The sequence below is a fragment of the Nostoc sp. DSM 114161 genome, assembly GCF_052692665.1.
Map to the genome: position 1 here is coordinate 1,043,090 of NZ_CP195141.1, position 230,686 is coordinate 1,273,775.

The following is a 230,686-nucleotide window of genomic DNA, read 5'->3' on the forward strand; positions in this document are numbered from 1 at the left end:
AAAATTGAGGTAGCCAGCGAGATTCATCTCCGACTCTTCCCGTTGTTTAAAGCTTTATTTCTCACTTCAAATCCCATTCCAATTAAAAAGGCATTACAACTTCAAGGTTGGGAGGTTGGTTCAACTCGTCCCCCGCTATGCGAAGCTGACTCAGAAGTCACTCAAAAGTTAGAAGCAGTTCTTAAAGAACTTAGTTTAATCTAGCCACCAGATCTTTGAGTGCTGCTAATAGGCCTGCTTACTAAACATACATATAAACTAATGACCGTAATTGTTAGCAACTTATACCATTGTGAATGTTAAATTGAGGTTGATTTCTGAATAAAGAATTATGTGAATCCATTCGTATTACTAAGTTTTCAAATTTCAAATTGGTATTACTATTTAAAAACCTGTGTTAGGACTAATAGATATACTATGAATCCTTTAGTGTATTGTCATTTTTATTGAATAAACAATAAAAAATCTCAATTAAAACAAGATTGCTTTGGGACTGACTAAAAAGACAACTGAGGTTGTTTGAAATACAAGATCGTTAACTATCAACTTAATTAACAAAACGTAACAACTAAGGAGAAAATGGCTAAAAACGAAGCTAGTAATTCCGCCTTGAAAATTATTCCTTTAGGCGGTTTGCATGAAATTGGAAAAAATACTTGTGTTTTCGAGTACGAAGATGAAATTGTTCTGTTAGACGCAGGATTGGCTTTTCCCACAGAAGCGATGCACGGAGTCAATATTGTTCTCCCAGATACGACCTATCTGCGAGAAAATCGGCACAAAATTAAGGGGATGATCGTTACCCACGGTCATGAAGACCATATTGGTGGGATTGCTTTTCATCTCAAGCAATTTGAAATACCCGTAATCTATGGACCAAGACTAGCAATGGCAATGCTAGAGGGTAAATTAGAAGAAGCAGGAGTACGCGATCGCACAGAATTAAGAAAAGTTCTACCCCGTGATGTCGTGCGGATTGGCAAAAACTTTTTAGTGGAATATATCCGTAATACTCATTCTATAGCTGATAGTTTCACTGTTGCCATTCATACGCCACTGGGGGTAATTATCCACACCGGCGATTTTAAAATTGACCACACGCCAGTCGATGGGGAGAGATTTGACCTGCAAAGACTAGCAGAACATGGTGAAAAAGGCGTCCTTTGTTTGCTCAGTGATTCTACTAATTCTGAAGTTCCAGGGTTTACTCCTTCAGAACGTTCAGTTTATCCCAATCTTGACCGAGTATTTAGTCAAGCAACTGGGCGATTGTTTGTCACCACCTTTGCTTCTAGCGTCCATCGCATCAACATGATTTTGGATTTAGCGAAGAAGCATAATCGGGTAGTCACCGTGGTTGGGCGTTCCATGTTGAACTTGATTGCTCATGCTCGTAATTTGGGTTACATCAAGTGTGAAGATAATCTGTTGCAACCGTTGAACGCAGTCCGCAACCTGCCAGATGAAAATGTGTTGATTCTGACTACAGGTTCCCAAGGCGAACCAATGTCAGCAATGACCCGCATAGCTAATAAAGAACATCCCCATATTAAAATCCGTCAAGGCGATACAGTAGTATTCTCTGCTAATCCGATTCCCGGAAATACCATCGCTGTAGTCAATACCATTGATAAATTGATGATTCAAGGGGCAAATGTGGTCTACGGTCGGGATAAAGGAATTCACGTCTCCGGTCACGGCTGTCAGGAAGACCAAAAGTTAATGATTGCTTTAACTCAACCGAAGTTCTTTGTGCCATTCCACGGCGAACATCGAATGCTGGTGAAGCACGCCCAAACGGCTCATAGTATGGGCATACCAGCAGAAAACACGATCGTTATTCAAAATGGTGATGTCATAGAACTGACTGAAAATTCCATTCGGGTTGCCGGTAAGGTGCCATCTGGTATTGAACTGGTAGATACCACAAGTTCTGGTATGGTAAGTGCCACAGTGCTGCAAGAACGGCAACGTATGGCAGAAGAAGGTATTGTTACCATTGCCGCCGCCATCGATTGGAACGGTAAACTCTTGGCAAAACCAGAAATTCACCTGCGGGGTGTAGTTACAAGTTTAGAGCGATCGCTGCTGCAAAAATGGGTACAACAGCGGATTGAAGAAATTCTCACTGTGCGCTGGTCAGAATTTGCTGCTGGGGAAGGTGAAGCAGCAGATATTGATTGGGGTGGGTTGCAAGGAAGTTTGGAGCGAGAATTGCAACGTTCCATCCGCAGAGAATTGCAATGTCAACCATCTGTGACTTTGTTGATGCAAATTCCTGAGGAACCGCCGGTGAAAGTTGCCGATGGGAGAAGACGCCGGACTCGGACTGCTGCTCAAGTGGCATCTTAATAAGAAGCTCACGCAGAGGCGCAGAGACGCAGAGTTTTTTGGAGGGTCTTTGCGCTTTGGTGTGAGATTGAGAAACAAATCATTGCAAAGAACTAGTTTCAAACGAACTTGTCGAACTTATCTCTCAAAATTCTCCATCAGACGATATCCATATCCCATAGGGGACTGTATATCTGGAAAACTCAAGAAACCTTTAATGGTAAATGAGTTTGGGAGAGGTAGAGGTTGACCTGAAGAGTTAACAATTTCGTAAGTACCAGCAACTGGAACTTTATCCCCAGGTAAATAAATCTTTTGTTTCATCATGAGATTTGATACAAATACAAATATACTAGCAGTATAGCAAAACTAAAAAAACGTTTTTCTAGGTTAGAGAATCCATGAATTCAAACCATAGTGAAGACACGGTAGTTTTTGTAGATGAATGTATCGAATTTTGTTATATTGAATTTTTTATTTCCTCAATGAACCCAGAGGTACGTTAAAAGTAGAGTACACAGTGTGACTGGTACTCCAAATCTCAGATGTTCCCAAAAAGTTAGCTTGTAACCTAAATCAGCAGCAGCTTCTACAACTATCAAGTTGGCGACTGAACCAAACAAAGTTAAATTACCTGCCAAGGTCGATCCGGCTGCCAGTAATAGCCAATACTGGGTATCACCCTGAGGAATTAGGGGATGGAGTAGGAGTACGGCTGGTACATTAGAAATTAAGTTAGATAAAATCACAGTTACACCTAAAAAACTCCCAGCAGAGTTAACAGCGTGGGTAAATGGTTGGAGTAAATTCAATTTCTGGGTGACTCGCGTCAAGACAAATAACCCAGAAAACATTACCAGCAGATTCCAATCCACTTTTTGCAAAATCCGTTGGGGTTTAACCCGGCGAGTGATTAGCAACAAGCTAGCAGCGACTAAAGCAGACTCAGCTAAGGGTAAGCCGATAGTAAATGCAATCAGCAACCCAGCTGTAATTACTAATGTTTTATTAAATAAAGGTTTAAAAATACGTTGGTTGGTGGTGGGTAATACTTGGCAAGGTTTGATTGAGCGCACATCTGGATAAAGTAGCCACAGTAATCCTACCTGAACTACCAAGCCTAAAAGGGCAACAGGAGCTAATATACGCAGAAAATCTAGGTAGGGAATAGCTGAAAAGGAACCTATCAGGATATTTTGAGGATTGCCGCTCAAGGTAGCTACTGAGCCTATGTTAGTTGCACCTGCGATCGCTAGTAAATAAGGTATCGGATTTAAACCCAAGCTTTGAGTCAGGCTCAAGGTTAAGGGTGTAAAAATCAGCGCTATGGTGTCATTGAGAAAAAAGGCTGAAAGGATACCACTGCCAAAAGTTAAAGCAATCAGCAAACCTAAAGGACTGCGAGTCACACTCAGTATTACAGATAGCGATCGCCGAAAAAACCCTGCATAGGATAAGTTGGCGTTCACTACCATCATGCTCAACAGAAACACGATGGTATTAGCATCGATAGCCTCCCATGCTTCCTGTAAATTTAAAACACCTAAAGCAATTAAAAACGCAGAACCGACTAAAGCAATGGTGGCACGGTTCATACGTAAGCCCGGAATGTAGCCCAATGCTAACCCCAGATAAGTTAGCCCTAAGACGCTATAGGTAGCAAATTGCAGAAAAATCACTAAATATTAGCCTAATTATCTTAATTAAGCAGACTTTCTTACAGATAGCCTCGTACTGAAACCTAAGCTAAATTTTTTCTCTGGTTTCACCGCGTTTAGCTAGCAATTAACAGGACACAAAGACCCAAGAGCGGGAAAATACACAGAGGATAGACCCCCCACCAGGGTATTACCGTTATTTACACTTACAAAAAATACTTTCAAAAACATTTTATTTTAAGTTTTGTAAATGTTAAACTAAAACCTACCCAACGATGGATGTCTTCATTAAAATTTAAACTGTGTCAAGCTACGAACAAGATTACATTACTACACTACCGATCCCGCGAAAATTGCGGTTAACTTAACGTAGTAATAGATTAAATTCTGACTTAAGTGGCTAATCGGATATTACATTATATCGCAGTCAGTACACGAATATTCCGGAAAGTTCGTTGCCACGTTGTATACATTCACCAGTAAGGTGAACAGCCTCAATAATACAGAGGATTAACCATGAAGGTATTTGATAATACCACAAAAAATATTTTTCTGGCAAGCTGGGTCTCAATCAATCAATCAGAGACTAGTGAAGATCGAGTAACCCAGCTAGTCCCTCCTGTTTCCAAGCCCCACTGGAACATTCTTCAACCTTTAAAGCAGCGGGTAGACAGCATTCAAGTCCGCGATCGCCAATTAGCTCACCGCTTGTGTAAAATGATTCCATCTCAGTGTCCCTTTGAGCGAGATGTAAAATTATTCGGCAAAACATTATTTCACATTCCGCCCATGTGTAAACTTAACCCCTTATATGAAGAAGTGGTTGGTTTGCGTTTCCGAGCGTTGTGTTATCTAGCCGACGAATGTGGCGAAGATGTATCGCAGTACTGTTAATTAACTTAGGAGTGAGGAGTTAGGAATTAGTTAGGAGTGAGGAGTGAGGAGTTAAGAGTTAGTTAGGAGTCAAGAGTTAAAAATAAAACTTATAACTCCCAACTCCTAACTCCTAACTCCTAACTCCTAACTTTTAACTCCTAATTATTTCTTCCGCCATTTTTGAATAGCATCCTGAGCATCTTCGTAAGAAGCTGTCTCCTCTGGCACTAAAGTAGCAGTTTCAATTGCGGTATTGAGTTCTCCTTGGGCGGCGCGACGCTTGGCGAGATCTAAAATTTTCTCACTCCATTTATCGATTGATTTTTGGGCGGTATCGAAGCCTGGTTCACCAGATGGTACTTTTTTCGCAACTTCGATCGCCCGATTGTAAGTAGATGCTTGTCCGGGCTGAATTAAGGCGTTAGCTGCATCTAAAACAGTTGTATTACTGACATACTGCTTGCCTTCTAGCCGCCATAAGTTAATTGCCGCTTGTGCTTTGGCATAAAGCGGCTCGTTTTTGGTAATTAATCGAGCCGCAGCAATAGCACTAGCATATTGTCTTTGCTTGGCACGACCCTCTGCCAAATCTAAAATCATCCGGCTCCAAATCTTAATATTTTCCTGAGCTTGCTCGTACAATGGCTCACCAGGTTTAATTCTCCTAGCTGTAGCAATAGCTAAGCTCAAATCGCTAGCCTGAGTTTCTTGGAGTGACATTTTTGCCAGGTCTAATACTGCTTGATTGCGCTTTTGCGACTCGGAACTCAAGGCTGTTTGGGTGCTAGATTGATTTTTGGGTCTAACTGGTGGGCTGCTTCTAATTATCGAGGGGTCATTTGGTAAATTCTGGAACGCCTGGGGGTTACTAACAGTAGCATTGGGCGCTCTGCTGGATATTTCCTTGATTCTAAAAGTTTCTTGATTACGCAGAAAAACTACCGCGACTAAACCTGCTACCAGTAAACTGCCTCCACCCCACAAAATGAACTGTTTCCACAAAGGCGTGTTTGAATGATTTCGTGGGAATTGAGAGACGTAGGCTTGAGAGGAGTCAGGGATAAATCTTCCTTTGGCGTTCATTCCTATGGAAGTTTCTGGTGGTGGATTTGTGTTTCCTTGGGACTGGGAAACTAAGCCAGCAGTTGACTGCTGCATTTGTTTGCGATTAGACTTTTGGACTTTAGAATTAATAGTTGTTTCTCCCCATCTACCCTGATTTTGACGAGGATCGCCCAGGGGCGGGGCTGCCAGAGCAATGGCAAAGGATTCTTCAGGATAAATCACCGCTTCTGATTCCAAATCGCTTCCTATTGCCAATTTTGGTAAGATAACTTGCGGTCTTGATGGGATGATGATGGCAGGGTTTTGGATGGGACGCCAGTGGTGCTGGCATAATTTGGGCACCAGAAGACTCAGATAATTTTCTAAATCTGCCAAGTTGTTGCCATTACCAGAACGCAAAGCTTCTAACAACGCTGCTGTAAAAAATCCGTGGCCTAGTTCGCTACTCTCGTGGGAAAACTGCTCTGGTTGACAAGAAAAAATTGTCGCAAGTTCTAATTCTTGAGCTAGTTCTATGGTTTCTTCACCAACAGGAGCATCTGCTTGAGTGCCAAAAGCACGGTTAATATCAAGCAGTAGCAAGACATTCATTTCAGTTAGTTGGAGACTTTGCATTAGCGATCGCAATTCTATGCCTGTCTCTGGCACGAGTTCGGGGTTACCCTCCGCTGGCATTAAGTAATCTTTGCCTTTGTAGTTGACCCCATAACCGCTAAAAAATAACCATAAATAGTCTTGTGGTTGCCAACATGTCGCGGCCAAATCCTCAAGCAGCAGCAAAATATTTTCTTTAGTCGGATAGGTGGATCTATCTTTGATTGGTGGTGAGGTATCCGTCATTAGCAGGCAATGTTCGGGGACAAAACCTGCCTCTGCCACCAAAATATCCTTTAATGCCTCAGCATCTGCTTGGGCACAACTTAAAGGTTGAAATAACTGATATTGATTGATGCCAATAGCGATCGCCCAGTAATTTGCCATCCCGCTCTTTGTCGGTTATTGTTTGCTGGTCTGAAAATTGCGGTTGGCTTTGTCCAAAAAACAAAGCTAACCTGATGTTTTCTAGTCTAGGTGATTCTCATCGAATCTTAGGATAAAATGTAATTTTTATTACGTTAATTGACCGGAAAATACTTTCACCTAATTTCAATTACAAATCGTTATTCAGGAGCTACAAGGTCATGAGCCAAATTTCTGCTCACATACCATCATCGATCGCTTCCTTTTCAGTTATTAGCCAAATTGCCAGAAAAATCCGGATAGTTCCTTTAGCATTTTTGCTCATATCTACCGTCCCTGCGTGGTTTTTGACCGAAGCGATCGCCCCTCAAGTTGTGCGAGCTTACACCGCTAGAGTTGACCTAGCGATCGATCGCCTGCCGGAAGAAAACTACGAAACCATTCTGCGACGAGCCGAAGCGGCGGCGAGAGCAGCTGCTCAGCGGAGCTTCGACCAAGATATTTTAGTGACAGATGTTTCAATCATTATCTCCGTACAAAGTTATGGAGCAATCGCACCAGTCCTGACATTAGAAGTTAGTCGCCCAGAATGGCGCAACCGTCCCGATGCTCAAAATTGGGCAACTTACTTCAAAACAGCGCGATCGCTACTGTTCTTTGAAAAATGATGAGGGGGATGAAAAAGGCAGGGGGCAGGGAGCAGGGGAAAAGGTTAAAGGTTAAAGGCAAAAGGAATAAATTTAATCTTTCCCCTTTTCCCCGGTTGGTGAGCTTGTCGAACCATACCCCTTTCCCTTTCCCAATACCCTGTTTGGCCAATGCCTTTACTTAATTCTTGGCTAAATTGGCGTCCTTAGCGTCAGTGAATGGCCTAAAATAAAAAGGTTGTCAAAAATCACGATATCTGTTGACATGGCTGTTCCTAAGAAGAAAACTTCCAAATCAAAACGAGATAAACGCCGAGCTACTTGGAGGCACAAAGCTGCGATCGAAGCTCAGAAAGCTCTCTCTCTGGGCAAATCTATTTTGACCGGACGTTCTACATTTGTTTATCCATCTGCTGAAGAAGAGGAAGAAGAATCATAATTTTCCAGTCAGGAAAAGCACGAACGGCATCGATAGGTTTGATTGGCAAAAGTTACCGCTCAAATCGATCGCTAATCGATAAATGCTTTTTCTTCGCTTTCCTGATTGGATAATGAATTATAGATACTCTACACAAGCTTATTAAATCTAGAAAATTGGTAGTGAGTAATTGGGAACATCCATTACCCATTACCTATCATTCATGGGTAATGATTAAGTAAGCTAATGTGCTTCCAAGTTATAGATTCTCTGGTTAATACTGTCATTAGTTATTAGTCATTGTCATTTGCAAATAACCAACGAGAAAGTGCAAAGCCTGTAGCAATATTTTGCAGGTGCGTTGTGTTCCGTCGTAGCAATTGCGGTTTCCTCCAGCTTCTGGCTCTCTTAATCCCACAGGTACAGAACTTAATAAGAGAAGGCAAATGGCAAATGACAAATAATAAAGAGACAACCAGACAAAGTAACTACGGAATTTAAATGTTTTTTACCCTAATCAAATTCAAGGGTAAACTATCTGGCGCTATTAACAACTCAGCACAAAAGTCTGCAAACATTTTGAGAAAACTTATTTTTCTCCCATTATGCTAGGAAAATTCTTTCAGAAGCCAGGAAAAGAAGACAACGAACGCGTTCCTCCAGGTCAACATTTGGCCAAAGGTTTCCCTGTATTAACTTACGGCGCAACTCCCCAAGTTAGTATTGAAGAATGGGAATTTCGGGTTTGGGGTTTAGCAAAATCGGCTACTTTTAATTGGTCAGATTTTATGGCGCTACCTCAACATGAGTTCACAGCGGATTTCCACTGTGTAACGCGCTGGTCTAAACTCGATGTCAAATGGACTGGTATTAAAGTAACAGATTTTATGGGTCTAATTGAGGTAGACCCTAAAGTAGCCCATATCATGGAACACTGCTATGGCGGCTACACTACTAATATTTCTATGGAAGACTTTATGCGGGAAGAAAACTTCTTTGCCTTTAAAGTTTTTGGTGAAGATCTTCCAGCTGAACATGGCGGGCCAATGCGGCTAGTTGTTCCTCACCTCTACGCTTGGAAAAGTGCTAAGTGGATTAATGGTTTAGAGTTTTTAGCTAGTGAAGAACTAGGTTTTTGGGAGCGCAATGGCTACCACCGCCGTGGTGAACCTTGGAAAGAGGAGCGTTATAGCAGCGCGTTTGGGTTTTAAGAGTTAGGAGTGAGGAGTTAGGAGTTAGGAGTTAAAAATTTTTAATTAACAACTTTATTAAAGTCATAACTTATTATTCATAACTCATAATTCCTCACTCGTAACTTTTAACTATTAACTTTTAACCCAAAAGTTTCTTAATTAGGGGCAATTTGTTCTGATAGGGAGCATACCGCCATTTTAAATCCAGCCAAAAAGAGTTTTGCAATACGCTTTTGTGATGAGAAAAAGTGTCAAAACTAGCTTTGCCGTGATAATTGCCAATACCGCTATCTCCTACGCCGCCAAATGGTAAAGATGTTACTCCAACATGCATGATTGTATCGTTGATACAAACTCCACCTGATGAAGTTTCCTGCAAAACTCGCTTTTGCAGACTTTTGTTTTGGGAAAATAAGTATAATGCTAAGGGTTTTGGTCTAGAGTTAATTAAGGCGATCGCTTCTGCAATATCGCTGTATTCAATTATTGGCAAAATAGGGCCAAAAATCTCTTCCTGCATTACAGAATCTTCTAAGGAAACGTTTTCAATTATTGTGGGGGCAATATAACGTTCTGAAGATTTTGTTTCTCCGCCAACAATAACTTTACCATCTTCAAGAAACTTACTCAATCTGTCAAAGTGTTTTTGACTAATAATCCTGGCATAATCAGGGCTGTTTGCCGGATTGTCGCCATAAAATTCTTTGAGGGATTTTTCCAGACTATCTATTAAATATTTTTTGATGTTTTTATCCACTAAAAGATAGTCTGGAGCGATACAAGTTTGCCCAGCATTAATAAATTTGCCCCAAGTAATTCGTCTGGCAGTGTATTCAACATTAATGTCAGTATCGACTATACAAGGACTTTTGCCGCCCAATTCTAAAGTAACTGGTGTCAGATGTTTTGCCGCTGCTTCCATGACAATTTTGCCGACAGCCGTACCACCAGTAAAAAAGATACGATCGAACTTTTCTGCTAGTAGTTTTTGACTGGCTTCTACGCCTCCTTCGACTACTGCAATATAATCTTGGTGGAAATATTTGGTAATAATTTTAGCGACAATACTGGAAGTGTGGGAAGCAATTTCTGACGGTTTAATAATTGCACAATTTCCTGCGGCGATCGCACCTACTAAGGGTGAAATTGCTAACTGAAATGGATAGTTCCAAGGACTGATAATTAAGACAACTCCCACTGGTTCTGGATAAATGCGGGCTGAATATGAAAAAAACTCTAAGGAAACCGGCGCTTTTTTGGGTTTTGTCCAAGTTTTGATGTGTTTGATAGCATAATCAATTTCCTTAATTACGGCAATTTCTGTCAGATAAGTTTCTACTACTGGTTTATGTAAATCTGCTTGTAATGCCTCGATTATTTCTTGTTCGTGTTCAATGATTGCTTGCTTGAGTTTTTGCAGTTGCTCAATGCGAAAATTTATATCTTTAGTTTTGCCCGTTTGAAAAAACTCTCGCTGATGTTGAATAATCTCGCTAATGTTAGATAATTCAGTGTTAATCATTGTTTTGTGCTATGAACTACTTATTTAATACTATCGCTACGTCTATATATTTGTAGAAATGTAGCAATGCTAGGCCTCTAAAAGGGTTCTAGATAACGTATATTTAATTTCTGGAGATGTCTATTATAAACAATTTAAATTACTAATCGATTGATAAATGGTAAACCACGTCTAATTTGAAAACCCTAGTTTTTTAGAATCGAGTTTGATTCACAAATTCCACACTCTTCACAATTACCTTTTGAAAAACTCCAGTTATCCATTTAGACGAGGTTTACTTACTAAATTTGTTATGTTTTTTGCGGTAAAAGTACAATAAATGTACTACCTTTACCCAACTCAGAATTTAGCAAAATAATACCTTGATGTGCCTCAACAATTCGGCGAGCAAGATAGAGTCCTAAGCCACTACCAGAACTTTTGTGACTGCCTTGCCGAAATCGTTCAAATATGGTGGTTTGTTCTTCAGGAGGAATACCTGGGCCAGTATCTGCTATCTCAATGCTAATGTAGTCAGTAAAACTAGATTTTCCAGAGAATTGATATTCGCTATTTTTGGCAAACTTCGTTTGGGAAGTAAGGCGAATAGTCACCGAACCAGAGTCGGTAAATTTGATTGCGTTGCCGATAAGATTAGTAAATAGACGATGTAATTCTAAGCGATCGCCTATTACTGCATTTGTCTTTAATTCCTCAGCTAATTCCAAATTTAGGGACAGTTTTTTGTCTTGAGCTAGGGGTGTCAATTCTCCAGCTACTTCCTCTAATAACTGTGCTAAATTAACAGGTTGCAAAGCCAAAGTTTTGCGACCTGCTTCAAAGCGGTAAACTTCTAATAAGGTATTGACCATAGAAAGCAGGTTGATATTGCTTCGAGCCATGATGGCAATTACTTCCTGCATTTGCGGTGATAATGTTCCTAAAGCGCCTTGTTGAAATAGCATTAACATGCGATCGGCTGCTACTAAGGGAGTGCGTAAGTCGTGGGTGAGGCGCGAGACAAAATCTTCTCGCTGGCGGGCGATTTCATCGCGTTCATCCATACTGTGCTTCAAACGCAAAAGCGATCGCACTCTTGCTAATAATTCATCTACTGTGACAGGTTTGCGGATAAAATCGTCAGCACCCAAGTCTAATCCGTGGGCAACGTTAGGCGCATCGTGGGCAGTGATTAGCAATATGGGAATATATTGTGATAATTTCATATCTCCCCGAATATGCTTAGTAACTTCGTATCCGTCCATACCTGGCATCATCAAATCCAGGAGAACTAAGTCACAAGGAGATGCTTGCAATTGTGCCAATGCCGAAATACCATTTTCTGCGGTGCTAATGGTATAACCTTCTTCCTCCAAAATAGTTTTAATTAGAAACACATTATCAGGAGAGTCATCAACCACCAGAATTTTGTCAGAACGAGAAGATTGTAAAGTCATGTCAAGGCTAGGTATGAGGTAAAAGCAAATTTTTGTCAGTTCGACTGTGTTTGTAACAATTTGTTTAGCAATTCCTTTAATCGATCTCCCACTTAAGAGATATTATTTACTCACAACTTAGTGCTCACGGAGTATAGAATTTGCTGTTAAATTAAACTGGGCTAGGTTTTTCTTAAAAAATAACTCACTAATAAAATTATGGCTGGTAAAATTTAAAATATGGGTACAATCAGTTGCTACTGATGGATAAGGTAATATTTGATATAGTAACTACTATCGGAAACTAAAAATCAAATTGTGTAGGCGATCGCTAAATTACACAATTCGTACTCATCGAATATTAATTTATATTAAGCTAACCCCACAAACTGCCTTAAATTTATCAAGTATTTTCAAAAAAATCACAACTTATAGCAAGAAATACAACTTTAGCTGATATGTTGGCGTAATTAAGAATTCGGCAGAGTTTAACATTTAGATAAAGATTAATCATTAGCTTTATGACAATAGCACCGAAGATCGCAAAGCAATATATCGAACAACGAGGTGAAGGCTATTGGATCGAAGGTACACGCATTTCTCTCGATTCAGTCGTATATGCCTTCTTAAATGGAGAATCTCCAGAAAGTATTGCTCAAAACTTTCCATTATCACTAGAACAAGTTTATGGTGCTATTACCTTTTATCTTGCCAACCGAGAGCTAATTGATGGTTATTTAAAAGCGGGTGAGCAAGAATTTGAGAAATTGCAAGAATCTTTTCGACAGAACAATCCGCTTCTGTATCAAAAATTAAAAGCTGCTAAACTAAACAAGCAGAGTCAAGCATGACAAAAGTTAAATTTCAAGCAGATGCAGATCTCAAACAAGCGATTGTCGCTGGCACGATACGTAGGCAACCAAACATTGATTTTCAATCAGCCTATGCAGCACTGCTTGAAGGTAAGAAAGATTCGGAGGTATTGGCGATCGCAGCACAGGATGGTAGAGTTCTTGTAACTCACGATCGGAGAACAATGCCTGTTGAGTTTGGTGATTTTATCAGATCGCAAACGAGTTCAGGAGTCTTAATTCTTTCTCAAAATTTAGCAATCAATGATGCTATTGAAGCACTTATCCTCGTTTGGGAAGCTTCTACTACTGATGAATGGGTCAATCAAATTATGTCTATCCCATTCTGAAGAATCACAAAGTAAGGCTACTTAAGTCAGGAAATCTGGACACCAGTGATTACACAAAGGAAAAGCTTTGATTTGTGCTGGCTGTAAAAGAGTTCTCACATGATTGTGGCAAGCTCAAAATATCTTGTGTAGAGTTTTACTATTTGGCAAAGGTGCGTTAAGCTGCGTGAACGTAGCTTACAGATTTGTGATTGACTCCAGAAAAACATTATATTTTAGGTTTTGTCTAGATTTTTACCAAGCAATTCAATATAAAATCTAAAACTTAAAATCCCAAATCAACATGGCAGATCTAACTCCTAATTCTAGTTTTAGTTTGACACTGCGCTTGCAGATTCCCAATCGCGTGGGGATGTTGGCGTCGGTAACCCAAGCGATCGCCACTACTGGCGGTAATCTCGGTCAAATTGATTTAATCGAACAAACCCGCAAAGAGTCCACCCGCGATATTACGGTTGATGCTGCTAGTACCGAACATGCTGAGACGATCGTGCAAGCAGTCAAAGTACTGCCTGATATTAAGTTACTCAGTGTCTACGATCGCACCTTCAATTTGCATCGCGGTGGCAAAATCAGCATTGCTAGCCGAATTCCCTTAAAAAGCGTGTCCGATTTAGCAATGGCTTACACGCCAGGAGTCGGCAGAATTTGTACTGCGATCGCTCAAGATCCAGAAGAAGTTTACAAGTTAACCATTAAACAAAATACTGTTGCCATTGTTACAGATGGTAGTGCAGTTTTAGGTCTGGGAAATCTCGGCCCGGCGGCGGCACTCCCAGTTATGGAAGGCAAAGCGATGCTATTCAAAGAATTTGCCGGACTGGATGCTTTTCCCATCTGTTTAGCTACGCAAAATACAGATGAGATTATCCAGGCAGTCAAAAATATTGCTCCGGTATTTGGAGGCGTAAATTTAGAAGATATTGCCGCGCCGCGTTGTTTTGAAATTGAAGCGAGATTGCGCCAGGAATTAGATATTCCGGTTTTCCATGACGATCAACACGGTACCGCAATTGTCACCTTAGCAGCCTTGTTTAATGCCTTGAAGTTGGTACATAAAACAATCGGCGAAATCCGCATTGTTATTAATGGTGCAGGTGCAGCGGGAGTGGCGATCGCCCGCTTACTCAAAAAAGCTGGCGCAGACAAAATCTGGATGTGCGACTCTAAAGGAATTATTTCTACCAGCCGTACAGACCTCACAGAAGAAAAACTTGAATTTGCCGTCAAAGCTCAAGGTACCTTAGCAGGTGCAATGCAAGGTGCAGATGTATTTATTGGTGTCAGCGCCCCAGGAGTTTTGACACCGGAAATGGTGCAATCGATGGCGAAAGACCCAATTGTGTTTGCAATGGCCAATCCGATTCCGGAAATTCAGCCAGAATTAATTCACAAAAACGTCGCTGTGATCGCCACTGGTCGCAGTGATTACCCGAATCAAATCAATAATGTTTTAGCTTTTCCTGGAGTATTCCGTGGTGCTTTAGATTGTCGGGCACAGGCGATTACCACCACAATGTACCTAGAAGCGGCAACCGCGATCGCTTCTTTGGTGAATCCTTCAGATTTGAATCGCGAACACATTATTCCTTCAGTCTTCGACGAACGCGTTGTAACTGCGGTTGCTGCTGCCGTGCAACACGCTGCGCGTCAAGAAGGTATTGCTCGGAATTAGTTAACCAATTCCAAAAATAGACCTGTTGCTTTGATTGCTTTTTGCACTCTTGGGGGAAAAGGGTAAAGGGTAAGGGGTAAAGGGGAAAGGTTTGGTATTTTCCCTTTCCCCTTTAACCTTTTCCCACCTCTTGCAAAAAGCACTTTTGCAAGAGGTCTAATGAGCATTGCTGGAGTGTTCGGAGAACTTTTGCCTAAAAAATTCCATATTTAGACAAAAAGGCGAAATATCAATTTTCTGCGGCGATTTGGGAAGAATAACTTAATAATGATGTAGTTATAGCTGACCTTTCGCTATGAAAATTTCTCACAAACTTCTTGTAAGCTTTGTTGGTATTTCGTTATTAACGAATGTTGTTGGTGCAGTTGCCATCGCCCAAAGCCAAAAAATTGCTCAAACTCTAGCGATCGCGGAAGCTGAACACGTTGCCCAAGTGATTGCCACTTCCATAACCCACGATGCTTATTACGATAAAAAATCTATTTCTATTGAACGTTCGGATGAGCTGCAACACTACACTAATTTGCTACATGATTTGCAAAAACGCGACATTGTGGTGGTGAATCGGCAGAAACTAATTTTGGCGGATGCCGTTCCGGAAAATGTCGGCACTATTTTTGAGCATGACCAAGGCAACGAAATCCAGCAAACGATACAGGATGGTAAAGTCAGAACCTTTTTAGAAAAGAGTGTTGATTATCCCCAAGGAATTAAACTCATTGTTGTGACGCTCAAAGGCGAACAAAATCAGGTCGATGGTGCCGTCATTCTAGAGTGGTCATCGCTGTATGACAACGCCATCGCCCAAGCTAAACCGACAATGATTGCGATCGCTCTTACCAGTTTCGGTTGTCTGATTTTGGCATTGATTCTAGGATTGCAAATTTCCAGCAGTATTGCCAAACCACTGCAATTGGTGACGGAAGTGGCGCAGCAAGCCACTCAAGAGTCTAACTTCGACCTCCAAGCCCCTGTAACCACCAAGGATGAAACAGGTATCCTCGCAACTGCATTCAACAATCTGATTGAACGTGTCAAAACACTGCTGGCTGAAAAAGAGCAACGTTCAACAGAACTTCAGGAAGCTTTAACTGAGCTTCACAACACTCAATTACAACTAATTCAAACTGAAAAGATGTCGAGTTTGGGGCAACTAGTTGCTGGAGTTGCCCACGAAATCAACAACCCTGTGAATTTTATTCATGGCAACATTACCCATCTCGATCGCTACACTCAAGACCTACTGAAATTGGTTCGCGTGTATCAGACGCACTACCCAAATCCACCCGAAACCCTGCAAGCCACTTTAGATGAGGTGGAATTCGACTTTCTGAGTCAAGACGCGATGAAGGTGCTGCAATCAATCAAAGTCGGTACTGGGCGCATTCGGGAAATCGTTTTATCTCTTCGTAACTTCTCGCGCCTCGATGAATCGGAATTTAAAACTGTTGACATTCATGAGGGTATTGAGAGTACGCTGCTGATTCTGCAACATCGCCTCAAAGGAAAACCGCAATCTCCGGGAATTGAAGTCGTTAAAGACTACAGTCAATTACCTTTGGTTGAGTGCTATCCCGGACAACTCAATCAGGTATTTATGAACTTATTGGCGAATGCGATTGATGTACTGGAAGAATCTGCTCGACAACCACAGCCTCGTAAAATCTCGATTTCAACTCAACTGACGGCTGATAATTGCGTGCAAATTGCGATTGCTGACAATGGTTCGGGGATACCTGAAGCAGTGCGAGGCCGTATTTTCGATCCTTTTTTTACCACCAAACCCATCGGCAAAGGTACAGGCTTGGGCTTATTCATCAGCTACCAAATAATCACACAAAAACATCATGGCAAGATTTGGTGTGATTCCAAAATATCAGAGGGCGTCAAAATTGTAATTGAAATCCCAGTTCATCAACCTAAAACAACGCTGAGTTAAATATTACAGGCTTTAATCGCTTTATAACTGCTGAAATACTAATATATATTTTTTTGTGCCGTTTTTAACCCTTTCTTTTTATATCTTTGTCAAAATTCTCTACTCGAAGTATTAATAGTAGTTCTTAAATCGCTATGATTTTCGGGTGACATTGCAAAAAGAAAGCAAGATAATCCAAAACATCATCCACTTTGTCAGCTGTTTGTAATGAAGTATCAAGCTGGAGACGAGTTTTTCCAAAGACTACCGCTAGTTTTGGCAGGGCCAATTCTCAAACATACTGAACCGGAATCAGTAACAGTATGGCTGGCACTCAAACAGTCTTGTCAGGTAGAACTCAAAGTTTATGACACAACAAATGATGGCGAAGTGTTGGGAGAATGCTTATTGCAGGGCGATCGCTCTACTGTTGCTTTGGGTAAGTATCTTCATGTAGTTGCTGTCACGGCTCGGTCTACAGTTGGACATCGCTTAACTAGCAATCGCATTTATGCCTATGATTTGCAGCTGACTGTCGCTAACCAGACTCGGCAAACGCTACAACAAGCATTATGCTCAAACTCATATCCTACGGCTAGCATCAGCTACTTCGAGCATCAAAAACCAACTTTTACTCTACCACCCAACCGTCTCCAAGATTTGCAAATTGTCCATGCTTCCTGTCGTAAGCCTCATGGTTCTGGGTTTGATGCCCTACCGATTCTTGACAGTCTCATTGAGGCGTCTGCAAATCAAGGCAAGCGGCGTCCTCAACAGCTATTTTTGACTGGGGATCAAATTTATGGCGACGATGTAGCAGACCCGTCGCTGTGGGTTGCTACTACTCTGGGAGATGCTCTGCTGGGTTGGGAGGAAGAATTACCTGTGGGCGGGGTGTACTGCACTCCCAAGGAATTGCCCCCCGGAGAACGGGCTAAAGTTGCTACCAATGAAGCCGGTTTGACAGCAGGATTACATAATAAATCTGAGAAAGTTGCTAGTCATCTGCTGAGTCTGGGTGAATATTACGCTACTTATTTATTAACGTGGTCGCCAGTATGCTGGCCGATTGTATTTCCTAAAGGAAGCCAAGTAACACGCGATCGCCGAGCAATTAAAAATTGGAACCGGGCTGTCAAAGATTTACGACAGTTCATTTATACCCTGGGGAAAGTACGCCGCGCCCTTGCCAATATTCCCACGTACACCATCTTTGATGACCATGATGTCAGTGATGACTGGAATTTGAACCAAGCTTGGTGTTTGCGAGTCTTGGGGCGTCCTTTGGGGCGGCGAGTGGTGCAAAATGCTCTGTTGGCTTACACGGTGTTTCAAGCATGGGGCAATACACCAGAACAATTTGCAGAAGGTCAACCTGGGGAAAAACTGCTGGCTGCGGCAGAAATTTGGTCAGCTAAGAAAGGAAAAGATACAAAGGCTGATGAAGCGATCGCTCGTTATGTTGGTATGCCGCCCACCGATCCCCACACGGATTTACCTGTTTTAATCCGAGACGAGTCGGTGTTTATTTTGGCTAGATATCCTGAAGCACTTACTTGGAATTACATAGTCAAGAGCGATTGTCATGAAGTGATTATTTTGGATACGCGTACTTGGCGGGGTTACCCAGCCGATCAAAAAGCGATCGCCCCACCGATGCTGCTATGTCCAAAAGCTTTTGAGCAACAACTAGTTTTGCCTTTAGAACAAATATCTCAAGAAACTCAAATTCAAACTACATTTGTGATTGCACCCACTAATGTATTTGGTTCGCAAGTAATAGATTGGATTCACCATTGGAATTTACAACAAGAGAAAGTTTTTTCCACAGATGTTGGTGATGCTTGGAACATCAATGTTGAAGCACTAGCGAAGTTTCTCAACACCTTGTTTAAACAACGGCGGCAAGTGATTATTTTATCTGGAGATATTCACTATAGTTTTGCGGCTCGCCTGTCTTATGCACGCACCCATTCTCAATTGCGATCGGTTTTAGTACAGCTAACTTCTAGCGCCCTGAAAAATGAAGAAGCAATAACACGATTGATTCATACACGCATGAAAGATTGGTTATTAGCAGAAAAACTGAGATATTGGATTGGATGGCTGAACCCAGCCAATATGGTAGAAATTTCTGGAAAGAAATTACACCACGATACTTTTACTGCCAAACGCTACCCCAATAGACTACGCCAACAACAGCAATTAACTGACCCTGACTGGTATTGCGTACTGGAATGGTTAATTCGACAACGCGCTCAACCTTGTAACTGCACAACAGATATTTCCTCATTTATAGCTCCTTGGAAACGAGCGAAAAATACCAAAATAGGATATTTACAACCCCTAATGTTTTGGAAATCTCGCTGGTTTCAAGAAGGACGAGAAGTAGTTGGATTAAATAACTTAGGTTTGGTTCAATTTGAGTTTCCAGATGCGGGTAGTTCTTGCCAAATTATTCAAGATTCCTACTGGTTTTCTTCTTGGTATCCAACCCAAATTGTTTACAGCCGTTTTGAAACTCAGTTAACACCCAATCAATCATTGCTGGGGGATTTTAGATTTTAGATATTGGATTGAGGGACGTGAAACCGAGCCAAAATTAGGCGTTGGGAATTATTACTTCTGCAAGTTCCAACCCAACGCTGCTGCTACTTGTTGAGCTAATTCTAGGGGATTGAAAGGTTTAGCGATCGCACCGTTGATTCCTATTTGGGCATAGCGACGGCGATCGGAAGCCTGGATTTTAGCAGTTAATAAAATTACCGGAATTGCTTTGGTTAAGGGATTTGCTTGTAACTTTTCAAAGGTGGCAATGCCATCCATATCTGGCATCATCACATCCAGTAGAATCGCATCTGGCTGGTGAGTTTCGGCTTTAATTATGCCTTCTTTACCAGAACTAGCTGTCTCTACTTTCCACCCTGCGACTGTTTCCAAGCAAATCTTGGCAACTTCTTGAATATATTGCTCGTTATCAACCACTAGAATTCGCTTTGTTGCCATCATCGCTGTCCTCTTGTTGGTTGTGAGTAACTCGTTGCAGTAACTCCATTACCCGTTGTTCAAATTCCTCAGTAGTCACACGTCCTTTGGTCAAAAATTCTGTATGTCCTAACCTCAGCCGATTGTGTTCGGATTCATCCAAATCCCTAGCTGAGTATACCAGCACGGGAGTATTACACAGATGATTGTGCTGTTGTAGCCAATCTACTACTGCAAACCCATCACTCTCTGGCAAGATCAGGTCGAGAATCATTAAGTCAGGATTCACTTCTTGACTCAAACGGATTGCTTCCCGTCCAGTTTTCGCTAGGAAGGTTTCAATCTTATGCCTTTCAAACAGAGTTATCAGGAGTTGAGCTAAATCGGTATCGTCTTCAACAATGAGAACGCGGACTCCTTTTGAAGATTTAGCTAACACCTGTCTGAGTGACTCTAATAGATGGTTGTCTGAAAATGGTTTATTTACCCAATTCAATTGGTTAGTTCTATCAGTTTTTTGGGAAGTGCGGATCAAGGGGAGGGTAACGTAAAAAGTGCTACCTTCGCCTAACACACTTTCAGCCCAGATGCGTCCACCATGCTGTTGCATAATACTCCTGCAAATTGCCAAGCCCAAACCAGTTCCATCATGATTGCGCGAATCCGAGGAATCAACTTGTTGAAAGCGCTCAAAGATACTTTCAAGTTTGTCGGTTGGAATACCGCGTCCGTTGTCTTTAACTATTAACAAAACTTCATCGTCTTGTTCTTGTACTTGCAAGCAAACTGTAGACCCAGGAGACGAAAATTTAATAGCGTTACTCAATAGGTTGGTTAGGGTTTGAACAATGCGATCGCAATCTGCCCATACTTGACCTGAGACATCCGAAATTACTAACTTCACTCCTGCTTTATCAGCCAGAGACTGCATAACATTTACTGCTTGAGCGATAATCTCAGCAATATTACAGATTGTCGGTTCCATTTTCGCCTTACCCGACTCGATCCGTTCAATGTCGAGGATGTCGTTGATTAAACGTACTAAACGTTCGGTACTATCAGTAGCAATTTGTAACAGGCGTTTTCCTTGTTCTGAGTCTGTCGGTAGCAAACCACTAGCTAGCATTCCTAGAGAACCATGAATTGAAGTTAAAGGTGTGCGGAGTTCATGGCTGACAACAGAGATAAACTCATCTTTCATACGCTCGATTTGCTTCCGCTCAGTTATATCACGTAATATAACTGTGTAAAATGTCTCTTCATTCATGTCTATTTTGGAAATGGAAGCCTCCGCTGGAAATTCAGTGCCATCCTTACGGCGACCATATATTTCGCGCCGTTCTCCCATACGTCGGGCAACATTAGGAGATTTGCCAAAGTCCACTACATGCTGACGATGCACGTTGCAAAAGCGCTGCGGCAAAAGAAAGTCAAGCTTTTGTCCAATTACTTCCTGGGCAGAGTAGCCGAAGATTTTCTCTGCTCCTTGATTAAACAGTGTGATGCATTGAAAACCATTAATAGAAATAATTGCATCATCGGCGATGTCTAGAATTCGGGCAAATCGAGCTTGAGAAAAATGCAATTGTTCCTGTGTTTGCTGACGTTCATCAAGTTGTGACTGCAACTGTTGATTTACAGCAATTAACTCAGCAGTGCGCTCTGCTACTCTTAGTTCTAGTTCGTTGATAGCTTGGAGATTGGGGGCTGGGGATTGGGGATTGGGGACTGGGGATTGGGGACTAGGGACTGGGGATTGGGAAGATGAGGGAGTAATGGTATTTTTTTCTCTTGGTTCTCTGCTGTTTTGGGCTACACGTTGCCGCAATTTTGCCCGTTCTAAACGGTTGACAATTCGGGTTACTAGTTCTGGCCCGATTATCGGCTTACTAACAAAATCATCAGCGCCAACGCTAAATACCTGATTTACTATTTCGGCATCGTTATGCACTGTGAGGAAGACGATGGGTAACTCACTCCAGTGCGGATCGTTGCGTACCACCTGGCAAAGTTCAATCCCATTGGTAAATGGTAGTTCCAAATCTAAAATCAGTAGATCTGGTGCAACTGCTTCCAAGGTTTCCCAAAACTGACGCGGATCTTCAAGAGCGATCGCTTTGAGTCCCCAAGGACTAAGTAAGGTTTGCAAAAATGCCTGAATTTGCGGATCGTCGTCCACAACCAATATTTTGGTTTCTGCCTCAGAGGGATTTTCTGGCGCCGATGTCGGCGTTTCTAGCACCTGTTTAGTGGGGGATGCAGATATTACCGCTGCATTCTTTTCCTCAATTTCCCGACGCAAGAACTTTACCCAAGTTTCGAGATTGTTGATTTGAGATGAACTCAAAGTTTCACTAGAACTGAGTAACAACTCGATATTCCGCGCCCATTTGGAGCCAAGAGTCAAGCCAAAAGTACCTAAAGATCCTGCCAAGGTATGCGCCTCTTTGGCTGCAAGGCTTTGAAATTCAGGATTTAGATTATTTTCGTTTAAAGCTGCGATCGCTTGCTCCAGCACCTTCACCTGCTCGTCCACCCGCCCTTGAAATCGTTGCCAAATTTCGGCAACGGCCATTAATGTTTGCTGCTGCGATTGGGCATTGGGCATTGGGCATGGGGAAGAGGTGTGGGAGGTGTGGGAAGATGGGGAAGAAATCTTTCCCCCCTCTCTTCCCACACTCCCCACACTCCCCACACTCCCCATCTCCCCCTGCCCCCCTGCCTCTTCCAGCGGTTTCAAACGATAACCGATACCATAAACTGTTTCAATTAGATCGCTGGGCGCTCCTACAGCTTTGAGTTTGTGCCGCAAACCTTTAATATGGGTGCGAACAGCTTCTTCTTGTGGAGTATCTTCGTAAGACCAAAGATGTTCTAAAATCATGCCGCAGCTAAACACCCGCTGACTATTTCGCAAAAATAGTTCCAATAAACCATACTCTTTTGGGGTGAGTGGCAACAGATTTCCAGCATAGTTGACTTCACAGCTACTAGGATCTAGGCGCAAATTCCCACGCTCTAGGATAGGTTGCAACGTTATGCTTCCACGACGCAATAGCGCCCTGACACGAGCAACTAACTCTTCTTGGTCAAAGGGTTTAACTACATAATCATCTGCGCCTGCATCCAATCCGATCGCTTTTTCATGGCTACTATCGCGTCCTGTTAGTAATAATATTGGTACTTGCAGACCATGAGACCGAATCTGTCGGCAAAGGCTAATACCATCCAGCTTGGGCAACATAACATCCAACAGTATTAAATCAAAATCGCAAGTTTGGATGAAATCCCAAGCAACGTCACCATCGGCGGCAACTTCAACGGCATAGTTTTGGTTAGTTAAAACCGAAGAGAGTGCATAGGCATTGAACTCATCATCTTCTACAATTAAAATTTTCATTTTAAAAGCTTTCCAGACAAAAATAGATAGAACAAGTAACCAACCAAAATTTAAATAGCAAAATAATTAATATCATACCTAATTAAGTAGGGGCATACAGCAGTACGCCCCCATAGCCAGATTTGGGAAAATTATAATATTTCGAGCTTTGGTAATTGCTGATAAGCAAAAATAAGCTAATTAAAGAACCAAATCCAACACCAAAATCATCTTTCATCTAGAGTTTGAAGTTGTTGAACCCAAGCCAGGAATTATGGATCGAGTATTCATCTGAACTGAGTCTAACTATATATCTTATGGTAGATGACAAAAAAATATAAATAGGTGAAACGTCAAATTACTTAATCAGCTTTAAAGTCATAAAACTCTGGGTACGCTACAACAGAAAAAAGTCTCTGCAAAACCTGTGAAAAAACGAGTAACCCTCACCTTCCCCAAACGCGCCGTACAAATGCCAGTAACTTATGTACTGGCTAAAGAGTTCAACGTCGCTGCCAATATTATCCGCGCCCAAGTTGCCCCAAATCAAATTGGCAAATTGGTGTTAGAACTATCGGGAGATATCGATCAATTGGATGCGGCCATCGAGTGGATGCGATCGCGCCATGTTAATGTTTCTCATACTTTAGGCGAAATTGCCATCGATCCAGATGTCTGTGTCCACTGTGGTTTGTGTACTGGGGTTTGTCCTACAGAAGCCCTCACTCTCAACCCAGAGACATATAAGTTAACATTCACGCGATCGCGCTGTATTGTCTGCGAACAATGTATTCCCACTTGTCCCGTACAAGCAATTTCTACCAATCTTTAAAACCCAAACACATCTGCTATCACACCGCTATCACCCACCAACCTAGTTTTCGCTGGAGAGTCATAAACCACTAATACCGAAGGTATGCCAGTGACATCTTGAAAAAGTGTAATTCCTTCAGCGCGATCTTCCCGATTTCCATAGGGAATATCTCGTACAAAATCTGGATTAATAAAGCTATTTTCTAGTAAATTTACATCGGTTTTCCAGCGATAAAGTTGCACAGAACCATCTAAATCCATTGTTGGCCCGGCTAAAATTAACAAGTATTGCCCATCTACACACAAATCCCGAATTCCCAAACCATTTAACCAGATAAAATGCTTTTTATATAGCTCCTTCCCTTCGCCTATTTCTTTCAATTTTAAAAGTCCAGGGTTAGAGTCTTCTAACTCTATTTCTAGCACCACGGCCCAACCCCGCAATACAGGGCCGCGCAAACCAAGAAAAATCCGATCTCCAAGGATGGCTATGCCTTCAATATCAAAGCCATTATCTTTTCCTGGAATTGCTGCTTTAATAAATGAGCTTAAATGAGAATCTTCTGTCAAAGCTGCCATCAGTAAATTACCCTGATTGGTGACCTCTAACTTAGCAGCATTTAACTGCACATCAGGTTTTTGCGGATGTGGGCAAGATGAGGATAATTTCCCATCTATTAAAGGAATTCGTCCTAAGAGGTAACGGTTGGGTTCTGATTCAATTTTTGCTAGCCTTTTAAGGTTTTTTATCTCGATTTTGTCGGGTTTTGGTTTTTTGCGTTTGTAGCTATGAGAACCAACAAACCATAAGTAATAATCGCTGTAAGCGAGTCCTTCTATATCAATTTCTTGGTCTTCTGGCGCAGGTAAGCTGATAAATTCTGCTACTCTAAATTGTTGATGCTCTGTAAATTTCTCAGCATCAACTAAAGACAAACGTTCAATTGTTGAACTTTCATCTGACCCTAACCATAAATACTTCTGGTCTGTTAGTAGCACCGCTGATAATTCTTCTCTGTGTTCTTGAAAATTATCTACAAAAGTCAATAAAACTTGATTAAGCCGCTGTGACTTGGACATTTTGAACGATCTAGATAGTTGCCAAAATATTATTCTGTTAATTAATTTTTAAGTTAATATCTCTATCAAATAGAGGAAAGCTATCATTAATATCAAATCATAAGAAGAATCTACTCCTTATACCTTCGAGAGATATTTGTATAGGCGGTCGAAATACTTATATATATCAAAAGTATAATAATACTTTACAGGTATTGATTTAAAAATAATATCAAAAATAGGTGCAACTTTTTAACTAATGTTATTATGCAATAACCTGATTAGGTATCTCATTAAGATTAATTATGAAATTAGCCACACAACCCACGGTAAAAACTCTAGGGGACTACGCCTACCAAGCGATTCAAAAACACTTTAAGAAAAGCTTGAAGTGGGAAAAATCAGTAAAGAAAGATGAAGACCCAGAAGCACTTCACCAAATGCGAGTCGGAATGCGTCGTCTACGCACAGCTGTAACCAGGTTTGGCATAGCGGTAGATTTGCCCAAACCAGTAAGCGATCGCAGTATTGGAAAAATCGCTCGTCGTCTTGGTAGTCTCAGAGATTTAGACGTACTCAAAGAAAGTTTGGAAAATAATTACAAACCAAATTTACCTCGCAAGGAGCAGGGAACGCTGGAAACAGCTTTTACAGCCTTGGCCAAACAACGTGAAGACGTACTCTCAAGTGTGCAGAAAACGTTAAAGGATGAACCTTACAAGTCTTTGAAAGAATCATTAGAAAATTGGTTGGAAAAACCTAATTATCAACCTTTAGCATCAGTTAGTATCCAGCAAGTACTACCAGATTTACTTTTACCGGAAGTGAGTAATTTCTTATTGCATCCGGGTTGGCTGATTGGCACGGAATTTGTGGAATTAGAGGTAAAAATTCAAAAAAACTGGGAACGAGAAAAGATAGAAAAACAATTGACAACAGAAGGCGAAGTTCTACATAGTTTGCGAAAAGAAGCTAAACGTATACGCTACCAAATGGAGTTATTTACTGACTTATATGGTGAGTCTTACACGGCTTACATTACAGAAGTCAAAAATATACAAGAAATTTTGGGTACGATGCAAGATAGCGTAGTATTAGGTGAGTGGCTTGAAGATATTTTCAAGTCAGAAATTCAAACTCAGCTACCTACCCTTGCTAGTTTGTTAACTGAAAATCGCTACCAATCCTGGCAGCAGTGGCAACCCTTACAAGAAAGATATCTGAAAACTGAAACTAGGCATAGCTTTCATTTAACAATACTGCACCCGCTTTCGGGAGTAATAAGTTAAAAGTTATAGCAGGGAACAGGAAACAGGATTGGGCGAACTGGTTTGAAAGCCGTTTATTGCTATAGTTTTTGTTCGGCAGGGATTAGACTAACGAGTCGATAACACACCGCCAGAAATTTGCGGTGCGTTAGGACTATCATCCATAACGCACCCTAAGGACTCAAATCTTTTGTAGTAATGGTTTTTTTGACTTGTGTATACACCGTAGCCTGAAAAAGGCTTGCTCACAAATTCTCTTTCACCCCGTTAAAAAGGGAGTCGCCACAGGCGGGGAGATCTTAACTGAACTGTATTGGGCTACGGGTGATGAGACTCTGATGCAGGGATAGCCAATCGCTACACTTATTGTTATAAATTCTTCAGTAGAGTACTCGTATTTTCCACAAATTTGGTGTATTGTATTTATTCTGTCGAATTTTCCAGTACTCAACTCTATCACAGTATCCTATAGATCTGGCTGAACCTTGTTGAAAGGCTACATCAGCCTCTTAAAGAATCAACGTCCAGATTCTCTTTTTTTATGACCACTTTTCCAAACCTTTAGCATATATGAAAATCATCAAAAAATCTGAAAAGCTAACCCTGAAGAAGATGAAGGAAATGGAAGAAGCCGAAGACCAGATTCTTCAAGGTGAGAGCGTTAATTTTTCTGAACCTGTGGTTGAGGAGAAAGCAATCATCACTCCAGAGTATCCAGTTTTCAGCGAGCCTAATTATATTCCAGTACGTGACAATCCTTTAGTTCAATCTGTTGGTAACTCAGGCTGGCAACCTTCTGATATTTGGCGGGAGATGAGAGTAGATAGTTTTTATGATGGATAGATAAAGTGCTTCGCCAGCAAATATTCTGCTTAATAGTGGATTGCTACTTATAGTGCCTGCAATATAAGAAATAAGCCGTTGCTGATTTCATGTATGAAGACGATTGTCGATGAAATCGAAATCTTTGTAGAGACGTTGCAATTGCTAGCCTCTATATCTCGATTTATACCGCAATTGGGCAACGTTAGAAATAATTAACCACAAATATACTACGCAGGGTAACACAGTTTTGTTACCCTACGGAGTCGATTTATTGATATTACAGTAGTATAGAAAAATTTATTTATGGAATTGAAAAAAAGAAGAAATTTTTGGAATTATAGAACCATACAGTTCAGATAAGACGAAAACTCTTGTAGAGACGGCGATTTATCGCGTCTAGTAAACACACAATTTTGTAGAATTAGCCTTTAACTGAACCATATTGAATTATAGAACTAAATACTAATAGTTACTATTCTCTTAAATCTTGATTTTATACTAAATATCCCCCACTCAAATTACCTTAGTTAAATCTAGTGCTAATTTTTGAAATGGCGATCGCCTAACGCTCATTGTCTGGCAAAAGCCAAGTCGCTTTCAATTAACTTAGCACCTGTTAGATTAGCCCCACTCAAATTGCAGAGGTGAAAATTTGCCCCTCTTAAATCTGATAGTGCTAAATTAGCACCAGTTAAATCTGCACCAGTAAGATTCACTTCAGTTAAGTTAGCGCTGCTGAGGTTAGCTCCTCTGAGTGAAGCTTGTTGCAAGTCTGCCCCACTTAGGTTTGCCCTCATTAAGTATGCCTTATTTAGGTCAGTTCCACTTAAATTAGCTTGACTTAAGTCTGCTGCTGTTAAATCAGCTTTACTAAGATTAGCTTGACTTAAATCTGCCCAACTTAACTTTGCATAACTGAGGTTAATTTCACTCAGTTTCACCGATGTTAGTACTGCACATCTCAAATTAGCATTAACAAAATATTTTTCTCCTATTGCATAACGGCGTAAAATTTCATCAGTTGTTACTCTGTGTAAAATAGCTTTTGATGCGCCTTGATAACACCATGTAGCGCTGTGAAGTTTGGCAACGGTGTTAACAGCTACTTCATCGCATTTAGGAACGATCGCACCATTACAGCCATCCCACTGACCGTTAAGCATAAGTGCAATTTCACTAGCCGCAGCAATTGAATCAAATAGTAAAACAGAGTCTTTTTGCGGTTTTAACCAGTTATTCAAAACAATCGACATAATATTTTTCATTTTTAAAATTTCGGCTGCTATTTTGTGACAGAGTGCTGCACACAGACCTCAGTAATGATGCAGCCGATGTACAGCACGCAGTCACAAAGGAGTTACAATCAGCTTAAGTACAACTGTCTGCAAGAACTAAGTTCTATGCACTTGTTTCTGAACGTTCTATTTGCTGGCGAATGGTATCAATAGAAGCATTAAGACCAGCGAGCTTGGACTCTAAATCATCTCGCATCCAAGTCAAGAATTTTAATTTCCGCTCTAAGCTAGCTTTGTGCGAAATGGGTTCGCTTCCATAACAGGCATTACCCCAAAAAGGAAACATAATTTACCTCTTTATTTAGCTTTTGTAAGAGTGCAATATATTGCACTACTATATTTTGACTAATAACAATCAGACTGGTGTGTGTGACAACCGACCATTTTTGTACGGGCTTAACGAATACTTGCTAAACTAACTGCTGTTCAATGCTTATTTTGTCGCAGGTAGGGTATCAACTTGCTCGTTGAGTTCTCGAAGTTGTTGGTTTAATTCTCTCTGTCGTTTGAGCAAAATTTCCAAATCTTGCTTTGTTGCTAAATCTGCTCTAGCGGGAATAACTTGATTTACCTGATTTAGGCAACTATTCAAGCCAGCAGCAAACTCATAGCGCGTAACTGGACGCGAACCCCCATATGTATTATCGGGATACCCAGATAGACAACCTGTTTGGGGAACAGTGTTGCGCTCGTTGCTGGGTGTTTGTGACAAAGTTTTTGATGGATAGAAAATAATTGTTGCCAGTGCCAAGGTAGTTGTAAGGGTGGCAAACGGAAGCAAGCCAATTGAGAAAATCTTAAACATTGGTGGCAGCTACAAGGCATTTACTCCTTCACCTTATCAAATTAATATTCGGCTTTCAAACTTTAGCTGAATTCTTAAAATAGAGGCGCACAGGTAATGATAAATGCCTATACCACAATTACAAGCAATGGATTGATAAGCCTTTAGTCTTAGACGGACTAGAAGATTTTTCTCAATTGATTATCCATTGGAATTAGGCGAGTTTATCATCAGAAGTAACAGTAATTCATCCTTATGGGTATTAATAATTGGTTCTGTTGGGAGAGTGAATGTCAATGTTGGAATTGTTATTGTGTATTTGTCGGTGAAAAACGTTTATCAGGTAAATAACAATGAATGTTCTTGCTTGGATTGTTTTAGGTCTAATTGCCGGTGCCATTGCGAAAGCCATCTATCCTGGTCATCAAGGCGGCGGAATCTTAGGAACAATATTATTAGGAATCATTGGTGCTTTCGTTGGTGGCAGTCTGGGTGTATTTTTCAGTACAGGAACCTTGGCTCTAGCGGCTCCAACCCTGAGCTTAACCGGAGTTATAGTAGCGGTTCTGGGTGCAATTGTCGCAGTTTTCTTGTGGAACTTGCTAACTCGTAGCAGTGCAGTCTAGTAAATTAAACCGGATTTAATTGTAATTAATTAATAGTAAAACTCAGGGAATCGATTCAATTATATATTCTCCCTGAATTTAATTAAAAGAGTAGCGCTTACTTAACTATAGGTAAGCGCTATTATTATTTTGATAAATCCATTATTTAAGGATATTCTGGTGTTAATGAAGCGCTACTTACGTTTTACTGGAATTCCCCAAATCTTGATTTTTTGATCGTATCCACCACTGGCTAATACTCGCCCATTTGGACTAAAAGCAATCGCACTTACCCAGTCTGTATGTCCGCTTAATGTATTTATTAACTCACCTGAGCTGATATTCCACAATCTAATGCCATCTCTGCCAGCACTAGCAAGGGTTTGTCCATCTGGGTTAATGGCGATCGCATTTACCCAGTTATTATGTCCTGTAAGGGTGCGGAATAATTCTCCACTATTGACATTCCACACTTTAACAGTGCGATCGCGGCTAGCACTAATTAATGTTTGTCCGTCTGGTGTAAAGGCGACGGCAGTCACAGAATTAGTATGAGCTGCTGATTCACTAATTAATTTACCACTACTCAGACTCCACAGCTTAATCACGCCTTTATTGTCGCCACTAGCCAAGGTTTGCCCGTCGGGACTAATAGCCACCGTATAAATCAAATTGTTAAAGCGTGCTAAACTACCAAGCGGCCGCTGCTGTAGCAAATCCCATAAGCGAATTCCATCTAAAGCTCCACTAATCAAAACTTTACTATCAGGAGATACCGCTAAAGATAATACGTTGCTGGTGTGTCCTACAAAAGAGCGGCTAAAGCTAAATTTATAATTTTTCACGTTCCAGAGGTTAATCGTGTTGTCAGTACTACAACTGACGAGGGTTCGACCATCTGGCGAAATTACTAAAGATTCTACGGCAGTTTTGTGTGCTTTGCTAACATTCCCCAATTTTTTGCCGTTTGCTGGATTCCAAAGGCGAATTATGCCTTCATTTTCCGCACCTCCACTGATCAGAATTCTGCTATCTGGAGTGAAAGCTAGAGATTTAACAGTTCCAGTATGTCCTTTGAGGGTATAAAGTAACTGAAAATTCGCAAAGTTATTTGTAGTTTCGGAATTTGGTGCAAATTCAATGGCAGCATCAGCCTGATGATTATAAAACCCTTCCCAGGTCATTACTGGAAGGGCAAGAGATACCATAAATGCCAGAATAATATACCTACGCCGGAAAATCCCCCCACCTCTTCCCTCACTCCTCACTACTTTTCCTCACTTTTTGAGTAGGTATTAAAAAATATATACAAACAAATCTTCGAGAGTTATGAATTATCACTCATAACTCCTAACTCCTAACTCAACACTCCCTAAAGAGGTGGTTTTTTCTTAGAAACACTTAGCATCGGTAAAGATGGACTAGAGGAACGAGAGGGCAAGTAATGTTGTACTATAGGCTCCTCTGGTAGAGGACGACGCTGCTGGATACGCCACAACTTTAAGCCTAGCGCTATCCCTGCCATTCCCAAACCAAAAGCAAACAACGACCAGCTATCATCCAATCCGCCAATCAGGGCATCTACCAGTCCCATCGTAATCAATATAGCGATCAGTGGTTCTTTGCGGTAGGTTGACTTCAAAAAACGAGGTAATACAGCATTCATCACGGGTTGATTGGTTCCAGTTCACCTTTTGTGTATATCATTGACCGAGAATACCTCACCCATATTTTGCCTTATTCATCGAAGGCATAAATTAATTTAATTATGATTTTCTGGAGTAGGGGAGGAAGTCTACTCATTAACGTTCTTACATGTGCTAATTGCAACTTTTTACATATTTCAGTCAGTAATAGATATTTAGATTCCTCTCTTGGTTACATTCTACGGCAACAATTTACAAATAAATCTAATTAAAGTCTTGAGAGTGAAGTACTTCGCTATCAATCTTTGAAGTCAAAACCAACTGGTTGTTCCAGCTGGTTGAAACTCCTCTAAATACTAGCTTACAATTTGTGTGCTTGTTGGTGGCACTACTTCAAACCTAGCCATGATAGCACCCCTTGATTGGTGACGTATTCGATCGCCAACATCAAGGCAAAGCCAATCATTGCAGCTCGACCATTCAACCGCTCGGCATATTCGTTAAAGCCAAACTTCGGCTCTTCTAGTTTAGGTGTAATTGTCGGTTGTGGTTGTGTCATTTTTTAGAAACCTCTTTTTGGCAAACGGGACTTAATATCAGATTTTGTGGTATTGGTTGGCTAAGGAGTAATGCCATGCCTGGTTGAAGATTTGTCATTACAATTGATACAGGGACGCTCTGAGGCAAAGATGTACGGAGATTGTAATGATAAGTGATTCACCGGACTTGGCATTAAAGGTAAAGTAATTAACTTTTTCGTTAGCCTTAGCTTATTTTGGCAGCTGATGAGCGATCGCAATGCTTGAATGGCAAGAAGACTCGATCGATTCAGCTAGCAACCGCTTTTTTAACAAATTGTTACTATTCTTTATATATTGTATAAATACTGAGGCAATAGTCAAGAGTAAGAGTTTGCAGCCATTTGGATTAAATTTACAGGCTCAAGATAGAGAATAGCTATTTCTAATACAGCTATCCCTAATAGATCGGTAGCAAGCTTGAGATTGGCAGGCTACAGTTAAACAAAAAAAATTATCAGAGGCGATATATGGAAATCGGCGTTCCGAAGGAAACTAAAGATCGAGAATTTCGGGTAGGTTTGAGTCCTTCGAGTGTGCGGGTGCTGCAAGAAAATGGTCATAAGATCTTCGTTCAGACACAAGCAGGTGATGGTGCTGGATTTACAGATGAGGACTACATAACTGCTGGAGCAGAGATTGTCCCTACAGCAGAAGCGGCTTGGAATCGAGAATTGATTGTAAAAGTCAAAGAGCCATTAAAAACAGAGTATAACTTTTTGCAGAAAGGGCAAATATTATTTACTTATTTACACTTAGCTGCCGATCGCAAGTTAACAGAGCATTTAATTGATTGTGGCACTTGTGCGATCGCCTACGAAACTGTAGAACAACCAGGTGCTAACAGGCTACCTCTGTTGACTCCCATGAGCGTGATTGCTGGTCGGCTTGCAGTACAATTTGGGGCGAGATTTCTAGAACGTCAGCAAGGCGGTAGAGGCGTGCTTTTGGGTGGCGTACCTGGAGTCAAACCAGGTCGAGTAGTAATTCTCGGTGGCGGTGTCGTCGGCACGGAAGCAGCTAAAATTGCCGTGGGGATGGGTGCTAGCGTCCAGATTTTAGATGTAAGTGTCGAGCGTTTATCTTACCTAGAAACTTTATTTGGCTCTAGAGTCGAATACCTTTACAGCAACTCGGCTCATATTGAAGCCGCAGTTAAAGAAGCCGACTTACTCATCGGTGCAGTTTTAGTCCTGGGACGTAGGGCACCAATCTTAGTATCCCGCGAATTAGTCAAACAAATGCATCCTGGTTCGGTAATAGTTGATGTTGCTGTTGACCAAGGCGGTTGCGTGGAAACCTTACATGCCACATCTCACACAAACCCTGTGTACATCGAAGAAGGTGTGGTGCATTACGGCGTTCCCAATATGCCAGGAGCCGTACCTTGGACAGCGACTCAGGCACTCAATAACAGTACATTACCTTATGTTGTGCAGTTAGCGAATTTGGGAATTAAGGCATTGGAAGTTAACCTAGCCTTAGCTAAAGGTCTAAATGTGTACAATCATAAATTAGTGCATCCTGCCGTACAAGAGGTATTTCCTGATTTGGTAAGTTAGACATTGCACGGGCCAGGGCTAGAAGCTGTGCAAGTGTTAGGCGATCGCCTATCCTAATGGTGGTAATCTTCATCAATTAGACTAATTTCGTTGCCAAATGCGCGGATGGGCAGCTGTAGAAAATCAAACGAAGCAAAAAATGGCTGCATCTTATTGCGTACAAGCTTTTGAGGACTATAGGACTGGTCAACCATCCGCGCACCTTACACAGACCGAGTTTCAGCGATTTGCATCTGGTGTTACTACCATCTCCTGTGTTATGATTCACTCATCCGCGCAACTGCACCTTGAAAACCAAATACAGCAAGCCTTTCAAGAATCGGCTATTGCAATTAACTAAACTCCCTATTAGGGATTGAAACAGTATTTTGAATAATAACTTTAGTAAATCCAGTGGGATTGCAATTAACTAAACTCCCTATTAGGGATTGAAACTAAAAAAGGGTCTTCAAAAGTTTTTTATGTTTCATTGCAATTAACTAAACTCCCTATTAGGGATTGAAACTCAGCCTTTCCGGCTCCAACTTGCTCAAAGACAAAGATTGCAATTAACTAAACTCCCTATTAGGGATTGAAACAACGCCCTGTTTCTACCCAGATAACGAAACAGACCAGATTGCAATTAACTAAACTCCCTATTAGGGATTGAAACGGAAAAAAAATGTCTATATCCAACCCAGGAAACACAGGCAAATTGCAATTAACTAAACTCCCTATTAGGGATTGAAACTTATCAATCCTGCCACCAATTCAAGAACAAGCCCCCCCATTGCAATTAACTAAACTCCCTATTAGGGATTGAAACATATCAAACCATCGTTGCCGATGCAATTTTGGGAATTGCAATTAACTAAACTCCCTATTAGGGATTGAAACGGATTATTGGTACAAAGATGAATTGACTAAATACCATTGCAATTAACTAAACTCCCTATTAGGGATTGAAACGTATGTTTTTTTTCTTTAGGGATACTGACAACCATTGCAATTAACTAAACTCCCTATTAGGGATTGAAACACTGGCTCCAACATTGGAGAGGGACTGTGGTACTATATAGAATTGCAATTAACTAAACTCCCTATTAGGGATTGAAACGCATATATGAGAATGGGCGGAGACAATCGCGCTAATATTGCAATTAACTAAACTCCCTATTAGGGATTGAAACAATGCAAGTGCGCTCACAGGGTTGACACTTGCAAATTGCAATTAACTAAACTCCCTATTAGGGATTGAAACATTGGAGACATAGACTACCAGCTTTTAGGGGCGGATTGCAATTAACTAAACTCCCTATTAGGGATTGAAACAAGTACCGAGTGTACTATGAGTTCGACACACTAGATTGCAATTAACTAAACTCCCTATTAGGGATTGAAACATTTTATTTGATGAAGTTGGGGTCTTTGTAAATGCATTGCAATTAACTAAACTCCCTATTAGGGATTGAAACGACACTTGCAACCTCATATAATAGTATGAAAAAGATTGCAATTAACTAAACTCCCTATTAGGGATTGAAACCTTCGTGCCACTTCTCCACACTCTGGATCAGTACCATTGCAATTAACTAAACTCCCTATTAGGGATTGAAACAAATTTTTTGGGGCTATTAGCAAATGTATAAGTCATTGCAATTAACTAAACTCCCTATTAGGGATTGAAACTTCTCGGTTTGGGCGACTAGATCGGGCTTGAACATTGCAATTAACTAAACTCCCTATTAGGGATTGAAACACCCCACTTGTACAGCTACACTTACCAAGGAATTGTTGAATTGCAATTAACTAAACTCCCTATTAGGGATTGAAACGATATGCTGCAAACTCAAAACTTAAAAAGGAATATATTGCAATTAACTAAACTCCCTATTAGGGATTGAAACTTCGGATATTGAGATTAATTCTAAACGCGGCTTGCGGTATTGCAATTAACTAAACTCCCTATTAGGGATTGAAACGAGGCTCACAATTGATATTAGCAGTATCAACGAGATTGCAATTAACTAAACTCCCTATTAGGGATTGAAACAGTACAGATGCCTACCCCAAAAGTAGATCGCAACTATTGCAATTAACTAAACTCCCTATTAGGGATTGAAACATTAAAGGAAGTCCCAGAGATGGCGGGATTAATTCAATTGCAATTAACTAAACTCCCTATTAGGGATTGAAACGAGCCTCCCTCTGATTTGGATAAAACTCCTAAATATAATTGCAATTAACTAAACTCCCTATTAGGGATTGAAACACGATGATGTAATCTAATTTTTTACTTTAAGCAAGATAAAAGCATTGAAGTTGTGCGTGTCTATACAGAGGGAAATATAGAAAGCATTTTAGAACTTACGTAAAAACTCTGTGAAACTCTTATTTCTTTGTGTGCTTTGCGTTCTTTACGGTAGCCTGCGGCAAGCCGCTTTGCGTCTACGTTTTTTCATGATTTTGCGTAAGTCCTGCATTTTAGAACAGGAATCATATTGATTACCGATCGCAATTACGATTATGCCGATACGCTGGCATTTTTTGGCATTTTTGCGCTATTACCCTAAGATGTAGTACCATCCGGAGCTTGTTACAGACTTCTCTCCATGTCCCCACACCATTTTCACCCATTCAGTGCATGGCGATCGCTTTGCTCTTTGGATATGCTTTAAGAAGTATTAAAACAAGGCTCCTATTTTTCGGTAATCGTATCTAAGCAATTGTAATTATTAAACTGACAACCTTGACAAATTTAATGATGAAATCCTTTTCTATTCCCTTAATGCTTGTGTTGAGCGCACTTGCTATCCCCCAGAGTGCCTATGGTAACGAAGAGAATGTCCCAAATGCAACAGGCGATGCCTACGGCGGGCTGCGCCAACGCAATGAGGCTCAAGCTTTATTGACTCAACCCGCCACCATTAATACTAAATGGAGAAATTTTAGCGGACAGACTCTTAATCTCAGACCAACTTCCCAATCTATTTCAGGAGTCCAAGACCAAGAATGTGCAAAAATAAACCCGCTGGAAATCCTCAATAACCCAGAGTCATTCTTCAAGGAATGTCCGCAGCTAACAAACGCCCGAAGAAATCAAAATTATGAGCCAGTTGAGTATTTCAAGGTTCCTAAACTCGATTCTGGAATTAAACTAACAGTTACTCAGTTTTAATAGAGAAAGTCTATTAAATAATCAATAACTAATTTTTGGTCTAGTGTAATCTATCTAAATTATTTCCGGTAAAAAATGCATGAGATATTTATGTTGGCTGCTTTGAAACAAAGCAGAAAAGCTTTGCCTGAATGTTTACCGAACCCACCAGTGGGTTGTGTAATTGTAGATACTCAAAATATAGTAGCTCAAGGATATACCCATGCCCCAGGCAAATATCATGCTGAGGCTGACGCACTTCGCTATATTGAACTTCAAGCTTTTGATTACCTAAAAATGTATGTCACTCTTGAACCTTGTTCTTTTCATGGGCGCACACCTTCATGTGCTTTAGCGATCGCTAACGATCCTCGAATACATGAGATATATGTATCTATAATCGATCCAGATCCTCGCAATAACGGTCAAGGATTGGACATTCTTAGGAAAGCAGGGAAGAGAGTTCATATAGGGTTATGCGCCAATGAGGTGGGCGATTTTCTGCACCAATATTTATTTACGCCCACACAGCAAGCCGAACCGAATTAACCCGCGCTGATAACCGCGACGCATTAACCCCAGTGACAGCGCCCCTTGGATAGTAGTCCAACCAGCATTGAGTAAACCCCAAAGCGCTTGGGGAGTAAATGCCGAATCAATTACCACATTCCAAAATGGGGCAACAGCCTGCGACCAGTCAGCAGTGCGGATATTGTTTAATGGTAATTCACGGGCGATCGCTTCATACTCTGGCAAAGAAATTACATAAGGCAGACAATACACCCGATAAATATCCTGTAAGTGCTTTTCCTCATCTGCCGTTAGTGGTGACTCATCAGTTGCTCGATGACACCAAGTCACCATAATAAACGTACCACCAGGCTTCAACACCCGATAGCACTCCTGCATAAACTTGGTTTTATCTGGCATGTGTTCGCCACTTTCCAACGACCAAACCAAGTCAAAAGAATTATCATCAAAAGGCATTGCTTGGGCATTCGCCACCTGAAATTTTGTTCTTTCACCCAAATTCGCCTCTAAGGCACGTTCTGTTGCTCTGGCGGCTTGCACGGGACTCAATGTAATCCCTGTAGCTTGAGCGTGAAACTTTTGAGCCAAGTATAAAGAACTGCCACCAATGCCACAACCTACATCCAAAATATTTTCAGCCGCCTCTACCCCCGCCCAAGCGAGTAATTCTTCAATTAAGTCAATTTGCGCTTGACGACGGTCTTTTTTCTCGCCACCATCAGCCCCATAGTAGCCGTGGTGCATATGTTCTCCCCAAATCTGTTCCCAAAGACCAGAGGAAGCATCGTAGAATTGTTGAATTCGCTGGTAAAGTGTTGCACTCATGAAAAAACAATCTCAAGACAAAGCATAGTTTAAAAAAAACATATTCGTAGGCTACCATGTATGTTTTTAATTAAATAAGGGTATTTTTACTTCCAGAGAAGCTAAACCATAATGTATCCTCTGGGAGAAATTTTGCAATTTTATCTTGGCAAGCTGTTTTTGCTCCAATTTATACCAAAATAGGCTGCAAATTCAAGCATGTCAAAACCAGATTAAATCTAACTTTCAAAAATTACAAATTACGCATCGATTATGACTGTTTCTCGCACAGTTTGTCTGGGATTTTTGGCTGTTATAACTATAGGAACTATCCTATTGATGATGCCTTTATCGACTAGCAATGGTACTTGGAACGACCCGATTGTGGCACTGTTCACCTCAACATCAGCAGTTTGTGTTACTGGGTTATCAGTTGTCGATCCTGGTACTTATTTTTCTTTTTGGGGTCAGTTGTTTATGACACTGTTGGTTCAGATTGGTGGTTTGGGATACATGACAAGCACTACCTTTCTGATTCTGCTGATTGGACGCAAGTTTGACCTGCGGCAAAAGGTAGCTATTCAACAAGCTTTAGACCGACCGGGAATGAGTGGTAGCGCCCAAGTTATCCGCTCAATTATTGCTACAACATTGATTTTTGAAATTACTGGTGTATTTTTACTTTTGCCTGCTTTTGTTCCCGAACATGGTTGGAATCAAGGACTGTGGTTAGCGATTTTTCATAGTGTCAATGCTTGGAATAATGCTGGCTTTAGTCTATTTAAAGATAACTTAATTGGTTATCAGTCATCTGTGTTAGTAGTTTTCACTATCACATTTATGATTATTTTCGGGGGAATTGGCTATCAGGTAATTTTAGAAATGTATATTTGGTTGCGCGATCGCATTCACAAAAAAACCATTACTCAAGTACTTTCTCTAGACTTTAAAGTTGCCACCAGCACAACAATTATATTGTTAATTCTAGGAACAATCGCGTTTTTCTGTATAGAAATTAGAAATCCTGCAACATTTGGTTCATTAAATTTATCTGACCAATTCTTAGTAGCTTGGTTTCAATCAGTCACGCCCAGAACTGCTGGCTTCAATACTATTGATATTAGTAAAATGACCACTGCTGGTTTATTTATTACAATTGCTCTCATGTTTATTGGTGCAAGTCCAGGTGGTACGGGAGGAGGCATCAAAACAACAACCCTGAGAGTCTTGACAAGTTGCACCAAAGCAATCCTTCAGGGTAAAGAAGAAGTTTTATTATATGAACGTAAAATAGCAATATCTTTAATTTTGAAAGCTGTTGGTGTATTAGTGGGTTCAGTAGCGACTGTGATTTTAGCGACTATTTTAATTAGTCTCACAGATCCGGAATTGGATTTTATTCAAATTTTGTTTGAAGTAGTATCAGCCTTCGCTACTGTCGGACTTTCCACAGGTATCACAGCAACTGTTTCCACAGCAGCCAAACTAGTCTTAATTATCACTATGTACGTTGGACGAGTAGGTGTTTTACTACTCATGTCTGCTGTACTAGGAGACCCTCGGCCTACTAGAATTCATTATCCTGAAGAAAACTTACTCGTAGGATAGGTAGGGGACGTGGGGACGCGGAAAAATAACAAATGACAAATGACAAATGACCAATGACTAAACTGATAAAATATACATCCTAAGGCAAAAATAAAATTTTTAATTCAAGCGGTATAACCGTTTTTTGCCCTAAATACAGGGAGCCATAATAAGGATAACAACTGTGAATCTGTCATCGTTAGGTTTTTTTCGCAGTTTACGTAAAGATAACCACCAATTTGCGGTAATTGGGTTAGGTCGTTTTGGTAGATCTGTTTGTTCGACATTGCATAATTTCGGTTATCAAGTCCTAGCAACAGATATTGATGAAAAACGAGTTTCCCAAGCATTGACTGAAGAAATAGTTGGTCATGCTTTGCAACTAGACTCTACCGAACCGGCTGCACTCAAAGAAGCTGGAATTTTTGAATTTGATACCGTAATTGTAGCGATCGGTAATTACGTTCAGGAAAGTATTATAACCACTCTCAATGTCAAAGAGGCTGGTGTACCCCATGTAGTTGCTAAAGCTTCTAGTGAAGTTCACTGTAAACTGTTACGGCGAGTAGGAGCAGATCATGTTGTTTTTCCGGAATACGAAGCGGGTTGTGCCCTAGCGCGTACACTTACTAAACCATCAATCTTAGATCGGTTTGACCTCGACCCAGATAACAGCATTGTAGAGTTAATTGTGCCTGATGAATTTCACGGCAGAACGATTACTGAACTTCAACTTCGCAACCGCTACGGCTTGAATTTGCTAGCGGTGAGCCAGGATGGGAAATTTCAAATTAATCCTGACCCCACCAAGCGTTTAGAACGTGGTTCAGCAATGGTAGTTATTGGTTGTAACAAAGATATTAATCGTTTGCCGATTTAATGAAGTTGGGCATGGGGCATTGGGCAAGGGGCAAACAGGAAGTGTGGGAGGGGTGGGAGGTGTGGGAGGATAGAGAAGAAATATTTCCCCCCTCTCTCCCCACAGTCCCCACACTTCCTTGTCTCCCTTGTCCCCTTGTCTTCCTTGTCCCCTTGTCCCCTTGTCTTCCTTGTCCCCTTGTCCCCTTGTCCCCTTGTCTCCCTTGTCCCCTTGTCACTCTGGCTTCTTGTTCACTGTCCAGAACTGGTTGAACTGGATGGTTCAGCTGAAACAGGTACATCACTGGGGCTAGCGGGCGTTTCGGTAGGAGTTTCTAGCGGGTTTTGCGTCGGAGTTTGGGAGGGAGTAGCAGTTTGATTGGCTTGAGGTTGCTGTTGTTCTTTCTTCTGGGCAATTTGCTGCATTAGTTGTTCAATTTTCTCGGCTTGTTCAATATTGCCTTGCTGACGATATTCATTATGGGCACGTTTTAAGGCTCCATTGGCTTTTTTGATGTCGCCCTGATTATATAAAGTTACTCCTAAGTTATAGTAAACTGAGGCATTTTTTGGATTTTGGCGAATGGCTTGCCGATAAACAGAAATCGCCTCAGCAGGTTGACCGTGAATTGCCAGCAAACTTGCCATATTGTTGTAGGCTGTGGCATTTTTTGGATCTAGCTGTAAGGCTTGGCGATAGGTAGCGATCGCCATCTCTATATTTCCTTGTTGTTGCAAGGCCAGGGCTAAGTTAAAATAAGCGTTGGCGTTGCTGTTATCAAGATTAATTGCTTGCTGATATGCAGCGATCGCTTCTTGTAATTGTCCTTGTTCGTACAATACCAAACCCAAGTTATACAAGGTTGTGGCGTTTGTCGGATTAATTACCAAGCTTTGGCGATAAGCAGTAATCGCTGCTTGCTTTTCTCCTTGTCGATGCAACACTAATCCCAAGTTGTAATAAGCTTCACTAAAATTAGGATTGACTTTAATCGCCTCTGCATATTCTTGCACAGCCTCATCCAAGCGATTTTGCTGCAAAAATATATTACCTAGATAGTTCCGTGCTGCACTCAAGTTAGGATCTTTCTGCAATGCTTGGCGAAAGGTGTATTCTGCACCCTGTAAATCGTTGCGGTTATAGCGCATAACTCCCTGTTGGAAAAAGCTTGCTGCTTCTAAATCTTGAGAAATTGGCTTTTGTGCTAGCAGCTTGCTTCCTGGGCGATCGATAATTGTGGGTGCAGCTAAGACTAAAAATACAGAGGAAGCAAATAGAAGTCTGAACAAGGGTTTTTGCCGACCAGAACTTCTGTAAAATAATGCCACCTTCAAAAATTGACGTAACCACTGATGAGATTGAGATTTTTTAGACACGAGTGGCATACCTGTACTTAATACTTGTATATTCATAAGTCAGAGTACCCACCACAGCATCAAAAATTACAAATCAAAAATTAAGAATATAGCATTTCTCGATAAGCGTGAAGTACGAGGTAGAGGTGCAAAGCTTTGCGCCCCTACAAATTTCTGTACCTCATTTGCTTGGGAACTGCTATAACCGCAGCTTGCAGATGATAATTGAAGCCAACGGTATTACTCTTATCCTTGACTGAGTGCTGTTACCGCTTCTGGTAAAATTAGCATTGCATCACCGAAGGAATAGAAACGATACCGTGAGGCGATCGCATCATTATATATATTCAACAACCTTTCTCTGCCAATGAGCGCACTAACCAACATCAACAAACTCGAACGTGGCAGATGAAAATTCGTAATTAAACCATCAACTACCCGCCATTGATAACCTGGATAAATAAACAAATTTGTCTTACCACAAAATGGTTCTAAATGCCCAGATTGAGCCGCCCCTTCTAAAGCCCGTACTACCGTTGTCCCCACAGCAATAATTCTACCGCCAGCTGCTTTAGTGGCACGGATTTGCTCTACTGTGTTGGCGGGAACCTCAATCCATTCTTCATGCATCTGGTGGGTAGTTACGTCCTCCACTTCCACGGGACGAAATGTGCCCACGCCGACATGTAGCGTCACAAAAGCTTGATTAATTTGGCGATCGCACAACTTTTGTAATAATTCTGGGGTAAAGTGTAATCCTGCCGTAGGCGCTGCGATCGCTCCTGGTTTTTGGGCATAAACTGTTTGATACTGTTCATCAGCAGCTTCGGAAGCAGTAATGTAGGGCGGTAACGGTACTTCACCAAAAAGCTCTAACAGTTGCACTAAAGATTTTCCTTCTGGCACATCAAATTGCAACAAACGCCCCCCAGTTGCAGCGTCCGTTTCTAAAACCGTAGCCGTGAGGAAGTGAGGGGATGAGGGAGACAAGGAAGACAAAGAAGAATTTTCTCCCCCATCTCGCCTCACTTCAAAAGAAATCTTCGCTCCTGGTTTAAAGCGTTTTCCTGGTTTGACTAAAGCTAACCAACAGTTATGTTGCCTCTCTTCCAACAGCAAAACTTCAATTTGGGCACCAGTGGATTTATTACCATAAAGTCGGGCTGGAATAACTTTTGTATTATTCATCACTAATAAATCACCAGACCGCAACAGTGCAGGTAAATCGCGGAAAATGTGGTTTAGAGGTGCTGTTTCGATGCCCGTAGTGGGAGAATTAACCACCAATAACTGCGAGCTATCTCTAGGAAATGCTGGGTTTTGAGCAATCAGTTCTGGAGGGAGTTCATAGTCATATCCAGCTACTGAACAATCTAATTCCAAATCATGTGTTTGTGAACTAAAAGTATTATTTAGATTAATTCGTGATATGTTTTGCTTCATTTACTAGTATTTGTACTGGTTTAAAAAAGTGAGTTTGAGCTTACGCTTATAAGCAGCTCCATGACATTGCTGCTCAATTTTATTTCTACACCAGAAGATAGATTTTATTAGGTAACACGCAAAAATCAACATAAAATTTGGGTAAACCTCCCCATCTAAAAACGGGGGCTTTTACCCTACCGGGAACAAGCATAGATTTACGAATATAGATATGTAGGATTGGCTTTGATCCCAAGCACCAACAAACATGGAATACTTGTATTATTTGGCTAATGCCAGTCTAACTCTGAGGGTCGTTCAATACCTCCACGCCAGACCCCAAACACCTGTTTCGTTCGTCACCGTAATTCATCAAATTGATGGCTGGGTCGTTAGGATCAAACTCAGAGGTCAAGTCTCGCCTCAAGAAGATGGTGACTTTCGGGCTTTTCTAAATGAATTAGGAATTAGCTACGAGCCACCAATGCGAGTACAGATGGCACTTTGGAGTTTGGAAGCGGGACAGTGCCCTGTGGATGTGATGCGTCGTTATCAGGTAGCAATAGTCTCTCATGGTAGCCCAGAGAGAGACGAAATCGAGGCTTTCCGGCAACAGTTTGTCCGGGGCTTAGGCTACTGCCCAGAAACTTTGGCGTGATCCGATTTGGCGATCGCTATAGTACAAAATTATTGGTCATTGGTAATCAAAATATTTTATCCGTTACCGATTAACCATTGTCATTATCAATTAAACAGTCGAAAGCTGCGGGGATGTATTCTTGCAGCTTATACTCATATCCGGCTGCTGATGAAGTAGCGAGAGCTTCTTGAGTAGCTTTAACTCCAGTCATCTTTTTTGATATTTCCCGATAGTAGACAATGGCAACATCAAATCGGCAGGGATAATCTGCTTTTTCAGGGTACTGAGCTAAAAACATTCCCGCTGTACGCGAAATTTTAGCTTGCTTTTGTGCGGTAATTGCGCTTCTTCCCCCTGCGTCCCAACTGCGCGAACTGCGGGTTTTAACTTCAACAAATGCCAATATTGAGTCGGGACTAGGGACTGGGGACTGGGGACTGGGAAGTGAGCAATTAGGAGTTAGGACTGAAGCTTTATTCTGTTTGTCTCCTTGTCCCCTTGTCCCCTTGTCCCCTTGTCTCCTCTGCCCCTCCGCCCCTCCGCCCCCCTGCTCCCCACCTCCTCCAGAATATTCGGCGATAATATCAATCTCTCCCCAGCGGCAAGAAAAGCGACGATGCAGAATTACCCAACCTGTAGATTGCAACCATTGGGCTACTAAGTCTTCTCCAAAATGACCAGATTTTAGATAATGAGATGGAGGAAGGTTAGTCATTGACTAAAAACATCATGAATTCGATGAATTCTAGGTTAAGCGATCGCATAAGAGTTTTTCAGCTCGACTCATCCCATAATGAGTTGCAGTTGAAGCGTAAAAGATATTATTTGATTTGGACAAGCATACTCAGCTTATTTTTTTGGGGAATAATTGGCCTCACAGTAACCGTCGGTTTTGCTCCCACCGCTTTGGCACTCGAATACAATAAAGAAATTTTAGTCGGGGCTGATTTTTCAGGGCGTGATTTAACAGACTCCAGCTTTACCAAAGCTAATCTTCGCCAGAGCAACTTCAGCCATACTAATTTAAGTGGTGTCAGTTTCTTTGCAGCAAATTTAGAGTCTGCGAATTTGGAAGGAGCTGACTTGAGAAGTGCCACTCTAGACTCAGCTCGCTTCATCAAAACAAATTTGACAAATGCAATTTTGGAGGGGGCGTTTGCTGCTAATACCAAGTTTGATGGCGCAATCATTGACGGAGCAGATTTTACCGATGTGCTGCTGCGTCCAGACGAACAAAAAAAACTGTGCAAAGTTGCCAAAGGCACTAATCCAACAACAGGACGAGATACGCGTGATACGTTGTTTTGTCCGTAGCTAATAGGATATGGGGAGATGGGGAGATTGGGAGATGAGGAGCAGGGTAAAAATAACTCTTAACTCCTAACTCCTCACTCCTAACTCCTAACTCCTCACTTGCCTACCAACCACGAGCGCCAATCTTTTCGCAGACAAATTTCATTCCTTTACCTGGTGAAGAATCAGCTACAAAAGGTATTTCTCCTTTTTCCTTATCCTCTTGTAGTAGCTCTCCCTCTGAGCCGTAAATCGCTATGCGATTCCGAAAAAGCCGCGATTCTGTACATGATGCATCGAATGTAGTCTCGAAGATCCCATCTCCATAGATGCCGTAAAGTTTGTATGTTGTGCCCTCAATAGTTTTTGTGTCTAGGGCTATACTATTTCCTAATTTATCGTGACCTACAGTAACATACCTTTGTGCATCTTCAGCGATGGCTACGCCAACACCTTTGGTGAACGCTGCGCCACTGTTCAATAAAATAGCGATCGCTCCCACAATGCCGCCTATTTTAAAAGACATACAATTTAAAAATATAAGATTTCATATATTTCTACCCGCAATCCAAAGGATTCTGGCAGGGTAAAAGCACTGAAATCAAGATATAGCAAGGTGTTATACTAACTTCTAATACCTTATGGGAAGCGTAAAGCATTAGATAAATTTGTCATTCAGACAAGCATGAGTGAAACACTTGCTGATATTGCCATCCCGCCTCAGTTTCCCGATCGTACTCAACTACCAGAGTCTGATAGTACGTTTGTGACAAATTTTCAAGAGCATCCCCAAACTATCATTCTCACAGACTCATTTGCTCAGCTTTTGCAACGCTTACATCCAGATGGACAATATTGTATTGGTCAAGATTGCGGTATTTACTGGCGAGAGACTGAACCGCCAGAAAAATGAGCAGTAGCACCGGACTGGTTTTATGTCCCTGGTGTCCCACCAAGGTTAGATGGCAAAAACCGTCGCTCTTATGTGTTATGGCGAGAATACATACCTCCATTGATTGCCATAGAATTAGCTAGTGGTAATGGTGATGAAGAACGAGACGCTACACCTTTACCTCTAACTGGGAGTAGAGAAGGCGCAAAACCGGGGAAATTCTGGGTATATGAGCGAGTAATCCGAATTCCCTACTATGCCATTTATGAAATTAGTAATGACAAACTCGAAGTTTATCACTTGGTAGATTTTTCTTACCACAAAATGCACCCTAATGAGCGAGGACACTACCCAATTCCTCCTTTAGGAGTTGAACTAGGTTTATGGCAAGGAAGTTACTTGAATAATCCTCAGCAATTTTGGTTGCGCTGGTGGGATTTAGAGGGAAATCTGTTACTGCTTGGTCAAGAAGAAGCCGAGTTGCAAAGACAAAGGACACAGCAAGCAGAACAAAAAGCTGCAAAATTAGCAGAACGACTAAGGGCAATGGGTATCGACCCAGATGTAGTAGAGTAATATTTACAAGTTATCGCAAGCGGAAAAACCTAGTAATCATAGGCAAAACCTGACGAGAAATTTCAACTAGTTTTACAGTAGAAGGCAAATTAGCGATCGCACCTTTCAAAATCTTGATTGCTGTTTTTGCTATCTTCTGCATGGCTCCATCTTACAATTTTTACTGACTTTGGCGATGGCATCTGCGTTCAAATGGGAACCATAAGAAAATAAGCTAATGCCATGCTTTGGTATGAAGCCAAGAAACGTAATAAATCACACTAAATTGGTTTACCCATGTCTGACGAACAAGAGCGTAATTCCGCTATTAACGCTGCTGCCAACATTAATGTTCAACATGCCCAATTACAGGATTTATCCTTAAGTGTAGCCCGTAGATTATATAAAGGTGGGATTCGATCTGGCGATCCGATTAGAACCAGAGTACAAGCCCAAGAAATGTTAGATAAAATTCCTCCTTCTCAAAGAGCAGGGATTGATGGCAAATCTATTGATGTTAATACCCAAAAATATTTATCAGATAAGCACGCTAGTCATATCAAACCGCATAGCAAAGGCGGCTCAAACGATCCCAAAAATATCAAGTGGGAAAACGCCAAAGATAATTTAGCCCGTGGCGATAAACCCATGACTTCGCAAGAGCAAATAAGGTTAGATGCTAAATGGCATTTTGACAATCTAACAGGTGCAGTTAAAGCAGGTTTTAAAGCCGCGCCTCTGGGAGCAGCGATTGGTGTAGCGACAACAGCACCATTTTCGTTACTAACCAATGCACTGCGCGTAGTTCGAGGTGAAATTTCTGCACAAGAAGCCGCTGTAGAAACATTGAAAGATACCGTAAAAGGCGGCACAGTTGGTGGTGTGACAGCGTTTGTAACCACAACATTAGCAGCAGCTTGTCCACCAATTGCGATCGCTTTAACCGCAGCCGCACCTGTTTTAGCTGTTGTTGGAACTGCGGGTATGGTTTACGAGTTTTTCAAAATCCTCGACGATCACAAACAGGCAGTGAAAATCTACTATGAATCTTTAACTCAACAAGAATTAGAAAGATTACAAGCAATTGAAAATGAACTAATTTATGAACACCAGAAAAATCTAGAGTTTTTAGCTCAAGCACAAGCAATTAATCAAGAAATTACAAATCGTCCAATTGCACCGGGAATAGAAGGGGCTATGGAACGGTTACGTGAATCAGTCGCTATTGCTCAATCTCTAGGATTAACATCAGCAGATAGTAAATTACTCCCTGATTCTCAACTTCTTTCCCTTCCTCCTAATTCCTAGAGAATTAGTCAAAAATTATATGATTTTTATAATTCCTTTTGTGTTCGGTGCTTTAGGCGCCGCGGTTGGTGCTGTTGCAGGTGCTTTTACTGCTCATGCTGCTGGAGAAAAAGACGGACAAGCAGCTAAACATCACAGAGAAGTTGCAAATGAATTAACGAATAAATATGCAAACTTAGAGAAGAAATATTATGAATTTGCTGATGATAGCAAAAGGCAGATTAATGATTTAACTCGTCAGCACGCATTAGATGAAGTAGAAAAAGACTGTCTGCGTTTAGCAGTACGACTGCAACAAAATCTCATTTCTTTAATGTGGGAAATTGATAGAGAACCTACAACAGATGCTTTAAACAGGTTTCAAGCAGCAGTGGAACAAACTAACCAAGTTCTCTACCAATTAAAAAAGGAGCGAATTATTGTTCCTAATGATTACTATGCAAGTCTTTTAAAAGCAATAGCAGCAACTAAAAAAATCAACACTATAAAACCCAACGATGCTGGCAGTAAAACTGTTCTCAGCGTTGATTTAGGCAGAATTTCCACAAAGACTTGTGTCAGTTGCGAACGCGGTAGTGTTGTGTTCGTACCTGCTAACGTTAAGCAAATGTCAATAGAACAGGTACGTGGTGGTGCTTTTGAAGTTCGTGCTATTGATCCTTTAATGAATTTGTGGCTGGAATATCAAGGCAATGGATATGCTGTAGGTCAACTGGCAGCAGATTTTGGAGCGAATCTAGGAATCGGACAATCTAAGGTAGAAGCTGCACTGGTAAAAGTGTTAGCAAGTGCTAGCTACTTTAAACTCAGAGATGATATCTCAGTTGTACTAGGTCTGCCCTTTCTTTCCTTAGAGCATTTTGAAAAGGAAAAAACACAGTTGATTAGCCAAGTAGGTGGTCCTCATGTGTTGAACTTCCGAGGCGAATCTGTTTCGCTGAACGTCAATAAGGTTTGGGTAATGCCAGAAGGCTACGGCAGCTTGCTGTGGTTTGAAGCTCAACCGAAGAAAAGCCCCGGTAGCCCTGATTTTACAAAAATATCGGTGGCGGTCGTCGATATTGGACATCAAACTGTCGATTTATTAATGGTGGATAATTTCCGATTTATTAAATATCTTTCTAAGAGTGAAGACTTTGGTATGAACAAGCTCTATGAATTGATCTCCGCCGAAATAGAGGAAGGAGATAGTCAATCTCTAACGTTGATTTCTGCTGTTAATCAACCTAGAGGTGAACGCTATTACCGTCCTAAAAGCGCATGCAAACCCACTAACTTAGACGATTATCTTCCCAACCTTACAGAGATGTTTTCTCGTGAAATCTGTAGCCGTGTGCTAGCCTGGTTGCCAGAACGTGTCACTGATGTAATTATCACTGGAGGGGGTGGTGAGTTCTTCTGGGACGACATTCAACGTCTGCTCAAAGAAGCAAAGATTAATGCTCATTTAGCAGTACCTTCACGACAGGCCAATGCTTTGGGGCAGTATATTTATGCTGAAGCGCAATTACGTGCTGCCGATCGCGTTTGCTAGATAATAGAAATTATCTTTGCTTTGAGAGAAATCCAAAGCAAAGATAATTTTTAGTAATTGAAAAAGTTGATAACTAATCAACCTTTTCAGCCAATTAAATCCAGGATTCGACTGAAAATCTATAAACTTGCTGAATTCTAGTGAAGTCGCTATCAGCAGATACGAGAGTAATATTATGATAAATTGCTGTCGCGGCGATCCATAGATCGTTATCATCAAAACCGAGATTCTGAATGCGGATACTGCGGCGTTTGTTTTTTTCTTTTGGGGCAAATTGATGAAAAATAAGGTTCTTCAGCTGACTATATATCTCAGCTATTTCTTTGTCGATCAGATAAATATCAATCTCTGCCAAGAATGCTTGAACCATTTGTAAATTCATTTCTCGACGCTCTGATTTTTCTGTCATGTAGAGCAACTCACCATAGCTAATGATGCTAATCCCAAAAGGATCTTGAGCATAGCTTTGAGCTGTTGCGACAACTTGAGGATTGTTGTTAATGAGATAACTACAGTGATTGGTATCTAACAAATACATAAATTATTAGCTTAAAACTTCGCTTTTGAGCGAGTTGCATCAAGAAATGCTAGGCATTCCTCTAGGTCATCTCCATACCAAGTACCAGCAAATTTGAGCAAGTCTTGACCTGTAAAACCTCGTCGGATAATAGATCGAGAACGATCGCCACGTTGTTTTATTTCAGCGATCTTAGCGGCAAAATCTTCAGGTGGTTCTGTTAGAGTCTCATCCTCCAAAGGAGAATCGGGCGGAGTGTGTGCTTGCTCTAAAGATGCCAGAATCGAAGCTCCAGTAGAAGGTGATTTGGTCACTTCTGATTGAGATGGAACTGTTTTCTGAAAAACAAGAAATGCTATGTATTGCTCAACCTGAGTCAATTGGTCTTCTGGAAGTTGAGCAATTTGTTGTTGAAGTTGACGGCGGCGGTCAAAGATAGTCATCGGACACCTTACAGGAACAACTGAAAATTTCATTTTACTTGATTGCTACAGTAGGAATGGTTTTGACGATCGCACATAAAAGTCAAAAAGCTTGAACAAAGACCGATCGCAACGTTGAGCAGAAACTAGCTAATCCCACTCCACCAAATACTATGAAGCTCAAACTTTAGTTTTCCAAATTTATCTAACACTCCTAAACCATTCAGTAATTCCTTGAGCGATCGCTTTTGCCATTTTTTTCTGTTCTTCTGTGTTCACCACCTGTTCAAATTCATCGGGATTGCTCATAAAACCCAATTCCAACAACACCGATGGCGCGGCGGCTGGACGTGTCAGTGCTAAGTTATCCCAAAACACACCATAGGAAGGTCTGCCAAGTTTTTTAACTACATAGTCTTGTAAAAATATTGCTAGGCTGTGGGCTTGGGGTTGATACCAAAAAGTGGCGAATCCCTTGGTTTTTTCAGCATCGCCATCATCGGGTAGAGAATTGTGATGTATGGAAATAGCGATCGCTGGTTCTTCTTGATTAATAATTGCTTGACGTTCTACTAAAGAAACTTCCTTGTCGTCCTCCCGCGTCATCACCACTGTTGCTCCTCGCTTCACCAACTCATCCCGCAACAACTTAGAAACTACTAAATTGACATCTTTTTCTAAATATCCAGTTGGGCCACTGGCACCAGATTCTTTACCTCCATGCCCTGGATCTAGTACAATCTTGAGATTAGCTAAAGGCTTTCGTCTTGTGTTCCCAATATTAGGCGGATGACGCAAAGCCAAAACCAGGGTTGTACCGTCGTATCTCAGCTTATATCCCCACTGTTGAGCTTTTTTGAGGTTAAAGGTGTATTTTACTCGTTCTGGTGTCTCCTGCTGCCAATCTAGGCGAGAAATTAAGGGGTCATCATCCAGGCGAATAATGTCCGTCTGGGCAGTAGTATTGTAGAGAGTGAGAGTAAAAGTGCGATCGCTCTGTTGTACGCTCACAGGTACGGGGACTTGTAAGGGGAAAACCATCTCTGTAGCACCAGGGAGTTGACGGTATCCGACACTGCGAATTATTGTTTGTGGCGGAACTGCACCGGGTAAAGTGCGGGTTTCCTGGCTATTAATCCAAGCTCCATAGTCTAGGCGCAACCATTCACCTTCCTTACCTGTAACCGTGGCTCGTGTGCCTTTGGGCAGTGGTGTAAGTCGAGAATAATCGGTACTTGGGCCAGTGCGTGCTACACCTGCGTCTACCGTTACCTCAGCAACTGGTAACTCTGCTTTGGAAAGAATTTGAATTTTACCATTTCCTGGTTGAGTTATTGTCTTGCCGTTGAGGGTCAGTTGAAACTGGGGTTGTCCTAAATCGCTAGGAGTTGCCACTGTGGTGCAACCTTTGTAGCTGCCTACGCTAGACTGGCCATGAGGCTGATTTTGCCCCGTCAAAGCTGCCAAATTATTTGGTAGTTGGGCTTGCTGGGGTTGGGGCAAAAGGGTAACAGTTTGATTAGCTAGGTGGACGGATACACTGGCGTTAGGGGGTGCGATCGCGCTAAAACAAATAAGTTCTCCTGGTAGTCTGGCAATGTCAGCTGCTGGAGTCAGGGAATCTTTTGCAAAGGCCAACCCCTGTGGAAGTTCAGGCATAGTGGTAAGCCTTGTCACCTTAATCTGGAGTTCTCGATCGCGGTGACGCACAGTAAACAGATTCTCTCCCAACTGCAAAGGTAAACTCGGAGAAAAATGACCAGCTTTGCTGCGCCTTATTGGCTTACCATCGATCGAAACTTGTCCATCAGGAGGTGCTGTGCCCAGAAAAAAGATTTTTTGGGCACTTGTTTGGTAGTTTGTTTGAGGAAAAACGATTAGAAGAGATGGCTCTGCCAAGGCTACGGAGGAGGTGAGAATACAGCCTAATATTACTAATCCTAAGAGGTTTTTCACAGCAAGAGTGCGGAAGATTTGATCGCAATCACTATGGCACAATGACGGGATGTATTTTTAGAAGTTGTTAGAAATTCAAACTACTATGACTAAGTTTATCTTTGTAACTGGAGGCGTAGTCTCCAGTATTGGCAAAGGCATTGTAGCAGCAAGTCTAGGGCGTTTGCTCAAGTCGCGGGATTATTCAGTGTCGATCCTCAAACTCGACCCTTATATCAATATAGATCCTGGGACGATGAGTCCCTTTCAGCATGGCGAAGTGTTCGTAACTCAAGATGGTGCCGAGACAGATTTAGACTTGGGACATTACGAACGCTTTACCGATACTTCGATGTCACGTTTGAACAGCGTGACTACTGGCTCGATTTACCAGGCAGTCATCAATAAAGAACGGCGTGGAGACTACGAAGGCGGCACAGTACAAGTAATTCCCCACATTACTAATGAAATTAAAGAACGAATTCTGCGAGTTGCTAAAAGTACAAATCCATCTGTAGTGATTACAGAGATTGGCGGTACGGTGGGAGATATTGAATCGCTGCCATTTTTGGAAGCAATTCGCCAGTTCCGTAAAGAGGTAGGACGGCAGAATGTATTATACATGCACGTCACGCTGGTACCGTGGATTGCCTCTGCGGGTGAGATGAAAACTAAGCCAACACAGCATTCAGTCAAGGAACTGCGATCTATTGGCATTCAACCAGATATTTTAGTTTGTCGGAGCGATCGCCCCCTACCCGCAAAATTAAAGCAAAAACTGTCGGGATTTTGCGATGTACCAGAAGAATGTGTCATCACTTCCCAAGATGCCAAAAGTATTTACGAAGTACCGTTGAATCTAGAGTGGGAAGGACTAGCAGAACAAGTGCTGGACTTGCTGCAAATGGAACAGCGCACGCCAGATTTAACCCAGTGGCAAACACTGGTAAAACGCTTACATAGTCCCAAACACGAAGTTGAAATTGCCATTGTCGGTAAATATGTGCAGTTAAGTGATGCTTACTTATCTGTTGTCGAAGCGCTCAATCATGCTGCAATTTCCACCTATGGCAAATTGCGCCTGCGTTGGGTGAACTCAGAAATTTTGGAAACTGAACCAGCCGAAACCCACCTTGAAGGCGTTGACGGCATAGTTGTCCCAGGAGGTTTTGGACTCAGGGGAGTGGACGGCAAAATTGCTGCCATTAAATATGCTCGGAATCGCCAAATTCCCTTCTTGGGTTTATGCCTGGGAATGCAATGTTCTGTGATTGAATGGGCGAGAAACGTAGGGGGATTAACTGACGCCAATAGTGCTGAATTTGACGCCTATACAACTGACCCGGTAATTAATTTATTGCCAGAACAGCAGGAAGTTGTGGATTTAGGGGGTACAATGCGCTTGGGACTATATCCTTGTCGCGTTCTCCCTGATACTCTCGCTTTTAAACTCTATCAAGAAGATGTAATTTATGAACGACATCGACATCGCTATGAATTCAACAATGCTTACCGCGATTTGTTGCTAAAGTCTGGCTATGCGATCAGTGGTACTTCTCCTGATGGACGTTTAGTTGAAATTGTGGAATTACCCAAGCATCCATTCTTTCTTGCTTGCCAATTTCATCCAGAATTTCAATCCCGCCCCAGTGCTCCTCATCCCTTATTTAAAGGGTTCATTCAAGCAGCGATTTCTCTGTCAAGTTCTGGTACACCAACACCATTGGAGGTGTCATAACAATTCAAAATTCATAATTCATAATTCAAAGTTAATTTTTTTGATTTTGAATCGGCGTATAGCAACATTAACTTAGGGCTTGGGTACATTTGGCATATAGGGTGCATCATTCGTAAATTTTGGACTTGAGGAGATGTTGTGACGTACTGGGTGAAAATCCTTTACGAGAGGAAAGAATATGTAGTAAATTTTGAGCGCGTCCATGCTTTTTGTTATGAAAGAAATGGCAGGGTTACTTTTTGGTTGCCTGATAGTGCCATTCCCATAGTGATTAACCCCCAAAATAATCTCGAAGATTATCAAAAGGTTCTCAATTATATAGAGTGCGTTACCGAATTGGAATTAAATCATGCCTACTGGGTGAAAATTCTTTACGAAAAAAATGAATATGTAATTAACCTAGATTGCGTTAGTTCTTTTTGTCACGAATCAAATGGTAGGATAACTTTTTGGTTACCAGATGGCACTATTCCCATCATCATCAACCCTGTGAGTAATCCTGAATCCTATGAAAAAGTAGTCAAATATGTTGAGAAAGCAACAGGATATTTTTTGTCTTAATATTAACTAATTTTATGAAAATACCATAATAGTTTTATTAACGGTTGCACCTTTATATAATCATCAAGATGCAATTTACAAATCCTGGATAAACATCTAGTGAAAATGAATGTAGAGAGACGTAATGCTACGTCTCTACAAGGGTTTTAGCCAACGAATAATTAATTTATGGAGATGTCTATTGATGCTCGCCTCCATGACCATAAAAAGTTATTCCATAGGTACTGCAAAGATCGGCGCGGCGCATGACATCATAACTGCCATTACTATAAATGGCTTTAACATCGTAGGTACAATTATTGCTATTATTGCTAAATGTAACTAAGTCATATGAACCGTTAACAATATCTGAATTGAGAATATTACTACCCCAATATTTAGAGTATATTGATGATACATACAAATGAGTGATTTCTAATTCATTATTGTTGTAAACTAAGAAATCGCGCTCATCTGCAAGAGCATTTTGGTTCGTTAATGGTACTACTGGTAATGCCAAAATTGTTGCTAAAACTGTATGACGAACTAGTTTAAAAAACATAATCCACCTCTCAATCTGAGTTCAAAAAATAACGATAATCTCATCAGCAACGGTTGAGAAATTGATGATTATTATTGTTTTTCGATTCACTAACCGTTTCTTTAATACTCAGATTACGGGAGATGGCTAAGTAATGCATTCACGATTTATGCACATATAGCTGCATAATTTGTATAGTGCGATCGCATGATTGTGCATCGCATTTTACAGAAAACTGCACATAGTATTTTTCCAATATATGCAAGATTTCTGTTTAATATAGCAATCAAGCTAGTTAGGACATTAACAGATGAAAAAACAAAGACTGATGTCTCTAGCTGGGATTTTTTGAACCATAATAATTTAAAATTCCGAATACTTTTGCCATGCCAACTTTGCTGCACCCACCATTCCAGCAAATTTTCCTAACTGCGCTGGCAAAATCTGTAAACCTTCTCGCGATAAAGCCTGCACTCGCTTCTCAATTTCTGCTTTTACCGCTGGGAAGAAAAACTCAAAGCTACCGCTGATACCGCCGCCTATAACGATCGCTTCTGGTGTCAGCACGTAAACCAAAGTTGTCAAACCAACCCCCAAACACGTACCATATTCTTGCCAAAAAGTCAAGGCTTCAATATCTCCTTGTTGGGCAAGCATACCTAATTCGATGGGTTCCTTGAGAGTACGGCGACGAATGGCAGTAGCAGAAGCATATTGTTCCAAAGAGCCTCGATTGCCGCTATTGCATATTGGCCCGTCAGGGTTGAATGAAATTAAACCGAGTTCTCCAGCAGCTCCTTGATGTCCAACAAACAATTTGCCATTGAGCATAATTGCGCCACCAACCCCAGTCCCCAAAGTTAGAAGAATCAAATTTTGAAACTTGCGACCGGCTCCCAACCAAGCTTCTCCCAAAAGAGCGCAGTTAGCATCATTACCAATTACAGTAGGTTTGCCAGTCTTAGTTTCCAGCCAGTCTGCTAAAGGCACATCAATCCATCCAGGTAAGTTAATGGCAATTTTGGCAATCCGCGCCGCCGCATCCGCAGGGCCAGGAGTTCCCACACCAATAGCAACACTTTGATTATCTGGATCTATTTGAGCGATCGCATCTACCAACACTGCTAACACAGCCTCTGGCGTTGTTGGTTGGGGAGCCGTCAAAGTCAAAGATTGCAGACAAGTACCATCAGTTGTAAAACGTCCCAGCTTAATTGCTGTTCCCCCCACATCAATGCCAATTACGTCGTTTGTCATTAGTCATTAGTCATTAGTTATTGGGTATGGGGCATAGGGCATAGGGCATAGGGCATTAGTGATTCTACCCGTTCCCGCGTCCTTCCATCTCCCCACTGCCTATGGTCCAGTTCAAAATTGACAATTCCTCAGGATTTTAGAATTTTGGCACGAAAATATTCTAAATTTTCTGTCTTATTGGGTGCAAGCCGTAAGTCAGTAACAGTCGTGGTACGAACACTCGATTGCTCTTGCCAAGCTGTAACTGGAGTACCTCTTAAGATACCAGCAAGAGCAACAGAAAGCATAAACCCGCCAGTAGCGGCGGCAATTAATGTCAGGTTATCTTTCACACAAATCTCTCTACTATATTTGTTATTTGTCATTAGTTATTTGTCCTCTCTTACAAAGTTCAGATCGGAGGAAACCTCCGCTCTGACTTTGCGCTTTGTCATTTGTCAGTTGTCTTTGCCAATGACCAGTGACTAATGACTAATGACCAATGACTACTTCCGGATTCTATTTTCTCTTCGTAAACGAGGATTGACAAATTCATTTAACCCTTCACCAAGTAGTGATAACCCTACTACCATGCATGTCATAGTTAAACCAGGAAAAAGGGTGGTCCACCAAATGCCAGTAGGTAAAGCTTCCAGTGCTTGTTTTAAATCGTATCCCCATTCTGGCACTTCTTCTGGAAGCCCTAGTCCCAAAAAGCCCAAACCGCCCAATACTAAAATTGCATCGGCGGCGTTGAGGGTGAATAGTACGGGTACGCTTTGAATAACGTTGAAAAATAAATATCGAGAAAGGACAGTCCAAGTGGAAGCGCCCATTGCTTGAGCAGCTTCGATGAACACTTCAGTTTTGACGCTAACGGTGTGGTTGCGGACAACGCGGTAATATTGGGGAATGTAAGCAATGCTAATGGCGATCGCAGCATTCAATATCCCACGCCCCACCACAAACGCCAGTGTCACAGACAACAACAGCCCTGGTAAAGTGTAAATGCTATCCATAATAAACAGCAAGACTTTATCCAATTTTCCACCGAGATAACCACTCAGCATCCCCAAAGGTACACCGATAATCATACTCAAGGCGGTGGCCAAAATTACCACTTGCAACGCAGCTTGAGCGCCGAACAACGTGCGGGAGAAGACATCATAACCCAGGCGACTAGTACCAAACCAATATTTAGCCGATGGTGGCTGATGAATTGGATTCGAGAGAAAATCTTTTGGGTTTTGCAGCCATCCCCAAGCCTGGAATGCGGGAGCGAAAAATGCCAAGAAAATGAAAAATAGGGTAATGATTAACCCTATAAGCATGAGTTTCTGGGAAAGATTGGGATTTTTAGCGAACTGGAAAAATGTAGGCAACTGCCGTTTTGTGATGGCCATGTGCGATCGCCTGGATCGAGGAAGATACGCTGACCATTTTACATATCAGATAGGGAATTGCGTAAACATCCTGAATAAAAGTCCCACTGCCTCGCGGTGGATACAGAGCTAGACTGAGGTAGCGCTGAGATTATGCTTTATTTTTGCTAAAGATAAATTCCCAGCCAGTGTCACCATAAAGGTAAATCATTCCAAGTGGAGAAAGATTTTAATATACTTTGATATACCTGCAAGAGATATCGATCGTGATGCTGTTAAGAATGCCTTAGTTCAAGAAGGCTGGATAATTACAGATGACCCTTTACATTTAAAGTGGGGTCAAAAAGATATGTATGTAGATTTAGACGATGTTTGAAAAGTCCTCTCCTTGGTAGCAAAACATTTCAGATCCCCCTAAATCCACGCCACTTGCTCATGGGGAGCCACTGCGTTGGGCGGCTGTGCCGACTTGTTCGCGCAGCGTCTCCGACAGGAGAAGCAAGTGGCGTGGAAACCCCCAAGACCGCAGTGGCTCCCCTTAAAAAGGGGGACTTTGATTCCGGTTCCCCCCTTTTTAAGCTACCGTCTATACACAAGTCGAATTACCCCCCTTAATCCCCCCTTTCTAAGGGGGGAAACCGGAAAATCTAGTTCCCTCCCCTTGACAAGGGGGAGCCACTGCGTTGGGCGGCTCTGCCGACTTGTTCGCGCAGCGTCTCCGACAGGAGAAGCAAGTGGCGTTAGGGTTAGGGTGGGGTAATTCGAGGACTGGTAGTAATTCGATAACTTGTGTGTACACCGTAGCCTTTTTAAGGGGGGCTAGGGGGGATCTACAAGTGCCTAAAATCACAACCAAATACTTTTCAAACAAGCTCTTAGGAGCCAAACAATTATTAGCCGCAGAACAATGAAGTAATTTGTTAGTCCCTCAGAAATGGCAGATCTAAAAGATGCTATTGGAGGATTTATCATGTATCGCGCTGTTATCAATCGCCTTGAGCCAGAAAGAATATTATATTTGGCAGTGCGCGATAGCGTATTTACAGCTTTGTTTGAGGAACCAATTGGTACACTTTTAATAGAAACTGAAAATCTAAAGTTACTTGTTTTTAATCCAGAACCTGAGAGGATTATTCAATGGATACCTTAGATAATTATCGACATATCAGCAAAGAAGTATTAGTACCCTACACACAAATTCCTTATTCCCACGCAGCTAGTGAATGTAAAGCAGTCTTTGATAGCGCAGAAGATGGCGTCACCTACGAATTAGTAGCAGCGGGAATTCCCAAAGAAAAAATTGTCTTGGGATTTCACCCGCCAAATGTTAGGCAACACACAGGATATGCTGTTGCCTAACTTATTAAGGCTAACATTGGCAGGCATTGGGCATTGAGCATTTCTGCCTCATCCCTATGCCCTATTCCCCATGCCCCATGCCCCATTCCTTAAAGATTACTTTCAATCAACTGCCGATATTCGCTCTTTTGCTTAACGCCTTTAACTTCCTTCACTAGTTCCTTGTTTTTGAACAATTGAACTGTTGGCGTTCCTGTAACGTTAGCATTTTCAGCAATATCTCGGTCTTTGTCGATGTCAATTTCCACAAAGTGAATTTTGCTGTCAAATTCATCCACCACTTTGTTTAAAATTGGCTTCAAGGTATGACAAGGGCCGCAACCAGGAGAGACGTATTTAACTAGGAGTAAGCGATCGCTTTCGTGGAATAATTTCCGTAAAGCATAACCTCCCTCATGGCGGGTTGCATTCAAGCTAAATCCAGCTTCTTCCTCAGCTTCGGTCTTTTTGGCTGGCTGATGTTCTAATTCGTTATCTGCTGTTTCTGGCTGTTGATGAAATTCTTGAATTAAGCCACTAGATGACAACCAACGTTCTGCCAACATCGCCGCCATACAGCCACTACCCGCAGCGGTAATTGCTTGACGAAATTCATGATCTTGTACGTCACCAGCGGCAAAAACGCCTTCTATACTGGTTTCCGCAGAACCTGGCTTAGTGACAACATAACCCACCTCATCGAGTTCTAGTTGTCCCTTAAATAAAGAGGTATTGGGAGTATGACCAATGGCGTAAAATAAACCCTTGGCGTGTAGTTTGCTTTCTTCACCAGTCCTGGTATTGCGGACTTTCACCCCTTCCATGTGACCGTTACCGAAGATATCCACGGCTTCTGTGTTCCAATGCACTTGGATTTTCGGGTTGCTTAAAACTCGGTCTTGCATGGCTTTAGAAGCCCGCATTTTATCGGTGCGTACCAACATATTTACCTTGGAACCATACTTGGTGAGGTAAATTGACTCTTCCGCTGCTGAGTCGCCAGCACCAATTACAGCCAATTCTGCACCGTGGAAAATCGGTGTTGCACCATCACAAATTGCACAAGCCGAAATACCCCGACTCCAAAATTCATGCTCGTTGGGTAAACCTAAACGCTTTGCTGTCGCACCGGTAGCAATAACGATGCTGTTGGTTTTGATTTCCCTTTCTTGCGATCGCACTGTAAAAGGACGCTGACTCAAGTCAACTGAGATAACATCTTCAGTATATAGCTCAGCCCCCCAACGCTCTGCTTGCGCCTTCATCTTATCCATCAGTTCCGGCCCGGTAATCCCTTGGGGAAACCCAGGAAAGTTTTCGACTTCGGTCGTCGTCATTAATTGCCCACCAGGCAAACCCCCGGCTTGGAAACCTTCAAATACAACGGGTTTGAGGTTAGCACGTCCAGCATAGATAGCGGCTGTGTACCCTCCTGGCCCAGAACCGATAATTACTAAGTTTTCTACTGTGGGGTTACTCATGAAAATATATGAACTCATAACGACTACGCTTAATATAGCATAACAAATCAGGATTGGCTACGCCAGATGGAAAGCGATGAGAAAACGCCTACGGTACTTTCTTCCAGAAGTAGGGAAAATGGATAAACAAAAAGAGTCTTCCCTTTCCCTTTCTTCCTCCATTGGCGCAGCCTCTCGTAAAGAAGGATTCCTTTTCCTCTTCTTGTAAAACTATTTTCAAGGCAGGACTGATTATCATCACCAGCAAAAACACCCTCTACACTGGTTTTGACACAACTGTGCTTGGTGACAATGTAAATATGATAGAAATCCTCAGAAGTTGGGAATACTCAAGGTTGAATGTGCCGCTTGCAAGCTTGAGCAGCATCAACAAGTTAGTATGAGGAGCAATTTCAATGCCAAGTCCAACATTTGATTTTTTTTATAAAAAGTTTTAATGGTCGATCCTTAATTAGGTAGAAGAAACGATCCAGAGGAGCAAAATACAAAAAAATGGCAGATATTAAACTTCATATTGGTGGAGAAGAAACACATCCAGACTGGAAAATATTCAATATTGAATCTCGTCCAGAAGTAGATTATGTTGGCAATGCATCTGATTTAAGTCAATTTGAAACTAATTCAATTACTGCAATTTACGCCAGTCATGTTCTAGAACATTTTTATTATGGAATAGATGATGAGTTAACTAATACTTTAAAAGAATGGCATCGAGTTCTCAAACCAGGTGGACAAATTTTTATTAGTGTACCTGACTTCAAAAAAATATGTTGGCTTTATCTGCATCCAGAATTTTCAGTATACGATCGCATGTATTTAATGCAGATGATATTTGGTGGACAAACCAATATAAATGATGTTCATAAGGTAGGATTTGATTTTGAAATATTGTCTATATTTTTAGAAAAGGTGGGATTTATAGAATATCAAAAAGTAAACGAATTTGGTTTATTTAATGATTATAGCAATATGCGGATATTGGATACACTTATTAGCCTGAATGTCATTGCCGAAAAATAAACATTTTCTGGGTTAAATTGGATTTATATTTAACAATTAACGTTTGCATATAAATCCAATTTTATTTTGCATCAATCCGCTACGTTTGAATCTTAATTTTAGAGTGGGCAATGTCCACTCTATATTTCAAAAATTATATTCAAATGCTGTATCTTTTGAATCTATTGCTAAAAATAGACAATTTTAGTTTTTAATAGGTTAAAAAATAATCTAAAAAATATTGCATCTTATTTATTCATCTAATAATTAATAGAAGGAGCAACTTTAATGAACCACCCACAATCTGATTTACTAGATAAAATTCGTCAGCAATTTGACACTTCTCCCTATCCCAGAGTCCCTCTTGATAAATCTCCTAAAGATAATCCTAATTTACTGTACATTCATAATTTGGTTACACCTTATTATTTAAGGAGTCAAGAAGAAATCGATACTAAAGGTAAAGTAATTTTAGATGCTGGATGTGGCACTGGCTATAAATTATTAGTTTTGGCAGAAGCTAATCCAGGTGCAAAAATTGTTGGGGTTGATATATCAGAAGAATCGATTAAATTAGCACAGCAACGCTTAGAATATCATGGATTTGACAATGCAGAGTTTCATGTATTGTCAATTCAGGAATTGCCAAAGCTAGATTGTCAATTTGACTACATAAATTGTGATGAACTTTTATACCTTGTTCCTGATTTAGCTGCTGCCTTGGAAGCAATGAGATATGTTTTAAAGCCTAATGGCATCATTCGTAGTAATCTGCATAGTTCAATCCAGAGATTCCCTTATTTCCGCGCTCAGAAAGTTTTCACCATGATGGGTTTGATGGATGACAATCCAGAAGACTTAGAAATGGAAATTGTAGTAGAAACAATGAAAGCTTTGAAGGATAATGTTGAGATCAAAGCTAGAACTTGGAATTCTAATAAGTATGAAGGAGAGAACGGCAAAGAAGGAATTTTAATGAATTATTTATTTCAAGGAGATAAAGGTTACACCATCTCTGATATGTTTACGGCTTTGAAAGCAGCTAACTTAGAATTTATCAGTATGGTTAACTGGCGGCAGTGGGACTTAATAAACTTGTTTAAAGATCCAGAGAATTTGCCGACTTTTCTGGCAATGAGCTTACCAGAAATTTCTATAGAAGAACGGCTACAGTTATTTGAACTCATACATCCTATTCATCGGCTAATTGACTTTTGGTGCGGTCATTCTAATCAAGTACAGACTTTTCTCCCAGTTTCAGAATGGGCTGATTCTGATTGGCGACTGGCAAAAGTGAGTCTGCATCCTCAGTTAAAAACTCGTAATTTCCAAGAAGACCTCGTAGCCTGTATTACAGAATTTAGAATATTTCCTATCAGTGAGTATTTATCACTAGTTGAGGAATTTGTCGGGATAGATAGCTCATTAGCACTTTGCTTAATACCTTTATTAGAACAACCCCAGCCAATGAAGTTTTTGGTAGAGCATTGGAAACAATTTAGACCTTTAGATCCTATAACCTTAAAGCCTACAGATGAAGAGCAAGCCTTTCAGATGGTACAACAGCTGTTACTGAGGCTGGAGAGTCTTGGTTATGTAATGTTGGAACGTCTACCTAACGATTAGAAGGATTTTGAAAACCAGCGGGACTAGTGGCAGTCTCGCTGAGTTTCATCAATTGACAAAGACCTTAGATATTAAGAAAAGAACTAATATTAGCTACCACAGGTAGAGAATCTAATCCAGATTCAACAATATCTGGAAAATTAGATAATATTTCTATAATGGTTTGAGCAAAGTTATATTTTGGATTATCACCATAGTTAACCGTTAGGTACTCTAGCAACTCTAAACTATAATCTGGAAAGCCTAGAACATCAGCTATACAGGCTAATTTTAAAATTTTAGAGGGTTCTTTAATTTGAAAATTAGCATTTTCTCTAATCGGATCTTGGAGGTAATAAGCATCTCCCCAAAGTAATTGTCCTCGGCGGTGTGTCGAGCCGATTGGTGAGCGAGCGCGGTGACGGTAGTTAGTTTCTAAATCGAATAACGTAAAACCATGTTCTCTTAAAAACACATCTATATCAGCAAACAAAGGCTGATTTACATATATGTGTGAAAATTCAACTTCTACTTGAATTCCCAACACACCACGTTTTAAAATCTCCAATGCTCCTTCTAAAACTTGAAGTTCTGCACCTTGAACATCAATTTGTATAAAATCTATTGTGTTTATTTCTTCGGCATTGCAAAAAGTATCTAATGTAGTTGTCTCAATTTCTATGGTGAAATCCAAGTTACATAATTCTGGTAAATAGCTAAATCTTGCTGTATATGTTTCGTTCGGCGGATATAGAGAACTACACATAGGATGCTTAGTTACATAAAGGGTTGCCTCTTGCACAGACTTTCCCAGCGCTAAAGGAATATGTTTTTCAGTCCAATTTATTTGTTTCAATTCCAATTCAGCTTCAGCAGCTTCACAAGCATCCGGATCTGCATCAAAACCGTAAATAGTCAGGTTAGGAGCAAATAAATTCCAAGCACCAGCACCATAGTCATCTAGTGATGATATTTTACGAGACCCTACATTACATACTGTTATATGAATTTGGTCAAGCAGACCTTTTTCTTTGAGGTTCTTTACAAAAATAGACATCTCTTGGTCAATTTCTATGTATTTTCATAGCAAGTATCTATTGCACATTCAGGAGTGTCAACTGCGGCATAGAATCTTCGTAAATTGCAAAAGAGGCTACTAACCTTTAGGAACCTGCAAGCAGTATCAATCTTTATCTCCCCAAATAGCCTCAACAGATAGTTTTCTTTAACTCAACACATAGTGAGATTAAGGGCCTACAACTGATAAAACCCTTTCTAGTTAAGGAAAAAGCCCTAGAATCAACGCGATCGCCATATATACAGTTGAATAGTTGAAAAAAAATTTAGCTGGGGTGATATGAAACCAAACACGCGAGGGTAAGTTACATCTAGAACACACAAACACTTCCTACCCCAGGGAAAACACTTATGAAAAGCGAATTGAAAGCAAAGTTTCTCCAACACATTATCGGTAAAAAGAAGGAAAACGAAGGTTTTACACTTATTGAATTATTGGTAGTAATTATCATCATTGGGATTTTGTCAGCTATTGCTCTGCCTTCTTTCTTGAACCAAGCCAACAAAGGTAAACAGTCCGAAGCTAAACAGTACACTGGTTCAATGAACCGCGCTCAGCAAGCATACCTATTGGAAAATGGTGATTTCACCACTGTAATGGATAAATTAGGGCTTGGTATTAGAACCCAAACAGAGAATTACGCATACGCTATTAACGGGGATACTACTTTAGTCGCCAATAATGGTATATCTCTAAAGGGAACCCTCAAATCCTACAAGGGTGTTGTTGTTAAATCAATAGTATTATCCACCAGTGAAGCAACTACTCTAGCTGTGTTATGTCAGTCTGATACTGTTGGCAATCGTAGTGGTGAAGTAGCAAGCTATGGTACAGCTGGAACATCATCAGGTACTCCAGTGCAACCTGGTTGTAACACTGGCTTTACAGAATTGACATCTAAGTAAGAACTTGAGTTCTATATCTAATTGCAAGGTTTATAAGAGTGGGTAGTTTAGGCTACCCACTTTAATTTTGTTTTCAATTCTGGGAATAGTACTAGTACTATTCTGAAAATTCTTGACTATGACTTCTGTCCAAATTTCTACTGATATCAACTCATTAGAGCAGCAAGCCCAACAATATTTTATTAAAGGTAACTATACTCAAGCTGCTAGCTGCTATGAACAAGCGATCGAAATAGAACCAGAAGTGAAATCTCATTACTGGAACTTGGGATTAATGTTGCTATTGCAGGGACAAGAAGCAGAAGCACAAATGACTTGGCTGCTGGGTATGGAGGAGGGAGAAGTACAACAAGTAGAGCAATGGACTGCGGAATTGATAAAAGTTCTGCAAACCGAAGCCGAACGTAGAGAGACACTGGCAGAATATTCAGTTGCTTGGGCAATTCGCCAACATATACGGGAAATTTCTCCTCAATATGTGAATAATCTTCTTTATTTGATTGAGCTATCTATTAAACAAGAAACTTTTACTGGTGATGAATTAACTTCCCTAGAGCTAATTGAATTAATTCAGTCAGAAGAAATTATAGATATTGAGTTATTGTTGCAAGTATTAGAAAGTATTCTCAATGAAGACCCTTTGCATCCCTCTGTTCTGGAGTTTGCAGAAGCTTGTCTAGTCCATATTAGTCAGCCTCAACCTTTCATTAATATTGTGCTGCCAGCCGCAGTCAAAATCGCCCATTCTATGCGGCAACCTCAAGTAGCAATATTAATGACTGAACTATGTTTGCGCCTTGAACCTGAAAGAATAGAAATTTTACGTCATCTTGCTGCTTTTTATTTCAAAGATAATAATTATTCTAGAGGAATAGAAGTAGCAAAGTTATGTTATTCACTATCAAAGACTGTAAGTGACAAACTTTTTGCCAAACACCTGATACAACGAGGGTTAATGGAAGCTCCTGCTTATTGGAATGAAGCTTGTGTAGTTTTTCGAGAACAGGAATCTTTACTGATATCTTTGATAGAAGAACAACCTACAAATCTGGAATCATTCACAGTACTCTGGTTATTTAATACCAATTATTACGCAGCTTACTTGCGAGATGACCCAGAACAAAATAGACAAATTCAAAATCACTTAGTGCAAGTTTGCCAGCTTAATGTGCAAGAGTATGCTCAAGAAAAAGTTCAACGATATGGAAGTCGGCAGTTAAGTAGAGGCACTAAGCAACTAAAAATTGGCTATTTATCTCATTGTTTATCTAGGCATTCAGTTGGCTGGTTAGCTCGGTGGCTAATTCAGCATCACAACCGGGAAAAATTTGATATTTATGGCTATTTTATAAATTATAAACAGGTAGACGATCCATTACAAGAATGGTATGTTCAGCAATTCACTGAAGTCTATAAAGGTGGAATTTATAGCGATGATATTGCTGAAAAAATTTACGAAGATGAGATTGATATTTTAATCGATTTGGATAGCATTACTTTAGATATTACTTGTGAAATCATGGCGTTTAAACCTGCGCCTGTGCAAGCAACATGGTTAGGTTGGGACGCTTCAGGAATACCAACAGTTGATTACTTTATTGCCGATCCTTATGTTCTACCAGAATCTGCTCAAGAATACTATACAGAAAAAATCTGGAGGTTACCCCAAACCTATATAGCAGTGGATGGTTTTGAGGTAGGTATACCAACTTTACGGCGCGACTCGCTTGATATTCCTAGTGATGCTGTAGTTTATCTCAGCGCTCAAAGAGGGTTTAAACGCCATCCTGATACAGCACGGCTGCAAATGAGAATTATTAAGGAAGTGCCTAATAGCTATTTTTTGATTAAAGGGATAGCAGACACAGAAGCTGTACAGAAATTTTTTATGGAGTTGGCAGAGGAAGAGGGTGTAGAGTTTTCACGTCTACGATTTTTACCTTTGGATATTTCTGAGTCCGTCCATAGAGCCAATTTAGCTATTGCGGATATTGTATTAGATACTTACCCATACAACGGAGCAACGACAACCTTAGAAACACTTTGGATGGGTATTCCTTTAGTAACTAGAGTTGGTAAGCAATTTGCAGCTCGTAACAGCTACACCATGATGATGAATGTAGGTGTTACGGAAGGTCTTGCTTGGACAGACGAAGAGTATGTAAATTGGGGTGTGCGCTTAGGTAAGGATGAGGCTTTAAGACAACAAATTGCTTGGAAATTGCGACTCTCAAAGCAAACAGCGCCTCTGTGGAATGCCAAACAATTTACCTTAGAGATGGAGAAGGCTTACGAACAGATGTGGCAGAAGTATATTGGTAATTCGTAAGATAGCCAACCTTATGCAGCTAAAACTAGACATCTGGTGAAATTAATTCTGTGTTACCCGAAACCCTTGTAGAGACGTAGCAATCCTACGTCTCTACATTCATTTTCACTCCTATAGGGCTAGTATTTGATTTGGTGAAAAAATTCAGTACAACTAAGAAGCTTTCTTGACTCTTGCCTATTGCCTATTGCCTACCGGGAGCAAATTAGTTCAGAAATCAAAGCGGATTCCTATATGTCTATTATCAATAGTTTTATCTGAGGCTTTGTGCAACAACCTGTTTATAGAACGCTTCTAGACCTGTAACACAAACCTTGTCATCAAAGAGGCGGTGGTGACTCTGGCTCATTTGTTCTGCAATACTGCGTCGCAAAACTGGGTCTAGTCCTAATTTGACAGCAATCTCGATATATTCGGCTTCATTTTCAGCAATAGTGTCTGTCACTCCTAGCATTTTAAGAAAGCTGTCAGAGTGACGACCACGCATAAATTCTCCGGGACAGGTGACAATGGGAAGATTACAAGCGATCGCTTCTAAGCTAGTATTTCCACCAGACCATGTAAAGGTATCTAGATAAACATCTGAAAGTAAGTTAATCATCAGATAGTCTAGCCGTTCTGGGATGGTAAGAAATAAGCAATAATCTTCGCTGTTGAGTTCCACAGCGGCGAAAACACGTTGCAAACGTCTTTGGAGTAAAGTCCCACGCAAAAACACAAATTTAGCTTGGGGAACCCGACGAGCAATTTCCGCAAAAATAAAATCATATTGCGGTAGATATTTGAAAGGAGCTTGGCAGGATAAATATATTACTGCATCATCTTTTAACCCCAAATCCGAGCGGGTTTTGATGACTGGTGGAATATATGGTTGAGGATAAGAAACGCCAATATTAGGTAAAAGAATCAATTTTTCTGAGTAATGCTCTTGAGCATTTTCAGGTTCCATTAATTCGCTAGATAAATAGTAATCTATTGTCGGTAAGCCAGTGGTTACCGGATGTCCCCAAGCAACACATTGCACAGGTGCAAGCCGCAGGCCAGCCATTTGCATGGTTTGTGGGTCCATACCTATTTCGGGAAAGACTAAAATATGCAACTCATCAGCGATTATCTGTTCGCAAACTGCTGATAAGTTATGAGGAATATGGTGGAAAATATCACTGTAACTTTGAAACTGTTGCGTCACAGTATCTGGCTCATTTCCTGTATAGTAACAGTAGATTTCAAAGCTTTGGCGATCGCAGTAATGCAGCCAGCCAATTAACCAAAGTGTGCCACTATAAGAATGTAGGTAATTTGAAATGTAACCAATACGAATTTTATTATTGAGTTTTAACTTAGGCATTGATAAAGGAACTACCCATTGTGGATAGTTAGCTGCCATAATCTCATGTACTAACTTTCCATACTGACGTTGTAAATCTATATCATTTTGTGCCTGATATGATAAATAGAAATTTGTGAGGCGACCTATACCCGTTAAAGCACTCTCTTGCTCTTCTTTAGTTTTCAAAGATGTTTGCTGAATTAAATTTTGCAGTCCTTGAATAAAGCGCTGACGATAAAAGCTAATTTCTTCTATACTTTCATATATTAATGGAACTGTTAAATATTTGAGAATTTGAAAAGTGTAATCATTGGGTAAGTATTTAGCAGCATTTTCCGCACTTGAAATTGCTTCTTGAATACGTCCATGCCGCCGCAAGTCAATAATTAATGAGAAATGTAACTTCCCTTCTGTAGGGTAAAGTTTAATTCCTTCTTCAAGTGTCAGAAAATATTCATTTAACAGATTTAACTGTCTATAGCAATAACTTAGGTTACAATAAATATCTGCATTAACTGATTGGATTTCTAAAAGTTTTTTATATTGAGCGATCGCTCCTATCCATCTCCTTTCTTGAAATAATCTATTACCTAAATCAAAAACTAAGTGTTCGATTTGTATATCGGCAAAACTTTCTATTGTATATGCTGGAATTTTTTTGATTATAAATGATACTAATTTGTTCGCACTTTCACTTTCCAAAATAATTCGACCGTGGAGGAAGGTAACTAGAACTTCTAGTTCCATCTCATCTAAATTTCCTAGCAGATAAATTTCACATTCTACAGTGAGATCGAAATTTTCTGTGATGAGCAGATTCATAGCTACGGTAGATAAAACCAAGTTAGCATCATCTTCACAAATACCGTTAGTATTTATAAATAATGTTATTTGCTTGCTATAAGGATGAATTATTACCGTTTTAATTACTTGTTCTAACTCTAAAATTAGTGATTCTTCTGATTGTGACCAATCAGGAAAAATGATGATATTGATATTTTTATCGTTAACAGCCAGTAAGTCAGAAATAGGTAATTCTGATTTAGTAATTGAGTTACTTGGTTCCACTTTTAATCGCCTATAGTTAGCTTAATATAATTAATGTAAAAAGATTTAACTCAGAATTAAATCCTAAATAAAAAATATTTTAATCTATATACAAAGTAAATTATTCAATTAAATAAAATTATTTTGCTCTGGTAAAGCAATAAAATTCAGCTGCTCATCAAAATTATTATTAAAATCAACTGGTATCAGTTTTTGTGTGTAAGGCTGATAATAAAATAATTTATAACCTATATTGATTAAATACTGTGCGACCTGAATATTACTGTCTTGCTTACCTGAAATATTTTCATATAAGATAACCGGAGCAAATTCAGTAAGTAGTTTTTGACTACCTATAAGAACTGCCATTTCATGACCTTCTGCATCTATTTTGATAAAATCGACTTTCTCAATGTTTTCTTGCTCAATTAAGCTGTCTAAAGTAAAAGACATAACTTCTTCAAAAGAACCAGAAGGTATATCTTCTGCTGCATCGCTGGAAATAACCTGGTTGATTTCGCTAGCATGATGTAGTAATAACTTTAAAGTACCATTGCGATCGCTCGCTGCCCCTGCACAAACATTTACCCATGATAATTGGTTAATTCTACAGGTTTCTTCCAAACAGCGTACACAACCTGAGAAAGGTTCAACGGCTAATACTCTTCCCTCAGAACCAACTTTTAAAGCAGCACTGAAAGTATAGACTCCCACATTAGCACCAACATCAATAACCGTCATACCAGGTTGAATAGTATTTCGCCAAAACTCCATTTCTTTCTCAAACCAGTCTTGTTCGGTAATTAATACGCTAGTAACAATACTACGTAAGCTTGGCTCAACTGCCATGATTAAATCACCTTCAAAAGGTACATAAGTAAACAGGCTATCTTCAGGTAATTGAGTCCAGCACCACTCTATAGATGAGGAATTTAGTTGATAAAATTTCTGGGATACTTCCTGCCAATAATTTACTACTTCTCTCTGGTTCAAATCTCGGTAAGCCAAGTACAGCGCATGAAGAATAGGTGGGTAATCTGGCTCTAAATCTCTAGCTTGGTGTAAATATAAAATTCCTTCCTGTTGCCCATTTATTAAACTAGATATTCCTAGCTTGAGACCAACATTAACTGAGTTTACTACAACCCTATCAGCCAGGTACAACATACGACGACTTGCAGTAGTGTAAAAAGCTATCTGCGAGCAACAGATTATTTCAGTTAACAAAAATAATGCTTGCTTGTAGGAATCTTCATAACGCAAAATAGCCTCAATTTCTTTTTGAGATTGCTCGGAAATATTTTTATTATTTCTAAATATATATATTAAAAAATTAAGATAATTTTCATTGTTGGTATAAGCATGATGGACAGTATTGATAAAGGTATTAAATGCTATCTTTGTTGCTGTTGAGTTTTCTCCAATCATGCTATTAACTAAAGCAAGATGAGCAGCACAAATTGGATGTCCATCTATATTAAAACCATTATTCAGAGCTTCAAAAGCCATTTCTAAATAAACTGAGCGCATGATTAAATTATCATTACACTGTTCTGCTTCGAGCAAAGCTACTACTGCCAAGTTATTCCAGTCTGATGAGGAACTAGGATCGTCCCAAGAAGTCTCTGCCAAAATTAGAGCAATCTTTGACAAAGTACTAGCATCAATAGATGGAAGTAATCGTTTAATATATTGCAAATATACATTATTAGGAGAACGAGCATCTTTCATATATAAATCTGGGTATCACTATTTATGTAAATCTTGCTTTAAGATAGAGCAAATATTTGATTAATCCAGCTATCTACTTCATGAGATGCTAGCTTCTCTACTGGTAATTTTGCCAAAATTTCTTTATCATCGTGTGTCAAAATAATTCTGGCATCAAGACGAGATAACAAAGTTTCCCACTGAATCTCAGCCAGATCTTCTACCAGCGAAATCTCTAATCCTTCAGTAATATCTAAATCTTCTTGTACCAGCAAATTCATTGTGATACTAGATAAAAACATTGCTACTTCTTCGCCAGAAATATTATTGATATTGACAAGCAAAGTAATATTTTCACTATTAGGATGACTTGCTAACGACTTAATTACTTGTTCCAAGTCTAAACTAATTGACTCTTCTGTTTGTGTCCAATCAGGAAAAACAATTAAATTAATCTCCCTAAGATTTAAAGACAAAAGTGTAGCTTCAATTAAAGCAGAACTAACCGTTTGTGCCATCTTTGTCCAAGAAAACTTTTTCGCTTGTGCCAAACCTGCCGTAATTAATGAATTACGAACATTTGGCTTTTGTATTTCACAAAGTGAGTTGGCTAGTTCATTGACATCATCATCATTTACATATATTGCAGCTTCTCCTGCTACCTCTGGAATTGAAGCATTAGGACAAGTAATCACAGGACAACCACAAGCCATTGCTTCTACTATAGGCAGTCCAAAACCTTCATATTTAGAAGGATAAACTAGTGCTACTGCACCAGAGTAAGCTATTGCTAACTCTTCATCGCTAAGATCCAGCATGTGAACGATGCTGCCTGATGTGTAAGCCCTAAATTCTGGCGATAATACACCGTCGCTTCCTGTGACGACAATATCAAATCCATAGCTACTTTTCAACTGTGAAAAAGCTTTAAAAAATAAAATACTATTCTTATAAACATTACCAAGGCGGACTAAGAGAAAGTAAGGCTTGGTAATACCATATTTGATTTTAAAGTCATGAATATCTTCCTGATTTGCTACTGAAAAGGTTGTACGATCAACCCCATTCTCAGCAATTTTTATAGACTGCAAGGAGATTTTGGGAAAATAGGTTACTAAATCCCGTGCTGTATTTTTTGAAACCGCAATAAAGGCAGATGCGTATTTAATTGCATGGTGTTTTTCTTGCCAGATAATATGATTTAAGTTTGAACCTATCAGTTCTGCTATCATATCGTGGGCTAGAAATACAGAAGGTGTACTGATTGGCGTTGTATGATAAGAGGAAATAAATAAATCTGCTCCTTCTTCATCGCAAACTTGCTGTAGCATTACTCGATCGGAGTCAATATTATCGTAGTCATGATATGGTATCGTGCGATATCTAATACCAGGAATTATTGGCGCCGTGCCATCACGGTCTAGTAGAATAATATGTTTAGAAAATCCATTTTCGGACCATTCTTGTAATAAGGATTTCCAGACACGAGCAATGCCAGTTTGATAAAGTTGGAAGAATACACCGTCAACTATAATTATTGGTGCTGGTTTTTGAATCTGTGCAATTTGTTCCTGTACTTCTTCTGGTTGTAAAAATCGGAAATTACTGCTGCCTACTTCTCTTTGTGCAATTGGTACTACACCACATGTTTCAGCCAGATCTACCCTAGTTTCATCTATTACCCATGAGAAGTATTGCCGCAAAAGCACTGGAAATTTAGCAGTTTCTTGTAAAGCTTGCCACTGAGAAATAGCATTTTTATAACCATAATATTGCTCTTTAAATTGCAATTGTTTTGATGTTATATAGGCAAAATGTTGAAAAATTAAACCAAAATTTTCAGTCTCTTGATGTAAAAAAGGATTAACTGCTGCCACATTTTGATGTTGACCATCCGGTGATAGTTCTACTAATACAGGAGGTTCATGTGCAGCCCAAAATGCTCCTGGTTTAAATCTCCAAGTTCTTAACCATTCTTGTCGAGGATTTTGTGCATAACAATTACGAGTACTAATAATTAATTTTTCACCAACGAAATACCAGCACCAATAGAAAGCAGCTGTTTTATCAGGGTTGCTGATAAACATTTCTCTAGCAATACAAATCTGGTCTAATGTCCAGAATTCATCTACATCAACTTGCCACAGCAAACATTCCTCTTGAATATTGGGAAGTGGTGCATTTACCATTTCCCGTTTTCCATCCCAGAAAACACCTTCTGGTTTTCGGTAAATTGTGACTTGTTCGGGATAAAGTTGCGCTAATTTATCTAGATATTCTGTAGTACCGTCATAACTACGACCATTTTTATGGATTTCATCACTAATAGTTCCACCTAGTTTCAGACTCCAACTTGTATCGTGTTTTAAGTCTGCTACACCTTCAACAATATGCCAATGCCATTTAAAAGGAAGTTGTTTAAATATGTCAATGTGATATTGAATAAATGGTTGCCCATTCAAGACAATAGTAAAAAAGTGAATTGGTAATTCTTGTATTGACGTTCTAAGGTTTTTGAAAGCTTCTAACTCTTGGCGAATAACCAGCTTAGGCAGTTCAATTTTATGGATATTAGGACTATGAAAAATATATTCAAACAAGTATTGAGCAGCCTGATTTTTTGGTAAACTTATAATCTCATGTAGAATCTGCCTGAGGGTACTCTTTCTTAGTATTCCAAATAACAAAATAGTGAGCGGAAACCTGAGTAGCGGAAGTAGCTCAAGTGCTTGGTGATATGTGAAGCTTCCATTCCGAAATATAAATTTATCTTGATTTTTAAATACCCCTGAAATAAAGATGGCATCTTCAATTCTATTTTCTAAAGATGATAGCCAACCTCCTGTAAAAACTCCATCGAGATCTTGAGAATTTTCAGATGTAAAAATATCTATAGCTGAGGATATAAACGACTCATCATATTGAGTATAGTTATTAGCAAGAAGTATATAATCAACTCCTATCTCTTCTGTTAAAGATAAAATAGAGGTTATAATATTTTCATAATCATTAAAGTCACAATCATTAACTTCATGTATGATAATATTTCTATATCTGGATTGTTGAATATAGTCAGATGAAATTTGAGTTTGATTTTCACTAGTAACTTTGTAATTTAAATATATTATTCCTACTTGTGAGATATCAGTAAGCAAATTATTTTTATGCTTAGAACTTTCTTCTCTTACTATTTTTTTATAATTTTTTATTTCTTCCAATTCTTGCTTATAAAAAGCTTCTTCTTGTTGCGGTAAACGATTGTTTATATCGCTGTTGGGTAGATTATCTAGAGAAGACCCTAGCATAATCCTGTTGCAGATTTTATCTAAGGTAGGATCGTTACCAGGCTGCAAGTCATCTAAATTTTTAAATCTCAAATCGTGTAAATGATAATCTTTTATACCGATTGAGCGAAATTTATGGGATAGTTTGAAAACGCAAGCATTTGTAAAATGATAAAGCTTTTTTAAATCTTCTTCTATTAATCTAGCTGAATTTGCCAAAAGCCGATCGACTAATTGAGTTAGATATTCTATACTCGTATCTTCAATAGTATATTTGGAAGCTTTTTCATAGTATGAATTGGCTAATGTTGCTGTTGGTACACCTCTAGCGATCGCCTCAATTGCTACTGTACTAAAAAAAGCGATCGCTGCATCTGTATGCCAAAGCAATGCATAAGAAGTTAACTGCTCGCAAGGCATCACAAAGCGTACATTTTTTGGTATATCAAATATCTGTTTATAAGCTTTTGTTAAAGAGTCTGTTTCTATTGGAGTATTTTTATTACCTCCGATAAAAGGATGATGTCTAATTACTAAATATTCATTTCTGTTTCTGAAAATTTCTACTAAACTTGCAATAATATCAAATTGTGTTGTAATTCTTCCCCAACCTTCCAGTGCTGCTAGTTCATCTTCGCTGGATGTAAATACAGCGAAAATCTTAGCATCCAACGGTATCCTCAGTTGACGGCGTATATCTATAGGATTTGTTTGAAAATTATAAAAAGCTGGCCAGTTGGTATCCAAGCCATGTTCGCGCTTAATAAAAAAATTCTTTGTTTGTACTAATTCTTCATTGTTCAGCGTTATATTTTCCCAAGCTTTCACACAATTTAAAGACGCTTGAGTATTCCATGTAGGATAATTATCAAAGAAAGAAAAGCTATCCTCAGTCCATCCCCTTTCGTGAGTAATTACGTCAATTTTCATCTGACGGGCAACTTCAAAAGCTATGCGATAGGGGGCAAAGCGAGCATTGAACAAAAATACATTAGTTGGTTGATAGTTTGTAAATAGTCTAACTAGTGCCTTGTAAGTTACTAAACCATCTATTAAATATTTTTTGTGGAGCTTTTGAATATAATTGCTAGATAGTCCTACAGCAGATATCCGAAAGTGAGTATATATAGTTGAAGTTATCCATTGCCCAATAGGTAAGTCATGATAGACAGCATTTTTATAATTTTCAGAACTTACTGTTTCTATCCATTCATTAGCAATAATATAATCATCATCTTCAATAAAATTGCGTAATTGTCTGTATGGTAATGCAAATAAATCTTGAAAAAAGTTTTTACTTACTCGACTACAGTTTTGACATAATTCTTTGTCATTACTATATCTTGTAATAGCGCAGTCATTATAAACACCGTCACAGCCTATAACCAAAACTTCACACCCACGAAGTTGCAATGCAGTAGCTACAACAGCATCAACTTGGTTGTGCACTAACCATAAGCCATATGGAGAAAAGAAGAGAACTTTTTTTTGGGGAGACATAATGGTAGTTTAATTATTTAGTTAATAAAAATTCATCTCAGTAGTATGAAGATATCTCCCATCTTCATCACTTGAGCAATATAAAGCGATCGCTTAGGAACTCAAGCAATCTAACCCCATATCTAACGGGTATCCAAGGGGAATTGTACTGATAAATTCCCCTAAGTTTACGCTACTAAGCAAAGCAAATTGCGTAAATTCACAGTCCTGTTATTCTTTTATAACAATTTTAATAAGCTCTCTAGAGTTATTTACTGCGACAGCAATCTCTCATCTTTACTTTCTCAAATCAAATTTCTCCCCAAGACAAACGCCTCCGCAGCTTTGAGACCTACACTTGCACCACGCCAACGAGCTAAATGCTCTAAAGCCTCCATAGAACGAGCATGAGGCCAGGGACGCATTTCAGACTCATAGACTACCAAGGCTTTGAGCTTCAAACTTAATGTTTCTGATATATCTACAAACCAATTAGGAGTAAAAGCTGGTGCTGAACCCGGAGTTTGCCATTCAGTGCTAGAAGCAACTTCAAAAAACAGCAGGGTTTTAACAGTGCTACCGGGTATTGGTCGAGTAGCAGTTATTACCGCTTCATGGATACGCCGATGGTCAATATTCACATCACCATTGTGGTGGGTATAAATAGTGTCTGGCTGATATTTAATAATTTCTTGTTCTATAACTTTAATTATGTCTAGCAAGTTGCAACTGTCCATGCGGTTATCAGGAAAGTCATGCAACTTTAGGGAAGTTACCCCCAGAATTTCACTAGCTTGATGTGCAGCTTCAGCCAAAGCTGAAAGTTCATTTTGTAACTTTTGGCGATCGCGCTGTGGAGTGCGGCTGGTAGCTCCCTCTGCTAAAATCAGAACATCAACGCGATCGCCTTGTTGAATATGTTTAGCGATCGTGCCTCCACAACCAAGTACTTCATCATCTGGATGAGCACCAATAACCAAGACTTTTTTTCCCATCAATACTAAACTCTTCTAGCCACTAAATTCCAAAAAGCAAGGATATGATTATCTCTAGGTATATGTCTAGCAACAGTTTTATGCTCCATTACTTCTATGGCAAATCCTGCAAAAAGTTCCTCTAAATGAGGCTTGTCAGCAAAATGCACACGCCCAACATGAGCAAAGTGACCTTCAGTATAGTCTCGACGAGTGTAGATATCTTCATCAGGTATGCCAAATTGATAATCAGAATCTAAAGTAGAGAACCAGTCAATACCTACATATCTCCCACCAATTTTTAATTTGGTGTATACTAATGCCAAACTATCTTTAATAGCAGTAGTTGCATTATGAGTTAGTGAACTCCTATCTACTACTAAGTCAAATTGGTCGACAAAAGGAATATCTTTAGTGAAATCACCAACAACAATACTATTCTCAAGGTTTGGAAACTTTTCCCTCAATTTACCTACAATTGCTGGGCTACCCTCGATAGCGTGATATTCAACTCCCAATTTTTGAAAAAAAGGAATATTCGCTCCAGCACCACAACCCAATTCTAGTACACGGAATTCGGGCTTATTTGGACGAGCATAACGCATTATATAGCTGACTAAATCTGACCAGGGCCAGACACTCATATGAGTATTTTGCTGATATATCTGATCCCATTGTTGTGAAAAACCATTATCTTTCCTATATTTTTCTGTCATTTTATTAAAGTTGTATAAATGATATATTTGGTTCAAATTCAAAACATTCAAGTTTATAATTATTTAAATCAAACTTTTGTAGCAAAGCCATAGTTTCACCAGGCCATTGTTCATTATTAACCTCATCAAAAGCTATGATAGCTCCCTTTGACATTCGAGGAAGGAAATATTCTAAAGCTGTTAGCGTTGGTTTGTATAAATCAAAATCAAGATAAAGAAGTGACACAAGTAAATGTTTGTTATCATTTATATATTGAGGAATCGTTAAATTGGCATCTCCTTTAACTAGTTCAACCTTATTTATATGATTAATAAACCTGTTATTATCGTATTCTTTAATGACTTCAGCTAACTCTCCATAAGTGTCATAATCTTCAGATAACATGCCTATTGTTACTTCTTGATTCTCTCTATCTACTTCTGACACATCAGGAAAACCACAAAAAGTATCAAAGCCAATGATTTTCCTATGATAATTATAGGGTTCCAATGTAGTTGATATTTTTGCCCATGCCATAACACCGCCACCATTGTGTACTCCGCACTCTACAATACTACCCTTAATATTAATCTGTTTCTTGAATACTTCGTATTGTGCTAAAAAACGTGCTATGTTCTGTCTCCGAACATACTTCGGAAAATTCATCAACTTTTTCTCTGTAGAGCAATTTGATTCGTCAAATAACATGGAAACTTATTCTCCTAATTAATCCAAAAATTATTGCTCAGTCATTTTTATATTTCTGCCAAGGATGAAGTATTATTCAATAAAATTATTTCTTTACTCTTCGGACCTTCATTAAATAAAATATCTATTAAAGACATATAAGGCAGAAAATTACCATACAATTGCTTATAAACAGGATGCTTATAGTCTTGAAAATAAACTTCTATGCCATTATTTTTAAATGATTGTATATTGGCATAATCTCTACCTTGACTTCCAAATATATACTTTTGGGCTTTTAACTTAACACACATATCAAGTACAAGCTCAGACTTGTACCCAGTAAAATCATAATCACTTGCTTTAATTATTGGCACATCAATATCCAAACTCTTTAGCATAAAAGTCAGAATATCAAAATTGAGTTCTGTTAAATATTCATATTGTGTTTTCAGAAGAATCGCTTCTAGGCTGTCAATATATAAATCGAAGTATGCTGATTTTTTATAAGCTAAATAAATTGATTTAAAATGCTTTTTATTCCAGCCATTATTGATAATTTTAATATCACATATTTTCTTATTAAAATGATCTTTCGATTCTACAGGAACTGATAGCCAAATTTCGCCAGTATTTGTTTTAATTTTATTTCTATTGTTATAATCTTTTTTTTGGTATTGTACAATGTCAAAAACGCAAAAAACGTCAGCTAGTAATATTTTATGTATTAATCCTAACCAAGGTAAATATACAGGTTGATGTGCTGTTAAAATCATAGCAAGATATTTAATTTCGATACTATATATTCAAGCTCTTCATCAGTTAACAAAGGATATATTGGTAATGAAATACTTTCTTGAGCCAATTTTAATGCATTAGGAAATAAATTATACTCTCCAAGTAATTCCCATTGTTCTATTGGTATAATTGCCTTAACTCCCATAGATTCTAAGAAGTCAATTATGTTCGTGTTGCAAAAATTATTGGTTGTGAAAATTGCTCTATATCGAATAGGTGAGATTGAAATATTAAATTCGGAAGTTGTATCTAAAAGCTTTAATCCAGCTTGAATATAGCGTTTAAATATTTCCACTCGTTTTGATAATAAAATAGGCAGTTTGCGTAGTTGCGCTCTTCCGATAGCAGCTTGTAAGTCTGTCATCTGAAAATTAAATCTTTTGTTTTGATCTTGTCTGTAATCAAATTCTCGATAATCTCGGATAGTATCTATTAGAGCCTTATCTTTAGAGATAACCATACCACCTTGACCACCGGAAGTAATTACTTTAGTAGCATAAAAGGAAAAAATACCTATTTTTCCTTGTAACCCAACCGCAGTACCATTGACAGACGCTCCTAAAGCTTGAGCACAATCTTCTACGATCTCTATATCTTTTAAATTTGAAAGACATACTGGCAAACCAAACATATGAGGCACAATAGCAATGTCAGATCCACATTGACTGAGTGCTTGTAAATCAATATTAGGAGTACCAGGACTTACATCTACTAGTTGTTCTATTGCTCCTATCATAGCTACTGCATGTCTCAAAGAGGAACAAGTATAAACAGGAAAAGCTACTCGTTTACCCCGTGCTTGCAATGCCCATAAAGCCATAAATAGGGCTGATGTCCCATTGGCAACTGCTACTGCATAACCTGCTGGTAATCCGATAAATTCACAAAACTCATTTTCAAAAGCTTCTACTTCACGTCCTTGTGCTACCCAACCTGAGCGAATAACTCTTAGAGCGGCTTGTTCTTCTTCTATACCTAAAGTTGGTTTATTGTGTGGAATCACTGTTGTTGATATGAAATTGCTTTAAATAATATCCTGGTTTTACCTGCATTGGGTTCCCTATGACTAGTGAATACGGAGGTATTATTGCTTCTTCAACTATTGTTCCTGCGGCAACAACGGAATTATGACCAATATATGCCCCACCCTTAATAACACTATGTGAACCCACGAAAACATTGTTTTCTAGTACTATATCCTTGCGCTGTATTTCATCCAGCAAACCAATACATTTTTTGTGAGAATCAGCACAGTTAATTGAAACAAATGATGCAATATCACAATTGTCTCCAACCAAGACTCTTGCACCCTTGGCATTTATCTCTGACATACCACCTATATAAACATTTTTGCCAATTTCTGGCTCACCATTAATCCAGACTAATGGATGAAACTGATTGGGTTTAAAACTAGTCAAAAGTGAGAATAATTCTTGAAATCTTGTAATATCTATCACTCGAAATCTCCAAATTTAAGAATATTTCCTTTTGGTATAGATTTTGTAGCTTTTGCTCCTAAAACTCGCTCTAGAAGGCTTGATGGCAATCCGCTACCTGGTCTTCTCAAACCTACATTACCTGTATGCAATATCTCACCTTCGGCAATATTGTTAAAGGCAACGATACTACGCCTTGCTAAAATTTTCATGTCTTCTTCAGCAGCAGTTGCTCGAACAATGCCACTCCCCATCATAGAGTAGGACTTTTTGATTGAACTAACCCAATGCTTTAAATCTATCGGATCTTCAGAAAACCAATGATCTGGCCCCGGCAAGTTACGATCTAGCGTAAAATGTTTTTCAAATAGACAAGCCCCAAAGGCAACAGCTAAACAAGATGCTATAGTCCCCTGAGTATGGTCAGAAAACCCAAGCGGTATCATTGGGAAGGCTTGAGATAAAGTTTTGAGCTTGAGCAAGTTTACATCTTCTGGAGGTGTTGGATACTGAGAAGTACAAAGCAGTAAGATTGTCGGATAACCGTCTAGCGCCCCAATCGTATTTAATGATTGATAGACTTCTGCCATATCTGCCATACCACAAGAAATAATCATCGGTAATCCAGTTACAGCATAATTTTTTAACAACGGCAGATTGACAAAATCATCCGATCCAACCTTAATAGCTGCTATACCTAACTCTAAAAGTAAATCTAAATCAGAGGAATTTTGAGGTGTAGATAAAAATAAAATCTCTTCTCGCTCGCAGTTTTCTTTGATTAAAAACCATTCATGCCGAGATAATTCATAACGTTGAAACATCTCTAACATCGATTCCGTGATTTGTTTGTTCTGTGATTGATAAGTGTAGGTTTGACTCGGATCGCCAACAAGCTCATTAGCCTTAAATGTCTGAAATTTGATAGCATCAGCACCTGCTTCTTTAGCAACCCGGATCATTTGTAATGCTTTTTCAATTTCTCCATTATGGTTAATACCTGCCTCAGCAATAATGAAAGGTTCATAATTAGTCCCAATTAAGCGATTTACAATCTTAACTACATTCATATTTTTGCCCATTTAATATAGATAATATTCGGCTGACACCATAACCATCAATCAAGTTTTTAGCATTTTTTGTAATTTCTATTCTGATTTGTTTTGCTAATAGTAATTTCTTAATTGCTTGTGCTATTTCTACTTCTGAAATATTTTGATGCCAGCCCAAATTAAAAACTACATTCAATTTCCCAAGCTTTTCAGCAGTATCTTGCTGATTATCTGCCAAAATTAGCACAATGCTCGGTAAACCCATAAAAGCTAGTTCCCAACATGTAGAGCCACCAGCCGCCACTGCCACATCAGCCCAAGCCATTAGCTCAGGCATATTTTTAACATTCCTTTTCAAATGAATCGGAAACTTTGATTCCTGGCTAACCACGAGCATCTGCTCATAATGTGGATTGCTTCCCCCAACTACAACAACAGCTTCTAGCCCTTCCACTTCTACTTGTTGCAATCCTTGAATCACCTTGAGAGTTACATTATCTGGATCGGCACCACCTAGTGTAATTAGTAGCTTTTTCGCTACCAGAGGAAGCGAGCGCTGCCATCCCCGCCACTGCCAAAATTCCCGCCGCAAAAGGCTATAACTGGTACCAAGTAACATCTGTGTATATGGCTGTCGATTTGTGTACAATTCTTCCTCAGCATGAATATTTTGATTTAAAATAATGTCCGCGTAGTACTGTTTTGCGTGTCCATAATCATCAATGAATAAAAGCTTTAACTCAAATTCCTTAATGATTTCTTGATACTTAGCACCGAAATGATAGCCATCTACAACAACCAAATTAACATCAAACTGGCGTGCAAGTTTTGCTGTTTCTGCGGCATCTTCCGCACTTCCAATCTCAACTGACAGATGGAGAACTTCCATTCCTTCAGACTTTAACCGAGTTATTAAATCTGGAGCTGCCGTTGCCATCACAAAAATTACTTGACCATCTGCATCTAGGCAAGCTTGAGCCAAAGCTAGACAGCGCATTACATGACCTGTACCTATTTGTGTTGATGCATCTGCCCGAATCAATAGTTTCATTGATAATCAGTCTTTTCTAATAAAAACCAAGTCAAATCATCCTGCGGAAATAGATTATCGCGATGATAGACAAATCCATAATCTAATAGATGTAAGTCATCAAATTTATCAAGCATCTCACCTGCAAAGTCACGCTTAAACAATTTACCTTGATGACCGCGATAAGTTATTTCTACAGGTGTGGGATTATAATATTCTGCAATACAAATATAACGATTACTAACTTGATAAAGTAGTTCATACACTTTTGCCAGCATATCTGAACTGATATGTATCAAAACTCCCTTAATCAGAGCTAATTCATATTGGCGCTCAGGTACAAAGTCAAATACCGACTGATGGTAAACATGATAATCATGATGTGATTGCAATTTTTCCACAGCTTTTTGGTTAATTTCAACTGCCGAAATTTCTGCTTGAGGAAGAAGTTGTCTAATTGCTTGAAGATTAATACCTATATTGGCACCAAACTCAATTAAAGAGTGAATAGAGTGAGTTCTGGAAAGAATTTTTGCAAATAATGAAATATTATTAGCAATAAAAATATTTCCTTGATTCCTAGTAATATATTCATCACCAAATTTACCAGCCCAAAAATATTCTTGCTCAGTTCTAAATTCCGAGTTACTTACCATATTGTTTTTGTTCTACGTGTGCGTTAATTAGCGACCAATCAGGATACTGTCTCAACAAATTTAAACAATCTTCTAAGGTGAAATTGGGAATTTGAGGATAAAGGGCTTGAATAATTCTTTTAACCAGTTCAAAATCATCTGCTGTATCCACTGTCCAGCGATGTGAACTTTGATTATCTGAATTAACTATATTAGCTACGCGATAACGTTCAGGATGCATATAAATAAACGGAGTCACATGTTCCCGGTCAGGTTGTGCTGTTGCTTCTACAAACGCCTGATGTAATGCTGAAAATGAAAAAACCTCAGTATCCATTCCCCGTGGATAGCTTCTTTCTAAACAGTTAGAAACATAATCATATTTATATTCATGGTCAAGATAAAACTGAATTACCTTATCAATCACTTGTGGATCGATAAGTGGACAATCAGAGGTAACGCGAACCACTACATCTGCATGATGTTCTTTTGCTGCTTCATAATATCTAGCTAACACGTCTTCTTCAGAGCCTCGAAAATATGGAATAAAAAGGCTATGGCAAAGTTCAACAATTGGCAAATCTGTACTGTTTTTTGTAGTAACAATTACAATTTCATTAGCTAAATTTACTCGTTTTAATCTCTCAATTTGGTATTCCAATAAAGACCTATCTAAGACTTTTTTGAGTACCTTACCAGGTAGGCGAGTTGAAGTCATCCTTGCCTGAACAATAATTACAATTTTCATATCAGCGCCTCTCTTAGGAAAGCTACTACCTTATCTTGACTCTCTTCATCTAGTCCAGAATATAAGGGGATACTAATAGCTTGTTCGTAGTATTTTTCAACCTCTGGAAAGTCGCCTAATTTAAAACCAAATCTTTGGTAATAAGGCTGTAGATGAACTGGGATATAGTGTAAATTCACACCAATTCCTAAGCCGCGAAGTTCTTCAAATATCTGCCGATGAGTTTTATTAATCTTATCCAGCTTGAGCCGAATCACATAAAGATGCCAACTAGAATTAGTATCTGGATGTTGCCACGGCAGTATTAAGGGTAAATCTTGCAGAAGTTGATGATAGCGGTTAGCTAAAAAACAGCGACGTTCTACAAATTCATTCAGCCTTTGCATCTGACTAACGCCTAATGCTGCTTGGATATCTGTCATCCGATAGTTGAAACCTAATTCCAGTTGTTGATAATACCAAGAACCGTGAGATTTTCCTTGCATTAAATCTGGATTGCGAGTGATGCCATGAGTTCTTAATCTAATTAATTTTTGATATAATTTATCCTCATTTGTTAATACTATACCCCCTTCACCAGTAGTGATAATTTTTACTGGATGAAAGCTAAAAACTGTCATATCAGAAAATTGGCACGAACCAACAGGTTGTCTTTGATAGCGTCCTCCAATGGCATGAGAAGCATCTTCAATAATTTTGAAACCGTATTGCTGCGACAAAGCAGCAATCTGCTCCATTTCACAAGATTGCCCTGCAAAATGGACGGGTATTAATACTTTGGGCAAACACCCTTGCTTTTCTGCCCTAACCAATTTATTTTTTAATTGATCTACGCTCAAATTGTAAGTATTTGGATCGATATCAACAAAGTCTACTTTTGCATTGCAGTAAAGCCCACAATTAGCTGAAGCAATAAAGGTATTTGGTGATGTCCAAAGAAGTTCATCTTCTCTTAAACCAGCTGCAAGACAAGCAATATGTAATCCAGCTGTAGCGCTGGAAACTGCTACAGCATATTTCACCTGACAATAGTTAGCAACAGCTTGTTCAAACCTCTCTATAGCTGGGCCTTGAGTAATCCAATCTGAACGCAAAACTGCAATCACAGCGTCAATATCTTCTTGACTAATATCTTGCCGTCCATAGGGAATGTAATCACTCATTACTTCAGCATATCGAGTAGTTGGAAACCTTTTAGCCATTCTGTATTTATCTCAGAACTATACTCAAATCCTTCTGCCACAGGGACTCCTTTTTCACCCAAAGCGTTGCAGGCGTAATCGATGGAGTAGGCATATTCAATAGTTGGCCTAATCACATAATGGTCATTGAATTCTAATGCTAAATGTGAAGCTTCAGCAGAAAACATGGCTTCATGTAGTTTTTCGCCTGGTCGAATACCAACAATTTTAATTGGGACTCCCGGTGCAAGTGTTTCAGCTAGATCGGTAATTTTCATTGAAGGAATCTTCGGCACGAATATTTCTCCACCTTGCATTCTTTCAAAACTATTAAATACTAAATCTACAGCTTGCTGGAGGGTAATCCAAAAGCGTGTCATACGTGGATCTGTAATCGGAATTTCTGTGGCCTTTTCTTGAATCAGTTTTTGAAAGAATGGTACAACTGAGCCTCTGGAGCCGACGACATTCCCATAGCGAACTACAGCAAATCGGGTTTTCATTGCCCCAACAATATTATTAGCTGCAACAAAAAGTTTATCCGCAGCTAACTTAGTTGCGCCGTAGAGATTAATCGGATTAACTGCTTTATCTGTTGAAAGAGCAATTACTTTTTCTACTTCTTGTTCAATGGCAACATCAATAACATTATTTGCCCCATGAATATTAGTTTTAATGCATTCCATTGGATTATATTCAGCAGCAGGAATGTGCTTGAGTGCAGCAGCGTGAATAACATAATCTACACCTCGCACGGCCAAACGCAACCGATCGCGATCGCGCACATCTCCAATAAAATAGCGCATCGCTGGTGTATTGAATTCCTGCGCCATCTCATACTGTTTCAGTTCATCTCGTGAATAAACTATGACTTTCTTTGGCTGATATCGGCAGAGAATTGTTTTCACAAATTGCTTACCGAATGAACCTGTACCACCAGTGATTAAAATAGATTTATCATTAAACATTTTGTGCTTATTTATAATCTAAAAATTATTTGTTATCAAAAATATTTAAGTAAAATTTTTAAGGAGATTTAGGTTGATTATTTGTGCTGCGATCGCCTTTTGCCTGTCCGATTCCCTCTTGCTTTTTAATCTGCTCTAATACAGTTTTGTAATCTTGCCGTTCGGGATGCAATTTCACTAGCTTCTCTAAAGGTTCCATCGCACCTTTAGCATCCTTCAAGTTCAAGCGCAACAATGACAGTTTTTCTAAAGCAAGTTGGTTTTCTGGTTCCCTTTGTAAAACTAACTCGTAACCCTTCACCTGCTGCTGTAACGCTGACTCAGGAGAAACAGACGCAGCTACTGGCTTGGGACTCTGAATAGCTTGTTGGATTGATGGAATGGTTGCAAATACCATAGAACCAACAAACGACACCATCGACACTATTGTGACAATTTTTCGTCGCTGCTCAATCTGCTTTTTGCGGGCAATTAAGTATTCTTCCCCCTTTCCTGTCATGTCTTAATAGTTGCTGCGGTAAATACTTAGGTATCAGCAAACCTCCCGCTATGAGGATACCCATCTGCTCAACAGAAACTAACATCTTGGCTATAAATTTTTCACACAAAATTCAAAAGCAGGCCAAAAATCTAAGAGAGGTCTGTGGTAAGCCAATGCTGCACCAAGAATTTAAGCAAACGTTAGCGTTCGCGCAGCGTCTCGTAGAGAAGCTCGCCGTAGGCATCGCCTCCTCACTTTCAAGCCAAAACCCTCTCCTGTACTTAAACAGGGCAATCTTACAGGTGTTATATTCTCTATCTAAAACATTAAAAATATATAAAGATTTACTATAAATTTGCTTAACTGTATATGTTTGCGATAATGTAAATAACGTTTGAAGAAATATAAAGGGTAGACATTCCTACTCGATTACAAACTTCACATTCAGTCAAAAACTTGCTAATTAGCCTCTGTTCATCGTTTCTTCGACAAACGTACTTATTTTTTGTGACTAAAAGGAATAAACTTTTACCAGTCGCCCTCACTCAAGTGAGCAGTCCTACTTACCCTTTATCCACCTCATCCCTTAACCCTTGTCACACTGATACAAGAGGTTGAAGGAGTGCCTAGCACAATTAAAGTGTTATGGTGGTGATTACCGTACAAAAATGGATTTCCTAGTAATTGAGTAGAGTTTGTTATGGTATAGTTAGAAAGTTAAGACTAGCTTTACCAAATTACACCACTCTACGAGCCGGCACCAATTGCAGAATGGAAAGCAGTTTTAATTAAGCATTTACCAAACAAAATCTGAATTCAATCGAGGTTATGACTCAGCAAGTAATTCACCCGATGGTGAAATTGCAGCGTAACGTGCAATCACTCATAGAATCGAATATTATCAAGCCAAGCGATAGTATCTGGAAAATCGCTTTGCTCTACGGCAACGAATGGCAGCACTGGAAACAAGAATTGCTGGACTTTGGGTTTAGTATGCAAGACCCAATCAGCGAATTGCTAGCTGTAGAAGCTTGGGATGAAGAATAGGGCATAGAGCATAGGGCATGGGGCATTGGTTATTACCCCATTTCCCAGTCTCACCACTCCCTAAACTTGACAAGTAGCTAAGGCCGTAGCTAGTTCTTTGGCAGTCTGATAGCGATCGCGTGGCAATGGTTCGGTAACGCGGTCAATAACATCTCTTAATTGGGGACTAATGGTAGGAACTTTTGCCACATCAAACCTGAAGTGTCGCCCCCGTTGGCGGTAATACTTGAAGGGATTTTCGCCTGTGAGCAGAAAAATCAGCGTTGGCCCAATTGCATATAAATCAGATTGCGTCAAAGGTTGTCCTCGTTCTTGTTCGGGAGCGCAGTAACCTTCTGCCCCAATACGAGTACCCGGCGCCGTGCCAATTTCCTTAACTGCACCAAAATCCAGCACCACTATGCGATTTTGAAAACTTCGCACCATCAAGTTAGCGGGTTTAATATCGCGGTGGATGAGTGGAGGCTCTTGGCTATGAAGATAGTCTAAGATATCGCAGGTTTGGATCGTCCAAGCGATCGCCTGACTTGGAGTTACTGGCCCAGTGGTGGAAATACGTTTTTCTAAATCTTGTCCGTGGATTAGCTCCATTGCCAAGTATTTTTTTCCACCTTCCACAAAGAAATCATAATACTTGGGAATTCCCGGATGCTTGAGAGATTTGAGAGTATACGCCTCTCGCTCAAATAATTCTTGAGCTTTGGCAATTCTCACCATATCAGCATTCATTTGCTTCAACACCAGCAGTTGGGGAATACCCGCAATCAAACCAAGTGCATCCCAAGCCAGATAGGTAGTACCCATACCTCCTTGTCCCAGAGTTCGCAACACCTGATAATGGCGAATCGTCTGTTGCACTGACAGAGGTTGACCGCAGTGGATACAAAACAAATTATTCGGCGAATTACCTTCATGGGTGCAAGTGGAGGATAAAATTCCGGGATTTTTGGCTGAGGAAACTGTGGGAAATGCATTTTCTGGCGTTTCTTGTGTCTGTTGCCAAGGCAAAGAAACATCCGGTGGTTTTAGCTCCCGAATTTGAAATAGCAGTATTGGCCCTCCCTGTGCGAGTTCCAACAGGGAATTGTCTGGTAGCGAGCTTTGAATTACCAGGACACCATTAAGGAAAGTTCCATTTGTACCCTGACTAATTAGTTGCCAAGCATCACCATTGCTAGCAGAATCGACTTGTCTAAGTTCTAGATGATGCCGAGAAACCAAACTATCAGTTAAAACAATATGATTGTCTGCTGCTCGACCAATCCGAATTATGGAAGAGTTTTCAAAGCACCACTGATGGAGCGGCGTTTTTTGTTGCGGTTCTAACAGGGTCAGAGTAACCACAATACGACCTATGAGGTAAGGGGACTGGGGATTGGGGCATGGGGCATTGGGCATTGGGCATGGGGCAAAGGGCAAAGGGCAAAGGGCAAAGGGGAAAAGAAAGATCCCTCCTTTTCCCTTTAACCTTTCCCCTTTTCCCAAGGCGTTGCCATCTCCCTCATCTCCCCATACCCAATTGACGTTTAACTTTCAAGATTTGGACGCACTTTTGCCCGAATCAGTATAGCAGTAATATTATCGTGACCATTGTGTTGGTTTGCTAAATCAATTAATTCCGTGACGCCGCGTTCTAGGTTAGCGGCAGAACTAAGTAACGGTTCTAAGTGAGTTTGCCAATGGGTTTCTAATAGATCGTTATCTGATAGACCGTCCGATGCCAACACTAGAAGGGTATCTTCATTGATCTCGAAAAAGCCGACATCGGGATTAATGGAGTTTTCATCGCGGGGCCCCAAGGCTTGGGTGAGTTGATAAGCATCAGGGCGAGCGTAAGCTATACTTGCCTCCACTCCCCTTGTAATTTCCCGTTGCCCGACTTCGTGATCTACTGTGACTTGTTCTAATCCCTGCTTGCGCGTCACGCGATACAGGCGACTATCTCCCACATGAGCCACTGCTGCTTGGGTGTCTTGAATTAAAAGCATTACCAGAGTTGTACCCATACGCCCAACTCCAGAACGAGCATCTTGTTGATTGAGCTTATAAATCGCCTCATTAGCTAAATAAACTGCCTCGCGAATGCTATTTTCTGTTGGCAGTTGATTGGGAACCCAGTGTTCTTGAAAATATTGCCTGAGGGTGTTGACTGCTAACTCACTGGCTACCTCGCCGCCAGCGTGTCCGCCCATACCATCACAGAGGATATACAAACCATAGCCTTGCAGGATTCGAGTTTTGGGCAACTCCAGCTTCTCAACTTTAGTTTCAATACCAAAGTAGTCCTCGTTATGATGACGCTGACGCCCTACATCTGTGCGTCCCGCATCTTCCAAGCTACTTAACTGCATTGCCAGCACAACAGTTGGCATATCATCAGTTTTACTAATGATATCTTCTGGTTCTTGTGATTGCAGGCTAGTAGGCACAACAGTATATTTCTCCTGTATTGGGGGCAAAGTTCCAGTTCCTAGTGCTTCCAGTTCCACGGAGATTTCCTGCAAACGCGATCGCAACTGTGCGATGGTTTCAATTTTTCCTGCCTCTAAATCCCCTAACATCTGCACTACTGAACCAAATTGAGTGCGTTGAGTCTGTCTAAATAGCGTTTGCCAAACCCGCCCCAAAGCTTGGATAGTTAACGGTTGCTCTAACACAGACAGGGCTTGGTCATCTTCTAGGGATTCGGCGATCGCCTCACTATTGTGTGATTCCACATACAATCTTTGTAGCGCCAGCGTTTGGTCTTCATCCAATCGCAAATTCGACAATTCCAACAAACTTTGACGGCAACTTACTGGTTCCAATACTGCCCAAAGTTGGGCCATTTCATTACACCAGTGTAAAATTTTTAACGAACTCGTTGTCTCTTCTTGCCACAAATCGAGTAAAAGCTGCCAATTCGAGCGATCTTCGATTATTATTGTTTGTTTATCACCTTGCTGCCATGCATCGTGAATCCGTGGTATTCCAGGGTGACCTTGGTATTGTAAAGCAATATAAACTTTAGCAAGACTAGGAATTGCATTTGCCGCCACTGCTGGAGTTACTACATCCGATTGCTGATTTCCTAATATTGCTTCAATAGGTGATATTTGATACGGTTGACAGTCTAAAACCCTCGCTTCTACCTCTATAATGTTTTCTAGACTAGGTAACTTATCTAACAATTGGTAGCGCTCCTGAGGATCTAAATAGGAGTCTGATGTAATTTGAGCACTAGGGGTAATGGGAGATACTGAGACGGGGAGACATTCAGAGGCGGGGACAGAACTCTCCGTGTCTCCTTGTCTTCCAGAGTTCGCTTCGCTGGAAGCCAATGCTCCGACTTCTGTTTGCGTCTTTGTTTCTTCTTCCCAGGCTCCCTCATCTCCAGCCGCTTCTGGAGTGATAATTGCCCAAAATACTGTTCCACATTCCGTACCACAGTTGTGGCAGCGTAGTGCATTCACAGGAACATCGGTACTGCATTCAGGACAGATTTTGTGAGTCAGGGATGTGCCACATTTTTGACAAAATTTGTTGGTATTAGGGTTTTCAAATTTACACTGAGGGCAAATCAGCATAGTGGAAGTTCCTTAATTCCCGTTCCAAGGTGGTTCTAGCCACTAAGATCCAAGGTGCCACAATTGGCTGCCCCTGACTACAGTAGACTTACAATAGATTGTAGTTTTAAGAGTGGATTTTAGTGGCAGTATTAATTCTGACGCAGAAAATATTTTAATGGGCATCGGGCATTAAGAGTGTTGAGTTAGGAGTGCTGAGTGAGGAGTTAGTAGTTATTATTCTCTCCTGTGCCCCCTGCTCCCTGCCTTATTTCCAAGATTCTGGTAGTTGCGGAGGTTCGGCGTTAAACCATTTTTGATAAATTTGCTTGTAGGTGCCGTTGGATAACAAAGCGGCTAGGGCTTTGTTAATTGTATCGAGGTGGGGGGAATCTTTTGGTGTGGCAATACCGTAGTATTCTTCGGTGAGTAAGTCGGCAATAACTTTGATGCCTTTGAGTTTACCGTTTTTAATTGCATACAAGGTAGCAAAAGCATCGCTAACTACAGCATCAACATTGCCGTTGAGCAAGTCTTGAAAAAATTCTGGCCCAGAGTTAAAAGTGCTAATTTTGGCGTTGGGGATGGTTTTGGCAAAATCCGCCCCAGTGGAACCTATTTGTACAGCAATTTTTTTACCTTGGAGACTGTTGAAGTCTTTAATATTTTGATTGTCTTGGCGGACGGCGATCGCCAATCCCGCTTTAAAATAAGGCCGTGAAAAAGCAATTGTTTTCAAGCGTTCGGCGGTAATTGTAATCCCACTAATTGCTGCATCGACTCTTTTGGCTTGCAAAGCTGATATCATGCCATCAAAAGGCAAATTTTCAAAATCAACTCTAAATTTTGCAATCTTCGCGACCGCATTTATTAAATCAATATCAAAGCCTTCTAACTTCCCGCTGGCTGTTTGGATTTCAAAAGGGATAAAGGTCGGGTCTGTAGCAACCTTAAGAAGTTTGGCATCTTGCTTGGTACTGGGATAGAAACTGTTACAAGCAAGAATCAGTAGCAGACAGCCTAAGGTCAAAATTAGGTGTTGCCAGTTGCAGTTAATCAATTTCACTGTACTAATTCTGTTCTATCAGTCAATCTTCGTGATGCTTGTCATGATGTTATAAGAAAGAATACATCCATCAACAAAGAAAATCTACACTGTATTTTCCCTAACTCGGAAATTCTGACTCCTGTATTCTTCATTTTGAATTGCTTATGGCTGCTACCGCCAATAGTTATGAAATTGCTGATTTGTTCGCCGAACGAGCCAAAAACCTCGCACCACCAACCTATGGCACAGAGTTAACCAAAATCGTTAGTGTTAGTTTTACCTACGGTTTAGCCGATCCAACTCTGTTTCCTGATGCTGATTTGGCGGCTACAACTGCTGATTTACTGGCAAAAGAAGCTGCGATCGCTCTTAATTACGGCCCGCCTTCAGCTCAACTCTACGAGCAAATTAGCCTCCGCTTGGAGGCTCAAGGAATCGCCGCTGATGGCGATCGCCTTCTGATTGGCTATGGTTCTGGACAGATTCTCGGCTTACTACCAGATGTATTTATCGAACCTGGTGATGTGGTAATTGTAGAAGGCCCGACCTTCTTGGGAGTAGTTGCTAGATTTGTTCACGCTGGCGCACGCCTAATTACCATTCCTGTAGATGAGTTGGGAATGAATGTGGACGCCCTAGAAGAAACTTTAAGTGACTTGAAAAAACAGGGCATTCGACCCAGGTTTATTTACACCATTCCCACCTTTCACAATCCTACAGGCACTACTATGCCCTTATTTCGCCGCCAAAAATTAGTAGCACTGGCGGCTGAATATGGCGTGCTGGTGGTGGAAGACGATGCCTATAAGGATTTGCGTTTTCAAGGAGAAACCGTGCCGTCCTTGGCGTCCCTCGACCAGGAAGGGTGGGTGTTATATGTGAGTACCTTCTCGAAAATTATTGCACCTGGTGTCAGGTTGGGCTTTGCTTGTGGCGATCCAGCAATTATTGAGCGCTTAGCAATGTTCAAAAGCGAGGGGCCTGTAGGGCCTTTTGTCAGTCATGTAGTTGGCCGCTACTGTGCTACTGGCAAATTAGATGCTCACATTCAGAAGCTGATCGCCTGCTACAAGCATAAGTGCAATTTGTTGTTAGAAGCGATCGCTGCTGAGTTTCCCAGCGATATAGTTGCTTTGCGACCGGATGGCGGCTTTTTCGTTTGGTGTAAATTGCCGCCAGATATCAGTGCCAAAGCACTCCTAAGTGCTTGTGCACAACAAGGCGTCAGCTTTCTACCAGGAACTCGCTGCTACGCCAACGGTCAGGGCGATGATGCTATCAGGTTGGCTTTTAGCTTTCAACCAAAGGACAAGATTGTAGAGGGAATCGCTACCCTTGGAGCAGTGTTGCGTGAATGGCAGCGATAACAGCGGACAGAGGACAAGGGAGGGGGAGACAAGGGGACAAGGGGAGAAAAAATCCTTGTCTGTTTGTCCTCTTCCATCTTCATATAATACCATGTCCGGTTGAATACTTAAGTAATTAAGCTGAGGCTCTAAGACGGAGAGTTTTTAACTATAAGTAATTTAGCGAACTTGATTTATTCTGAACTCTGTATTCTTCTTCAAAAAATTTGTTCTAAACGCTCGAAATCTCGCTGCACTGCATTCCAGAGGGTTTTATTATGAGGGTCTGTTTTCAGGGCTTTTTTGAGATAAATTCTGGCTTTGAGGAGCTGGTTTTCGGAAATTAGCGCCCGTCCCCAGATTTGATAGGCAACTGCTAGCCATTGGCGGACTTCTGCATCACCAGATAGCCGATCTGATAAAGCTTCGGCTAGAGCGATCGCTTGGGGAAATCGTCTTTCTTGCAAAAATTGCTGCAATTGCTCGTAAGTTTTCCATTTGAGGCGTTGTTCTATTTCCACCAAATTGGGGGGTTTTGGTGTCCCTGGTTGCTGGGTTTTCGCCTTTGTGGCTGGTGTTTTTTCCCGATGCGTTGCCTTGGGGCGATCGCGTCCCGACGTTGACACCGAATTTGAATGTGCAGCTGTTTCCTCTTGTGGTAGTACTACCGTCAGTAGGAGTTTGTAAGCCTCTGTCAAGGCAATAAACTTATCTTTGGCTCTGTTGTCATCTGGGTTAATATCGGGGTGATATTGCTGCGCCAGTCGTCGATAAGACGCTTTGATTTCAGCAAAAGAGGCTCCCGACCTTAAACCCAATAAACGGTAGCAATCTCCAAGATCCATCTTGAGCTATGAGCTATCGAATATTTAGCTACAGACTATCAGCTACTAGCTCATAGCCTGAGATATCAATCATAAAGGTAAATTTAATATTTTAAAGTTCAATTTTGACAGTTTTTTGGTGTTGGGCATGGGGCATGGGGCATTGGGCAAAGGGCAAGGGGCAGGGGAGGAAGCGAAGACCCCTCCTTTTCCCTTTCCCCTTTTCCCCATTCCTACGGTCTTTCTTCAATCACACGGTCAATTAAACCGTATTCTTTAGCTTCTTGAGCAGACATGAAAAAGTCGCGATCCATGTCTTTTTCAATTTTTGCTAAGGTTTGACCGGTGTTGTCAGCATAAATTTGATTTAGCTGGTTGCGAATCCGCAGAATTTCTCTGGCTTCAATTTCGATGTCGCTTGCTTGCCCGCGGGTGCCACCAGAAGGTTGGTGAATCATAATCCGTGAGTGAGGCAATGCTAACCGCTTACCTTTGGCTCCGCCTGCTAGCAGAAATGAACCCATAGAGGCTGCTAGACCCGTGCATATTGTAACCACATCTGATTTGATGTGCTGCATGGTGTCATAAATTGCCAGCCCGGAAGTGACCATACCGCCAGGGGAGTTGATATATATGTAAATATCTTTACCTGGATCTTCCGAATCAAGATATAGCAAGAAGGCTATAATCTCGTTGGCGATTTTATCGTCAATTTCTTCACCCAGGAAAATAATTCGTTCTAGGGAAAGACGAGTATAAATGTGAACCCATTCCTCCATCTGTCCCCCTGGCAACCGATAGGGAACGCTGGGGTAACCAATAGGCATAATTTGCTCCGTTATTACAATGATTTATAGCAACGATGAAGCCTGGTAGCTCCTGTGGGGTAAGTGAGTTGAAATCGCAAGAAATCAGACTCACTTGATTTTTTAAAGGACGCTGGCAGGTAGTGGGGGATTGGCCAGTTCTTCTTTTTCAAAAACTCGGTCAATCAAACCGTATTCCTTAGCTTGATAGGGAGTCATGTATAGCAGACGATCCATATCTTTGCTAATTTTTTCTGGCGGCTGTTCTGTGTTGCGAGACAAAATGTCAATCAATGATGCTTTGTTGGCTAGAACTTCCTTGGCCCGAATTTGAATATCCGTTGCTTGACCTTGGGCGAAACTCTTGGGTTGGTGCAGAATAATGGATGCATGGGGTAAGCTAGCACGGCAACCTTTTGTACCAGCACTGAGGAGCATCGCTGCCATACCCATCGCCGAACCGATGCAGATGGTGTGGATCGGAGGCTTGATATATTTCATTGTGTCATAGATGGCGAAGGCTTCGGTCTCAAAGCCTATGGGTTCGCCACTGTAACCAGAAGTGCCTGTAGAGTTGATGTAAATTTTAATTGGTTTTTCTGGGTCATCGGACTGCAAGTACAGGAGTTCGGCGATGATCAGTTTTGTAATTTGTGGAACTAAAGGAGTTCCTAAGTAGACAATTCGCTCCTTTAATAGTAGAGAGGGTAAATCTGGCGGCGGTTTCCGGTAAAAACGATCGCCGTAATAAGGGGATTGAACAGCCTTGATGGCGGAAATGTCCATAGCAACTGATCGCCTGCAATTATGCCGTTAACTGTAATACATCCTAGCGTGATGCTAACTCGGTTAAAGGTGTGGATTTCTCCCTAATGGTTAAGGGGGGGCTAGCATCTGCCAATATTTGGCTTCTAAGATATTCTGATTATATTAATGTATTGGATAGGTTTTCCGTAGCGCTAAAGTAGTGCTTTGAAGTTATTTACAAATATCTATATCTTAAATAGGAATTTTGAGTTATGAGGGTTAGCTTACAGCCTGCCTTGAATGATAGTAATTTGGACGCCAATCAACTGAACTCTCAACGCCAGTTGGAAATTTCGATTTCAGCGATCGCGGAAGTTCAAGACCGCAATGTACCACTCAATTTGTGCCTGATTCTCGACCATAGCGGTTCGATGAATGGGCGACCCCTAGAAACGGTGAAAAACGCGGCGAGTCGTCTGGTGGATCGATTAAGTCCTGGCGATCGCCTGAGTGTTGTAGTTTTTAATCACCGTGCTAAAGTCTTAGTGCCCAGTCAAGCGATCGAAGATCCAGAAAAAATTAAACAGCAAATTAAGCGTCTAGCTGCTGATGGTGGGACTTCCATTGATGAAGGATTGCGCTTGGGGATTGAAGAATTGGCTAAGGGTAAAAAAGATAGCGTTTCCCAAGCTTTCTTATTAACCGATGGCGAAAATGAACATGGTGATAATAATCGCTGTTTAAAATTTGCTCAATTAGCCGCCAGCTACAATTTGACTTTGAATACTTTGGGATTTGGTGACAATTGGAACCAAGATGTTTTAGAAAAAATTGCTGATGCTGGTTTGGGTACTTTGTCTTATATTCAAAAACCCGATCGCGTAGTCGATGAATTTAGCCGTTTGTTCAGCCGCGTGCAAGCAGTAGCGTTAACTAATGCTTATTTGATATTTTCCCTCATGCCCAATGTCCGGCTAGCTGAACTCAAACCGGTTGCCCAAGTTTCTCCAGACACAATTGAGTTACCGCTGCAACAAGAACCAGACGGACGTTTCGCTGTGCGCTTGGGAGATTTAATGAAAGATGCAGAACGGGTGATTTTGGCTAATATTTATTTGGGACAATTACCATCAGGGAAACAAGCGATCGCTAACGTGCAAGTGCGCTACGACGACCCAGCTACCAACGAAACAAGTATATTTACGCCAAATATCCCAGTTTACGCCAATATAGTGGGAGATTACCAACCAAACCCCAATCCCCAGGTGCAACAATCGATTTTGGCATTGGCGAAGTATCGCCAAACTCAGTTAGCCGAGACGAAATTACAACAGGGCGATCGCACTGGTGCGGCGACAATGCTACAAACCGCTGCCAAAACTGCCCTGCAAATGGGAGATACTGGCGCAGCGACGGTGTTGCAAACTTCTGCCACCCAGCTACAATCTGGTGGAGATTTATCTGAAAGCGATCGCAAGAAAACCAGAATTGTCTCCAAAACAGTTTTGCAAGATACCCCTCCGCAATGAAAGTTAAATTGCTCTCAGCACTAAATGACAATAATGTTGATGCGGCTCAAACTAGTAGCCAACGTCAATTGGCAATGACTATTTCGGCGATTGCTGGTGAATTTGACCAAAATCTCCCTCTTAACCTCTGCTTGATTCTAGATAAAAGTGGTTCTATGCACGGAAAACCAATTACAACGGTGATTCAAGCAGTAGAAGGATTAATCGATAAGTTAAGACCTGGCGATCGGATTTCGATTGTGGCTTTTGCGGGTTCTGCCGAAGTCATTATCCCCAACCAAATTATTGAAGACCCCGAAAGCCTCAAATCCCAAATTAAAAAGAAACTCAGTGCTAGCGGCGGTACAATAATTGCTCAGGGTTTGGAACTGGGAATTACAGAACTGATGAAGGGCACAAGAGGTGCTGTTTCCCAAGCATTTCTGCTGACGGATGGTCAAGGTGAAAGCAGTTTGCGAATTTGGAAATGGGATATCGGCCCGGATGACAATAAGCGCTGTTTAGAACTGGTGCTAAAGGCTGCCAAGCTGAACTTAACTATTAATACTCTCGGATTTGGCAATAGCTGGAATCAGGATTTGTTAGAAAAAATTGCCGATATCGGTGGTGGTACTTTAGCTTATATCGAACGTCCCGAACAAGCTCTAGAGCAGTTTAGCCGTTTGTTTGGGCGGATTCAATCTGTGGGGCTAACCAATGCCTATTTATTGTTGTCTTTAGTACCCAATGTCCGCCTAGCAGAATTTAAACCCATTGCCCAAGTTTCCCCAGACACAATTGAGTTACCAGTGGAATCAGAAGATGGTAGTTTTGCTGTACGCTTGGGAGATTTGATGCAGGATGTAGAACGGGTAGTTTTGGCTAATATTTATTTGGGACAGTTACCAGAAGGTAAACAGGTAATTGGGCATCTGCAAATTCGTTATGATGACCCGTTGATTAATCAGCAAGGATTACTTTCGCCCATCGTGCCAGTCTACGCAGATGTGGTGAAGGCGTATCAACCAACATCTAATCCTGAGGTTAAACAGTCTATTTTAGCATTAGCCAAGTATCGCCAAACTCAATTAGCTGAAGCGAAATTGCAACAGGGCGATCGCACTGGTGCAGCCACAATGCTACAAACAGCTGCCAAAACTGCTTTACAAATAGGAGATAAAGGTGCAGCGACAGTTTTGCAAACTTCCGCCACTCGCCTGCAAGCTGGGGAACAACTTTCCGAAGCAGACCTGAAGAAAACTAGGATTGCATCAAAGACTGTTTTACAAGAATAGTAAAAATTCAGCGTTGCTGATTAACAATGAGCGTGTACAGTATTTTTAATTTAAAAATGGGTATATAGAACCCATTTGAGATCTAAGAAGGGGTTGCAAGTCTCTTAAGCATCAGCCGAATAAAACAAAGATTAACCTTGGCAGTCGCTGTCTTCGAGAGTTCTCTCAAAGTTCTTGACGAGGATTTTGCATCTTTCCATCCAAGCATTTGAGCGTTCAATTACCCACCTCGCTGCAACGGGAACTTTCCCCAGATTTACCTTGCACTTTCTTTTCTTGTTTCGATGGTTTTGGCGAAAGTTCAAATCTGATTTTCGTCATGATCTGGGGATAAACCAACTCTAACTCCTGCGTGAGATGTTCAGGATGATAACCGTGGTCTAGCAGGATGGTGGTCTTGGGAAGATTAACGGGTTTTGACTTGAAATAATCAATATTGAGCGTCAACATTTCAATCAAACCTTTATCATCAGATACATTCGCTTTAGTGCAATGAGTAAAGAAGGGAAACCCCAGGGTATCAACGGCTAGATGCCTCTTAATCCCATTCGTCGATTTGTAGAAACAATATCCTTTTGATTCAACACTAGCATTACAAGTGTTTTTCACCGCTTGGGAGTCAATTATGAGCAACGTCGTCCATTTGGGTTTTTTTTAACTTGCTCACGCACTTGAGAATGTAAGATACCCATTAGTTTTTCGATCGCTCCTTGAGCCCGCCACTGCTTGTAATGCCAATATACGGTTGAGTAAGGGGGCAAGTCCTTGGGCAAATCTTCCCAATTACAGCCATTCTTCAGTTGATAGAAGATGCCATCCAAGAGTTCTCTTTTTGTCCAATTGGAGGGTCTGGTCTGCTTCTTAGGCGGCAAGATCTCAGGCAGTAGAGGTTCAAGGATTTCCCACTCTTCGTCTGTTAGGCTGCTAGAGTATGGCATGACTGCTAAATACGGCTTTTGCGGTAACTCTACTTCAAGATAGTAAAAGATATCAAATGGGTTCTATATTGCTTTATGCCCAAATATAGCAGTTACGATCCGATCTACAATGATAAATCTTGCTCTACGTTAATCAGCGTCTTTAAGGCTGGTGGCATCAAGGTTTGTATTTTTCAGATTAGCACTTTGCTAAAACCTTTTCAAAGGTCTAGCTATCGCTTGTTTGATAGATAGTAGATTACTTCGATACCTATGGCTACTCCTAGCATAAACACTAAAACCCAAACGGTTTGTGGATCTGTTTGCAAAGCAAACCAAATTAATATTCCTAGTGCCAACAAAATCACCATTGCTCCTGCGAAAATTGACTGTAGCGACGACACTGAGACTGGTTCTAGACGGGAAATATCGATGTGATTGCTTCCCATAGTAATGAACAGTATCAAAATTCCCACTTTGAAGCTGACAATCCAAATTTGAGATTTCCCAATATAATTGGCAGTTAGTAGATTTAGTCCAGTTGTCCCTAAAATTGCCAAGCTAATCAGTAAGTGCTTCCAAATTGGTTGAGTAGATCCGAACAGGCTAACTCCATAACTACCAAAAGCCTTCAAGTAAAAGGAAAGTATGACCACATAGCTAAACCATAGTAGAAGATTCAGTGTCCCACTAAACAGCCCTAGACCAAAAGCTTGGTTCAAGAAGTGCATTCGATGGAGTAGTGGTGGTTCGATCGATGCGTTCAACCTTATCTATAAACCAGCAGAATTACCAGTAAGCCATTGAAAGATTTTGGTGAATCAACAGAACGCGTAGGCGTAGCCCGTCGTAGACATCGCAAAGTTTTGGCTCAAAGATACACCAAAATAAATGCGTAAATTACTTACAGCAATTTGCAGTTGAATAGACCACAGTAGGGGCACAACAATGTTGTGCCCTTACGATAATTTAGTATTCAAGTATGTATTCCATCCAAATGAAAAGCGCTGTAAATCAATAAGCAAACTGGGGTTTGAGAAAGTCAAAGCTGATTTTACTTGCGGAAAATACCAAAATCAATAAGCAAACTGGAGTTTGAGAAAGTCAAAGCTGATTTTGCTTGCGGAAAACACCAAAATCAGAAAGCAAACTGAGGTTTGAGAAAGTCAAAGCTGATTTTGCTTGCGGAAAACACCAAAATCAGAAAGCAAACTGAGGTTTGAGAAAGTCAAAGCTGATTTTGCTTGCGGAAAACACCAAAATCAGAAAGCAAACTGGAGTTTGAGAAAGTCAAAGCTGATTTTGCTTGCGGAAAACACCAAAATCAGAAAGCAAACTGGGGTTTGAGAAAGTAATTAAGCATTTTGAGTAAGCAATATGGCTTTTTGCTTATTAAATATGAGGTTTTGAGAAAATAATGTGCCTTTTTACTGATTAAATTAGAACTTACGCATTGACAAAAAATACCAAATATAAGTAATTAAAAAACCACATTTGTTGTAGGGGCACAGCAGTGCTCATTGGTGTCAACTTAAGCCCAAAGCTTTGTTCCACAGCCGTTTACCCCACCCCTCAATCCCCTCCCCTTAGCAAGGGGAGGGGAGGTTTTGCGTCAGCAAAGCCGGGGTGGGGTAACGCGGATCTTGATGGGAAGTGAGTAGAACTCGCTCATCACGTTTTCACCAGGGTTCACGTTAATTTGACACCAATGAGCAGTGCTGTGCCCTTACACCGAGGGTCTATTTACTATCAAAGAATGATTAATAAAAGCCTGAAACGACCTATGCATGTAAATTCACACCATGATTAATTTGTACAGTGCGTAAGTCCTATAAATATGAATTTCAGTTATGACAGTTGAAGCATAGTTTATGTCCTAAACCATGCTTCAACTGGTATATCTGCAAATTTTTAGCAGAAAATTTATCCAAGGATTTCGCTACTTGGTTCTTAGGCGAACCTATTACTTTAACTCAACGAAGTCCAAAAGAATGATTTCTCGAACTGATTCGTGCTGCTGCCTTAATTTTAATTCGAGTCGTTCAGTCTAATTCCCGGCGTCCTTCCAAGGCTCTTGCCAGAGTAACTTCGTCGGCGTACTCTAAATCACCACCGACAGGTAAACCAAAGGCAATTCGTGTCACCTTGGTAAATGGCTTCAGTAGCTGACCGAGATACAGTGTAGTTGTCTCCCCTTCTACACTCGGACTAATTGCCAAAATCACTTCTTGGGGTTGTTGTTTACTCACCCGACGTACTAAAGCTTGAATGGTCAACTGTTCTGGGCCAATTCCGTCAATGGGAGAAATTACCCCGCCCAAAACATGATACTTGCCCTTATACTCGCGAGTTTTTTCTAGGGCAATCACATCACGAGAATCTGCTACTACACAGATAGTATTGTTATCACGGTTGACATTACGACAAATTTCACAAACTGGCTCAGCAGATAAGTGAAAACAAACAGAACACAAGCCGATCTGTTTTTTTGCCTCTACCAAAGCTTGCGCCAAAGCTTCTACTTCTGCTTCTGGTCGCTTCAAAATGTGCAAAGCCAGTCGCTGGGCAGATTTGGGGCCAACTCCTGGTAAGCGTTGCAACTGCTCAATTAACCGTGCTAAAGGACGTGCGTAAACCGTGGTTTTGTCTCCAGAATGTTTTCACCTTAACTATGATGACATTCCTACAGAATTTTGGAGCGGTTTTGAGGCAATGGCTTTGGCACAGGGGCGATCGCTCGATTGAAACACCATAAAATTGAGTCAGGCTTGCACTAGTGATATGAAAACGCTAGCCAAATGGTCTGGAGGCAATTACCATCGCATGATTAAAGCTTCGTACATCTTGATTGAATTGGTTGAACGCATAGGTCTTTACCCCCAATTTTAAGACACTAAAAAGCGCCCCCTTTCGGAGAGCGCTTTTACTGTATTTGATTTGGCTTAATTACTGATTAACCGTTGATGTCAGGAGCGGTTAGAGCAACAGGAGCAACATCACCAGCAGCCAAATCTAAGGGGAAGTTGTGAGCGTTACGCTCGTGCATTACTTCCATACCCAGGTTAGCGCGGTTGATGATGTCAGCCCAGGTATTGATTACGCGACCTTGAGAGTCGATGATGGATTGGTTGAAGTTGAAACCATTGAGGTTGAACGCCATTGTGCTTACACCCAAGGCGGTGAACCAGATGCCGATTACAGGCCATGCAGCTAAGAAGAAGTGCAAGGAACGGCTGTTGTTGAAGGAAGCGTATTGGAAGATCAAGCGACCGAAGTAACCGTGAGCAGCAACGATGTTGTAGGTTTCTTCTTCTTGACCGAACTTGTAACCGTAGTTTTGAGATTCGCTTTCGGTTGTTTCACGAACCAAGGAAGAAGTAACTAGAGAACCGTGCATTGCGGAGAATAAGCTTCCGCCGAATACACCAGCCACACCTAACATGTGGAAGGGGTGCATCAGGATGTTGTGCTCTGCTTGGAACACAATCATGAAGTTGAAGGTTCCGGAGATTCCCAAGGGCATACCGTCAGAGAAGGAACCTTGTCCGATGGGGTAAATCAAGAATACTGCGGTTGCTGCTGCTACTGGCGCAGAGAACGCTAGGCAGATCCAAGGACGCATTCCCAAGCGGTAGCTGAGTTCCCACTCACGACCTAAGTAGCAGAATACGCCAATCAGGAAGTGGAAGATTACCAACTGGTAAGGGCCGCCGTTGTAGAGCCATTCATCTAAAGATGCTGCTTCCCAAATTGGGTAGAAGTGCAAACCAATTGCGTTAGAAGAAGGTACTACTGCACCGGAGATGATGTTGTTTCCGTACAGTAAGGAACCTGCTACTGGCTCGCGGATACCATCGATGTCTACCGGAGGTGCTGCGATGAAGGCGATTACGAAGCAGGCGGTTGCGGCTAGCAGGGTGGGGATCATTAGGACTCCGAACCAGCCGATGTAGAGGCGGTTGTTGGTGCTGGTGATCCAGTTTGCAAACCGCTCCCATACGTTGGCGCTTTCGCGACGTTGAATGGTTGCTGTCATTGTTTTATAAGTGCGGTTGAATTTATGTATGAATCAGGCGCTTTTGTTTTCGCCTGTGAGTATACTTTACACTGCTTTACAAAAGTTAATCAAGTGTTGGGACTTTTAGAAAACTAGCTTTAATCATTAGTTTTACTTATTTAAAGGTAAGCAACGAAGCTTAAAATATGCCGCAGCTACCTATATATATGGAAATTTATAGTTGTATTTCGGTTCGATCGCCTACTTATCTGGGAATAATAACTTTGTAGATTACCGCTATTCCAAAAAATTAACCCTCAGCTTACCACTGGGGGCTTTTTTGTTTGGCAAAATGGCAGATGTGCCAATTAAAGGCTTGCTATGGTATTGAAGTAGGATACATTCCATGCGAAAAGTACTGACTTGCATTACCCCTGGTTAACTACCAGGGGTTTTTATTAAAACTTGTTAACAATATAGTAAAAATCCAGAAATTAAAACAAATTCACTATGATTTGTAGATCGTAGTTATATAACCCTGCATTTTGGATAATTGGAGCTACTTGATTTGCAACGTCGGCTCTAAAACCAAGTCTCTGATAAACAACAGGATTTTTCCACAAAAACATCTTTGCTATTTTTTTTAGACGCAACGAAGCCGAAAGGAAAACTGGAAGGAACATTATTTTCCTTTAGCTCACTTATTAATTGGTAATCTTCACCTAGTTTTGGTTCATTTATTTCATCAAATTTATCACCCTGTTTTCGTTTATTATTTATGTCATCAAACTACTGATACACCTTTTGGATTAAACCTGCTAATTCTTGAGCTATTGAAGAGTCAAATTCTTTGTAATTAGAGTCAAAAATGGATATGTCTACTCTTACTACTGGTTTATTAGCATCCGGTAAAGAAGTCATCAGTTCCATCCTATGTAGTCGTTTAAGGCACTTGTAGTTTAGATTATTATCTGGTCACAAAATAGACATAGATTTTCTAGATAATATCTGTAAGCAGGTATCATACTTGCCTTATACCTATACTGTCCATATTTTGGGTAGATATCCCGAAAAATTCTGAATAACATTAATTTTTCTTAATCTGCTCTGGCTGAATCCTCAATATTAGTTAATTTGGACACTCAGCATATATTTCAATACGTTTAGGTTACAGGTTATTCATGTAGATAATTGGTCTTTAGAAACGCGATTTATCGCGTCTCTACATGATAATTTTGTTGCTCATTGTGAACTGTATTGGCATATACTTGGGAAAAACAGCGATCGCTCCCCAAAAAATCACAGGGGTGGCCCATCTGTCTTAGACATCCCATCACGAATTCCGTGCAGTGCTACTAGCCTTCAACTTGGGATAAGCAATGCGCTTGTGATTAAATTGCTGCCAAACATCCACAAATATCTGGGCAATTTGTGACATTTCTTCCCGTGTTAGCCCGGAATCTACGAGTTGATTGTCTTGCCATCTGGCACGCAAAATATTATTCAGCATTGTTAAAGCTTGTTCGATAGAGACATCTTTAGGCGATCGCTCTTTTTCTCCCTCAACAGTCTTTGCTCCTACTTTGCTTCCCTTTAACGGTACAGGACGTTTCCCTGATACTTCGAGCGATCGCAGCGCCGCTTCGCAAGCATCCGCCAACATTACAATTCCTGTTTCCCGTGACTGGGGAATCGGCCCGTCATAGCGAAAATCTGCTTCATTTACCGTTAAATTTGGATCTTCTTGAGCCATTTGCTGGGCTTGGTGATAAAAATAAGCAATCAGCATTGTTCCTTGATGTTCTGGAATGAAGGCTTGAATTGCTGTGGGCAAAAGGTGTTTACGTGCCATCACCAACCCTTCACTGACATGCTTTTTAATAATTTCTGCACTCTTCCAAGGATCTTTAATTTCTGTATCGTGTTTATTCGGCCCCCCCATTTGATTTTCAATAAATCCCAGAGGGTCGTGCATTTTTCCAATATCATGGTATAATGCACCAGCCCTAACTAATTCAACATTGCATCCTAATTGTTTGGCAGCAGCTTCAGCAAGGGTAGCCACAAACAGCGTATGTTGAAAAGTTCCAGGAGTTTCAGTCGCGAGTCTTTTCAATAAAGGGCGGTTTGGGTTCGCCAACTCTGCTAGGCGGATGGGAGTGACTAAATCAAAAAGCCTTTCTAAATAAGGACTCAAACCTAAAGCGATGACACTCCAAACAAAGCCCGATGAAGCAAATAACCCTGCTTCTCGGAGGACGATATACCAAGTTGAACCAAATGCTTGGCCAATTAAGACTTTTACAATCAGGTAAATACCGCCTTGAGTCAAAGCGATCGCCACGCCTAACAACGCCAACTCCTCACGCGATCGCAATCTCTGGGCGATGCAACTACCTAATATTCCTCCGCCTACACCAGCTAAAAGCGCAACTTTGCTCATATCCAAGCCGATGGCTAATATTGGCGACAGCAGTCCCACAACTGTCAACCCCAAAGTCGGACCGTAAAAACTTCCCAACAATAAACCAAGGGCACTCCATGTAGTGTAAGGCAATCCCATGACGATTACTCCTGGTACGCTCAGAGCTAGGAGTAACACCAATAGGCGATCGCGTTGTCGCAATTGGCAATTGATATGTCGTTCTACCCAGATAAAAATCCCAATGGCGACGGTAATGATGCATCCTAACTTCACCAATTCCACCCACTTAATCTGGCGGCGAATCAAGTGATAATGCTGCAATACCTCAAAATCCCAAGCACTAATCTGCTCTCCTTGTTTGACAATCGCCTCACCTTGCCGTACATTCACCATCACAGGCGACACCCCAGCAGCAGCTTTTTGAGCTTTTTCTCTGGTTTTTTCTTCATCTTTTTGCAGATTTGGCTGAAGTACAGCTAATAAAACTTTGCTTGCTAAAGGTTCGGCGTCTTGGGGTACAAAGGTCTGGATTTGTAAGCTGACTGCATCTTGTATAATATTTTGTGGCAATCCGTGGGGGATGCCTTGAGTGAGAATCCGCTCTGCACTCCGATGGATTCCCAATTGTGTATTTTCCCACTCCCGATCCGACAAATCTAAGAGCAGAGATTCCTCATATATTGTTTCAGGACTAACACTCTCCAACTGTAAAAGTTTTGCAGTAGCTTGAGTGTATTTTTGGCGTGCTTGCGAAATTTGGGCAATTAGCGAGGAAAAGCTTTTGTCAGAATTTGTTAACTGGTAAGCTTCTAGTTCTTTTATTGCCTGAGTAAAGTCAGTGTTTTGAGAAAAATCACCAGGTTTTGTCTCATCTGACCCGACTTCAGTATTCTGGAAATTATATTTGGGTAGTACTTGATTAGGTGCAGCTAATGAAGCGGCGGTTCGTTGTGTTATTTTTTGGTGCTGGTTTCGATGATTTTTGAGAGCCACTATCACCGCTTGCCATTCCGGTTCAGAGCAAGAACGGAGATAAAGCTGGCTAGTTCGAGACAAAACTGTAGTATCAAAAAAAGGAAACACTCCTGCAATGGCACGAATTTCATTACCATCATCCAGAAGTTGTTGTAAATCTTCATCGATTTTTTGATTGATTTGTGCATCAATCATCAACACTGGTATAAAACTTTTGCTAGCGGCTCTACGTTCAGCGTCTGTTTTTTTCTTATCTTCAATGCTATCTGTATAAGGCGCTCTAATTGTTTGTGGTGCGGGATTGCCTATTTGTATTTGAGTTTGATTGTATAGTTTATTACCAATTACGCCCGTAAGAGAGATTATAGCGATCGCCAAAATGACGAAGTAACGCTTTCCATGTATCCAGTTGCAAGCAAGTGTACAAATACTACCTTGAGTTTTGGCTGAATTTGCCATTGACTTTAGCGCTCTTTCTTGTTTTTGGCGTTCCCCTTTGTGATTGCTTTTTGAGACAAACAAGATTACATTTTTGAAGATAGCTGTTGTAAGTTCCCTTCTATAGCTTGTATCTTTAAGTAGCTTTCTCTTACGGCGTAGTAATCTGTACCATCGTCGCCAGTAAGACAATTGCTGTGTCAATAACTGCAAAAATGGCTCAGTCGTTTTCATTATCTCTGCCTGCAATTGCTGACTTTGATAAGTTAGTGTTCATTGATTTTTCCAGGATGGTTAAAATCTTCCCTTCGGGGACGCTACGCGAACAAAGGGGCTAGACGACCAGCATTTAACATTGCAACTACGGTTGCGGAAGTTAGCTACACAATCAAGTCGAGGGTTTGCCGAAAAATATTAGTATAGGATACTTTCAATATTGCAATTTTGGCATCCGCACTGTTGTTTGCTCAAAATAGCATTAACGCAACCTAATAACACGAGGAGCTGCGTAAACTGAAAGCAAATCTACCCTAGAAACGGCACATTCCTCCTCTGTTAAGTCCTTAGGATCTAGGCGAATGTTATTATACAATCCCGACCACACAGCCACAAGTGCATCAGCTAATTCTAACATTTCGTCAAAGCTTGTTAGTTCGGATGCTGGAGAATTCTTCTTTAGAAGCAATCGCCAATTTAGAGGAATTCCTGCTGTAGTGTTATATGCGCCTGATAAAGCAGCTGTAATTGCACCTGTATGTGCTATTGATTGGGTAGCATCTTGCAGTTTGGAATCACCTTTGTGAGTAGCCCGCAAAACTGCAAGGCGAAAGTCTTCTAACGTACTCAGAAAACAGTAAAATGCGATCGCAATAGTGTTACTGAGCTTTTCTTTGCCAGCAAACTCGGCTTCTATCCTTTCTAATCCAGCCCCTTGTGCTAATAAATCCTGAATTCTTAATAATTTTTTTGGTATTGAGGTCCGCGTTTCTTGAAGAAAGGAAATTGTTTGGGGAATCAGGGTTAGGGGGTCGAGTTTCTCATTTAAGGCTAGAGCTATCGCATACCCTACTGCTAATGTCCCATCCCTAACCACTGGGTCATCATCCCAGATTTTTAGGACGCCCAGCAAGTTTTTTCGTAGCTTAATTGGATTTTCGTGAAAAAAAAGTGCCACTGGTAGTGTGGCAATAATTATATCTGTTGGAGCTAAATCAAGAGAAGCTTGTTGCTGACGCGCCATCCAATCGTCTAAATCTAATCTACCCAAGCTAATTAAACTCTGGGTACCGAGAATTGCCATTCTGCCAAAATCAGGGTAATTCTGAGGCTGTATTCCATCACCAGAGGTTAAACTTCCCCCCAGGAATGCTCCGAATAAAGTGCCTCTAAACCGACTTATAAGAGAGTAACGCATGAATTATAGAGTGAAAAGTGAAAAGTGAGGAGTGAGGAATTAATTATAAAAATTTCTAATTCCTGACTTTACTATTAACTCCTAACTCCTAACTCCTAACTCTTAAATAATTTACTAACGCTTGTAAGCCCAACAAATAACTTTGAGAGCCAAAACCGCTGATTTGCCCGATGGCTACTGGGGCGATGTACGAATGATGGCGGAAATCTTCTCGACGATAAATATTACTCAGATGTACTTCTACTGTAGGTAAATTAACGGCAGCGATCGCATCTCGCAATGCTACACTTGTGTGGGTATATGCCCCTGCATTAATTAAAATTCCTTGATGTTGCCCTAATGCTTCATGAATAGCATCCACTAAAATTCCTTCATGATTTGACTGCAAGGGAAAAACTTTCGCCTGTAATTTTAGTCCTTCCTCTTCTAACAGGCGGTTAATTTCTGCTAATGTCAACGAGCCATAAATTCCCGGTTCTCGCTGTCCTAGCAAATTTAAGTTTGGCCCGTGCAGTGCCAGAATACTTAAGGGTTCTAAGGTCGAATTTAGCACTTTCGGGGCTACTAGCGACGGCGCGAGCGATCGTTCACAGGAATCGGAATCAGTTCCGGTTCCGGCTCAGCCTCTGGCCCTAAAAGGCTCTCAATTAGCTTGCGTGCTAATTCCTTAAGCTTTTCTAGCACCTTTTCTATATAGTCCATGAACTGACCGCTCCTGAGATACTACCTCAATTTTGATTAACAACTACGCAGGGAATTGCGTATTTTTGCACCTCTAGCTTTTAACTGAGCCAATACAAAATCCCGTTTTTGGGACATTAGCCACTTCTAAAATTTGGGGTTGTGTTTTCCCATACTTTTTAGAGTATCACACTTGCAACCTATAGAGCTGCATCCTACCAAGGATGGGTATTTAGGGTCAAGAGTCAAGGGGATCTGTTAATTTATCAAGCTAAAATCTGGCAGGGAGACGCAAAAACGCAAGGCCAGGAAGAATTTTCAACTTTGCAAGTTTGCCTCGGTAGATTATCCAAAATCCAAAATCCAAAATATAAAATCCAAAATTCTTAACCTTCTGCCGCTTTTTTCTTTGTCGCTGTGGTCGATGACTTCGCAGTTGACTTAGAGCCAGTTGACTTAGATTTGGAAGTTGTTGATTTTGTGGTTTTGCGAGTGGATTTTCCCGTGGAAGCTTTAGCTGCCAACAATTCCAAGGCCGTAGCCAGCGTTATATCTTCTACCGATTGGCCCTCTGGGATACTGGCATTAGTTTTACCATGTTTGATGTAAGGGCCGTAGGGGCCATCGTAGATATTTACTGGTTCGTCGTCTTCTGGATGCGTACCCAATTCGCGTAAAGCTGCCTTAGACTTGCTGTTGGTGGAACTGCGTCCCTTTTTTGGCTCTGACAACAATTCCAATGCACGTTCTAGGGTAATTGTCAATACATTATCAGCAGCTTTTAGCGAGCGATAATCTTTTCCTTCTTTACCCTGGTCGTGAACGATATAGGGGCCAAAGCGTCCCAAACTTGCTTGGATTTTGCTGCCAGTGACTGGATGAGTTCCTAATGTCCGGGGTAGCGCCAACAGACCAACAGCCATTTCCAGGGTGACGTTCTCTGGGGTGACTCCTTTGGGTAGAGAGGCTTGTTTCGGTTTGGGGTTTTCTTCCGACTTGTCACCTAATTGGACATAAGGCCCATAGGCACCAATTTTCACATAAATTGGTTCGCCAGTTTCCGGATGGCGTCCTACCTGGTCGGGGCCTGTGGTTTTTTGCCGCAGTAATACTTCTACCTGCTTGGGGTCGAGGTCGGCTGGTGTCAAGTCTTTGGGAATTGACGCAGTGACAACACCGTTACCATTTTCAACTTCAATGTAAGGGCCGTATTTACCAATACGGACTTTGGCTTCCAAATTTTCCAGTTCTACAGTTCTGGCTTTGGTGGCATCAATTTGGCTTTCCTGTTCCTTGACTAGGGTTTCCAAACCTTTGTCTCCCAAATAGAATTGCTGGAGGTAAGGTAGCCATTTCGCTTCACCTGTGGCTATGTCGTCGAGGGTTTGCTCCATTTTTGAGGTAAAGCTGGGATCGACGATATCGGGGAAATGTTTTTCCAGCAAGTCGGTGACGGCGAAAGCAGTGAAAGTGGGTATGAGGGCGTTACTCGCCAATTGGGCGTAACCCTTGTCGATGATGGTGCCAATAATACTGGCGTAGGTACTAGGACGACCGATACCTTCGCTTTCTAAGGTTTTCACTAAAGTTGCTTCGGTGTACCTAGCAGGGGGTTGGGTTTCGTGACCAACTGCTTCCAGTTCGGTACAATTGGGGCGATCGCCTACTTTCAGACTAGGTAAAATTACTTCTTGGTCTTCCAGTGCTGCCTCTGGGTCGTCTGAACCTTCAACGTAAGCGCGTAAATATCCCGGAAAGTCAATGCGCTTACCAGAGGAACGGAAACCAGCATCTTCGACTTGCAGTTGTACGGAAATTTGGGTTTGTCGAGAGTCGGCCATTTGGCAAGCGACGGTACGTTTCCAAATCAAATCGTAGACAGCAAGTTCCCGACCGCCCAAACCAGTTTCTTGGGGAGTGCGGAAGGTGCTACCTGCTGGACGAATTGCTTCGTGCGCTTCTTGTGCGCCTTTGGATTTAGTAGTGTATTGCCGGGGCTGGGGACTGAGATATTGCTGACCGTAGAGTTTTTCTACACAACTTCTAGCAGCTGCGATCGCTTGATCTGACAAATGTACCGAATCTGTCCGCATATAGGTAATATACCCCTGTTCGTACAAATTCTGGGCAATTCGCATCGTATCGCGGGCTGAGAGGCGCAGTTTCCGGTTAGATTCTTGTTGCAGCGTCGAGGTAGTGAACGGTGGCGCGGGTTTGCGCGTTACTGGACGTTCTTCAATGTCGGTGACATTCCAAGTTTTTCCAGTCAGGCGTTCCTTAAGGGCTAAGGCTTGCTCTTCGTTGAGCAACAAGACATTGCGGCCTGCGACAATTTGTCCGGTTGCTGGGTCAAAATCGCCCCCATTGGCTATTTTGGTTCCTCCCAGTGTCACTAACTGGGCGGCAAACGGCGTTTTGTCCTTTTCTAAACTAGCCTTTAAATCCCAGTACGTACCTTCATGGAAAGCGCGGCGTTGGCGTTCCTTGTTGACCAAAAGTCGCACCGCTACAGACTGCACTCGCCCAGCAGATAATCCCCAGGCGATTTTTTTCCATAGCAGCGGAGACAAAGTATAACCCACCAATCGGTCTAAAATCCGCCGCGTTTCTTGGGCGCGAACTAACTGTTCATCGATATTACGGCAGTTCTTCAGCGCTTTTTTGATGGCATCTTGGGTAATTTCGTGAAACACCATCCGCTTAGTTGGGACTTTCGGCTTCAGCAGTTGGTATAAATGCCAACTAATGCTTTCACCTTCCCGGTCTTCGTCCGTTGCCAGAATGAGTTCATCTACATCCTTGAGGGCATCTTTGAGCTGGGTGACAATTTTCTTTTTGTCTTTCGGGACAACATATACCGGTTCAAAGTCGGCGTCCACATTTACCCCTAGCTGCGCCCATTTTTCTCCTTTGACGGCTGGGGGAATTTCAGTAGCCGACTGCGGTAAGTCACGCACATGACCCATAGACGCCTCTACCTTATAGCCTGATGGCAAGTAGTTGCGAATGGTACGAGCTTTGGTTGGAGATTCGACGATGACGAGAGTTGACATGGAAATTTCAAAAAAAGAATAGCTGCTAAGCTAAACAGTCAAATTGAGGTAATTTTTGCAAATTGTCAAGATAAAACGTCACGCTTAGGGCGGTGATTTAATCCTCACACAAACTGCCTGCTTGGGAGAAAATCCGCCCTAAGCTAGGGCGCAGTCTTTCCCAGAGTATAAGAGAGGCGAAAGCTGGATGTGAATTTCCAGCTATTTCAATCTTTAACTTATCTAGCGCAAAATTGGCGACTACAGTTTTCAAAATACCCCGCAAGTTGAATCAGGGAGTGGGGAGATGGCAACGCCTTGGGGAAAGGTAAAAGGAGGGATCTTTCTTCTCTGCTTTGCCCTTTGCCCCTTGCCCTATGCCCTATGCCCTATGCCCAATTATTAAGAGCTTGTGCCAAAATTAAACCAAACTCAAGCAAAAAAGCGAAGTGGGATTTGTACTCATGTCAGGAAAGCAAAATCATGCAACCAATTCGTCAAGGTGATGTTATCTTACTGCCTGTGGAGCAGGTTGAAGGACAAAAAATACCTCATTTAACTTTGGCAGAAGGCGAAGTTACGGGTCATAAACATCGTATTACTGAAGGCAAGGCAGAATTATACGAAAAAGATAGCACGCTGTATTTACGAGTTTTTTCAGAGTCGGCATTGCTAGCTCATGAGGAGCATAAAGCTATTTCGATTCCTCAAGGTGACTGGATGGTGAAAATTCAGCGAGAATACGAGCCTGAAGGTTGGCGTTATGTCGCTGATTGAAAAGTTAGCGCCTGAGCAAGAGGCTTTGATTCCAGTTTATCGAGAGAAGTGGCGAAAAATTGCGCTTTCTATAGAGCGAGTCAATCGTCATAAAGCCTGTGAAGCCGTAAAAGTTGCTTATACTGCTTTTGGCTTTAAAGAACCTGAAGTTATTTTTTGTGATAGTCCGTATGCTGCTTTCAATATAATATTTATGGAGCAAATTGACTATCAAATTGACCGATTAAAGCAGAAAGCTGAATTCTCAACTATTAGAAGATTAAACCAATCCTTTTTAAGCAGAAAAAGATCATTTAGAAGCCGAATACCAAACAGGCAGGAAATATTTCAACCTCTGCCAGAGCCTTTTATTAAGCAAATAGACTTTTATCATGAATTAATAGAGTCGCCAATATTTCAGGGAATATTAGATATTAATATATACACGAGCCTTTGGTTGGAATTGGATAGTAACCGTTGGGATAACGGACATAGACTCTTCTATAGGCATCTAAAGCCCGAACTACTTATCAAAATCAACGAAAAATTAAAAAATCCATATTGGATAAAATTACCTTACCGGATTGGAAAGCGATTCAAGGCTTCTATAAAAACACGTTTACAATTTAATATAGAGAATATTTATTCTAAATGCTGGCAACCAGATCAACGAGCCACAGGAACTAGTGTATTAGATTTTTGTTTTAGAGTATTAAATTTTGATTATGATGTGGAAAAATTACAGCACTATCAATCATTGGTTACAGAATGTGGCTGGATTTTTGCTTTTGAAAAAGTAGTAATTATCTGCGATCGCCCCCTTCACTTGCGCTTCGATAATCAAAATCGTCTCCACGCTGAAGGCGAACCCGCAATAGAGTATGCTGATGGATTTAGCCTCTACTCCTACCACGGTGTAACCTTACCTGAAAAATACGGTAAAGTTCACCCGCAGCAATGGCAACCTCAATGGCTTTTATCAGAGGAAAATGCCGAACTACGACGAGTCTTAATTCAGGGTATTGGTTACGCTCGAATTTGCCAAGAATTACAAGCTATTGAATTAGATACTTGGGCTGAATACACACTATTAAAAATTAATGCTGATGTTGATGAAGAACCAATTTATTTATTAAAAATGACTTGTCCAAGTACAGGTTTTATCGACGCCTTGCGAATTCCGCCAAATATTAACTCAGCGCGTGAAGCGATTCGCTGGGTAAATTGGGGAGTAGATTCAGAGGAATTTGGCGTGCAAACATAACTACTTGAGTTGTCATAGCGACTGGCGATCGCTCTAATCTGTAGAATGCGATCGCTATAAATTTGACTCCTATTTTCCACTAATCTAAAAAATCCTAATTAGCCTAAATATATCATTGAGTTAAATTCAAAAAATATACTTATTAGCAGCGACTTCCCCAAGCACAGGCTTTATTCAGACCGTGGATTTCCACCTACTTACAATCAAGTCATGTTATAAAGCAATTTGCTTGATAATATTAGAATATAACTAGAGAAATTTGCTGTATAAAACTGATTTGATAAATGAACAGTAGGGTAAAAAATATAAATAGTAAGTATAGATAAAAATGATGCATTTTACCATACATGAGGACAAATGCACGAATTCAGGCTTGTCCAAATCGAAAGTTATGGTAGGATAATTTTGGAGAAGTTAAGTTCGGCGATACGAATCTTGTTATTAGTAATAATTGCAAGCGGCTCTCCGGATGAACATCTCTGCATCAATGGATTCTGGAGAGTTTCATGTCAATCTACGTAGGGAACCTGTCCTACAGCGTCACACAAGACGACCTTAGTAAGGTATTTTCCGAGTACGGCGCCGTTACACGCGTTCAATTACCCACAGACAGGGAAACAGGACGCGCACGGGGCTTTGGTTTTGTGGAAATGGAATCATCAGCCGCTGAAGATGCTGCTATTCAGGCTTTGGATGGTGCCGAATGGATGGGTCGTGTAATGAAAGTTAATAAAGCAAGACCACGAGAGGAGAAAGGTACTCGCTCTGGCGGTGGTGGTTGGCAAAAAAATAATAACAGTGGATACTCACGAGGGTATTAAGTTTTGAGACGATTCACAAAGGCAAAAGCTTTATTAGCGATCGCCAAATTAGCAGTTTAGTAGATAAATCTGCAAAATTTTGTATAAGCAGTTCAGGAAATAGCTGAGCTGCTTATTTATTTTAGAAAGGAGCTAGTCCTGGACTTCAACATAATTTAATCTGATGGTAGGCATAGTAGTCTGGTGTAACCAACCAACTGTTACTCTAATTTCTTGTTCTGAATTCTGAATTCTGAATTCTTCTTTTCAATGCAACTTTGGTAAAGAACAATAGATAGAATGAACAGAGTTAGCCTTAATGTCTAATCGCCAAAACCTATACATCTCATGGATTTTGCTAATCTTGCATCCCAGTTAAATGCTGGAACGATCTTACCAGAGGGAATTGTAATTCTCACCCTCTTAGGGGTTTTGATAGTTGATTTGATTTTGGGGCGTACATCCTCGCGCTGGGTTGGATATCTAGCGATCGCGGGTTTATTGGCTTCCATTGTCGCCCTGTATTTTCAATGGGATGCTCTCAATCCCATCTCTTTTAGCGGCGGTTTTAACAGTGACAACCTCAGTATCGTCTTTCGCGGTATCGTAGCGTTGTCTGCCGCTTTTACTATACTGATGTCAATTCGCTACATTGAGCAGAGTGGCACTGCTTTAGCAGAATTCATCGCTATTTTGCTGACTGCTACCCTTGGGGGGATGTTTTTATCCGGGGCTAATGAGTTGGTGATGATTTTCATCTCCCTAGAAACCCTGAGTATTTCCTCTTATTTATTAACAGGTTATACCAAGCGTGACCCCCGCTCCAATGAAGCGGCGCTGAAATACCTGTTAATAGGAGCTTCCAGTACAGCAGTATTTTTGTACGGAGTATCATTGCTGTATGGGTTATCAGGCGGGCAAACTGAACTAAGTGCGATCGCCGCTGGCATTGCCACAGCTAAGGTTGGTCAATCTTTAGGTTTAGTGATTGCCCTGGTTTTTGCGATCGCAGGTATTGGCTTTAAAATCTCCGCCGCACCCTTCCACCAGTGGACGCCAGATGTTTACGAAGGCGCTCCCACTCCGGTAATCGCCTTTTTATCTGTAGGTTCCAAAGCAGCTGGGTTTGCTCTAGCTATCCGCTTGCTGACAACAGCCTTCCCGCTGGTTGCTGAGGAATGGAAGTTTGTCTTCACTGCTTTGGCCGTTCTCAGTATGATTTTGGGTAACGTAGTTGCCCTAGCCCAAACCAGCATGAAACGGATGCTAGCTTATTCATCCATTGCCCAAGCTGGGTTTGTGATGATTGGCTTAATTGCCAGCACACAGGCAGGTTACGCCAGCATGATATTTTACCTGCTGGTCTACCTATTCATGAACCTGTGCGGTTTTACCTGCATCATTCTGTTCTCCTTGCGGACGGGAACCGACCAGATTGCCGAATACTCTGGGCTATATCAAAAAGACCCACTCCTAACACTGGGTTTGAGTATCTCCCTGCTTTCCTTAGGTGGTATTCCACCATTAGCCGGGTTTTTTGGGAAGATTTACCTGTTTTGGGCTGGTTGGCAAGCAGGTCTTTATGGGTTAGTCTTGCTGGGCTTAGTTACCACCGTCGTCTCCATCTATTACTACATTCGCGTAGTCAAGATGATGGTTGTAAAAGAACCCCATGAAATGTCCGAAGCAGTGAAAAATTATCCGCCAGTACGTTGGAATTTGCCTGGATTTAGACCTTTGCAAGTCGGCTTAGTGGTCACTTTAATTGCCACTTCCATCGCAGGGATTTTGTCAAATCCACTATTTACATTGGCTAACAATTCCATCTCACATACTGCAATTTTGCAAGCAACAATCAATAGGGCTGCACAAGCACAAAATCTACCAATTGTGCGAAAGTTAGATTCGGTAAGTCAGTCTGAATCCTCAGTTGATTCGACTGCTAAAATTTAACTAGCTGAATCTCAATACAACTTTGTGCTATTGAAGAAGCGCCTGTTTGCTAGTTAGCAAGCAGGCGTTTTTCAGGTTAGATTCACTAAATTGAAACTCAGAACACTATTTCAATCCAAAATCTAAAATCCAAAATACTATGAGTTAACAGGTATCTTAATTAAAAATTCTGCACCTTTTCCTGGGGTAGAAAAACAGTTAAGTTGTCCTCCATGTTTTTCCACTATAATTTGATAGCTTATAGATAGGCCTAGCCCAGTACCTTTACCCACGGGTTTAGTAGTGAAAAATGGATCGAATAGCTTTGAGCTAACTTGTTCATCAATTCCCAAACCATTATCAGCAATAGTAATCGCTATCCAATTTTTATCTATTAGTTCAGTGGTAATTTGAATTTGCGGGTTGTCAGTTGTTTTTGAATTAACAGGTGACCACCGGCCAGTGAGTGCCGACCTTTCTAAAGCATCAATCGCATTAGCTAGGATATTCATAAATACTTGATTTAGTTGACCGGGGTAGCAAGTTACATTGGGTAGTTCACCATATTTTTTAATAACTTTTATTTCTGGGCATTCATCCTTACCTTGCAAGCGACGATCCAAAATCATTAAAGTACTTTCAATTCCTTCATGGATATTAACTGGCTTAAGTTCGGCTTCATCAAGTCTCGAAAAATTTCGCAATGATTTAACAATTTCTTGGATGCGTTGTGCTCCCGCAGTCATTGACTCGAAGAGTTTAGTTATATCTTCAATCAAAAAATTCAAATCTATTTCTTCTATTTGCTTTTGAATCTCTAAAGGAGGATCTTGGCAAATTTGCTGGTAAATTTCTATTAATTTCAATAAATCCTGAGTATATTTATGGGCATGATGAAGGTTACCATAAATAAAACTTACGGGATTATTAACTTCATGGGCAATCCCAGCAACCATCTGACCTAAACTAGACATTTTCTCAGCTTGGATCAGCTGAGTTTGGGTAAGCTGGAGTTCTTTTAATGTTTTTTGTAAAGCAGTTGTACGTTCTTCAACCCTAATTTCTAATTCTTCATTCGCTTTTTGAAGTTCTAACTCCGCTTGTTTGCGTTTTTGAACTTCTTTTGCTAACTCATCAATTTTTTGGTTTAGAAGCACGAAATTATTGCTGGCTAAAGTTCTATTTTCTAAGCGCAAAAGAATTAAAGCTGAAGATTCAGGAGACCAAGGTTGAATAACTGCTCCTTGAGTGCGACATATTAATGTTTGCCCATCATTTATACGCAAAGTTAAGGAACCTAAAATCATTGCTCTGCTAGTCGAACAAGCTTGTAGGTACTTGATAATATCGCTAGCAGGCTCAGTTACCAAATCAAAGAGGGTTTTCCCTTGCAGTTCTTGACGGCGTAATTTCAGCATATCTGCTACTGCTTGATTGGTAGCTAAGACTTGACCCTCATGAGTCACTAAAAGTAAAGGTTCCGGTAAAACTATGGCAAGTTCAAGAAATTGTTCGGGAGTCATAGGGCTTGCAATTTAAACTTGGACTAAACTTTACCGATGTACACCAGAGCTACCCCAATTTAGACAGATTCTAGCCCTCTAAAGTATTCTCTACCTTCTACATCTTCTGCCTCTGGAGTCAGTTTTAAATAAACAATAACTCTGCATCCAGAAGCACCGTGTGCTATGGTATCTTGCAATTGTACTTTCGCATACCCTAGATTATTCGCTGCGATCGTTCCAAAAACATTTGAAGTCATCATACACATAGCAGGACGATTAACAACTTTGTCGCCAAATGGGCAAACGCGGTTGCCAAAAACAATTTTTTCATCGTCTTGTTCAATAATGTAAAAATCCCCTTGAATTCGTTTTTTTAAATCAACTAAGACATCAGCTACTTGCTTTCGGGAAAGATGTGAGACTTCTAAAGCAGATTTGTAATCTTGGTTAATCTGGCTACCCATCCTTTCACCAACTACGCTAATAAATCCAGAAGCCTCTTCTAAACCAACTACATCCTGCAAGGTACCAGATAATTCTCTGATTAGTGTACGTAAAAATATATCGCGTTCTAAGGGGAGATCCAGGCTACTTATTGAATGATTAACGGAATTTGCCATAAACTTTCGGGACACAACTTAAGAACTACAGTTTTAGAGTTCCCAAAAATAGATCTTAAGTAACTGCTTATCGCAGTTTTAAGTTGTGTAAATTACATCAATTTTGTAAAAGTTGACGGTAGTGCGCCTGTACGTACACCCTAGCTTTTTAAGGGGAGAGCAGGAATCAAAGTCTCCTTTTTTAAGGGAGATTTAGAGGTATCTAAAACTTTTGATATCAACAAGAGGACTTTTCAAACATTCTCTTTACTGTCCGATCAACTAAAAAACATCTAAATCGCATAATCAGATGAAATCATGCTCTTGTAGAGTGAGACGAAAAACCCGCACTAGTTATGTAATTTAAATTTGTAATAACTTATCAGCTTATGGTATTTATCCCCAAGTACATGGCTAGAGATAATTTCGCTATCCTAATAAATGGGAATGGTGATTATAAATTCTGAACCTTCTCCCAACACGGAATTGACTTCTAAAGCGCCCTTATGTTTTTGGACAATTATTTGATAAGCAATTGATAATCCTAATCCTGTCCCTTTACCCACTGCTTTAGTTGTAAATAAATGGTTAAAAATTTTTTCTTTTACTTCAACTGGTATTCCTACTCCATTATCTTTAATCCGAATCAAGACGCGCTTTTTATCTTCAGTTAGGGCAGTATGAATTATTATTTGATTGGGGTTTGCCTTAATTTCATCAAAACTCAACCCACAGTTAGACTCTTCTAAAGCATCAATAGCATTTGCTAATAAATTCATAAATACTTGATTGAGTTGTCCTGGAAAGCATTCTATTGACGAAAATTCACCGTAATCTTGAATGACTTGAATAGCAGGACGAATCTTATTCCCTTGCAAACGATGTTTGAGAATGACGAGAGTACTGTTAATACCTTCATGAACGTTAAAAAGAACTTTTTGTTCTATATCTGCTCTAGAAAAAGTTCGCAAGCTCTTGCTAAGATTGGAAATTCGATCTGTGCCTTCTTTGATTGAAGAAATGAGTTTAGGCAAATCCTCACGCACATATTCCAGATCGATCGCTTCACTTTTTTCTTGAATTTCCTGAGATGCTTGAGGATAAGTTCGTTGATAGATATCTAGCAAACATAATAAATTGTGAATATACTCTTCAGCTGGAGTTAAATTACCTGCTATAAAACCAATTGGATTATTAATTTCGTGAGCTACATCTGCAACAAGACTTCCTAACGTAGACATTTTATTCTCCATCATCTGAAGATTAAAAACCATTATTTCTAGTTCTTGGCTTCTTTCCTCTAATTTATTTTGATATTCTGTTAATTCATAAATTACTTGTTTGAGCAAAGATTCTTTCTTTTTATTTATATCTTCTAGCCTCATGCGGTCTGCCTCAGACCGTTCCAACTGCTTTTTGATGATTCTATTAGTTTTTTGGAGTTGCTGAATCTCTTTTTCACAATCAAAACTTTCCATCAATTCTTAATGAACTCCCAAAATTAAAGTTACAAAAGTTTCGTTGTGAAATTGGGTTTGACTAATTAAATCTATAGGAGCAATCTCTCCATTAGAATAAAATCCACAGGCAGGTAAATAATTTTCCAGACAAACTTTCGTATTCTCGTATTCTTCTTGCGCCCTTGTACCAAGTATTTGCCGGCGAGCTACACATGAGAAAAACAAAACAGCACTTGGTTCTTTACCTGGATAGTTATTTAAGGCATTCATAAATGATGCTTTAGAAGCTGCTAGGATATCTTCATAACCTGCCTCAGAAATTTGAATAAATGCTTGGTCGGGAATATCGGCAAAAAACGTAATACTACCAGATTCTGGCTCGTATGCAATGGGCGCCCTGATATAAAAGTTGTCTGTATCTTGCTCAAACACTGCTAAAGGATATTCCATTGAAGGAGGAAGTAAACCTAGATAATGATGATAAAAATCTAAGGCTGGCTTCCCATCTATTTCATAGAGGATATTCTTATCTACTTTGGTTACTTTGCTGATTTGACCAATGGGATGCCAACCACTTGCAACACCATGAGAAAATAATATTTTGCCACAAAAAAGTAGAATTGGTATAGAATCACTTAAAACTTCTGTTTGAAAAAATTGGTATGTATTTTGATATTTTGATTGGTCGGCTGCTAAACCGCCAAATATCGGTACATCTTGACCAAGAGCTAGCTGTAAGCCATTTAATATAGAGACACCACTAGTTGTGAGACTTTCTGGATGAGTTAAACATAAGCTTGGTGCTATTGTACTTTTTGCTTTGGCTTGTTCTACAGCTTGTTTGGTTGCAGTAATTGTATCGGCTGAAATTTGGCGTCCAACTCCTGCATAAATTTCTACTTCGTCTGAGCAGAACAACATCAAAGCGATTGAGTCTTGCTGAAACTCTAGAACTGAAGAAATTTCGCCATCTGTTGTTCCACCAATTAATTCAATCTTGCCAAAAGCTTGATGAATTTGCTGCAAAATTAGGGAATGATCGAAGTCAATTGCAGCAAAAAGAATTCCAGCTTGTGGAATATCTCCTGCAAGAGAAGTCATACATTGTTGAATAACTTCCTCTATTGCCGATAGAGAATCTGGATCGTTACTGTGCCCAACTACTGCTTTGAACATACATTAATTGATATATAAACAATTATTTACGTAGGCGATTATAATTCCGTAATTCTCAGGAACATTTGATAATTTTGTTTAAATTTTATTTAAATTGGAAGCTTAATGATAAATTCCGAACCTTGACTTGGTGCTGAATTGACTTTCAGAGTTCCTCCATGTTTTTCAACAACAATTTGACGAGCAATAGATAGCCCTAATCCTGTACCTCGACCTACTGGTTTAGTGGTGAATAAATGGTCAAATATTTTTTCTTTAACTTCAGGCGACATACCTACACCGTTATCTTTAATCAGAATAAAGGCATGATTTTTATCTTCTGTTAGGCTAGTTTGAACCCAAATTTTGTTGGGATTGGATTCAATATCAACATAGCTACGCCCTAAATTAAACTCTTCTAAAGCATCAATAGCATTAGCTAATATATTCATAAATACCTGATTTAATTGTCCGCTGAAGCATTCTATTTCTGGTAAATCACCATAATTTTTGATTACCTCTATATTGGGACGATATTCTGATGCTTTTAAGCGATGTTTGAGGATCATGATTGTACTATCAATACCATCATGAATATTGCAATAAACTTTGCGATCGCTATCTGCTCTCGAAAAGTTTCGCAGGCTGGTACTGATGTTGCGAATCCTTTGAACGCCTTCTTTCATCGAAGAAATTAAGTTAGGTAAATCAGAAAGCATATGCTGTAAATCGATCGCTGCAATTTCTTGTTCAATTTCTGCAACTGGATGAGGATAATGCTCTTGATATAACTCAATTAGCTTAGCCATTGCCTGGAAATATACCGAAGCGTGACCGAGATTACCATGAATGAAACCAACTGGATTATTAATTTCATGAGCAACCCCCGCAACTAATTGGCCAAGGGCAGACATTTTTTCTGTCTGTACGAGTTGGATTTGAGATTCTTGTAAATCTTTTAATACTTTGGACAATGCTGCTGTTCTTTCTGCAACTCGGTTTTCTAAAGTTTTTCTGAGATTTCTTAATTGCAGATGAGTTTTAATTCTAGCTAATAATTCTTCTTCATGAAAAGGTTTTGTTATATAGTCAACTGCACCAATATTTAGACCTTTTATTTTACTTTCTGTATCTGAATTTCCTGTCATAAAAATTACAGGAATATCACAAGTTTCAGAATTTTCTTTCAGCTTTTTACATGTTTCAAATCCATCTATTTTCGGCATCATTACATCTAACAAAATCAAATCAGGTAGTCTAGATTCAACTTGTTTTAGTGCCTTTTCTCCATTAACTTCTGTCAGCACTTCAAAGCCTGCATTAGTTAATATATCCAAGACAATCTCTAAATTAGTAGTAGTATCATCTACCACTAAAATCAAACTCTCTTTTGAGACATTAGGCATTTTTATATCTGGTTTATAATTCATGTATTTAAATTAATTTAACTTCTTGTTACTTGTTTATCATTAGCTCTGGGATTGCAACTAAGCGAACTCATTTGCTTAACGGACTAACTGAAAAATTTACAGTGTGACAATTCTATAGTTCCCAAAAATTCTCATAACAGCAACATTATTACATCAAATTGTTTAGATTTTGCTAAGGCGATCGCCACAGATAGATGCTAATCATCAATCTTTGGTTTTATTAAATTTGAATATCGTCTTTTCCGAAATTAGTCATTACTACCGTTGTCTTTTCACATCAGTAGCACTAGCTCAAAAGAGTATTTTTTATGCCATAAGTCAAGTTTTTGAGTTTGTCAACAGCATTTATGATGAGCAGACAAAGACGTGATTATTTTTACCAAAAAAATATAATTACAGATAATTACGATTATATTTTTTGAAAAAATGCTTAATAATAGTCAAGTACGTTTTTAAATATTCGTATTTATTTGCAAAACTTAATAAATTCATAAGTATGAATTTTATGCGTTAGAAAACGTGGTGTTTACAGTGCATATATTCAAAAAAACTCTGTCATTGGCTCTGGGATAGGCTATTACCTTTGTGATATTTTGAATTAATACTTAATTTTTGGGATTATTTATTACATTTATTTTTACATAGCGCAACAATTTAAGTAAGTATCACTTTCATACTTAAGAAAACGTGATTTTACAGTGAATGTTTTCAAAATAACTCTGCCATCGGCTCTGAGACAGGGTATTCCCTTTGTCATCGTTCCATCAATGTTTGTTTATTACATTACATTTAGCTAAGATGATGTTGAAAAAATCCTTTTACTTTCATAATGATTACATAATGATTACAGCAGACCATCTCGGTACTTGACTGACTTTCGATTTTTTTTGATTTTTCGTTGCAAATTTTCCCACCTTGAAAGGACTGGTCGCTAGGACTTACGCATTAATAGGAAATACGAAATATCGACGACTAGAAAACCATATTAGTTGTAAGAGTTTAGCATTGCTAAACTCCTACAATGCAGGTATATATAGCATCAAAAACGATTAATCAAAGCCGGAAACGACATATTTTGGTAAATCCATAGCTTGATTCATTTGTATAGTGCCTAAGTCTTAGTTATAAGGGCAAAACTGTACTTTGAGAAGTTTTCAAACAACATCCAAATCCAAGAGATTTTTTATGCAGCAATTACTTTGCTCTGGTTTATACTGTCCATTTACACCCCAAATCAATAAGCATATTGATGTTTTGCAAGAATATGCTCTTGAATGGCTGCTTCGCTTCAACCTCTTGGCCAATGAATCAACTTATAAGCGATTTTGTAAGTCGAAATTCTTTTTATTGGCTGCATCTGCTTATCCTGATAGTAATCTTGAAGAACTGAAGGTTGCAAATGACTGGCTAAGTTGGGTGTTTATTTGGGACGATCAATGCGATCTATCAGAATTGAAAAAGCAACCTCAAGTATTAAAGAAATTTCACCAAAGATATTTAGAAATACTGAACGGTGCAGAAATTACAAACCAAGACACACTATTCAGTCATGCATTAATTGACTTACGAGAACGAACTCTCCAAAGAGCTAGCATGAAATGGTTTAAGTACTTCATCAGCTACTTAGAAGACTACTTCTGTGGATGTGTTCAAGAAGCAACCAACCGTGCCAAGGGAATTGTCCCCGATGTGGATACTTATATTACGATACGTAGGTCAAGTGTAGGAGTTTATGCTGTTCTTGCATTAGCTGAATTTTGTAATCAGTTCATGATTCCCGATGTTTTAAGAACCCACTATTTTGTCAAAAAATTGGAATTGATTACAACTGATATTATTGCCTGGTCTAACGATATTTTCTCAGCATCTAGAGAAATCGCCAGCGGTGATGTTCACAATTTAGTATATGTTCTGCATTATCACAAAAAAATTTCTATAGAAGAAGCAATACAGGAGGTGACTAAAATTCACAATCAAGAAGTAATTTCCTTGAAAGATCTAGAATCATTTATGCCATTTTTGGGAGGAGAATTAGATGCCTATATAACAAAATATATATCAGGAATGCATGGTTGGATTAGTGGCAACATTGAGTGGTGTTCCCACTCTTCTCGCTATCATAATTCAGAAAGACTAGAACTAAAAGAATTCTCCTAATCAAATTTTTCTCTACATTAGCTAAAGTGGCTTTAGCAGTAGTGTGGAATATAAAAGTAACGTGTATTCAAGTTGTAGTTCATAAACCTTGAATCTATCACGTTAGGTCATTTAGCTACGAAGAATGAACGGCTATTAGCTAACTACAATTTAAAGGTTAAAAAAACATGCAACTACCTAATCTTATCAAAACTCCCCCTTTTCTACAAAAGCTTCAGTGGGTTAGTAACCCTATCCACTATATGGAAAATGCAGCCCAGCAATATCCTGATATTTTCACTGCTAGGATAATTGGTTTTGGGGATACTGTAGTTTTTGTGAACCATCCCCAAGCAATCCAGGAAATTTTAACTAATGATAGAAAGAAGTTTGCAGCGGCCGGAGAACTTAATAGAATAGTGGAGCCTCTTTTGGGGAAGTATTCAATCTTATTCCTGGACGGCGATCGCCACAAACAGCAACGAAAACTCGTGACACCCTCTTTTCATCGAGAGCGGATGCAAGCCTATGGTCAGCTAATCTGTAATATATCCAAAAAAGTCTTTAGTCAACCACCGCTAAATAAGCCGTTTTTAGCTCGTAATCTCACACAAGAAATATCCATGCAAATCATCTTACAGGCTGTCTTTGGCTTGTATGAGGGAGAAAAAATTCAAAAACTTAAGCAGCTACTACCCTTGCTGTTAGAGCTTTTTAATTCACCTTTAACTTCTAGTTTATTTTTTTTCCCATTCTTGCAACAAGATTTAGGAGCTTGGAGTCCTTGGGGAAAGTTCCTGCGCGATCGGCAGCAAATCCAGCAATTCCTTGACGCTGAGATCGCCGAGTGTCAGCAACGACCCGATCCAGAACGCATCGATATTCTGTCGCTGCTAGTATCTTCTAGGGATGAAGCGGGCCAAGCGATGACGAGTCAAGAGTTGCGCGATCAGTTAATTACCTTAATACTTGCCGGTTATGAAACTGCGGCATCGGCAATGGCTTGGGGATTGTACTGGATTCACCACAAGCCCGAAATCGGTGAAAAACTGCTGCAAGAACTCGATACTCTCGGTGATTCCCCAGACCCTATGAGCATTTCTCGCCTGCCGTATCTTACGGCTGTTTGTAATGAAACCTTGCGAATTTACCCCATTACAATGTTCTGTTTCCCTAGAGTTGTGCAAGAACCCGTAGAACTGCTAGGACACCCTATAGATCCTGGAACTATACTGATTCCCAGTATTTATCTGACTCATCATCGTGAAGATTTATACTCTCAGTCTAAAGAATTTCAACCGGAGCGCTTTGTCAAACGTCAGTTTTCTCCCTATGAATTCTTGCCCTTTGGTGGTGGCGTTCGTCGTTGTATTGGCGAGGCTTTGGCTGTATTTCAAATAAAGCTAGTATTGGCAACCGTCTTGTCACACTATAAGCTGGCGCTAGTCGATCGCCGACCAGAACAACCTCAGCGTCGAGGTTTTAACATTACGCCAGGGAGTGGAGTGAAAATGGTAGTTACAGGGCGGCGTATGCCTCAAGAGTCTTTGCCGAAGATGACAACTACATCTATATCTTAGAACAGTAATTCAGTCACCTCTAAATCAGAAAAAGGACACAGGAAAGAAGCAACGGAGAGGGACTGAGGAGAGAATAATAATTCCTCAGTCAACAGTTAACACGAATCTATCCCCAATTATCCCTGTTGCATCGGTATTTCAATCAGGAACTCAGTCCCTTCTCCTAGTGTCGAATTACAAATTAAACTACCTTTGTGTTTGTCCACAATAATTTGATAGCTAATCGACAACCCTAAGCCAGTACCACTTCCTACTGACTTAGTGGTAAAAAATGGATCAAAAATTTTCTGCCGCACGGCTTCTGTCATACCAGAACCGTTATCAGCAATCCGAATCATCACTCTATTAGAATCTGTTAGTTGAGTAGATATGCAAATTTTCGGAGAATGATTTTTTACTTGTTCTAGAACTTCTGATGCTCCAAAACCTCCAGTGAGATTTATCTGTTGGTCATTTACGGATAATTCTTCTAAAGCATCGATCGCATTACTTAAGATATTCATAAATACCTGATTTAGCTGACCTGCATAACAAGTCACTTCTGGAAGATTTCCATATTCTTTGATGACTTCAATTTCTGGATAATCGTTCTTCTCTTTAAGCCGATGCTGCAAAATCATCAAGGTGTTATCTATCCCTTCATGAATATCTACAGGTTTCATTTCATATTCATCAAGCCGTGAAAAGTTGCGTAAGCCCAAAACAATAGTACGGATACGCGAGCTGCCAACCTTCATGGAATCTAAAACTTTTGGCAAGTCTTCTGCTAGAAAATCTATGTCGATTTCCTCAGATTTATCCTCAACTATAGGCGAAGAATCAGGATACTCTTGTTGATAAACAGCTATTAACTCCAGTAAATCTTGGACATAACCACTAGCATGAACAATGTTTCCATGAATAAAGTTAATGGGGTTATTAATTTCATGGGCGATTCCCGCTACCATTTGCCCTAATGAAGACATTTTTTCACTTTGAATTAATTGAATTTGAGCGCGTTTTACTTCTTGTATTGCCTGTTGTAATCTTTCATTCTTATGGTTTAATTCCTGCGTTCTTTCTTTGACTTTTTGCTCTAGAGTATGGTTGTATTTCTCTAAACTTTCTTTAGCTTGTGCTAAATTTTTGTAGAGGATAGCATTCTTGAGGGATATCGCTGCTTGGGTGGTGAGTAGTTTCAGAACTTCTACGCGATCGCGTGTAAATGCTCCTGTCGTTAAATTATTTTCTAGATAAATAATACCAATCAATTTTCCTTGATTGATAATAGGTATAGACAATAAACTCTTGGGTTCCTCACAGATAATATAGCTATCAGCTGCTAAAAAGGAAACAGTCATTGCATCATCGATAACCAAGATTTCTCTAGAACGCTTAACGTAATTAATCAAAGTAATCGGAACATCGTAGCTTGATTCTAAACAAATTGAGGGAAACTCTGTATAGCTATGTTCAAAATTGGAACTAGAACAAACTGCCGTAACAGTTAGTGCTAAGCTATCATCTTCACTTAAAATCAAGGCACATTTAGAAGCTCCGGCATTCTCTATGGCAACTTCCATTAAAGTAGAAAGCAGCCGCTCAAGCTCAATTTCACCAGACAATGCTTGAGATGCTTTAATAAATGTAGCTAAATCCAGAGAATCAGAAATACTTGTCTTTGAAGCAATTACAGTTTGTTGATTACTCAAACTAGATAAAGATATGTTATTTAAGGAAGCGGTATCTTGGCCGGAATGGATATTCAGTTTTAGTTTTTCTTGCTGAAATACAGGAGCAAGTAATAGGGGATAGCGTTTTACCAAATCGTCAACTTTTGCTACTGCTCCCCAGCGAACATAACTATAGTAAGCATCTGTGAGGTAGGTTTGGGCAATCTTATGTTTGCCCCATCCAAGATAGAATTTGGCGGTGAGTTCTTGAGCGAGTGCTTCTTCATTAATATACTTATGTTCTTTGGCTAGGGAAATAGCGCGATCGTACAACTCTATCGCTTCTAGATATTGACTGCCAATTCGATGTCGCTCAGCCTCTACAAGATAATATTTGTGTAAATAATTCATCGGAGCGCAATCTGCCCAATGCTCCATTTTTTGCTGGTTCTCTTGAACTTTATTGAGAATACACTTTTGCTCAGAATCCGATACATCAGGGTATACAGCCAGCCGTGTTAGTGAATCATATAAGTAGAAAAGAGGAGTCACTGGCTGTCCTGTTCCACCTTGTAAATACTTCTCTGCTAAATTAGCATTTTCCAAAGCTAAAGAGTATTGCTGAAATAGGTAACAGAGATGCATTTTACTTACATATAAGTAGAAAATGCCCATGAAATCATTGGTGTCATGGTAAAGTGGTAGCATTTTTTCCTCGTTGTAAGCTTCACCAATTAAATAACAAGGGTTTGCCACATTTCCTAGCAAATTCAAGACACTCTGTCGGTGGATAGTAATCCAGTTAAATACTGCTTGTTGGTTTAGTTGTTTGATGACACTGCTATAATTTGCCATCTCACGCTCTAGTTCTATGAGTTCTTTACTCATGAAATATGAAGAGTAGGAATAAGAGTGGAGATAATACGCTGCATATTGTAAATCTCCTATTTCTATTGCAGTATAGTAGCTTTCCAATAAAGGTTTTAATGCTTCCCGAATATGTTCCTTCCAATGTCTGATAGTTGTGTTAAATCCCAGCATAATTTTAGCTTTAACATCTTTAGCATTTTGCTGCTCTACCAGACTAATAGCCAGTTTACAAAATTGATAGCCAGATTCAATATCCCCTAGTAAACTGTTGAGTATTAACCCGTAATTACTATAGCCCAAAGCAGATAATGGAGCATTTCCATATTTGAGCGATAACTCGGTTTGTTTCAGAACAATTAGCAGAAAAATTTTAGGAGCAACTGCATAGGTAATAGAGCTTACACTTGCTAGTACACGCATTATTGCTAGAGGTTGAGCTTCTGTCATCTCCGGCAGATTAATTAAGTCTTCAATATACTTGCCGTTGAGAGTTGATGTTAATTCTGCCATTGCTAACTCAATATCAGAATCCTTTGGGCGTTCGGGAAATTCCACCCCCAAAAGTTTCACAAATGCAAGTGCAGTATTTACAGCCTCCAACGGTTGGTTCTGCGCTCCATAAGCTTGAATTTTAACTTCATAAATTTTGACTTTTTCTAGCAGTGGTTTACGTCTCAAGACCACTTCTGCTAATTGCTCCATCTGTTCAAAGTTGCCAGCTAAATATGCTGCCTCTGTCGCAGTCTCATATAAACTCAGGGTGAGATCGTGTTTTGTTTCCCAACTATCAGCTGCTAGTAGTTGGATACCGTTAGTTAAATATTTAACCGCAGTTGGATAAGCTGTTGATGCTAAAGCTTTACGTCCAGCAATTAAGTTCATTTGGGCGAGTTCATCTCGCTTAGCTTGATGGGAGATAAATTCCATTGCAATATTCAGCTGATTGACAAGCTCAAAAATTCTTTCTTCTTGTTCTGCAACTGGAATATTGCTTAACAACAGTAGCCCAATTTTTAAATGAATTGGCTTTTTTTGGTCTTCAGGAATTAAAGAATAAGCAGCTTGTTGTACGCGATCGTGTACAAATTTATATTTAGGTATTTGCAAATTTAAGCTCGCAAATTGTGTAGATTCTATACCCTGAGTAATTAAATCTTGATTAGTATTATCTGCTGGAAAAATATTGTAATTTTCCGTTTGTGGTAAAATTAATCCGTCCAGTAATGCCTGCCACAGATCTGATGCTGTATCTACTACAGATTTTTCATGAACGATCGCTAAAGTTTTTAAGTCAAATTGGTTCCCAATACAAGCAGCCAGTTTTAATACTTTTTGGGTATTTATAGGCAGCTTTTCTATCTGAATACCGATAAATTCTACTACATCATCCGTAAGAGCCAATTCTTTAATTTTAGAAATATCGTATTGCCAATAACCAAGCTCAAAGTTTAATACAATTAGTCCTTCTTCATATAAAGATTTGAGGAATTGAATAGAAAAGAAGGGATTACCTTTAGTTTTGGCAAATACCATTTGAGTTAAAGGAACAGCAACTAATTCCGGACAATGAAGGGTATCAGCAATTAAATGATTTAAATCTCCTTGATTTAAGGGTTCTAGGGTAATAGTACTAATTCTTGCTCCCGCTTGTTCAATCTCTTGCAGTGTCAAATAAAGCGGATGTGCTTTTGAAACTTCGTTATCTCGATAGGAACCAATTAATAATAAACCTCTTTTAATTTCAGCTATTTTTTCTGTATCTTCTGAAATATCTGATAAGCTACTTTCACACATTAATAACTGAATTAATTTTAAAGAAGCTGTATCTGCCCATTGTAAGTCATCGAGAAAGATAACAAGGGGATGTTCTTTTGTTGTGAAGATTTGAATGAATTTTTTGAACAATAAGTTAAAACGATTTTGGGCGGCGCTGCCAGAAAGCTCAGTAACTGGAGGTTGCTTACCAGTAATCTGTTCGAGTTCAGGAATCACATCAATAATTACCTGAGTTTGTGTGCCTAATTCCCGGAAAATCTTGGTTTTCCATTGTTGAATTTGGACATCGTTTTCTGAGAGCAGTTGTCCGATTAAGTCTCGAAAAGCTTGCACTAACCCCGATAAAGGAATGTCACGTTGAAACTGGTCGAATTTTCCTTTGATGAAGTAACTTCGTTGGCGCAGGATGGGTTTGTGGACTTCATTGACTACAGCAGTTTTGCCAATGCCTGAGAAACCTGCGACTAATATCATTTCTACTCCCCAGATTCCCCCTTGACGGGGAGCCAGGGGGTTGGGGAGCCACTCTATTGATGGGTTTTCCTGGCTCAAAGCAAGTGATTCTGCTGACTTGTACTCCTTTTGTATGAGAGAGGGCGCCAACCCAGAACCCGTAGTATTACATTTAGCGGGGGATTCAAAAGGCTTAGCAACTCGCTCGAAAGCAGCAAGTAGGGTTTCAACTTCATTTTGTCGGCCATAAAGTTTTTCAGGGATTACAAAACGGTCTGAAATGTCGCGGCTGCTTAGTTTAAAATTTGTAATATTTCCTGTCTGTTGCCATTGCTTTTGACACACTTCCAAATCATGCTTTAACCCCAGTACACTTTGATAGCGTTCCTCAGCATTTTTGGCCATCAGCTTGGTGATAATATCAGACAAAATTGCTGGAATATTGGAGTTAATCCGGCTAGCTTTTAGCGGTTGTTTGGCAATATGAGAGTAAACTAACTCCATCGGATCTTTACTCGTGAAAGGTAACTGTGCGGTGAGCAGTTCAAAGAAGGTAACGCCAAGGGAATAAAAATCAGTCCGGTAGTCAATACCTCGGTTCATCCTACCAGTTTGTTCTGGGGAAATATAAGCGAGAGTGCCTTCTAAAACGTTGGGATTTATGAGAGATTGACTTGCTCTTGGTAAGAGTGTGGCAATACTAAAGTCGATAATTTTTATCTCGCCCGTGGTTGGGTTAATCAGAATATTGGCAGGTTTAATATCTTTATGAATAATGCGATCGCGGTGCAGTCCTTCAAGAATAAAAGCAGTTTTAATAGCAATGTCAAAAAACTCATTTAAGGAAATTTTATTTTCTTTTTGATCCTCGCCCTCCAAACGCCATTTTTGCAGAGAAATACCGCCAAAATCTTCCATCACTAAGATGTAGCTATTGCGGTAATTCTCTAAGCTATAGGGTTTGATGATGCCAGGAATATCAAGGTTTTTACAGATGAGATACTGATTGCGAAACTGGGCAATTTCCGCGAATGTAGGATATTCATTCCGCATCAATTTGAGGACAACTGATTTTTGGTCTTGTTCTCTAATACCCCGATAAACTAGGGTTTTACTGCCTGAGTAGATTTGCTCAGTTATCCGATAGCCAGGAAACGCATATAGTGTATCTAGTATTATTGACATTGCAACCTATATTTATAATTTTTGTTTCTATGGCTTAGTATTCCCGCGTTCAGACTATCGTTATCAGCGAATAGTAAAAATTCTTGTTTTATTGTCTGTCGTTAAAAAATAAGTTTTAATAAAGATTTTTTTGTTATATTTATGATTTTCCAAATATTTTTTTTAAAAAAGCAATTTAATTAAAAAGCATATTTTGAACTTTATATCCAAAAAAATAGAAGTATTTTTTAGTTTATTTTTGGAGATTATTTATTATGAAAAAACGTCTATTTCATGTTGCTATCAATCAGCACAAATAACAAAAAGCCTGCCGTACTATTGAACTCAAAAGTACACTACGGCAGGCTTAATGGGTCTAGGGGTGCTTTGCTAAACTAGCAACTGAGGTTAGTAATATCCTCCCACCCTGACCAAGTAATTAGTAATTATTAATTCGTAATTGAAGATGCAGAGGATAATAGCGATCGCAAATTTTAAGCTAATTTATTTCCAAGTTGCGTATTCTCTAGTTAAGGCCGTCATTTGTCTTTCGTACAAAGCAAATAATCAATGACTAATGACAGAGAACAGCCAGATGAAGTACTTATGCAATTTAAATGTGTTTTAGCTTATTTGATTTTTTGTTTAATAAAAGTCACAACTTGAGTTAGCTGTTTCTTTAAACCCTCTATTTCTGCTTGCATTTTGGCAATTTTATCGTTCAACGCCTCAATTTCCGCTTGGGAGACTCCTGGAGAACTAGAGGTTGGTATTGTAGCATTTGCGGCAGGTGGGGTTGTTATTAAGGTATTTGGCTCATTAGAAGTTGCTACCGTAGCACTTGTGACACTAGAGGTTGTAACAGTACCATTCTTAGCGGCACCTGCTCCCACTGCAACTAGTTCTGGGCGTGGCAGCTTCGCTTTTGTCATAGCTAACTTAATTGCAGCAATTAGTTGCTTCTGATCGAAAGGCTTACCCAAAAATTCAAAATATTCAAAGGGTTCCGGGATTTTTTCAGTCACCTCTTCTTTGCGACCAGACATGATCACCAAAGGAATTTTCCTTAACTCCGGATGAGCTTGAACTTGCTGGAAAACTTCCCAGCCACTCATTTTAGGTAGCAGAAAATCCAGCATAATCAAGCTGAGTTTTTCCTGAAGGATGAAATTTAGTCCTTCCACACCGTCTTTTGCTTCCAGTACCTCAAAATTGCCCGGAGGCAACATTTCTCGTACTTTTACCCTGACAACTGTAGTGTCATCGATAACTAAAATTTTATTGCTTGCCACGACTGTTTGCTCTAACAGAAACTTTAAGTGTAAATAGCGGTTTTGCCGATTGTCCTTGAGAATTCTCCCACTATATACAAAATATCTATGAATTGGGGGATAGTATATTTCGGTATAAATGACATTGCTAGACGTATTTTGCAAAACTTTTGCTTGTCTTCTTTTGAATTTGTGTCATTGTGATATTTAAAGCTTTAGCCTTAATCTAGGCATCAAGGACAGGCGCACACAAAGAGTTCTTTTTTTGCGTCACCCCACCTTTGCATCTTACAAAGATAGGCCGTTTCGATACTCCCGGAGATTTTTGGATGATTTCGTCACAACAAGCCGAACTCAAGTCTGAAATTATGGCAATGCCTAGCTGGCTACGTCGCCCTATTGGCAAAGCCAGCGAAATCTCTACCGTACAACGCATTATTAAACAGCGGCAAATTCACACGATTTGCGAAGAAGGGCGTTGTCCCAATCGGGGAGAGTGCTACGCCCAAAAAACTGCAACTTTTTTACTGATGGGGCCTACCTGCACGCGCTCTTGTGCTTTCTGTCAAGTAGATAAAGGTCATGCACCGATGCCTCTTGATTTAGAGGAACCGCAAAAGGTAGCCCAAGCGGTGCAGCTGTTAGGATTACATTATGTGGTGTTGACTTCTGTAGCCCGTGATGATTTGCCAGACCAAGGTGCTGGGCATTTTGTGAAGACGATCGCGACTATCCGTCAATTGAACCCAGAAACTCAAATTGAAGTCCTAACGCCAGATTTTTGGGGTGGTGCGGGCAGTGGGGAATCCGGTCAACGCCAGCGGATAGCTACAATTGTGGAAGCCAAAGTGGCTTGTTTCAACCACAACATTGAAACAGTGCGACGCTTAACCGGGCCAGTGCGCCGGGGAGCCAAGTACGATCGCTCGCTGCGAGTCTTGGCTATAGTCAAAGAACTCGATTCGACAATTCCCACCAAATCAGGTTTGATGCTGGGACACGGAGAAACCACCGATGAAGTCGTCCAAGCAATGGCTGATTTAAGGGCTGTGGGGTGCGATCGCTTGACTATCGGCCAGTATATGCGCCCCTCTTTAGAGCATCTACCAGTCCAAAAATATTGGGCTCCAGAGGAATTCGAGCAACTCGGCTCCTTAGCAAGAGAAATGGGATTTACCCACGTCCGTTCCGGCCCCCTGGTTCGTAGTTCCTACCATGCGGGAGAGGAGTGAAGCAGGGGGGCAGGGGAGCAGGGGAAAAGGTTAAAGGGAAAAGGGGAAAGGGAAAAGGAATAAATTTAATCTTTCCCCTTTCCCCTTTACCCCTTTCCCTTTCCCCATGCCCCATGCCCAATGCCCAATGCCCAATGCCCAACTTCAAATATTTCTAAAGAATTTGGGGGATTGGTACACATAATTTGGTATTTCTTAAAAAGTCCTGACATTTAGGAGAAGCGCATTATGACTGCTAAAAACAGAGATTTACCAGTTGCCGACAGTGGAGCTAAACCTCCCTACCCCTATCGCACAGGCTGGGCACTGTTCTTGTTAGCTATCAATTTCCTGGTAGCAGCCTGGTATTTCCACATTATTGAGTAGTTAGAAGTGGATAAGTGCTGCTCAAATCGTTCCTTTGAATAAACCTTTGGGACGAATGAGCAGCACTAAAATCATGATTAACAGTGCGACACCTTGTTTATACTGTGAACCCAGCCAAGGAGTGCTAATTTCTTGGACAATACCAATGATAAAAGCTGCGGCGATCGCACCGTAGGGGTTGCCAATTCCTCCCAAAATCACTGAGGCAAACAGCGGTAAAATTAAAAACCATCCCATATTCGGACGCACGGCTGTAATTAAACCATACATACTGCCACCCAAGGATGTAAGAGTGCCAGCAATTAGCCAAGTCCAGAAAATTACTCGGTCAACATTAATACCTGATACCCTCGCTAAGTCTAGATCGTCAGCAACTGCTCGCATGGCTTTACCAATTTTGGTGTTTTGCAAGAGATAGTGCAGCCCTAAAATTGCTAGCACTGCCAACCCCAATACCAATAATTGATTTTGCGGCACCTTCAAGCCGAAGATATCTAAAGCTGGAGTAACAGCTAAATCATAATTTTGATTTTTGCCACCCCAAATAAAAATAATTCCATTCCGAATAAATAAGGCAAGTCCGATAGAAATAATAATTAGCGTGGTGGAGGTAGCACGAATGGAGCGCATTCTTGACCAGAGTAACTTTTCTGATAACAGCATTGCTGCGACTGTTCCTGCTGCTGCGAGGATCGCGGACAGCCAAATATTTACTCCAATAGTATTGATTAGCCAAGTGAGATAGGCTCCCAAAGTGAGAAAGTCACCATGAGCAAAGTTAGATAAACGTAAAATTCCATAGGTGAGTGTGAGTCCAACTGCGGCTAGAGCAATAATACTCCCCACTGCAATTCCGTTGACGATTAGCTGGGCGAATTGTAGATCCATAGTCTGAAGTTGCTAGAAAAAATTTTGAAATCATTCCTTTGTACAATTATTTTTTTAGGTTTAGGTGCTAAACCCGACACCATAAGTTATGGTTTATAAATAAAAAAGGATTGCCCGCCCACATAACATAGAATCCTATTCGGATTTTTATGCAAAGCTCAACTTGTTCAGCGGTCTAGTTGACCATGCAGCAGTATTCAAGCTTACCAGAACAGAACTCACAGATAGATGCAACGCCAAAACTTTTGACAACAATTCAACAAGTTCGCGCCCATTTGTGGCTGGAGAAAAGTTTAAACCAGTTGCAAAATCGCCTTAACGATCGCCTGCTTTGTGCTTGTAATACTGTCTCACAGTCGCTAGCCGCAGAAGCAGAAATTTTCCAAACTGTAATTGACGAAATTAACACTGCTGTGGACACCAGCCATGTGGCGTTTGTCCAGTTTGCTGTAGGTGTGGCTCTGCTTGAGCCACGCCAGACTTTTGCTACAGTTCGCTATGTTTCTCGTTCCCAATTTTCCGGCTCACAACCTCCAGTGTTGGAAGTAACGGTGACAGCAGAAAAAAAGCTGCCATTGAGATTGCAACAGACCATAGAAATCAAAGATTTGCAGCAGCTTGAGAATCAACAAATACCGAATGCTTGGCGGTTAACTGATGATTCTGATGGCGTCATCGGCTGGCTAGTTATCGCCACAGTAGCGCTAAGGCCTGATTCTGAGCCACTCGTTGCATCGCAAGCTCAGCTGAGATCGCAATTCATGGCCAGGTCTGCTAAGCAGTGTAATACGGCTTTGCTACAACTGAGGCACATCCTATCTTGGCAGCAACGGTACGAACAGCTAAGTACCTCTAATCAAGAATTGGAGCGCACTAATCAACTTAAAAATCAGTTTTTGGCAAACACCAGTCACGAAATCCGCACACCGCTAAGTTCGATTATCGGGTTTACCCATTTGCTGTTAGCACAAGGCTACGAACCTAGTAAAGAACGTCAGCAAGAGTATTTAAATATCATTCAGTCTAGCGGCAAGCACTTGCTAGCTTTGATTAATGATATTTTAGATCTCTCTAAAATTGAAGCCAATCAACTAGAAGTGCAATGGGAAACAGTAGATTTGCCACTGCTGTGTAGCAATGTTTTAGCGCTGGTGAAAGAAAAAGCCGCTAATAAAGGTTTGAAATTAGTCCTAGAACTCGACCCCGATACCTCAACTTTAGTAGCCGATCCCTTACGACTCAAGCAAATGCTGTTGAATTTACTCTTCAATGCTTTAAAGTTCACTAGCAAAGGCAGTGTTGGGTTACGGGTTGCTAGCGAAGGGGGATTTGTGCATTTTACTGTTTGGGATACTGGCACTGGTATATCCCCAGAAGACCAAGCTCTATTGTTTCATCCCTATTTCCAAATTGCTAACGCTGTAGCAGGTGTTGAAGGTACTGGTTTGGGTTTGGCAGTGACTCGCAAACTCGCTGAAATTCACGGTGGTTCGGTGAAAGTGGAATCTGAACTAGATCGGGGTTCGCGTTTTACCTTGGTACTTCCCCTGAAGGAAGCAAGGGAGGCAGAGGAAGCAGGGGAAGCAGGGGAAGTAAAATGTTCTTTATCTGCTTTGCCCGTTATTCCTAGTTCGTCTCCTCACATATTGCTAGTGGAAAATGACTTACCCAACGGCGATTTGATGCAAATTTATCTATCTAAATTGGGATATAAAGTGGCTTGGGCTAAAAGTGCTGCAAAAATGTGGGAAGCCTTAACACAGCAAGAGCCAGCAGTAATTTTAATGGACGTTTACCTGCCAGATGGAAATGGTCTGAAGTTGGTGCAGGAACTACGAGAAAATCCTCAGTATCAAAACATTCCAGTGATTGCCCAAACGGCAATGGCGATGAAAGGCGATCGCGAAACTTGTCTTGCCGCTGGAGTAAATGATTATATTTCTAAACCAATTGATTTACCACTTTTAGCCAGCTTGGTAGCTAAGTATAGTAAAGTACCAAACTCGATTGATGGGGAGTAGGGAGATGGCTTCGCTAAGGGTAAGGGGAAAAGGGGAAAGGGAAAAGGAAACAAGAAAATATATTCGGTAATTATCCTCTGTCTCTTCTTTTTTACCCCATGCCCAATGCCCCATGCCCAATGCCCAGTGACTAATGACTACAATAGAATTTGTCTGGTGCTATCAGGTTATGGCGGGGTTGATGAATGATGCTTACAGAAAAATTGGAGCAATTAAGAGCTTTATTTCAAGAAATGGAGCAGGCGTTAATTGCCTACTCTGGCGGCGTTGATAGCACTTTGGTTGCCAAAATTGCTTATGATGTGTTGGGCGATCGCGCTTTGGCTGTGACTGCTGTTTCTCCTTCGCTGTTGCCAGAAGAGTTAGAAGACGCCAAAATTCAAGCTGCAACTATTGGGATTCGGCATCAAATTGTCCAAACTCATGAGATGGAGAACCCCAATTATACCTCTAACCCAGTAAACCGCTGTTATTTTTGCAAAAGTGAATTGCACGACACTCTCAAACCTCTGGCTTTAGAGTTGGGGTATCCCTATGTAGTGGATGGGGTGAATGCCGATGATTTGCATGATTATCGCCCAGGAATTCAGGCGGCGAAAGAAAGAGGTGCGCGATCGCCTTTAGCAGAAGTAGGTGTCAGCAAAGTTGAAGTCCGGCAACTTTCGCAACAACTGAATTTACCTTGGTGGGATAAACCTGCTCAACCTTGTTTGAGTTCTCGCTTTCCCTACGGTGAAGAAATTACTGTAGCTAAGTTGCAGCGAGTTGGTAGAGCCGAAATTTTCTTAAGAAAGCTGGGTTGGCAGAATTTACGGGTGCGTTCCGAAGGCGATACAGCACGCATTGAATTACTACCAGAACAGATTAAAGAGTTTGTGTTAAAGACTGATTTACAAACATTAGTTAACGCATTTCAAGATTTTGGATTTATTTACGTAACCTTGGATTTAGAAGGGTATCGTAGCGGTAAGTTGAATCAAGTTTTAAATCGGGAAGTCGCGGGCGTTAAAGCAATACAGTTCAAATAAGACCAAAACACTTGTAGAGACGGCGATTTAACCTTGTCTGGTAAAACCACAATTTTGTACAATTAGCTTTTATGGCAACGATCGCCACCAATGGAGCGCCTCTGGGAAAGAAGCGATCGCTCAATTCTGGCGTTGAGTCAACTTGTATTCTATCTGCTGAAGTGCCGATTGCCAGACATCATACCCCTCTTGGGAAAGATGCAAGCCGTCTGTGGTTAATTCTTGGCGTAAATTGCCTTCCATATCTGAAAACCAACTATAAATATTGAGATAATTCGCGCCTTCTTCTTTGGCAATTTGAGCTAATTGGGCGTTAATTTTACGAATGTGGTTATTGGAGAGCTTTGGTAAGCGAGTCGGCAAAATTGATTGGACAATAATTTGAGTTTTGGGGTGATTTTGTCGTAAGCGGCGGACGATTCGGCGATAATTACTCAAAATTGCGCGATCGCTATCGCCTTTTCGTAAGTCGTTAATCCCAGCCATGATGTAAATTACATCCGGTCGAGTTGCTGAAAATGCTCCCAGTCTTTTTAAAACGCCAGCGGAAGTATCTCCAGATATGCCTTGATTGAGCCATAATTTCCCACTAGGTAATTTTTCTCTGGGAAACCACATACTTAGCGAATCACCAACTAAAATACTCAGGTGATTTGTACCTTGACCTTGAGCAATGGCTCTTGCTTCTAAAGCTAGTAGGCTTTTCCAGTCTTCATAAGTTAGTTGACGCTTCTTGATTGACTCCCACAACGATCGCAAATTATCGCTATCGCCGCGTGTATAAATCTGACCTGTTTTCAGAGCTGCTAATCTTTGGTAATAAAGTTGATTGCCAGATGTCAGTGAAATAGTAGCTGCTTGGGCACTGGGGTTGAGTGATGATGCTGGCTCTGTTGTGGAAGCAGGTAATCCCTGGCTACTGAGTTCTGGTGATGAGGAATCAATACTCTTGATGTTTTGCTCGCCCGCTGTCGGCTGCGAAATTTCTAAGGGTTGTAGGACTTGTCCGCTGAGTTCCGGTAAGGAAAAATCGACGCTGTTGATAATTTTTGTGCTGACTATTGCCGGGGAACCTTGTTTTAAATCCCAAAGAAATCTAGAATTTTGCGGCAAGACAATCGACAGGTGCGGAAGAGCCGATGCTGGTATTGCCAATCCTGTTAACAAGCCTGCTGCCAACAGATAAGGGTCCCTCATCGCTTTATCTCTCCTCTACTCACTGCTTTTTCCTATGACAGCATTAGCTGGCTGTATTCAGGATAATTTTACTTAGGTCAAATTATTATTCTTATTTACACTGTATAGTTCTGTAAAGAGTGTTCGCGAGATTATATTGGACAATTTACGATCTCTTTAAAGTAGGGTTTTCTCGGTGGTAGATGAGTCGGGTTTGTGAGAATACTTTTACTCAAAGGAATATTTTCACCAAGGGATGACTTGCCAGAATTTGGTTGTGACAAATATTGCAAGTGGCTGCAAACTTAGCGATCGGTGGATGGTTTTTGGCAATCTCAGGATAGAGGTTTTTGCTTTTGATGTTGCTAATATACGGAATAAGCGTTTGATTTCAGGTTTCTAGATTTCAGTAAGTGGCGCTACTCTTTGAGAGAGTCTGATTAACCAAGAGGCGATGTCTGGCTACAAGGCGCAAAACCTCTACGCCTTTTGATTTCTCATATGAAATTGAGCGGTGCAAATGCATCAGTTATCAAATATGGGATTAGTGAGATTGAAGATTCGAGAACTAGCACAAGAGAAAGGATGGACGCTCAAGGAAGTTTCTGACCGTTCTGGGGTAATTTACAGCACAGTTAGAAGTTATGCTCGTCGTCCAGCAATGACAACAGTTGACTTTACTGCGATTCACAAATTGGCTCGCACCTTTGAGGTGACCATTGAGGAGTTAGTGGAAATTTTAGAAGAATAGCTTAAAAGTTAGCTGTCAATGGTGTTGGCATAAGTAGGTCGTTGTTGAAAATTGTTGTTATGACAAGGTAGGAGACAGCACTTCGACTATGCCGAGCGTACCTTGAGGGGAAGCAAGCTAAGCGTAGCGTCTCGTAGAGAAGTCGAGGTACGCTCAATGACCAGGCAGAAGAAAGAGCGGAAGCAAGTTTACTTTCCGTTACATACTTTGATTTTTTGCGCCATTCTACTTAATATCTCAATCACCCAGTTTCAGTTAAGAATACTTGAACTTTGAGAACTCGCTCCAAAAACGTTATATTCTCAGTTGATTTCTAGACTGAGCAAAATCTTTGTCAAATAGTATACTTGTAACTTTCGTATGACAATAGTTAAATTTATTCAAAAGTTAGTTTTTAGGTTTGATGCTGCGATCGCAGATCTAACGAAAATTTTCTGAGAGTAGGATAATACTGTATACTTCTGTTGTAGTTCTCTATGTACAGAATTTGAAATTTATGTTTGCTCGTAGAAGTATGAGTTGAAACACATTTAAATTAAGTTTTAACTATAGAGAATAACTTCATTGAAAGTGCTAAGATTTAGGCTGAATCATTAGTGTTGTTTCTTCCGTGGCTAGAGCTAGTACAGCGATTGGTGTTAGTCCCATTATTAAGGAGATTGTGCAAAAACAGGCACATTCGACACGTTTAACCCTGAAAGAAGTTATTCTTATGGGTATGTTAGCGATTGATAAACTAGATGACCAAGGTCGTCAAGAGTTGGCAGATCGAGTTCATCAAATGCAAGTGAATGGAGAAATTTAAGTGAATAGCTATTATTTATGAGTTATAAACTTTAACTCTTCACTTTTCATTCGTCGCTTTTGAGATAATCTGAATCTTGAGTAAAACGATAACGACTTCCCATTACATAATCCTCATTAATTTCAAAAGAAATCCATCGGCGTTGGAGAATCTGAGCAACAAAGCCAGTTGTATTAGAACCTGCAAATGGGTCTAAAACTATATCACCTTCATCAGTTAAAAATTTGATGAAAAACTCTGCGAATCTTTGCGGAAAACGTGCTGGATGAGGTCTGATTTCTGCTATTTTGCAGCGTCGTAAATAAACGCTATTTGATTCAGTATTCGCAATTTCAAGCAAATTTGGCGGGATTGCACCTTGATTATCTTTTTGAAATTTGTCAGAAATATCATGTCCGCTAGGACGTATTTTAGCCTGATAGCCATTTTTAAGTAATTGCTTCATACTTTGGCTATAGGGTTTTAAAACTTTTCTATTATCTGCTTTAGGATTTGGTGTTTTGGACAGCCACCAAACTGTATTTACTGAATCTTTGACACGAATGCGCCTGATTGTCACCCATTCAGCAGGGCTTGGCAGTCGAGCCGGATTATAATGGTAGAATTCTTGAGCGAGAAAGAAGCCTACTTCCTTACATAATCTAACTAAAAGTTCGTATTGATAGATACTCCGCACGGGATTACCAGGTAAGTAAGCACCGCCTAAATCCACTACAAATGAGCCATTATCTGCCAGTACTCTTTTAAATTCATAGGCAAAAGGCAGAAACCACTCGATATATTTTTCAGCGGTTTCGTTACCGTATTCTTTTTTACGTGTGAGAGCAAATGGCGGTGAGGTGATAATTAAATTAATACTATTATCGTCAATGAATTTAATCAGTTTCAGGCTATCACCTAAATATGCTGCTCCATTTTGCTGGATGTAATAGGGACTAAAAATTATTTCTTTTGCTGGCGTTATTGGTTCTTCTTGCAAGAGTTATCAAGTTATCTCAGTTTTATAGTTATAACTTGTTTTGATGTTATTCAAACACTACCATTTTTTATATGGTAGAAATTTACCAGACATAATGATTTTAACGCGATCGCCTTTGGGGTCTTCTTCTTTCTCCACATCCAAAGTAAAGTCAATAGCACTCATAATCCCGTCGCCGAATTTGTCGTGAATCACGGCTTTAATTGGGAATCCGTACACCTGCATAATTTCGTAGAACCGATAGATTAGTGGGTCAGTTGGTACAACTGGGCCTAATCCTTTTACAGGGTATTCTGTCAACTCGTTAATATAAATTGGGCCTAATCCCAATGCTTCGACTAGTAACTTGGCTTCTTCTGGGGAAGCACTAGCTTGACGGTATATTACAGCAGCAATCCATACTTCATCGCGTCCGAGAATTTTTTCTAAATCGCCAAAAGTTAATCCTTTTTCTCGTTTTGCTGCTAATAGCTTTTCGGTAATTTCGGGAACAGACACCTGGTCACTCCTCTGATTTTCCATAATAGTATCACTGCGATCGCCTGATTCGCGTTTGTACTTCGTCTGCCACTACAAGACAACCTTATCGCAGTGGTAGTAATTCCTGTTTTTTAGTTAATTGTGCTGCATAAGCGATCGCTGCTCTGATATCTTCTAAAATCAATGGTGGATATTCTTGAACAATTTCCTCAAATGTCAGTCCATCAGCAAGGTTATCAAGGATGACAGATACCATGATGCGTGTTCCTTTCATGCACGGTTTACCGTGACATACATTTGGGTTTTGAGTAATGCGTTCTTGCCAGTTTGTCATGGTTTTGAGTGTTGATAATTAAGTTTAATTTTAGGCGTACTACCAATAGCCTTTTTGCTTACCCCACTCCAGCCAAGCTTTAGTCATTTCCTTTACCTTTCCCCTATATTCTGGAGGTACAGGATCTTCTCTGCTGATAGATTTTAATGCCCAAAACCAGTGTCCAGATTTCTTTTCCAGTTCTCTTAGTAAAAGTGGGATTACAGGTTTTCCCATACCAATAATTTGCTGGTATGCAGGGTGCATTGACATTTGATTAGTAGATGATATGCCACGAGTTTCATCTCGCCATTGGTTAACAAGTGCTGCAAAGGTAGCTTCTATTTCTGAGATTTGGAGTTCTTCCATATTGCTGGCGATCGCTCAGTTAATTTTAGGTGATGGAGGTCTATCTTTTGTGTTTATACAAAAAACTCAAAAATTCTTCTACTACTGCCTTTGGTTGGTTGTAACACTTTTCCGCAGGGTAGTGTTCAACACAGAGAATTCCTGATTTTTTGAACCAAGCATCCTTTTCTTTATCTTTTTCATACCTGTCTGGGTGGAAAGAAATCTCTAATATTCCAAATGTTCCATCTAGACATATTAAAAAATCTACTTCTCGATGATCTTCATAAATATTACCTGTTTCATGTCTGACAGCTAGAGGTAATGGAAAAAACAAAACACCTTTCATTTCTAGCTCTTGTGCAATCCTAATTTCAGACTGCGATGCAAACTTCATTTCATTGTAAATGATAGGCTCTCTACCTTTTCGAGCAAAAGCTTTCTCTGTAATAAGTCCTTGATTCAATTCTTTTGATTTGGCTATTAAAAATTTAATAGTCTTCTGCCAATTCTCTTCTACCTCTAGTAACTTAACTCTGTAGTAGATGGGAAAAGTAGTCATATTAACCCAAATGTGCCCATGAGCAATGTTAACAAAATGATCTTTGAGAACTTTCTGTATTTCTTCTTCCTTTGTGACTAGTGAGTATAGATGAAGTGGTAAATAGACTAAAAGCCCTGAAGTACAAAAATCATTTTCATATTCATTCCATGCAGTGTCAAAGGATAAATCAGCATCAACAATAATTGCTGCATAGTCGTTCCAACAATCATTAATTAAAGCTTGAACCCAAGTTCGATGTAATTTTTCTAATAACTCTAAATCTGACATCAAAAAATACTTCCAAATATTCAAATTAATACATACTATATCCCTCACTTCACCTAACTAGAAATTGATTTTACAAAAAAATCCCCCACCTTGCGGTAGGGGACTTTTATTACTTATCTACAAAACTAGCAGCGGAATTAACCGAACTTACCAGCAGTAGAAGCAATCAAGAATGCAGCGTAAGTTACAACGTAACCAACTGCAAAGTGAGCTAGACCAACTACGCGAGCTTGAACGATGGACAGAGCAACTGGCTTGTCTTTCCAGCGAACCAAGTTAGCTAGAGGAGTACGTTCGTGTGCCCAAACAAGGGTTTCGATCAACTCTTGCCAGTAACCTCTCCAAGAGATCAAGAACATGAAGCCGGTAGCCCAAACTAGGTGTCCAAACAAGAACATCCAAGCCCAGACAGACAGGTTATTCACGCCGTAGGGGTTGTAGCCGTTAATCAACTGAGCGGAGTTTGCCCACAGGTAATCGCGGAACCAGCCCATGAGGTATGTAGAGTTCTCATTGAACTGAGCAACGTTACCTTGCCAAATACCGAGATGTTTCCAGTGCCAGTAGAAGGTTAACCAACCAATGGTGTTAAGCATCCAGAACGCAGCTAGGTAGAAGGAATCCCAAGCAGAGATGTCGCATGTACCGCCACGACCGGGGCCGTCGCAAGGGAAGGCATAGCCGAAGTCCTTTTTATCGGGCATCAGCTTGGAACCACGGGCATCCAAAGCACCTTTGACCAAAATCAAGGTGGTGGTGTGCAGACCTAAGGCGATCGCATGGTGTACCAAGAAGTCGCCAGGGCCGATTGTTAAGAACAGGGAGTTTGTACCAGCGTTGATGGCATCTAGCCAGCCTGGTAACCAGACGTTAGCGTAGTTGGGCCATGCTGTGTAAGCAATACTATCAGGGTTAGATAATAAAGTGTCTAAACCGTACAGTACCTTACCGTTAGCAGCTTGGACGAACTGAGCAAATACTGGCTCGATGAGGATTTGCTTTTCAGGAGTACCGAAAGCAACTACTACATCGTTGTGTACGTACAAGCCCAAGGTGTGGAAGCCTAAGAAAAGGGATACCCAGCTTAAGTGCGAGATAATCGCTTCTTTATGCTTCAACACGCGGTCAAGAACGTTACCTTTGTTTTGTTCTGGATCGTAATCACGTACCCAGAAGATTGCTCCGTGAGCAAAAGCACCAAGCATCAGGAAGCCAGCAATATACTGGTGATGCGTGTACAACGCTGCCTGAGTTGTGTAATCCTTAGCTATAAATGCGTAGGAAGGCATCGAGTACATGTGCTGCGCTACCAGGGAAGTAACAACACCTAATGCTGCTAAGTGCCAACCCAACTGGAAGTGCAGGGAGTTGTTGTAGGTGTCGTAAATACCTTGGTGAGGTAAGTTGAAGGGACCTTCAACAGGAATACCAAAGAAATTCTTGGCATTTAAGGCTTCTTTGAGACTGTGACCAATCCCAAAGTTTGTCCGGTACATGTGACCGGCAACGATGAATAATACTGCGATCGCCAAGTGGTGATGAGCGATGTCAGTTAGCCACAAAGCTTCTGTCTGGGGATGGAAGCCACCCAAGAAAGTCAGAATTGCTGTTCCTGCACCTTGGGATGTGCCAAACACATGCCCAGGAGTGTCGGGGTTTTGAGCGTAAACGCTCCAGTTACCTGTAAAGAAGGGTGTTAAACCTGCTGGGTGGGGTGGTGTATTGAGGAAGTTATCCCAACCTACGTGCTGTCCGCGAGCTTCGGGGATAGCAACGTGAATTAGGTGACCAGCCCATGCCAAAGAACTAACACCAAACAGACCTGCTAGGTGGTGGTTTAGGCGGTGTTCGGCGCTCTTAAACCATGCCAAGCTAGGACGGAACTTGGGTTGCAAGTGCAGCCAACCAGCGAACAACAATACAGCTGCGAATATGAGCAGGAATACAGAACCGTTGTAAAGTTCAGTATTTGTCCGCAGACCGATTGTGTACCACCAGTGGTACAAACCAGAGTAGGTAATGTTTACTGGATTGCTAGCACCAGCTTGGGTGAAAGCTTCGACCGCTGGTTTGCCGAAGTGCGGGTCCCAAATCGCGTGGGCGATGGGACGGATGTGAAGGGGATCTTTGATCCACTGTTCAAAGTTACCTTGCCAGGCTACATGGAACAGGAGGCTGGATGCCCACAGGAAGATGATTGCCAAGTGGCCGAAGTGAGTAGCGAAAATCTTTTGGTAAAGATTTTCCTCTGTCATGCCATCGTGGGTTTCAAAATCGTTGCCTGTGGCGATCGCATACCATATCCGACGAGTAGTCGGGTCCTGTGCGAGATCCTGGCTAAATTTTGGAAATTTTGTTGCCATAGGTTTAATAATTCCTCTGACCTTTAGCCATCAAGTATCAGCTTTCCAGGAGTTAGGAGTAGAGACGCGATTAATCGCGTCTGTACAAGAGTTAGGAGTTTTGAATATAAAAATTACTTTTTAAACTCAGCACTCTGCACTCATAACTCATAACTCAATTCTGCTGATTGCTACCCTACTGAAAGGATGTGTGCATGGAAGAATGCCCAAGTAGTAGCAATTCCACCTAATAGGTAGTGAGCTACCCCTACCGCGCGACCTTGAATAATGCTCAGAGCGCGGGGCTGAATTGATGGTGCTACTCTCAGTTTATTATGCGCCCAAACGATGGACTCAATTAATTCTTGCCAGTAGCCACGACCACTGAACAGGAACATCAAGCTGAATGCCCAAACAAAGTGAGCGCCTAAGAACATGAGTCCATAAGCAGATAGCGCACTGCCGTAGGAGTTGATGACTTGTGTCGCTTGTGCCCACAAGAAATCACGCAACCAACCATTGATCGTGATGGCGCTTTGAGCAAAGTTACCACCAGTGATGTGAGTCACAGTTCCATCTGGATCTACCGTTCCCCAGACATCTGATTGCATCTTCCAGCTGAAGTGGAAAATTACAATCGACAGGGAGTTATACATCCAGAACAGTCCCAGGAATACGTGATCCCAACCGGACACTTGACATGTACCGCCACGACCAGGGCCGTCGCAGGGGAAGCGGAAGCCCAGGTTTGCTTTGTCTGGAATCAGACGAGAGCTACGGGCAAACAGCACACCTTTGAGCAGAATTAGGACGGTAACATGAATGGTGAAGGCGTGAATGTGGTGAATTAGGAAGTCTGCTGTACCCAAAGCGATGGGCGCAGCTGCCACCTTGCCGCCTACAGCCAAAATACCGCCACCAAAGACATAGCTAACTGGTTCTAGGGCGTTGGGTGCAGTTGTTCCAGGAGCCAAAGCGTGGATATTTTGTACCCACTGGGCAAATACTGGCTGCAATTGAATTGCCGTATCAGAGAACATGTCTTGGGGACGACCCAATGCACGCATCGTGTCGTTGTGGATGTACAGTCCAAAGCTGTGGAAGCCAAGGAAAATGGACACCCAGTTCAGGTGAGAAATAATCGCATCTCTGTGACGAATCACCCGATCGAGCAAGTTGTTTTGATTCACAACTGGATCGTAATCGCGCACCATGAAGATGGCAGCGTGAGCTGCTCCACCAACAATTAAGAAGCCACCGATCCAAATATGGTGAGTGAATATGCACAACTGTGTAGCATAATCAGTTGACAAATATGGATATGGGGGCATCGCGTACATGTGATGCGCGATGATGATGGTCAACGAACCCAGGAAGGCGAGGTTAGTTGCCAGCTGAGCGTGCCAAGATGTGGTCAGGTTTTCGTAGAGACCTTTGTGACCTTCACCAGTGAAAGGACCTTTATGGTTTTCCAGGATCTCTCTAATGCTGTGACCAATACCCCAGTTGGTACGGTACTGGTGACCAGCAATGATGAACAGGACTGCGATCGCTAGGTGGTGATGGGAAATATCTGTCAGCCACAAGCTGCCTGTTACTGGGTTTAGACCGCCTTTGAAGGTGAGGAAGTCAGCATACTGACCCCAGTTCAAAGTGAAGAAAGGTGCCAAACCAGCAGCAAAGCCGGGATACAGTTCTGTCAACAAGTCTTTGTTCAAGATGAACTCGTGGGGCAAGGGTATATCTTTAACGGCTACCCCTGCATCCAAAAGCTTGTTAGTAGGTGCAGACACGTGAATCAAGTGACCTGCCCATCCTAAGGAACCACAACCCAACAATACTTGTAGGTGGTGATTCAACATCGACTCCACATTCTGGAACCATTCCAGTTTGGGAGCGCGTTTGTGGTAGTGGAACCAGCCGGCAAATAGGAATAAGCCTGCTAATACCAAGCCACCGATCGCGGTTACATAAAGCTGGAAGGAGTTTGTGATCCCCCAACCACGCCATATATAGAACAAACCAGAGGTGATTTGAATACCGTGGAAACCACCGCCAACATCACCGTTTAAAATGTCTTGTCCCACAATGGGCCAAACGACTTGGGCACTTGGCTTGACGTTTAAGGGATCGCTGAGCCAAGCTTCGTAGTTAGAAAACTTCGCGCCGTGGAAAATCATCCCGCTCAGCCAGATTGTCACTACGGCTAGGTGACCGAAGTGTGCTGAGAATATCTTGCGGGAGATGTCTTCTAAATCGCTTGTATGTGTATCAAAATCGTGGGCGAGTGCGTGAAGGTTCCAAATCCATGTAGTGGTTTTTGGACCTCTGGCTAAAGATCTGTCAAAGTGTCCAGGCTTTGCCCATCTCTCAAACGAGGTAGGAACCGGGTCATTATCGACGATTACTCTTGCCTTTTTTTCCTCTCGCTCCGGAGGACTTATTGCCATTCGACCTCCTCTCTGATAAGGAATGAGGAATCATGATTACCACATAGTAATGTTTTACCGCACACTCAGCGTGATTTGCTGAAGCCACAGTGAAGACCCATGTGGAGAGTTGTTTCTCGTTGAATTATAAAGTCTTCACTTGTACATTGATGGAGATATTTTAACAATAATTCAAAATCCCTGAAATAACTGCCTTTTATGCCTTTGAACTTCAAAACTAATTGGCCAAAAGTCAATAGATTCTTCATTTAATTTACAAAGGATAACAATTCGTAAAAAACTATAGTTTTGGGGATGGGGCATGGGGCATAGGGTAAAGGGCAAGGGGCAAAGGGCAAGGGGTAAACGAAAGATCCCTCCTTTTCCCTTTAACCTTTCCCCTTTTCCCTACCCGAAGGGTTTTCCCCAATGCCCCATGCCCTATGCCCGCTCCCACTTTTGGGCTATAGTTCCCTATGGACATGTCGAAAAGGTGCAAGGCATGAAATTCTGGCAGAAAATAGCGTTACAGAAGCTCCTCCCTTGGAGTTTTCCGATTTTCAGATGGGTAATGGTATTGGTATTGGTATGTGGCTTAAGCAGTTGTGGCGATAAAGCTGGCAGCCAGGAGATATCTATTGTTAATCAAGAAAAGTCTGGGGGAATTTCTCAAGTTTCTAAGGAATTTTCGGAAGTTGCCCCTCCTGGTGTTATCCAAGAATTGCGCCCAATTTTGGAAGTTTATCAGCCACAAGTGACAATTATTACTCCAAAATCTGATGAAGTTTTCTCAGATAACAAAGTCACAGCCCGCTTTCAGGTGAAGGATTTACCAATATTTAAAGACTCACAATTACAACTAGGGCCGCATCTACACGTATTTGTTGATAATCAACCTTATATACCTGTTTACGACCTGAATCAGCCGTTGGTTTTGCCAGACTTGTCCCCTGGTACTCATACCTTGCGCGTCTTTGCTTCGCGTCCTTGGCATGAAAGCTTTAAAAATGAAGGCGCTTATGCCCAGACAACATTTCACGTCTTCACTAAAACTGACGACAACAACCCAGCCTCTAATCTGCCGTTGCTCACGTATAGCCGCCCTCAAAGTAGTTACGGGGCAGAGCCAATTTTACTTGATTTTTACCTAACTAATGCTCCTTTGCATCTGGTTGGGTCAGAAAATGCCAAGGAGGAATTTAGCGATTGGCGTATCCGTTGCACAATCAATGGTGAAAGCTTTATTTTCGATCGCTGGCAGTCAATTTACCTCAAAGGTTGGAAGCCTGGTAAAAACTGGGTAAAACTGGAATTTCTCGATAATCAGGGAAATCCTCTGAAAAATGCTTTCAACACTACAGTTAGGGTCATTGACTACCAACCAAAAGGTAAGGATACTCTGTCGAGAATTACCAGAGGGGAACTCACAGCAGATGAGGTGCGCGGCATTGTAGACCCGAATTATAAATTAGTACCTACCCCTGCTGTTGAAAAAACCCCTGAAATACAGCCAATTCCTAAAATTCAAGTTCCAGAAGAATCGAAAACACAGCCAACAAAGCCAGAACAACCAAAATTACAACCTCCAACGGTACCATCTCCTAGCTTTTCGCCAACACCACCAAATATTATTGAGTCTCCAGCGCCAGAACCACAGCCAACTCTAACGCCAACTCCACAAATCACGCCTTTACCTGAAAAAGTTGCACCTGAGCCATCAAAACCGAGGTTTGGCGGATTTTTCAACCGTCGGGCAGGTAAGACACCCACCCCAGAAAAAACAGTTACACCATCTCCAAGTTCACCACCCACGCTACCAGAAATTATTGAGTCACCAACGCCAAAAACCCAACTAGAACCACAGCCTACAATAATCCCGACTCCACAAGTAATACCACAAGTAACTCAGCCAGAACCACAGCCAATGGTAACGCCAACTCCAGAAGCAACTCAACCAGAACCACAGCCAACGGTAACGTCAACCCCACAAGTAACTCAACCAGAACCACAGCCAATGGTAACGCCAACTCCAGAAGCTACGCCTTTACCTGAAAAAGTTGCGCCTGAACCAGCAAAACCGAGATTTGGTGGATTTGGTAGATTTTTCAACCGTCGAACTCCAAATACGCCGACGCCAAAAGTAATAATTGCGCCATCTCCAAGTTCGCCACCGACGCCACCAGAAATCATTGAGTCTCCAGCACCAGAAACAGTTACGCCATCGCCAGAACCACAGTCAGAGGTAACACCAACGCCTGAATCAACGTCGGGAGTCGCTAAATAAACGTGAGTTCGACGGCTCTAAAAACCCCTCTCCAAACCTCTCCCCCACAGGGAGAGAGGCTTTAAAACCCTAATTTTTTCGTTGGAAACTAAAAATATTTCTGCCCCTCTCCGCCTCGGAGAGGGGTTGGGGAGAGGTTCATCGAACTCACGTTAAATAAGGTGATGAATGCTTCATACCAATTCTTCATGAAGATGCACTCAATTTTTTGATTACGAACCGCCAAGTACGCCAAGTACGCTAAGGAAGAGAAGAACAATCATTACAGTGCAAGTTTATAGAGAATTGGTATCAGGTCAAGGTGCAAAGACGCAAAGGAGAATTAACTAAATAATCAAGATTTTCCTACTGCCTTTTAACCGAAGATACTTAAGCCTAAGTTTTGCGATAAAGCTTCGATAAAAACAAGCCCCGCTACAGGATTTCCCACTGTATCCAAGGCGGGGCTATAACAAGCGATCGCCCCTTTACCTGGTACTATTGCTACAAGTCCACCACCAATGCCTGATTTCATCGGCAGACCAATCCTAACTGCAAACTCGGCTGAAGCTTCATAAAGTCCACAAGTTGACATCACTGCATTGACAATTCGGCGATTTTGTGCGGATATACAACTATTTTCAAAAGCTAGGAGTTTTCCTAACAAAGCTAAATCTTCAACTCTTGCCGAAAGACAACATATTTGCTCGTAGGTGTCAAGGGCTGTTTCCAAATTTTCGAGATGTCCAATTTCGGCAAGATAATTAGCGATCGCTTCATTGGCTTTTGAGCGTGTCAATCGCACTGAAGTCAACATGGCTTCGTCTAAGTATAGTTGGCAACCTGCTAATTGATTGAGCCATTCACAAAATAAAAGAGTGCGTTCGCTAGCGTTTTTTCCTGGTAACTTATCAGCGAGGGTAATTGCCCCGCTATTAATCATAGGGTTGCGGGGGCGGCCGCGATCGCTAACTAATTGTTCTAAAGAATTGAAGGGTGCATGTGATGGTTCCACGCCAACCCAGCCAAAAACTGTTTCTGCTCCTAGATGTTCTAAAAGATAAAGTAGGGAAAACGTTTTAATAACACTCATCAGCGGAAACAAACAACCCGTATCTCCAAAGCTGATAGTTTTTCCTGATTTGCAACAGATGTGAACTGCAAACCAATTGGGATTAGCCAAAGCTAATTGGGGAATGCGCGAGGCAATTTGTCCGCGTTCAGCTTGGGTTTTGGCTTGTTGTACCCAAGCTGATAATTCTGTAGAAGTTAGTTTATCAAGTTCTTTCAAAAGTGATATCCACTAAAACCATTTCTAGTTTATGTAAAGTGGTTACTAATTAGCAGATTGATAGCGAACTTGTAACGTTACAAAAGCTTCTATTCTTTGTTCTCCAGCAACAACAGGCGTACTGGCTAAATTCATAGGAGCTGCTGCTTTTTGTATTAAGTCGGTCATGTCCATCGCTATTGGTATAGGTGGACGAGCGCCGTTAATTTGAATGCTGACAATTTCTTGTTGCTTGAGTTGCAAAGCACTAAGAGCTGCATCTGCTTGAGAGCGAGCATCTTTTGAAGCTGCATCGATCGCTTGTTTTTGTGCAGCAGCGATCGCTTCATCAGATGCTACTAATGTTATACCATCAATTCGTGTAGCTCCTGTTTTAATTGCTTCATCTAATAAAGTACCAATTTTTTCTGGAGCAATTTGGAAGCGGACAAGATTAGTTGCATAATAGCCAATTTGCTTACCATCTTTTGGATTGTAGCGGGGATTTAGAGTGATACTGGTGGTCTCTAATTTACTCACATCTTGACGCGTTTTTAATAAGTTCACAACTGCTTGCGATCGCTTAGCAAGTTCCTGTTGCACAAGTCCAGATGTTTCACCCTGCACCTGAACGCCTAAACTGACTCGTGCATTTGTTTTGGGAATATCGACCATTCCTCGTCCAGAAACCACAAGTGTTTGAGATTGGAATGACGTATTTGGCTCAACTCGACTTTGAGCTGCTTGACAACTTACCAAACCCAATAAACATAAAGCAGGTAACATCTTTGTTAACGTTTTACCAACATTAACTTTAAAACTTCTTAAATAATACATAACTGGAACGGGAAATTTTTAGGTGTTTCCAATATGGCAGTTAAGCAATCACTAGCTGGTTTCGTTACAGTTTTGGAAACTGAAAAAATTTGCTTTTGCTATGATTCTTCGTTCCAGAGACTCAGAATTATGACAAAATTACTCTTAGCTAAATACCAATAGCGTCTGCACAATACTAGGGTATGTCAGACTTCGATACAGCAGAGCTGTTTGAACAATCCTGCAAAATGTATTTAACAACGCTATCTTCTGCGTTTGAGCCTATTACTAATGTCGCGTAACGTTTGACTTCGGGGTTTGCGTTAGCAACTGCAATGGCGCGAGTTGCAATTTTAAACATTTTGATATCATTAATTTGATCGCCAAACACCACAATTTCGCTTTCTTTTAATCCATAATTTTCTACCAAAGTCTGAATAGCTTGGTCTTTGGTAGCTCTGTAGTCATGAATTGTTAACCAGTACCAACCTGGAGAATATTGATTTTCAATCAAGTGTGTCTCTACACTGGCTCCATGTATTTCAATAATTGCACTTTCAAGTTCGAGCAGTTGTTGTGCGTGACCAATTACTGTGAGACAAACAACGCGATCGCTAAAAGAATGCGTCAAATCTTCGATTGTTCGCCATCTGCGGTCTTTGTTTGTCAGGCGATCGTTAAGATACCAACGCATACCATCGTTGATTACATCCTTATAATAGACGCAATCTTCTGTACCATTGAAGCTAGATACAAAAGGAACACAGCGAAACTCCAAAATCAGTTTGTAAATACTTTCAACTATATCAGGAGTAATAGAATTAATGATTTCGTGTCTGCCAGAATCAAAATCAGAAATGAAAGCACCATTGAATTCGATAACTGGGAGACGAAGATTTAAACCCTTTAACATCGTTTGCATAGAAACAACACTACGCGCACTGGCTACTGTAAAGAGTAGTCCTTTTTGTAAGAGTTCATTCAAAACTTCCTTACTAAAAGAAGAAAGTTTTGCATTATTTCCAAGCAACGTACCGTCTAAATCTGAAATATAGACAGTGTTCATAAATTTGGGTAAGTACTAGTTTAAAGGAAGATTATACCTCAATTTATGCTAAATCATCAGATGGGGTGTAATATACAAAAATCAAGTTTAAATGTTAGGGAATTGATATTTAGTTAATTTCAAATATCATTGTGCAATGATTAGAGATTTGAATTTAAACTTAAACGCATGAGTAAACTTTAGCAAACAACACTTTATGATACCTCGTGTCAGAGCGCCAGAATTACCACAAAATTATTCTTGGCTGAATACAGACAAACCTCTATCTCTCAAACAACTCAAGGGTAGAGTTGTAATTTTAGACTTTTGGACATATTGTTGTATTAATTGTCTACATATTCTGCCAGACCTGAAATATTTAGAACAAAAATATCAAGACAGCCTTACTATTATCGGCGTTCATTCTGGTAAATTTGATAACGAAAAAGAAACCGAAAACATCCGCCAAGCTATCTTGCGCTATGACATCGAACACCCAGTTATAGTTGATAGCGGTTTTCGAGTTTGGGAAGAGTATGCTGTGCGTGCTTGGCCGACTTTAATGATTATCGACCCAGAAGGTTATGTAATTGGTTCTGTCTCTGGTGAAGGAAAGCGTAACGTTTTAGAAGAGTTGATTCAACGCTTAATTCAGCAACACCACGACAAAGGTACAATTAATTTTCAAGAACTTAGCTTGACTTTAGAAAAACAACGCCAACCGTTAATCACACCTTTAGCTTTTCCTGGTAAGGTTCTAGCTACCGAAGCAGGTTTATTTATTGCTGACTCTGGACATCATCGCCTAGTTATGAGTACCTTTGATGGCGAAATTCTTCATTTAATTGGTACTGGAAAATCTGGTTTAACTGATGGTGCTTTTGACGAAGCACAATTTTTTGCGCCGCAGGGAATGACATTTGATGCAGAAAATCAAATGCTTTATGTAGTTGATACAGAAAACCATGTGCTGCGACGAGTTGATTTGCAGCACCAGCTAGTAGAAACTATCGCCGGAACTGGAGAACAAAGCCGCAAAATTCAACTTCATGGCGGTGCTGGTTTAGAAACTGCGCTGAATTCTCCTTGGGATTTAGTGAAAGTGGGAAATTCCTTGTTCATTGCAATGGCGGGGTCGCATCAAATTTGGCAGATGGATTTAGAAACAGGCGTTGTTAAACCCTATGCTGGTATGGGTGCAGAAGCGTGTATTGATGGTTCGCTGGCTGAATCTGCATTTGCTCAACCTAGTGGTATCAGTCATAATGGGCAAGAATTATATATTGCTGACAGTGAAGTTAGTTCGATTCGTGGTGTTGGAATTGTAGAACCTTACCAAGTACGGACTGTTTGTGGTAGCGGAGATTTATTTGGTTTTGGTGATGTTGATGGACAAGGTGAAAATGTTCGTTTGCAGCATTGTTTAGGGGTGGAATATGCACAGAATTTTTTGTGGGTGGCGGATAGTTACAATCACAAAATTAAATTAGTCAGTCCTAGCGGTAATTGTCAAACAGTTTTGGGAGATGGTACTGTTGGTTTACAAGATGGACAGGGTAAGAATACTCGGTTTTTTGAACCTTCGGGATTGAGTGTTTGGGGTTCATATCTATATATTAGTGATACTAATAATCATGTGATTCGACGTGTGGATTTGAATTCTTTTGAGGTGATAACGTTGGAGTTTGTTGGGTTGTGTGCGCCAGATGTTTGCATTCCAAAGAATTTGTAGTTACCTCACGCAGAGGCGCAGAGGCGCAGAGAAAGAAACTCTGTGTCTCTGCGTCTCTGCGTGAGGAAAAGATAATGATGATATTCGTAAAATGATGCAAGAAACATGAATACTATTCTTCATATCACTCAACGCCAACAATGGAAACAAGCAAAAAAATTAGGCAGCTATCGATCTGATTCACTGGATTCTGAAGGTTTTATTCATTGTTCCAGGTCAACACAAATTGTTAAAGTTGCAAATAGATTTTTTAAGAATGGAAAAGATTTGGTTCTACTTTTTATTGATTTAGAGAAAGTAAAAGCTGAGATTCGTGATGAGGAGGCGGAAATAGGAGAGTTATTTCCTCATATTTATGGGGAGTTGAATATTGATGCTGTGTATCGGGTGATTGATTTTGTAGCTGGGGAAGATGGTTTATTTGAGTTGCCGGAAGAAGTTATAGATTTATAATTAACGAACCGCCAAGACGCCAAGGACGCAGAGGAGGAGAGATGGAAGGTCAAGGGTTTGATTTGGAGGAGTATGTTAAGCAGATGGGGTTATTGTTGGATTTGGAGATCGCAGATGAGTATTTTGATGGGGTAGTGGCAAATTTTGAGAGAATTAAGGCGATCGCTAATATCGTAAATTCTCTTCCTTTACCTGAAGAAATTGAAGTAGCACCGATATTTGAACCATAGTAGCTTCAAGAATCGGCTAATTTATAGTAATTGTACTGAGTGCTAAGTATAATCACAGCACTAATATATTAGCCGACAATACTATTGGAAAGATGCAATGAATAATTTGAATGATGCTGAGTCTTTGAAGTCAGCGGGTGTGGGTAGATTGTTGGTGCGTATACTTTGGGTAGTTTTGGGAATTGGGCTGGTATCTACACTGTTATCTTTGTTGCAAGTAATTGCACAGCCCGTTTATCAGCTACTTGCTTTATTGGATGGACTGTTATCAATAGTTTCGTTGATTGTTGGTGTGACTTCAATCATTGTTTTTTTGGTTTGGTTACATCGTCTCCACGCAGATTTAAAGAATCTGTTCCACGAATATCCAATTAGTCCAGGAGGTGCGATCGCTCGATTTATAATTCCGCTATACAGCCTTTGGGGAATCGCTAACACTTTATCTACTTTTGCTGACCGATTTAAAGGCGAAGGTGGCGATCTAACAAGCTTGGGCGAAAAAGTGCGATCGGCGATCGGGCCGTTGTATGCTTTTATGATTGGCTCAAATGCTGTCGGGCGTATCGCTTTTACACAAGCCGCAAAAAATCCTGAAGATAAATTTCTACCAGTTTGGTTTCTATTATCTTGTATTTTAGATGTAGGTCTGACAGTTATTTTGCTACAACTAGCAAAAACTATGCGGACTGCTATTACTCAAAAAGCTAAACGTGCGATCTCCTAAATATTCCAGCATGAATTTTGATTCAGCGGATGCCATAACCATAGCAGCTGCTGTACGTGAAGGCAATGTTAGTGCGGTAGATGTTACCAAGGCTGCGTTAGCACGCATAGCAACGCGGAATCATCAATTCAACTGTTTTACAACTATCACCGCTGAAGCGGCTTTGGCTGATGCTGCACGCATTGACAGCGAAATTGCCCAAGGTAATAACCCTGGAATACTTGCTGGTGTACCTTTTGCGGTGAAAAATCTCTTTGATATTGCCGGTTTGACGACTTTGGCGGGGTCGAAAATCAATGCAGACAACCCACCAGCTACCCAAGATGCAACCGCAGTGGCCAAGTTGAAGCAAGCCGGTGCGGTGCTGCTTGGTGCTTTAAATATGGATGAGTACGCCTATGGGTTTGTAACGGAAAATTCCCATTATGGTGCTACTCATAATCCCCATGATTTGCAGCGAGTTGCTGGGGGTTCGTCTGGTGGTTCGGCGGCTGCTGTGGCTGGTGGGTTGGTTCCCCTGACGCTGGGTTCTGATACTAATGGTTCGATTCGCGTTCCGGCGGCTTTGTGTGGGGTTTTTGGTTTGAAGCCGACTTATGGCAGATTGTCTCGCGCTGGGGTGACTTTATTTTCTAGCAGTTTTGACCACATTGGGTGTTTTGCACGTTCGGTGCAAGATATTGCTGCGGTGTTTGATGTGTTGCAAGGAAAAGACGATCGCGATCCAATTTGCACCAAGCGTCCTCCTGTGAAGACGTTACATGTAACATCTAATGAAGATATCTCTGCAATTAAAATTGCGTTGGCGAAGTCTGCCGTTTGCGGAGCGTCTCGTAGAGAAGGCATCGCTGCTGATTATTTCACCAAAGGTGCCCAAGCGGAAGCTTTAGCAGCAGTGCAAAAAGTTGCTGAGGCTTTGGATGTAACTGAGTATGTCAGCATACCAGAAGTACACCGCGCCCGTGCTGCGGCGTTTGTGATTACAGCAACTGAAGGGGCAAATCTGCATTTGGATAAGTTGCAAAGGCGTCCAGAGGATTTCGATCCGGCAACACGCGATCGCTTTTTGGCTGGGGCGTTAATTCCTAGTAGTTGGTATCTGCAAGCGCAACGCTTTAGAAGATGGTACCGCGATCGCGTGCGGGAAGTATTTCAAAATGTCGATATCATTCTTGCCCCAACTACACCAATTTCTGCCCCGTTAATTGGTCAAGAAACTATGATTTTGGACGGTGAAGAAATCTTGATTCGTCCTCATTTGGGGTTATTTACTCAGCCATTATCTTTTATTGGTTTACCTGTTTTATCAGTACCAATTCAACGTCCTGATGCTTTACCTTTGGGCGTCCAATTGATAGCAGCACCATATAATGAAGCCTTAATTTTACAAGTTGCGGCAGTATTAGAAGCAAAAGGTATAATTTCAGCACCAGTAATTTTTAATGATTAATTGCTAAATTGTTGCTATCTCATCAAATCTTGCTACCGTAGCAAATCTGGCTGATTCTAGGTTTGTTGCTTGTTTAACAATAAATATGTAAAAACAAGAAATACTATAGCCGTAGCCACATAGGTTAGGACATAATGACAAGCGTGATTGCTAGGAATAGCAATAGTTTTACCTCTTGCCTTCTGCCTCCTGCTATAAAATTAATAATGTCAGTAATTCACCATTATCCTTGAAAATTTATGATATCTGCTAACGCAAGTTCTAAAGTTTTGACAATTCCGCCTTTAGAAAATGGCGACAAACTCACCCGTGCTGAATTTGAACGCCGCTACCATGCTATGCCAAATCTGAAAAAAGCAGAATTGATTGAAGGAGTTGTTTACGTGGCATCCCCATTGAGAATCAAGAGTCATGGAGAACCTCATGCTTACATCATGGCTTGGCTGGGAGCTTACAAAGCAGCGACACCAGGTGTAGGTTTTGCAGATAATACCACTGTTTTATTAGATGCTGATAACGAACCGCAACCAGATGCTTTATTAAGAATAGAACAAGGTGGACAAACTCAAATTACTGAAGATGATTATTTAGAAGGTGCGCCAGAATTGATTGTAGAAATTGCTGCGTCTAGTGCTTCTTATGATTTGCATGAAAAACTCAAAGTTTATCGCCGTAATAAAGTACAGGAATATTTAGTTTGGCGAGTTTATGACCAGCAATTTGATTGGTTTAAGTTGAGTGAAGGCGAATATATTAAACTTGAAACAAATAGTAATGGTATAGTCTGTTCTCAAGTATTTCCGGGATTGTGGTTAGATAAAGCGGCTTTATTATCAGGGAATTTAGCTAAAGTTTTAGCAGTTTTACAGCAGGGATTATCTACACCAGAACATCAAAGTTTTGTGGAAAGATTATCTATTTGAACAGATATATCGCCTATTACATACAATTTTAAATTCTGCTATATTAAGCCCAAATTCGACCGCGACGAAAAGGTTTATCTGGCTCAGTTTTCTGAGCTTGCGCTTTCAACATTTCTTGCCACCAAAATCCATAGTCTTCAAGTCCAGTTGCCAAAAGATGTTTTTCAATCTCTTTTGCTTGCTCAGGATTTTGAGTTAGTTTCTGTTCTACTGGGTTCAACTCTAAGGTAGTTTCTTTTTCTGTGGTTACGGTTTTGGCAACTATTAAATCATGAGATTGAGGATTAGCAAAGGGCACTTGTGACTGTTCCCAATTAGCACTGTTAATAGTACCATGATTGGCATTGGTGGTTCGGTCATGAGTTATATTGTTGCTACCTTCATTTAAAGGCCAATAACCAATTAACCCCGGTTCATTTCCTCGAAGACGTTGGTAGAGATTATTTTGAATTTCTTTTTGAGTTCGAGCTACTTTCCAAATGCGAACTTCAGCAATTTTTCCTTGAAACGGGTAGGTTTCATTATTATCTTTGTACGTCCCGATGTATAAATCATTTTCGGGTTCGTAATTAATTAGAGAGTTGGAAGCTGCTTTAGTGGCTTTTTCTACGCCGTCAATATACACTTTTATCTGCTTACCATCGTAGGTTCCAGCTAGATGATGCCATTGATTGAGCTTTAAACTATCAACCTTACTGCTGACATAATAAATTCCTTGGGATGCAGTTTTCAAGGCAAAAAATATCCCACTCTTACCATCGAGAAGCAGACCATATCCACTTTCTTTTGCGGTTGTGTCAAAAACATTAGAAATGATACCAGTCCGTCGTCGTTGATTTTGGCAATAAACCCAAGCTTCTAAAGTAATTTCTTTCTCGATTTTAAATTCAGGTTTTTTGCCTAAGTTTATCGAGTCGTCTTGTCCATCAAATACAAGGACTGATTGTAATGATTCTGTTTGCTCTGTCATACGACTTTTGCCTTGTTCAATCACGACTGTTTGACTGTACCTAGTATAAACTCGCCAACAGAAGATTCTTCATAGTAGTCAATTCCTGTTGCTTTAGCAAAGATATCTGAATTACCCGCACCTATTCCACAAGGGGCTAAATTCATTGCGGTTGATACTAAATAGAGGGTTTGGTATAAAACTCCAACGTGTTTTAAAATTGCGGCGTAGGCCATTGATTGGTATTTCCAAAACATGCGGTTGAATCTCGCAGTAATTACGATCAAAACTTGGGGCATTTTCTGGCTACCATTAGATAAACAAGCCTCTGTAATTAAAGCTTCTACTTCTTGACTCCACTCAGAAACTAACTCTAATTCATGGGTATCAGGACGATAATGATATAGTGCGGGTTCTACTCCTTCACAGTAGTTAATCAGTGGATAAATCTCTAACTCATGAATAGCACCGCCTCCTGGATAAGGACGACGGCTTAATTGTCCCATTTTTTCTTTATCAATTATCTCCTGGATTCTCGCAGAACGATATAATAATTCTCCTAATTGTTCTATGGTAATTGGGTTTTCGCCATACTCTCGAATTGAGCGTCTTGATTCTAATACTTGGGTGAAAGAAATATCTGTTTTTGCTAAATTTTCTAAATCGGGTTTATATAATTGAATGACCTTATCGCTCATGGGCGGCTTGACCACAGGTAGAGGTTCTATTTTGTCTAAGAAGCGATATGTTCCCCCTACTGGATTGGTATGTCTACCTTTACGACTGCGACTGTGGAAGAGGAGGTCGTGAAATTCCCATTGGATGAGATGAGAATTTTCGGTTTCTGAAGATAGCATTTGAGTGGCTAAAAGCAGACTGAGAAATTGTTGTGCTAGTTCTTCTGTAATGTCTGGAATTCCTGCGATTAATGTCTTGCTAGTTTGGGGCTGAGATAATTTAGTAATTAGGGCTGTTGCTCGCCAATCTAATAAAATTATTTTGGTTTGAGACTGGGGAGATTCTAAAACCATTTCCCCATTTACTTGATGCAAATAGGCAAACCGAGATAGAGTAAATGTTTGTTGTTGCCAATCTTCTATTTTTGGATAGTTAAATTGATAGTTTCCCGTCATCGGGATAGCAGTCGCCAGGGGATAAACTGAATGACAAATCCAGCCTAAGTTAGTTAGCCCTTGCAGGTATTTATCAAATTTATCTTTTTCTTCAACTCCATCAGTTTCTACAACTAATTGTCTCAGTTCGGAGAGAGTTGTAGGGGAATGCTTGAGATGATTGAATGCAGATTTTAAACCAGGTTGTGGGTGAGATAAGGTTAGTTTGTAAGTATTAGATTTGAGAATAATTCGCTCATTTTCTGGAATTAAATCTATTTTTTGTGATAAGGAAATGGTGAAAGGTGAGTTCATGGTATTGATGAAGATAATCAGCAAAAATTAAACTTGCTACTAATACTATAAAGATGTAGGGTGCGTTGTCGCGCAGCGCAACGCACCTTGAATTCTTGACTAACACAAAATGAAGTTTAAACCCACGGAGGTGGGTTTTGTCTGTGTAGCCGCGATTTCCAATCGCTAAGGTAAGTATTAGATTGGCACTGATATCGGATTCATTTGTTCTTCTGTTAATGGTGTAGATAACCAGCCCATTTTTACAGGAACATCATAGATGCGTTTTGCCCCCATTCTCAGCCAGTAATGTGGCATTTCTGGAACGATAACCTTGGCAACATTTAAGCCGATATCTGGGCGAGTTTTATCCAGTACTAAAGTTTCTAATCCAGCATTTTTGGCAATTTCTACACAAGTCATGACATCTTCATAAATATCATCGCTCCAACGCTGTTGATAATCTTGATATAGTTTTGCTGGAACTGTAGAGTCTGGAACTAAATAAGGCTGATTTTCAATGGTTGCTTTTTTAAACCATTCTCGCATTTCCACAAACTCTTTAGCCACTTCTACACCATCACAAGTAAACCCAACTTGATTGACTTCGGTAACTGCCCGTAAGATGGCAATTTTAGGGTCAAAATGCGTTCCGAAACCCAGGAGAATTGTTTGGTGTTTGCTATCTTTAAGATAAGAGACGGCAACAAAAGTGGGAATGCCTAAATCTGCGGTAATATCAATTACCCACAAGTCACGATTGTTATTTCTGTATAAATCTTGCACTTCCAGCAAATAGGGTTCGTTAAAACTAGCTAAATCAATGGCGGGACGCTTTAAGCGGTTGTACCACCAAATTGCTACGCTATCCCGTTCGACTATTTCAAAGAATCCTTGCAGAATTGCTTCTTCGAGAGTATTACCAGTGGCATCGCCATTAGAGTTGGCGCGACAAAATTCATGGTCTTCGGGGAGAGGATAGCCGTAGTAACAATAAGCCGTGGGAATATATTTGTGGGTTTGCTCGGTTAAAGACCAAACGGGAGTCCATTCAATGACTTTAGTTTCGTCGAAGGGTTGAGGAATCCAATCAAACACCCCACCTCTTTGGTTGAATTCTTCACGATATTCATATTGTTCGGAGCTAAAAAGCGAACACTTTGCTGGGTGGATGGCTTTATCTCCTAACTCGGCTAAAGTGGCACTAATTCGGGGTTCGTCACCTTGGTAGACGCCAGAATAGCGTTCAATGGCTTCACAAAATCCACTGGCTTTTGATTGGGAGTCTGTTTTCCCTTTACCGCTACTTTTGTGCTTGAGATAACGGCGCATTTTTCCTATATTGGAAGCAACTGCAAAGCTATGAACGGCGTTGTATGTATGGTTCAAGCTGTCATTAGGGTCAGAAGCCCGGACTAAGGAAGTGACCACTCCTGTAATAGGACTAATTAGGTGTTGATAGCGATTAACAGTTTGGTCGGGAGACAAAGCACGATGTCCGCCATCGCTGGTAAATTGCTTTTTGCGGCTGCTGAGAACTAAAGGTTGAAAAGCTCGTTCAGTTAATAGATTGGGGTTGCCGCAGCTGGGACATTGGGGACGTAAACTAAGAATGTGGGTTTGGATATCTAAGTTTCTCTGGTCAAAGGTGATAATTTTTCCTTCTAAGGTAGGGAAGGGTGTTGTGTCTTCTACACCTTGTTTAACAATCCATTTAGCAATTTCTGTAGTTGCTAGGTGCAAGGCAGTTTGTAGAGTAGATGGAATTACCGCTGCGGGAGGAGGAAGACATTCAACTACCTCTGACTTTACTCCATTTCCATTTCTTTGCAGCACAGAAGAGTTTGACTCTTGGCTAGGAGAAAGTTGCAATGAATTGTTTTTTTGCTTTAAAACAGAGGCTTCGACTTCTCGGTTAACCCTGAGACGTTGAGCGAGACATTGCCAACAGCCTGTTATTTGAGGTTGAAAGATTGGCCCTAACCAAAGAATTGTACCAACGGGTTTAATTAGCAGCCAAGGTTGATTGGCTTTTAGGGCTATTTGATTGATTTTATTCAGTTGGGGTTGGAGATAGTCATCGGTTAAAACAACTAGCAGAGAATGAGGCGGAAATTCTTGTAATTCTCCATCCCACTTGATAGCTTTGATTCCCACTTCTTCTAAAGCTGTTATTAATGGTTGGGTGGGAAGATTGGCAACTGAAGAAACATAAACTTGGGTTTGCTGCAAACATTGGTAGGCAACTTGGGGTTCTACTTTTAGCAAACCCCAAAAGGCAACTGCTTCTGGAGTAAGTTGGGGGATGGCTTCAGTTAGGTAGCCTCTGGCTTGCAAGCGTTCTAGAGCATAGTCAATGTGACTGGGATCTACTTGCAGTTTATTGATAATTTCATCAACGGTATAGTTGCCGTTGAGGAGGGGAATTAGTTGGCAGTAAAGTTCTCCGGTAAGGGCATGGGTCGAAGACTCACTTAATAAATAGACGTGCTTGGGTTCGATAATTTCAGCACGAAAATGGGGTTTTATTTGGAGAATTTTCATATTAGTATTTTTATGTTACAAGGGCTTGTTTATGATTTAGAAATTTATTAGTTAACTCAGGTGTAGAAGTAATATTTTTTAACGCAGAGGGACGCAGAGTTAAACGCAGAGGTACACAGAGGTTTACTTAGCCTAATTTCATTAGTGATTTACTCAGAGGCTCTACTAGAGAGTAAATTTTATCAGAGAAGACAAACCCAAGCCAATCTTACTAAGATAGTAAGCATTTGCCAAGGGTTTGTTTCTCTAAATAGTTTTATTCACTTTAAACTGATATGAGAACTCAGACAACTTACTCGTTAAAAGTGTTATTAGACGAGTTAGTGACGTAGCCGACCTATCAGTTTATTGGTACTAATAAAGTACTCAAATGAAGTGAAAAAACTTTTCAACTCTTAAGCAAATTGATATATCTGCTTTTGAGCTAATTACACACCACTGGTTGGGAAAGAAGGAGATACACCACCGTCTCCACCACCGTATTGAGAAGCGTTTACACCGCCAACTCCTACGCCACCAGTTGTCAACTCTTCTTCTGATAAGTCGAGTTGGATACCGGGCATAACACGTACTGTAGGTTCAGAAAGTTTGGGTTGCAAACGAGTTTGCTTTTGATTTTCTGGTTTCATGAGAGATTTCTCCTAATGAAGTAAATCGAATAAAAAGTTTCTCCAAAAGAAAGTTGATTTAAGAAAATTCTTCAGCAGAAACTTTTAATTTCTTATATCACGATGAACAAGCCTTAGCAATAAGCCTTTTTTAAGAAATATTTTGAATTGGTTTTCTTAACTGTCTTAACTGTCCGCTAAAAACTTCCTTAACTGTCTTAACTGTCTTAACTGTCTTAACTGTCCGCTAAAAATTTCCTTAACTGTCCTAACTGTCCGCCAGAAATAGCTGATTTTTGTAACGATACTTAATAAATTTATTTTTTATATTTTTTAGCAATTTAGCTATTGATTTTTGGTGACAATAGTCATATATAATTTTTCAATCTAGAAAAAATAGCTTGAGTGCGATCGCTATTTCTAATCGATCGACTATAAAGTTTTCTATTGAAATTACTTAAGTAATAAGAAAATGCTCAAACTAATTTGTTTGAAATTCTCTAAACTCTAAAACTTTTTTGCGACTACCTCATGTCTAAAGTCAAGATAATCCCTGGACTGACACATCTGTGGGAGCAAACACTGGGCAAACCGGAAATTTGTGTAGCGGTGTTAGATGGGTTAGTCGATCGCTCTCATCCCTGTTTCCAGGGAGCCGATTTGAGAGAACTTCCCAATATGGTAGAGCGTGTCCCCAACCCAGAAGGGCTGATGCATCGACATGGAACTCATGTTGCCAGTGTAATTTTTGGGCAGCATGGCTCACCAGTTGAAGGAATAGCACCTCGATGCAAAGGGTTGATTCTTCCCATCTTTTCTGACAAAGGTCGGAGTTTATCTCAACTAGATCTGGCACGAGCAATCGAACAAGCAGTCAATTCCGGGGCACACATCATTAATCTTAGTGGTGGGCAGCTGGCTGACTACGGTCAGGCGGATGGCTGGTTGGAAAAAGCTGTGGCTTTATGTAAAGAGAATAATGTTTTACTGGTGGCCGCAGCTGGCAATAACGGCTGTGAATGTTTGCACGTCCCCGCCGCGCTACCGGCTGTGTTGGCAGTGGGAGCAATGGACGATCGCGGCCAGCCCATTGATTTTAGTAACTGGGGCGATACGTATCAAACTCAAGGCATTCTTGCACCTGGCGAAAATATTTTGGGGGCGAAAGCCGGAGGCGGAATCAAAGAGTGGACTGGCACAAGCTTTGCTACCCCCATTGTCTCAGGAGTCGCAGCGCTGTTATTGAGTTTGCAGCAGCAACGTGGAGAAAAACCCGACCCCCAAAAAGTTAGAGACGCTATTTTACAAAGTGCTATACCCTGCGAACTAAAAAACCAAGGCGATCGCCCCCGCTGTTTAGTCGGCAAACTAAATATTCTTGGCGCAATAGAAAAACTCAAAGGAGGAAAAATGTCACAAGGACAAGAGGCCTTAACCGCCTCCGGTTGTGGATGCGGAGGTATTAGCAAGGGCGATTCTTTATACCCCATAAATTATATGAATCATTCAGCAGCAGCAGATAGTGGCACATCGCCTTCAGAAGTAGCGAGTTCCGAGTTTGACGGTGTGATGGAATCTGCACCAGCGGAAGCATCAACACCCGCCTTAGCCTCTGTTGGTGGTGCCACCGCAAACGCAACTTCTACGGAAGCAGCATCTATATCCAACCCAAATGTTGCTTATAACGCGGCTTTACCCAATCCAGCGGATGTTGCTACTTTTCAAAACCTTTTGCAATCCTACATAACATCACAAAATCCACCTATGTCTTATCCTGTTGCTTCCTCTGTCACTGCTAGCCAAGCTCCCAGCGATATTAATCCTGAAACTTTAGTTTACGCTTTAGGTACATTGGGTTATGACTTTGGTACTGAAGCCAGACGAGATTCTTTCAAACAATTGATGCCTGGGATTAGCATTGATAATACAGGCGTGCCAGCAAATCCCTATGACGCTCGCCAAATGGTTGATTATTTGGCAGAAAATCCCTCCGAAGGTAAATCTTTAATTTGGACGCTCAACTTAGAGCTAACTCCAATTTATGCCATTGAACCCAAAGGAGCTTTTGCTAGAGATGTCTACGGGGTTTTACAAGAACTGCTGTCTGGGCAAATTCAACCAGAAGATGACCCAGAATATGTAGAACGTGTTAGCATTCCCGGACTTTTAACTGGACGCACTGTTAAATTATTTTCTGGGCAATATGTTCCGGTAATTGAACCACAAAATACGCGGGGACTATATGGTTGGAAGGTCAACACCTTAATTGGTGCTGCCTTAGATACAATCGGCACTCAAGTAGGAGTACCACAAGAAGAGAATGTTCGCAGAACCTTGGGTGGCTTCCTCAACCGGATTTATTATGATTTCCGCAATTTGGGAACCACTTCTCAAGACCGCGCTTTGAATTTTGCCACTACTAATGCTTTCCAAGCAGCGACAACCTTTGCTCAAGCAGTGGCGGAAGGAATGGAACTCGATACCATCACCGTTGAAAGAAGCCCCTTCTGTCGGAAGGATAGTGATTGTTGGGATGTAAAGTTGAAGTTCTTCGACCCAGAAAACAACCGTCGAGCCAAAAAAGTCTTCCGCTTTACCATTGATGTTAGCGATTTAATTCCTGTTACTCTGGGCGAAGTCCGTACTTGGTCGAGTGCTTACTAATTATTTAATATGCAATTTTTGACCAGTAACCAAACCCATGCACCACCTGATAACCACTGGCAAAAGCAGCGTCAGTTGTATAACTTGGCACGCTTTAACCAAAACAAGGATATCACCGATAGTTGGGTGCGATCGCACAATCTAAATTTAGCCAAACAAGCCGGAATCAAACCAGGGAATTATATTCTTGATGCTGGTTGTGGGGTGGGAATTCCGGCGCTGCAAATTGCTCAAGAGTTCCCAGGAATCAGAATTGAAGGCATTACCTTATCCCAAACCCAAGCCCAAGATGCTCGGCAACGGGTACAAGCATCGGGATTAGGCGATCGCATTCAGATTCGGGTAGGTGACTTTAATTACCTGCCCTTCCCCAATGGAGTATTTGATGTCGCGTTTTTTAATGAGAGCGTTAAATACTCTAAAAACCTAACTCAGGCGTTAGCAGAGGTCTACCGGGTGCTGCGTCCGGGAGGTCACTTATACATTACCGATTTGGTTAGCCAAGAACTGCCCTTAACTGAGCAACAGCAGCGAGAATTGGCAAAGTTGAATCAGGATTTAATTTGCCATATTTATCCTATTAGTGAATTAGCAAAAGCAGGACAACAAGCAGGTTTTCAAAATATTGAGTTTGGGGATTTCACTAAACAGTTGCCTACAGGGGATATGAGGAAGCTGTGGCTGCTAAATCCTGCTGCTAATTTGCCAGTTTATTATGGAGAAATTAAAGCTAGTAAAGCTGTAGCCTCTCAAATCACCCCAAGTCAAAAGCTAGAAGTTCCCATTCAAACCCGAACTAGTCGTTTGGTTTATGCACTGGGTACTGTAGGCTATGACTTTGGAAGTGAAGCACGGCGAGACTCCTTTAAACAACTAATGCCTGGGATTGCAATTGATGGCACAGTAGTTCCAGCCAATCCTTACGATGCCCGTCAGGTGGTAGATTATTTGGTAGATAATCCAACAGAAGCAAAATCTCTAATTTGGACGTTGAATTTAGACTTAACTCCAATTTATGCGATCGAACCCATTGAAGCTTTTGCTGATGATGTTTATGAAACCTTACAATTGCTGTTAGCCGGACAAATAGAACCGGAAGACAGCGATAATTACATCGAACGGGCAAGTATCCCAGCAAGACTGACAAATAGAACAGTTAAGCTATTTTCTGGGCAAATTGTTCCGGTGATTGAGCCAGAAAATATCCGGGGGATGTATGGTTGGAAAATTAATAGCCTGGTGGATGCTGCTTTAGAGACATTAGAAACAGAAGGTGAAACACTAGAGGTACAAAGAGCAAGAGTGCAGCGTACTTTAACTAGTTTCCTTAACCGCATCTATTACGACTTGCGAAACTGGGGGCAAACTGACAGGGATAGGGCGCTGAATTTTGCAGCTACTAACGCTTTTCAAGCAGCTTCTACTTTTAAAGAAGCAGTGGCGGCGGGTCTGGAACTCGACAGCATTGAAATATATAAAAGCGCTTACTGTCGGTATGATAGCAACTGTTGGGACGTGAAATTGAAGTTTTTTGACCCAGAAAGTAGCCGTCGGGCAAGAAAAATCTTCCGTTTCACTATTGATGTTCGCGAGATCATGCCTGTCACGTTGGGCGAAGTGCGTTCTTGGGCTGCACCCAAATAAGCTAGATTATTTATCAAGCAAATATTAACTTTGGACAACTATGAGATTACCAAAACTTGCTCCTCCAGTGAAAAGACCGGATATCATTTATCCGCACCGCTCTGTGGATGTAATTAATGGCAGAGTAGAAGATTTAGTTGGCATTCGCATGGATTTATTACATGGAGCTAACTATAACGATCCTCCAGCTTTTAATTACAGTGCTTGCTCTCAATCTGGTTATGGATGTGGCGGTTGGTGAATTTAAGAACAATAGTGATTTAATCACCCCAAATCTCGTTTTGTAGGGTGTGTTATCGCCAAGCGCGTAACGCACCATCAGAGATTTGCGGTGCGTTAGGACTAACGTCCATAACGCACCCTACCAAATCTAAATCTTTGACTCTAAAAAAATATTTTTTAGGGTGGGTAATGGCTACCCAAGCTTTCACATATCGGCAAGGCAAAAAATCAATTATGGTGACTTATAAACCGATTCAAGTTGATAGCGAACCGTACTTAGAATACCTTGAAAAACATAAACGCGCATTTGACATTTATGAAGACTTGTATCCCCTGAAGTTTTTTGAGGATTTCGTACAAGTTGAGGCTAGACAAGGAGGTATGTTTCGCTGCGGGTGTAATGTAACTAAAGATGAATTGTCTCCGGCTCGGTTCGCTCTTTTCTTTCCTACACAAGACGATTTGCAACTGCTTCACAACCCCCAACAGCAACTCGAAGCAGCCTTTGATTTCTTTCGTAAAGTGGAAGGTCGAGCAGAAGTCAAGGTCAATTATCATCTGCTTGAAAAGTTTTTTGGTAAGAATCCTGATTTTCGAGGCATTTATTTTATTGCTGTGGGTGTAGATGCACAGACAGAAATTAGTGAATCCCGCTTAAAGCTGTTTATTCACCTGCATGATGCCCCCGATAAAATAGAATCCGCCATTGCTGTGTCTGGTGATAGCCCAACATTGCGAGCATTCTTAGTCAACAATGATTTATTAGTAGGTTTTGACTTTTATTTAGATGGACGCAGTGAAATCGAGGTTTATCCAACTATCTATCAAGAAGAGTTGCAACGGCCTGATATCCAAAGTAGAATTCTACCGCTTTTACCTCCGCGTGCTTTACCGTTACTAGAGCAATGTGAAGTCTTGCAAGTCGGCATTAGTCCGGCGAATAAAAGCAATATTCTCTACTTTGATTTCATTCGCGATCCCAATACGTTTATCGATAATCTTGGTAATGAGATGGCAAAAAAAGTTCATGCCTATTACCGCCATCAACCTGTCAGACATCTACTAGTTGGTATTTCTGAGAAAGACTTATACGCTCCGTCAATTGAGAAGGTGAAGCTTTATTACTTCAAAAAGTAATTTATATCCAGACAATTAAATATTAAAAATTTAATAGTAAGTATAAAAAAAATATAGTAAAAATAATATTGAAAAAATCAGATATAGTAAGGCTAAAAATAAATTATGGTGACATATAACCCGATTAAAAATAATAGCGAACGTTACTTAGAATACATTGGTAAACATAAACTTGCTTTTGATATTTACGAAGACCTCTATCCCATTAGACTTTTTGAAGATTTCGCACAAGTTGAGGGTAAAAAAGGAGGTTCATGTTTTATTTTCTCTAATATAGATAAGGATCAATTGTATCCAGGTCGCTTCGGCTTGAGTTTTCCTTCACAAGAAAAAGCCCAACTGTTCTACAATCCTCAACAGCAACTCCAAACAGCCCTTGACTTCTTTGAGAAAGTAGAAAGCCGACCAGAAATTAAGCTCAATTACCACCATATTCAGCAATTTTTTAATAATTCTGATTTTCAAGGTATTATTTTGATGGGTGTTGCCATAGATGCCCGTACAGTAATTACTGACTCGCGTCTAAAGCTGTATATTTGGCTCAGAAATGCTCCTGAAAAAGTAGAAAAAGCTATTGCGTTGTGTGGTGATAGCCCAACATTGCGGGCATTTTTAGTTAGTGATACACTCCAAGTAGGTTTTGACTTATTTTTGAATGGTCAAAGTGAAATAGAGGTTTATCCAATTATCAGTCAAGATGAGTTACAGCAGGTTCATATTCGTAATCGAATAATCCCACTTTTACCCCCTCGTGCTTTACCGCTACTAAATCAATGTGAAGTTTTTCAAGTAGGTTTTAGTCCCGCTAATGAAAGTAATATTCTCTATTTTGATTATGTTCGCGACCCTAATAGCTTTGTCGATAATCTAAACAATGAAATGACTAAAAAAGTTCATGCTTATTATCGCCATCAGCCTATTAAATCTTTGACAGTAGGCATTCCCGAACACAACTTTTATGGACGGGCAATTGAGCATGTGAAACTATATTATGATATGAAGTAATATTTGTCATTCTAAATAAGAGCAAGCTTGTCCAAATAATCTAAAAAATCAAATCGGGAGACTGAATTATCATGGCTAAGAAGCAGCAAACCCCAGAAAACTCAGAACCAACTCCAATAACACCTCCAGTAGTACCTCCAACAACACAGTCAGAGGCAATTCCTAAACAAGTTGAATCTCATTTGTTGGCAACTGGTTTAGAAGACTACGGTTTTTGGTGGCAAGAAATGTTAAAAGCACAAGCCACTTCAGACAAAGAACGGAAACCTTTCCGCCGGGGTCGGATTTGGGCTTAAATGGCGAGTGGGAGAAGCCGCAATTGTAGACGCGATTAATTGCGTCTCTACGGAATGGGTGAAGGCGAAAAAATATGATAGCTCTGATTCCTCGTCTGGTGCGTTGTACTTAGCGGCAACGCACCTTACTTTTGTAAAGTTACTTAAGTGCGATCGCCATTCTACTTTGGCAACTTGCAATATCCATTCACCAACTTTGAAATAATTTTTGGCAAAAACTCATCCATCTATAAGCCCAAAAAAATCGGTTCTAGAACAACTTAAGTTGAGCTTATACATGGACATGTTTTTCTCGAAATTTGTCTCTTTGTATAAATAAAACTAAAGTGGTTCTAGAACGACTAATTTTTTATTTATACAAAGTACTCGAATGATAAGTCAAAAAGAATTTTTTCTCGAACGACTTATTGTTAATTTATAAATGAACACGTTTTTGTCGTTCTGACACCTTCTGAAGGGACAAATCAACATGTTTTTGTCGATCGCGCATGTTTTTGAGTGAGTAGAACTCTTGCATAAATCGAAAATAAAAACCCCACCCCGCCAAAGCTACGCTTTGTCTCCCCTCCCCTTAGCAAGGGGAGGGGTTGGGGGTGGGGTGCGTTGTCGCAAAGGACAACACACCATCTAAATATGTGCTATTGGATTAAAGTCTGACGGATTAAAATACTCATTACCTCGTCTGGGTTCTCGGTTGGTAATAATGGACTCCAGTCACCAGTGGTTGCGTAGCCAATTACTTGCAAATAGTGGATTGTACTGGTGACGGCTTTCGGAGAACCGATTAATACGTGTTTAATTCGTTTTCTTTTAGGTAATGGGTTTTGTGAAGATCCATCGCTGGCGGGTGGGTGATTTTCGCCGGAGTGTTGATTTTCTAGAAAATTTTCTTCTTGTGCCATGATTGTATTTATCTCCCAGAATGGGGGTTTAGGGAAAGGCGATCGCAGACTCCTGGCCGAGGGCGATCGCCTTTCTTATTTGTATATTAAAGTATAATTTTATACTTGTAAATACTTTAGTTCAAAAAATATTGCAATTGCAATGCAGTAATTTGATTTTTGAAACAACACTATACAAACCAAAAAGCTTACTTTTTCACTGCTTATTGCCCATTGCCTATTGCCTCCTGTCTATTTACACAAAATTTGTGGATTTTGCTGAGCCAAAATTCAATTTGAATGGGGCATAGTAATTTTATAAACCTCAAAAGGTAGTATATATATGTCTCAGAAAAAACGCGCATCTCGCGTTCTAGAAAATGCTGAGTTAAAAATTTCTGGACTCAAAGCCATAAATAGCAGTCTGGATATTGGAGATGATTACAACATCACAAAATTCACGCAATTAATTGAAGAGTTACGCGCCAAATTAGAAAATCATAATACTATTCTTAGAACGATCGACTCTTCCAAACTCGAAGTTGAAGAGTTAGAAAAAAATTTGGCAATTTACTGTGAGAATCTGCTGACGGGGATTGCTTTTAAATACGGTAAAGACAGCCGTGAATATGAAATGGCTGGTGGAGTTCGTAAAAGTGAAATTCTGCGTAAAAGTAGAGCAACTCGCTTAAAAAATGCTACTCAAAAAGGATCTTAAGAGAGTTTTTGATTTGTATGGTGCGTTATAACGTTTCACTTTTAGATGAATACGAATACTTTGATTTATTGAGTTAAGTGTAGGAATACAGGTAGGGTGTGTTATGCCGTAGGCTAACGCACCAAAACCTTGAGATGGTGCGTTAGACGTTCCGTCTAAGACACCCTACATATACTGTTCCTTACGTTTACTAAACTTCATTAAAAGCTGGCGGATAAATAACTTTCCCCTTATACCTTTCGCGATAATTTTGCAGGGGTTTAACCATAAAAAATTCTTCTGGTACTGGAAAGGGAGATTCGATTCCATAAATCACAGAAGTCTGAAAGCCAAAGCGAGTATAAAATTCTGGATGGCCTAATACAATTACTACGGCTTCTTTGTTTGCTTCGGCTATTTCTAACCCTGCTTTGATTAATGCGCTGCCAATTCCTTGTCTTTGAAACTGGGGATGAACTGCCAAAGGTGCTAAACCGAGTACTTTTAATGTTTCTTCATTCACTAGGTCAATATAGCTAAATAAAATGTGACCGACTACCATGCGTTCAATTTCAGCAACTAGCGAAAGTTCTGGAATATAACGCTCAGAATTACGAATTTGTTCTATAAATTTCGCTTCGCTATCTTGACCAAAGGCTAATGTATTTATCTGGGCTATTGCTGGGTAGTCTGCTACAGTTTCACGGCGAATATTTATCATTTTAAAACCAATTCCATAAAAATCCACTTTGCTCGATATTCTAAGGGAATTTCTGTTTTTTCTAAATACGGCTCGATATCCTGAAAGCCAAGTACACGATATAGTGCTTGTGCTTCCTTTGCATAAGGCGTGGTGTCTAAGCGAAGTTTGGAGTAACCAATATTAGTAGCTTCATTGATAATAGTGTGTAATAATGCTCGACCTATTCCTTTGCGGCGGAATTCTGGCTTGACATACATCCTTTTAATTTCGCCAATATCTTGATTAATCTTTCGCAAGCAAAGACAACCAGCTATTTTTTCTTCGTATTGTCCTAAAAGCAAGCGTCCTGAAGGTGGTACAAATTCATCGAGTTGGTTTAAATATTGCTGGGAAAATGTATTAACGTCTATATTAATGTTAAAATTTTGTTTAAACATTAATTTACTTTCATTAAAATAGTCGAAAAACAATTCTTTTATATTAGATTTATGTTCTTCAGTTTCTACGAGTATAATTTTGAGCAAAGTTTGTACCTCCGTTAAATCAGACTACAACAGATTGCAATTTTGTGAGTTACAGATCGTTATAAGGGTACAACATGTTGCATACGTGTCAACTTAACGTGAAACCCTGATGAAAACGTGATGAGCGAGTTCTATTCAATTACCATCAAGAGCCGTGTTCCCCCACCCCGGCTTTGCTGACGCAAAACCTCCCCTCCCCTTGCCAAGGGGAGGGGTAAAACGCTTGTGGGATAAGTGTTTGAACTTAAATTGACATGTATGAACATGTTGTGCCTCTAACCGTGTACTATATCTTGAATAATTGATGGTTACAATTCCTGTAATTGATTTGGCTAATTTCACCAATGGCAATGCAACAACTCGGCAAGCTGTGGTGAAACAAATTTATCACGCTTGTCATGAAATCGGTTTTATGTATTTGCAAAATTCGGGAATCTCAAAAGACTTGGTATCGCAAGTATTTAATTACAGCAAATCTTTCTTCAATTTACCTTTAAAAATTAAGCAAAGGCAAGCTTGGAGTGATGAATTTAATAATACAGGATATGTTGCTATTGAGAGAGAACGTCTTGACCCGAATAAACCAGGTGACTTAAAAGAGGCGTTTAATATTAGCAAAGAAGGCGCTGTGGGGATGGATGGTTGTATTGTAGATTTTTATGATAGTTGCACAGAATTGACTAACACAGTTTTGCAAACATTTGCTTTGGCGTTGGAATTGCCAGAAGATTTTTTTACAATGAGGCACAGCCAACACAATCATACCTTGCGATCGCTCCACTATCCCCCATTGCAAACACCACCAAAACCCGGACAAGTTCGTGCAGGGGAACATTCCGATTATGGCAGTATTACTTTACTTTTCCAAGATGAAGTCGGCGGTTTAGAGATACGAACAACAGCAGGAGAATGGATTGGAGCGCCTGCAATTCCTGATACTGTTATAGTTAACACTGGTGATTTGATGCAGAGGTGGACAAATCATGTGTTTTGTTCGACTCAGCATCGGGTAATGATTCCCAACGATGATAGAGTAAACCAGTCTCGCTATTCTATTGCTTTTTTCTGCCATCCCAATGATGATGTAGAAATTGCTTGTTTGGAGAGTTGCCAAAAAGAACAATCGCCCATTTATTCCCCCATCCTTGCGGGAGAATATCTTTTACAACGGTTACAAGCAACATATTAAACAGAATTCAGAATTCAGGAGTCAGAATTCAGAAGGAATTGCAGTTTGAGTGGCGAATAAATAAACAGCGAACACCGCAGCAAATCTATATATACTAGGGAACAGGGAACGGCGTTGCTGATTTTATTTATGAAAACGATTGTACGTGATATCAAAATCCTTGTAGAGACGTTGCAATTGCTAGTCTCTACATCTGCTCCACACAGACTAATTCTGAATTCTCAATTCTGAATTCTGAATTCTTTGGTCTTATTATGAAAACTTACGACTGGATTGTGGTTGGTGGTGGAATTACGGGTGCTACGCTTGCTTATGAATTAAGTAAGGCAGGCTTTAGCGTACTTTTGGTGGAAGAATATGAAACACCAGAGAATGCAACTCGCTATAGTTATGGTGGGCTTGCTTATTGGTCAGGTACTAGCCCAGCAACTCGGCAATTGTGTAAAGAAGCGATCGCTCGCTATCATATCCTATCTCAAGAGTTAGATGCTGATATCGAATTTCGGGAATTAGATTTATTACTGACGATTTCAGCAGGTAGTGACCCAAAGGCGATCGCTGCATTATATAGTAATTGTGCTGTTGTACCGCGTTTACTCACCCCAGAAGCAGCTGGCGAACTAGAACCGCTAATAAATCAACAAGCCATATCTGGCGCTTTAACTGTTAAACACGGTCATATTCATCCCCAAAAAACTGCACAAGCTTATATTCAAGCTTTTTTGCGTAGTGGAGGTGAAGTGCAAGTTAACAAAGTATTGCAGATATTGGAAAACGGCGTACAAACCACCAATGCAACTTACCACAGTGCAAATGTCGTCATCTGTGCGGGTGGACTTAGCCGCCAACTATTAAAATCAGCTGGTATTGCTTTTAAGATATATTTTACCCACGCAGAAATAATTGAAACTGCACCAGTCGATCTTAGGTTACGCACCTTAGTTATGCCAGCAAATGGGCAACGGTTTCAATTAGAAGCACAATCTACTCAAGTTGAACGATTGTGGGATGAACCGGGAAACGAACCAGTACCAGCAATTTTAGATGCCGGTGCAATTCAGTTTCAAGATGGTAGCTTGCGTTTGGGTCAAATTAGCCGCGTTCTTACAGATCCTAATGCTGAGGTAAACTCACAGGCAAGCGAACGATGGTTGCGAGAAAGTGTTGGGGAAATTTTACCAGCTTTGGGGAATTTACCAGGAACTTGGCATCATTGCTTAGTGGCATTTAGTAACAATCAAATTCCTTTCATTGGTGCTATTCCTGGATTTGAAAACATTCATGTGTTTTCTGGATTTAGCAACCCGCTTGTTATCGTACCACCCTTAGCAGAGCGTTTTGCTAAATTTGCAGCTGGCAAGGAAGATAAAATTATATAAGCTAGATGTTGAAGAAGAATTCAGAAGTCAGAATGGGCTACGCCCCGCTGCGCTAACAGAAATCAGAATCAATTGAGCAAGCTAAAAAATTCGCTTCAGTTAACGTATATTCCTCGAAGATCCCCCCAACCCCCCTTAAAAAGGGGGGCTGTATCATTCGTTGTTGTTGGAGATTTGTTAAAAGGATAATCTTACGCAAAGGCGCAAATAAAAATCGCATATTTGGTTGAAGGCGCAAAAATTTTTTAATGTAATTGTACGCTTGCTCTCAATTTTTATCTCTTTGAATCTTGCAATTTTACCTACAGCAGATTGCAACTTGATGAGGTACAGATAATCGTAGGGGCACAATATATTGCATACGTGTCAACTTAACGTGAAACCCTGATAAAAACGTAATGAGCGAGTTCTACTCACTTACCATTAAGATCCGCGTTACCCCACCCCGGCTTTGCTGGCGCAAAACCTCCCCTCCCCTTGCTAAGGGGAGGGGATTGAGGGGTGGGGTAAACGGCTGTGGAACAAAGCTTTGGGTTTAAGTTGACACCAATGAATATATTGTGCCCCTACCCGTGTACTTCATTTACCCGAAATACGCTGTATTTTAGGAAATGAAACAGCCCTGCCTTAAAAAGGCTTGCTCACAACCTTCTTTTACCCCCTTAAAAAGGGGGTCGCCGTAGGCGGGGGGATTTTAACTGAACCTTATTGAGTTAAAATGTGGAATATAGGACTCATATTTGATTTTTGAAACGTAATAGCGTATCAATTTTCATAAATCAAATCAGACTCCTATAGCCGATTACAGCCAATTTCCAATAATAATAAATGGTGCCCAATAATAAGGGTGATTATATTTGATGTCAGTTACCGTTTCTTTGGCATTAATCAGTTTTAATTGGGCGCTTTGTAAAGCTTGTGCTTTACTCATTTTTGATTCGCGTAACTTACTATAAAACTCTGCTACTAAATTGGCTGTAGACTCATCCCCCACAGACCATAATGAAGCCATTGCACTTTTCGCACCAGCTTGTAATGCTACACCCGCTAACCCTAAGGTTGACCTATCATCGCCAACTGCTGTTTGACAAGCGGTGAGTGCTAATAATTCAACTAAGTTAGAACTATTACTAGTTTCACGCAGCAATTTTTCAAGTTGGTTAATTGTGAGTTTGTCATTATTTCCTGTGACTAAGAATGTATCTTCGGGAATTGTGCCGAATTGGGCGTGGGTTGCAACGTGAATAATTGGGTAGGCTGTGTTTTGAATTTCTTTTTCTAAATTACTAACTGTAAACTCTTGATTTTCTAGCTTTTTAGTATTTGCAAATTGTTCTTGGAGTATCTTAATTTCTAACGGAACATTTGTTAAGGGATCGAATAATCGATTATCGATTTTCGCTTCTTGACTGACAGCTAATACTAAAGCTCTACTCGATCTAATATTGACTTTTTGTGTTGAGGTTAATTGTAAGCTGGGAGTAGTGGCGATCGCATATTTTTCAATCAAATATTTATTGTCTTTTTTGTCATAAAGTGCAGCCATCGGCACATTACGCAAAAAGCTATCTTGGATAAATACTAAAGTTTTAACTTTCTGAGTATTTAAATCTTCTTCAAAGGGGCGAATAATTAATTCATAAAGATTTGCCGCATCTTTAGTATTATAATTAATATCTCGCTCGCCTCTAGTTAAGCCCTCACGGAAGTTATTAATTTCTTTCCTCAAAGTCTCCCGGCTTTTATCTATCCATTCCAAACGTCTCTCTTGATTGGGTAAAATTAAGATAAACCCTGTCTTATCTTTGAAGACTATTGAACTAATAAATGCAGTATTGTCTGCTACGACTTCGGTGACGTTATTATTATTAATCCCACTTAAAATACAATCATTACCAAAATAATTTTGGATTTCTGCTAGCCTGAGGGAATTTATTGTAGTTAAGGCAGCATTTAAATTTGGGCTACTAAGTTGTTTATTACTAGTATTATTTGCTGAAGCAACTTCTAATTGCAGTTGTGCTAGCTGGCGATAAACTGGCTCGATGATATCACGAAAATCAAATTGAAAATCTCGGTCTGCAATGAGAATGTCGTTGCGTAATTGTTCTAGTGTAGTGTACGCTCGTTGATAAAAAGGAAGTGCCTCATTATTTTTATTCTGTGCTTCTAAAATTCTTCCCGCTTGCCATTCCCATAAATATAAGCTATCTTTAGCTTTTAATTTTTGATCTGCTAGCCAAATAGCTTTATTAGTTAATTCCCAAGCTAGTTGAAGATTTTTTTCTTGACATTCATAGAAGTGACCAAGCACCCCTAAAGCATAAGATTCAGAACGGGAATCTTGCAGCCTTTGAGAAACTTTGATAGCTCGATCTAGTAATTCCTTGGCTTGGGAGTTTGCTAATTTTGGCTTTGCGAAACATTGAGTTAATGGTGAAGTTAATTCTTCATCAACAGTAGGCAAATTTGCTAAATCGATCGCTGCATATACTTTATTAACAGAATCAGGTAATCTATCCAACAGTTCTAAAGCTTCTTGGATATTTGCGTCTAATTGATTCTGAGGTATTAAACCGATGGTTTTCGAGTGATAAAAAAGCTGAATCAGATTGAGCAGACTGCGGATTTCACCAGATTTATTATCTTGTTGGCGAGCTTCTTTGAGGCTTGATTGAAAATATGTCAGTGCTTGCTGATAATCATTGTTTGCTTTTTGCTGGAACTCGCTAGCTTTATCAACACTTTGTTGTTGAGCAGATTTGGCGCGTAAACTCCAAAGTTGGGCGCGGCTAGCGCGAGCATTTCCTAAACTATTGAGGATGGCAAAATTGTATGTTTGATTATTCGTCTTTTTAGCAGCTTCGAGATATTGAATTGCTATATCATAATTGCCTCGCAGCCGATAAGCTTCACCAAGACTTCCTAACGCTGCAATTTCTCCTGTTTTATCTTGTTGCTGCAAAGCTATTTGTAATGCACTACCTTGCTGACACGCCAGGTTTTCGATATTTTTGGCATCAACACCACATAAAAAAATAATTGCCTTTTCTGTTTGCCCAAAATTACTATAAGCTTGCGCTATCTCTGTTAATATCCGCCCTACTTTTTGCCAGTTTTGTTGAGAACGATAGTAATTATTCACTTTCTCCCAATAATTCAGGGCTTGCTCGTTTTGACCCAATTGTTGATAAGTTCGGGCTAAATTTTCATTGGCGATCGCCACATTATTATAGTTCTTCTTTTGTGTATATAACTCTAAGGCTGCTTCCCAGGATTGAATCGCAGCACGAAAGTTTCCTGCTTTATAGCTTTCGACACCTTTGTTAATCAATTCATCGGCATTGGGAGTTTGAGCTTGCACTAACTTACCGACACTTATTTGTGAGGTTGTCAACTGCACATTATTCAACCACACACAAAACGTGAAACTCACAAAAAATAAAACTGTTAACCAATAATGAGTATTTGATTTATAAAATTTTTTAGCCACGATTAAATATTTGTTGATAGAGATTAAAAATAGCCTTATCAAAAATAAAATCAGATTCATTGTATATTTGTCAATCAATGCCATATAAATCCACATTTAGAGACGTTGCAATGCAACGTCTCTGTCAAAATTTCTAAGCAGTAACGAAAATATCTGCGTTGGTTAGAGACAATCCAGCATTGAGTGTGGCAATTTGGATTTTAGCGATCGCTCCCGTACCATCTTGGTCGAAGAACAGAGAACCGTTAGCTTTATCATAAAGAAATATTTGGCTACCTGTGGTTGCTGCTGAACCGAGGAAAAATTGATTAGCAGCGATGGCGGCACCAGCAACTAACCCGCCGCCAAAACCAGCCTTAGAAACGGCAATTGTATCGTCAACTACGCTAAAATCAGTAATCTTGTCGATTCCTTCAGTGCGAGAATTGAATGTAAAGCGATCTGTGCCTGTACCACCAGTGAGTGTATCGTTGCCAGCACCACCAACCAAAATGTCGTTACCAGTACCACCAATGAGGCTGTCATTGCCAGTACCACCAGTTAGGGTATCATTACCACCGCCACCATTTAATGTGTCATTTCCAGTGTCGCCATTAAGTTGATTGTTAGCGCCGTTACCAGTGATTGTGTTGTTGAGAGTGTTACCAGTACCGTTGATTGCAGATGTGCCTGTAAGAATCAGATTTTCTAAATAAGCTGGGCCTAAATTAAAGCTATAAGCAGATTCAACTGTGTCTGTACCTTCATTAGCGTTTTCGGTGATAGTTATGTAATTATCACTGGTGAATATATAGCGATCGTTGCCAGTGCCGCCATATAAACTATTATTGCCACTACCGCCATTGAGGGTATCATTCCCAGCGCCGCCATAAAGCGTGTCATTTCCCGCGCCACCTAAAAGACTGTCGTTTCCAGCTTTTCCATCAATGACATCGTTTCCGCCTTCCCCAGACAAATAATTGTTGTATCCATTTCCTGTTAAAGTGTCATTAAAATTGCCTCCGATGGCATTTTCAATCACAGATATACCGCCTTGGGAATTGGCGATGGTAAATCCTCCTTTAATACCAACAACTTGACTAATAAAGCCACCAGCATCAGGATCGTTATTCTGTAAAGTCGCATTATTCAAGTCGATAATTACTGAATTAGTTGCGCCTTGACCAGATATTGTATCTGTTCCGCCTGCATCCCAAATACAAGACCAATAGGTTCCAACGCCATTATAAGTTGGCAGCAAATAAACATTATTTCCTGTGTTGTATGTCTTATTAATACCGTAAATATGTTGGATAGCTGCAATATCAAACGCCATTGGCCCCGCAGCATAACCCCAATTTGTAGGATAGCCAGGGGAATAAGAACTGCTATCAGTGTTGTAAGACATGATTGTCGTTACAAACTGATTGAGATTAAAGTCGCCATCATCAAAAGCACCGTTAACGCCAGGAAAAATAGAAGAACCTCCTCCATTATCGTGAGGATGAGCTAATCCTAAAGCATGACCAATTTCGTGAATAAAAACGTAGTAGTAGTAGCTACCAATTAATAGTTTTCCATTAGGGTTGTCATAATAAGGCTCCCAACTAATTCGCACATCTCCTTCCCCAAACTCGTCAGATTCTCCTGGTGGATTTGCTTGACCTAGTACGCCATCACTGTCAAAAATAGAAGAATCAACACTATGAAAAGTTAGTTCAGCTTGAGAATCATTAAAACCAGAATACTCTAGCTGGAAGTTCGCTACATTTGACCAAGCTTTGATTGCATTAGTAAAAGCGTTGATTTCGGTGCTATCGAAGGAGTAATCCCAATATTGATTATCAACAAAAGAATAAGTAATTTTTCTATTATCGTTTTCAATCTTCCAACGACTGCCCCATAGTAAACTATCTACATAGACTAAACCAGTTTTAGGAACACCACCAGTAGAACCAACAAAAGTAGACATTTGTTTCTCCTTTTCGGAATCAAAATCAGATGATTATTTCGGTTGCTGACTAAATATATTTAGAGGAAATAGGGAACAGGTTTGATTTATGAACTGAATTTGTAGAGTCAGGGAATAGACAATAAGGCTGAGAAACCGAGGAACAAAATATAGAGTAAGAAAAGTAAGAAAATTATTCGCTCAGGTTTTATGCAGTGTTATATGCAAGATTATGTATGGCAGATTGCAGAAAACTACATTGTAATTTAGCTGGTGATATGCACAAGATTAGCGATTAGTCAGGATTCGGTGAAAAAGAGCGATCGCTTCAATATCAAAACTAGTTAATCGTGCAATCTCTGGTAATATGATTGCTGTGTCTAATACCGAACAACAAGATCCCTGACTTCTTGGAGAAGTCGCGGATCTGAGCCTATAAATTTACATAAATTTATCTCATGATTAATCAACCTTATTTAAATTGGTATTGCCGCTTTGGGCTATCAATTAGTTTAAGTTTTATAACAAATTTTAGCGCCTTAGCTCAAGTAACACCAGACCAAACTTCAGGAACACAAGTTACAGATATCGGCTTAGGTTCTTATATTTCAGGCGGCACAACAGTTGGCAATACAAATCTATTCCACAGTTTCAGCAGTTTTAGCGTTCCTAATGATGGCGGAGCAATTTTTCTTAACGATTCCAACATTAGTAATATCTTTGCACGAGTAACTGGTGAAACAGCATCTAATATTCAAGGATTGATTTATGCCCAAGGTGCTGCTAATTTATTTTTGATGAATCCCAACGGTATTATTTTTGGAAAAAATGCCCAGTTAAATATTGGTGGTTCCTTTGTAGCTACCACAGCTAATGCAATTCAATTTCCTAGCGGTGCAGAATTTTCCTTAACTTCTCCAGTTACACCCAATGATTCATTACTCAGCGTCAATCCTACAGCATTTTTATTTAATCAAATTGCTAACCAAGGGGCAAACTCAATAGAAAATCGTGCGATTTTGGCGGTTCCCAATAATAAAAGTTTAGTCCTACTTGGCGGTCGCATTTCACCTACACCTGAATCTACAGGACAAATTTTAATAGATGGAGGACAACTCGCCGCGTTAGACGGTAGGGTAGAGATTGGTGGGTTAACTGCACCAGGAATAGTAGGGCTTAATGTTGATGACGATAATTTAAGCTTGATTTTTCCTGATGTTGTGGCGAAAACAGATATCTCACTTGTGAATCAATCTGTTGCCATTGCCGTTGGTGCAAGTGGTGGTGATATTGTAGTTAATGCTAATAATTTCAATTTAGAAAATTCGAGTTATTTATTTACTGGTATAAATTCAAGTCAAGGAACTCCTGACACAAAATCAGGTGATATTACTATTAATGCTACTGGAGTTGTAACACTCAATGAAAATAGCGTTTTTGGAAATACTGCTTTAGGCATTGGAGATAGTGGTAACATCAATGTTAGTGCGCGATCGCTACAAATTAATAGTGGTAGTATTCAAGCAATTGCCACAGAGGGTAATTCAGGAGTTGTTAATATCAAAGTTGAAGATACAGTTTCCCTATCTGGAACAAACGCTAATGGTTTCGGTAGTCTAATTGCAAGCGCGGTTCAACCACGTGACACCTCTATATCTAGAGAACAAACGTTTTCAGGAACGCCAACCTACGGAAGAAGCGGTGGTATTGATATCCAAGGACGAAATCTTTTGCTCACAGATGGTGCTTTGATAAGTGCTACGAACATTTTTGCAAATGATTCTGGAGATATTAAAATTCAGGCTTTTGATACAATTAGTTTGAACAATTTAGCTGCAATACTCTCTTTAAGTTCTGATGGAAAAGCAAAAGCAGGTAATTTATCGATTACTACCAATTATTTGAATCTGCAAAACCAGTCTCAAATCTCAGCTAGTACTTTTGGTGGTAACAGTGGCGATATTAATATTGCGGCTCAGAGTATTAATTTAAATAATTCTTTTATTTCTGCATCTGCTAATTCTTCTCCCGAAGTTCTATCTGATGTCGGTGATGCTGGCAATATAAATATTAAAACTGGAACAATTACTTTAACAAATTATGGAAGTATACTTTCTGTTTCTGGAGAACCAGAACCAGGTGAAACAATTGGACGTGGCGGAGATATTAATATTACAGCCACTGATTTAATAGAAATCGATCCCAAAGGTTCAACAGATAGAATTACTGGTATTTCTGCCACAACTTTTAGCAGTAGTCGTGCTGGTGATGTAACACTAGACACTAAAAATCTCCTGGTGAAAAATGGCGGTTATATCACAGTAGGAGCCGTTAATAATTTGGGTGGTGATGCAGGTAATATTACTATCAATGCATCAGATTCTGTTGATTTAATTAGCTCAAACGCTAATTTTCGTAGTTTGATCTCTACACAAGTTCAACCTGTAGGTAATGGCGGCGATATAACAATTAATACTAAACGTTTGCAGTTAACAAATGGAACTATCAGCGCCGGAACTTTTGGCAAGGGTAATGCTGGTGATATCTTTATTGCCAGCAATGATGGGGTTATTGTTGACAGCGGTATAATCGATAGTCGCGTAGGAGCAGGAGGAGTTGGTAATGCTGGAGATATTAAAATTCAGACACGAAAACTAACTTTAACTAACGGCGGTGCTATTAGTACTTTAATTGCTGAAGCAACGGAAAATTTGCCTGCTGGACAAGGTAACGGCGGAAGTATCCGCATTGATGCTGCTGATGCAGTAACTATTTCAGGAACTAATATAAATGGAAATGCAAGTGGAATATCAAGCGAAACCCAAAGTGGGACGCTTGGTCAAGGTGGAGATATCATAATCAACACAGATTATTTCCGTCTAACAGACAATGCTTTTGTATCAGCAGCAACTAGTAATTCTAGTAACAGCGGTAATATAACTTTCAATACTCGTGTATTTGAAGCATCAAATGGTGGATTGATAACTACAGGAACTGTTGGCAGTGGTAAATCTGGTGACATTACCATCAATGCCGCAGATAGTATCACTATCTCTACCAACTCAAATAATATCACTGGTCTATTTGCAGGTACTAGTTCTACTGGAAACGGCGGAACAATATTCTTATCTACAACTAACTTTAATTTATTTACAAGCGATTTAAACTTGCCTAATAACGTTGCCGGAGTTTCTACAAGGAGTAATCAAAGAGGTGTTGCAGGCAATATTAATATTACTGCTAAGGGTAATTTTAGGGCGAGTAATAGTTTTGTAAACGCACAATCCGAACAAGCAGGCGGTGGTAGCATCAATATTACTGCGAAAAACATTCGCTTGCAGAATAACAGCGATATCCGCACCGACTTATCTACAGGTGAAGGTAATGGAGGTAATATTACCCTCAATGCCAACACTATTATTGCCTTACAAGATAGCGATATTCTCGCCTTTGCGCCAGAAGGTCAAGGCGGTAACATTACTTTTAACACTCGTGCTTTGTTGACTTCACCACTGTATCGTCCGACGCAAACTTCAACAGATACAAATACCCTTCAATCATTAAATAATAACGATCGCACCGATATCAACGCCAGCGGTGCAATATCTGGTAATATCATTGGTGTGCCCGATATCACATTTATCCAGAATAGCATCACAGAATTACAATCTAATCCCATTGATACTAATACGCTAATCGCTAATAGTTGTATTGCTCGTAATCGCAAGCAAGAAGGTACTTTTTTAATTACAGGTGCTGGCGGTTTACCTGCTCGTCCTGGCAATGTTTTAGCTTCAACTTATGCCACAGGTGATGTGCAAAATATTACTAATCATAATGCAACGCATCAGTGGAAAAAAGGCGACTTGATTGTTGAACCCCAAGGAGTGTATCGATTAGCAAACGGACAATTGGTTATGAGTAGAGAATGTGGTTGAGGACAAGACGAATGGAACTGAAATTTATCATAAACATTTCTCAAAAATCATTGCAGACACGGTTTAATTTATTGGGCTGTGTTGCATTACAGATATTATTTTTTAGTAACTGTGTCTTTGCTCAAAGCAACATTATACCGGATAACACTTTAGGTAGCGATCGCTCCCTTGTCACTCCTTTAGACACCACCAACAATTTACCAGTTGACTTAATCAGGGGCGGTGCAGTTCGCGGAGTTAATTTATTTCACAGCTTCCAAGAATTTAATGTCAGCGAAGGACGAGCAACATACTTTTTAGTTAATAACTCTAACATTCAAAATATCTTAACTCGCGTCACAGGTAAAAACCCTTCAGAAATTTTCGGAACTCTGGGTATAATTAGCGATTCTAACCCGAATTTATTTTTAATTAACCCCAATGGTATTATCTTCGGCCCCAACGCTAGTTTAGATGTGGGGGGTTCATTTGTTGCCACAAGCGCTAATGGCGTTAATTTAGGACAAACCGGTATATTCAATGCTTCGGAACCTACCAAAAGTAATTTACTCAGCATTCAACCTTCAGCATTATTTTTTAATGCTGTTAACAATCAAGCAGAAATTATTAATAATTCTAGGGCTAGAGCGACAGTATTAGGTTCTGTATTGAATGGCGATCCTCAGCGTCAAATATCAGGACTGACAGTGCTTGATGGCAAAGATTTATCACTAATAGGTGGAAACGTTACTTTAGATGGAGGGTTTATATTTGCTCCTGGCGGACGGGTTGAATTAGGAGGTTTAACAGAACCAGGAATAATTAATTTAGATGCTACAGGTTGGCGTTTTCCTGATAATGTTGCACGAGCAGATATATCTCTGGCAAATGGAGCTTCTGTTTTTATGGCATCTGGCGGTCGAGGTAGTATTGCTGTTAACGCCCGCAATTTTAATCTTGCAAGCGGAAGCAGTCTCATCGTAGGTATCAATCGAGGTTTAGGAAATATTAATAGTTTCACAGGAAATATTGAAATTACTGCTACCAATAACGTGACTATTGAGGGTACAAATTCGTCTTTGACTGGAATTAGCAATGCAATACAAGGTACTGGTAATGCGGGAGATATAGTTATCAATACAGCTAATTTTGAAATTATTGGTAAGGCCTTAGTAGGTTCCTTTACTGCTGGAAAAGGTAATGCTGGAAATATTGATATTCGAGCTAGAGACAAAGTGACAATTTCGGGAATTGGTTCAGAAAGTTCAATTAGTAGCTCTGTTGGAAAAACAGCTGAAGGTAGGGGAGGAAATATTACTATCCAGACAAAAACTTTTGCTTTAAATAATGGTCAAATTAGCGCCAATAGTTTAGGACGCGGGAATGCAGGTAATATTCAAATAAATGCTGCTGAATCTTTTAGCATTAAAAATTCACAAATAGGAACTAGTAATTTTGGACAAGGAGATGCGGGAAAGATCGCAATAGAAGCAGAAAAGGCAGATATTGTATTTGATTCAAGTCTGATATCCAGCGCTGCGGGGGGAAGTGTATTATCAGGAACCATCACTAGCGGTCAAGCTGGTGATATTGTAATAAAAGGGCGATCGCTTTCTTTGACTAACAACATTATTCAAACTACTACGGTAGGACAGGGAAACGCAGGAAATATAATTTTAGACATCCAAGACAATGTTTCCCTAGCAAATAGTTTTATGTTTGGTGTAGTTGCTCAGTCAGCTAGTGGTCAGGGCGGTAATGTTACTATTGAATCTGGTTCCCTTTCTCTAACTGATGGTTCCGAAGTGAATGTTAGCACTTCTGGTAAAGGGGATGGAGGAAAGATATTTATCAATACTAATTTGATAGAACTTACTAATAATTCATTCATTGGTTCTAGCGCTTTTGGAGAAGGAAATGCTGGTAATGTAACTATCCAAGCTAGAGATAAAATCTCAATTTTCGGAAACGATAACCAAAGTGGAATAAGTAGTAGTGTTGGAGAGTCAGGTATTGGTAATGGAGGGGATATCGATTTGCAAACAGGCTCGCTCTTATTAAATAACGGTATCATTGGTGCGGCTAATTTTGGAGCAGGAAAAGCAGGAAATATCCGCATTAAGGCAACAGATTTGATTTCTGCAAGCGGTGACTCTCAAATACTAACTTCTAGCACTGGACAGGGAGATGCAGGAAATATCATTATCGAAGCGAAAAATACCCCTGTCTATTTTGACAGAACTTTAGTACAAAGCGTTGCAGCCTTTAATTCCCAAGGAGTGGTAGGCGGTGGTAAAGGAGGGGATATCACAATTAAAGCGCGATCGCTTTCTTTAAGCAACGACGCTTACCTACAAAGCAGCGCTTTCGGACAAGGAAATGGCGGCAATATATTTCTAGAGGTGCAAAATGATGTGTCGTTGAGCAACTCTTCCATAAGTAGTGGAGTGATAGAGACAGCTACCGCTAATGGTGGTGATATTAATATTCAGTCTGACGCGCTTTTTTTGACAAATAACTCTTTTATAAATAGCAGCAGTATTGGTAAAGGAGATTCAGGTAATATATCTATTAATCTGCGTAATAGTTTGCGTAGTAATAACAGTACAATTGGCACAGCTAGCACACAGTCTTCAGGTGGTACTATCAATATCGCAGCAAAAGATATACAACTGCGGGGTGATAGCGATATTCGTACAAATGTCCTCAGCGGTGCAGGCGGTGGTGGCAATATTAACCTTACTGCTAATACCATTATTGCCTTAGAAGACAGCGATATCTTAGCATTTGCTAGTGATGGTAGAGGCGGCGATATTACTTTTAATACCCAAGCATTTTTAAGTTCTCCACTCTACCGTCCCCAAGCTCAAACAGGCGATCGAGCAAATTTGAGGACAAAATTAGAGGGCAATAATCGCGCCGATATCAACGCCAGTGGCGCAATATCTGGTAATATCATCGGTGTACCCGATATCACCTTTATCCAAAACAGCCTCACAGAATTACAAGATAATCCTATTGATACTAATGCTCTAATTGCTAATAGTTGTATTGCTCGTAATCCCAAGCAGGAAGGTACTTTTTTAATTACAGGTGCTGGCGGTTTACCTGCTCGTCCTGGCAATGCTTTAGCTTCAACTTATGCCACAGGTGATGTACAAAATATCAGCAATAATAGTACAACCCACCAATGGAAAAAAGCCGACTCAATCATTGAACCTCAAGGTATTTATCGGCTAGCAAATGGTGACTTAATAATGAGCCGAGAATGTCGTTAAAACCTCAATTCCAAAATAAACTCTTCTCAACTCCTTTTCTCTGCGCCTCTGCGCCTCCGCGTGAAATAAATCCATCTTCTTAAATAAACTGATAGATATAACTGTGATTAATCAAAATTGTCCGAATTGGTGTTTACGCTTAGGGCTATTGTTTAACTTTGTTTTAACAACAAATATCAGTGCCTTTGCTCAAGTAACAACTGACCAAAGTTTGGGTACACAAGTTATAAATAATGGCCCATTTTATTTTATTGAAGGTGGCACAACTGTTGGTAACATAAACCTATTCCACAGTTTCAGCAGTTTTAGTATTCCTAATGGCGGTGCGGGAATTTTTCTCAACGATTCCAGTATTACCAATATATTTGCACGAGTAACTGGTGGAACCGCCTCTGATATTCAAGGATTCATTCGCACCCAAGGTACTGCTAATTTATTTTTGATGAATCCCAATGGTATTATATTTGGAGAAAATGCCGTATTAGATATTCGTGGTTCATTTGTAGCTACCACAGCTAATGCAATTCAATTTCCTGGTGGTGCTGAATTTTCTTTAACTTCACCAATTACACCACAAAATACTTTACTAAGTGTCAATCCTACAGCCTTTTTGTTTAACCAAATTGCCAATCAAGGCGCAAACTCGATTGAAAATCGAGGTATTTTAGCAGTGCCGAACAATAAAAGTTTAATCTTACTTGGTGGTCGTATGTCACCTACACCTGAATCAACAGGCCAAATCTTCATGGATGGAGGAGCAGTTGGAGCACGAGATGGTAGGGTAGAAATTGGTGGATTAAGCGCACCAGGAACAGTAGGACTCAATGTCGATAACAACAAATTCAGCTTGACTTTTCCTGATGGTATACCGAAAACAGATATCTCACTTGTGAATGTTTCTAGTGCTTTGAGTTTTGGTACAAACACAGGCAATGTTGTAGTTAATGCGAATAATCTCAGCCTAAAAAACTCCAGTAGTATTTATACATCTATAGCTAGAAATCAAGGCACTTCTGAAACTAAAGCGGGCGATGTTTTTATCAATGCTGATGGATTTATTAGCTTAGAAAATGAAAGTTCTATTGCTAGTGTTGGGATTGGAACAGGAAATACAGGAAACGTCAATATTTCTGCCAAATCGCTAGAACTTATGAATGCAAGTAAAATTAATTCCACTACTACAAAAGGTAATGCGGGTGGGGTTAATATCAAAGTTGAAGATACGATTTCTCTTATTAATAGCCAAATTGTAAGTCAGGCTTTTTCAGCAGAATTAACATCTTCTTCAGAGGTAGTCAGTTCGCAAACACGGACTGATGGCAGCAGTAGTGGTATTAATATCCAAGCTCGAAATGTTTTGCTTTCAGATCGTGCTTTAATAACTTCTAGCAACATTTTAGCAGGCAAACCTGGAGATATTAAAATTCAAACTGATGATTCAATTGTTTTGAATGATACAGCGATTATATCGTCAATTACCGACGGTCAAGAAAATGCAGGGAATTTATCAATTATTGCTAATCGCTTAATTTTAAATAATGGTTTCTCGAACATATCAGCAAGTACTTTTGGTAACGGTAATGCTGGAAATATTGATATTAAAGTAAAAGAAATGAAAATAGACAATAGGTCTTTTATCTCATCGAATGCATTGAACTCACAGACAAATGATTCTGTTGGTAATGGAGGAAATATTAGTATTGAAGCAGAACGAGTATTTTTAAAGAATGGTGCATTTATAGCTGCTCAATCTGGAGGAGAAGGACAAGGAAAAGTCGGCCGCGGGGGAAACATAACTATTACTGCTAGTGATGGCATAGAAATAGATGGTACAGAAACAAACGTTTTTGCTACTGGCTTTTTAACCTCAAGCAAAGGAAATGATGCAGGTAATATAACTATTAATACTAAATTTTCAAAATTCATAAGTGGAGACATAAGCGCTCAAACTTTGGGTGAGGGTAATGGAGGTAATATCATTATCAACAGTACAGATGCAGTCATTATTGACGATAGCGTTGTTACTAGTGAGATAAAAGAAGGTGCAGTGGGGAAAGCTGGAGATATTCAAATTAATACAGCAAAATTTACCTTAATAAATGGCGGTCAAATTATTGCAGATATTAGTGAACCAAATGGAAATCTCCCTGGAGGACAAGGCGAGGGTGGAAATGTTCGCATTGATGCTGCGGATGCTGTAATTATTTCCGGACTAGATGTAGATGGGTTTCCTAGCTTAATATCAGTTAGCAGTGACAAAGGAAGTATTGGAAAGCCAGGAAACATTACAATTAACACAGGTTATTTCCGTTTAGCAGAGAGAGGCGAAATCAGTGCTAGTACAAATAATTCTAGTGATGGAGATAATATCACCATCAACGCTCGTACATTTGAAGTATTGAATGGTGGACGAATTCTCAACTCAACTAGCAGTAGTGGGAATGCTGGTGATATTAATATAAATGCTAAAGATAGTATAACTATTTCTGGGATAACTGCTGATGATTATAACGCAGCTATATTTGCAGGCACTAATCCCGATTCTATTGGTAATGGCGGAACAATATCTTTATTCACAAATAACTTTAATGTAGCTAATGGCGCTGGAGTGACTGTACGTAGCCAGGGACAAGGTATTGCAGGGGATATTAATATTATTGCAACAGGAAATTACACTGCAAATAATGGCTTTGTTAGCGCTAGAGCCGAACAAGCAGGCGGCGGGAATATCAATATTACTGCGAAAAATATTAGTCTGCGTAATAACAGTGACATCCGCACCGACCTTTCTACAGGTCAAGCAAATGGAGGTAATATTAACCTAAATGCTAACACTATCATTGCCTTAGAAGATAGCGACATTCTGGCATTTGCACCTGAAGGTCAAGGTGGCAATATTACTTTTAATACCCGTGCTTTATTGACTTCACCTTTATACAGCCCGACGCAAACATCAACTGACAGAAATACTCTTGAGTCATTAGCTAATAGCGATCGCACCGATATCAACGCCAGCGGTGCAATATCTGGTAATATCATTGGTGTGCCCGATATCACCTTTATCCAAAACAGCCTCACGGAATTACAAGATAATCCTATTGATACTAATAGGCTAATTGCTAATAGTTGTATCGCTCGTAGTGCTAAACAAAAAGGTACTTTTTTAATTACAGGTGTTGGTGGTTTGCCTACCCGTCCTAATAATGCAGCAACCTCAAATTATCCAACAGGCGATGTACAAAATATTAGTAATAATAGTATAAATAGCCAGTGGAAAAAAGGCGATCGCATTGTTGAACCACAAGGAGTGTATCGACTAGCAAACGGTGATTTAGTGATGAGCCGAGAGTGTAATTAAGCGTTTAGTATAAATTGGGTCAAAAATTGCAGTTAACTCTTGGAGTGAAATATAAAATTGTAAATGTAGCTTGACAAAACTAAAATAACTTACCAATTTATAAGAAAATAGTATGACAATGAGCAAAACTGCAAAAATAGGCAAAGTAACTACCACAATCACTATTACTAACCAAATTGACCAAACTCTTGCAAAAAGAGGATTTATTCCAGTAGAACAAAAAAATTCAGAATTCAGAATTATTTTTGACAATTATTGGTCTTAAAACGCTTGATATCGCAGCGAAAAAGTAAAACCATTATCTTGTAGAGTATTCCCACTACTATTCACATCAATTAGTGGAATACCATAATCTAAACGCAAATTTAAATTTTGAATTGGTTGCCAAATTAAACCTAATCCCAAACTTGCAAGTGTCTCTGAACTAGAGTTAGTACCGCGATTATTCCACGCCGTACCGATATCAAAAAAAGGCGCGACTTGCAATGTATTGGAAGATGTTAAAGGAATACGAGCTTCAATTGAAGCTGTAATTCCATTGTCTGCCACAAACTCATTTTGACGGTAGCCTCGGACTGTATCAACTCCACCAATACTAAATTTTTCTAAAGATAATAAAGAATCTCCTGTCAGTTGTGCATTTAGTCTGGCTAATAAAATTGTTCTTGGTGATAACCGCTGTACCCATTGAAATTGTCCTAGCCAAGAAAAGAAACGTCCGTCTGTACCGGAGTTGTTAACTGTTGCGTCAAAAGCATCAATACCTACACTAAATTGAGAACGTGCAGCTAAAACTCTACTAGCACTGCGTTCCACCCAATCTTGTGAAAAACGAATTACTGTCACTTTTGACAAACCGTTTTCTGGGCCTTCAGAAAAAGAAAAAGGAATGTCATTGAGTAAAAATGTTTGGCTGCGGCGTAAATCTAACCCTAAACCAATAGCAAATTCGGATTGGGGTTTGCGGTACAAAGGCTGGCGATAATTAAGAGAATAAGTTTGCGCGTCGCTTTTAATATCCAACTCGCTAAATTCATCTTCAATGATGCGGCTGTCACTATTGTTGACGCCAAAAGCAAGAGTACCGTTATTCGGATTTAGGGGAATTGTATAGCTGAAATTATATATATTCAGTCCTTCGGTAATTCCATATTCAGCAGTGAAACTATCCCCAAAACCCGACAAGTTATCATGACTGAGAAATATTCCTGCTTGGGTAGAACCAATACTAGGAGTTTGATTGTTCGCTACAAATACTCCGCCATGAAATGCAGCTGCTTCGGTAATTGTTACTTGTAAGATATTGCTACCGGGAGTACTACCGGCGGTTAATTGTGCGTTTACCCGTTCGATTAAAGGGTCGAGTTGTAATAGTTGTAGTGCTTCTTCTAAACGTTTTTGATTCAAAGGTGCAGACGAAGCTTTTCGCAAACGCGATCGCACGTATACTGGTTGTAATCTTCTCAATCCTCCTAGTTCAATTTTTTCTAGTTCGCCTTCTACTACTTGAATTTGTACGACACCATCAGTCAGATTTTGATTGTTGGGTAAAAATGCACCGCTGGTGACGTAGCCATTTTTAATGTAAAGTTCAGTGATATCCGAACGTAGCTGAACCAAGTCTGCAAAAGTCACTTGACGGTTTTCAAATAGCTTAATTAACTCTGCAATTTCATTTTTTAAAACTGTAGCTCCCAGAACTTCGACTTTTTTCACCATAAAACTTTCACTACTGGGAAAACTCGTATCCGGTGATATTGGTGTCTCAGGAGGAGTCAGAATCTCAGGAGAAGCAGCAGGTGGAGTCGGGGGAGGAGTTGGCGAGGGGGTTGGCTTAGGAATCGTTTGATCGAGGGTTTCTGGTGTTGTTGGCGGAATATTAACTCCAGGTGGCGGCGTGGATTGAGCAGATACAACACTTGGGAAAATAATTAAACTTAAGATTAGGGATATACTGTAGTGCTTAAGTCTTGGTTTTTCTCGTTTATTATTCAACTTTAAATCGATATTTTTCACAAAAATTAAGTTAGTATTTAACACAAAAAATATTTTTATTAAATTAATTTTAGATTATCACGATGCGTTTTTGCTGGCAAGTAATTTAGATAAAATTGAATGGCGATCGCCAAGATATCTTGATATTTATTCCTCTATATATGGTCAATTAAAAGCAGAAGTTAACTTTAGCGATCGCAGCTAAAATTATACAATCATTCACTATTAGTAATGATTATAAAAACTTTTTGTCAAAACTCTAATATTTATGCTGTTAACGCTATCTCGCCTTAGAAGATCCCCCCAACCCCCCTTAAAAAGGGGGGCTTAGTTCTCTCTTTTTTAAGGAGGGTTAAAAAGGATCGAGCCTTAACTCAACTGTATTGCTCTATAAGACTTTCATCAAATTTAGATATGTAAGCTAGATGCTGTTTACAGCCAAGCGTCAACACAAAAATATGCACAACATATCACTTTTCTTCATTTGCAATTCTTTGTAAATTTCCTATCCGCTTTTTAACTAGTTGTTCGTTCTCTTTGGCTCTAGGTGATTCATATTTGGCGAACTCTTGAACAAGAGTTGAACCGGCTTGTCCCAGCTTTCCAGGACTAGCTGAGTTGAGCGCTTCAGCTAAGGCTTCATACCACAAATTCGCTGCGGCGTAGGTATTAGATTTTTGCAAAATATTGTCTGTGGTCAATAATTTGTTTTCGATTGTAGATGGTATTTCTACAACCATAAATTCTGCTCTTTCTACTAAATCGTCTCCCGGACAACTGATTGCTACTTGCCAAAAATATTTTTTACCTACGGTTAATTTTGGATAATTTTCCGGAAGAGATATTTGAAAAATACCCGCTGATGTTTTTTGCTTGATAGGGTCACTGAATGCAGTGACTGTTTTGTTGGAAACAAACTCAAAAATTTGAAATTCTATTTCCTGAGAACTAGATACATAACCTGCAAAAGTCGGACGTGTAGAACCTGTATAGGCAATGTATGTTTTGGGTGCAAGTAATGTTAAAGGAATTTGATTATCTAAATTCGGACATCCTCTACTACCTCCGCTTCTGGTGTAGTCGCTTGCAGGTTGGCGATCGCTTGGTCTAAAATTAGCACTTGCTAGTGGGGTGAAAAACAATAACAACCCCACAACAGAACTAGTTGCTAAGTTGGTATTGATAGTTTTGTTAAAAACCTGTGACATTTGATGCCTCATATTTGAGAAGGGAATATTGAAATAAATTTATCACCCTCCAGTTACTATGTATTACGGTGTTACTATTTTCTTAATCTCCAACTTATTTCACAAACCGTTCCTTTGGGAGCAATACTTTCACGCCTAAAATCACCTCCCAAGTTTTTGGCAATATTCCTCAGTTGTTTCGTTCCTTTACTTTCAAGGGATGAAACAAGTCCAAGCCCATTATCCTGAATTTTGAGAATATAAAAATCTTCATTTTTTTTGCCAATAGCTTCGATACGTTTGACGCCTTTAGCATGTTTGCCTACGTTGCATAAGGCCTCTTCCAGAAATAAACAAAGTTCTTGTTTGTTATGCACGCTCAAATATTTATCTTCTACTGGTTCAAAAGTGCGAATTTTTACCTTAATATTTTTCAAATATTCCAAATCCTGGCGTTCGAGCGTGCTAGTATACACTGCATAAAAAAGCTCATGTATTGGGCATTTTAAATCAAGCTTTAAACCGCTACCCAAACGAAGGCTTTCTTCTTGAGATAAAGCTTCAAGCTTTAGATATTCGCCAATTTCTCGAATTTCATAATTAAGCTTTTCTAACTGTAATTTTAACTCTTCATGCGGCCAATTTTGAGCTTGCATCTGTCTTAAGACATTGGCTAAAGTTTGTAGAGGGCCGTTATGAATTACAGTAAATGCATGTTCAATTGTGTGTTGGCGTTCGTTCATTTTAATTTTAAATAATTGATTATGTTGATATAAAGCAAATGCAAAACCGCTCAACCCTAAACCATTTATGATTAAAGTTAATAAACCCGGTGCGATGGGAATCCACCAACCGGATGAAATCAGCACTAAACCCAAAGCAAATAAGGCTAAAGCTGCTACTACAACCGCCAGTAAATTTTTCCATAAAGATTGTGTTAACCAAAAAAGAATTATCGGATAACAGCCGCAAGCTATTATCCATATATATTCCCATCCATCTGGCCAAACTTTTAACAGCGATCGCCCGCTAATCACTGCATTAATTATCTGAGAACAAGCGTGAGCATGAAATTCTACTCCATATATTTGCCCAGGTATTTGTTGATAAACAATCGCCGAAGTATTGACAAAATCAGGCACGCTGCTAGCAACAATTCCAATTATCACTACTTTATTTTTTAACAGTTCGGGATTAAAATTTTCACTGTTAATATCCTTGAATGATAAAATATGAAAAGGCTTTTTACCAGCCCGAAAGTTCATTAATATCTTTAATCCACTGCTATTTTCGTTGACGTATCCTCCAGTGTTAGATATAAAGCGCGGCAGTTCTGTAGTTTTAAATCTGATTGTATTTTGGTCAACTATGCCAGTTTCAATATTAATATTTTGATGAGATAAATAAGCTTGTGCTAACTGTAGCCCAAAGGAATATTTATCTTCTTCAGGATTTTGAGGGTTTTTCGGTGATGGCGTCCAAAGTAAGTAGCGACGATATTTATTATCCTTATCTACTACGATGTCAGAAAAACCTATTTGCTGTGGTGGTAAGTGTGGCGGTGGTGAAATGGGATCTGGAGGTAATATTTTTTCAATACCAATAAGATTTTTAGAATTTTGAAATACTTCTACTAATTTTTTATTACCTGGTTCAACAGGTAAATTTCTAACTATATCAAGACCAATAGCGATAGGTTTATATTTCTGTATTGTTTGTATCGCTGTTGCAATTTCCCCATCTGGAATGGGATAACCAAGTCTGCGAATATCTTCTTCATTAATACCGACAATCACAACTTTATCATCACTTCCTTCCGCAGGACGCGAACGCAAAAACGTATCCAACGCCATCAATTCAAAATCTTGTAAAAATCCATATAAACGTGCAATTACTATAACAACTAAAAATGTCGCTCCTGGAAGTGATGCCAGTAACAGAATTTTGATTTCATTTTGAATTCTTCTCCAATTAACCCACACCATAAAGATTTTGATTTGAATTTATGTTTCAATTCTGAATTCACCAATTATGAATTCTGAAGATAGATAACTAATCAATTAATCCTTCTTGTCGAGCGCGGATTTCTGTTTGAATGCGGATATTTTTACCTTCCTTTTTACAATCTTCTGGATAAAGTCCGAGAACATCTTGAATTTTTGTCCAATATGCTCTAACTGCACGTTCAGATCTATACATTCGTTCGGATATTAATTTATCTGTTAATCCTTCTTCAAAAGCCAATCTTAAAACTTCTAACCATTCTGGTTTGAGTTCTAAACCATTTTTGATATCTTGTGTATGAGTTGCACCTTGGAGTGCTATGTAGACGCGAGATAACATTTCCTGTTCCGATAATCCTTTATCTGCGATCGCAAATCCACCTTGATGTTCGTCAATCTCATGTTTTATCCTAACCAAAGCCTTTACATAACTGCTTTGCACCATTAAATTTTGCTGTGGATATTGTTTGAGCAACTGTTGAATTAAGTTGATACCTATATCAATTTGCGCTGTCATTCCCGTATCTTCTGGTATGGATAAATCCATCACAATCAAGTCAAAGCAAGAAATCCCACTCTTATCGATAGCCTCAGTTCCAATCTTACTGAGAGCCTCAAATGCGCTTCTAACTTTGATAATATTTGCATTTGGATATTCTTGTTGCAGTAAATTAAAGGTTGCAGTCAATATTAATTGGTGGTCATCAATAAGTAAAATTTTCATCGTCGGTGATTGAGATAAATCTTGACTTTCGATTGATGTATCAGCATAAACTTTAATCGTTGGCTGTTGATTGTTAGCTATTAACATTCAATGAACCTCAGGAGTGATTGCGTAATTTAAAAGCGTTACAGCTTATCTCTCTGGTGAATCAACGTTTTTATACGTTCATATACCGCATCCTAAACGATCGCACTTTGCTTACTCCTTGTTTTTATATTTACTTTATAACTAAATCGTTAACCAGGCTCAGGTTTAGCCCACAAGCCAAAGCCTGGGGCCATGAAACCAAGCCTGTCTATCCCTTCTACCCTAAAATGCACAACGCTGCACATAGCCGAGTTTCTCGTAAAGTTACGGGAATGCTTAGCCAACACAGTAACAATTAACGTTAATTCTGGCTGCTTTTAATAGGGTATTGTAATTTTTGCAACACATTTTTGAAATTGCAATGCAGTTTTCTGCAATCTTGCATACACCATGCTGTATCTCAGCAAGCAGCAAAGGTGCGTGAATTATATCAATGATTTCTCTATTCTATTTTATGTACGTAAGTACATTACTAATCGTCAGAATTGTTCCTAACGAATGACTCATATGTGGGGGCGTACAGCTTTACGCCTCTACATTCTCTTGCAGACTTTCAGAATTAAGGAGATAAATATATGGTTACTTTACCTGCTGATTTTTTATTCCCTTATCAATGGCATTTGTATAACCCTGGAGGTTTAGATCTTAACGTTATCAATGTATGGGATGACTACACGGGGAATGGCGTTATTGTTGGTGTTATTGATGATGGATTTGATTATCTCCACTACGACCTGGATGGTAATTATGACACAACAATTGATTATGACTTTAATGATAACAATTTCTCTGCCTACGGAAATTCAAATGATAATCACGGGACATCAGTAGCAGGTATCATTGCTGCGGAAAATAATGGACTTGGTAGTGTTGGAGTTGCCTATAATGCAACAATAACAGGCTTTCGGGCTATTTCTAGCAATTCAATCGATGGATTAATTGTTGGAATTACTAATGCTTTGTGGAACTCAGTTAATGTTGATGTTGTGAATAATAGTTGGGGGTTTGGAGGGTTGGATTCTCCTTATAACCGCTTTTATGATAATTTCAACGATTATTCTTTCCTTTCAGCAAATCAAGCCATTACCAATGCTGTTGCTAATGGCCGTAATGGATTGGGAACAGCGATCGTATTTTCAGCCGGTAACCAACGCGAAATAGGAGATAATACCAACTATCACAACTTTCAAAACTCCCGCCACGTTATTACTGTAGCAGCCCTCAATGCTGATGGTTCGGCATCTACATACAGTACTCCAGGCGCTTCCATTCTCGTTTCTGCCTTTGGTAGCGGCATATCTGGCAGCATTGTAACCACCGATCGCATCGGCTATGGTGGCTATAATTCCGACGATTATAACTACAGTTTTAACGGCACTTCAGCCGCCGCCCCAATGGTTTCTGGCGTAGTTGCCCTAATATTGGAAGCAAATCCCAATTTAGGTTATCGAGATATCCAAGAAATTCTCGCCTATTCTGCTCGTCAAAACGATCCTTACGCATGGGGAGCAGATTATATTTGGCAATACAACGGTGCTAAAAATTGGAATGGTGGAGGCTTACATGTCAGCCAAGATTATGGATTTGGCTTGGTTGATGCTCATGCTGCTGTACGTTTAGCAGAAACTTGGCATCAGCAAAGTCGATTAGACAACGAGCAGAGTCTTTCTTTTAGTTCCGGTAATTTAGGCTGGATTATCCCAGACAATGACAACGCAGGTATCAGTCATACTTTTACTGTCGGCGCAGATTTGGATATTGACACTGTTGAGGTAGAACTCGATGTAACTCATCCCTATCGTGGCGATTTGGTTGTTTATCTAACTTCTCCCAACGGAACTCAAAGCGTTCTCGTTAGCCAACCTGGCAATAAGGAAGATGAGGGAGACAATATCGTCTTTAAGTTTTCTAGTACGCAACACTGGGGAGAAAATAGCGGCGGTAACTGGACGCTTACAATTAAAGATTTAGGCCCTACAGATATTGGTATCTTTAATAGTTGGAAATTAAATTTATATGGCGATGCAGATACTGTTAATGATACTTATTTCTACACCAATGAGTATGGCATCTATGGTGCCACAACTCTAACTGATACTTCTGGTATCGATACAATTAACGCTGCGGCAATTACTTCCAATTCTTACTTAGATCTGACTCCGGGTTCTGCGAGTACTTTAGATGGAACTTCCCTAACTATTAGCGGCGAAACCGTCATAGAAAATGCCTTGGGTGGTGACGGCGATGACATCATTATTGGTAATAGTGCTGCTAACTTTTTATATGGTGGTAGAGGTAATGACATTTTAGCTGGCGGAACTGGTAACGATACGCTAACTGGTGGAACCGGATACGATCTATTTACTTTTTACTCTCCCATCGAAGGCAGTGACGCGATCGCTGATTTTAACGCCCTTGATGATACAATTTGCATCTATGCGGCTGATTTTGGTAGCGGGCTAATTGCTGGTGGTGCGATCGCTGTTAATCAATTCGCTTTCGGTACGGGAGCTACAACGAGCGATACTAGATTTATCTTCGATGGAGATAGCGGTTCTTTATCCTTCGATGCAGATGGAACAGGAGCGATCGCTCAAACCCAAATTGCTACTCTCAACGCTGGACTTTCTTTGAGCAATGCTAATATTTACGTTTTTGCTTAATTAACTCAAGCATACAGTCAGTTAAAAATCAACTTCTTAGTAAATGAGCGAAGATTTGAAGCTAAATCAGAGGATAGTACTAAAATACTATCCTCTGATTTATATTGACATGATAATTGCATCGAGTAAACAAAAGTTAACATTTAAATTAAATTTTTTATGACAAAAACAAATATTTTGTATAACAAGTCACTTTTTACTAGTAAACTATGGCACTAATATCACAATTTAATCATTGATATTGTCAGCTTTCTATGAGTTGGCTAGTCGAGTGACAGGAGAAGTTATCAAAAATATGACAAGAGAATTTAACCGACGCAAGTTTTTAATCTACGGCTCTGCAACTTTTACAAGCAGCATTTTTTTGAAAGCTTGTGCCAATAATACCCCAGTTGCTACAGAAACTGCTCCTCCCGCCGCTTCTCCTGTTGCTGCTGCTAATGGCGACACCATTAAAGTAGGTATATTACACTCCTTAAGTGGTACGATGGCTATTAGTGAAAAAAGCGTTGTTGATGCTGAAAAATTAGCAATCAAAGAAATTAACGCTGCTGGTGGTGTTTTAGGCAAACAAATTGAAGCAATTAGTGAAGACGGTGCTTCTAACTGGGATACTTTTAGAGAAAAAGCAACCAAACTAATCGACCAAGATAAAGTCGCTGTAGTTTTTGGCTGTTGGACTTCTGCCAGCCGCAAGAATGTCAAGCCAGTATTTGAGAGCAAAAATCATATGCTCTGGTATCCCGTACAATACGAAGGTCAAGAGTGTTCTAAAAACATTTTTTATACAGGCGCTGCACCAAATCAACAAATCGAACCATCAGTTGATTGGCTGTTAAAAAATAAAGGTAAAGAATTCTTTTTAGTTGGTTCTGACTACGTTTTTCCCCGTACCGCTAACACAATTATCAAATCCCAATTAGAAGCTTTAGGCGGTAAGACAGTTGGTGAAGATTACTTACCATTGGGTAACACAGAAGTCACACCAATTATCACTAAAATTAAACAAAATTTACCCAACGGTGGCGTGATTTATAACACGCTGAATGGTGATAGCAATGTTGCTTTCTTCAAACAACTTAAAGGTGCTGGATTAACACCAGACAAATATCCTTCCATGTCTGTAAGTATTGCCGAAGAAGAAGTCAAAGCAATTGGTGTAGAGTATCTCAAAGGTCACTACGCTGCTTGGAATTACTTCCAAACTGTAGATACACCTGCTAACAAAAAATTTGTTGCCGCTTTCAAAAAAGAATACGGTGAAAATCGAGTCACAAATGACCCAATGGAAGCAGCATATGTAGCAGTTTATTTGTGGAAACAAGCAGTAGAAAAAGCTGGGACTACTGATTTAGAAAAAGTGCGGGCTGCGGCATACGGTCAAACTCTAGACGCACCTGAAGGTAAAGTGACAATGGATGCCAATCATCATATTTCTAAAATTGTGCGAATTGGCCAAGTTAGACAAGATGGTTTATTTGATATTGTCTATGCTACGCCTGCACCAGTTGAACCAGTTCCTTGGAATCAATTTGTGAAAGAAACTAAGGGATTTGCTTGTGATTGGAATGACCCAAACAAGGGTGGCAAATACAAAAAAGTTTAATTAGTTAGTCATTAGTCATTGGTCATTAGTCATTACAAAGGACAAATGACTAATGGCTAATGACAAATAAGGAGAAACAAGTGTTAATTAGTCATTGGTCATTAGTCATTAGTGAATCACAAAGGACAAATGACAAATGACAAATAAGGAGAAACAAGTGTTAATTAGTCATTAGTGAATCACAAAGGACAAATGACAAATGACTAATGACAAATAAGGAGAAACAAGTGTTAGCAGGTTTTTTAGAAGCTGTCTTTAATGGTATTAGTATTGGTGCTGTATTATTAATTGCAGCGTTGGGGCTAGCCATTATATTTGGATTGATGGGTGTCATTAATATGGCACATGGCGAATTAATGATGTTTGGTGCTTATACAACATTTGTTGTGCAGAATGGCTGCAAACAATTGGGTGGCGTGTGGTTTGAAAGTTATATATTTTTGGCTTTGATTATTGCTTTTCTTTTCACAGCCGTTGTGGGATTGATTTTAGAAAAAGGTGTGATTCGCTATCTATATGGGCGTCCACTCGAAACTTTGTTGGCAACTTGGGGAGTCAGTTTAATTTTTCAGCAATTTGTTCGCAGTGTGAATTGGGTTTTAGTAATTTGCATAGCTATATTTTCTCTGCTGTTTTTTGGCGGTTTATGGATTTTAAATTCTCGTACAAATTTAGAAAGAGTTCGTAGTTTAGCTGTGGCGATTTTGTTATCGCTATCGCTGGGGATAACAATCGTCACAGGTAATTTATTAAGCCAAACTTATCAGCTAGCAGTAACTCAACCTTGGTTCGGCGCTCAAAATGTGGATGTAACTGCGCCTACTTGGTTACAAGCGGGGATGTCTTTGGGTGGCGTACAATTACCTTTTGCCAGGTTATTTATTATTGCTTTAACAATAATTTGTGTGGCGGGTATTTATGTATTTTTACAACGTTCTAACTGGGGTTTAAGAATTCGATCTGTGACGCAAAATCGCAGTATGAGTGCTTGTTTGGGTATCCCGACTCAAAAAGTTGATGCGGTTACTTTTGCACTTGGTTCCGGTTTAGCTGGCGTGGCTGGATGCGCCATTAGTTTACTCGGTTCTGTGGGGCCGAATACGGGACAAAACTATATTATTGATACTTTTATGGTTGTTGTTGTTGGAGGTGTGGGAAATTTAACAGGTAGTATTATTGCAGCTTTGGCTATTGGTACGGCTAATTTTTTAATTGGTTCTGGGACTTTGGCTTTGTTGTTGAGTCCTGTTAAGCCTTTGGTAGATTTCTTTACTTTTTTCGCTACGACGAGTATGGCGAAGGTGATGGTGTTTGCACTGATTATTGTGTTTTTACAGTGGAAGCCTGGGGGAATTTTTCCGCAGAAGGGACGTACTGTTGATGCTTAAATTCACGCAGAGGCGCGGAGAATGAAGAGAGGATTGTTAGTTGAGGTGGGGGTGGTGGTGGCGATCGCACTTTCCCTGATTGTTATTATGCCAGTGGTACTGTCGGAATTTCGGTTGAATTTATTGGGCAGGTTTTTATCGCTGGCGATCGCTGCTTTGGGTATCGATCTGATTTGGGGGTATACTGGTTTACTGAGCTTGGGACATGGTATATTTTTTGGTTTGGGTGGATATGCGATCGCTATGTACCTGAAACTGCAAGTTCCAACTGGTGAATTACCCGATTTTATGGGACTTTATGGAGTTACGGAACTTCCAGGATTTTGGCAACCTTTTTATTCTTTTCCTTTCACAATAGCTGCTGTGGTATTAATTCCAGGGTTATTGGCTGGGTTATTAGGATATTTAGTATTTAGAAATCGGCTCAAGGGAGTTTATTTTTCTATCTTGACTCAAGCCGGAACCATTGTATTTTTCAACTTTTTTAACGGGCAACAAAAGTTATTCAACGGTACAAATGGGCTGATAGATTTTACAACTTTATTTGGGGCAACGGTCAGCGATAGCAAAACACAATTTGTTTTTTACGCATTGACGGTGGTGTTTCTCGGCGCAACCTACGGAATTTGTCGCTGGTTGACAAGCGGACGCTTTGGGAGATTATTAATAGCGATTCGTGATGATGAAAGCCGGGTAAGATTTTCTGGGTACGATCCTACAGATTTTAAGGTATTGGTGTTTGGTGTTTCCGGGGCGATCGCAGGTATAGCAGGAGCATTTTACACCATTCAAAGTGGTTCTATTTCACCCAGAGCGATGGATATTGCCTTTTCCATCGAAATGGTAATTTGGGTAGCTGTCGGAGGACGCGCTACTTTAATTGGCGCAATTGTCGGTACTTTATTAGTCAATTATGCCCGCACATTTTTAAGCGAACAATTTGCTGAAATCTGGCTATTTTTCCAAGGCGCACTATTTTTAATTGTCGTCACAGTACTTCCTGACGGCATAGTAGGCTGGTTGCGTAGTCAGAATTTTTCTCTTTTCAAACGCCGTCAAGAAATAGCCACATACCCTGCTTTAGAAGAAGACATCGAAGTGCAACATGAACGCCAAAATCTTAGAAACTGAAAATGTAACTGTTAGCTTTGATGGTTTTAAAGCTATAAATCAGCTAAACTTTAGCATGGACGTGGGAGAATTACGAGTAGTAATTGGCCCAAATGGCGCGGGAAAGACTACATTTTTAGATGTCATTACCGGGAAAGTAAAACCAACCATTGGGCGAGTTTTATTTAAAGGTAGAAACCTGCGTTCTTTCTCCGAACATCAAATTGCACGGTTGGGAATTGGGCGCAAATTTCAAACACCAAGAGTTTTCCTAAATTTAACGCCGCGTGAAAATTTAGAAATTACCAATAACCGCAATAAAAATATCTTTTCTACTTTGTTTGGCAGTTCTAATGCTACTGAAAACAATAGTGTTAAAGGTTTATTAGAAACCATTGGTTTAACTTCTAAAGCAGACATCCCAGCAGCTTTACTTTCTCATGGAGAAAAGCAACGTTTAGAAATTGGCATGTTAGTAGCACAGTCTCCTGATTTGTTACTCGTTGATGAACCGGTTGCTGGTTTAACAGACGAGGAAACCTACAACGTTGGCGAACTACTTTTAGCTTTAGCTCAAAGTCATTCAATCTTAGTCATCGAACACGATATGGAATTCGTGCGTCAAATTGCTAGGAAAGTAACAGTACTACATCAAGGTTCGGTACTGTGCGAAGGCAATTTTGAAGAAGTGCAAAACGACCCCCGCGTCATTGAAGTATATTTAGGAAAACAGCAAGATTTATAGTAAAAAAGCTCTTTAACAGTTATCAGTTAGAGACTATTAAATCTTACTCAAAATTGCGATCGCAATTTATCTTTCAGCTTGATTTACTGCATCAAATATTTGTGATATTTTGAGATTTAGTTGGCTAAATTGTGGAGAGACAACTAAATCATTACCAGCAAAATTACCTATCTCAGTGTAAGTTTTGTCAATAAGTTCTAAGATTAATATAGTTTGAGTTTCGGGGTCAATAATCCAATATTCAGGAATACCACAATCTTGATACTGCGATCGCTTGGCGATAAAATCTCTATCTCGTTGTAATTCTCCTGGGCTAACTACTTCAATCACCAGTAGAGGACGTAGCATCTCTAAGCGAATAGTATTACGTTTTGCTAACTGCTGAATATGCTCTTCCCTAATAATTGTCAAATCAGGAAAACGGTTTCTGGGTTCTCCTCTAACTTCCAATTCTAAACCATGTCCTCGCACTCTTTTATAACCTAACAGACATACAAATTGAATTAATAAAAATGTGGCGATCTGAACATTAATTCCTGATTCTGGAGGTATCTCGATTAACTCTCCATTAAACAACTCATAGAGTTTATCTGAGCCATCATCATAAGATAGGTATTCTTCAAAGCTTTGAAATCTATGTTTAATTTGTAGCATCAGAGTTGCTCCATGATGAGTCTCAATGCAAGTCTAGCCGATCTTCCACCAAGCGAACGAAATTTGCCAATAGTCGCTTGCTTCTATTTACCTGGTAATTCTAATCGATTTGCGCTCTTAAATACCTCATCTACTATTAGCGTCCAATTAGCAATTACCGCTGATTCCATACGAGTTCCACCCGTAAATACCTTATCCTCATACTGTCCTTCCACCCACTGGCAAATCGCGATTTGTTGCATCTGTGCGTCAACAATCCAATACTCTAATATTTCTCTAGCGGCATACTCCGTCCGCTTATAGCGATAATCACGAATGCGGTTAGCCGTTTATAGAGAAACAATTTCAATGTTACCCTACACAGACTAGTACTGAAACAGTACAAGGCTATACAGTTCACATCGCCCAAAAACCCTGATGTAGAGACGCGATAAATCGCGTCTTCAAAAACCAATTGATTTAGAAGTTTTAATTTTTAATTATGTAATAAAAAATCAAAAGTAATAAAAGTAAGAAAAGTACGATCTTTTTTATAAGCTATTAAAGATTCCGCTGATATGTTGTAATTTTATGTTTTGATGGTAGAAATTTATTCAATTACTTGGCGACAGACTAAGTAATTAAAGAACATATTCTCATCATCTTATGGCTACCTGAAATTAAAATCCCGGAACAATTAACTATGCCCCGCGCTACTACTTTGCCTGTTGCTCAAAAGCCTTTGACAAACGATGTTTACATTGATGGAATTCTCTGGGGTGGGAAGTATTATTCGTCTTCAGGTTCATCGGTAACAAAGATTGATTACTCTTTCTGGAATTCCACAGCCGCAAGTTTTGACGATCCCTACAATAACTACGCCACAAACCCCAATGACTGGTTTCCTGAGGGAAAAGATTCTTTAATAAAAGCTCTGAACACTTGGGCAGCAGTCGCTAATATTCAATTTGTAGATGCTGGAGATAATAAACAATCTGCTACTCTGGGCTTCTATAACGTGAATAATGCTCAGTTGGGCGGTGACCTGTTGGGATTTTTCAATGCTCCTGGAGAAAATGGACAGGGAATAGGCTACTTTAATCGAGAAGGATTAGGTGGAAATGTTGCTGGGACTCCAGGTAGCCTTAACTTTCTGATTTTAATTCATGAACTAGGACATGGATTAGGACTGGCTCACCCTCACGATAATGGAGGAGGTTCGCCAATTTACCCAGGAGTTACTTCACCTTTCGGAAGTTATGGAGACCTTGGCTTGAACCAGGGTATTTACACCACTATGTCCTACAATACTGGGTTTACCAGTCAGAATGGTAATCAAAATGGACTAGGCTACGGTCTTCAAAGCACCCCTATGGCGTTTGATATTGCCGCTATTCAGTATCTTTATGGCAAAAATAATAGCTACAAGACTGGTAACGATACATACTACTTGCCTAGTGTCAACCAATCTGGCACTAGTTATTCCTGTATTTGGGATGCTGGTGGGATTGATACAATTAATGGCATTAGCGCACAATCTGACGTGACGATCGATCTCAATGATGCCTCCCTCAATACTGCTCAAGACGGGGCTGGTGCTGGTGGTTATGTGTCTTCCGCTAAGGGCATTTTTGGAGGATTTACCATTGCTAACAGCGTGGTGATTGAAAACGCCACTGGCTCTAATTTTAACGATCGAATTGTAGGTAATGAATTTAACAATAGTTTAATTGGCAATGATGGTAGTGATACTATTGACGGCGGTGCTGGCAATGATACCCTCAATGGAGGCAATGGCAACGACAGATTAATTGGTCGTGCTGGCAGCGATCGCGTAACTGGTGGTGCTGGCGATGATATTCTTATCGGTGGCGCTGGCAATGACGTTCTTGTTGGTGGTACGGGTGCCGACCGTTTTCTTTATAATACAGAAGCTGCATTTGTTAGGGCTGATGTCGGTCAAGATACTATCAGCGACTTCAATCGCTCCCAAGGCGACAAAATTGTACTTGATAGGACTACCTTTACCGTACTCTCTTCTACCTCAGGTAATAGCTTGGCTGCCAATGATTTTGCAATTGCACGTCTCGATTATCTAGGTATCCCACTGACTGGAGAGTTCCTGAACGCTAAGATTGTTTACAATTCTACGAATGGGTCTTTGTATTACAACCAAAATGGTACGGCGGTCGGCTTCGGCAGTGGTGGTCTATTTGCTACTCTTTCTAATGTACCAACTTTGGCAGCCAGTGACTTCATCGTGCAAGCGTAGTTAGTTAACTTCAATATTTTAATAAAATCTGCACGCCAATTTCGATTGGCGATCGCCTAACTAAACTTTAGCAACACTGACTGATGTCAATTCCAGCCCGATTACTGCGGCTGATTTGAAAGCTCTTGCTGATTTTTAACATCAAAAGCGATCGCACTTTGGTCAAACTTCAGGGGCGATCGCTCAAATCCAACAAGATAGTTTTCATTTGGTAGGATGCGTTATAAACTGCGACTCTACTATATTTATTGTCTTATTATCAATGCGTAACTTATAAAAATTAGAATGACCGAATCGGATCTTGATGATTGCATAAAGGTGCAAACATCAAGCAAACTATTATGGTATTTTCGAGAAAAGCTATAATTAGGCGGGAGATCTCGCCAGTGTCTCAGAGGTTGTCTACCATCACTAAACTCTTGAATAATTCCATCTCGTACAAAACTATAAAAACTCAATTCTTCCTCTCTGCGCCTTTGCGCCTCTGCGTGAACCAATGCTAAAAATCTCCAACCTCAACGTCTACTACGGCGAAAGCCACATTCTCCGCAACGTAGATTTAACCGTACCATCCGGTCAAATGGTCTGTCTCATCGGACGCAATGGCGTCGGTAAAACCACCCTCCTCAAAAGCATCATGGGTTTACTCAAACCCCGCATCGGTACAATTAATTTTGCAGAACAACTAATCAACTCCAAATCTCCCGACCAAAGAGCAAAATTAGGAATTGGTTATGTCCCCCAAGGACGAGAAATTATCCCCCGTTTAACAGTTAAAGAAAATCTCCTGTTGGGGTTAGAAGCCAGACGCAAACCAGTAAAAAAAGCAGAAATTCCTGAAGAAATTTTTAGCTTATTTCCCGTATTAAAAACCATGCTTTCGCGCATGGGTGGTGATTTAAGTGGAGGACAGCAACAACAGTTGGCGATCGCTCGTGCTTTAATGGGAGAACCTCAATTACTCGTCTTAGACGAACCCACCGAAGGCATTCAACCCTCCATCATCCTCGAAATTGAAGCCGCAGTCCGTCGCATCGTCCAAACCACAGGCATTTCTGTTTTATTAGTCGAACAACATTTACACTTTGTCCGTCAAGCCGATTACTATTACGCTATGCAAAAAGGCGGTATTGTCGCCTCCGGTTCCACCGACGAACTCAGCCAAGATGTGATTCAACGTTTTTTAGCGGTTTAATCAAAGAGAATTCAGAAGTCAAAATTCAGAATTCACAATTCAGAATTACAGCAGATTGCAGCACACGTGACATCTAGTTATCGTAGAGGCACAACATTGTTCATTGGTGTCAACTTAAGCTCAAACGCTTATCCCACAGGCATTTTACCCCACCCCCAACCCCTCCCCTTGCTAAGGGGAGGGGAGGTTTTGCGCCAGCAAAACCGGGGTGGGGTAACGCGGATCTTGATGGTAATTGAGTATAACTTGCTCATCAGGGTTTCACGTTAAGTTGACACCAATGAACATTGTTGTGCACTTATCTGTATATTCAATATGCAGATTTATAGCAGTCGCCACAATTGTTAAGACATTTCCCTGTTCCCTTAAGATAAAAATATAATGTCCTAATCAATATGTCCGTTGCTATAGTCACTCAACTCAAAGATTGGTAAATTCTGACTCCTAACTCCTGAATTCTGACTCCTGACTCCTGAATTCTGAATTCTCACTAATCAAATCTGCTGCTTCTTGTAAAAGTTCGTGTTGTTCCTTTTGAATTGCCTCTAAACGGCTAGAAATTTCTGCTAATCTTAATTGTTTACTTTTTTGCAAATTCTCAGGTAATAAAACTGGTAAATTATCAATTTTTTTAGTATTTTTGATTCGTTGGATAGCAAAACCACCAACTTGAGTTAAAGAAAAAAAGCTAACTTTAACTAAAGCCTGAAGTAACTTGATTGGAAATTGAAGTATTGACCAACTAGCTGTTTCAATCAGACCGACAATTGCTTTGATAATACTCCACAATACAGCCAGAGTAAAAATTACAATTACAACGCTAATAATCGGATGATTAGCTGCCCAACTGGCTATTTGAATTAACTGCAAAATTACAGGATGTTGTATCAGCCAATTATTAAAAGAAGAACTAATTGCTGTTTCAATTGCTCCCGATGTAGAGCTTTTCAACTGTTCAGCCGTTTGCCAAGTTTGTTCTACACTTGTCGTTACCTTATCAATTGCTGAATTGGTCGTTGTAGTTGCTTGTGCTTTTAAAGATTCGCCAAATTCTTGTACTGAGTTACTCAAAGAGTTAACTTCTTGGTTGACAATATCTTTCGCTGTTTGCAAGCGTTGTAAAACTAACTCAGGCAAATGTATCTCTATAGTAGGTGTCATAAAACATTTCAAATCAAATCAGGCTAATCATCGATCGCTAAAATCTCTCCGCGTCCGCCTAATGATAAGTCTTTAAGCAGACATGAGAACGCTGAGGCTTAAATCGAACTCCAATTCGTCTTCACGGAGATTAGAAATTTACATTGTATCTAAACTTAGATTGGCTCCGATTGATTTAGACAAATTAGTTAAAAAAAAAGTTGCAAATCAAAAAATATCTTAGTGTTCGCAGTCCTCAGTCAGCAACTTCAAGTATTTGTTATTATTTCTTGAAATTTATTACGTAGGCAAAATAAATTGATACTGACAAGTATGTCTTTAGAGGTAAGCATAGCCACTGAAAAATTACTTATATAGAGTTATTTGGATGGCAATTAATGTTTGCGCTAATCCAACAAGGATATAAATGGTTGATAGCCAAAAACAGACGACTATAGACAATCTCATCGTTATTGGAACATCGGCAGGTGGGGTAGAAGCATTAACTTATTTAGTTCAACAGTTGCCAGCCGACTTAAATGCTGCTGTAATTATAGTTCTTCACTTACCCAGCCAAAGCCCTTCTATTCTGCACAATATATTGAATGGCGCTGGGAAATTGCCAGTGTTTGAAGCTCAGGATGGTGAAGCAATCAAGACTGGACAAATTTACATTGCCCCACCCGACTACCATTTGGTAGTGAAATTGGGATATTTGCAATTGACACGGGGGCCAAGAGAAAACCATAATCGGCCGGCTATCGATCCTTTATTTCGCACTGCGGCACGAGCTTACGGACAGCGAGTGATAGCCGTAATCTTAACGGGTATGCTGGATGACGGCACCGCAGGACTGATAGCAGTAAAAATGCGGGGTGGTGTGGCAGTTGTGCAAAACCCCAACGATGCAATGTATTCAGGAATGCCAAAAAGCGCGATCGAAAATGTAGAAGACATTGACTATATTTTGCCACTCTCAGAAATTCCATCCATCTTAGTAGCTCTAGCTAATATACCGATGCCAATAGAAGCACAAAAGCCTGTACCGAAGGAAATGGAGTATGAATCGGATATGGCGCAATTAAATACAGAAATACTAGAAAATAGCACTAACCCTCCCGGTAAACCATCAACCTTCAGTTGTCCTGATTGCGGTGGTACACTCTGGGAGATAGAACAGGGTAAAATGTTACGCTTTCGCTGCCACGTAGGTCATGCCTTTGGTGCAGCAAGTTTGCTGGCAATCCAATCGGAGGAAATGGAAGAGGCATTGTGGAGTGCTATTAGAGCGCTGCAAGAAAAAGCTAAGCTATCAGAGCGCATGGCTTCCAGAATGCGCGATCGCAACCTACCCTTGGCAGCAGAGCAATTAGAACAAGAAGCCCAAGCTGCTCAGCAACGCTCTGTTATTATTCAAGGACTTCTAGAACTGAGCAATGCCGCAGATGTTAATGCCTGACATATCTGACTAAATTCTCAATTCTGCTGTATTAGCCATGCTATGCGCGAGTTTTAATAGTATCAATATCAACTAACACCACCACAGCACCATCAATTTTGTTATCTGATGTTTTATAAGGTCGAATTCGCAAATCGTACCAATGCCCGTCTTGGTCTTGAACCTCTTGAGCTTTTAAGTTGAGAGTGCTAATCACTTCTAAAATTTCTTGCTCTAAGTTACGAATATTTAAGTTGTGTTTAATGTCACTCAGCGGGCGTCCCACATCTGTTGGTATCAAGTTGAAAATTCTTGCTGCTACCGGAGTAAAGCGCCGGACTCGCAAATCGCTTTCCAAAATGAGAATCGGAATATTAATACTGCTAAGAACATTCTGCAAATCATTGCTAGCTTGAATTGATTCGGCATTGCGTCGCTGCAATTCATCGTTAATTGTGTTTAGTTCTTCATTAGTTGCTTGAATTTCTTCTTTGGCTGTTTGCAATTCCTCATTAGTACTTTGCAACTCTTCGTTGCTTGATAGAATTTCTTCGTTAGCAGCTTTGAGGTTTTGATTAGTGGCTTGGTGTTCTTTTATAATCGATTGCAGATACTCTTTAGTGTTTGCTAACTCCTGTTTAAGTAGAATATTCTCCTGCTTAAGACTTAACTGCTCTCGCCTAGATTTACCTCTGCGGTCAGTGGTTGCCAGCGACTCCGGATGCTCTAAAAAGGGTGTGTCTACAAATAAAATTAAAAAGTAGTGTTTTTCCTCTGCGAAAGGTTTGAAAGGAATCACATCAACTCTCACAAACCTAAGTCGATCTGACTCTCTAAATTGCAAGTCTTCCTTTTTGACCGCGGTTAGCTGCGCTTTTGCTTGTTCGATCGCACTACGTAACTCTAGCCGTAATACTTCTTTTGTCATTTTTAGCAAATTCAGGCTTGCTTTACCTGGCATAGGTTCCAGATAAGGACTGACCTGTCCCCGAAATTGTACAATCTCTAGATCGTAGTTAACAATTACACCAGCAGGCGTATATTGATTTAGCACGATTTGGTCGGCTTGTTTTTGCAACTCCATGTCTTTATTTGCGTTCTCACTTACTTCTGACTGAGGCGTTAGGGTTGCTGTCGGATATTGGTTAGTCAGTATATCAATGCTGAGCCGTTCTGATACTATGTTGCTGATATAAATCTTGTACTTGTTGTCTATCAGATCAAATAACTTAGTAAAATCACCTACTGTCTCTGAGGTGCCCAACATCAAAAATCCTGTAGGTTTAAGACCATAGTGGAACAGCCGCAGGAGCTTCTTTTGCACATTAGCTCCCAAATAAATTAATACATTTCTACAAGTAATCAGATCTAGCCGCGAAAATGGTGGCTCAGCCATGAGATTATGCTTGGCAAAGACACACAATTCCCGCACTGGCTTGCTAATTTGGTAACCTTCTTCTACCGGAATAAAGAAGCGCTGTAGACGTGCTGGAGAGACATCTATTATTTGACTAGGCTTGTAGATGCCATTGCGGGCTTTCTCGATTACCTGCTCGTTGACATCCGTAGCAAAAATTTGGATGGGTGGATTAATTCGCTCAACTGTCAAATACTCCAGCAAGCACATAGCCAGAGAGTAAGCTTCTTGACCCGTTGAGCATCCCGCTACCCAAATGCGGATGGGTGAATCTGGCGTTCGCCCATTCACAATCGAGGGAAATACTTTAGTCTTCAAAGCTTCAAAAGCTTCAGGATCTCGGAAAAAGTTGGTAACATTAATCAGCAAATCTTGATACAGTGCGTTTACTTCTATTGGGTTGTCGTGGAGATAGCGCACATAATCCTCCAGCCTTTCGAGATGGTACAAAACCATCCGTCGCAGGATGCGCCGCTTGAGAGTGGTTGGTTTGTAATAGCTAAAGTCAACCCCATTAGTAATCCGCAGTAGACTGAAAATTTGAGAGAGAGCCTCGCTATTATCCGGTAGTTTTTCAGTCGATCCCGGCGACGGGTGGCTGATATACGAATGGCGGCTAATCTTTACCAGTTCAGATGCAATTTCTTGTGGGGTGAGAATGAAGTCTACATAACCCGAAGCCACAGCAGTGTTGGGCATACTACTTATTTGTGCTGTATCTTCACACTGAGCAAAGGTAATGCCACCAGCCTCCTTGATTTTTTGCAGTCCCTGTGTGCCATCTCCATCGCCCCCCGACAACACAACTGCGATCGCTCTATTTCCGTACTCTGCTAGCGAAAAAAAGAATGCATCCACTGTCATATATTGACCGCGAGCCTTCACCCGTGGCGTGAGTTTCAGCACTCCTTTAGAAATAGCCATGTTTTTGTTAGGTGGAATTACGTAGACATGATTTGGCTCTACAACCATACCATCTTCTACTTCATTTACGGGCATCTGGGTTGCTTGAGAAAGAATCTCGCTCAACATACTTTTATGGTCGGGGCTTAAGTGTTGAATCAGCACAAAAGCCATACCAGTATCATTGGGTAAATTACTCAGCAATTGTCTAAATGCTTCCAACCCCCCCGCAGAGGCTCCCATCCCAACAATAGGGAATGATTGTTGTTGATTATCCTGCTGCTTTCGTGTAAATGTTTCAGCTGTGGTGGTATCAGCTTGAGATTTCTTGGAAGAACGTCTAGAGGACATAAAAGTGCAGCAGATAATACTTTGATGTATTGTGTTTTGATGAATCGAGGTTAGGCATCTCAGGTTTGCTATAACCAGATATAAGTTCCAGCAAAGAAATTTAACACGCTAACTTCATGGTGAGTAAAAATTCATCACTTTTTGTTTGGCTGTAACTAATCTTGATAAATTTGTTTTTGTTTAAAACATAGTAAATATTACTACCAAGGAATATATTCAGCCTCTATCTTTTTTCAGCACTTGGGATATTCAATAGCCATCATGAGCTGCGTACAACAGGACGCATGAAAAAACTTTTTTTACCTCTCCCATCTGATTTCATTACTTCTGCCTTCTAATCAAGACACCTTTCCTCGCAGATGTTGAAATCGGACTCGTAACCCATCTTTCGGTCGGTTAGGAATTCCCATTGTGTCTAAACTTTGATTGGGTAAGATTTCCCAATCATAGCTGCGTAGCAGATGGGCAGCGATAATCTTCATTTCCATTTTCGCAAAAGCTATGCCAATGCAAACGCGTGGCCCACCGCCAAAACCAACTAAACTAAAAGGATACTGTTTATGTTCTTGACGCTGGGGGCTGAAACGATCTGGGTCAAAACGCTCTGGCTGAGAGTAAATTTCTGGTAGCCGATGAGTCAGTGCGATGGCATAGCATAATTGCCAACCAGCAGGAACATAAAAACCTTTAAATTCAAATTCTTTCACAACACCACGAAATCCCGCCCCAACTGACGGACGTAGCCTTTCAACTTCCCATAAAACTTGGTCTAAATAAGGCATTTGCCCCAGTTGTTCTAAAGTTACAGAACTAGCATCAGCAAATTTTAGTTGTTCTTCCCTAGCGCGTTGCAGTACTTCTGGATGACGGGCTAATTCTAAACACAGCCAAGTCAACATTGTAGTTGTGGTATCGTGTCCGGCAAAAAGTAGTAGTACTGCTTGGGCAATGAGTTCTTGTTCGCTCAGACTGTTACCATGTTCATCTTGGGCTTGCACTAACAAACTTAGAGCATCTTTAGTTGGGTTTTGCTGGCGTTCTCTGACGACCTTGGTTACATGCTCTAATATTTGATTCCGGGCTGCTAGGGCTTTACCAAACTTGGTAAATGGTAAAGGCAATCGATTAATTGCAAACAACCCACTTGATAGAGTTGTAAACAAATTACTCAGGCGCACACCTTCAACGCCAGGGGGCGTACCCAATAGTAATTGACTCGCAATGTCAAACGTCAGTTGTTTAAACTCCCCAAACCAGCTAAATTCACGTTGTTTTTCCCACTTTTGCAGATAACTGTGCGTGATATTTTCCATTGTGGCGACATAATTTGCTAATGCCGGGCCGTGCAACGCTGGCATCATCAAGCGGCGATTTTTGCGATGTTCCTTTCCATCTTGTAAAAAAAGTGATTCACCTAGCAGTATCTTAAAATTATCAGGCCATCCCTCCCGCCAAGAAAAATTCTCCAGATGGCTTGACAAAACAAACTCTAAGGCGTCTGGCCCTACCATTATTACAGTTGGCCTACCAAAAAGATGAGTTTTGAAGATAGGCCCATACTGGTAATAGCGCTTTTCACCAAACTTCCGGTCAAAAAGAAAGGAAAGTGTTTCACCTAATCCAGGTAAACCAAAGCTTCCAGGAGGAACTTGATTACTTTTCATACCTTAACTTTTAAACAAATTAATTAAAATAATATTTTAATTACAGCCGACATTTAGAAAGAAAGCGATCGCACAATTAAAATACGGTACAAATCCCAAATTAATTGGGGCGCAGTAAATATAATTCTCAAACTTAAAATTGGCATTGCCAAATCAAAGGATAATTTAGCAATGCCAGAATTCATTATCTTTTACTATGTCCGAGTTTTTTAGATATTGATGGGCGGATAATATCAAGTATCTGTTGTACTATGTGTGGTGCCAGAGCTGTAATTAAGACTATATATGTCATACCACCCAAGAATATACAAACAGCTAATAATGTTTGTATATTTACGAGATTTCTTAACAATTCTCTAAAGACAAAGATCACACCTGTCATACCCAGCACTCCAGTTAATGGAATCACGTACTGACCCAAATAAGTAGTCAATTTAATACCAATTAGTTTACGAATAAACCACAGATCTACAGGTGTTAACAAGTAACTACGAATCACATAAACTGCAGCAACAGCGACAATTCCCCAGCGTACAGCAATGGCAAAACCGATGACATTTACAATGGTATGCATAAAGTTTAGTCTCAGTTTCCAAACAGGTTTACCCATCGCTGTGATTACAGTGCTATGGAAGTAGGCAACTGAATGAACAATTCCAATAAAAGCGAGTATTTGCATCACTGGAATACTTGGCAACCATTGTTTTCCGAACAAAACTCTTACTAATTCGGGTGCTAATGCTGCCATGCCCAAAAATGCTGGAAAAGAAATCAGGCTGGTAAGTTGGGTTACTTTGTAGAAACCATTTCTCAACTTTTCAGGTTCATGCTGTAACCTAGAAAATGCAGGCATCGCTACCTGGTTAGTCACACCAGTCAATAATTGGGTCATGATTAAGAGCAAACGGTAAGCGACGGAGTAATAACCCAAAGCAACCGGGCCTAAAAAATAACCAATCAGTAAGTCATCGGATCTGCGATTAACAAAGTTAAGTATTTGGGTTCCAACTACATTAATACCGAAGGAAAATAATTCGTGAAAATGCTTTTGAGAAAACTTAAATCTTGGTCGCCAATTACTAGCCGACCAGAGAACTAAAACCTTAACTAAACTATTTACTAACTGTTGGCTAACTAGGCTCCAAACACCAAAGCCCATGAAAGCCATTGCCACACCAACCACGCCACCGACGCATACCGCTATCAGTTCGCGTATCGCTAAGGGTTTGAAATCTAGGTTGCGTTGAAAAATTGCTTCTTGAGTACTACTCAGGGAAATAATTACAAAACTGAGAGATAGCCAACGAATGATTGACGCTAACTGCGGCCTTAACTCCGGGTCAGACAAGAAGAAATTGGCAAATAATCCAGCAGCTGCAATACTCAAAGCTGTCATCAGCAACCCGATACCAAAGTTAGTCCAAAAGGCTGTATCGAGATGTTCTGGTTCCAGTTCCTTACGTTGAATTATCGCTACAGAAAATCCTTGGTCGAGAAAAATAGTTACGAATGCCAGGAATATACTAGCTGAAGCAACTAAACCAAAGGTACCAGGCCCAAGCAGACGGGCAAGTAGCGCAAAAACAATAAACGCGATCGCTTGGCGTCCCCAATTCTGAATTGCAGACCAAAATACACCTTTTAATGCCTTCTGTCGAAAATTCGATGATTCTTTAGGTGGTTCCATTGGTTAAGTCTCTTAAAAATTAATTCCTTGTTGCTTGTACTGAATATAGCCACAATTATGGTTGTGATTTTTGCGAACAAAAAACTGTTACTGCAATAAATTACATGGTTTCACGCAAGAGTTGTTAGATAAATTACATCACAAAATACCCAAACATTGCTTCCACCTTGGGGCGAAGATGCCAGAAATATTCTTGACGAACAATAATATTCTCGATTTGCCTGGGCATTCTTTTTGACAAGTCCCTTAAAGACATGGTTCCTAACAATACCCCATTACGATCGTTGATTTAATCAACTAATTTTTCCTGAGCGGAATTAGAAACTCCAAATTTGACAGGTATCAAACTATCATCAATAAAGTACAAGGTTCAATATATAACATAAGGTGATTTTTTACTCAGCTAATTTAAGTATATTACTTACACTGTAGTTATCCTAACTCATAAAGGCTTAGGAACTAAAGCCTAATACTCACCCAATTGCAAAAAATAAATTACGAAATTTTTTGGTATCAAAACGACTTTATTTGGCTGTGCTAGCTGCTTTCATGCTCTAAAAGCAATGGGATATTTTTTATTTATAAGGTTTTATACCCCTATAAGGCAGCCTTAAAAAGTAAAAAATTTATCAAAGCTTTAAATTTTAGTCGCTTAGAGATCTGAGTTCGTCAGTTCTAAAAACTATGAGATCGGCTACATTCCAATACAGTTGAGTTAAGTAGTAAAAATAAATTTGTGTCGGTTAGATTTTGTTAGTTAAGCTAATATTGGGAGAATTTTAAATTATCAATAATCTCAGCAAATTGGATATACTCGTTCAACAGGATATGATAAAATATTGCACTTTTTCATTGCATAACTAGGGCGGGCTTTTCAACCCACCCAACAAGAGTTTGACTTAATCTGATTATGCAGTTGAGATGTTTTTTAATTGATTAGTGCCAAATCTCCACTTCAAAATAAATCTAAATCCGTGACTGCACCAACACTACTAGAAGATACCAACTTGGCGTATTTTGCCAACACGCCTTTAGTGTAACGTGGTGCAGGAGGTTGCCAATTGGCACGACGACGAGCTAATTCTTCATCGGAGATATTTAATTGCAATAAACGAGCAGGTGCATCAATGGTAATGCTATCGCCTTCTTCAACAAGAGCGATCGCTCCTCCAACAGCTGCTTCTGGTGCAACGTGACCAACCACCATCCCATAAGTACCGCCAGAGAACCGCCCGTCAGTAATTAATCCCACGGCATCGCCCAAGCCAGCACCAATAATTGCGGAGGTGGGAGCCAACATTTCTCGCATTCCAGGGCCGCCCTTAGGCCCTTCGTAGCGAATAACTAAAATATCCCCTGGCTGAATCTTACCCGCCAAAATCGCATCTAAGGAAGCTTCTTCCGATTCAAACACCCGTGCGGGCCCGGTGATTACTGGTTTTTTCACCCCGGTAATTTTAGCTACAGCTCCTTCCGTTGCCAGATTGCCTCTGAGAATAGCTAAATGTCCTTGGGCATACATCGGGTTATTCCACGGACGAATTACATCTTGGCTGGCAGAGGGTTCTTCTGGGATATCTGCTAATATCTCTGCAATGGTTTGCCCGCTAATGGTCAAGCAATCCCCATGCAGTAAATCGTGCACGAGTAGCATTTTCATCACTTGGGGAATGCCTCCAGCTTTGTGCAAGTCTGTAGCGACATATTTACCACTTGGTTTTAAATCGCACAAAACGGGGACGCGACCGCGAATAGTTTCAAAGTCGTCTATAGTTAACTCTACCTCTGCGGCACGAGCGATCGCCAAGAAATGCAACACTGCATTTGTGGAACCACCCACCGCCATAATTACAGAAATAGCGTTCTCTATAGATTTGCGGGTGATAATTTGTCGGGGTAAGATTTGTTTTTTGATCGCTTCGACTAAAACAAATGCCGATTTTTCTGTACTGTCGGCTTTTTCGGCATCTTCCGCTGCCATTGTGGAGGAATAGGGCAAACTCATACCCAGCGCCTCGAAAGCAGAAGACATGGTATTAGCCGTGTACATACCACCGCAGGAACCAGCCCCAGGACAAGCCCGACTTTCAACTTCTAATAATTCCTTTTCGTCAATTTTCCCAGCACTGTATTGACCAACGGCTTCAAAAGAACTAACAACCGTTAAATCGCGTCCGTTGTAGTGACCAGGTTTGATAGTGCCACCGTAAACAAAGATAGCCGGAATATTCATCCGCGCCATCGCCAGCATCGCCCCTGGCATATTTTTATCACAACCACCAATGGCCAGTACGCCATCCATACTTTGTCCCGTGCAGGCGGTTTCAATGGAATCAGCAATAACTTCCCGCGATACTAGGGAATATTTCATCCCTTCAGTTCCCATTGAAATCCCATCACTAATGGTAATCGTCCCGAACAATTGCGGCATCGCCCCGGCAGCTTTAATCCCAACTTCTGCCCGTTGTGCGAGTATATTGATTCCCATATTACAGGGAGTAATTGTACTATAACCATTGGCAATGCCTACAATGGCTTTGTTGAAATCCTCATCTTTAAAACCAACTGCACGCAGCATAGCTCGATTAGGCGATCGCTGCACCCCTTTGGTGACAATTTGGCTTCTCAAATTCTCCGACATCTTTTTTCCTTTCGTGCCATCATCGCAACTGTCGCGATTATATTACCTGATTTTCTCATGCCTGGGATGCGCGATCTTTTCTTGAGTAATTCTTGATGTTTCATCTCGAAAGTGTCGAGTGCGGAGTAGGGAACATTAAAAAAGGGAGAGACAGCTTAGCCGATCTCTCCCCCCGACTATTCAATTATTTTTACTAAATTAAAGGATAATGTCACTTGCCACTAGTCCTGGCGCTCCTGCAAGCTGAATCTCGAACTCAGATTCTAAGCCGAAAACCGCATCGGTGTTAGCTCGAAGAATGCCACCGATATAACTGACTTGGCCGACTGCGGTAAATAGGTTAGCTCCAATGAAAGTGAAAGCTTGGTTGCCTGCTAAAAATGGGTTAGCATCAATGGTTGATAGATCGATGCGATCGCCTAATGCAAGACCATTGCCAACGAAGTCATTGATAACATCTCGGAACGCACCAGGCTGACTCTCAGCAAGCGAGTTGAAATCAAAAACATCGTTACCTGAACCACCAGTGAGAACATCGGTTCCATTACCACCAGTAATGGTATCGTTGCCAGCACCACCATTAATATTATCGTTGCCATTACCACCAGACAATTGGTTACCTTGGCCGTCGCCAATAATGCTGTCATTTGCATTTGTACCGATGACATTATCAAAGTTGGTCGCAGTAAATGACAATACTCCCAAACCAGGAACGTTGTTAGCAGATAAACTTTGAGTTTGCAAGTTAACGTTAATAAATACCCCAGGCAAAGATGCCGATGCATCTATGGTGTTATTAGCAGCACTCGCATTTGCAATCACCTTTTCGACCTTAAAGAGTTGGTCTTGCCCTAATCCCCCAGCTTTTTGAACGGTTCCAACACCTGACAAGGTGATTTGGCCTAACTGGCTGTAGTCTGCCGTATCAATGCCATCTCCACCATTAATGCTATCGTTACCTAGACTGCCGATGAATGTGTCATTGCCACTGCCTCCATTGAGGGTGTCATTACCACCACCACCGTTAATGTTATCGTTGCCAGCAGCACCATTAATGTTATCGTTGCCATTACCACCGAATAATTGGTTACTTTGACCGTCGCCAGTAATGCTGTCATTTGCATTGGTACCGATGACATTATCAAAGTTGGTTGCAGTAAATGACAATACTCCCAAACCAGGAACGTTGTTAGCAGATAAACTTTGAGTTTGCAAGTTAACGTTAATAAATACCCCAGGCAAAGATGCCGATGCATCTATGGTGTTATTAGTGGCACTCGCATTGGCAATGACCTTTTCGACCTTAAAGAGTAGGTCTTGTCCTAATCCCCCAGCTTTTTGAACGGTTCCAACACCTGACAAGGTGATTTGACCTAGCTGGCTGTAGTCTGCGGTATCAAAGCCATCTCCACCCAATAAGGAGTCGTTACCTTGACTGCCGATGAATGTGTCATTGCCACTGCCTCCATTGAGGGTGTCATTGCCACTACCACCATTGATAGTGTCGTTACCATCCAAACCAGAGAGTGTATTATTGCCACTGTTGCCGTTGATGACGTTATTCCGGAAGTTGCCTGTGCCGTTAATTGCTGCCGAGCCTGTCAAAGTTAGGTTTTCCAGATTACCGCTCAAGGTGTAAGTTACTGAAGACTGTACAGTGTCAACACCGCCTAAAGCATCACCAAATACTTCGCTAGCGACATCTCCAACATTATCTACGATGTAGAGGTCATTATTGTCACCACCGTCCAGTATGTCAGCACCTGCGCCTCCATCGACGGTATCGTTGCCCAATCCAGCAAAGATAGTATCGTTGCCAGCTAACCCAGAGAGTCTATTATTAGCACTGTTGCCGTTGATAACGTTATTCCGGGAGTTGCCTGTGCCGTTAATTCCTGCCGACCCTGTTAGAGTCAGGTTTTCCAAGTTACTACTCAAAGTGTAGGTGACTGAAGATTGTACGGTGTCTACACCACCCAAAACATCACCAAATACTTCGCTAGCAACATCGAAAATGTTGTCTACGATGTAGAGGTCATCGTTGTCACCACCATCTAGGATGTCAGCACCTGCACCACCATTTACAGTGTCGTTACCGTCCCCGCCATTAATGGTGTCGCTGCCACTACCACCATTAATACTATCGTTACCACCCAATCCAAAGAGGCTATTGTTAGCACCATTGCCGACGATGACGTTGCCTCGGAAGTTACCTGTACCGTTAATTGCTGCCGAGCCTGTCAAAGTCAGGTTTTCCAGGTTATCACTCAAGGTGTAGCTCACTGAAGCCTGTACAGTGTCCACACCGCCCAAAGCATCGCCAAATAGCTCGCTAGCGACATCGAAAATGTTGTCTACGATGTAGAGGTCATCGTTGTCACCACCATCTAGGATGTCAGCACCTGCACCACCATTTACAGTGTCGTTGCCATTACCACCAAAGATTGTGTCGTTACCACCCAATCCAGAGAGGCTATTATTGCCACCATTGCCGTTGATGAGGTTATCTCGGAAGTTGCCTGTACCGTTAATAGATGAAAATCCGGTCAAAGTCAGGTTTTCGAGGTTATCACTCAAGGTGTAGCCTACTGAAGACTGTACAGTGTCAACACCACCCAAAGCATCACCAAATACCTCGCTAGCGACATCGAAAATGCTGTCTACGATATAAAGGTCATCGTTGTCACCACCATCTAGGATGTCAGCACCTGTGCCTCCATCGACGGTATCGTTGCCATTCCCACCAAAGATAGTATCGTTACCATCCAACCCAAAGAGTGCATTATTACCACTGTTACCATCAATAACGTTGTTCCGGAAGTTACCTGTGCCGCTAATTGATGTAAACCCTGTCAAAGTCAGGTTTTCCAGATTGCTACTTAAGGTGTAGCTGACTGAAGACTGTACAGTGTCCACACCGCCCAAAGCATCACCAAATACTTCTGTAGCGATATCGCCAACGTTGTCTACGATGTAGAGGTCATCATTGTCACCACCGTCCATTGTGTCAGCGCCCGCACCTCCATTGAGGGTATCATTGCCATTGCCGCCATTGAGGGTATCGTTGGTACCAAGGCCAGTAAGACTGTCGTTACCATCAAATCCGTTGATGACATCAGCCAAATCAATACCGAAAAAAGGAAAGTCAAATATACCAACGAGATTGTCGTTGAAGTTACTACCGTCAATGGTTGCCATAATTTAGATTTATCCTTGAATTTGTTAGGTAAAGAAATATCGGACTACTTCCTAATAGGGAAATGAGGTGGAGAAATCAAAAACAGTTGAATCAGACATGATTGGAATAAGCGATCGCACTCAAGTCTGAAGATTTAAGAACTACTGCACATATCAACGATGGTGGCATCAAAAATTTTGCTTACTGAATCGAAAGCATGAATTGGTATTTTCGATATCAGGAAACAACAATTGTTTGAGCCTTGACGAAGGCAGTCATTCTTTCATGAAACTAAAAAGGACGTTAGATACAGTTACTAACCGCAGTCCCCATCACATGAGGACTACTTGAGCCTTGACGAAGGCAGTCATTCTTTCATGGAAACTAAAAAGGACGTTAGATACAGTTACTAACCGCAGCCCCATATACTTGAGGACTTGCTAATGATAGAAACCTGTTAAAACTAAGGGGCAGGGGGAAAGGTTTTAAATCCCTTACCCTTTTCCTTTTCCCCTTTCCCCAGCCCTCACAAGCGCATTTTTGGGTTGGCAGACTAGTAGGCTTCCTAAGGAACAAGGAGATTCTTTCGTCTCAACTGTGGTTGTTTGGGAATGTTTTTACTCTATATCAAAAGAAAAAGGTAATAATAGTACCCCTAAGGGTACTTTTTTTAGCCATGATACAAAACTAAGAAATAGCACTAGGCGAAGGAAAAAGTCTATCAAATGGGCTTTTTATGGTTTTTAAGTGCTTGCTCTATTTACGCAGCGATGTACTAGCTAATACGCTTAAGTACATAAATCTATCAAAACAAAAAGGGAGAGGCATTACCTCTCCCCCCGACTATTCAATTTTTTCTACTTTATTAAAGGATAATGTCGCTTCCAGGATTTCCTGCCGCTACAAATAGTCCTGGCGCTCCTGCGATCTGAATTTCAAATTCAGCAGCAGCATCAAAATCGGTGTTACCTCGAAGAATGCCTCCTGAATAACGGAGTTGACCGGCTGTGGTGAATGCTCCAGAGCCAATGAAACTGAAGGCTTGGTTGCCTGCTAAAAATGGGTTAGCGTCAATGTCAGATAAATCGATTCGATCGCCTAATCCAAAACCGTTGCCAACGAAGTCATTGATGACATCGCGCAACAGACCAGGTTGACTTTCTGAAACTGAGTCGTAATTGAAAACATCGTTACCTGTTCCTCCAATGAGAACATCAGTTCCATTACCACCAGTGATGCGATCGTCGCCAGCACCACCTCTGATAGTATCGTTGCCATTCTCGCCTCTGAGGGTATCGTTGCCGCCATTACCATTGAGAACGTTGTTGCCGGAGGAACCAATAATGGTTTCACCACCTTGGCTACCCTCAACATTTTCAAAGTTGAGGATGGTTTCACTATTACCACCAACAATATTAACGGTGGTCAAGCCTGTAGCTAAGTTGATGGTGACTACCCCAGAACTGAATTCGACACCTGAATAATCAATTGTGTCAACACCAGATCCACCATTATGGAAATCGAAGTTTACAAAGTCGCTATCAATAATGCGATCGTTGCCGCTGCCTCCATTGGTTGAGTCAGACCCACCACCACCATTGATAGTGTCGTTACCATCCAAACCAGAGAGGCTATTACCAGCACTGTTACCGTTGATAACGTTGTTTTTAGCATTACCTGTGCCGTTAATTGCTGATGAGCCTGTCAAAGTTAGATTTTCGAGGTTAGCGCTCAAGGTGTAGCTCACTGAAGCCTGCACAGTGTCTATACCACCCAAAGCATCACCAAATACTTCGCTAGCGATATCTCCAACATTGTCTACGATGTAGAGGTCATTGTTGTCGCCACCGTCTAGTTTGTCAGCACCTGTGCCTCCATTTAGGGTGTCGTTGCCGTTACCACCAAAGATAGTATCGTTACCACCTAACCCAGAGAGGCTATTATTGCCACTGTTACCGGTGATGACGTTGGCGCGGGCGTTACCTGTGCCGTTAATCGATCCAGACCCTGTTAAAGTTAGGTTTTCCAGGTTAGCACTTAAGGTGTAGCTGACTGAAGCCCGTACCGTGTCTATACCACCCAAAGCATCACCAAATACTTCTGTTGCAATATCGCCAGTGTTGTTTACGATGTAAAGGTCATTATTGTCACCACCATCCATTCTGTCAGCACCCCCGCCCCCATCGAGGGTGTCGTTACCATTGCCTCCATTGAGGGTGTCGTTGGTACCAAGGCCTGTGAGACTGTCGTTACCATTAAATCCGTTGATGACATCAGCAAAATCAATGAACAAAAAAGGAAAATCAAATACACCAACGAGATTATCATTGAAATTAGTACCGTTAACAGTTGCCATAATTAGGTTTACCTTAATTTGTCAGGTCAAGAAACTACCTCACTGCTTTCGGATCGGGAAATGAGGTAAAGAAATGAAACAACAGTTGAATGAATCGCCCATGATTGGAATATGCGATCGCAATCATGTTTAAAAATTTGAGAAAGACTACAAATATCAATAATGTTGGCATCAAAAACTATGCCAGCACTAATCTTATCTTCTTATTTCTCGCTGGTTGTACATCCAGACTGCAAAGGAAGAAGCAGCTTTTCTCGCGTCCAACTGTATGCACTTTTGAGATGCTTTTACTTTATGTCAAACTAATAAATCATAATAGTACCCCTAAGGGTAATATTTGTATTGTTAAGAGAAAAAGCCAGTAGAAGAAAAGTTTTTCGGTTTATGGGTAATCCATAAAATAAGTCCTCGAATCTGCTTTTGACTCAATTGTGATGTGTTGAGCGATCGCCACTTATCAAATAATCATTGTTAACTGCAAACCGCAATTATTTCCTTTGTTTGTTGCTAACAAGTACTTCGCCAAGCGAACGCAAGCGGGGTAAAGGTGAAGGGGGAA

General features: G+C 40.4%; 179 protein-coding genes, 2 pseudogenes and 1 CRISPR repeat array (1 of these 182 only partly in view). Of the genes and pseudogenes, 77 read left to right on the forward strand and 104 right to left on the reverse strand.

The features are described 5' to 3' along the window. Both dapA and NSTC745_RS04570 read left to right on the forward strand, forming a co-directional pair. Positions 1 to 204: the end of a 4-hydroxy-tetrahydrodipicolinate synthase gene (gene dapA / locus NSTC745_RS04565; RefSeq protein ID WP_445638526.1), read on the forward strand. The gene continues 681 nt to the left of window position 1, outside the view; 204 of the gene's 885 nt are visible here — the last part of the coding sequence; its start codon lies beyond the left edge, outside the window; its stop codon occupies positions 202 to 204. A gap of 375 nt (positions 205 to 579) precedes the next feature. Beyond that, complete coding sequence (locus NSTC745_RS04570; protein WP_445636090.1) at positions 580 to 2,352, forward strand: ribonuclease J; 1,773 nt, start codon at positions 580 to 582, stop codon at positions 2,350 to 2,352. A gap of 461 nt (positions 2,353 to 2,813) precedes the next feature. On the opposite strand, the gene NSTC745_RS04575 is transcribed toward NSTC745_RS04570, so the two are convergent. Beyond that, positions 2,814 to 4,010: an anion transporter gene (locus tag NSTC745_RS04575; protein WP_445636091.1), complete on the reverse strand. Its 1,197-nt coding sequence runs from the start codon at positions 4,008 to 4,010 to the stop codon at positions 2,814 to 2,816. A gap of 495 nt (positions 4,011 to 4,505) precedes the next feature. On the opposite strand from NSTC745_RS04575, the gene NSTC745_RS04580 reads away from it, so the two are divergent. Further along, the gene (locus NSTC745_RS04580) at positions 4,506 to 4,883 is read left to right on the forward strand and encodes a Mo-dependent nitrogenase C-terminal domain-containing protein (RefSeq protein WP_445636092.1); all 378 of its coding nucleotides are present in this window, start codon (positions 4,506 to 4,508) and stop codon (positions 4,881 to 4,883) included. A gap of 144 nt (positions 4,884 to 5,027) precedes the next feature. On the opposite strand, the gene NSTC745_RS04585 is transcribed toward NSTC745_RS04580, so the two are convergent. Then, a complete protein-coding gene (locus tag NSTC745_RS04585) occupies positions 5,028 to 6,911 on the reverse strand; it encodes a caspase family protein (RefSeq protein WP_445636093.1) in 1,884 nt (627 codons plus the stop codon). 200 nt (positions 6,912 to 7,111) lie between these two features. On the opposite strand from NSTC745_RS04585, the gene NSTC745_RS04590 reads away from it, so the two are divergent. The 3 genes from NSTC745_RS04590 (at position 7,112) to NSTC745_RS04600 (ending at position 9,166) form a co-directional block, all read left to right on the forward strand. Continuing rightward, on the forward strand, positions 7,112 to 7,558 hold the full coding sequence (locus tag NSTC745_RS04590) for a hypothetical protein (protein ID WP_445636094.1): 447 nt from the start codon (positions 7,112 to 7,114) through the stop codon (positions 7,556 to 7,558). A 244-nt stretch (positions 7,559 to 7,802) separates the two neighbouring features. Beyond that, a complete protein-coding gene (gene rpmF / locus NSTC745_RS04595) occupies positions 7,803 to 7,976 on the forward strand; it encodes a 50S ribosomal protein L32 (RefSeq protein ID WP_445636095.1) in 174 nt (57 codons plus the stop codon). A gap of 584 nt (positions 7,977 to 8,560) precedes the next feature. Beyond that, a complete protein-coding gene (locus NSTC745_RS04600; protein ID WP_445636096.1) occupies positions 8,561 to 9,166 on the forward strand; it encodes a sulfite oxidase-like oxidoreductase in 606 nt (201 codons plus the stop codon). Between the two features lie 121 nt (positions 9,167 to 9,287). Here the strand turns inward: NSTC745_RS04600 and NSTC745_RS04605 are convergent, their stop codons facing one another. Together NSTC745_RS04605 and NSTC745_RS04610 are read right to left on the reverse strand one after the other, a co-directional pair. Then, positions 9,288 to 10,670 carry an aldehyde dehydrogenase gene (locus NSTC745_RS04605; RefSeq protein ID WP_445636097.1) on the reverse strand — a complete coding sequence of 461 codons (1,383 nt, stop codon included), beginning with the start codon at positions 10,668 to 10,670 and terminating at the stop codon, positions 9,288 to 9,290. 290 nt (positions 10,671 to 10,960) lie between these two features. After that, a complete protein-coding gene (locus tag NSTC745_RS04610) occupies positions 10,961 to 12,106 on the reverse strand; it encodes an ATP-binding response regulator (RefSeq protein WP_445636098.1) in 1,146 nt (381 codons plus the stop codon). A gap of 500 nt (positions 12,107 to 12,606) precedes the next feature. On the opposite strand from NSTC745_RS04610, the gene NSTC745_RS04615 reads away from it, so the two are divergent. The 5 genes from NSTC745_RS04615 to NSTC745_RS04635 all read left to right on the forward strand — a co-directional run bounded on the left by NSTC745_RS04615 (position 12,607) and on the right by NSTC745_RS04635 (position 19,447). Further along, on the forward strand, positions 12,607 to 12,936 hold the full coding sequence (locus tag NSTC745_RS04615; protein ID WP_445636099.1) for a DUF433 domain-containing protein: 330 nt from the start codon (positions 12,607 to 12,609) through the stop codon (positions 12,934 to 12,936). After that, on the forward strand, positions 12,933 to 13,286 hold the full coding sequence (locus NSTC745_RS04620; RefSeq protein WP_445636100.1) for a DUF5615 family PIN-like protein: 354 nt from the start codon (positions 12,933 to 12,935) through the stop codon (positions 13,284 to 13,286). Before NSTC745_RS04615 ends, NSTC745_RS04620 begins: the two co-directional genes overlap by 4 nt. Positions 13,287 to 13,569: 283 nt before the next feature. Further along, positions 13,570 to 14,961, forward strand: coding sequence for a malic enzyme-like NAD(P)-binding protein (locus tag NSTC745_RS04625; protein WP_445636101.1), 1,392 nt, complete (start codon positions 13,570 to 13,572; stop codon positions 14,959 to 14,961). Positions 14,962 to 15,256: 295 nt separating this feature from the next. Then, entirely contained in the window at positions 15,257 to 16,900 is a 1,644-nt protein-coding gene (locus NSTC745_RS04630; RefSeq protein ID WP_445636102.1) for an ATP-binding protein, read from the forward strand. A gap of 207 nt (positions 16,901 to 17,107) precedes the next feature. Then, complete coding sequence (locus tag NSTC745_RS04635) at positions 17,108 to 19,447, forward strand: PhoD-like phosphatase (RefSeq protein WP_445636103.1); 2,340 nt, start codon at positions 17,108 to 17,110, stop codon at positions 19,445 to 19,447. A gap of 51 nt (positions 19,448 to 19,498) precedes the next feature. Here the strand turns inward: NSTC745_RS04635 and NSTC745_RS04640 are convergent, their stop codons facing one another. Both NSTC745_RS04640 and NSTC745_RS04645 read right to left on the reverse strand, forming a co-directional pair. Then, positions 19,499 to 19,885, reverse strand: a complete 387-nt coding sequence (locus tag NSTC745_RS04640) for a response regulator (protein WP_445638527.1) — start codon at positions 19,883 to 19,885, stop codon at positions 19,499 to 19,501. Then, positions 19,857 to 23,264, reverse strand: a complete 3,408-nt coding sequence (locus NSTC745_RS04645; protein WP_445636104.1) for a response regulator — start codon at positions 23,262 to 23,264, stop codon at positions 19,857 to 19,859. Before NSTC745_RS04645 ends, NSTC745_RS04640 begins: the two co-directional genes overlap by 29 nt. A 406-nt stretch (positions 23,265 to 23,670) precedes the next feature. Between NSTC745_RS04645 and NSTC745_RS04650 the strand changes: the two genes are divergently transcribed. Then, complete coding sequence (locus NSTC745_RS04650; RefSeq protein WP_096536066.1) at positions 23,671 to 24,075, forward strand: NIL domain-containing protein; 405 nt, start codon at positions 23,671 to 23,673, stop codon at positions 24,073 to 24,075. Here NSTC745_RS04650 and NSTC745_RS04655 read toward each other — a convergent pair. After that, a complete protein-coding gene (locus tag NSTC745_RS04655) occupies positions 24,072 to 25,136 on the reverse strand; it encodes a DUF3616 domain-containing protein (RefSeq protein WP_445636105.1) in 1,065 nt (354 codons plus the stop codon). The genes NSTC745_RS04650 and NSTC745_RS04655 overlap by 4 nt on opposite strands. A gap of 284 nt (positions 25,137 to 25,420) precedes the next feature. On the opposite strand from NSTC745_RS04655, the gene NSTC745_RS04660 reads away from it, so the two are divergent. After that, the gene (locus tag NSTC745_RS04660) at positions 25,421 to 26,404 is read left to right on the forward strand and encodes a CHAD domain-containing protein (protein ID WP_445636106.1); all 984 of its coding nucleotides are present in this window, start codon (positions 25,421 to 25,423) and stop codon (positions 26,402 to 26,404) included. An 87-nt stretch (positions 26,405 to 26,491) separates the two neighbouring features. On the opposite strand, the gene NSTC745_RS04665 is transcribed toward NSTC745_RS04660, so the two are convergent. Next, positions 26,492 to 26,632, reverse strand: a complete 141-nt coding sequence (locus NSTC745_RS04665; RefSeq protein WP_445636107.1) for a hypothetical protein — start codon at positions 26,630 to 26,632, stop codon at positions 26,492 to 26,494. Positions 26,633 to 26,953: 321 nt separating this feature from the next. Between NSTC745_RS04665 and NSTC745_RS04670 the strand changes: the two genes are divergently transcribed. Further along, positions 26,954 to 27,226, forward strand: a complete 273-nt coding sequence (locus NSTC745_RS04670; protein ID WP_445636108.1) for a hypothetical protein — start codon at positions 26,954 to 26,956, stop codon at positions 27,224 to 27,226. A gap of 551 nt (positions 27,227 to 27,777) precedes the next feature. On the opposite strand, the gene NSTC745_RS04675 is transcribed toward NSTC745_RS04670, so the two are convergent. The 3 genes from NSTC745_RS04675 to NSTC745_RS04685 all read right to left on the reverse strand — a co-directional run bounded on the left by NSTC745_RS04675 (position 27,778) and on the right by NSTC745_RS04685 (position 29,308). Continuing rightward, the gene (locus NSTC745_RS04675) at positions 27,778 to 28,461 is read right to left on the reverse strand and encodes a pentapeptide repeat-containing protein (protein ID WP_445636109.1); all 684 of its coding nucleotides are present in this window, start codon (positions 28,459 to 28,461) and stop codon (positions 27,778 to 27,780) included. 145 nt (positions 28,462 to 28,606) lie between these two features. Continuing rightward, a complete protein-coding gene (locus NSTC745_RS04680; protein ID WP_445636110.1) occupies positions 28,607 to 28,789 on the reverse strand; it encodes a hypothetical protein in 183 nt (60 codons plus the stop codon). A gap of 147 nt (positions 28,790 to 28,936) precedes the next feature. After that, positions 28,937 to 29,308, reverse strand: a complete 372-nt coding sequence (locus tag NSTC745_RS04685) for an S-layer homology domain-containing protein (protein WP_445636111.1) — start codon at positions 29,306 to 29,308, stop codon at positions 28,937 to 28,939. A 332-nt stretch (positions 29,309 to 29,640) separates the two neighbouring features. On the opposite strand from NSTC745_RS04685, the gene NSTC745_RS04690 reads away from it, so the two are divergent. Further along, positions 29,641 to 29,913 (forward strand): GlsB/YeaQ/YmgE family stress response membrane protein, encoded by a 273-nt coding sequence (locus NSTC745_RS04690; protein ID WP_445636112.1) that lies wholly within the window; start codon positions 29,641 to 29,643, stop codon positions 29,911 to 29,913. Positions 29,914 to 30,086: 173 nt separating this feature from the next. Here the strand turns inward: NSTC745_RS04690 and NSTC745_RS04695 are convergent, their stop codons facing one another. The 3 genes from NSTC745_RS04695 to NSTC745_RS04705 form a co-directional block, all read right to left on the reverse strand. Beyond that, entirely contained in the window at positions 30,087 to 31,100 is a 1,014-nt protein-coding gene (locus NSTC745_RS04695) for a WD40 repeat domain-containing protein (protein WP_445636113.1), read from the reverse strand. 164 nt (positions 31,101 to 31,264) lie between these two features. Continuing rightward, positions 31,265 to 31,558 (reverse strand): hypothetical protein, encoded by a 294-nt coding sequence (locus tag NSTC745_RS04700; RefSeq protein ID WP_096536046.1) that lies wholly within the window; start codon positions 31,556 to 31,558, stop codon positions 31,265 to 31,267. A gap of 368 nt (positions 31,559 to 31,926) precedes the next feature. After that, positions 31,927 to 32,097, reverse strand: coding sequence for a chlorophyll a/b-binding protein (locus NSTC745_RS04705; protein ID WP_096536044.1), 171 nt, complete (start codon positions 32,095 to 32,097; stop codon positions 31,927 to 31,929). Positions 32,098 to 32,586: 489 nt separating this feature from the next. On the opposite strand from NSTC745_RS04705, the gene ald reads away from it, so the two are divergent. The 3 genes from ald to NSTC745_RS04720 all read left to right on the forward strand — a co-directional run bounded on the left by ald (position 32,587) and on the right by NSTC745_RS04720 (position 37,363). Further along, complete coding sequence (ald, locus tag NSTC745_RS04710; RefSeq protein ID WP_445636114.1) at positions 32,587 to 33,678, forward strand: alanine dehydrogenase; 1,092 nt, start codon at positions 32,587 to 32,589, stop codon at positions 33,676 to 33,678. 325 nt (positions 33,679 to 34,003) lie between these two features. Next, a CRISPR array of direct repeats spans positions 34,004 to 35,929; the repeat unit is 37 nt; unit sequence ATTGCAATTAACTAAACTCCCTATTAGGGATTGAAAC. 489 nt (positions 35,930 to 36,418) lie between these two features. Then, positions 36,419 to 36,835 carry a hypothetical protein gene (locus NSTC745_RS04715; RefSeq protein WP_445636115.1) on the forward strand — a complete coding sequence of 139 codons (417 nt, stop codon included), beginning with the start codon at positions 36,419 to 36,421 and terminating at the stop codon, positions 36,833 to 36,835. A gap of 90 nt (positions 36,836 to 36,925) precedes the next feature. Then, on the forward strand, positions 36,926 to 37,363 hold the full coding sequence (locus NSTC745_RS04720; protein WP_445636116.1) for a bifunctional diaminohydroxyphosphoribosylaminopyrimidine deaminase/5-amino-6-(5-phosphoribosylamino)uracil reductase RibD: 438 nt from the start codon (positions 36,926 to 36,928) through the stop codon (positions 37,361 to 37,363). On the opposite strand, the gene NSTC745_RS04725 is transcribed toward NSTC745_RS04720, so the two are convergent. Then, positions 37,328 to 38,170, reverse strand: coding sequence for a methyltransferase domain-containing protein (locus tag NSTC745_RS04725; protein WP_445636117.1), 843 nt, complete (start codon positions 38,168 to 38,170; stop codon positions 37,328 to 37,330). The two genes, NSTC745_RS04720 and NSTC745_RS04725, sit on opposite strands and share 36 nt — an antisense overlap. Before the next feature lie 252 nt (positions 38,171 to 38,422). Here NSTC745_RS04725 and NSTC745_RS04730 point away from each other — a divergent pair, with 252 nt between their 5' ends. Further along, positions 38,423 to 39,757, forward strand: coding sequence for a TrkH family potassium uptake protein (locus NSTC745_RS04730; protein WP_445636118.1), 1,335 nt, complete (start codon positions 38,423 to 38,425; stop codon positions 39,755 to 39,757). Between the two features lie 163 nt (positions 39,758 to 39,920). Then, on the forward strand, positions 39,921 to 40,616 hold the full coding sequence (locus NSTC745_RS04735; protein WP_096536031.1) for a potassium channel family protein: 696 nt from the start codon (positions 39,921 to 39,923) through the stop codon (positions 40,614 to 40,616). 230 nt (positions 40,617 to 40,846) lie between these two features. Here NSTC745_RS04735 and NSTC745_RS04740 read toward each other — a convergent pair whose 3' ends face one another. Both NSTC745_RS04740 and queA read right to left on the reverse strand, forming a co-directional pair. Further along, entirely contained in the window at positions 40,847 to 42,007 is a 1,161-nt protein-coding gene (locus NSTC745_RS04740; RefSeq protein WP_445636119.1) for a tetratricopeptide repeat protein, read from the reverse strand. Between the two features lie 189 nt (positions 42,008 to 42,196). Then, positions 42,197 to 43,393 carry a tRNA preQ1(34) S-adenosylmethionine ribosyltransferase-isomerase QueA gene (queA, locus tag NSTC745_RS04745; protein WP_445636120.1) on the reverse strand — a complete coding sequence of 399 codons (1,197 nt, stop codon included), beginning with the start codon at positions 43,391 to 43,393 and terminating at the stop codon, positions 42,197 to 42,199. Between the two features lie 247 nt (positions 43,394 to 43,640). Here queA and NSTC745_RS04750 point away from each other — a divergent pair, with 247 nt between their 5' ends. After that, the gene (locus tag NSTC745_RS04750) at positions 43,641 to 44,030 is read left to right on the forward strand and encodes a hypothetical protein (protein ID WP_096536027.1); all 390 of its coding nucleotides are present in this window, start codon (positions 43,641 to 43,643) and stop codon (positions 44,028 to 44,030) included. A gap of 70 nt (positions 44,031 to 44,100) precedes the next feature. Here the strand turns inward: NSTC745_RS04750 and NSTC745_RS04755 are convergent, their stop codons facing one another. Then, entirely contained in the window at positions 44,101 to 44,727 is a 627-nt protein-coding gene (locus NSTC745_RS04755; RefSeq protein WP_445636121.1) for a YraN family protein, read from the reverse strand. Positions 44,728 to 44,750: 23 nt separating this feature from the next. Here NSTC745_RS04755 and NSTC745_RS04760 point away from each other — a divergent pair, with 23 nt between their 5' ends. Continuing rightward, positions 44,751 to 45,326 carry a pentapeptide repeat-containing protein gene (locus tag NSTC745_RS04760; RefSeq protein ID WP_445638528.1) on the forward strand — a complete coding sequence of 192 codons (576 nt, stop codon included), beginning with the start codon at positions 44,751 to 44,753 and terminating at the stop codon, positions 45,324 to 45,326. A gap of 103 nt (positions 45,327 to 45,429) precedes the next feature. Here the strand turns inward: NSTC745_RS04760 and NSTC745_RS04765 are convergent, their stop codons facing one another. After that, on the reverse strand, positions 45,430 to 45,831 hold the full coding sequence (locus tag NSTC745_RS04765; RefSeq protein WP_096536021.1) for a hypothetical protein: 402 nt from the start codon (positions 45,829 to 45,831) through the stop codon (positions 45,430 to 45,432). A 159-nt stretch (positions 45,832 to 45,990) separates the two neighbouring features. On the opposite strand from NSTC745_RS04765, the pseudogene NSTC745_RS04770 reads away from it, so the two are divergent. Further along, positions 45,991 to 46,773, forward strand: a pseudogene (locus NSTC745_RS04770) (Uma2 family endonuclease). Between the two features lie 10 nt (positions 46,774 to 46,783). Here the strand turns inward: NSTC745_RS04770 and NSTC745_RS04775 are convergent. Next, a complete protein-coding gene (locus NSTC745_RS04775; RefSeq protein ID WP_445636122.1) occupies positions 46,784 to 46,915 on the reverse strand; it encodes a hypothetical protein in 132 nt (43 codons plus the stop codon). A 134-nt stretch (positions 46,916 to 47,049) separates the two neighbouring features. Here NSTC745_RS04775 and NSTC745_RS04780 point away from each other — a divergent pair, with 134 nt between their 5' ends. Continuing rightward, positions 47,050 to 48,060 carry a hypothetical protein gene (locus NSTC745_RS04780; protein ID WP_445636123.1) on the forward strand — a complete coding sequence of 337 codons (1,011 nt, stop codon included), beginning with the start codon at positions 47,050 to 47,052 and terminating at the stop codon, positions 48,058 to 48,060. Between the two features lie 457 nt (positions 48,061 to 48,517). Then, positions 48,518 to 49,594, forward strand: a complete 1,077-nt coding sequence (locus NSTC745_RS04785; RefSeq protein ID WP_445638529.1) for a ParM/StbA family protein — start codon at positions 48,518 to 48,520, stop codon at positions 49,592 to 49,594. A gap of 94 nt (positions 49,595 to 49,688) precedes the next feature. Here the strand turns inward: NSTC745_RS04785 and NSTC745_RS04790 are convergent, their stop codons facing one another. The 3 genes from NSTC745_RS04790 to NSTC745_RS04800 form a co-directional block, all read right to left on the reverse strand. Continuing rightward, the gene (locus NSTC745_RS04790) at positions 49,689 to 50,132 is read right to left on the reverse strand and encodes a type II toxin-antitoxin system VapC family toxin (RefSeq protein ID WP_445636124.1); all 444 of its coding nucleotides are present in this window, start codon (positions 50,130 to 50,132) and stop codon (positions 49,689 to 49,691) included. An 11-nt stretch (positions 50,133 to 50,143) separates the two neighbouring features. Further along, a complete protein-coding gene (locus NSTC745_RS04795) occupies positions 50,144 to 50,587 on the reverse strand; it encodes a hypothetical protein (protein WP_445636125.1) in 444 nt (147 codons plus the stop codon). A 147-nt stretch (positions 50,588 to 50,734) separates the two neighbouring features. After that, positions 50,735 to 52,489: an N-acetylmuramoyl-L-alanine amidase gene (locus NSTC745_RS04800; protein WP_445636126.1), complete on the reverse strand. Its 1,755-nt coding sequence runs from the start codon at positions 52,487 to 52,489 to the stop codon at positions 50,735 to 50,737. A gap of 85 nt (positions 52,490 to 52,574) precedes the next feature. On the opposite strand from NSTC745_RS04800, the gene NSTC745_RS04805 reads away from it, so the two are divergent. Further along, a complete protein-coding gene (locus NSTC745_RS04805; RefSeq protein ID WP_445636127.1) occupies positions 52,575 to 54,206 on the forward strand; it encodes a CTP synthase in 1,632 nt (543 codons plus the stop codon). Positions 54,207 to 54,344: 138 nt separating this feature from the next. Further along, positions 54,345 to 54,767, forward strand: a complete 423-nt coding sequence (locus tag NSTC745_RS04810) for a hypothetical protein (protein ID WP_445636128.1) — start codon at positions 54,345 to 54,347, stop codon at positions 54,765 to 54,767. Positions 54,768 to 54,945: 178 nt separating this feature from the next. On the opposite strand, the gene NSTC745_RS04815 is transcribed toward NSTC745_RS04810, so the two are convergent. The 4 genes from NSTC745_RS04815 to NSTC745_RS04830 form a co-directional block, all read right to left on the reverse strand. Further along, entirely contained in the window at positions 54,946 to 55,308 is a 363-nt protein-coding gene (locus tag NSTC745_RS04815) for a hypothetical protein (protein ID WP_445636129.1), read from the reverse strand. A 342-nt stretch (positions 55,309 to 55,650) separates the two neighbouring features. After that, positions 55,651 to 56,544 (reverse strand): ROK family protein, encoded by an 894-nt coding sequence (locus NSTC745_RS04820; protein WP_445636130.1) that lies wholly within the window; start codon positions 56,542 to 56,544, stop codon positions 55,651 to 55,653. A 128-nt stretch (positions 56,545 to 56,672) separates the two neighbouring features. After that, entirely contained in the window at positions 56,673 to 56,876 is a 204-nt protein-coding gene (locus tag NSTC745_RS04825; protein WP_445638530.1) for a hypothetical protein, read from the reverse strand. Between the two features lie 153 nt (positions 56,877 to 57,029). Beyond that, the gene (locus NSTC745_RS04830; protein ID WP_445636131.1) at positions 57,030 to 57,926 is read right to left on the reverse strand and encodes an ABC transporter permease; all 897 of its coding nucleotides are present in this window, start codon (positions 57,924 to 57,926) and stop codon (positions 57,030 to 57,032) included. Positions 57,927 to 58,164: 238 nt separating this feature from the next. Between NSTC745_RS04830 and NSTC745_RS04835 the strand changes: the two genes are divergently transcribed. The 3 genes and pseudogenes from NSTC745_RS04835 (at position 58,165) to NSTC745_RS04845 (ending at position 59,264) form a co-directional block, all read left to right on the forward strand. Next, complete coding sequence (locus NSTC745_RS04835; protein WP_445638531.1) at positions 58,165 to 58,281, forward strand: element excision factor XisH family protein; 117 nt, start codon at positions 58,165 to 58,167, stop codon at positions 58,279 to 58,281. A gap of 552 nt (positions 58,282 to 58,833) precedes the next feature. After that, positions 58,834 to 59,055: pseudogene (locus NSTC745_RS04840) on the forward strand (element excision factor XisH family protein); the annotation flags it as partial. Continuing rightward, the gene (locus NSTC745_RS04845) at positions 59,043 to 59,264 is read left to right on the forward strand and encodes an element excision factor XisI family protein (RefSeq protein ID WP_445636132.1); all 222 of its coding nucleotides are present in this window, start codon (positions 59,043 to 59,045) and stop codon (positions 59,262 to 59,264) included. The pseudogene NSTC745_RS04840 and the gene NSTC745_RS04845, both read left to right, overlap by 13 nt. 89 nt (positions 59,265 to 59,353) lie before the next feature. On the opposite strand, the gene trxB is transcribed toward NSTC745_RS04845, so the two are convergent. After that, positions 59,354 to 60,724 carry a thioredoxin-disulfide reductase gene (trxB, locus tag NSTC745_RS04850; RefSeq protein WP_445638532.1) on the reverse strand — a complete coding sequence of 457 codons (1,371 nt, stop codon included), beginning with the start codon at positions 60,722 to 60,724 and terminating at the stop codon, positions 59,354 to 59,356. Between the two features lie 492 nt (positions 60,725 to 61,216). On the opposite strand from trxB, the gene NSTC745_RS04855 reads away from it, so the two are divergent. Further along, the gene (locus NSTC745_RS04855) at positions 61,217 to 61,744 is read left to right on the forward strand and encodes a class I SAM-dependent methyltransferase (protein ID WP_445636133.1); all 528 of its coding nucleotides are present in this window, start codon (positions 61,217 to 61,219) and stop codon (positions 61,742 to 61,744) included. Between the two features lie 267 nt (positions 61,745 to 62,011). Then, positions 62,012 to 63,349 carry a class I SAM-dependent methyltransferase gene (locus NSTC745_RS04860; RefSeq protein ID WP_445636134.1) on the forward strand — a complete coding sequence of 446 codons (1,338 nt, stop codon included), beginning with the start codon at positions 62,012 to 62,014 and terminating at the stop codon, positions 63,347 to 63,349. A 64-nt stretch (positions 63,350 to 63,413) separates the two neighbouring features. On the opposite strand, the gene NSTC745_RS04865 is transcribed toward NSTC745_RS04860, so the two are convergent. Next, positions 63,414 to 64,385 (reverse strand): FkbM family methyltransferase, encoded by a 972-nt coding sequence (locus NSTC745_RS04865; protein ID WP_445636135.1) that lies wholly within the window; start codon positions 64,383 to 64,385, stop codon positions 63,414 to 63,416. Positions 64,386 to 64,756: 371 nt separating this feature from the next. Here NSTC745_RS04865 and NSTC745_RS04870 point away from each other — a divergent pair, with 371 nt between their 5' ends. Beyond that, complete coding sequence (locus NSTC745_RS04870; protein WP_445636136.1) at positions 64,757 to 65,311, forward strand: type IV pilin-like G/H family protein; 555 nt, start codon at positions 64,757 to 64,759, stop codon at positions 65,309 to 65,311. A 118-nt stretch (positions 65,312 to 65,429) separates the two neighbouring features. Beyond that, positions 65,430 to 67,640 carry an O-linked N-acetylglucosamine transferase, SPINDLY family protein gene (locus tag NSTC745_RS04875; protein ID WP_445636137.1) on the forward strand — a complete coding sequence of 737 codons (2,211 nt, stop codon included), beginning with the start codon at positions 65,430 to 65,432 and terminating at the stop codon, positions 67,638 to 67,640. Positions 67,641 to 67,893: 253 nt separating this feature from the next. Here NSTC745_RS04875 and NSTC745_RS04880 read toward each other — a convergent pair whose 3' ends face one another. The 16 genes from NSTC745_RS04880 to NSTC745_RS04955 all read right to left on the reverse strand — a co-directional run bounded on the left by NSTC745_RS04880 (position 67,894) and on the right by NSTC745_RS04955 (position 87,194). Then, positions 67,894 to 70,038, reverse strand: a complete 2,145-nt coding sequence (locus tag NSTC745_RS04880) for an O-linked N-acetylglucosamine transferase, SPINDLY family protein (protein ID WP_445636138.1) — start codon at positions 70,036 to 70,038, stop codon at positions 67,894 to 67,896. A gap of 108 nt (positions 70,039 to 70,146) precedes the next feature. Then, on the reverse strand, positions 70,147 to 71,748 hold the full coding sequence (locus tag NSTC745_RS04885) for an FkbM family methyltransferase (protein ID WP_445636139.1): 1,602 nt from the start codon (positions 71,746 to 71,748) through the stop codon (positions 70,147 to 70,149). A 38-nt stretch (positions 71,749 to 71,786) separates the two neighbouring features. Beyond that, positions 71,787 to 76,511: a glycosyltransferase gene (locus tag NSTC745_RS04890; protein WP_445636140.1), complete on the reverse strand. Its 4,725-nt coding sequence runs from the start codon at positions 76,509 to 76,511 to the stop codon at positions 71,787 to 71,789. A 284-nt stretch (positions 76,512 to 76,795) separates the two neighbouring features. Next, complete coding sequence (locus NSTC745_RS04895; protein ID WP_445636141.1) at positions 76,796 to 77,470, reverse strand: PIG-L deacetylase family protein; 675 nt, start codon at positions 77,468 to 77,470, stop codon at positions 76,796 to 76,798. 20 nt (positions 77,471 to 77,490) lie between these two features. Beyond that, a complete protein-coding gene (locus NSTC745_RS04900; RefSeq protein WP_445636142.1) occupies positions 77,491 to 78,180 on the reverse strand; it encodes a class I SAM-dependent methyltransferase in 690 nt (229 codons plus the stop codon). Positions 78,181 to 78,184: 4 nt separating this feature from the next. After that, the gene (locus tag NSTC745_RS04905; RefSeq protein ID WP_445636143.1) at positions 78,185 to 78,868 is read right to left on the reverse strand and encodes a TylF/MycF/NovP-related O-methyltransferase; all 684 of its coding nucleotides are present in this window, start codon (positions 78,866 to 78,868) and stop codon (positions 78,185 to 78,187) included. Positions 78,869 to 78,915: 47 nt separating this feature from the next. After that, positions 78,916 to 79,623 (reverse strand): WbqC family protein, encoded by a 708-nt coding sequence (locus NSTC745_RS04910; RefSeq protein WP_445636144.1) that lies wholly within the window; start codon positions 79,621 to 79,623, stop codon positions 78,916 to 78,918. Then, positions 79,620 to 80,648, reverse strand: coding sequence for a DegT/DnrJ/EryC1/StrS family aminotransferase (locus tag NSTC745_RS04915; protein ID WP_445636145.1), 1,029 nt, complete (start codon positions 80,646 to 80,648; stop codon positions 79,620 to 79,622). The genes NSTC745_RS04910 and NSTC745_RS04915 overlap by 4 nt, the downstream gene beginning before the upstream one ends. Continuing rightward, on the reverse strand, positions 80,632 to 81,102 hold the full coding sequence (locus NSTC745_RS04920; RefSeq protein ID WP_445636146.1) for an acyltransferase: 471 nt from the start codon (positions 81,100 to 81,102) through the stop codon (positions 80,632 to 80,634). The genes NSTC745_RS04915 and NSTC745_RS04920 overlap by 17 nt, the downstream gene beginning before the upstream one ends. Beyond that, positions 81,099 to 82,151: an N-acetylneuraminate synthase family protein gene (locus NSTC745_RS04925; protein WP_445636147.1), complete on the reverse strand. Its 1,053-nt coding sequence runs from the start codon at positions 82,149 to 82,151 to the stop codon at positions 81,099 to 81,101. The genes NSTC745_RS04920 and NSTC745_RS04925 overlap by 4 nt, the downstream gene beginning before the upstream one ends. Further along, complete coding sequence (gene pseG / locus NSTC745_RS04930) at positions 82,138 to 83,184, reverse strand: UDP-2,4-diacetamido-2,4,6-trideoxy-beta-L-altropyranose hydrolase (protein ID WP_445636148.1); 1,047 nt, start codon at positions 83,182 to 83,184, stop codon at positions 82,138 to 82,140. Before pseG ends, NSTC745_RS04925 begins: the two co-directional genes overlap by 14 nt. Next, positions 83,181 to 83,819, reverse strand: coding sequence for a pseudaminic acid biosynthesis-associated methylase (locus NSTC745_RS04935; RefSeq protein WP_445636149.1), 639 nt, complete (start codon positions 83,817 to 83,819; stop codon positions 83,181 to 83,183). Before NSTC745_RS04935 ends, pseG begins: the two co-directional genes overlap by 4 nt. Continuing rightward, a complete protein-coding gene (locus NSTC745_RS04940; RefSeq protein ID WP_445636150.1) occupies positions 83,809 to 84,546 on the reverse strand; it encodes a cytidylyltransferase domain-containing protein in 738 nt (245 codons plus the stop codon). Before NSTC745_RS04940 ends, NSTC745_RS04935 begins: the two co-directional genes overlap by 11 nt. Continuing rightward, the gene (gene pseC / locus NSTC745_RS04945) at positions 84,543 to 85,748 is read right to left on the reverse strand and encodes a UDP-4-amino-4,6-dideoxy-N-acetyl-beta-L-altrosamine transaminase (protein WP_445636151.1); all 1,206 of its coding nucleotides are present in this window, start codon (positions 85,746 to 85,748) and stop codon (positions 84,543 to 84,545) included. The genes NSTC745_RS04940 and pseC overlap by 4 nt, the downstream gene beginning before the upstream one ends. Continuing rightward, on the reverse strand, positions 85,709 to 86,695 hold the full coding sequence (gene pseB / locus NSTC745_RS04950) for a UDP-N-acetylglucosamine 4,6-dehydratase (inverting) (protein ID WP_445636152.1): 987 nt from the start codon (positions 86,693 to 86,695) through the stop codon (positions 85,709 to 85,711). The genes pseC and pseB overlap by 40 nt, the downstream gene beginning before the upstream one ends. Positions 86,696 to 86,753: 58 nt before the next feature. Beyond that, the gene (locus NSTC745_RS04955) at positions 86,754 to 87,194 is read right to left on the reverse strand and encodes a tetratricopeptide repeat protein (protein ID WP_445636153.1); all 441 of its coding nucleotides are present in this window, start codon (positions 87,192 to 87,194) and stop codon (positions 86,754 to 86,756) included. A gap of 810 nt (positions 87,195 to 88,004) precedes the next feature. Between NSTC745_RS04955 and NSTC745_RS04960 the strand changes: the two genes are divergently transcribed. Beyond that, positions 88,005 to 88,223 (forward strand): DUF4327 family protein, encoded by a 219-nt coding sequence (locus NSTC745_RS04960; RefSeq protein WP_096535973.1) that lies wholly within the window; start codon positions 88,005 to 88,007, stop codon positions 88,221 to 88,223. A 60-nt stretch (positions 88,224 to 88,283) separates the two neighbouring features. Here the strand turns inward: NSTC745_RS04960 and NSTC745_RS04965 are convergent, their stop codons facing one another. From NSTC745_RS04965 to NSTC745_RS04975, 3 genes are all read right to left on the reverse strand, one after another. Beyond that, positions 88,284 to 89,567, reverse strand: a complete 1,284-nt coding sequence (locus NSTC745_RS04965) for a protein kinase domain-containing protein (protein WP_445636154.1) — start codon at positions 89,565 to 89,567, stop codon at positions 88,284 to 88,286. 182 nt (positions 89,568 to 89,749) lie between these two features. Next, a complete protein-coding gene (locus tag NSTC745_RS04970) occupies positions 89,750 to 91,789 on the reverse strand; it encodes a serine/threonine phosphatase (protein ID WP_445636155.1) in 2,040 nt (679 codons plus the stop codon). A gap of 247 nt (positions 91,790 to 92,036) precedes the next feature. Continuing rightward, positions 92,037 to 92,834, reverse strand: coding sequence for a basic amino acid ABC transporter substrate-binding protein (locus NSTC745_RS04975; RefSeq protein ID WP_445636156.1), 798 nt, complete (start codon positions 92,832 to 92,834; stop codon positions 92,037 to 92,039). A gap of 146 nt (positions 92,835 to 92,980) precedes the next feature. Between NSTC745_RS04975 and NSTC745_RS04980 the strand changes: the two genes are divergently transcribed. Next, complete coding sequence (locus tag NSTC745_RS04980) at positions 92,981 to 94,183, forward strand: aminotransferase-like domain-containing protein (protein WP_445636157.1); 1,203 nt, start codon at positions 92,981 to 92,983, stop codon at positions 94,181 to 94,183. 197 nt (positions 94,184 to 94,380) lie between these two features. Here the strand turns inward: NSTC745_RS04980 and NSTC745_RS04985 are convergent, their stop codons facing one another. The 3 genes from NSTC745_RS04985 to NSTC745_RS04995 form a co-directional block, all read right to left on the reverse strand. Then, on the reverse strand, positions 94,381 to 95,007 hold the full coding sequence (locus NSTC745_RS04985) for a J domain-containing protein (RefSeq protein ID WP_445636158.1): 627 nt from the start codon (positions 95,005 to 95,007) through the stop codon (positions 94,381 to 94,383). 212 nt (positions 95,008 to 95,219) lie between these two features. Beyond that, positions 95,220 to 95,813: an ATP-dependent Clp protease proteolytic subunit gene (locus tag NSTC745_RS04990; protein ID WP_073642384.1), complete on the reverse strand. Its 594-nt coding sequence runs from the start codon at positions 95,811 to 95,813 to the stop codon at positions 95,220 to 95,222. A 102-nt stretch (positions 95,814 to 95,915) separates the two neighbouring features. Beyond that, on the reverse strand, positions 95,916 to 96,578 hold the full coding sequence (locus NSTC745_RS04995) for an ATP-dependent Clp protease proteolytic subunit (protein WP_445636159.1): 663 nt from the start codon (positions 96,576 to 96,578) through the stop codon (positions 95,916 to 95,918). A 233-nt stretch (positions 96,579 to 96,811) separates the two neighbouring features. Here NSTC745_RS04995 and NSTC745_RS05000 point away from each other — a divergent pair, with 233 nt between their 5' ends. Together NSTC745_RS05000 and NSTC745_RS05005 are read left to right on the forward strand one after the other, a co-directional pair. Next, positions 96,812 to 98,068 (forward strand): VWA domain-containing protein, encoded by a 1,257-nt coding sequence (locus NSTC745_RS05000; protein ID WP_445636160.1) that lies wholly within the window; start codon positions 96,812 to 96,814, stop codon positions 98,066 to 98,068. After that, entirely contained in the window at positions 98,065 to 99,342 is a 1,278-nt protein-coding gene (locus tag NSTC745_RS05005) for a vWA domain-containing protein (protein WP_445636161.1), read from the forward strand. Before NSTC745_RS05000 ends, NSTC745_RS05005 begins: the two co-directional genes overlap by 4 nt. A gap of 216 nt (positions 99,343 to 99,558) precedes the next feature. Here NSTC745_RS05005 and NSTC745_RS05010 read toward each other — a convergent pair whose 3' ends face one another. The 11 genes from NSTC745_RS05010 to topA form a co-directional block, all read right to left on the reverse strand. After that, positions 99,559 to 99,975, reverse strand: a complete 417-nt coding sequence (locus NSTC745_RS05010; RefSeq protein WP_445632826.1) for a transposase — start codon at positions 99,973 to 99,975, stop codon at positions 99,559 to 99,561. Next, positions 99,966 to 100,280: a transposase gene (locus NSTC745_RS05015; RefSeq protein WP_445632825.1), complete on the reverse strand. Its 315-nt coding sequence runs from the start codon at positions 100,278 to 100,280 to the stop codon at positions 99,966 to 99,968. The genes NSTC745_RS05010 and NSTC745_RS05015 overlap by 10 nt, the downstream gene beginning before the upstream one ends. Before the next feature lie 212 nt (positions 100,281 to 100,492). Next, on the reverse strand, positions 100,493 to 101,026 hold the full coding sequence (locus tag NSTC745_RS05020; protein WP_445636162.1) for a hypothetical protein: 534 nt from the start codon (positions 101,024 to 101,026) through the stop codon (positions 100,493 to 100,495). Between the two features lie 1,275 nt (positions 101,027 to 102,301). Beyond that, on the reverse strand, positions 102,302 to 102,859 hold the full coding sequence (gene recR / locus NSTC745_RS05025) for a recombination mediator RecR (protein WP_199339172.1): 558 nt from the start codon (positions 102,857 to 102,859) through the stop codon (positions 102,302 to 102,304). A 353-nt stretch (positions 102,860 to 103,212) separates the two neighbouring features. Further along, positions 103,213 to 104,295 (reverse strand): photosystem II q(b) protein, encoded by a 1,083-nt coding sequence (gene psbA / locus NSTC745_RS05030; protein WP_445636163.1) that lies wholly within the window; start codon positions 104,293 to 104,295, stop codon positions 103,213 to 103,215. A gap of 750 nt (positions 104,296 to 105,045) precedes the next feature. Then, positions 105,046 to 105,177, reverse strand: coding sequence for a hypothetical protein (locus tag NSTC745_RS05035; protein WP_445636164.1), 132 nt, complete (start codon positions 105,175 to 105,177; stop codon positions 105,046 to 105,048). 412 nt (positions 105,178 to 105,589) lie between these two features. Continuing rightward, on the reverse strand, positions 105,590 to 108,328 hold the full coding sequence (locus tag NSTC745_RS05040; protein ID WP_445636165.1) for an HD family phosphohydrolase: 2,739 nt from the start codon (positions 108,326 to 108,328) through the stop codon (positions 105,590 to 105,592). Positions 108,329 to 108,572: 244 nt separating this feature from the next. Continuing rightward, complete coding sequence (locus tag NSTC745_RS05045) at positions 108,573 to 109,508, reverse strand: ADP-ribosylglycohydrolase family protein (protein WP_445636166.1); 936 nt, start codon at positions 109,506 to 109,508, stop codon at positions 108,573 to 108,575. An 88-nt stretch (positions 109,509 to 109,596) separates the two neighbouring features. Further along, positions 109,597 to 110,061: a type II 3-dehydroquinate dehydratase gene (aroQ, locus tag NSTC745_RS05050; protein WP_445636167.1), complete on the reverse strand. Its 465-nt coding sequence runs from the start codon at positions 110,059 to 110,061 to the stop codon at positions 109,597 to 109,599. Positions 110,062 to 110,072: 11 nt separating this feature from the next. Further along, positions 110,073 to 110,210 (reverse strand): hypothetical protein, encoded by a 138-nt coding sequence (locus NSTC745_RS05055; protein WP_011316929.1) that lies wholly within the window; start codon positions 110,208 to 110,210, stop codon positions 110,073 to 110,075. A 365-nt stretch (positions 110,211 to 110,575) separates the two neighbouring features. Next, on the reverse strand, positions 110,576 to 113,242 hold the full coding sequence (topA, locus tag NSTC745_RS05060; protein ID WP_445636168.1) for a type I DNA topoisomerase: 2,667 nt from the start codon (positions 113,240 to 113,242) through the stop codon (positions 110,576 to 110,578). Positions 113,243 to 113,704: 462 nt separating this feature from the next. Between topA and NSTC745_RS05065 the strand changes: the two genes are divergently transcribed. The 4 genes from NSTC745_RS05065 to NSTC745_RS05080 all read left to right on the forward strand — a co-directional run bounded on the left by NSTC745_RS05065 (position 113,705) and on the right by NSTC745_RS05080 (position 117,994). Beyond that, positions 113,705 to 113,998, forward strand: a complete 294-nt coding sequence (locus NSTC745_RS05065; protein WP_445636169.1) for a hypothetical protein — start codon at positions 113,705 to 113,707, stop codon at positions 113,996 to 113,998. Next, complete coding sequence (locus tag NSTC745_RS05070) at positions 113,985 to 115,241, forward strand: DUF6745 domain-containing protein (protein WP_445636170.1); 1,257 nt, start codon at positions 113,985 to 113,987, stop codon at positions 115,239 to 115,241. The genes NSTC745_RS05065 and NSTC745_RS05070 overlap by 14 nt, the downstream gene beginning before the upstream one ends. A 506-nt stretch (positions 115,242 to 115,747) precedes the next feature. Then, complete coding sequence (locus NSTC745_RS05075) at positions 115,748 to 116,062, forward strand: RNA recognition motif domain-containing protein (RefSeq protein WP_445636171.1); 315 nt, start codon at positions 115,748 to 115,750, stop codon at positions 116,060 to 116,062. A gap of 327 nt (positions 116,063 to 116,389) precedes the next feature. Next, positions 116,390 to 117,994 carry an NAD(P)H-quinone oxidoreductase subunit N gene (locus NSTC745_RS05080; RefSeq protein WP_445636172.1) on the forward strand — a complete coding sequence of 535 codons (1,605 nt, stop codon included), beginning with the start codon at positions 116,390 to 116,392 and terminating at the stop codon, positions 117,992 to 117,994. 137 nt (positions 117,995 to 118,131) lie between these two features. On the opposite strand, the gene NSTC745_RS05085 is transcribed toward NSTC745_RS05080, so the two are convergent. From NSTC745_RS05085 to NSTC745_RS05105, 5 genes are all read right to left on the reverse strand, one after another. After that, positions 118,132 to 119,496 carry an ATP-binding protein gene (locus NSTC745_RS05085; RefSeq protein ID WP_445636173.1) on the reverse strand — a complete coding sequence of 455 codons (1,365 nt, stop codon included), beginning with the start codon at positions 119,494 to 119,496 and terminating at the stop codon, positions 118,132 to 118,134. A 59-nt stretch (positions 119,497 to 119,555) separates the two neighbouring features. Further along, a complete protein-coding gene (locus tag NSTC745_RS05090) occupies positions 119,556 to 120,098 on the reverse strand; it encodes a methanogen output domain 1-containing protein (protein ID WP_445636174.1) in 543 nt (180 codons plus the stop codon). 413 nt (positions 120,099 to 120,511) lie between these two features. Continuing rightward, the gene (locus NSTC745_RS05095; protein ID WP_445636175.1) at positions 120,512 to 121,555 is read right to left on the reverse strand and encodes a sensor histidine kinase; all 1,044 of its coding nucleotides are present in this window, start codon (positions 121,553 to 121,555) and stop codon (positions 120,512 to 120,514) included. 6 nt (positions 121,556 to 121,561) lie between these two features. Further along, positions 121,562 to 122,713, reverse strand: a complete 1,152-nt coding sequence (locus NSTC745_RS05100; RefSeq protein ID WP_445636176.1) for an FIST signal transduction protein — start codon at positions 122,711 to 122,713, stop codon at positions 121,562 to 121,564. An 89-nt stretch (positions 122,714 to 122,802) separates the two neighbouring features. Beyond that, complete coding sequence (locus tag NSTC745_RS05105; protein ID WP_445636177.1) at positions 122,803 to 124,098, reverse strand: hybrid sensor histidine kinase/response regulator; 1,296 nt, start codon at positions 124,096 to 124,098, stop codon at positions 122,803 to 122,805. A 1,209-nt stretch (positions 124,099 to 125,307) separates the two neighbouring features. Between NSTC745_RS05105 and NSTC745_RS05110 the strand changes: the two genes are divergently transcribed. Both NSTC745_RS05110 and NSTC745_RS05115 read left to right on the forward strand, forming a co-directional pair. After that, complete coding sequence (locus tag NSTC745_RS05110) at positions 125,308 to 126,279, forward strand: terpene synthase family protein (RefSeq protein WP_445636178.1); 972 nt, start codon at positions 125,308 to 125,310, stop codon at positions 126,277 to 126,279. Positions 126,280 to 126,446: 167 nt separating this feature from the next. Then, a complete protein-coding gene (locus NSTC745_RS05115; RefSeq protein ID WP_445636179.1) occupies positions 126,447 to 127,838 on the forward strand; it encodes a cytochrome P450 in 1,392 nt (463 codons plus the stop codon). 116 nt (positions 127,839 to 127,954) lie between these two features. Here NSTC745_RS05115 and NSTC745_RS05120 read toward each other — a convergent pair whose 3' ends face one another. Both NSTC745_RS05120 and NSTC745_RS05125 read right to left on the reverse strand, forming a co-directional pair. Next, positions 127,955 to 133,774 carry a trifunctional serine/threonine-protein kinase/ATP-binding protein/sensor histidine kinase gene (locus NSTC745_RS05120; protein ID WP_445636180.1) on the reverse strand — a complete coding sequence of 1,940 codons (5,820 nt, stop codon included), beginning with the start codon at positions 133,772 to 133,774 and terminating at the stop codon, positions 127,955 to 127,957. Positions 133,775 to 134,382: 608 nt separating this feature from the next. Continuing rightward, complete coding sequence (locus NSTC745_RS05125) at positions 134,383 to 135,045, reverse strand: response regulator (protein WP_445636181.1); 663 nt, start codon at positions 135,043 to 135,045, stop codon at positions 134,383 to 134,385. Positions 135,046 to 135,353: 308 nt separating this feature from the next. Here NSTC745_RS05125 and lipA point away from each other — a divergent pair, with 308 nt between their 5' ends. Both lipA and NSTC745_RS05135 read left to right on the forward strand, forming a co-directional pair. Next, the gene (gene lipA, locus NSTC745_RS05130) at positions 135,354 to 136,256 is read left to right on the forward strand and encodes a lipoyl synthase (protein ID WP_445636182.1); all 903 of its coding nucleotides are present in this window, start codon (positions 135,354 to 135,356) and stop codon (positions 136,254 to 136,256) included. 228 nt (positions 136,257 to 136,484) lie between these two features. Continuing rightward, positions 136,485 to 136,622: a photosystem I protein PsaX gene (locus NSTC745_RS05135; RefSeq protein ID WP_096535906.1), complete on the forward strand. Its 138-nt coding sequence runs from the start codon at positions 136,485 to 136,487 to the stop codon at positions 136,620 to 136,622. Positions 136,623 to 136,643: 21 nt separating this feature from the next. Here the strand turns inward: NSTC745_RS05135 and NSTC745_RS05140 are convergent, their stop codons facing one another. After that, a complete protein-coding gene (locus tag NSTC745_RS05140; RefSeq protein ID WP_445636183.1) occupies positions 136,644 to 137,510 on the reverse strand; it encodes a branched-chain amino acid ABC transporter permease in 867 nt (288 codons plus the stop codon). A gap of 185 nt (positions 137,511 to 137,695) precedes the next feature. On the opposite strand from NSTC745_RS05140, the gene hrmK reads away from it, so the two are divergent. Then, positions 137,696 to 139,531 (forward strand): hybrid histidine kinase/response regulator HrmK, encoded by a 1,836-nt coding sequence (hrmK, locus tag NSTC745_RS05145; protein ID WP_445636184.1) that lies wholly within the window; start codon positions 137,696 to 137,698, stop codon positions 139,529 to 139,531. Positions 139,532 to 139,716: 185 nt separating this feature from the next. After that, positions 139,717 to 140,559: an ATP-dependent sacrificial sulfur transferase LarE gene (gene larE / locus NSTC745_RS05150; protein WP_445636185.1), complete on the forward strand. Its 843-nt coding sequence runs from the start codon at positions 139,717 to 139,719 to the stop codon at positions 140,557 to 140,559. Positions 140,560 to 140,679: 120 nt separating this feature from the next. On the opposite strand, the gene NSTC745_RS05155 is transcribed toward larE, so the two are convergent. Then, positions 140,680 to 141,756, reverse strand: coding sequence for an SGNH/GDSL hydrolase family protein (locus tag NSTC745_RS05155; RefSeq protein WP_445636186.1), 1,077 nt, complete (start codon positions 141,754 to 141,756; stop codon positions 140,680 to 140,682). 517 nt (positions 141,757 to 142,273) lie between these two features. Here NSTC745_RS05155 and NSTC745_RS05160 point away from each other — a divergent pair. Then, positions 142,274 to 142,486 (forward strand): helix-turn-helix domain-containing protein, encoded by a 213-nt coding sequence (locus tag NSTC745_RS05160; RefSeq protein WP_096535896.1) that lies wholly within the window; start codon positions 142,274 to 142,276, stop codon positions 142,484 to 142,486. A 610-nt stretch (positions 142,487 to 143,096) separates the two neighbouring features. Next, on the forward strand, positions 143,097 to 143,291 hold the full coding sequence (locus NSTC745_RS05165; RefSeq protein WP_012410176.1) for a hypothetical protein: 195 nt from the start codon (positions 143,097 to 143,099) through the stop codon (positions 143,289 to 143,291). Between the two features lie 46 nt (positions 143,292 to 143,337). Here NSTC745_RS05165 and NSTC745_RS05170 read toward each other — a convergent pair whose 3' ends face one another. The 7 genes from NSTC745_RS05170 to psaA all read right to left on the reverse strand — a co-directional run bounded on the left by NSTC745_RS05170 (position 143,338) and on the right by psaA (position 151,035). Continuing rightward, positions 143,338 to 144,270: a DNA-methyltransferase gene (locus tag NSTC745_RS05170; protein WP_445636187.1), complete on the reverse strand. Its 933-nt coding sequence runs from the start codon at positions 144,268 to 144,270 to the stop codon at positions 143,338 to 143,340. A gap of 57 nt (positions 144,271 to 144,327) precedes the next feature. After that, on the reverse strand, positions 144,328 to 144,768 hold the full coding sequence (cynS, locus tag NSTC745_RS05175; RefSeq protein ID WP_445636188.1) for a cyanase: 441 nt from the start codon (positions 144,766 to 144,768) through the stop codon (positions 144,328 to 144,330). 85 nt (positions 144,769 to 144,853) lie between these two features. Further along, positions 144,854 to 145,084, reverse strand: a complete 231-nt coding sequence (locus NSTC745_RS05180; RefSeq protein ID WP_445636189.1) for a DUF433 domain-containing protein — start codon at positions 145,082 to 145,084, stop codon at positions 144,854 to 144,856. Between the two features lie 39 nt (positions 145,085 to 145,123). Continuing rightward, on the reverse strand, positions 145,124 to 145,432 hold the full coding sequence (locus NSTC745_RS05185; RefSeq protein WP_445636190.1) for a hypothetical protein: 309 nt from the start codon (positions 145,430 to 145,432) through the stop codon (positions 145,124 to 145,126). Positions 145,433 to 145,472: 40 nt separating this feature from the next. Beyond that, positions 145,473 to 146,243 carry a hypothetical protein gene (locus NSTC745_RS05190; protein ID WP_445636191.1) on the reverse strand — a complete coding sequence of 257 codons (771 nt, stop codon included), beginning with the start codon at positions 146,241 to 146,243 and terminating at the stop codon, positions 145,473 to 145,475. A gap of 137 nt (positions 146,244 to 146,380) precedes the next feature. Next, positions 146,381 to 148,606, reverse strand: coding sequence for a photosystem I core protein PsaB (gene psaB, locus NSTC745_RS05195; protein ID WP_445636192.1), 2,226 nt, complete (start codon positions 148,604 to 148,606; stop codon positions 146,381 to 146,383). 170 nt (positions 148,607 to 148,776) lie between these two features. Next, positions 148,777 to 151,035, reverse strand: a complete 2,259-nt coding sequence (gene psaA / locus NSTC745_RS05200) for a photosystem I core protein PsaA (RefSeq protein WP_096535884.1) — start codon at positions 151,033 to 151,035, stop codon at positions 148,777 to 148,779. A 481-nt stretch (positions 151,036 to 151,516) separates the two neighbouring features. Here psaA and NSTC745_RS05205 point away from each other — a divergent pair, with 481 nt between their 5' ends. Next, positions 151,517 to 153,298 (forward strand): hypothetical protein, encoded by a 1,782-nt coding sequence (locus tag NSTC745_RS05205; RefSeq protein ID WP_445638533.1) that lies wholly within the window; start codon positions 151,517 to 151,519, stop codon positions 153,296 to 153,298. Positions 153,299 to 153,653: 355 nt separating this feature from the next. Here the strand turns inward: NSTC745_RS05205 and glsA are convergent, their stop codons facing one another. The 3 genes from glsA to NSTC745_RS05220 all read right to left on the reverse strand — a co-directional run bounded on the left by glsA (position 153,654) and on the right by NSTC745_RS05220 (position 156,429). Further along, positions 153,654 to 154,568 carry a glutaminase A gene (glsA, locus tag NSTC745_RS05210; protein WP_445636193.1) on the reverse strand — a complete coding sequence of 305 codons (915 nt, stop codon included), beginning with the start codon at positions 154,566 to 154,568 and terminating at the stop codon, positions 153,654 to 153,656. 45 nt (positions 154,569 to 154,613) lie between these two features. Beyond that, positions 154,614 to 155,333: an SIMPL domain-containing protein gene (locus NSTC745_RS05215; protein WP_445636194.1), complete on the reverse strand. Its 720-nt coding sequence runs from the start codon at positions 155,331 to 155,333 to the stop codon at positions 154,614 to 154,616. Positions 155,334 to 155,559: 226 nt separating this feature from the next. Continuing rightward, the gene (locus tag NSTC745_RS05220; RefSeq protein WP_445636195.1) at positions 155,560 to 156,429 is read right to left on the reverse strand and encodes an HAD family hydrolase; all 870 of its coding nucleotides are present in this window, start codon (positions 156,427 to 156,429) and stop codon (positions 155,560 to 155,562) included. A gap of 196 nt (positions 156,430 to 156,625) precedes the next feature. Between NSTC745_RS05220 and NSTC745_RS05225 the strand changes: the two genes are divergently transcribed. From NSTC745_RS05225 to NSTC745_RS05250, 6 genes are all read left to right on the forward strand, one after another. Then, the gene (locus NSTC745_RS05225; protein WP_445636196.1) at positions 156,626 to 158,140 is read left to right on the forward strand and encodes a thioredoxin-like domain-containing protein; all 1,515 of its coding nucleotides are present in this window, start codon (positions 156,626 to 156,628) and stop codon (positions 158,138 to 158,140) included. 105 nt (positions 158,141 to 158,245) lie between these two features. Further along, the gene (locus NSTC745_RS05230; protein ID WP_445636197.1) at positions 158,246 to 158,593 is read left to right on the forward strand and encodes a DUF952 domain-containing protein; all 348 of its coding nucleotides are present in this window, start codon (positions 158,246 to 158,248) and stop codon (positions 158,591 to 158,593) included. Between the two features lie 41 nt (positions 158,594 to 158,634). After that, on the forward strand, positions 158,635 to 158,823 hold the full coding sequence (locus NSTC745_RS05235; protein ID WP_445636198.1) for a DUF4089 domain-containing protein: 189 nt from the start codon (positions 158,635 to 158,637) through the stop codon (positions 158,821 to 158,823). A 97-nt stretch (positions 158,824 to 158,920) separates the two neighbouring features. Continuing rightward, positions 158,921 to 159,547 carry a DUF4328 domain-containing protein gene (locus NSTC745_RS05240; RefSeq protein ID WP_445636199.1) on the forward strand — a complete coding sequence of 209 codons (627 nt, stop codon included), beginning with the start codon at positions 158,921 to 158,923 and terminating at the stop codon, positions 159,545 to 159,547. Positions 159,548 to 159,557: 10 nt separating this feature from the next. Beyond that, positions 159,558 to 160,997, forward strand: a complete 1,440-nt coding sequence (locus NSTC745_RS05245) for an AtzE family amidohydrolase (protein ID WP_445636200.1) — start codon at positions 159,558 to 159,560, stop codon at positions 160,995 to 160,997. A 239-nt stretch (positions 160,998 to 161,236) separates the two neighbouring features. After that, positions 161,237 to 161,920, forward strand: a complete 684-nt coding sequence (locus NSTC745_RS05250) for a Uma2 family endonuclease (RefSeq protein ID WP_445636201.1) — start codon at positions 161,237 to 161,239, stop codon at positions 161,918 to 161,920. Positions 161,921 to 161,963: 43 nt separating this feature from the next. Here the strand turns inward: NSTC745_RS05250 and NSTC745_RS05255 are convergent, their stop codons facing one another. From NSTC745_RS05255 to NSTC745_RS05270, 4 genes are all read right to left on the reverse strand, one after another. Then, on the reverse strand, positions 161,964 to 162,890 hold the full coding sequence (locus tag NSTC745_RS05255) for a LamG-like jellyroll fold domain-containing protein (RefSeq protein WP_445636202.1): 927 nt from the start codon (positions 162,888 to 162,890) through the stop codon (positions 161,964 to 161,966). Positions 162,891 to 162,910: 20 nt separating this feature from the next. Continuing rightward, complete coding sequence (locus NSTC745_RS05260; protein WP_445636203.1) at positions 162,911 to 164,296, reverse strand: SagB family peptide dehydrogenase; 1,386 nt, start codon at positions 164,294 to 164,296, stop codon at positions 162,911 to 162,913. Between the two features lie 177 nt (positions 164,297 to 164,473). Next, a complete protein-coding gene (locus NSTC745_RS05265; protein ID WP_445636204.1) occupies positions 164,474 to 166,819 on the reverse strand; it encodes a TOMM precursor leader peptide-binding protein in 2,346 nt (781 codons plus the stop codon). 428 nt (positions 166,820 to 167,247) lie between these two features. Then, positions 167,248 to 167,448: a hypothetical protein gene (locus NSTC745_RS05270; protein ID WP_445636205.1), complete on the reverse strand. Its 201-nt coding sequence runs from the start codon at positions 167,446 to 167,448 to the stop codon at positions 167,248 to 167,250. A gap of 510 nt (positions 167,449 to 167,958) precedes the next feature. Here NSTC745_RS05270 and NSTC745_RS05275 point away from each other — a divergent pair. The 6 genes from NSTC745_RS05275 (at position 167,959) to NSTC745_RS05300 (ending at position 174,395) form a co-directional block, all read left to right on the forward strand. Beyond that, positions 167,959 to 170,091, forward strand: coding sequence for a S8 family peptidase (locus NSTC745_RS05275; RefSeq protein WP_445636206.1), 2,133 nt, complete (start codon positions 167,959 to 167,961; stop codon positions 170,089 to 170,091). A 9-nt stretch (positions 170,092 to 170,100) separates the two neighbouring features. Beyond that, on the forward strand, positions 170,101 to 171,735 hold the full coding sequence (locus NSTC745_RS05280) for a PatA/PatG family cyanobactin maturation protease (RefSeq protein WP_445636207.1): 1,635 nt from the start codon (positions 170,101 to 170,103) through the stop codon (positions 171,733 to 171,735). Between the two features lie 40 nt (positions 171,736 to 171,775). Beyond that, positions 171,776 to 171,976, forward strand: coding sequence for a cyanobactin biosynthesis system PatB/AcyB/McaB family protein (locus NSTC745_RS05285; protein WP_445636208.1), 201 nt, complete (start codon positions 171,776 to 171,778; stop codon positions 171,974 to 171,976). A 170-nt stretch (positions 171,977 to 172,146) separates the two neighbouring features. Continuing rightward, positions 172,147 to 173,094: a DUF5838 family protein gene (locus tag NSTC745_RS05290; protein ID WP_445636209.1), complete on the forward strand. Its 948-nt coding sequence runs from the start codon at positions 172,147 to 172,149 to the stop codon at positions 173,092 to 173,094. Positions 173,095 to 173,199: 105 nt separating this feature from the next. Continuing rightward, positions 173,200 to 174,099 (forward strand): LynF/TruF/PatF family peptide O-prenyltransferase, encoded by a 900-nt coding sequence (locus NSTC745_RS05295; RefSeq protein WP_445636210.1) that lies wholly within the window; start codon positions 173,200 to 173,202, stop codon positions 174,097 to 174,099. 71 nt (positions 174,100 to 174,170) lie between these two features. Next, positions 174,171 to 174,395 carry a cyanobactin biosynthesis PatC/TenC/TruC family protein gene (locus NSTC745_RS05300; protein ID WP_445636211.1) on the forward strand — a complete coding sequence of 75 codons (225 nt, stop codon included), beginning with the start codon at positions 174,171 to 174,173 and terminating at the stop codon, positions 174,393 to 174,395. Positions 174,396 to 175,033: 638 nt separating this feature from the next. Here NSTC745_RS05300 and NSTC745_RS05305 read toward each other — a convergent pair. Continuing rightward, positions 175,034 to 175,297 (reverse strand): hypothetical protein, encoded by a 264-nt coding sequence (locus NSTC745_RS05305; protein ID WP_445636212.1) that lies wholly within the window; start codon positions 175,295 to 175,297, stop codon positions 175,034 to 175,036. A gap of 322 nt (positions 175,298 to 175,619) precedes the next feature. Here NSTC745_RS05305 and NSTC745_RS05310 point away from each other — a divergent pair, with 322 nt between their 5' ends. Continuing rightward, on the forward strand, positions 175,620 to 175,994 hold the full coding sequence (locus tag NSTC745_RS05310) for a hypothetical protein (RefSeq protein WP_445636213.1): 375 nt from the start codon (positions 175,620 to 175,622) through the stop codon (positions 175,992 to 175,994). 190 nt (positions 175,995 to 176,184) lie between these two features. Here NSTC745_RS05310 and NSTC745_RS05315 read toward each other — a convergent pair whose 3' ends face one another. Both NSTC745_RS05315 and NSTC745_RS05320 read right to left on the reverse strand, forming a co-directional pair. Then, positions 176,185 to 176,694, reverse strand: a complete 510-nt coding sequence (locus NSTC745_RS05315; protein ID WP_445636214.1) for a GNAT family N-acetyltransferase — start codon at positions 176,692 to 176,694, stop codon at positions 176,185 to 176,187. Then, positions 176,691 to 177,113, reverse strand: coding sequence for a GNAT family N-acetyltransferase (locus tag NSTC745_RS05320; protein ID WP_445636215.1), 423 nt, complete (start codon positions 177,111 to 177,113; stop codon positions 176,691 to 176,693). Before NSTC745_RS05320 ends, NSTC745_RS05315 begins: the two co-directional genes overlap by 4 nt. Positions 177,114 to 177,504: 391 nt before the next feature. Between NSTC745_RS05320 and NSTC745_RS05325 the strand changes: the two genes are divergently transcribed. After that, a complete protein-coding gene (locus NSTC745_RS05325) occupies positions 177,505 to 178,389 on the forward strand; it encodes an isopenicillin N synthase family dioxygenase (RefSeq protein ID WP_445636216.1) in 885 nt (294 codons plus the stop codon). 254 nt (positions 178,390 to 178,643) lie between these two features. Next, entirely contained in the window at positions 178,644 to 179,768 is a 1,125-nt protein-coding gene (locus NSTC745_RS05330; RefSeq protein ID WP_445636217.1) for an NAD(P)/FAD-dependent oxidoreductase, read from the forward strand. A gap of 802 nt (positions 179,769 to 180,570) precedes the next feature. Here NSTC745_RS05330 and NSTC745_RS05335 read toward each other — a convergent pair. Further along, positions 180,571 to 183,261, reverse strand: coding sequence for a CHAT domain-containing protein (locus NSTC745_RS05335; protein WP_445636218.1), 2,691 nt, complete (start codon positions 183,259 to 183,261; stop codon positions 180,571 to 180,573). 133 nt (positions 183,262 to 183,394) lie between these two features. Continuing rightward, positions 183,395 to 185,212 carry a M10 family metallopeptidase gene (locus NSTC745_RS05340; protein ID WP_445636219.1) on the reverse strand — a complete coding sequence of 606 codons (1,818 nt, stop codon included), beginning with the start codon at positions 185,210 to 185,212 and terminating at the stop codon, positions 183,395 to 183,397. Positions 185,213 to 185,649: 437 nt separating this feature from the next. Here NSTC745_RS05340 and NSTC745_RS05345 point away from each other — a divergent pair, with 437 nt between their 5' ends. From NSTC745_RS05345 to NSTC745_RS05355, 3 genes are all read left to right on the forward strand, one after another. After that, complete coding sequence (locus NSTC745_RS05345) at positions 185,650 to 189,129, forward strand: two-partner secretion domain-containing protein (RefSeq protein ID WP_445636220.1); 3,480 nt, start codon at positions 185,650 to 185,652, stop codon at positions 189,127 to 189,129. Between the two features lie 11 nt (positions 189,130 to 189,140). Further along, positions 189,141 to 192,386: a two-partner secretion domain-containing protein gene (locus NSTC745_RS05350; protein ID WP_445636221.1), complete on the forward strand. Its 3,246-nt coding sequence runs from the start codon at positions 189,141 to 189,143 to the stop codon at positions 192,384 to 192,386. A gap of 103 nt (positions 192,387 to 192,489) precedes the next feature. Beyond that, positions 192,490 to 195,744, forward strand: a complete 3,255-nt coding sequence (locus NSTC745_RS05355; protein WP_445636222.1) for a two-partner secretion domain-containing protein — start codon at positions 192,490 to 192,492, stop codon at positions 195,742 to 195,744. 261 nt (positions 195,745 to 196,005) lie between these two features. Here the strand turns inward: NSTC745_RS05355 and NSTC745_RS05360 are convergent, their stop codons facing one another. The 4 genes from NSTC745_RS05360 to NSTC745_RS05375 form a co-directional block, all read right to left on the reverse strand. Further along, on the reverse strand, positions 196,006 to 197,463 hold the full coding sequence (locus NSTC745_RS05360; protein WP_445638534.1) for a ShlB/FhaC/HecB family hemolysin secretion/activation protein: 1,458 nt from the start codon (positions 197,461 to 197,463) through the stop codon (positions 196,006 to 196,008). A gap of 746 nt (positions 197,464 to 198,209) precedes the next feature. After that, on the reverse strand, positions 198,210 to 198,947 hold the full coding sequence (locus NSTC745_RS05365) for a DUF928 domain-containing protein (protein ID WP_445636223.1): 738 nt from the start codon (positions 198,945 to 198,947) through the stop codon (positions 198,210 to 198,212). Between the two features lie 74 nt (positions 198,948 to 199,021). Then, complete coding sequence (locus tag NSTC745_RS05370; protein ID WP_445636224.1) at positions 199,022 to 200,911, reverse strand: CHASE2 domain-containing protein; 1,890 nt, start codon at positions 200,909 to 200,911, stop codon at positions 199,022 to 199,024. Positions 200,912 to 200,978: 67 nt separating this feature from the next. Beyond that, a complete protein-coding gene (locus NSTC745_RS05375) occupies positions 200,979 to 201,740 on the reverse strand; it encodes a DNA-binding response regulator (RefSeq protein WP_445636225.1) in 762 nt (253 codons plus the stop codon). A gap of 575 nt (positions 201,741 to 202,315) precedes the next feature. Between NSTC745_RS05375 and NSTC745_RS05380 the strand changes: the two genes are divergently transcribed. From NSTC745_RS05380 to urtD, 5 genes are all read left to right on the forward strand, one after another. Beyond that, positions 202,316 to 204,403 (forward strand): S8 family serine peptidase, encoded by a 2,088-nt coding sequence (locus NSTC745_RS05380; protein ID WP_445636226.1) that lies wholly within the window; start codon positions 202,316 to 202,318, stop codon positions 204,401 to 204,403. A gap of 295 nt (positions 204,404 to 204,698) precedes the next feature. Beyond that, positions 204,699 to 206,009, forward strand: coding sequence for an urea ABC transporter substrate-binding protein (urtA, locus tag NSTC745_RS05385; RefSeq protein WP_096535833.1), 1,311 nt, complete (start codon positions 204,699 to 204,701; stop codon positions 206,007 to 206,009). 227 nt (positions 206,010 to 206,236) lie between these two features. Then, complete coding sequence (locus NSTC745_RS05390; RefSeq protein ID WP_445638535.1) at positions 206,237 to 207,397, forward strand: ABC transporter permease subunit; 1,161 nt, start codon at positions 206,237 to 206,239, stop codon at positions 207,395 to 207,397. Positions 207,398 to 207,418: 21 nt separating this feature from the next. Then, on the forward strand, positions 207,419 to 208,528 hold the full coding sequence (gene urtC / locus NSTC745_RS05395; protein WP_445636227.1) for an urea ABC transporter permease subunit UrtC: 1,110 nt from the start codon (positions 207,419 to 207,421) through the stop codon (positions 208,526 to 208,528). Continuing rightward, the gene (gene urtD / locus NSTC745_RS05400; protein ID WP_445636228.1) at positions 208,503 to 209,252 is read left to right on the forward strand and encodes an urea ABC transporter ATP-binding protein UrtD; all 750 of its coding nucleotides are present in this window, start codon (positions 208,503 to 208,505) and stop codon (positions 209,250 to 209,252) included. Before urtC ends, urtD begins: the two co-directional genes overlap by 26 nt. Positions 209,253 to 209,318: 66 nt before the next feature. On the opposite strand, the gene NSTC745_RS05405 is transcribed toward urtD, so the two are convergent. Both NSTC745_RS05405 and NSTC745_RS05410 read right to left on the reverse strand, forming a co-directional pair. After that, entirely contained in the window at positions 209,319 to 209,906 is a 588-nt protein-coding gene (locus NSTC745_RS05405) for a Uma2 family endonuclease (RefSeq protein WP_445636229.1), read from the reverse strand. A gap of 83 nt (positions 209,907 to 209,989) precedes the next feature. Further along, positions 209,990 to 210,223 (reverse strand): Uma2 family endonuclease, encoded by a 234-nt coding sequence (locus NSTC745_RS05410; protein WP_445638536.1) that lies wholly within the window; start codon positions 210,221 to 210,223, stop codon positions 209,990 to 209,992. Between the two features lie 365 nt (positions 210,224 to 210,588). On the opposite strand from NSTC745_RS05410, the gene NSTC745_RS05415 reads away from it, so the two are divergent. Beyond that, positions 210,589 to 212,157 carry a M10 family metallopeptidase C-terminal domain-containing protein gene (locus tag NSTC745_RS05415; protein WP_445636230.1) on the forward strand — a complete coding sequence of 523 codons (1,569 nt, stop codon included), beginning with the start codon at positions 210,589 to 210,591 and terminating at the stop codon, positions 212,155 to 212,157. Positions 212,158 to 212,653: 496 nt separating this feature from the next. After that, on the forward strand, positions 212,654 to 213,352 hold the full coding sequence (gene urtE / locus NSTC745_RS05420) for an urea ABC transporter ATP-binding subunit UrtE (RefSeq protein WP_096535825.1): 699 nt from the start codon (positions 212,654 to 212,656) through the stop codon (positions 213,350 to 213,352). A 444-nt stretch (positions 213,353 to 213,796) separates the two neighbouring features. Here urtE and NSTC745_RS05425 read toward each other — a convergent pair whose 3' ends face one another. Continuing rightward, positions 213,797 to 214,513: a hypothetical protein gene (locus NSTC745_RS05425; RefSeq protein WP_445636231.1), complete on the reverse strand. Its 717-nt coding sequence runs from the start codon at positions 214,511 to 214,513 to the stop codon at positions 213,797 to 213,799. A gap of 406 nt (positions 214,514 to 214,919) precedes the next feature. On the opposite strand from NSTC745_RS05425, the gene NSTC745_RS05430 reads away from it, so the two are divergent. Next, a complete protein-coding gene (locus tag NSTC745_RS05430) occupies positions 214,920 to 215,951 on the forward strand; it encodes a chemotaxis protein CheB (RefSeq protein ID WP_445636232.1) in 1,032 nt (343 codons plus the stop codon). A gap of 40 nt (positions 215,952 to 215,991) precedes the next feature. On the opposite strand, the gene NSTC745_RS05435 is transcribed toward NSTC745_RS05430, so the two are convergent. From NSTC745_RS05435 to NSTC745_RS05465, 7 genes are all read right to left on the reverse strand, one after another. Then, on the reverse strand, positions 215,992 to 218,601 hold the full coding sequence (locus NSTC745_RS05435) for a chemotaxis protein CheB (RefSeq protein ID WP_445636233.1): 2,610 nt from the start codon (positions 218,599 to 218,601) through the stop codon (positions 215,992 to 215,994). 338 nt (positions 218,602 to 218,939) lie between these two features. Beyond that, entirely contained in the window at positions 218,940 to 220,265 is a 1,326-nt protein-coding gene (locus NSTC745_RS05440) for a cytochrome P450 (RefSeq protein WP_445636234.1), read from the reverse strand. A gap of 53 nt (positions 220,266 to 220,318) precedes the next feature. Further along, positions 220,319 to 220,450, reverse strand: coding sequence for a hypothetical protein (locus tag NSTC745_RS05445; protein WP_445636235.1), 132 nt, complete (start codon positions 220,448 to 220,450; stop codon positions 220,319 to 220,321). Further along, positions 220,450 to 221,952, reverse strand: a complete 1,503-nt coding sequence (locus tag NSTC745_RS05450) for an MOP flippase family protein (RefSeq protein ID WP_445636236.1) — start codon at positions 221,950 to 221,952, stop codon at positions 220,450 to 220,452. The genes NSTC745_RS05445 and NSTC745_RS05450 overlap by 1 nt, the downstream gene beginning before the upstream one ends. A gap of 955 nt (positions 221,953 to 222,907) precedes the next feature. Beyond that, the gene (ilvD, locus tag NSTC745_RS05455) at positions 222,908 to 224,593 is read right to left on the reverse strand and encodes a dihydroxy-acid dehydratase (RefSeq protein WP_445636237.1); all 1,686 of its coding nucleotides are present in this window, start codon (positions 224,591 to 224,593) and stop codon (positions 222,908 to 222,910) included. Positions 224,594 to 224,791: 198 nt separating this feature from the next. Beyond that, positions 224,792 to 227,791, reverse strand: a complete 3,000-nt coding sequence (locus tag NSTC745_RS05460) for a beta strand repeat-containing protein (RefSeq protein WP_445636238.1) — start codon at positions 227,789 to 227,791, stop codon at positions 224,792 to 224,794. A gap of 845 nt (positions 227,792 to 228,636) precedes the next feature. Next, positions 228,637 to 230,127, reverse strand: coding sequence for a calcium-binding protein (locus tag NSTC745_RS05465; RefSeq protein ID WP_445636239.1), 1,491 nt, complete (start codon positions 230,125 to 230,127; stop codon positions 228,637 to 228,639). Between the last annotated feature and the right edge of the window lie 559 nt (positions 230,128 to 230,686).

What these genes read in the sequence shown, in the direction of transcription:
- NSTC745_RS05445 (WP_445636235.1), bottom strand. Translation starts at nt 220,450, where the DNA reads ATGAATTCTGGCATTGCTAAATTATCCTTTGATTTGGCAATGCCAATT.
- NSTC745_RS05135 (WP_096535906.1), top strand. Translation starts at nt 136,485, where the DNA reads ATGACTGCTAAAAACAGAGATTTACCAGTTGCCGACAGTGGAGCTAAA.
- NSTC745_RS04590 (WP_445636094.1), top strand. Translation starts at nt 7,112, where the DNA reads ATGAGCCAAATTTCTGCTCACATACCATCATCGATCGCTTCCTTTTCA.
- NSTC745_RS04900 (WP_445636142.1), bottom strand. Translation starts at nt 78,180, where the DNA reads ATGACAGAAAAATATAGGAAAGATAATGGTTTTTCACAACAATGGGAT.
- NSTC745_RS05325 (WP_445636216.1), top strand. Translation starts at nt 177,505, where the DNA reads ATGGTTACAATTCCTGTAATTGATTTGGCTAATTTCACCAATGGCAAT.
- NSTC745_RS05055 (WP_011316929.1), bottom strand. Translation starts at nt 110,210, where the DNA reads ATGGACTATATAGAAAAGGTGCTAGAAAAGCTTAAGGAATTAGCACGC.
- NSTC745_RS05265 (WP_445636204.1), bottom strand. Translation starts at nt 166,819, where the DNA reads ATGAAAATTCTCCAAATAAAACCCCATTTTCGTGCTGAAATTATCGAA.
- NSTC745_RS04775 (WP_445636122.1), bottom strand. Translation starts at nt 46,915, where the DNA reads ATGCAGAAGATAGCAAAAACAGCAATCAAGATTTTGAAAGGTGCGATC.
- NSTC745_RS04780 (WP_445636123.1), top strand. Translation starts at nt 47,050, where the DNA reads ATGTCTGACGAACAAGAGCGTAATTCCGCTATTAACGCTGCTGCCAAC.
- NSTC745_RS05440 (WP_445636234.1), bottom strand. Translation starts at nt 220,265, where the DNA reads ATGAAAAGTAATCAAGTTCCTCCTGGAAGCTTTGGTTTACCTGGATTA.
- NSTC745_RS05085 (WP_445636173.1), bottom strand. Translation starts at nt 119,496, where the DNA reads ATGACTCCCGAACAATTTCTTGAACTTGCCATAGTTTTACCGGAACCT.
- NSTC745_RS04980 (WP_445636157.1), top strand. Translation starts at nt 92,981, where the DNA reads ATGGCTGCTACCGCCAATAGTTATGAAATTGCTGATTTGTTCGCCGAA.
- NSTC745_RS04865 (WP_445636135.1), bottom strand. Translation starts at nt 64,385, where the DNA reads ATGTCTATTTTTGTAAAGAACCTCAAAGAAAAAGGTCTGCTTGACCAA.
- NSTC745_RS04925 (WP_445636147.1), bottom strand. Translation starts at nt 82,151, where the DNA reads ATGAATGTAGTTAAGATTGTAAATCGCTTAATTGGGACTAATTATGAA.
- NSTC745_RS04690 (WP_445636112.1), top strand. Translation starts at nt 29,641, where the DNA reads ATGAATGTTCTTGCTTGGATTGTTTTAGGTCTAATTGCCGGTGCCATT.
- NSTC745_RS05450 (WP_445636236.1), bottom strand. Translation starts at nt 221,952, where the DNA reads ATGGAACCACCTAAAGAATCATCGAATTTTCGACAGAAGGCATTAAAA.
- NSTC745_RS04585 (WP_445636093.1), bottom strand. Translation starts at nt 6,911, where the DNA reads ATGGCAAATTACTGGGCGATCGCTATTGGCATCAATCAATATCAGTTA.
- NSTC745_RS05425 (WP_445636231.1), bottom strand. Translation starts at nt 214,513, where the DNA reads ATGACACCTACTATAGAGATACATTTGCCTGAGTTAGTTTTACAACGC.
- NSTC745_RS04885 (WP_445636139.1), bottom strand. Translation starts at nt 71,748, where the DNA reads ATGAAAGATGCTCGTTCTCCTAATAATGTATATTTGCAATATATTAAA.
- NSTC745_RS05430 (WP_445636232.1), top strand. Translation starts at nt 214,920, where the DNA reads ATGGTTGATAGCCAAAAACAGACGACTATAGACAATCTCATCGTTATT.
- NSTC745_RS04890 (WP_445636140.1), bottom strand. Translation starts at nt 76,511, where the DNA reads ATGTCTCCCCAAAAAAAAGTTCTCTTCTTTTCTCCATATGGCTTATGG.
- NSTC745_RS04870 (WP_445636136.1), top strand. Translation starts at nt 64,757, where the DNA reads ATGAAAAGCGAATTGAAAGCAAAGTTTCTCCAACACATTATCGGTAAA.
- NSTC745_RS04715 (WP_445636115.1), top strand. Translation starts at nt 36,419, where the DNA reads ATGATGAAATCCTTTTCTATTCCCTTAATGCTTGTGTTGAGCGCACTT.
- NSTC745_RS05305 (WP_445636212.1), bottom strand. Translation starts at nt 175,297, where the DNA reads ATGGCACAAGAAGAAAATTTTCTAGAAAATCAACACTCCGGCGAAAAT.
- NSTC745_RS05350 (WP_445636221.1), top strand. Translation starts at nt 189,141, where the DNA reads ATGGAACTGAAATTTATCATAAACATTTCTCAAAAATCATTGCAGACA.
- queA (WP_445636120.1), bottom strand. Translation starts at nt 43,393, where the DNA reads ATGAAGCAAAACATATCACGAATTAATCTAAATAATACTTTTAGTTCA.
- NSTC745_RS04725 (WP_445636117.1), bottom strand. Translation starts at nt 38,170, where the DNA reads ATGAGTGCAACACTTTACCAGCGAATTCAACAATTCTACGATGCTTCC.
- NSTC745_RS04625 (WP_445636101.1), top strand. Translation starts at nt 13,570, where the DNA reads ATGGCAGATCTAACTCCTAATTCTAGTTTTAGTTTGACACTGCGCTTG.
- NSTC745_RS04750 (WP_096536027.1), top strand. Translation starts at nt 43,641, where the DNA reads ATGGAATACTTGTATTATTTGGCTAATGCCAGTCTAACTCTGAGGGTC.
- hrmK (WP_445636184.1), top strand. Translation starts at nt 137,696, where the DNA reads ATGCAGCAGTATTCAAGCTTACCAGAACAGAACTCACAGATAGATGCA.
- larE (WP_445636185.1), top strand. Translation starts at nt 139,717, where the DNA reads ATGATGCTTACAGAAAAATTGGAGCAATTAAGAGCTTTATTTCAAGAA.
- NSTC745_RS04680 (WP_445636110.1), bottom strand. Translation starts at nt 28,789, where the DNA reads ATGTTTCCTTTTTGGGGTAATGCCTGTTATGGAAGCGAACCCATTTCG.
- NSTC745_RS04605 (WP_445636097.1), bottom strand. Translation starts at nt 10,670, where the DNA reads ATGATTAACACTGAATTATCTAACATTAGCGAGATTATTCAACATCAG.
- urtC (WP_445636227.1), top strand. Translation starts at nt 207,419, where the DNA reads ATGAAGAGAGGATTGTTAGTTGAGGTGGGGGTGGTGGTGGCGATCGCA.
- NSTC745_RS04580 (WP_445636092.1), top strand. Translation starts at nt 4,506, where the DNA reads ATGAAGGTATTTGATAATACCACAAAAAATATTTTTCTGGCAAGCTGG.
- NSTC745_RS05105 (WP_445636177.1), bottom strand. Translation starts at nt 124,098, where the DNA reads ATGCCTAATGTCTCAAAAGAGAGTTTGATTTTAGTGGTAGATGATACT.
- NSTC745_RS05190 (WP_445636191.1), bottom strand. Translation starts at nt 146,243, where the DNA reads ATGTCAGATTTAGAGTTATTAGAAAAATTACATCGAACTTGGGTTCAA.
- ilvD (WP_445636237.1), bottom strand. Translation starts at nt 224,593, where the DNA reads ATGTCGGAGAATTTGAGAAGCCAAATTGTCACCAAAGGGGTGCAGCGA.
- NSTC745_RS04720 (WP_445636116.1), top strand. Translation starts at nt 36,926, where the DNA reads ATGTTGGCTGCTTTGAAACAAAGCAGAAAAGCTTTGCCTGAATGTTTA.
- lipA (WP_445636182.1), top strand. Translation starts at nt 135,354, where the DNA reads ATGATTTCGTCACAACAAGCCGAACTCAAGTCTGAAATTATGGCAATG.
- NSTC745_RS05140 (WP_445636183.1), bottom strand. Translation starts at nt 137,510, where the DNA reads ATGGATCTACAATTCGCCCAGCTAATCGTCAACGGAATTGCAGTGGGG.
- NSTC745_RS05040 (WP_445636165.1), bottom strand. Translation starts at nt 108,328, where the DNA reads ATGAAAACGACTGAGCCATTTTTGCAGTTATTGACACAGCAATTGTCT.
- NSTC745_RS04570 (WP_445636090.1), top strand. Translation starts at nt 580, where the DNA reads ATGGCTAAAAACGAAGCTAGTAATTCCGCCTTGAAAATTATTCCTTTA.
- NSTC745_RS04760 (WP_445638528.1), top strand. Translation starts at nt 44,751, where the DNA reads ATGAATTCTAGGTTAAGCGATCGCATAAGAGTTTTTCAGCTCGACTCA.
- NSTC745_RS05415 (WP_445636230.1), top strand. Translation starts at nt 210,589, where the DNA reads ATGCCCCGCGCTACTACTTTGCCTGTTGCTCAAAAGCCTTTGACAAAC.
- NSTC745_RS05435 (WP_445636233.1), bottom strand. Translation starts at nt 218,601, where the DNA reads ATGTCCTCTAGACGTTCTTCCAAGAAATCTCAAGCTGATACCACCACA.
- NSTC745_RS04860 (WP_445636134.1), top strand. Translation starts at nt 62,012, where the DNA reads ATGAACCACCCACAATCTGATTTACTAGATAAAATTCGTCAGCAATTT.
- NSTC745_RS05155 (WP_445636186.1), bottom strand. Translation starts at nt 141,756, where the DNA reads ATGAGGGACCCTTATCTGTTGGCAGCAGGCTTGTTAACAGGATTGGCA.
- NSTC745_RS05000 (WP_445636160.1), top strand. Translation starts at nt 96,812, where the DNA reads ATGAGGGTTAGCTTACAGCCTGCCTTGAATGATAGTAATTTGGACGCC.
- NSTC745_RS05360 (WP_445638534.1), bottom strand. Translation starts at nt 197,463, where the DNA reads ATGGTGAAAAAAGTCGAAGTTCTGGGAGCTACAGTTTTAAAAAATGAA.
- NSTC745_RS05115 (WP_445636179.1), top strand. Translation starts at nt 126,447, where the DNA reads ATGCAACTACCTAATCTTATCAAAACTCCCCCTTTTCTACAAAAGCTT.
- NSTC745_RS04675 (WP_445636109.1), bottom strand. Translation starts at nt 28,461, where the DNA reads ATGTCGATTGTTTTGAATAACTGGTTAAAACCGCAAAAAGACTCTGTT.
- NSTC745_RS04830 (WP_445636131.1), bottom strand. Translation starts at nt 57,926, where the DNA reads ATGGCCATCACAAAACGGCAGTTGCCTACATTTTTCCAGTTCGCTAAA.
- NSTC745_RS04955 (WP_445636153.1), bottom strand. Translation starts at nt 87,194, where the DNA reads ATGACAGGAAAGGGGGAAGAATACTTAATTGCCCGCAAAAAGCAGATT.
- NSTC745_RS04610 (WP_445636098.1), bottom strand. Translation starts at nt 12,106, where the DNA reads ATGACTTTACAATCTTCTCGTTCTGACAAAATTCTGGTGGTTGATGAC.
- NSTC745_RS05310 (WP_445636213.1), top strand. Translation starts at nt 175,620, where the DNA reads ATGTCTCAGAAAAAACGCGCATCTCGCGTTCTAGAAAATGCTGAGTTA.
- pseG (WP_445636148.1), bottom strand. Translation starts at nt 83,184, where the DNA reads ATGAAACTATTGATTCGGGCAGATGCATCAACACAAATAGGTACAGGT.
- NSTC745_RS05380 (WP_445636226.1), top strand. Translation starts at nt 202,316, where the DNA reads ATGGTTACTTTACCTGCTGATTTTTTATTCCCTTATCAATGGCATTTG.
- NSTC745_RS04755 (WP_445636121.1), bottom strand. Translation starts at nt 44,727, where the DNA reads ATGACTAACCTTCCTCCATCTCATTATCTAAAATCTGGTCATTTTGGA.
- NSTC745_RS05255 (WP_445636202.1), bottom strand. Translation starts at nt 162,890, where the DNA reads ATGACAGAGCAAACAGAATCATTACAATCAGTCCTTGTATTTGATGGA.
- NSTC745_RS05225 (WP_445636196.1), top strand. Translation starts at nt 156,626, where the DNA reads ATGATACCTCGTGTCAGAGCGCCAGAATTACCACAAAATTATTCTTGG.
- NSTC745_RS05185 (WP_445636190.1), bottom strand. Translation starts at nt 145,432, where the DNA reads ATGGAAGAACTCCAAATCTCAGAAATAGAAGCTACCTTTGCAGCACTT.
- NSTC745_RS05235 (WP_445636198.1), top strand. Translation starts at nt 158,635, where the DNA reads ATGGAAGGTCAAGGGTTTGATTTGGAGGAGTATGTTAAGCAGATGGGG.
- NSTC745_RS05345 (WP_445636220.1), top strand. Translation starts at nt 185,650, where the DNA reads ATGATTAATCAACCTTATTTAAATTGGTATTGCCGCTTTGGGCTATCA.
- NSTC745_RS04970 (WP_445636155.1), bottom strand. Translation starts at nt 91,789, where the DNA reads ATGCTGATTTGCCCTCAGTGTAAATTTGAAAACCCTAATACCAACAAA.
- NSTC745_RS05320 (WP_445636215.1), bottom strand. Translation starts at nt 177,113, where the DNA reads ATGTTTAAACAAAATTTTAACATTAATATAGACGTTAATACATTTTCC.
- NSTC745_RS04645 (WP_445636104.1), bottom strand. Translation starts at nt 23,264, where the DNA reads ATGAAAATTTTAATTGTAGAAGATGATGAGTTCAATGCCTATGCACTC.
- NSTC745_RS05015 (WP_445632825.1), bottom strand. Translation starts at nt 100,280, where the DNA reads ATGCCATACTCTAGCAGCCTAACAGACGAAGAGTGGGAAATCCTTGAA.
- topA (WP_445636168.1), bottom strand. Translation starts at nt 113,242, where the DNA reads ATGTCAACTCTCGTCATCGTCGAATCTCCAACCAAAGCTCGTACCATT.
- NSTC745_RS04695 (WP_445636113.1), bottom strand. Translation starts at nt 31,100, where the DNA reads ATGGTATCTCTTGCCCTTCCAGTAATGACCTGGGAAGGGTTTTATAAT.
- NSTC745_RS04815 (WP_445636129.1), bottom strand. Translation starts at nt 55,308, where the DNA reads ATGTTTTTTAAACTAGTTCGTCATACAGTTTTAGCAACAATTTTGGCA.
- NSTC745_RS04655 (WP_445636105.1), bottom strand. Translation starts at nt 25,136, where the DNA reads ATGTCCAAGTCACAGCGGCTTAATCAAGTTTTATTGACTTTTGTAGAT.
- urtE (WP_096535825.1), top strand. Translation starts at nt 212,654, where the DNA reads ATGCTAAAAATCTCCAACCTCAACGTCTACTACGGCGAAAGCCACATT.
- pseB (WP_445636152.1), bottom strand. Translation starts at nt 86,695, where the DNA reads ATGTTTAATGATAAATCTATTTTAATCACTGGTGGTACAGGTTCATTC.
- NSTC745_RS05100 (WP_445636176.1), bottom strand. Translation starts at nt 122,713, where the DNA reads ATGTTCAAAGCAGTAGTTGGGCACAGTAACGATCCAGATTCTCTATCG.
- NSTC745_RS04805 (WP_445636127.1), top strand. Translation starts at nt 52,575, where the DNA reads ATGACTAAGTTTATCTTTGTAACTGGAGGCGTAGTCTCCAGTATTGGC.
- NSTC745_RS05045 (WP_445636166.1), bottom strand. Translation starts at nt 109,508, where the DNA reads ATGCGTTACTCTCTTATAAGTCGGTTTAGAGGCACTTTATTCGGAGCA.
- NSTC745_RS05300 (WP_445636211.1), top strand. Translation starts at nt 174,171, where the DNA reads ATGGCTAAGAAGCAGCAAACCCCAGAAAACTCAGAACCAACTCCAATA.
- NSTC745_RS04730 (WP_445636118.1), top strand. Translation starts at nt 38,423, where the DNA reads ATGACTGTTTCTCGCACAGTTTGTCTGGGATTTTTGGCTGTTATAACT.
- NSTC745_RS04620 (WP_445636100.1), top strand. Translation starts at nt 12,933, where the DNA reads ATGACAAAAGTTAAATTTCAAGCAGATGCAGATCTCAAACAAGCGATT.
- NSTC745_RS04615 (WP_445636099.1), top strand. Translation starts at nt 12,607, where the DNA reads ATGACAATAGCACCGAAGATCGCAAAGCAATATATCGAACAACGAGGT.
- NSTC745_RS05160 (WP_096535896.1), top strand. Translation starts at nt 142,274, where the DNA reads ATGGGATTAGTGAGATTGAAGATTCGAGAACTAGCACAAGAGAAAGGA.
- NSTC745_RS04910 (WP_445636144.1), bottom strand. Translation starts at nt 79,623, where the DNA reads ATGATTTTAACAGCACATCAACCTGTATATTTACCTTGGTTAGGATTA.
- NSTC745_RS04740 (WP_445636119.1), bottom strand. Translation starts at nt 42,007, where the DNA reads ATGAATATACAAGTATTAAGTACAGGTATGCCACTCGTGTCTAAAAAA.
- pseC (WP_445636151.1), bottom strand. Translation starts at nt 85,748, where the DNA reads ATGGCTAAAAGGTTTCCAACTACTCGATATGCTGAAGTAATGAGTGAT.
- NSTC745_RS05230 (WP_445636197.1), top strand. Translation starts at nt 158,246, where the DNA reads ATGAATACTATTCTTCATATCACTCAACGCCAACAATGGAAACAAGCA.
- NSTC745_RS05220 (WP_445636195.1), bottom strand. Translation starts at nt 156,429, where the DNA reads ATGAACACTGTCTATATTTCAGATTTAGACGGTACGTTGCTTGGAAAT.
- NSTC745_RS04630 (WP_445636102.1), top strand. Translation starts at nt 15,257, where the DNA reads ATGAAAATTTCTCACAAACTTCTTGTAAGCTTTGTTGGTATTTCGTTA.
- NSTC745_RS05405 (WP_445636229.1), bottom strand. Translation starts at nt 209,906, where the DNA reads ATGCTACAAATTAAACATAGATTTCAAAGCTTTGAAGAATACCTATCT.
- NSTC745_RS05375 (WP_445636225.1), bottom strand. Translation starts at nt 201,740, where the DNA reads ATGTTAATAGCTAACAATCAACAGCCAACGATTAAAGTTTATGCTGAT.
- NSTC745_RS05460 (WP_445636238.1), bottom strand. Translation starts at nt 227,791, where the DNA reads ATGGCAACCATTGACGGTAGTAACTTCAACGACAATCTCGTTGGTATA.
- NSTC745_RS04640 (WP_445638527.1), bottom strand. Translation starts at nt 19,885, where the DNA reads ATGGCAACAAAGCGAATTCTAGTGGTTGATAACGAGCAATATATTCAA.
- NSTC745_RS04705 (WP_096536044.1), bottom strand. Translation starts at nt 32,097, where the DNA reads ATGACACAACCACAACCGACAATTACACCTAAACTAGAAGAGCCGAAG.
- NSTC745_RS05290 (WP_445636209.1), top strand. Translation starts at nt 172,147, where the DNA reads ATGGCTACCCAAGCTTTCACATATCGGCAAGGCAAAAAATCAATTATG.
- NSTC745_RS05260 (WP_445636203.1), bottom strand. Translation starts at nt 164,296, where the DNA reads ATGAACTCACCTTTCACCATTTCCTTATCACAAAAAATAGATTTAATT.
- NSTC745_RS04935 (WP_445636149.1), bottom strand. Translation starts at nt 83,819, where the DNA reads ATGGTAAGTAACTCGGAATTTAGAACTGAGCAAGAATATTTTTGGGCT.
- NSTC745_RS05075 (WP_445636171.1), top strand. Translation starts at nt 115,748, where the DNA reads ATGTCAATCTACGTAGGGAACCTGTCCTACAGCGTCACACAAGACGAC.
- psaB (WP_445636192.1), bottom strand. Translation starts at nt 148,606, where the DNA reads ATGGCAACAAAATTTCCAAAATTTAGCCAGGATCTCGCACAGGACCCG.
- NSTC745_RS05080 (WP_445636172.1), top strand. Translation starts at nt 116,390, where the DNA reads ATGGATTTTGCTAATCTTGCATCCCAGTTAAATGCTGGAACGATCTTA.
- NSTC745_RS04795 (WP_445636125.1), bottom strand. Translation starts at nt 50,587, where the DNA reads ATGAAATTTTCAGTTGTTCCTGTAAGGTGTCCGATGACTATCTTTGAC.
- NSTC745_RS04995 (WP_445636159.1), bottom strand. Translation starts at nt 96,578, where the DNA reads ATGGACATTTCCGCCATCAAGGCTGTTCAATCCCCTTATTACGGCGAT.
- NSTC745_RS04685 (WP_445636111.1), bottom strand. Translation starts at nt 29,308, where the DNA reads ATGTTTAAGATTTTCTCAATTGGCTTGCTTCCGTTTGCCACCCTTACA.
- NSTC745_RS05245 (WP_445636200.1), top strand. Translation starts at nt 159,558, where the DNA reads ATGAATTTTGATTCAGCGGATGCCATAACCATAGCAGCTGCTGTACGT.
- NSTC745_RS04855 (WP_445636133.1), top strand. Translation starts at nt 61,217, where the DNA reads ATGGCAGATATTAAACTTCATATTGGTGGAGAAGAAACACATCCAGAC.
- NSTC745_RS04635 (WP_445636103.1), top strand. Translation starts at nt 17,108, where the DNA reads ATGAAGTATCAAGCTGGAGACGAGTTTTTCCAAAGACTACCGCTAGTT.
- NSTC745_RS05330 (WP_445636217.1), top strand. Translation starts at nt 178,644, where the DNA reads ATGAAAACTTACGACTGGATTGTGGTTGGTGGTGGAATTACGGGTGCT.
- NSTC745_RS05180 (WP_445636189.1), bottom strand. Translation starts at nt 145,084, where the DNA reads ATGACAAACTGGCAAGAACGCATTACTCAAAACCCAAATGTATGTCAC.
- NSTC745_RS04670 (WP_445636108.1), top strand. Translation starts at nt 26,954, where the DNA reads ATGAAAATCATCAAAAAATCTGAAAAGCTAACCCTGAAGAAGATGAAG.
- NSTC745_RS05365 (WP_445636223.1), bottom strand. Translation starts at nt 198,947, where the DNA reads ATGTCACAGGTTTTTAACAAAACTATCAATACCAACTTAGCAACTAGT.
- NSTC745_RS04660 (WP_445636106.1), top strand. Translation starts at nt 25,421, where the DNA reads ATGAAATTAGCCACACAACCCACGGTAAAAACTCTAGGGGACTACGCC.
- NSTC745_RS05275 (WP_445636206.1), top strand. Translation starts at nt 167,959, where the DNA reads ATGTCTAAAGTCAAGATAATCCCTGGACTGACACATCTGTGGGAGCAA.
- ald (WP_445636114.1), top strand. Translation starts at nt 32,587, where the DNA reads ATGGAAATCGGCGTTCCGAAGGAAACTAAAGATCGAGAATTTCGGGTA.
- NSTC745_RS04820 (WP_445636130.1), bottom strand. Translation starts at nt 56,544, where the DNA reads ATGACAAACGACGTAATTGGCATTGATGTGGGGGGAACAGCAATTAAG.
- NSTC745_RS04875 (WP_445636137.1), top strand. Translation starts at nt 65,430, where the DNA reads ATGACTTCTGTCCAAATTTCTACTGATATCAACTCATTAGAGCAGCAA.
- NSTC745_RS05065 (WP_445636169.1), top strand. Translation starts at nt 113,705, where the DNA reads ATGCAACCAATTCGTCAAGGTGATGTTATCTTACTGCCTGTGGAGCAG.
- NSTC745_RS05120 (WP_445636180.1), bottom strand. Translation starts at nt 133,774, where the DNA reads ATGTCAATAATACTAGATACACTATATGCGTTTCCTGGCTATCGGATA.
- NSTC745_RS05250 (WP_445636201.1), top strand. Translation starts at nt 161,237, where the DNA reads ATGATATCTGCTAACGCAAGTTCTAAAGTTTTGACAATTCCGCCTTTA.
- NSTC745_RS04990 (WP_073642384.1), bottom strand. Translation starts at nt 95,813, where the DNA reads ATGCCTATTGGTTACCCCAGCGTTCCCTATCGGTTGCCAGGGGGACAG.
- trxB (WP_445638532.1), bottom strand. Translation starts at nt 60,724, where the DNA reads ATGAGTAACCCCACAGTAGAAAACTTAGTAATTATCGGTTCTGGGCCA.
- NSTC745_RS05295 (WP_445636210.1), top strand. Translation starts at nt 173,200, where the DNA reads ATGGTGACATATAACCCGATTAAAAATAATAGCGAACGTTACTTAGAA.
- NSTC745_RS05270 (WP_445636205.1), bottom strand. Translation starts at nt 167,448, where the DNA reads ATGAAACCAGAAAATCAAAAGCAAACTCGTTTGCAACCCAAACTTTCT.
- NSTC745_RS04700 (WP_096536046.1), bottom strand. Translation starts at nt 31,558, where the DNA reads ATGAATGCTGTATTACCTCGTTTTTTGAAGTCAACCTACCGCAAAGAA.
- psbA (WP_445636163.1), bottom strand. Translation starts at nt 104,295, where the DNA reads ATGACAGCAACCATTCAACGTCGCGAAAGCGCCAACGTATGGGAGCGG.
- urtD (WP_445636228.1), top strand. Translation starts at nt 208,503, where the DNA reads ATGAACGCCAAAATCTTAGAAACTGAAAATGTAACTGTTAGCTTTGAT.
- NSTC745_RS05070 (WP_445636170.1), top strand. Translation starts at nt 113,985, where the DNA reads ATGTCGCTGATTGAAAAGTTAGCGCCTGAGCAAGAGGCTTTGATTCCA.
- NSTC745_RS04790 (WP_445636124.1), bottom strand. Translation starts at nt 50,132, where the DNA reads ATGTATTTGTTAGATACCAATCACTGTAGTTATCTCATTAACAACAAT.
- NSTC745_RS05285 (WP_445636208.1), top strand. Translation starts at nt 171,776, where the DNA reads ATGAGATTACCAAAACTTGCTCCTCCAGTGAAAAGACCGGATATCATT.
- NSTC745_RS04845 (WP_445636132.1), top strand. Translation starts at nt 59,043, where the DNA reads ATGGATACCTTAGATAATTATCGACATATCAGCAAAGAAGTATTAGTA.
- NSTC745_RS04600 (WP_445636096.1), top strand. Translation starts at nt 8,561, where the DNA reads ATGCTAGGAAAATTCTTTCAGAAGCCAGGAAAAGAAGACAACGAACGC.
- NSTC745_RS05370 (WP_445636224.1), bottom strand. Translation starts at nt 200,911, where the DNA reads ATGGTGTGGGTTAATTGGAGAAGAATTCAAAATGAAATCAAAATTCTG.
- NSTC745_RS05465 (WP_445636239.1), bottom strand. Translation starts at nt 230,127, where the DNA reads ATGGCAACTGTTAACGGTACTAATTTCAATGATAATCTCGTTGGTGTA.
- NSTC745_RS04905 (WP_445636143.1), bottom strand. Translation starts at nt 78,868, where the DNA reads ATGTTATTTGACGAATCAAATTGCTCTACAGAGAAAAAGTTGATGAAT.
- NSTC745_RS05035 (WP_445636164.1), bottom strand. Translation starts at nt 105,177, where the DNA reads ATGACTTCTTTACCGGATGCTAATAAACCAGTAGTAAGAGTAGACATA.
- psaA (WP_096535884.1), bottom strand. Translation starts at nt 151,035, where the DNA reads ATGGCAATAAGTCCTCCGGAGCGAGAGGAAAAAAAGGCAAGAGTAATC.
- NSTC745_RS05090 (WP_445636174.1), bottom strand. Translation starts at nt 120,098, where the DNA reads ATGGCAAATTCCGTTAATCATTCAATAAGTAGCCTGGATCTCCCCTTA.
- NSTC745_RS05215 (WP_445636194.1), bottom strand. Translation starts at nt 155,333, where the DNA reads ATGTTACCTGCTTTATGTTTATTGGGTTTGGTAAGTTGTCAAGCAGCT.
- rpmF (WP_445636095.1), top strand. Translation starts at nt 7,803, where the DNA reads ATGGCTGTTCCTAAGAAGAAAACTTCCAAATCAAAACGAGATAAACGC.
- NSTC745_RS05005 (WP_445636161.1), top strand. Translation starts at nt 98,065, where the DNA reads ATGAAAGTTAAATTGCTCTCAGCACTAAATGACAATAATGTTGATGCG.
- NSTC745_RS04960 (WP_096535973.1), top strand. Translation starts at nt 88,005, where the DNA reads ATGACTCAGCAAGTAATTCACCCGATGGTGAAATTGCAGCGTAACGTG.
- NSTC745_RS05315 (WP_445636214.1), bottom strand. Translation starts at nt 176,694, where the DNA reads ATGATAAATATTCGCCGTGAAACTGTAGCAGACTACCCAGCAATAGCC.
- NSTC745_RS05340 (WP_445636219.1), bottom strand. Translation starts at nt 185,212, where the DNA reads ATGTCTACTTTTGTTGGTTCTACTGGTGGTGTTCCTAAAACTGGTTTA.
- NSTC745_RS05110 (WP_445636178.1), top strand. Translation starts at nt 125,308, where the DNA reads ATGCAGCAATTACTTTGCTCTGGTTTATACTGTCCATTTACACCCCAA.
- NSTC745_RS05205 (WP_445638533.1), top strand. Translation starts at nt 151,517, where the DNA reads ATGAAATTCTGGCAGAAAATAGCGTTACAGAAGCTCCTCCCTTGGAGT.
- urtA (WP_096535833.1), top strand. Translation starts at nt 204,699, where the DNA reads ATGACAAGAGAATTTAACCGACGCAAGTTTTTAATCTACGGCTCTGCA.
- NSTC745_RS05095 (WP_445636175.1), bottom strand. Translation starts at nt 121,555, where the DNA reads ATGGAAAGTTTTGATTGTGAAAAAGAGATTCAGCAACTCCAAAAAACT.
- NSTC745_RS04765 (WP_096536021.1), bottom strand. Translation starts at nt 45,831, where the DNA reads ATGTCTTTTAAAATAGGCGGCATTGTGGGAGCGATCGCTATTTTATTG.
- NSTC745_RS05240 (WP_445636199.1), top strand. Translation starts at nt 158,921, where the DNA reads ATGAATAATTTGAATGATGCTGAGTCTTTGAAGTCAGCGGGTGTGGGT.
- NSTC745_RS04940 (WP_445636150.1), bottom strand. Translation starts at nt 84,546, where the DNA reads ATGAAAATTGTAATTATTGTTCAGGCAAGGATGACTTCAACTCGCCTA.
- NSTC745_RS05280 (WP_445636207.1), top strand. Translation starts at nt 170,101, where the DNA reads ATGCAATTTTTGACCAGTAACCAAACCCATGCACCACCTGATAACCAC.
- NSTC745_RS04985 (WP_445636158.1), bottom strand. Translation starts at nt 95,007, where the DNA reads ATGGATCTTGGAGATTGCTACCGTTTATTGGGTTTAAGGTCGGGAGCC.